Here is a 175,723-nt window from a genome sequence, read left to right as displayed (position 1 = left end):
GCGGCGATGAAGGCGATGATGAAGCAGATGGTGGCAGACAGTAGGGTTGGGATCATCAGAACGCCGAACCAGCCTACATACAGGCGGTTGTCGGTTGATGTGACCCAATCGCAGAACCGTTGCCATACGTTGGCGCTTTCGCGTCTTTGTAAGGTTGTGGTCATGTTTTTATGAGTGCTTTGAATTTTCTAGGTTCGGTATGAATGAGGCGAAGTTTGTCTCGCCTTGTATTTAATAATATTTACATTTATTCGTATTTGTCCAGTCTTTTTTTGTTCATAAATCCGAATCACTGTCATTTCATTTACTTATGAGTGGCTGAGAATGCGGTAGGGTTAGCGATCGCAAGCGAGACGTGTCAGCCAGGAGTAGTGGGCGATCGCTTAATGTAATGCCCTAAAAATCAAAGTAAATGTAGGGAAGACCACCTTGGGGCGCAAATATCCAGACAATGTAGAAACACAATGGCACCAGCAGCAGCTTCAGAGGCCAATTAAGCTGTAACTTGAGACCCCGATGGACGGCATAGACGAGGATCATCGACGCTGCTAGCAGCCAAAGCAGTAAACCTAACTGAGATGCATTCACACCCAGCGCCTCCCCGTAGACTTTTTCGGCAAACTGGGCATCAGCAGACTGACCCCAGAGGTGCTGAATCACCCAACTGGATTGTTTCAGATTCGGTAGGCGGAAGAAAATCCAGGATGTGAACACCATAAACTGGGTTAGCAACCACGCAACCAGTACACCCGGAGGGCTTTTCCACCAATTTCTAGCTTTCTCAGACTGGCGGGAATAGGCCTCTGTGAGGCGGTGAGCCACTAAAGCAAGACCGTGATAGGCACCCCAGACGACATAGCCCCAAGCTGCTCCATGCCAAATCCCAGCAATTAACATGATAATTAGCAAATTCAGGCAGGTACGGCGCAGCCCTTGGCGCGAACCCCCCAAAGGAAAATAGAGGTAGTTTCGCAGCCAATCGCCTAGCGTAATATGCCAACGCCGCCAAAAATCAGCAATGCTGGTACTGAAGTAAGGAAAATTAAAATTCTCCGGGAGATTGAAGCCTAAGAGGATGGCACTGCCACGGGCGATATCTACGTACCCACTAAAATCCAGATAGAGTTGCAGTCCGTAGGCAGCGATCGCTAACCACAAATCGCCGCTGCTAGCTCGCTCTAAGTTACCAAAACACAAATCGACAAAAATTCCTAGCCGATCTGCCAAAAGCGCTTTTTTAACTGTACCGCAGGCAATCAGCCACAGTCCTTCTGTAATCTGATTAAGTGTTGGAAATTGCAGCGTTTTGAGCTGAGTTGAGAATTGATGGTAACGAGTAATTGGCCCTGCAATTAGCTTGGGAAAAAATAACTTATAAGCTGCAAAATCAAGAAATCGCTCCGTCGCTGGGGCACCACGATACACATCAATTAAATAAGCAATGCACTCAAAAGAAAAGAAACTCAAACCTAAAGGCGCAATTAAGTGAGTGCTGACCCAACTGGCGCTATTTTCGGCAACGGGTAGCGATGTTCCGGTGAATTGTTCATAGAAGCCCGCCACCGAATTTAAGAAAAAAGGTACATACTTGAAACTCACCAACAACAAGACATTCAGAACAATCCCCAACCATAAAAACTTTAGTCGCTGACGATTCCAAAACGCTTGATCGAATTGCCAATCTTCATGGGGATCGGTCGCGTACATCCCTAATGCTGTATTTTCTCCAATTGCCTTACCTAAGCTGAAGTTCATCAAGGTGATGGCAATCAACAAAGGAATATAGGCGACTTGCGGCGAGGCTAAAATTTGCAGCCAATGCTCATTTACTAAAGTTGGTGCTTGCAGCGAGGTATAGAAAACCAGACTGACAACAAGCAACGTCCACATCTGCAAAGACTGTTTTTGGAACGACCAGTAAATTCCCAAAACGCTGAGCAGAAAAACTCCGTAGATAAGAGAGATAAAAGTCATTTTTGAAGACTGAGGAGTAAGGGCTGAGGGCTGAGGGCTGAGGGCTGAGGACTGAGGGCTGAAGGCTGAGGACTGAGGGTAAATAAGAAGAATTGAACTGAGTAAAAGAATGAGAGAAGTTTATCTTGGATATTGGGCACTCATTTTACTCCTGATTGACTCAGTCCTCAGTCCGCACTTCGTGCCGCTTCGTTAATATGACTCAGTCCTATTTAGCAGGAAAATAAGGGTAAACAACAAGGATTGAACTGAGTAAAAGAATGAGAGAGATTCATCTTAGGTATTCGCTAATCATTCCACTCCTGACTCACTCAGCCCTCAATCCGCACTTCGTGCCGCGCTAACATGATTCAATCCTATTTAGCAGGAAAATAAGGGTAAACAAGAAGAATTGAACTAAGTAAAAGAACGGGATAAATTCATCTTGGGTATTGGGCACTCATTCCACTCCTGGTTCACTCAGTCCTCAGTCCTCTTAACTCAGTCCTATTTAGCAGGCCAGGGAATCATGGGATCTTCGGCTAGCTGGTTAGAAACTTCATAAGCACCGTAGCGGTTGAGGTGGCTGGGGTCGGAAAAATAATCGTGTTGAGTGGGATAAAGCTGATTTAAGTCTCGGAAAATTAGCCCTTTTTGGATTGCTTGCGATCGCATATACCGCTGAAATTCTTGCTCATATTCTATGCGTACTGGATCTAAGTAATCCTGGGTCAAAGGCAGGTTTATAAAAACAACCGGAATTTGACGCGCTTGGGTAAATTGCAGCAGCGATTCTAGCGCTTGGGTTTGCTTGCCTTCCATCTTGAAAGCGTAGTAATCGCTGTCATAGTCGCCGCTGACTCTGGCATATTGCTTGTAGTAGGTGGCAGGATTGTAACGAACGGTGAGGGGAAGGAAGCCATCAAAATCAATGGCAAATTGGCTGGCTGTCAATGCTTGGGGAGTATCGGTAGCTCCCTCAGGAGTTGTTTTCGCTGGTTTTGCCCAAACAACATATAGATCCCGCAACCGCGTTTTCATTTGGTCGCGCTGGGGATAAGTTGCTGAGAACGTTCCTAGCGTTTCGTTTAGCCAATTATTAACCATTTGATAGCTTTGCGTTAAAGAACCACTAGCTCCTTTATCCGCCGTCGCCGGAGTTTTAGCCGGTGGTGTCGCCGTCGTTTGGCTAGGACTTCCTGGGGTTGAATTCTGCCTGGGGAAAGTACCGGCAAGCAGATGTTGGTAGCCTTGCGAGTTAGCGATCGCATTATAGGTGGCATCTATCCGCCCGCTATTAAACGCTCTGGCACCATCCGCCCAAATAATCAGTTTTGGCAGTTGCTCTGGCGTCAAAACTTGGCGAACCATCAAATCTACTACTTGAGCCGTCGCACCGTTGATGCCAAAGTTAAACACCTGAACACCCGGATATCCCTGCGCTGCCAGTGCTTCTTCCAGCGCTTGAGGATCGACCCCTCGCATTGCCCTAGAACTGCCGACTATCCAAACATCCGGGGGAACTCCCCGTCTTTGTAACAGCATCTGTTGGTAGAGAGCCACTTTTTCGTCTAACAGGCGGTTATTAAAAGAGGGATTAGAACTTCGCGCGGCTGCCAAAATTGCTGCTGATGCGGCATTCCGCTGGGACTTTTCACCCTCGTTCCTTACCGTGATATCTCCTTGGCGAGTGAATCCTTCAGAGTTGAAGACAGGAGCCTCTGAACCACGAGATTTTTGCAAAGACATCTGGGGCAAGGGAACTGACGTATCCTCGATTGGTTCTCGCGGGTCAAGGGTTGATTTGCCGCTGACCGCGGACGCTTGATTAATGGGTGGTTTTGACTTCAGGATCGCAGACAGAAACCAATCCGTTTGCACCGTGAGCAAGAATCCCAGCATCCCCCAGACCAAAGCCACGACGAAACCTTGGTAATAAGTGTAGGTGGAATTGCTAAGTTTCCCTGAGGCGACGGGTGCCAGGTCTTTAATCTCCACCGTGGGAATAAACAATTGGGAAGCGCATAGCCATTGCTGGATGGTTCGAGTCACTTTGAAAGAGACAGCGCTAGCGGCTGCTTTGAGGTCTTCCTTGGTGACATCAGAACGCAGAACGGGTTCGTTACTGCCAGAGAGGATATCTCCTAGATAAACATCGCTGGCAGCAAATTCTGGGGTTGCTTCCGGTACCAGGCGTTTGCGAGGGGTGAAATCAACGCCCATCTGCCACAAGGGGGTGGAGTGACCGGCGCGACGCCCATAAATTCGCACCCCTTTAATGCCAGGAATCGCCAACCCGCGCAGAAACTTGGCAACAGGTGGCCCGACGGCAGATTGCTGCGGACTAGAGAGTGCCTCGCTCATGATGTGCAACAAATCTTGTTTGCGGCGCAGAGATAAACGAATGCCACCCGTTGTTAATCGCTCGTCTAGGTCGGGATTGAGTAAGCGTTGCAATAAAAACTGAATTGCGTTCAGATCGCCCCGTTGCGCCAATTCCAAAGTAGATTCTGCTAAAGCGGGATCTCTGGACGCAGGTAAATTCAGCCATTCAATCCAGATTGGCGTTTCTTGTTCCGGGACTGGTGTTACACCGTGAGTCTCAACGCCGTAAATGGTAGCAGCGTGAATGCCTTGCGTTGTCAGAGACTCTAAAACGGGAGCGATCGCACTCGTTGCGGTTTTTCGATCGGGTGCAGCGATCGCAATCTCAGCCGCATCGCTCGTGGCAGCTGCGGTGTCGCCCGCTGCTTTTAGCTGCTTGAAGAGCTTCTGGCTACAAAATAAATGCAGCGTTGAATCTTTCACAACTGCGGAGATTTGCATCTCCTGCGCGTTTAACATTTGATTTAGCAAGCGGGCGATCGCTTGGATATCTCCCCAACGCGCCCAATCCTTGAGCATTTCCTCTGGAGGGGTCAGATCCACCCGCAGCCGCCAGTCGGGAGCCGCTTCTCCTCGAACCTGGCTGCAAATCACGGCATCCCGAAACCCTTCTAGCTTCAAATTTCGCAACTGAGCCGCCACCGGCTCCGCCATCAGCGACTCATCGGTGCTGTAGTTAGAATCGCAAAGTACCCACAGACGACGGGAAACCGCTGGTGAAGCAGGGGACAATTCTTGATGCTGTCCGGCTCCCCGGCTTCCTGGCTCCCTCCCAAGCGTCTGAATCACGACCTTGACGCCGACTCCCATTGGGCTGAGAGTTTCGCTCAGATAACGCGCGATCGCTTCTGGTTGACCGGAGCGAGCGAGGCTGCGGTTGGAGACTCTCAGCCCGTCAGCATCGCTAGTTGCTCCTTGCTCGGCAGTCATTTCCTGCCCATCCGTCGGCGTTGCAGCAGCCACGCCTGCGGCATCTGACGCCTGATGCAGTTGCAGCCGCTCTAGGTGAATTTGCTTGATCCAGTCTGGGCGCTGGATGCCCAGTTTCCGACCATAAAGAATCACCTGGTCAATGGGAGCTTCTTGCGGGGGGAACCCAGCTCCCCCTTCCTTCCCCTTCAGTGCCTCGACAAATCGGCTCACAACGGGTCCAGCAGGCGGACATTCGGAGCCTTCACAAAGAATATGCAGGTTATTCCCTCGTAAGCGAAATCGTAGGCGCACTTCCGGAAGACCGATAGCGCGGGAAACCCACTGGGCGAGGGAAGATTGACCCTCTAAATAGGCGATCGGATCGGCATCCAACATCACAAAGAAAGTACCCTGGACTTGCAACAGATGAAAAGACGATGAAGCATGAACGCTGTAGCCCGGAGGGCGCACCCTGGGATTGGAAGTCGCGCTTAAAGGTTGTCACAAAGGATGAAAAATTGGTTGAACACCAAAATTTCAGGATATACTTCACACTTCATACTTCATACTTAATACTTCATACTTAATACTTCAGCAAGCGTTAACCGCTCCGAACGTCCCCAAGCTTTGTACAATTGCTTCTAGATTCTGAGTAGTCTTACACAAGACTGCCATTGGTGCTACCGAATTATTGCCCTTGTGCCATAGCTATTTGCCGAACGCCCCGTGCTTAGGACAGTAGCGCTGAGGAGCGTGTTCCCTTCCTACTATGCCCTAGGAGGCTATCGCTGTATTATTCAGATGCATAAACTAGAAGGATAAGTGCCCCTTGTGCTGTTTAAATTCTGACCTCTTTTATTTGTTTGTCTAAAAAGAAATTAGTTTTCATCTAGACCTTCTCCCATGCAAACTCTTCCTAACAAAAAGCAACCGTCAACCGCCGAAAATGCAACGTCTGCAACTCCCGAAATTTGGTTGAGTTTAGCCACGGTGCCGATGCTACTCGGAGTTTTAGGCATCAAAGCAGTCAGCGAATTCCTATGCGCCATTGGACAAAATAGTGAGGAAGTATTTCGGGGCGATCGCTTGCCGGTTCTCCACGTACCCACCCCAGGAAACACATCACAGGAAGGGGAAAATGAGGAAGAGTAGCGGAAAGTAGATAAAAATACGCTCGCCGACAAACTAGGACGCGATCGCGTGTCTTTGAAGCGAGGCGTTAGCCTAGCGCTGAAAGAGTCAGTTCGCAACCCCTCCCTTTTTCTGGAAAAACCCAGTTGGTGTTCGCTGTAAACCACTTGCTGGGACTAGAAACCCTAAAATTAGGTGATTATTCTTCTTTAGAGAGAATAGACTCTATGAGTTCCCTACTGCAATCGACGGATCAGCCATTGACGGTAACATCTACTTCTGCTTTATTTTTACGTCATCGCCTCAAAGTGGTGGAGGACTTATGGGAGTCTGTTCTCCAGCAGGAATGCGGTCAGGAACTGGTCGATCTGCTTAATCAACTTCGATCGAGGTGTTCGCCAGAAGGACAGGCAACAGAATTGCCTGAGTCAGTACCTCAGCTGATCGAAAAGCTTGATCTCAATGCAGCGATTCGAGCCTCACGCGCCTTTGCTCTCTACTTCCAGCTCATTAACATCGTCGAGCAGCACTACGAACAGCGCGATCAGCAGCTTTCCCGACGTGCTACATACAATGCTCCTGCTGGTGAGGCAGCACCGCGTAAACTTCCTAGCCTGCAAGGAGATGGGGACTCCGCCATTGTGTTGTCGCCAGAGGACATGGAGGAAGAAAACCAAAACGGCGGACCGGGCGCGGATTTGCTTGAAAAGAGCTGGCACCACGATGGTACAGCTAAACGAAATGCCGGGACATTCCACGGGTTGTTTCCCCATTTACGCCAGATGAATGTGCCTCCGCAGCAAATCCAGCGGTTGATTGATAATCTGGACGTGCGGCTAGTTTTTACCGCTCACCCGACGGAAATTGTTCGCCATACGATTCGCGGCAAACAGCAGCGGATTGCTAAGATTCTGCAACAGCTAGACCAGGCAGAAGAAGAATTTAGAGCCTTAGGTTTGACGACTTCTTGGGAAGCCGAGGCTTGCATCGAGCAATTAACTGAAGAAATTCGCCTCTGGTGGCGCACCGACGAACTGCATCAATTTAAACCAACCGTGTTGGATGAAGTGGATTACACCCTCCACTACTTCCAGGAAGTGTTGTTTGATACGATTCCCCAGCTTCATCAACGCCTAAAACGCGCCTTAAAAGCTTCTTTTCCGGGACTAACTCCCCCTGTAAACAACTTCTGCCAGTTTGGTTCTTGGGTAGGGGCAGACCGGGATGGAAACCCCTCAGTCACCCCGAAAGTCACTTGGCAAACCGCTTGCTATCAGCGCGGTTTAGTTCTGGAGAAGTATATCCAATCGTTGCGGCAACTGACAAATCAGCTCAGCTTGTCGTTGCACTGGAGCGATGTCTTGCCAGATTTGCTGGACTCCTTAGAGCAGGATCGGTCGCAAATGCCAGAAGTATACGAGCATCTGGCAATTCGATACCGACAAGAGCCTTACCGCCTGAAGCTGGCATACATTCAGCAGCGTCTGCAAAATACCAGCGATCGCAACCGGCGACTTTCGGATGGCGAAAACTTGCATCGGCAAATCTCAGATAGCCAGTCTCACGTCGTTTACCGCTCTGGAGAAGAATTTCTAGCAGAACTGCGGCTGATTCACCGGAACCTGATTGAGACGGGTTTATCGTGCCGGGATCTGGAAAATTTAATTTGTCAGGTGGAAATCTATGGCTTCAACTTGGCGCACTTAGATATTCGCCAGGAAAGCACTCGCCATTCCGACACCTTCAACGAAATAACCCAATACCTGCAAATTCTGCCTAAGGCATACAACGATCTATCGGAAGCCGAGCGTGCGCTGTGGCTGGCAACGGAACTGCAAACCAAGCGCCCGTTGATTCCAGCAGAATTGCCATTTTCTGAAAAAATTTGCGAAACCGTTGAAACCTTCCGAATGCTGCGGCAGCTCCAGCTAGAGTTTGGTTCTCAAATTTGCCAAACTTACATCATCAGCATGAACCGGGAAGCCAGCGACGTTCTGGAAGTGCTGCTGCTGGCAAAAGAAGCGGGTCTGTATGACCCCTCCACAGGAAAGAGCAGCATTATGGTAGTGCCGCTGTTTGAAACGGTGGAAGACCTGAAGCGGGCACCCGCAGTCATGCAAGATTTGTTTGAACTGCCTTTGTATCGCGCTTGTCTTGCAGGAGGCTACGAAAACGTTAAAGATTCGCAAGCGTTAAAGGTTGAGGATTCAAACCAACCTGCCAACTTGGAATCTCCAACCTATAACCTGCAAGAGGTCATGCTGGGCTACTCAGACAGCAACAAGGATTCCGGCTTCTTGAGCAGTAACTGGGAAATCCATAAAGCTCAGAAAGTGCTACAAAAAATCGCCGAACAGTACGGCATCGCCTTACGGATTTTCCACGGGCGCGGCGGTTCGGTCGGTCGCGGCGGCGGTCCCGCCTACGAAGCGATCCTGGCTCAACCCGGTCATAGTATCAATGGGCGGATCAAAATTACCGAACAGGGGGAAGTGCTGGCTTCTAAATACTCGTTGCCAGAATTAGCTCTGTACAACCTGGAAGCGGTGACAACCGCTGTGATTCAGGCAAGCTTGCTGCGAACCGGGTTTGATGATATTGAGCCGTGGAACGAAATCATGGAAGAGTTGGCAACGCGATCGCGTGCCCACTATCGCGCCTTGATTTACGAGCAACCGGATTTAGTCGATTTCTTCCACCAGGTGACGCCCATCGAAGAAATCAGCCAATTGCAAATCAGCTCTCGCCCTGCCCGTCGCGGCGGTAAAAAGGATTTAGCGAGTCTGCGGGCAATTCCTTGGGTGTTTAGCTGGACGCAAACACGCTTCCTGCTGCCGAGTTGGTACGGCGTCGGAACGGCATTGCAAGAGTTCTTGAACGAAGAACCCGAAGAAAATCTGAAGCTGCTGCGTTATTTCTACTTCAAGTGGCCTTTCTTCAAGATGGCGATTTCTAAAGCAGAAATGACGTTGTCGAAAGTCGATTTGCAGATTGCTCACCACTACGTGCGAGAGTTATCCCACCCGGAAGATCGCGATCGCTTTGAAGCCTTGTTTGAGCAAATCAAGAGCGAGTTTCACCTCACTTGTGATTTAGTGCTGACGATTGCGGGTCACAAACGGCTGTTGGATGGCGATCCAGTCCTGCAAAGGTCTGTGCAGTTACGCAACGGTACGATCGTCCCTCTGGGCTTCTTGCAAGTCTCTCTGCTAAAACGCCTGCGCCAACATGGCAAGCAAGCCGCGTCTGGTGTCGTCCATTCTCGTTACAGTAAAGGCGAATTGCTACGCGGGGCGCTGTTAACGATTAACGGGATTGCCGCCGGGATGCGGAACACGGGTTGATGGTTGATGGCTAATCAGTCAGATCAAATCTGTTGAATTGTCCATAAAAGAACCCCACCCCCAGCCCCTCCCCGCTTGCGGGGAGGGGAGCCGGAGACGCAGGCTCTGGCGGGGTGGGGTTCCGGAAAATTGTGGGGATTAAACGGGATTTGATATCATTAACCATTCCAAATAATTAGCCATTAGCTGTTAGCCATGAATAAAAAACGTATGTTAATTTGTACTTTTATGGCGTTAGCATCGGGTTGTTTCGGTGCTTACATGGGGGTACAAATTAAGTTACTGGCTGATAACCAACGCTGCGAAAATATGACAAAAAATACCTTGGAATTCGCAGTATTCAAGACGGCGTGTCAAGCTTGGATGATGCCGGGAGCTTATATGCAAGGTAGCAGCAGCGGCTTGTGGGGGGGTATGGTTATGGGAGCTTTTATCGCGGGTTTGGCAACTCACCACAAGCAGCCTGAGTGAATTGATATAAAGAGAAAGTTTAATAGGGGGTTAAGGAGAAGGAAGCGCGCTTTATTCTTCCATCATCTTCTCTCGAATCCAACTCATAATATCGGCAACTAAATTCGGCTGACTGGGAGAGAATGTTTGGAGATTACAAAGTTGTTCGCTCACTACACAAATTCTCCTCGCGTTATGAAATTTGCTCAGAGATGTGAGGAAAGTTTGACTGAAGCCTTGGGGTGGTTCGCCGCTTGTATCTTCGTAAAAAATTAGGAAGACTTCCTGGCATTTTAGCTGACAATAAACTTTGAGAGCTTGCATCGTTTCCGGTTCCCCATTCTGACGTTCGGGACAGCCTTGCATCACCATCTCAGCGTAAATTTCTGAGGCGGGATTATCTGGGTTCTCGAATTTGCTGCCGTCGATGCAAATGGATTGTACTTTGTCCCTCAGATGAGGATCGTTGTTAATGGCGGTGTGGAGAAGTTCGGGTAATACTGCTAAGTTATGGCATTGGGGGAAGGAAGTGAAACCAACTTCGGTAGTTTCTGCAACTTCTGGATAGGAAGTGATAGGTGGATGATGCCAAGCTTGATAAAAGGTTGGGTAAGGCAGAGTTTGAGCGCACTGCCAGATAAGTTTGTAGCAGTTTTCGTAGAGGTTAAAATTGCTTTCATAGACTTCATTTGTTAAACAGTGCTGCAAAGCTGAGACAGCTGAGGGCATCTGGTTGTTTTGTAATATTTCCCCCAAACTGTAGGCAGCCCTCCCACGGGTATCCTCATTTTCAGTGGTTTCTAAAAGGTGGACTAACCCAGCAATTGCCACTTCATTTCCTGAGTCAATTTTCCCCAAACTGTAGGCAGCCCTCCCACGGATATCCTCATTTTCAGTGGTTTCCAGAATCCGGAGTAACCCAGCAATTGCCACTTCATTTCCTGGGTCAATGTTCCCCAAACTGTAGGCAACCCTCCCACGGGTATCCTCATTTTCAGTAGTTTCCAGAATCCGGAGTAACCCAGCAATTGCCACTTCATTTCCTGGGTCAATGTTTCCCAAACTGTAGGCAGCCCTCCAACAGGTATCCTCATTTTCAGTGGTTTCCAAAAGGTGAACTAACCTAGCAATTGCCACTTTATTTCCTGGGTCAATGTTCCCCAAACTGTAGGCAGCTCTCCCACGGGTATCCTCATTTTCAGTGGTTTCTAGAATCCGGAGTAACCCAGCAATTGCCACTTCATTTCCTGTGCCAATTTCTCCCAAACTGTAGGCAGCTCTCCCACGGGTATCCTCATTTTCAGTGGTTTTCAGAATCCGGAGTAACCCAGCAATTGCCACTTCATTCCCTGTGCCAATTTCTCCCAAACTGTAGGCAGCACTTTTACGGGTATCCTCATTTTCAGTGGTTTCCAGAATCCGGAGTAGCCCAGCAATTGCCACTTCATTTCCTGGGTTAATGTTCCCCAAACTGTCGGTAGCACTCCAACGGATATCTTCATTTTCAGTGGTTTCCAGAATCCGGAGTAGCCCAGCAATTGCCACTTCATTTCCTGGGTCAATTTCCCCTAAACTGTAGGCAGCACTCCAACAGGTATCCTCATTTTCAGTAGTTTCCAGAATCCGGAGTAACCTAGAAATTGCCACTTCATTTCCTGGGTCAATTTTCCCCAAACTGTAGGCAGCACTCCCACGAGTATCCTGATTTTCGGTAGTTTCCAGAATCCGGAGTAGCCCAGCAATTGCCACTTCATTACCCGGGTCAATTTTCCCCAAACTCTCGGCAGCACTCCCACGGGTAAACTCATTTTCAGTGGTTTCCAATAAGTCAATGAGTTTATTAATGGCTATACCCCGGTTAGTCTGCAAAAGCGATGCTCTCGCTGCTTCTGCAATCGGAGCGAGAAATGTCTGCCACTCTTGTTTTTCAATGTTGAAATCACCAAAGCCCCACGTAACGATTTGCGCTACTATTTCATCTATTTTGATACAATCCTGAAACTCAGCAACCCCAGATGAGGATAGAAAATAGGCTCTAAACCAATAAAAGCCATAGCACCCATCTTTAAACTCTACCAATGTTTGAATAAACTCCTCTTTCTGCTCTTTTTCCACATCCTCTCGCCCCAGCCATAGCAAAATCACCTCTTTCCACTGCGGCTCAAAAATGCGGTAAACATTGCCCGGTAACGGTTGAGGATTGTCATTGTCATGAGTCAAGAAAAAGTGCCAATCCTCAATCGCCAGAGCTGCAAAATATTCCTGAAACGTCAGATGATAGAACGCATAGACAGGTTCATCGGTTTCCCCATCTCGGTACACAAGGTTCAGCCAACCAATCTGCTGCGCTAACTCAAACAGAGATTCCCCCATCATCTGATATGCCAGCGACTCCCTCAGCGGTGTCTGATTCTCAATCGCCGCAACCGCTAACCTTCCCAATGCTGCATTCAACTCCTGCCGTTGCTGCCAGCTGATGGGAAACTCATTTTTTTTCCACTCATAGAAATCTTCTCGAAATCGCTGGTAAAGCGTCGCCTTCGTCTTCGGCAACTCCCCTTGCTTCACCGCCCAGGTTTGACACAACAGCGCCAACCGCAAAGGATTTCTAATCAAATCCCGAATCCGTTCCCGCCCCGATTCCCCTAACTTCTCCCGTAACTGCTTCCCTAGCTGGCGTTTCCCCGCCCTAGCAAACCACTCCCCAATAAACTCCCCCACCTGCGAATCGTCAAAATCCAGGGTGCGATAGATATCACAATTGGGCACTACCCGATCGTTCGCCTGCCAAACATTCAGCCGACAGGTTAACAGGGTTTGCGTCTGCGCCACCCAACCCCTCAGCTGATTTGCAATTCCTTGTAGAGGCGAATTTGCCTCCGTGGATGTATCCCCCCGTATTTCATCCACCCCATCCAACAGCAACCACACCTGATGAGAATTAAACAACTGCATCAACTCAGTTTGCATCTGGGCTGATAGCACCATTCCTTGAAGAGAAAGCGCCTCCTTCAGCCAAACCTGGAGTAAATACTCTTCCAAGGTTTTTCCATCCAAACTCCCCAGCTGAATGCAAATCGGCAACCGGGAAACATTTTCTGAATCCTTGAGATGACGGGCAATTTGCTCTAACCACGTACTTTTCCCCGCCCCCGGTTCCCCAATAATTGCAATCGTCTTGCCTTCCCCCGCCTCAATTACCTCCCGGAGAAACGCATCCGCCTCAAACCGCTTCTCAATTTCCTTCTCATTCAGCTGATATTGTGAACTCCCCTCAGATGGGGATGGGCAAGACTCCTCACCCCGTCGCGGCTGAGTTGTTGGTTTCACCAATCCCAGTGGCACATAGATACCCACCTCATGCCCCAACCCCGCACCCGTCGCCTGTCGCCGGAATTGGTAACGCCTCAGCTGTTCCTTCAGCATTTTGTGGCAGATATCGCGCCAGTTAATGGGAGGTAACTTTGCCCGATTCTCCCTGTCGGGCGACTGCGGTCAAGTGTAGTGATTAGTTTGTTGCTCAATTGTGATGGATTGGGCAACCATTGCACCTTTCTCTGCTTTTATCTCCTCTGCTAACTTCGCAAAATTGTTGACAATTGACGGCTGAGACTTGAGCTTATCTACTACTGCTTTGACTTCTTCGGCAAGTTTGGGATTTGGATCTTGATTTGCTGCTGCTTCCACTTCCCAAATCGCCTCAGTAACTTCAGGGTCTTTTGCTGCTGCTTCTAACTCAAGAACCGCTTGACCATAATCCAAAGGCTGCTGTGGTGCTAATTCTATAGCCCTTGTTGTATTCGGAGACTTGCTCTTGAGTAGCATTAGCAAATTACCACTTTTCTCAAATACCTTATCTGTCAGGTTTTCAGTCGTCTTTTCTAGTGCCTTAGTGGCAACCAAGGTTGCGATCGCAGTAGCAACAGCAGTTAGCGTTACGGGTTCCATAAATTACAGGTTAAGGTCAATTTTTAGTCAGTTATAGCCCAAAAATAACCCCGGCGATTATAAATCGCGGCTATACAAACGAAGTCCGCCTGCGCGGACTATTTGAAACTCACCACGCGGGTTTATGTTTTTATAATTCCAGAAATCTATTCTGAGGATATTTTTGGGGAGTAGAGCGATCGCATTTATAAATTCCACTGCCAAAATTGAGAGAGTTTCAAAAGAGCGATCGCTTTTTATCATGAAAAAACGCCGATGGGTGTGGTTCTTTAGTTTGCTGTTTGCTTCCCTGCTGGTTGTTACCAGTTGCGGCAACAATTTCGATGATGTCAAAAACCTCAAAGCGGGTGCTGGTAAGCAAGTTATTGTTTTAGGCGATAGCATCGCCTCTGGATATGGCGTGGACAAGACAGAAGCTTTTCCCAGCGTGTTGAGTCGTCAACTCGGTTTGCCAATACTGAATCGCGGTGTTAGCGGCGATACAACCGCAATGGGGTTGAGTCGCTTACAAAAAGATGCGATCACAGCAGAACCTTGGCTGGTAATTGTTGAATTAGGCGGAAATGATTTTCTGCGAAAAATTCCCAAAACTGAGACAGAACAAAACTTGCGGCAAATCGTAACTTCGATTCAACAACAAAAAGCAATTGTTGTGCTGCTAGGAATCAATCTCGGCTACATAGAAGATGAATATGATGAACTTTATCAGCGTGTTGCTAAAGATACACAGGCTTATTTAATTCCGCAGGTTTTAACTGGAATTGTCGATAATCCAAAAAATCGCCAGGAAGATATCATTCATCCAAATGCTGCCGGACACCAGCTTTTAGCCTCCCGCGTTGCTAAAAACTTACAGCCCTTATTAGCCCAAGCTACTTGGCCTCCAACCTTGTTGCAATATCGACGGAGTGCTAATCAAACATAGGAGCGATTTGCACTGAAACTGTTAAAAATTTTCCATAAATCGCTTTTTGTCAAGTCCCTTGGGTTGTAAAGGAATAAAATAGACATTAGCCTCTAGAGCTGACTTTCGCTGTTACGAATAAGAGGTAAAGATTTCGTAACAAGTCCTACAGAATTGGATCGTAGAAAGTCTGTATCCAATAAGAGTTTGCCCTTGTCTATTTCACTTGAGATTCTTTTATGACCTCCTCGATCCGCTTCCTCATGTGCGCTCCCGACCATTACGACGTGGATTATGTGATTAATCCCTGGATGGAGGGCAATATTCACAAATCCTCGCGCGATCGCGCCGTCGAGCAATGGCAAAAGCTTCATTACGTCCTCAAAGACCACGCCATTGTCGATTTGGTTGCACCCCAGCGCGGTGTGCCTGACATGGTGTTTACAGCCAATGCTGGCTTGGTTCTGGGAGATACCGTTGTCCTGAGCCGCTTCTTCCACAAAGAGCGGCAGGGTGAGGAGCCTTATTTCAAGCAATGGTTTGAGGAAAAAGGCTATAAGGTGCATGAACTGCCTAAAGACTTGCCGTTTGAAGGCGCGGGCGATGCGCTGCTGGATCGAGAGGGGCGCTGGTTGTGGGCGGGATACGGCTTCCGCTCAGAACTCGATTCTCACCCGTTGTTGGCAAAGTGGCTCGACATCGAAGTGCTATCCCTGCGATTGATGGATGAGCGGTTCTATCATCTGGATACCTGCTTCTGTCCCTTGAGTGGCGGCTATTTGCTCTACTATCCCCCGGCATTTGATTCTTACTCCAACCGCGTCATTGAAATGCGAGTTGCGCCGGAAAAGCGGATTGCCATCGAGGAAGCGGATGCGGTAAATTTCGCCTGCAACGCTGTGAATATTGACCACGTTGTGGTGATGAATAAGGCGAGTGAGCCACTCAAAAAACGCCTTGCCGATGTTGGATTTCAAGTTATCGAAACGCCGCTGACAGAATTTTTGAAAGCCGGGGGTGCTGCCAAGTGCCTGACGCTGCGGGTGACGGAACCCGTCCGAGAAGAAGTCCATGCCAATGTCTCAGTGGAAAGCCGCACGATTCGCCTAGAAGGGCATTTGCTGGACTCCGGCTTAATCAACCGTGCTTTAGACTTAGTGGTAGAAAATGGGGGCAGCTTCCAGGTTCTCAACTTCAGTCTGGGAGAACAACGGCAAAGTACCTCCTCAGCAGAAGTGAAAGTGTCGGCTCCTTCCCACGATGTGATGGAAGCGATTTTGTCGCAGCTAATCGATTTGGGTGCGGTGAATTTGCCCCACGATGAGCGCGATGCCAAGCTAGAAGATGTCATCCAAGCTGGGGTGGCTCCAGATGATTTCTATGTGTCCACCATTTATCCCACAGAAGTCAGAATCAATGGGGAGTGGGTGCGGGTGCAAGATCAACGCATGGATGGAGCGATCGCCATTACCCAAACTCCCAACGGACGGGTAGCACGGTGTAAACTGCTCCGGGATTTAGAACTTGGCGAACAGGTGGTGGTTGATGTCGTCGGTATCCGCACGGTGCGGAAGACGGAATCCCGCGAACAGCGCAACACCCAAGAATTCAGTTTTATGTCTGCCGGAGTTTCCAGCGAACGCCGCGTGGAATTGGTGGTGGAACAAGTTGCCTGGGAACTTCGCAAAATCCGCGATGCTGGCGGTAAAGTAGTGGTGACAGCAGGGCCAGTAGTGATTCATACTGGCGGTGCCGAACACCTGACGCATCTAATTCGGCAAGGTTATGTGCAGGCGTTGCTGGGAGGAAATGCGATCGCTGTCCACGACATTGAGCAATCCATGCTGGGAACCTCGCTGGGTGTGGATATGAAACGTGGCGTCGCCGTTCGTGGGGGACACCGCCATCACCTGAAAGTAATTAACACGATTCGCCGTTATGGCAGTATTGCCAAAGCTGTTGAGAACGGTGCGATTAACAGCGGTGTCATGTATGAGTGCGTCCGCAATGGCGTCCCCTTCTGCCTTGCCGGTTCCATCCGCGATGATGGCCCCTTGCCAGATACTCAGATGGACTTAATTAAAGCTCAGGAAGAGTATTCTCAACTGCTGCAAGGTGCAGACATGATTTTGATGCTCTCTTCCATGCTGCACTCAATTGGGGTGGGAAATATGACACCCGCCGGGGTGAAGATGGTCTGCGTGGATATTAACCCAGCCGTTGTCACCAAATTGAGCGATCGCGGTTCTGTCGAATCCGTCGGTGTCGTCACTGATGTCGGTTTATTCCTCAGTCTGTTAGTGCAACAGCTGGATAAATTAACCAGTCCTTATCACATTGCTCAAACAGCTTAATTATTGTGTAAATGCGATAGGGTGGGCACTGCCCACCCTATTTGTTTTTTCAATAGTGGCGCTGAAAGCGTGAAAACTGACAGTATTTTCTATCAACTATTTCAAACTTTTCCCAGCATCTTCTTTGAATTGATTGGGCAACCAGAATCAACTGGCAACACCTATCAATTCACCTCAGTTGAAGTCAAACAAACCGCCTTTCGCCTCGATGGTTTATTTCTACCCTTTGACGATTCTGCTGACCAACCCATTTATTTTGTAGAAGTACAATTTCAACGCGACGAAAGATTTTATCAGCGCTTTTTTGGAGAAATCTTTCTTTACCTATCTCAATACGAACAAGCTAACGATTGGAGAGGAGTGGTAATTTTTAGAAGCAAAAGCCTAGCTCCAGGTGTGAAGCCCCAGTATCGAGAATTACTGACAAGCCCGCGAATTCGACGGATATATTTAGATGAATTAGGAGAAGCGGCAGATCGATCTCTTGGCGTGGGCGTGGTGAAATTAGTTGTAGAGACTAAAAAGAAAGCCGCTGACTTGGCAAGGCAGTTACTTAATAAAGCCAGCCAAGAAATTGCTGATGAAGGGGTCAGGCGGCAACTTATAGAGTTGATTGAGACAATAGTCTTGTACAAGTTTCCACAAATGACTCGCCAGGAGATGGAAGCAATGTTTGGATTCAGTGAGTTAAAGCAGACTAGATACTTTCAAGATGTCATGCAGGAAGCTAAAGAAGAAGGACTGCAAGAAGGTGAACTGAAAGCTAAGTTAGAAGCAGTGCCTCGATTATTGGCATTAGGGTTGATTGTGGAACAGGTCGCAGAGGCTTTAAGTTTGACAATTGAGCAAGTCAGACAAGCCGCAGAAGCGAAGACTTCCGATTAGGCACTTAATTAGTATTGCTGGGATGGGAATTCATTGCCCAAATCATTGCAAAGGGAATGCCCATACCCAGCCTACTGCCGACAAGAGTATTTACCGAGCGACTTTGAACCATTGGGTGACGCCTTCTGCGATCGCTGCCGCCATCTTCTGCTGCGCTTGCGGATTGACCACCCATTCAAATTCTTCCGGATTGCTCATAAAACCTAATTCCAGCAATACAGAGGGTGCAGAGGCAGGACGCGCGAGGGCTAAGTTATCCCAAAAAACGCCGTAGGAAGGACGCCCCGCCTGAGTCACGATGTAGTTATGCAGAAACATCGCTAAGCTGTGGGCTTGGGGATGATACCAAAAAGTCCCAAAACCCTGCGTATTCTGGGCATCTCCTTCATCGGGGAGGGAATTGTAGTGAATTGAAAGCGAAATTGCCGGTTTCACTGCGTCAATAATTGCCACCCGTTCTGGCAGCGACACCGCCTTATCAACTTCCCGCGTCAGGTACACTGTGGCACCCCGTGCAATTAGCTGAGTGGCGATCAGCTTTGACATGGTGAGCGTCACCTCTTTTTCGGGATAGCCGGTTGGCCCTCCTGCGCCACTGTCTTCACCGCCATGTCCGGGATCGAGAACAATTTTGATTCCAGATAAAGGCTTGTTGGAAGACTGAGAACGGAGAGGGGAGGGGCCAGAGGTGAGACGAGGGGGATGGCGCAGAGATAAAATCAGGCTCGTGCCTTCATATCTCACCGTATAACCCCATTGCTGAGCGGATTTGAGATTAAACGTATATTGAACGGTTTCTGGGGCGACCTGTTGCCAATCCAGGCGAGAAATGACGGGATCGGGGTCGAGGCGAATGATGTCCGTTTGCGCCGTCGTGTTATACAGCGTTAATGTCAGCGTGCGATCGCCCTGCTGCACAACGAGCGGTACCGGCACTTGTAAGGGAAAAATGACTTCTGTGGCACCGGGAATCTTCCGAGCGCGAATACTGCGAATCAGCGATCGCGGTGGCACCGAACCTTTGACAATTTGAACTTCTTTACTGTTAATCCAGCCGCCATAGTCCAAGCGCACCCATTCCCCGTCTCGACCTGTAATTGTAGCTCGCGTAGTTTTCGGCAGCGGTGTCAGGCGAGAATAATCTGTACTTGGCCCGGTTCGGGCGACCCCGGCATCAACAATCACCTCAGCCACCTCTAGCTGTGCTGGAGAGAGAATCTGAATCTTCGCCGGTCCCTCCTGACTCACAATCTGCCCATTTTTTTCTACTTTGAACTGGGGACGACCCAAATCAGCCGCCGCCGCCGCTGCTGCACAACCCAGGTAGTGTCCTGCCCCAGCGACAGCATAAGGTTGATTTTGTGCAGTTAAGGCAGCGGAATTCGCTGGTAGCTGTACAACCTGCTGCTGGTTAGTCAGCGGAATCGTTTGATTCGCCAAATTGACGGAAACATTGGCGTCAGCAGGAGCAACTGCGCCGAAACACAGCAACTCACCCGGCAGTCTGGCGAGATCCTGCGATGGAGTCAGGGAATCTTTGGCAAATGCCAACCCCTTTGGTGGCTCAGGGTGGGCGGCAGCCCGCGTAACTTTAAGTTTGACGGCTTGACCTTGATAGCTCACCGTAAAGAGGTTCTCTCCCGGCTTTAACGGAAAACTGGGAGCAAAATGCCCCTGTTTGCTCCGCGCGATCGCTTTCCCATTCACCAACACTTTTCCTGGCGGTGGAGCTGTGCCAATTAAGAAAATTCGGTCAGCTGTGGTTTTATGGCTAGCAGGAGGATAGGAAACGTAAAGAGATTGTTTTGCCGATACTGGTGCTGCCATAACCACCCCTAATACAGCCAATCCCAGGATGTTTCTCATGTTAAATCCTAAGTTCCTTACATCAATTAGAGGATAAAATTAGTAAAAAAGTTTCTTTAATCTTGTAAAAGTTTTGTGGGGAGTCCATCGATACTCTTTTGATTCTTTTCGCACCAATAGTCAAAGATTCCTTGTTTCCCTTTTTTTTCACCCCATTCTCTGATAGTTTTTCTTTCTTCTTTCAGTTCATAAATGGGCACGCCATATCCGCATGAAGTTTGTACTGATTTTATCTCAAGTACCACTATCTGACGTTCTCCTAAGATTGGCGTAAACAAGGAATAAAATTTGTCCCAAGCTTCATGTCTTGGAAAAATTACTTTTCCCTGACCGTATAAACGAAGAATCAAAGGCTTTTCAGAAAAGCTGCAAAACATGATCGTCATCCGCCCATTTCCTGGTTCATGTAAATGAGCGGAGGTCTCGTTGCCACTCCCAGTTAAATCAAGGTAAGCCACTGTATTATTATCAATACAGCGGAAAGTATCTACTCCTTTAGGCGACAAATTAATCCGACCTTCTTTCGGTGCAGTCGCGGTAAAGAAGATTTTCTGCTCCTGAATAAAGTCTCGGAGATTCTGATTTAATTCATCGTAAACTTTAGCCATGTCTAGTGTCTTAGCCCACCGATTATCCAGTTAATAGTATTTTAATTATCAAGCAATTTACAGAGGTCGAAGCATTACCAGGTATCAATAGTTTAGAATCTAATTGGCAGGAAAACGAGTGGGATTGATGGCATTGAAAGGAACGAAGCTATCGATTTCGTCTAACTTCCGGTAAAGGCAAAGTGCTAATACCAGAATGCTAGCAGCGAAGTCGGGAGGTATCAGTCAAAGCCAAAAATAGTGTCACTCAGGGGTTAAACCGTACCAAAAGCGCGATCGCCCAAGCGTGGGAATTGTCCGTCGTCAGTCCTTTGAGGGGTTTGAAGGTCTATAAGCGATCGCAAAGCAACTGTTAGCCTTGTTATCGTTCCTATAGGATAGGTGATAAGGCAGCCAACAAAGCCACTCTGCCAAGGTTTTACAAACCAGCGATCACCGATCGCAGACTGCAAACAACAAGCAACGAACAACTCGTTAAGACTGTGGCACAATTAACGGGGTGGGTTGCCGACATGGCTCTTCTTTTAAGCATTTTATGACTAAGTTTGTCTTTGTCACCGGCGGCGTGGTTTCCAGTATCGGCAAGGGAATTGTAGCAGCAAGTTTAGGACGCTTGCTGAAGTCGCGTGACTATTCGGTTTCTATCCTGAAATTAGATCCGTATATTAACGTCGATCCGGGGACGATGAGTCCTTTTCAGCACGGAGAAGTGTTCGTAACGGCAGATGGTGCCGAGACGGATTTGGACTTGGGGCACTACGAACGCTTCACCGATACGTCCATGTCTCGGCTCAATAGCGTCACAACTGGCTCGATTTACCAAGCGGTACTCAATAAAGAGCGTCGTGGCGATTATATGGGGGGCACCGTCCAGGTAATTCCCCATATTACGAATGAAATCAAAGATCGCATCCAGCGAGTTGCCAAAAATACTAACCCGGATGTGGTGATTACGGAAATTGGCGGCACGGTGGGCGATATTGAATCCCTGCCATTTTTGGAAGCAATTCGTCAGTTCCGCAAAGATGTGGGGCGTCATAACGTGCTGTATATGCACGTAACCCTGATGCCGTGGATTCCCTCAGCAGGGGAGATGAAAACCAAGCCGACGCAGCATTCGGTGAAGGAATTGCGGTCGATCGGGATTCAACCGGATATTTTAGTTTGTAGATGCGATCGCCCTCTACACCCAGGACTCAAAGAAAAAATCTCAGAGTTCTGCGATGTTCCCGTCGAGTGCGTGATTACAGCCCAAGATGCCAAAAGTATCTACGAAGTGCCGTTGATTTTAGAACGGGAAGGACTAGCACAGCAAACCCTAGAATTGTTGCAACTAGAGCAACGCCAACCCAACTTGAGCCAGTGGAAAATCTTAGTAGATCGCCTATATCATCCAACTCACCGGATAGAGATTGCCATCGTTGGTAAATATGTAAGGTTAACAGATGCCTATCTCTCAGTGTTGGAAGCTTTGCGCCATGCAGCGATCGCAGTGAATTGTGACCTTAACCTCCGTTGGGTTAGCTCGGAAAGCATCGAATCGGGCAGTGCCGAAACTTACCTGGCTGGTGTGAACGGCATTGTAGTACCTGGAGGTTTTGGCGTTCGGGGTGTCGATGGCAAAATTGCGGCGATTGAATACGCCCGTAAAAACCAGATCCCCTTCCTCGGTTTGTGTCTGGGGATGCAATGTTCGGTGATTGAATGGGCGCGACACGTCGCAGGATTAGAAGATGCCAATAGTGCTGAATTTGCCCCGAATGGATCGAATCCGGTGATCAACCTGTTACCGGAACAGCAAGATGTGGTGGATTTGGGCGGCACGATGCGCTTGGGGCTATATGCTTGTCGTTTAGCGCCCAATACTCTAGCCTTCCGGCTCTATCAAGAAGAAGTGGTTTACGAACGGCATCGGCATCGGTATGAGTTTAATAATGCTTATCGCAACCTGTTTTTAGAAACCGGCTATGCGATCAGCGGTACCTCGCCGGATGGGCGATTAGTGGAAATTATTGAACTACCTAACCATCCTTTCTTTATTGCCACCCAATTCCACCCGGAATTTAGCTCTCGACCCAGTAATCCCCACCCGATGTTCCAGGGATTGATTCAAGCGGCACTAGCCCAGCTTGACCCCGGACTTGCTCGTTCTGACTCCTCACAGCCTACCCAAGAAGATGCGACGCTCCAAGCAGCTGAGGTATCTTAACAGTTGCTGGCAATTCCAGCAGGACGGAAAGCGATCGCTTCACGTCCTGCTTTCCACCAACCACTTGCGCGGGGGAGCGTTGTCAGTGCCAGAACTCACCTTAATGTGAGGAGGTCATGTGGCGTATTGGATTAAAGTGAGTTATGAGCGAAATGAATATGTAATCGATCTTGACCGCATCAGTGCCTTCGCTTGCACCCCGAACGGTAAGGTAACTTTTTGGTTGCCTGATAGTGCCATCCCAATTATTATCAACCGTCAAAGTAACCCGGATGGCTATCAGCAAGTAATGGACTATATTCAACAAGTTAGCTTCCATTCACTGGCAGCATCTTGGATCAAAGTTAGTTATGAACGGAATGAATATGTAGTCGATCTCAACCGTATCAGTAGCTTTTCCTATTCTTCTAACGGTAGGCTCACGTTCTGGTTGCCGAATAGTGCTATTCCCATCATTATCAACAAGCAGAATGACCCGGATTGCTATCAGAAAATTTTGGAATATATCAAACAGAAAACCGGGCACTCATTTTAACCAGTAGGGAGAACGACAAGTGTTGAGACTAACACTCCTCAATCCTCAACCCTCAGTACCCAGCCCTCAACCCTCAACTTTCAGTCTTCAAAATTTGCCAAGCCAATTTTGCCGCCCCAACCATTCCAGCTTGGTTGCCTAACTCAGCTTTTATTAGGTGCAAACCCTCACGGGAACTCTTCAGCACCCGCCGCTCAATTTCTGCTTGTGCAGCCGGAAAGAAAAATTCTGCACTTGCACTAACGCCGCCGCCAATGACAATCGCTTCCGGCGTTAAAACATAAATGAGACTCGATAATCCAACACCGAGATCGCGTCCGTAGCTTTGCCAAAATTTTAATACTTGCGGATCGCCTGCCCTTGCCAACTTGCCCAGTTCCTCTGGTTCTAATCCCGTGCGGCGGCGAATGGCGGCTACTGAGGTATATTGCTCTAAAGAGCCTTGATTGCCGCTATTACAGGGCGGACCCTCTGGATTTAAGGTAATTAATCCTAGCTCAGCGGCGGCACCTTGATGACCCACAAACAGGTTCCCATCGAGGATAATCGCACCCCCCACACCTGTACCGAGTGTTAGCAGAATCAAATTCCGGTAATGGCGTCCAGCTCCTAACCAAGCTTCTCCCATCCCAGCACAGTTAGCATCATTAGCCAGAACTGTGGGTAAACCTGTTTTGGCTTCTAACCAATCTGCGAGGGGCACATCATGCCAACCTGCGAGGTTAATTGCTACTCTGGCAATTCTACCTGATGCATCCACTGGGCCTGGGGTGCCGATACCGAGCGCGATCGCGTGTCTTTCCGGATCGAGATGCGCGATCGCTTCTATCATCGCATCCAAAACCGCTGTCGGTGTTGCCGGTTGCGGTGTCGCCACACTCAACGACTCCAAGCAAGTCCCATCCTCGCGGAACCTCCCCAGCTTAATTGCCGTTCCTCCCAGATCAATGCCAATTACTTCCCGATTCACCACAACCGTTCTTCTAATTTCCAAAAACTAATACCACTTATCTATATTCATGCCATTTGTCACTTTTCCCAACCTTTAGAGCTGATTTATAAAGTCCCAATTCCTTCTGTAGGGGCATTGCATTGCAATGCCCCTACAGAAGGTGAAGTTTGTCAGTTATTTAATCCACGACCCTTAATATCAGTCTGAAATTTTAAAGGAATTCCAGAACTTTTGAAATTCTTGCTTAGCCTGCTGATAACTTACCGCTTTCTGGTCTAATACTGCTTTTACAATTTCTTTGTCTTCATACTGCTTTTTCGCTAATTCAAACTCCAGCTTTTTCATCTGATAATCTTGCTTTTTAATTGTCCCTTCAACGGAAGCAACCCAGTTAGTAAAGCCCAAGTTTTGAACTTCCCAATCAGTATTCCCTACCTCAGAGATAGCTTTTTCTCCCAAAGCAGATTTACTTTTTTCCGTCAAAGTGTGAAAACTATTCAACGCCCCCTTAATTTGTGGAAGAACGCGCATTGAATTTTTTACAGAAAACCTTTCATTCAGGGTATAACTAACAGTTTCATCGGGATAAACAGGTTTAAGCTGCAAATCCGATACTTGGGCCGTGTTGGGACTGGCTTGCACCTTCAAACCTGTGACAGGTGCCGCCCTAAGTATCCCAGCGATCGCAATAGATAACATAAAACCACCTGTAGCGGCAGCAATTAAAGAAATATTGTCTTTCATATCTCAGCAGCAGTGCTTATTGGTAATGGATCGTTGGTAATAGGTCATTGTATAAAAAGGTTTCGATTACCCATTACCGATAAAATATTTGACTCTATTCAGGGGATTTTTGGTTCCAATTTTCTCTCCGCAACCGGGGATTCACAAACTCGCTTAATCCTTCTCCCACCAGAGACAACCCTACCACCATCAGCGTCATCGCTAAGCCTGGGAAAAGCGCTGTCCACCAAATGCCAGTAGGCAGAGCATCCAGCGCCTGACGGAGATCGTAGCCCCATTCTGGAACCTGATCGGCAAGCCCTAACCCTAGAAAACCCAAACTGCCCAAAATCAAAATTGCATCGGCAGCATTCAGAGTGAATAATACAGGCACGCTCTGAATCACATTAAGAAACAGGTAGCGAGAGAGAACCCTCCAAGTGTCTGCCCCCATTGCTTGAGCGGCTTCGATGAACAGTTCTGTTTTAACACTAACCGTATGGTTGCGGACGACTCGATAATATTGGGGAATGTAGGAAATGCTGAGCGCGATCGCGGCATTTAAGACCCCTCGTCCCACCACAAACGCCAGCGTCACCGACAGCAACAGCCCCGGCAACGTATAAATTGTATCCATCAAAAATAGCAGCACCCGATCCAACCTACCACCCAAATAACCGCTGACTAAACCCAACGGCACCCCGATGACAAGGCTCAACACGGTTGCCAAGATAACCACTTGCAGCGCCGCTTGGCTCCCAAATAGGGTGCGCGAGAAAACATCGTACCCTTGGCGACTGGTACCAAACCAATGACGCCACGAGGGCGGCTCATGAATCGGATTAGCTAAGGACTCCAAGGGATTTTGCACCCATCCCCAAGCCTGAAATGCGGGAGTGAGAAAAGCTATTAGCACGAACATCAAGGTGATAACAATTCCCACCCGCATCATCTGCATGGAGAGACTGGGACGCCCAGATAAACGCAAAAGTTGAGGTAAGGGAAGTTTTGTCGGGGTCATCAATATATCCTGGCGATGATAAATCGCGGCTACGCCAACCCCCCTTCAGAAGAAGGGAACAGAAGTTGTTTCGCTTTTATCAAGCGAAGTCCGGATGCTACGCGGACTTCATTTTAAACCCTTGCCTAGCAGGTTTTGTTGGTATAGCTGCGAATTCTATCCGCCTGATTCCTGAAACCCTTGCTAGACATATTGCTCAATCATTTGGCGAAACTGGCTCTTTTGCTTAACGCCCTTCATCTCACCCACTAATTCTTTGTTCTTGAAGAACTGCACTGTAGGCGTTCCAGTAACACCAGCATTCTCGGCAATGTCTCTATCTTCCGCGATGTCAATTTCTACAAAGTGAATTTTGCCATCGAACTCATCCACCACCTTATTCAAGATCGGCTTAAGCGTATGGCAAGGGCCGCAATTGGGTGAGACATATTTGACCATCAGCAGGCGATCGCTATCATGAAATAGCTTCCGCAACGCATAGCTACCCTCATGCCTCGTCGCCTGCGGGTTAAACGCCGCTTCTGGATTCAGCTCAGCTATCTTATCACCAGGCTCATCTGCCGGTGTATCTGGCTCTTCAGACGTATGTATCTGCTGACGATACTCCTGGAGCAAACCATTAACAGATAGCCATCGTTCCGCCAACATTGCTGCCATACACCCAGTACCCGCCGCAGTAATCGCCTGACGATATTCACGATCCTGGACATCCCCCGCAGCAAAGACACCTTCTACACTCGTCTCCACCGAACCAGGCTTCGTGACGACATAACCAACCTCATCCAATTCCATCTGCCCTTTAAATAAGGACGTGTTGGGCTGATGACCAACCGCGTAGAACAATCCTTTAACAGGGAGAACACTCTCTTCCCCAGTCTGAGTATGTTTGAGCTTAATCCCGGTCATCCGACCATCTTCACCGACAACATCCACAGGCTGAGAATTCCAGTGAAGCGTAATCCTAGGGTTATTCAGCACCCGATCCTGCATTGCTTTACTTGCCCGCATCTTGTCGCCGCGAATCAGCATGTGAACGCGATCGCCATATTTAGTCAAGTAAACTGATTCCTCAGCCGCCGAGTCACCCCCACCAACCACAGCCAGTTCCGCACCGTGGAAGATAGGCGTCGCACCATCACAAATCGCACAAGCCGAGATCCCGCGACTCCAAAATTCATGCTCGCTGGGCAGCCCTAACCTTTTCGCCGTCGCCCCAGTAGCAATTACAATACTATGAGTTCTAACTTCCCGTTCTTCAGAGCGGACAGTAAAAGGACGCTGACTCAAATCAACCGATATCACATCCTCGGTGACTAACTCAGCCCCCCATCTCTCAGCCTGCGCCTTCATCCGATCCATCAACTCCGGTCCTGTAATCCTTTCTGGAAACCCCGGAAAGTTCTCCACTTCCGTCGTTGTCATCAGCTGCCCGCCAGGTAGCCCCCCAGCCTGAAAGCCTTCAAACACAAAGGGTTTCAGGTTCGCACGCGCCGCATAGATAGCAGCGGTATATCCCGCAGGACCAGAACCAATAATCACCAAGTTCTCTACAGTTAGGTTCGTCATAGGGTTATGCAAACTCATAACGACTACGTATAGCTTTAGTATAACTGCTGGTGAGGCAATGAGCGCAAAAAACTTTCGCTCGCTAGTATAGTTTTGCCTTAAAAGTGGGAACCCTTGAAGGGGAGTGCTGGCATGAACTAGATTTTGCCCAACTTCCCAGACGTGCCAAATTACAGCATCGGGAGACATTTCCAATGAACGACCAATCATCAGAGTTACTAGAAAAAATTCGCCAGCAATTTGAAAATTCTCCTTATCCGAGAACCCCGCTAGATCAATCACCCAAGGATGACGTTAATGGACTTTATATTCATAACTTGGTTACCTCTTACTATTTAAGGAATCAAAAAGTTTTAGACACAGAGGGGAAAGTAATTTTAGATGCTGGCTGTGGCAGTGGCTACAAATCCCTAGTATTGGCAGAAGCAAATCCGGGAGCAAAAATTGTTGGGATCGATATATCAGAAGAGTCTGTTAAACTTGCTCGACAACGCTTAAAGCATCATGGATTTGAGGCTAATACAGAATTTCATGTTCTATCTATTTACGATTTGCCTCAACTAGGCATGGAATTTGACTACATAAATAATGATGAAGTCCTATACCTAGTTCCTGATGTAGCTGCGGGCTTAAGGGCAATGAAATCTGTTCTTAAACCCCAAGGAATTATTCGTACTAATCTACATAGCTCGATTCAGAGAATTGGTTTTTTTCGCGCCCAAGAAATATTTAAGATGATGGGCTTGATGGATAAGAATCCAGAAGAAATGGAAATAGAGATTGCCATAGAAACAATGAAATCTCTACAGGATGGAGTAGAACTCAAAGTAAGAACTTGGCATCCGGGTTATGAAGCCCCAGAGGGGAAACAATCACTTTTATCGAATCACCTTCTTGTGGGTGACAAAGGATATACAATTCCCGAAATGTTTGCGCTTTTGAGAGCAGCAGACCTAGAATTTGTCAGCATGGTTTACTGGCGGCTTTGGGATGTGACAGACTTATTCAAGGAGCCAGATAACTTACCTGCTTTCTGGGCTATGAGTTTGCCAGAAGTTTCCATAGAAGAACGGCTACATCTGTTTGAACTTCTACACCCTACCCATCGGCTATTGGACTTCTGGTGCGCTCACCCCAGTCAGGTAGACTCCCCTGTACCTATCGATAAATGGGAGCTATCTGACTGGCAAACAGCACAGGTGCATCTGCATCCTCAGCTGAAAAACCCAAAAGTGCATGAAGACCTGCTCAAGTGCCTCGCCGAGCAGAAGCCATTTGAAATAAGTAAGTATATCACTACTTCAGTCATAGCTCCCGTCCTGCTAAACAGTAGCGCGATCGCTTGTCTGCTACCTCTATGGGAGGAACAACACCCCTTTATGTCCTTAGTGGAACGTTGGCTCAAGCTCCAACCCCTCAACCTAGTCAGCATGGAACCCATGACTGAAATGGAAGCTTTTAACGAAGTAAAGCAGCTTCTAGGTAGGCTGGAAGTCTTTCTATATGTACTTTTGGAGCGATCCACTTAAGACTTCCGCATAGCTATGACAAAATTTTTTTTGCAAGGGTGATATGAAAGCGATTGGAAGTGGGTAAGTTATGTCCAGAAGAGAGAAATCAAGCACCCCGCACCTCAAGGAGAGACATCTCATGAAGAACGATGTGAAGGCCAAGTTGCTGATGCACCTGAACCAGAAAAAGCAGGAAGAGGGTTTCACCCTGATTGAACTGCTCGTTGTTATCATCATCATTGGTATTCTGGCCGCTATTGCCCTGCCGTCCTTCCTCAACCAAGCCAACAAAGCAAAAGAATCCGAAGCCAAGCAGTACGTAGGTTCCATCAACCGCGCTCAACAAGCCTACTACCTGGAAAAACAAGATTTCGTAGGCAAAACTACTGACATCGGTAAATTAGGTCTTGGTATTGCGACTAATACCACAAATTACAGCTACTCGCTCAATGGTAACGTCAGCAATAACACTTCTGTAGTCCAGCTTGCACAGCCAGCAAAAGCTGGACTAGCTACGGTCAGAGCATATGCAGGTGGAGTACAAGTGGGAACAGTAGCAGCTACAAGTGAAGCCACCACACTAGCAGTGTTATGCCAAGGTCAAAAGGCTCCTGCTGCTGGTGGTGACTCAGGTTCGGTGGGTGCAGTAACCATAGGTGCACCTGGTACAGCACCAACATGCAACGCAGCCAAGTATGAGGACATAGCCAAGTAGAAGAAAAATCCTGGCTCTGGCAATTTTTGCAAGACTAGGTTAGATATTTTTTGAGTGGGTAGGCCATTCTACCCACTTTGTTCTGTGTATGCAATGGTTGCTGCTTAAAAATAACTGTCGCCGTATTGATTAGAACTTCCAACTAAAAATATTACCTGAAACAAAAATATCCTATGAATGCTGAATGCTATTTGACTGAGCTGGCTAAGTGGCAGCAGCAAGCTTATCAATGTCTGATTAAAGGAGAATACAGTAAGGCTGCAAGTCTGTATGAACGGGCAATAGAAGCGGACCCACAGGAAAAGTCCCATTACTGGCATTTGGGGCTGATGTTGCTGTTGCAGGGACAAGAAGCCGAGGCTCAGACAACCTGGCTAGTAGCAATAGCTGAGGGTGAGCCAGAGCAGATAGATCTGTGGACTAACGAATTGATGCAAGTTCTACAAATCGAAGCCGAGCGAAGGGAAGAACTTGTAGACTATTCAATTGCTTGGGCGATCCGGCAACATATCCGGGAAATAAGCCCTATTAATATTAACAATTTGTTGCAGATTATTCAACTTTCTATCATACTCGAAAAGTTTAGTGGCGAAGATTTGACTTCCCTTGGCTTGATTGAGTACCTGCAAGCAAAACAGGGTTGTGAATTTAATTTCGATCTATTGCTACAGGTGTTGCAAAATGTCTTAAACTACCCTTCGCTTGAACCGCAAGCGATTGAATTTGCAGAAGCTTGTTTACCATATGTGAATGACGCTGATACTTTCATCTATATAGTAGTAGGTGCATCTATTGAAATTGCTTATTTTGCCAAGCAGCCCTTACAGGCAGCACGGCTTCTTGAGCTATGTCTACGCTTAGATGCTGAGAATATAGGAGTTTTATCACATCTAGCTTCTATGTATCAAAGTGGTGGTCAATACGATAAGGGCATAGAGACTGCTAAATTGTGTTGCGAGCTATCGGAAACATTACCAATAAAGGTTTATACAAGTCACCTCTTGGTGCGAGGATTAATGAGTGCTGGTGGATACTGGGAAGAAGGTTTTTCGGTTTTCCAACAGCACGAATCGTTACTATCAGAGTTAATTGAGGAAAAACCTTTCCCTCTAGAGCAGTCTCATACGCAGGGGTTGTATAGCACAACTTATTTTCTGCCTTACTTTAGAGATGAAGCAAACATTAATCGCTTAATCCAAAATCAAGTTGCTCAAATTTGCCAAGACAGTATTCAAGTTTATGCAAAAGATACAGTAGAGAGATATCGCCAACGAACCTATAAAAAAGAAAGCCAAACTTCTACTAAACCTTTAAAAATTGGATATTTATCTCATTGTTTAGGAATGCATTCTGTTGGCTGGTTGGCTAGATGGGTTTTTAATTACCATGATAGCAAGCACTTTCAAGTTCATGCCTATCTCATTAACAATAAAGAAATATACGATCCCGTACAAGAATGGTATATTAAACAGGCTTTCAAAGCATACAAGCTTGGACTAAATAGCCTGCAAATCGCTGAACAAATTTACCAGGATGAGATTGATATTTTAATTGATCTTGACAGCATAACACTAGACCTTAGCTGTGAGGTCGTAGCGCTAAAACCAGCTCCCATTCAAGTTACTTGGTTGGGGTGGGATGCATCAGGGATACCTGCCATTGATTATTACATTGCCGATCCTTACGTTTTACCAGACTCGGCCCAGGATTACTATACAGAAAAAATTTGGCGCTTACCTCAAACTTATGTAGCAGTTGATGGTTTTGAGGTAGGCGTACCAACTCTACGCCGGGATCAGCTAGATATTCCTAGTGATGCAGTGATATATCTCACTGCACAAAAAGGCTACAAGCGGCATCCTGATACGGTAAGGCTGCAAATGAAAATCATCAAAGAAGTGCCAAATAGTTACCTTTTGATTAAAGGTAATGCTGACAAAGAAGCAATAAAAAAATTCTTTATCCAGATTGCAGAAGAAGAGGGTGTAGATTGCGATCGCCTGCGGTTTTTGGACGATGTTGCTTTAGAGCTAACCCATCGAGCTAACTTGGGAATTGCTGATGTTGTACTAGATACCTTCCCCTACAACGGAGCTACCACCACTCTAGAAACGCTGTGGATGGGTATTCCCTTGGTGACGCGAGTTGGGCAGCAATTTGCTGCTCGTAACAGCTATACCATGATGATAAATGCCGGCATAACAGATGGCATTGCTTGGACAGATGAAGAATATGTGGAGTGGGGCGTTCGCTTAGGGAAAGATTCAGTACTGCGGCAAAAAATTTCCTGGCAATTGCGGCAATCAAAACAAACAGCTCCTCTTTGGAACGCCAAACAGTTTACCAAGGAGATGGAAGAAGCTTACCAACAAATGTGGACAAATCATCTTGAAAACAATTGCTAACAGTTATTTTTTAATGACGCTTCTGTTTCATGGGAATATCTTCAATCAAAAGTTGACTGTTCAGTTGTTGTCTTGATCCTATAAATACAGACCGGGTGAAAGCTCCGTTCGATGGAGGGGGAGAAGTCCAATCTATAGGAAACTCTTCATGGTTTGGTTGAGTAACTGGCATATAAACAAAATCAAAATATCGCTTAAGCTGGTTATACACCCACTTCCTGGTAGGTCTGCAACCCTGACCTGATACAGCCTGTGATGGGCTTTCTGCCATCTCTGTACAAGGATTGATAGCTTCTTCATCGCCAAATGAGACGCAGGTCTCCAGCAAAAGCATTTTTTGGCAACACCGAGACATAAACTCTATAGCCTCAGTTGGGTTTTGGAGATGGTAGAGTAACCCATAGCAGTAAACTATATCGAACAACTCATTAAATGTAGAGTCTGGATTGTCTAAATCCAAATGCCTTACCTGTATATTAGGGTATCGGGAGGCAAGTATTTCTAGATTCTCTTTTCTTGCTTCGGTGCTAACAACTTGACATCCACGATCTAAAAAGAAGCTTGTATGATCGCCGATACCAGCTCCAACTTCTAGTACAGTAGCACTGGCTATATCCAAGCCTAAACTAGTAAGATGCTCTAATCTCCTCTGGTTGTGTCGCTGATAGTGTTCGGAATGAAACACGCCAACTGGAGAAATAAACTCTTGTGGTTGAGAAATGGCATCTACCTGTAATGAATCTAGGTCATAACTACGAATGTAATCCTGGATACTCGCAACAATAGGTAGCGAAGCTAATCCTTGTTGTACTAGAGCGGGAAATTGAGCTAGACTTTCAACAATGTTATCAGCAAAGTTATACTTTTTGTCATTACCATATTGCAGGGTCAAATGCTCCAATAACTCTAGAGCATAGTCGGGAAAATTCATAATATCGGCAATACAAGCTAACTTCAGAACTTGCTCTGGTGTCTTTAATGGGGTAGTAATATCCTCTCGAATTAGATCGCGAAAATAAAAAGCATCGGCCCAAAGTAATTGCCCAGAACGAACGGTTGACCGAATTGGCGATCGCGCACGAGTACGATAAGAAGTAGCTAAGTCAAATAATGTAAAGCCTTTTGTTCGGAGATAAGTGTCTACATCCGCAAACAAAGGCTGTTTATCGTATAAATGAGAAAATTCAACTTCAACTTGAACAGCCAGATTACTGCGTTTTAGTATCTCAGAAGCTCCTTCTAAAACTTGCAGATCCGCACCCTGAACATCTACCTGGAGAAAATCAATTTCATTTATTCCCTCTGCTTGACAAAAAGCATCTAAAGTTGTAGCTTCAATTTCTAGAGTAAAATCTAAATTTACTAACTCTGGAAGTCCGCCAAACCTAGCTAAATATGGTTCATTGGGTGGATATAAGGAACTACACATGGGATGTTTGGTTACATAGAGTGTAGACTCTCCTACGGAATTTCCCAGTGCTAAGGGAATGTGTTTTTCTGTCCAATTTATTTGTCTAGCTTCAAGATCAGCGTTCGCTTCATCACAAGCATCTACATCTGCATCGAATCCGTATATAGTGAGCCGAGGTGCAAAGATATCCCAGCCAAGGCTGGTGTAGTCATCGTTGCTGCCTAATTTACGAGAACCAACATTACATATAGTTAGGTGGAGCTGATCCAAGTGACCGCTTTTCTTTAAACTGGAAAGAAAAACTGACATTTTATAGTCCTCGCTTTTGAGTGTTTAATAATTATTGACGACTGAGGTTTTATAATTCCTGGGGGTGCAAAGCAATTATATTCAATCTACCTTGCAAATCTTCAGCAGAATTAACTGGAATAAGCTGCTGTAGGTAAGGCTGATATCGAAATAGTTGATAGCCTCTTGATGTCAGAAAATCGGCAACAGCTAGATTACTGCTTTTATTCCCTGCAATATTTTCGTAAAGTATAGCAGGAGCAAATTCGCTGAGAATCTGGCTGCTTCCCTCTAACACTTTCATTTCATGTCCTTCAGCATCAATTTTCAAGAAATCAACCTGCTTGACATTTTCACGCTCAATTAGGCTGTCAAGAGAAAAGCAGTCAACTTCCTCAAAGGCACCATGCTGGTTTGTTGCTTCTGCATCACTAGAAACTATTTCGTTAAGTTCACTAGCAGTATGGAGAGACAATCGGGCTGTGCCATTGCGATCGCTTGCCGCTCCTGCACATACTTGAACCCAACTTAACTCATTAATTCTACACGTTTCTTGCAAACAACGAACGCAACCAGAAAAAGGTTCAACGGCTAGCACACAACCTTCAGACCCTACCTTTAGAGCAGCACTAAAAGTGTAAACGCCTACATTTGCACCCACATCGATAACTGTCATGCCGGGTTTTACCCAGTTTCGCCAAAATTCCATTTCTTTTTCAAACCAGTCTCCTTCAGCAAGTAGGACACTTGTGACAATACTACGTAAACTTGGTTCAACTGCTAGTATTAAGTTATTTTCAAAAGGCACATAAGTTAATAAGCTATCAGCTTCTAATTTAGTCCATTGCCACTCTAGAAAGTTAGAATTTTGACGGACGCAATCGCGCCCAATACCTAGCCAAAAATTTGCAATCTTTATCTCTCCCATATTTCGATAAGCCAGGTAGAGAGCTTGCATAATAATTGCTGAATTTGGTGTTATTTCTCTAGCATGCTGCAAATATAAAATCCCTTCCCATTGATTGTTCATCAAGCTAGATATCCCTAGCTTTAAATTAACAGAAGTGGAATTGGGCGACAGATGATTAGCTAAATGTAGAAATCGAAGCCCTGAGACGTTGTAAAAAACGAGACTTGAATAACATAAAGCTTCGCTTAATAATATAAGTGCTTGCTTGTAACCATCCTCACTATGCAGTATTCTAGTAAGTTTATCATTCTGAGTATCTATTAGTTCTGTTAAAGTAGGAGGCAAATATACTATACCTAAAGCAGTTGGTTTATCATTAACATAAGCAGGTTGAAGGTTAGCGATAAAGTTAGCAAATCCTATTTGCGTCGCTTGGTCAATCTCTCCAACTATGGCGAGAACTAGAGCAAGATGAGCAGCACAGAGTGGATTACCCAACTCGACTCCCGCATTTAATGCCTGTAGCGCCATTTCAACATAAAGCGATCGGACAGATGAATCCTCGGACTGTTCTGCCTCAATCAGTGCCACTACTGCAAAGTTGTTCAAATCAAGGGCAGATGTAGGGTCATCCCAAGAAGTACCTTCAAGAATGGTGGCTACACGGGACAAAGCATCTGACTCAAGAGAAACGCCAGCCTTTTCCAGATATTTCCAATAAGAATCAGCAGAAGCAAAATTACTTTCCATAATCCAGAGAGGAAATTACAATAGGACAAAAGACACAATTTTATAAGTTTATCAAATCCTACTATATTCCCAAGGATATTTACCATTGAGCGCTCATTGCCTATTTTTTACAAAAATATAGGTTTAGCTACAAATGATATAGGCTCAAAGATTGAGCAAACAGTTAGAGTGTTTGCTGTTTCTAAGTAGAGGACGATGTAAATGCTTTATAAATTTCGTCAAAACTTAAATCAATCGCTCGGTGCGATCGCAGTTACCCTGCTGTGTGGTTTGGCAATTGGATTTGTACAATTACCTCAATTAAATCAACTCAGTACAAAAGCGAAAACGGCTTTACCAGAACAGCTCAACAAAGAAGTAGAGGCAGAAAAACTCCGTCTCAACCTGTTTCATAAAGTTCCCGGTTTTGGATTTAACAATCTTGTTGCTAATTGGGTATTTCTTGGGTTTGCACAATATTTTGGTGATGATCCAGCACGACAAATTACTGGCTACAATATCAGTCCGGAATACTTTGAAATAATTATAGACCGTGACCCCAGGTTTCGGGAGGCATATTTTTTTCTCTCTGGTAGTAGTTCTTTATATGCAGGAATGCCAGAACGGTCTGTTGCCTTGATGGAGAAAGGACTAAAATCACTGACACCTCAAACTCCACCCAAATCCTATTACGTTTGGCGCTATAAAGGAACTGATGAATTGTTGTTTTTAGGGGATGCCCAAGCTGCTAGGAAATCATTTGAAAAGGCAGCGGAATGGGCGAGTACGTATTCCGATCCAGAAAGCCAGAATGTAGTAGCTATTTCTCGCCAAACCGCACAGTTTCTAGCCCAAAATCCTAATAGCAAGTTTGCTCAAGTGGGTGCTTGGACAATGGTTTTACAGAATGCGGTTGACGCTCGCACACGGAAGGTTGCCGTCAGTCGGATTGAGGCGCTGGGTGGAAAAGTCGTTATTACGCCGGAAGGACAGGTTAAAGTCCAGTTGCCGGAGAGAGATTAAGGCGATCGCGCAAACAGACTTTATGACAAGAGAAGAGTTCGCTACCTTTGACTTTGCTTGCAGCTAAAAACAAAACTGCCCCACAGCAAGACTGCTGTAGAGCAAGAGGACAGTTAAACGCTTACTCTAGTTTCCAGAAATCTAGCACCCATTGACTCGCCCTGTGTGACGGTATTTACAGTGTCCATTGAGAGAAATTAAAGGCGCAATAGGCTGCAATCTATGGTGTTGTGCCTACTAAACGCAAGACAGAAGCTGATGGAGGCGTTGGCTAAAAAGATGGATGTAGCAACAAACGATTTAGTATCAAGCCTAAACCAAACCCGCTCCAAGATACGGCAACGAGAATCCAAAAAGCTTGCAGTGCATTGAATTTAGCAGTTTGAAGGTCTAGTCTAGCTAGGGCACCTGCTGAGAGTAGAACAAAAATATTGGCAAAAATATTAATCCAGGTGAGGATGAAGACCCCAGCCAAAGCTCCGGTTATGACTGAAAGGAAGGCTCTAGTATCGGAATTCATCCAACGGGCAAAAAAGATTCTCAAAAGCCTGATAGGAGCCGTTAAAACCAAAGCTATCAACAAGGCTACTCCTATCTCTAACAGCAAAATCTCCCAGGTATATGTAAAGGAAAACAACCAGCCGTATACGCAATAAGTACCCAGAAGCAACGCCAGGGTTGCCCTAGGCAATCTTTTCAGGAAAGACATTCCATTCGTTGCGCTCCCTTTGGCGTATCAATCTTGTACCAAGAGTCTACACTGAGCTAGCAAACTATGGTCTCCTTTTTAGGCTTTTTTTAGGCTGGGGAGATTTTTGTCTTTTGGGCGATCGCGCAAGATACTACTGCGCCTGCAACTTTGTCCTACGCATTCGTAAGCGATCTTCTTGTGCGATCGCAATCACAGAAGAAGATGATTGATATCGCTCTACCTGTATGGCTGAGTGGTCATACTAAGAGACGACTGAACTCTAGCCGAGTCATCAATAGGGAACACACGACCAGCCGACAGATTCTGTAGAGAGACTGTCGGTTTTTTGTCGTTACAAGCATGTCGCTACAAGCATAGAGACAAGAAGTGAAGAAGAAAGATTCTTCTTCACCCGCGATCGCATGTTCTGTTTGATAGCGATAGAATCAGGACATGGCTTGAATAATGTAGTCGAAATAAGGAGCCGCTGCTATTGCATCGTCCTCGTTGAGTAAGTCGAGAGAGGCTTTTTTCAAGCAACGGATAGATTCAGCCATGCCTGGGACAGGAACGCCGAGGGAGTTGTACATTTCCCGCACGCCAATCAAACCAATTTTTTCAATCGGTTCCTTGTCACCGGAAAGAACTCCGTAGGTAATTAGACGCAAGTACCAGCCGTAATCCCGCAGGCACAGCGCCCGTTGCCGCTCCCCGTAGGCATTGCCCCCTGGCGCAATGAAGTCAGGACGTTTTTGCCAGAGCTGCTTACTGGCTTCTTGAACAATTTTTTTCTCATTTTCAGCCAGCGTATTGGCGATACGCACCCGCTGTGCGCCAGTTTGCAAAAAGTCTTTGATGCTGTTGAGTTCGCCACTACTGGGGTAACGAAGTTCGTCGTCTGCTTTGAGAATAACTTGGCTAACTACACTCATGATTATCGGGATGATTCAGAATATCATTCGTAGTTTAACGAGTCCGTGGGACACAAATAAAGAGACAGAGATAATATGTCACTAACAAAATCACTAAATACAGGTTCTAGCGAGGCGGGTGAAGACCTTTGGCAACAAGGTCAACTGGTGGAAATAATCATCAGCGATCTTAGTGACAGCGGTGACGGGGTGGGTCGTTTGGGAGGTCGGGTGGTTTTTGTCCCGGATACGGTTCCGGGCGATCGCGCTCTTGTGCGCTTGGTGCGTGTCAAACCTCAATATGCCCACGGCAAATTGGACGAGATTTTGGAAGCATCTAGCGATCGCATCCGTCCATCCTGCATTGTGGCAGATAAGTGCGGGGGCTGTCAGTGGCAGCATATTGACTACCAACACCAGCTAGAAGCCAAGAGAAATCAGGTGATCCAAGCCCTAGAACGCATTGGCGGGATCGCCCAGCCAACGGTCGATCCCGTCCTAGCCGCTGCCGATCCGTTGGGCTATCGCAACAAAGCGACCTATCCGGTAAAACGGTCATCTACGGGTCAAGTCCAAGCAGGTTATTACCAAAAAGGCAGCCACCACCTGATTAACTTGAATCAATGCCCGGTTCAAGACTCGCGTTTGAATCCCTTGCTGGCAGAAGTCAAGCAAGACATCCAGGAGCGGGGTTGGGGAATTTATGACGAAAAACTTCACCGAGGGAAAATCCGTCATTTGGGGCTGCGGATTGGGCGACGCACGGGCGAAATATTGCTAACCTTGGTCGTCAAAGATTGGAATCTTGCCGGGATCGATGCTCAAGCTCAGGAGTGGTTAACTCAGTACCCCCAGCTAGTGGGCGTCTCGCTGAACTGCAATCCCGATCGCACCAATGCAATTTTTGGCAGGGAAACCCGCTGTATCGCCGGACAACCTTACTTGCTTGAGGAATTCGCGGGTTTACAGTTCCAAGTGCGTCCCGACACCTTTTTTCAAGTTTATACAGAGCAAGCTGAAGCGCTGTTACAGGCGATCGCTGATGAACTGGATCTGCAAGGCAATGAGGTGCTAGTAGATGCCTACTGCGGCATTGGCACGTTAACCTTGCCGTTGGCGCAGAAGGTAAAGCAGGCAATTGGCTTGGAGATGCAGCCAGAAGCAGTCGAGCAAGCGACTCTCAATGCCCAATTGAATAACATCACGAATGTAAACTTTTATACGGGAACCGTAGAGACGTTGTTGCCCAAGCTGGAGGTGAAGCCAGATATTGTGTTGCTCGATCCCCCGCGTCAAGGATGCTTTAGCTCAGGACATCCGAAGGACGGTCGTGATGTCTTAGAAACCCTCTTAGAAATTCAGCCGAGTCGGATTGTCTACGTCAGCTGTAAACCCGCTACCCTAGCCCGCGATCTCAAATTATTGTGTCAATCGGGCGGCTATAAGCTAACCCGCGTACAACCTGCTGACTTCTTTCCCCAAACGTCTCACGTTGAATGTGCCGCCGTTCTTGTACGCCAATAACAGCCCTCTGTAGTGTACTTGACTGAGGTTCGGGGTGGCTTTTTTAGAAGATTTTGTTACAATAGAGAAAGTGGTTTATCCTACAACTTTTAGGATAGAAAGCACTCCTCTAGAGGTCAGAAGTTAGCAAGTTATTCGTATCCGTCAGAAAGCTAGCAATTTGCCAAGTAATCTAACGGAAAAATGTAGTTGGTATCCTCGATTAAAAAAAGAGAGTACCGGACAAATACGCAATGATTAATGCTTGGCGATAGGTGTACTTAAGCCTGGACATCATCTCGAATCTACGTGATTCCTCTGATTGTACGCACCTGATTGTACGCAAGAGATGTTGTACGCATAAGATGGGTCTAAAACTACTCGTATCAAAGCTGTATAGCGCTACGCGCATACCCTTCGGCATCTGACTGTTAATTCTATTGAATGAAAGTCTAGAGGTTTTTTGAGTGATTGCTATCTCACAGCGTCCGGTAAGGCGAACTTGGGGCACGATAAGCTTCGCTTCTACCCTCTACCTTTGTCCCATCCTGGATCTTCTCTTAGCTCAGATTCCATCTCGGTGGCAAGCAGAAATTCGGTTAGGGCTGCAAGAGGCGCTAGTCAATGCAGCAAAACACGGCAATAAGCTCGATCCCAGTAAGACCGTGTCCGTCCGCTTTTCGATGGTAGAAGGACAATACTGGTGGGTAATTTCAGACGAAGGAACGGGCTTTTCTCCCCCCTGTGATTGCCATTCTGACCCCGAACAACATCTCCCTGACGACGAAGCAGAAAGCGGCAGAGGGATGTGTATCCTCCACCAAATCTTCGATCAAGTCCACTGGAACCACCAGGGAACGGAACTCAGACTCTGCAAGCAAGTCAAAAATCGCTTCCGGCAACCCCTGCTTTTCTAACACCCGATTTTTCTAACGGTTGTGTCCATGAGTTGGGCAAGGCGGTGCTGAGATAGACTTGTCCAGCCAGCCAGAAGCCTGCTGAAAGCGCACCAACGCTTCTTCCGGTTGATCTTTCAGGAGAAATACCAATGCGGCGATGGCTTGTTCGCCAGCACGAACTTTGCGGTTAGACTTGAGCCGATGCCAATCATTCGGTTGAATACTCAAGCGTTCTGCCAGAGCTTGAGCGAGTTCCAGGGTACTCAGTTCGTTCAAGTCAGAGGTTTTAGAAAGCTGGGTCGGTTGAGACATACTGAAGATAGACTCGCATTTATCCCTACTCTACTGTATGCCGCGCCGTCCAAAAGGATCAGATCCATCACCTTCCCCACTTGGGGATCAAGAGCAATTTGAGCGATCGCTGTTGGAAGTTGAGACTTCGCTTGCCGATCTCAAAGAACGCTACGCCCAAGTGCAGCAAGACAAGCAACGGCAAGCAGAACTACAGGAACGATTAGACGAGATAAAAAAGGAACAAAAGCTTTCCCAGCAGCGACAACTTCAAGTCGAGCTGCGGCGCATCAAAGAAGAGCTGGATACTATAGAACTTAACTTAGAAAGTCGTCTATTTTCTTGGGACAGTTTAAAAGAACCTTTTTGGCAAGCTGTCCGCTTTGCAGGACTTGGCATTGTTGTAGGCTGGATCTTGAAGTCCTGCGCTGGGTAGGGGTTAGCAGGTTGAAAAGGTGGCAAGTTGAAAGTTAAAGCTTCAACCCTCAATTTTCAACCCTTTAACTATCGAAACCTTCACTTAGCAGATAACAACAGATAACAACATGGTGACTCGACGGATTGCAGACATATTGCGAAATGGTCAGCCAGATGAGCCGCTGACGATCAAAGGCTGGGTACGAACGAAGCGGGAATTGAAAGAATGTGCCTTTGTTGAAGTCAACGATGGCTCATCAATGGCTAATCTCCAAGTTGTACTCAATCCGGATTTGTCAGATTATGGAAACATCATTAAGCAGCTGAACACGGGTGCTTCTATAGAAGTTGCGGGTGTGCTGGTAGAGTCTCCGGCAAAAGGACAGCGGATTGAGCTGAAGGCAGAAACGGTGAAAGTGTACGGGGAAGCCGATCCCGAAACCTATCCGTTGCAAAAGAAACGTCACTCATTTGAGTTTTTGCGAACAATTGGACATTTGCGATCGCGCACTAATTCCTTTGGTGCCGTCTTCCGCGTCCGTAATGCCTGTTCCTATGCGATCCACCAGTTCTTTCAAGAGCGAGGATTCCTCTGGGTTCATACCCCGATTATCAGCGCTAGCGACTGTGAAGGGGCGGGAGAGATGTTTACCGTCACCAACCTCAATCTAAAGGACATCCCCCGCACAAACGCCCAGGAGATTGATTACAGCAAAGACTTTTTTGGACGCCCTGCCTATCTCACCGTCAGCGGACAACTGGAAGCTGAAGTCATGGCGATGGCATTCAGCAATGTTTATACTTTTGGCCCCACCTTCCGAGCAGAAAATTCCAATACTTCTCGCCACTTGGCAGAATTTTGGATGGTAGAACCAGAAATGGCTTTCTGCGATTTAGAAGGCAATATGGACTTAGCAGAAGCCTTCCTGAAGCACGTTTTCAAGTATGTGCTGGAGACGTGTCCTGAAGACATGGAGTTTTTTAACCAGCGAATTGATAACTCCGTTCTCGCTACAGCGGACAATATCATTAACAACGAGTTTGAACGGTTGACTTACACGGATGCGATCGCGCTTTTGGAAAAAGCCGATAAAAAATTCGAGTATCCCGTCAAATGGGGCTTGGATTTGCAGTCAGAACACGAACGCTATCTGGCTGAAGAAGTCTTCAAAAAACCTGTTATCCTTACTGACTACCCAACAGAAATCAAAGCCTTCTATATGCGCTTGAGCGACGATGAAAAAACCGTCCGCGCAATGGATATATTGGCTCCTAAAATTGGCGAAATTATTGGGGGATCGCAGCGGGAAGAACGCCTAGACGTGCTAGAGCGAAGAATACAAGCTCAAGGGCTAAATCCAGCAGATTATTGGTGGTATCTCGATCTACGGCGCTATGGCACAGTTCCTCACGCTGGCTTCGGTTTGGGGTTTGAGCGCTTAGTACAATTTATGACCGGAATGGGCAATATTCGGGATGTGATCCCCTTCCCTCGTGCGCCATTAACTGTAGATTTTTAAGTTCAGTAGGGTGGGCAATGCCCGCCCTACTGAAAGCCCAAAAAGCACAAAGGCAAAGTATGAAATCTTGAAACTATATTTAATTAGCTGACTTGACACGACGGCGGCTGCGACTTAGTAGGGCAAGCGCACCGAAACCGAGCAAAGAGCCAACAGTACCAGGCTCAGGGACGGAAGTGGCAGCAAGACCAACAATATTGCCGCCGCCACTGAAAGTGCCTAGTGTCGTAGCAGCACCTGTGCCCAAGTTGATGCTGTAAATGTTCGAGCCAGAAGCTGCGAAGGCATTATTGACGATGCTACCTCCCTTCTTGGTCGTTACAATGTCAAATCCTCCAGTTTCGCCGAAATCAACACCTAGGGAGCCAATCGTGTTCAGAATGCCAGCATTGGGCGGGTTCTGCTGAACCAATGTGTCGAGAGCAAAGTCAATTCCGTATAGTGCGGTTATAGTTGTCCCAGCGAAGTTGTTGGTGTAGGCCGCAGCGGTAATATTGGGGTTAGCTCCGAAGTTGGGATCGCCAGATGCATAGTTTAAGGTTCCATCAGTAATCACTGCACCAGTGTCCACGTTTATGCGAAGGTTTTGGTCATTGCTACCAACAAGCCGCAGGCGGTCAGGTACTGGATTGAAGTCAAATCCTGACGTGACTCCTCCAGAGAAGGGAGCGCTGAGGTTACTTACCAAAGTCGCAGCACCTGTGGTGGTGTCAATCGTATAAATACCGTTTTTGTCTGTGACACCGTAGAGGAGACCATCGGCTGGTCGAAAGTCAATCCCTAGCACAGTCCCATCAACCCCTGCAATCTTTACGGTGCTAGAAATCTTGGAAAGTTTGCGGTTAAAGAAAACCAGGCTGTTATCGTCGTTCAGACCAATCAGCTTCATGGTCGCTGCCTCTGCGGGTTTGGCAACGCCGAGCAGATCGAACATCGTAGCTACAGTTAATGCAGCGATCGCTGTACCAAGCTTAATTAGTTTCATGGGTAGTTCTCCGACTGCTAATTTTTTCTAGTTTTGTCAGCCAAGCTCAACAAGTAACTAAAACTACGCAAATATGCTTAGTTTTAACGGTGATTGACAATGACTGTGTACTGTACGGAGGAACTATCACTACGGTTTTCGGTCAGAGTCTATCTTTACAAATTCTTTAATTAGCAGCCTCTTTTCTCTCAAAAGATGAAGTTTTGATGAAGTTTTGCTGAAATGCTTGTTTAAACTACGCATTGTAAAACTACGGAAAGCAGAAACTTTCAGTTTGTGTTTCAAGGCAGTGTGGAAGTATAGCAACAGCCAGGGCGGTTAGGACGCTAAGTATAGAACATACTCCATAGCATCGCGTAGACAAACAAACTGGTCGAGTTGTTTGCGAATTCAACTTTTGAGCCAAGACTTGAGCCAAGGATTTGCGTTAAAACACTTCTTTGTTGATTCCGTAAGAGTTGACGCTTTAGAGAGTGTTCCACTACGAAATTTTCGATGTAACGCTTGAAGGTTTTTAATTGAGGCGGTGCTTTTTTAGTTTACTTCAAATGTTTAATTGGAACATCAACAAGCTTCTGTAGTTCGCAAGCAACATCTACTCTATGACATTTAGATGAGTCCATCTCAGCACACAATAGTAAAATCGTGCCGACTTCAGCAAGCTTTGAAATTTCTATTAGTGTTTCACGCGCTTTATCATAATCAGGAGGAATCCAGTTACTTTTACCAGATGTATTACCTAGAGATTCTTTTGATAAATACTTAATTTTTTTATAACTACAAATTTTTTCTATCTGCTCTTTGTACCATTGACGACTCCAAGCACGAGGGCTTAATCTAACGTCTATTACACAAGTGACATTAAATTCATGTAAGTAATCTAAAAAAACTTCGTGGTTTGTTCTATTTCCATAACCAAAAGTCAGGATGAGTCTATCCATATTAGAAATAGTTTTAGAATCATCTTCTGTAGCAATAATAGCCATTTTTATTCAGAAAAAACTGAGCTGTTCATATTTTACTATAGGTGGGTACACTAAACCAATAATCATAAAATTCTGGGGATGGCTTTTTAAATTCCCAACAATAAAATAAAGCTCTTTATCATACATAAAGCTGCTTTCGAGTTTTTGCCTAACTTTCTCCAATGCTTCATTCTCCTTAGAGTATAAATCAGCTAATTTTGAGCGTTCTCTACAATTTCTGTACAACTGCATGATTTCCCAGTCGGTGATTGTATATTTGTGTTTAACGTCATCATTATCTGTAAATTCATATCCAAACTTATAAGGAATTTTCTCTAATGTTGACAATGGATTGCTTGGTTCTAGTAAATCGAGCAACTCGAGCTGATCCTGCACGGCTTGCTGCTTATCGCTCCATTCACGTTCTACTGGCTTGCAAAAATATTTACTTATATTTTTAGGCTTAATTAAACCTAGAGTTTTATTTTGTTTTTTAATACTATTGATGGAATCAAACTGAAAAGGGAAAATGAAAGATTTTATTTTTCCCCAATTATTCTCCGTCCCGACTTTTCTAAGGACACTTATAGAATCATCATCTATCCTATAACTTTCAGGTCTAGCATCCTTATCATTTTTTTCTATTCGAGCGCTGATAATACTCCATCTAGGAAATTTTTTATCGACTTCTAGCTCGCGGAAACGAATAGGATAAATGCGAATCCAACTTTTAGGATTTTCGTCGTCATCCAATAAGATTCCAGCCGTACAAACAGTTTCTTTGTATTTGGTGCTTATTGAAGGATAAGTCTTTGTTGCAATTAGTATTTTATTTCTTTCCATATAAGTTAACCTTCTTTAAATTCAAGGTGGCTTGGCGGTGCAAAGGGGAAAAGTTGGTTATAGGCTAGGCTACAAGGCCTGCTAGTGATTGTTGGCGCACGGGATCTCTGCCAAACCGTGAAATTTTCGATGCAAAAGAGCGATCGCGTTGCGCCGAAGAAGTCCGTTCGCTTTTGCTGGAACCATCGCCCCACTCGCTCAAAGCTGTTGAGATATTCTATGCGCTGTCGTAGAAGGGTCTTTTGGCGCAGGCGACTCTAGCTCAAACCCGTGCTTTTTGTACCAGTTGATAAGACCTGGAGTGGTGGCGATATCTTTGTGAGTCAAGCAACCGTAGATGTGTGTCATCCCCTTCTGGCGAGCGAAGTCAAGCGCAAACTTCAGAAGGTAAGTGCCTAGTCCTTTGTTGCGGTAGTTTCTAGGTTTGAGTTTAAATACTTTCCGCCACCTTGGGATCTCTACGACATCATCATCATCATTGGAGATAATCAAGTCGCTTATTTTCATTTCTCCTGGTGGATCGACGACGCATTGAAGCCGACCAACTTCATTATTTTGATATTGCAGCTTGACGACAAGAAGCCCGGATTCATCGTCATAATCGCCTTTCATCTGGTACTGGCGACCTTGCTTATCTCCAACTAATTGCTCTATCTCCTGAGTCATCCAGCCGTTCTCGTAGACTTTCTAAAGTTCCAAGGCATGATGAGTTCCGCTTGATTCCAAAACCCAAGTCGCTGTTATAGGTGTACTTGTAGCGATGGCGCGATTATCTATAAATTACTTCTTGGAAGTTATTGCTTATGGTGCATTAGGCGTCTATATAGCTTGGGCAGCCCATAGCTTATTCCACCAAATTCTAGCTTTAGGGCAGGTAAAGCGCTAATTGAGAAGTAAGCTCTATTTACACCAATGAAGTAATTTTAGTGAAAGCTGGAACCATAATATTGCCACTGTTAAATGGAAGCATAAGCCTGCCGTTGCGGCAAAGTTATGGGTAAAGTCACAAGGAAGCTAGAAGGCACAAACTCACAAAAAAAGCTGGTGACAAGATTTGAACTTGCGACCGGCTGATTACAAATCAGCTGCTCTACCCCTGAGCTACACCAGCAACCAATGTATAGAATAGCAATTTTTGAATTAAATATCCAGTCCTTTCAGTATTAATACTCAATTCTTTCCCAGGAACATCAGCCAAATCATCAAAACTAATTTGGGCTGGAGTCGCGATCGCCCTCCCCTTCCTCTTAACCAAACCTCTGGTTGAAATTTCGCGGAACTAGACACAAACGTTCTTAGTTGCTGTAGAATCTATGTTCGTACCCAAAATTACGGTATCCCGACCGATGTACCGGGGATTAAAGGAGAGCGTTCATGCGTTTGTGGCAAATTACTCGGCTTAAGGCACTTCAACCGTGGAAACAACAGACAGCCAGATGGCTGAAGGTCACTTCCCGGAAGGGTTTTGTGTCTCTGTTCCTATTGGGGATGAGTTTAAGCGTAGCGATCGCATCTTGCGCCCCCAGTAACTCTAATTCCCCTTCCCCGACAACGACTGCCGCAGGTGGTGCCAGCCCAGCGGCAAAAACCGGCGATGCACAAGTAACCCTCGTCTCCTACGCGGTGACTCGCGCTGCTTACGAAAAAATTATTCCCCAGTTCACCGCTAAGTGGAAACAGGAACGCAACCAAAACGTTACCTTCAACCAAAGCTATGGTGGATCTGGCTCCCAAACCCGTGCCGTAATCGATGGTTTAGAGGCGGACGTTGTAAACCTGGCCCTGGCTCTTGATACCGAGAAGCTTGAGAAAGCCGGGTTAATTGAAGCTGGTTGGGAGAAAGAAGCACCGAATGGTGCAATTGTAACCAAATCTGTTGCAGCACTGGTTACTCGCGAGGGCAATCCCAAAGGAATTAAAACCTGGACAGACTTAGCCAAAGATGGCGTGCAAGTCATTACAGCTAACCCCAAAACTTCTGGTGGCGCTCGCTGGAACTTCTTAGGTTTATGGGGTTCAGTGACCAGAACCGGCGGTGACGATGCCAAAGCCCAAGAATTAGTCACCAAAGTTTACAAGAATGTCCCCGTGCTACCGAGAGACGCCCGCGAAGCCAGTGATGTCTTTTTCAAGCAAGGACAGGGAGATGTCTTAATCAACTATGAAAATGAAGTAGTATTGGCTGGGCAAAACGGTCAGAAACTTCCTTATGTCGTGCCCGATACGAACATCTCCATCGACAGCCCGGTCGCCGTTGTGGACAAAAACGTTGACAAACACGGCACGAGAGAAATTGCAGAAGCGTTTGTCAAGTTTCTATATACCCCAGAAGCCCAACGAGAATTTGCCAAAGTGGGATTCCGACCCGTTGATCCAACAGTAGGGGAAGAAGTCGCGAAGCAGTATGCCCCAGTTAAAACTCTCTTCACCGCTCAAGATTTGGGGGGCTGGGACGAGATCCAGAAGAAGTTTTTTGATGACGGAACAATTTTTGACAAAATTCAAGCTAGCAGTAGATAAAGACTGACTAAGAGCTAATTGCTAATTGCGTCATTATCAACCAAGAAAAGACTAGGATTCATTAGCAATTAGCCACAATTAAAACCGAGAACAATTACCGAATTTCATCATTCTTTAATACTGGATACTTTTCTATGGCTGTATCGGCTCCTCCTCAACAAACTTCTGTTTGGAAAAACCCATTTCGCCAGATAAGCAGTATGTCCTGGCCTTGGCGGATTACCTTGGGGTATCTCACCATCATGCTCATCCTGCCAGTGTCTGCCCTTGTGTTGAAAGCAAGTACAGAAAAACCGATTGATTTTTGGAGAATTGCCACCAGTCCCATTGCTCTTGCAACCTACGATGTTACCTTCATCACAGCCTTCATTGCGGCACTGCTCAACGGAGTGTTTGGCGTGTTAATTGCTTGGGTTTTGGTTCGCTATGAGTTCCCATTCAAACGGTTCATTGATGCAGCCATTGATTTGCCCTTTGCACTGCCTACCTCAGTCGCGGGTTTAACACTGGCAACGGTCTACAGCGATAACGGCTGGATTGGTTCCCTGCTAGCACCTTTGGGAATTAAGGTGGCATTCACGCGCTTGGGAGTGGGGGTGGCGATGGTGTTTATCTCTTTGCCATTTGTCGTGCGAACCTTACAGCCTGTATTGCAAGAAATGGAGCATGAAGTCGAAGAAGCCGCTTGGTCTTTGGGAGCCTCTAAATTTCAGACATTTTGGCGAGTTGTTTTGCCACCTTTAATGCCAGCGATTTTAACGGGTGTAGCGTTGGGATTTGCGCGTGCTGTTGGAGAATACGGTTCGGTCGTAATTGTGGCGGCGAATGTACCTTTTAAGGACTTAATCGCATCCGTGTTGATTATTCAGCGATTGGAACAGTATGACTATTCCGGAGCAACGGTGATTGGGACTGTTTTATTAGTAATTTCGCTGTTAGTTCTAATCGTAATTAATGTTTTGCAAGCGTGGGGACGAAAGTATGAACTCTAATGTAGCAGGGAAGTCTTTTAATCCAGAATTAAAAACTCCTCAAGTCTCCCCAAACCAGAAGGAAAAAAGCTGGGTAAAAGTTGTTTTGATCGGGGTAGCGATCGCTTACTTGGCTGTGATTTTGTTCATTCCAGCTATCAACGTCTTTGTGCAAGCATTTAAGGGAGGGTTTGGCCCGTTTATCCACAATATGACGGAACCCCATTTTCTCCATGCCGTAAAGCTGACTATCTTGATCGCCCTGGTTGTCGTACCGATGAATGTCGTGTTTGGACTCTGTGCAGCGTGGGTGGTCGCACGACATCGATTCCGGGGTCGAACCTTTCTGATCAGCCTTCTAGACATCCCCTTTGCCGTATCCCCAGTCGTCGCTGGACTGATGATCGTGCTGCTCTATGGACGCAACGGTTGGTTTGGTCCACTGCTAGCGGCGGCAAACATAAAAATTATTTTCGCCGCGCCTGCAATGATATTGGCGAGTGCTTTTATTACGATGCCCTTCGTCGCCCGTGAAGTGATTCCCGTTTTGGAAGAAGCTGGTTCAGATCAAGAAGAAGCGGCTAAAACGTTGGGTGCAACTGACTGGCAAATCTTCTGGCGCGTCACTCTGCCGAATATTCGCTGGGGCCTCCTCTACGGCGTCATTTTGACCAACGCCAGAGTCATGGGCGAGTTTGGTGCCGTCTCGGTTGTATCTGGCAATATTGCGGGCAAAACTCAAACTTTGCCGTTGTTTGTGGAGGAAGCTTATAAGCAATACCAGACTCAAGCATCTTTCTCAGCCGCCGTTCTACTTGGGGCACTTGCGTTAGTTACCCTGGTCTTGAAAGAAATTCTAGAGCGTAAAACCAGTATTAAAGATGTTGAATAGGAGGAATTGAGGACTATGTATAGTACAAATGACTTGCCTGTAAATACATCAAAACCTGCTCAATCTACGACTGGGCACGAAGATAACAGACCTACTAAAATGCGTGTCAGAATCCGCATTCCCAAGGAATATCAGGAAGATCCCATCATCTCGCGACTAGTCTCTCACCACGGTGTCACAGTTAATATTGCTGCTGCCCTTTTAGGAGCCAACGCTAGAGATGATGGCTGGTTTGACCTAGAACTCTCAGGATCGACTCGCCAACTTCAAAGCGCCTTAACTTATTTGAATGAACTGGATCTAGAACTGTGGGGCAAATCTGACAGCGAACAAGATGGGTGGTAACGAAAATTTAAAAAGGCAAAATTAATAATTTCAATTATTAATTTTGCCTTTTTATTTGTTAAGCCATATTACTCTCAATCGCCCAACGAGCTAACTCCGTGCGGTTATGGAGATTCGTTTTACCTAACATATTGGATACGTGGCTCTCAATCGTGCGCTGAGAGACGTTCATCTGCTCAGCAATTTCTCGATTTGCCATACCTCTTGCCACAAACTGAACTACTTTCAGCTCGGTCGGGGTTAATTCTACAGTGTCAGGTACCTGGAGTTTCGACCCTCCTTCGGTTCCTCTAGCTGGATGATGAATTAGGCGAGTGGCCTGCTTAAGAGAAGATTCCACTTGCGCCACCAATTCTTCTGGCTCAAAGGGCTTGACCATGTAGACATCTGCCCCAGTATTGAGACCCTTGACTCGGTCTTGACTTTGACCTTTCGCTGAGAGGAATAGAACTGGAATCCAGCTGATGCGGGGATCTTCTCTGACGTGTTGCACAAGGGCAATTCCGTCCATCTCTGGCATCATGACATCACAGATAATCATGTCAGGAATATCATGCTCTAGAACTTCCAGTGCTTCCCGACCATTTTCAGCGGTGATGACTTCGTACCCCCGAAATTCCAGGTAGTCCTTGACCAGCAAAATCAGGTTGGGGTCGTCATCAATCAGCAACAGTCGTTTGTTATCTCTTATACTGGTGTCTTTCATGCTGTGCCACTCGCCAAGCCTGGAATTGTGAAAATTTAAACCGTTTTGTACGTATAGTTTACGTTTTTTTCAGCACCCTGCTGCACCGACTCCTACTAAGTCTAGGCAATTCCTATAATCTCTTTTTAGAAAATTATAGTCACTGACATGGGTCACAACGACGAAAATCTAGTAGGTACACGGAAGAATATAACGTAGCTACTATGTTACTGTATAGGGTTTTGGTAGTGGATGAACTAAGAAAGCGTATTCTTGCACAATTTTGTTGCCAATCAGATGTTCTTGGATAATCCGCTCAATGACTTCAGGAGTCGCTCCACGATACCAAACACCATCTGGGTAAACGACTAGAATTGGGCCTTGGGAGCAAACTCGCAGACAGTTTGCTTTGGTGCGGAAAATGCAAAGAGGGCTTTTGTCGGAAGGCTTGTCTAGTTTTAGCTCTTTAAGTCGCTTTTTCAAGTAATTCCAAGATTCTAAACTGGTTTCCTTGGAGCAACACTGGGGTAAGGTTGGATCGGCACAGATGAAGACATGGCGCTGAATTTGATTCAGTCCCAAGGTCTGCACACAAGCGGCGAGAGCGTTTGGGTCTGATGATTGACAAGTTTCAGGAATTTCAGGGCTAGACTCAGCCACTGTGTTTTCAGTCATTATTTATTTGATTTCCTTGGAAGAAGCGAGATATCCGTTTTTTAGGAGATTTTAGCGGTTCCAATTTTTTTTAGCAGATTGAGTGCGATCGCGCTATGCCATCCCAATGACTAAAGCCCTCTTTGTGTCTTAAGCATTTCTACTAAAGTCTTCCGACAACCGGATAAGTTCGGGAACCCGTACAAAGAATTTTGTTGCGATCGCACACTGGTTGGGCTAAATTAGCACTCAGAGGTTGAGAGTGCTAATTCTCAACGAACGAATCGTGTGTCTTGAGTCAAACCTGTAATAGGAGCGAAGTTTGTATGGCAGCTGTATCTCTAAGCGTATCCACTGTTAAGCCGCTGGGCGATCGCGTTTTTGTGAAAGTGAGCGCTGCTGAAGAGAAAACCGCTGGTGGAATTCTTCTTCCTGATAATGCCAAAGAAAAGCCTCAAGTAGGGGAAGTCGTCGCTGTGGGACCTGGCAAGCGCGATGACAAAGGCACTCGTGTTGAGTTGGAAGTCTCTGTGGGCGACAAGGTTCTCTACTCCAAGTACGCTGGCACAGACATCAAACTCGGCACAGAAGAGTACGTTCTGCTCTCAGAGAAGGACATTTTAGCAGTCGTTTCATAAAGTTATGAGTTCTGAGTTGAGAGTTCCGAGTTAAAAACATCTGCTTAACTCAACACTCAAAACTCAACGCTCAACACTCCTTCAAAACTCAAAACTCAAAACTCAAAACAACTGAGGAACTATGGCTAAGCGCATTATTTACAACGAAAACGCTCGTCGCGCCCTGGAAAAAGGGATGGACATCCTAGCTGAAGCTGTGGCTGTCACTCTCGGCCCTAAAGGCCGCAACGTGGTACTAGAGAAGAAGTTCGGCGCACCACAAATCGTGAATGATGGTGTCACCATTGCCAAAGAAATTGAATTAGAAGATCACGTTGAAAACACGGGGGTCTCCTTAATTCGTCAAGCCGCTTCTAAGACCAATGATGCTGCTGGTGATGGCACTACGACTGCAACCGTTCTCGCTCATGCAATTGTAAAAGAGGGCTTGAGAAACGTTGCTGCGGGTGCAAATGCAATTTCTCTGAAGCGCGGGATTGACAAAGCCACTGGCTTCCTGGTGGAAAGAATTGCCGAACACGCCAAACAAGTAGAAGATTCCAAAGCGATCGCTCAAGTTGGTACCATCTCTGCTGGTAACGACGAAGAAGTTGGTCGGATGATCGCTGAAGCGATGGATAAGGTGGGCAAGGAAGGCGTCATCTCCCTGGAAGAAGGGAAGTCCATGACCACCGAACTGGAAATCACCGAAGGGATGCGCTTTGACAAAGGCTACATCTCTCCCTACTTCGCTACCGACATGGAGCGGATGGAAGCGGTTCTGGAAGAGCCTTTCATCCTGCTGACCGACAAGAAAATCACGCTTGTCCAAGACTTAGTGCCCGTTCTGGAGCAAGTCGCTCGTGCTGGTCGTCCTCTGATCATTATCGCTGAGGACATCGAGAAAGAAGCTCTGGCAACCCTGGTAGTTAACCGCCTGCGGGGTGTGCTGAATGTGGCTGCTGTCAAGGCTCCTGGTTTTGGCGATCGCCGCAAAGCAATGCTGGAAGACATTGCCGTTCTCACTGGTGGTCAGCTGATCACCGAAGATGCTGGTCTGAAGCTGGAAAGCACCCGGTTAGAAATGCTGGGCAAAGCTCGCCGTATCAACATCACCAAGGACAACACCACAATTGTCGCCGAAGGCAACGAAGCTGCTGTGAAGTCTCGTTGTGAGCAAATCCGCCGTCAAATGGACGAAACCGATTCTTCCTATGACCGCGAGAAGCTGCAAGAGCGTCTAGCTAAGCTGGCTGGTGGCGTCGCTGTCGTCAAAGTGGGCGCTGCGACCGAAACCGAAATGAAGGATAAGAAGCTGCGTCTGGAAGATGCCATCAACGCGACTAAAGCTGCTGTGGAAGAAGGGATCGTTCCTGGCGGTGGCACAACCCTAGCTCACCTGACTCCTCAGTTGGAAGAGTGGGCAACTGCCAACCTGAAGAATGAAGAGTTGACAGGTGCGATGATTGTTTCTCGTGCTTTGGCTGCTCCTCTGAAGCGGATTGCTGAAAACGCCGGTCAGAATGGCGCTGTCATCGCTGAGCGCGTCAAAGAGAAGGACTTCAACGTCGGCTACAACGCCGCGACAAATGAGTTCGTCGATATGTTTGAAGCTGGTATCGTTGACCCCGCTAAGGTGACTCGTTCCGCTCTGCAAAATGCCGCTTCTATCGCTGGCATGGTGCTGACCACCGAGTGCATCGTGGTTGACAAGCCTGAGCCAAAAGATGGCGCTCCTGCGGGTGCTGGCGCTGGCATGGGCGGCGACTTCGACTACTAATTCTCTGTTGGGTTAGGGTGTGCGCGATCAATCGTGCCCACCCTACAAACCTGCTAATTTTGAAGGGCAACTATTTTACAGTAGTTGCCCTTCGTTTTTATCATAATGATACTCAGTTCAATCTAGAGTCTTTTTCTGCCATTTCAATAATTTCGTCTCGCAGAGCTTGTACTTTGTCCCATCCCATGAGGCTACCACCTCTCCTCGTAAGTTCTATGACTTTATAGCGAAAAGCTTTGAAAGTTTCATTATCAGTATCCTTACTTGGATGGTGGATTAACAACAGGGAAAGCCACCTAGAAGACTCAGCAAAGTCAACTCCTTTCTGACCACCTTCTTCAAAACCTTGTATATACCTCATTAGGTTATAAATGCAGTTACTATATATTTCCTGTAGCTGCTCTCGCTGCCACTTTTCTTTTTCTCTACGCAATTGAAATTTGTTGTTGATTAAGGATGCAACTATAGCAGCACCAGCACCAACTAAAGCACCTAAAAGACTGAAGATACCTACTTCTATCTTCATAAAACTTTACTAATCAATCTCCAGTTCTTTAAATATTTTGTATTTAAACACTATGATTACTTCTATGTGGTAGAGGCCTTACGATATTGCTCTAATAATTCAATAAACTCTGAGGCAGAGCGGTCAAGGTCAGCCCAACTTAACAAAATATCATATCCATAGGTTTGTCTACTCCAGAGCATTGCTTCTACCAAGTTACCAACTTTCCCAAAACTTTTAAGCGCATTAACAGGATTTGGATGACCTTTAAGTACCGACCAAATTTTTACAAAACTAGGCACATCCAGTGGCACCTCTAGTACTAAAGTTCCAAAGCTTAATAATTTTAAGTATGGTAGACTGTTCATCCAATAATTTACTAATTCAGGAGACATATTATTAATGTAGTTATCATAGTTTTTCAGGCGTAAGCCAACTAACTTAGTTCCCTCTAATCTAGCGATTCCTACGCTCTCAATATCCCGCCAATAAAGTATAGATTTTCCATAGAGGGTAATCTGCTGTAACCCCTCACGAGTCAATATAATACTAACTGGGCGTTGAAGTAGTTTAGGAACAGCGATTATACCACCTCCACCAAAGAAAATAACACCCAAAGCTCCACCCAAAATAGCTTTGGGTTGACCCGATCCCATCATGAACAAGCCTATGATGGAGAAGAATGTACAGCCAACAGCCAGTAGAATAGCATTGTGCTGGCTATTAGGTTTAACCTCAAATCGAGCTGGTACTTTTATATACACTTATTTAAAAATATGGTTAAAAATTAGTTGCGTATTAATCTTAGTAATTTCGTATTTTTAGACAAGTGCGTTCTCTTTCATCATCACATCTGCATCTCTACACGGTTATAGCATGATTTGAAATCTGTTTTTAGATTCTTTGATCGGTAAATTTGTTGGTTTGTTAGATTCATCTTGCCATTTCAGAGCCTTACTGGCAATATAATAATGGCTCACCTGAATAAGGATTTTTTTATCAAAAATCTATTTATAGAGATGGGATTAATCTGGTTTCAACTAAGGTTGCACTCATAATAATCCGGTAATTTTCTTTGTAAATACCTCATGAATTACTTAACCCTCCTTCACTTTTTAAACTTGCACATTTATTTTGTCAGAACCGAGGATTGTTGCCACTTCTTGCAACAGCTCGTTCTGCTCTTTTTGAATCGCTTCTAGCCTAGAGGAAATCTCTGCCAGTCGTTGCTGTTTATCTTGCTGAGTAGATAGAGAATTTGAATCCGGTAAAGCTGGGAGTTCAGCATTCTTCGCACCCGTTAACTGTTTGAAAGCTAAGCCTCCAAACTTTGAGATTGATTGAAAACTAACTCCAAATAAGAGCTGAATTAGCTTAAAAGGAGCTTTCAAGATTGATAAGCTAGTTGTTTCAATTAAGCGACCAACGGCTTTGATTAAGCTCCCAGCGATCGCTATCGCAAACAACAAAATAACTAAGCTGACAATTGGGTGATTCGTCGCCCAGATGAATATCTGAAGTAGCCGCAAGACGGAGGGGTGAGCTTGCAGCCACTCATTGATAGAAGAAGCGATCGCTGTTTGAATTGGATTAGACATAACACCACCAGAGGTAAACGCTTTTTGCTGCGTTTGTTCGTATAGAGCCTTTGGTTCCTCAATTGTGATGTTATCGTTTTCCAGAACAAGTGCGATCGCGTCACTCCTATTTTTCACATAGCACTTGCAACGGTTGAAACCGAACCCGCAGCCTATCTCTTGGGTGGCTGGTGGGAATCTCTACTGAATCAAGGCGTTGATTCGGTAATAGTTCCCATTGATAACTGCGTAGTAAGTGGGCGGCTACAATTTTCATCTCCATTTTCGCAAATGCTATCCCAATACAAATTCGTGGCCCACCACCGAAACCAATTAAACTAAAGGGACGCTGCTTGTGTTCTTGCCGTTGGGGGCTGAAGCGGTCTGGATCGAAACGTTCTGGTTCGGGGTAAACCGTTGATAGTCGATGAGTCCCGATAATCGAATACACCGCCTGCCACCCAGATGGAACTTGAAAGCCATTAAACTCAAATGGTTTGACGACACCGCGAAAACCACCCCCGACGGGCTGATGCAGTCGTTCAATTTCGCAGAGAATTTGCTCTAGATAGGGCATTTGCCCCAATTGTTCTAAATTCACCCCTCCCCTAGCCGCAAGCTGCTGCTGTTCTTCCCTGGCGCGTTGCAGCACCTCTGGGTGATGGGCTAACTCCAGGCACAACCAAGTCAGCATCGAAGTGGTCGTTTCATGCCCAGCGAAGAGTAACAGCATTGCTTGGGCGCGGATTTCCTTTTCGCTCATGCCGTTACCGTCTTCATCCTTAGCTTGTAATAAAAGGCTGAGAACGTCTTTAGTCGGATGTTGCTGGCGATCGCGTACCACGTTGCCCAAATGCTCTAAGATTTCGTTACGGGCCGCGATCGCTTTCCCAAACTGCGTAAACGGTAAAGGCAGCGGATTGATGGCAAACAGCCCATTCGTTAGTCTTGTAAACAACTGGCTCAACCGTACCGCTTCTGGCCCCGGATTCGTACCCAGCAATAATTGACTAGCAATATCAAACGTTAGCAGTTTGAACTCATCAAACCAGGTAAATTCCTGTTTCTGCTGCCATTTTTCGAGATAGCTTTGCGTAATGGACTCCATTGTGGCAACGTAGTTTCCTAACGCTGCGCCATGCAAAGCTGGCATCATCAGGCGGCGATTTCTCCGATGCTCCTCGCCATCTTGCACAAATAGTGATTCGCCCAGCAGCATTTTAAAATTGTTGGGCCACCCTTCGCGCCACGAGAAACAATCCATGTGGCTGGAGAGAACAAATTCAGCTGCCTCTGGCCCCACCATAAAAACCGTAGGTTTGCCAATAACATGACTCTTAAAGATAGAGCCATATTGCTGATAGCGCTTTTCGATAAATTTGGGGTCGAACACAAACGCGAGTGTTTCGCCAAGCACCGGCAACCCCATCCTACCAGGAGGAAGTTTATCGCTGTTCATTATTGTTAATCTGCGTTAAAAGTTATAAAAAAATGAAGTATAAAGAGAAACTTCAGGGTTCTTCTTTTATACTTCATTTTTTGGTTTATCTAACAGTTAAAGACTGTTTTCAACCCAAATCTAAATCCGTCACGGCACCGACACTGCTAGAAGAAACTAACTTGGCATATTTTGCCAGTACGCCAGTTGTATAACGCGGTTTAGGCGGTTGCCAAGCAGCGCGACGACGCTCTAGCTCTTCATCGGGTACATGAAGGTGTAACAGGCGATCGCGTGCATCAATTGTAATGGTATCGCCTTCTTCCACGAGCGCGATCGCGCCTCCTACAGCCGCCTCTGGGGCTACGTGACCGACAACCATGCCGTAAGTCCCGCCAGAGAAGCGCCCGTCGGTAATCAAGCCGACAGCATCCCCTAATCCCGCACCAATCAGGGCAGAAGTGGGAGCCAGCATTTCTCGCATTCCAGGACCACCCTTGGGGCCTTCGTAGCGAATCACTAGGACATCTCCACGGTTGATCTTGCCAGCCAGAATTGCTGCTAAGGAAGCTTCTTCAGATTCAAATACCCGCGCTGGGCCTGTGATGGAAGGGGTTTTCACTCCAGTAATTTTAGCGACAGCCCCTTCTGTTGCCAGATTGCCTCTCAGGATAGCTAGGTGCCCTTGAGCATACATCGGGTTATCCCAGGGACGGATAACATCTTGGTCAGCACGGGGCTGTTCTGGGACATCTGCCAAGACTTCAGCAATGGTTTGTCCGGTGATGGTCAGGGCGTCCCCATGTAGCAAATCGTGTACCAGGAGCATCTTCATCACCTGGGGAATTCCACCGGCTTTGTGGAGGTCAGTGGCGACATACTGACCGCTAGGCTTGAGGTCGCACAAAACTGGAACGCGGGCGCGAATGGTTTCAAAATCATCCAGGGATAATTCGACCCCAATCGTATGAGCGATCGCGAGTAAGTGCAGCACGGCATTCGTAGAACCGCCCACTGCCATAATTACAGAAATGGCATTCTCAAACGCTTTTCGGGTAACAATCTGTCGCGGTAAAAGTTGTTTTTTAATTGCCTCTACTAGGACAAAAGCAGATTTCTCAGCACTTTCTGCTTTTTCAGCATCTTCTGCTGCCATTGTGGAAGAATAAGGCAAGCTCATCCCCATCGCTTCAAAAGCGGAAGACATTGTATTGGCAGTGTACATTCCGCCGCAAGAACCGGCACCCGGACAAGCCTTGCGTTCTACTTGCAGCAACTCATCCGTGTCTATTTTTCCGGCGCTGTGTTGCCCCACCGCTTCAAAAGCACTCACAACCGTCAAATCGCGCCCGTTGTGATGTCCCGGTTTAATCGTACCGCCATACACGAAAATAGCCGGAATATTCATCCGAGCGATCGCAATCATCGCTCCGGGCATATTCTTATCGCAGCCCCCAATTGCCAGCACTCCATCCATACTCTGCCCGTTGCAGGCAGTCTCAATCGAATCGGCGATGACTTCCCGCGACACCAGGGAATACTTCATCCCTTCGGTGCCCATCGAAATGCCGTCGCTGATGGTAATCGTGCCGAACATCTGAGGCATCGCCCCAGCCACCTTGGCTCCAGCTTCAGCCCGTTTCGCTAAATCATTTAACCCCATATTGCAGGGGGTAATGGTGCTGTACCCATTGGCAATTCCCACAATGGGTTTCGTAAAATCCTCATCTCCAAAACCAACAGCACGTAACATAGCCCGGTTGGGCGATCGCTGCACCCCTTGGGTTACAACTTGGCTTCTCAAATTCTCCGGCATTCTCTGTCCTTAAGATTGCTTTTCGGTGGAGCGGCTATTCTCTTTGCAGGTTTGGTGTTTGAGAGAAGGTCTCCCCATATAACTAGATTACAGGAATCTTCCTGTCAAAGAGCTACCCGCTGACAGCTACCAGGTGGCAGCTATTTTGTAACAATTAGAGTTAATTGAGCGGAGTTGAGCGCTCAAGTTAGGAATAAGATTCAGTAGCTAGAGATTAACCTCTAGTTCTCATGATTATTTAGGAGTTTCCAGCCTTGTAAATCTTTGATAGAAAATGCGCGAACTAACAAGTCAGCGCTAGGCTAACGCCTCGCTTCGCTGTTTTCATGCCCAAAGGGCTGTACGCTATTGCCACCCCTCCGTCAAAATTCTAGGCGCGGTGAAGCATAGTGACTTTATCCCACACTTAACCTTACGGTTATAGTGTAAGCTTTCTCAACCTCACGGCTACTGGTTCTAGTATCCAACAGGCAAACTCGCTCAAGCATCTACACTGACTGAATGTCCAACGATTAAACTGACCCAGGCTCCAAACGCGAGTTCCACCGTTTTTGAATCCCGCTCGAAGTGAAGGATCTAAACAAATGTTCGCTCTACCTGTGTACCCAGGAGGTTTTACGCACTCAAGGGTTAGGGAGTGTCGCCTCCTGCTTCAACGTGTCATGGTTCTGTGCCGATCCCAATCGTCGATTAGAACCTTTATTTTTGGCTTTGAGCGTCTGTCATCCCACCCTTGGGCAGTTGGCATAGACTGCGATCGCTATTTTCCTGCCACTCTAGGAGAGGGGTTGAACCCCATCCCTAACGACTGTAGCGGCAGTACCCTGAAGGGAGGTCTTAGATGGATGCCGATGAACTGAAACGTCTCTACGCAGCAGGCGAACGAGATTTTCGAGAGGTAAGTCTGCGGAGAGCAGACCTGATGGGAATTGACCTGAGCGAAGCGAACCTGCGGGGAGCAGACCTGCGCGAAGCAAATCTAATTGGGGCATACCTAATCGGAGTCAACCTACGCGAGGCAAATCTAAATGGAGCGGTTCTCCGCGCCAATCTCAGCGAGGCAAATCTTATCGGCGCTAGCCTGATTGACGCCAACCTGAGCGAAGCGATTTTAACTGAAGCGAGTTTACGAGCTGCCAATCTCAGCGGAGCTAACCTCGCCGGAGCTAACCTGAGTCACGCTCTTTTGAGCGAGACAATTCTCCGCGATGCCAATCTGACTGGAGCCAAACTGATTGATGCGCCCTTAAGTCGAAGCAACTTGACGAATGCTACGTTGATTGGAGCTGTGTTGGAAGGTGCAAACTTAACGAATGCCATTCTAATTGGAGCCAACCTGGAGAAAGCCAACTTAGCGAACGCTGTTTTAAATGGAGCCAGTGCAATTGGAGCAAATCTCACGCAAGCAGACTTGAGCCGCGCCAAGATGAGCGGAACCAATCTGACAAATGTCATCTTAATTAAAGCCAATCTGAGGGGAGCAAATGTAAGTTGGGCGACTCTGCGAGGAGCGAATCTCACCGGAGCTAACTTGTACAGGTCAAAACTATGCTGGTCAAACCTGACTGGGGCAATTCTCACTGAAGCGGTTCTCATTGACGCTAACCTAAATCGGGTCAATTTCCGTGACGCCGATATGACTGGTGCCATCATGCCTAATGCAGCTACGCACGAGTAGCGAAGTGACAAGTCAGCCCTAAACTAACGCCTTGCTTCGCTGTTTTCATGCCCAAAGGGCTGTACGCGATCGCCAGCCAGATTTTAGATTGGCAATTCATGGAAAATCAATCTAAAATCCAAAATTCCTAAGTCCACGCTAACTGGAAGCAATTTAGAGGCAATAGAAATGGATGGGGATGAGGTTTTAACACGATATGCTGCTGGAGAACGGGATTTCCAGAAGTTAGATTTGAAGGCGGCAAATCTGGAAGGAGCGAACCTACGCCAGGTCGATTTCAGCGAGACGATTCTGGAGGGAGTTAACCTAGCCGGAGCCAACCTGCGGGGGGTGAACCTAACAGGTGCCGATCTGAGTGGAGCAAACTTGAGTCGTGCTGATCTCACGGGTGCCGATCTCACGGGTGCTGACTTGATCGGAACCAATTTTGATAAAGCCAGACTGATTGGAACAAGGCTTGTTAAAACCGAACCGATTGGTGCTGAGCTAACTGGAGCGAACTTAACTGGCGCAAATCTAACTGGCGCAGATATGAGAAGGGCAAACTTGAGCTACGCCAACCTCAGCGATGCAATCTTGTGTGAAGCCAATCTGACTAGCGCCCTCCTCATTGGAGTAAATCTGAATAGAACCGACTTAATTAAGGCGAATTTGAGTCAAGCCGACTTAAGTGAAACTGATTTGAACGGAGCCGATTTAAGTGGAGCGGAATTGAGCGGGACAATTATGCCAGTTGAACACTTTACACCCAGCGAGAGCAAATGAGCCGCGATCGCTGGTAAATTCAACCATCAAACCCCACCATCGCGCCAAACTTAGTCGTAGAGATGCAATTACTGCCAATCTTCTACAATCTAGAATTTAAAATCCAGAATGATATTTTGGATTCGACTCGCTTAAAAATATCACGTGATGGGCACACGCGCTTTCTACCCGGTATTAAGAAATTTCCAACTAAAATTATTAGGGGCAGGCACTGGTGTGCTACCCCTAAGTCAGACAATAAGAGACGCAGGGCAACAATGCTGTGCGGAAATGAGCTATGCGGAAATGAGAAATTTACGAGTTATTGGAATCCCCGCCGACAACTTGCGACTTGAGAGCTTTAAACTCCTCGGACAACTCCTGACGATTAGAAGCTCGGAGTAAGTAGCGGTACACAAACCAGGCTGAGTAGCCAATTCCTACCAGTTCAAAGGTCGGCGCTAGCAGAGGAATATCATTAAGCGCATCCAGAACCGCCAGTGTCACCTTCACGGTAATGATGCCAGCTAATATTAGACCTAGAGTGGTCAAGGGGCGCTGGTACTCTGAGAAGAACTCACCTAAGTATTCGGGTAGTTCTGCGAAAAATGCGGAAATTTGTTCTCCAATTTGCTGCCACTTTTCCGTTGATTGGGTGGCTGGGGGTAGAGCTGCCAATTCGCCTGGGGCGTCAACTCTCATTTCTACCTGGGTTTTTTCGGTCTCTGGAGCGGAATAATCAGTTTGCATGGTGTCCATATCCTCCATATCGTTGTTTTAGGTACGATTGTGTATCGTTTAGGCAAGATAGCTGGGTACAATTGCGGGGTGAATTCCTCTTGCTCATATTATCAGACACCCCAAGACCACTTCGCTGAGTCCAGAATTTTCCGGTTAAAACTTAGTGATAATCGGGCGAGCGGTCTCCATGCATCTCCCAAAAGCGGGACGTAGCTAGAGAAAATAAAAAATTAAAAATCAAGAAACTTTTTAGCTCAATCTACGCTGTATGGATATAGATTAGAAACTAAAGCTGAAAAACATACATAGTAAGCTTTTCGGGCGCAACTAAGGTCTCGGCAATACATAGATTGCCTTATAAATTTTTATTTTTAATTAAATGCTATTGGTCGTATTCCATCACTTTGGCGTAATCGCCCAAAGCATAGCAAGCAACTCGGAGGCTTCCCAGAGCCTGCCCTTCGACTCGGCTGTCTTGGAGGATTCGCGCTATCCTTAAGCGTTGTTCATAGTAGTCAATTGCTTTAGCGTAGTTGCTCAATGCCTCGTAAGCCACTCCTAAATGCGAAAGTGCCTGCTCTTGGGAGCGGAGGTCATCCGTTGCCGAAGCGATCGCTAGGCGTTGCTCTCCATAGTCAATTGCCGCAGAGTAGTCCCCGATTGCGTAGCAGGCGTTCCCCAGATTTCTCAGAATCTGTACCTCAATACGGTGATCTCCAGTCTGCTGCACGAGTGCTAAACGCTGCTTATAGTAGGCGATCGCTTTGACATAGTCGCCCAAAGCGTAGCAAGCATTTCCCAAATTTCTCAGGATCTGACCCTCTGCCTCTTGGTCTTGGAGTTCCCGCGCCACTATCAGACTTTGATGCTGGTATTCAATGGCGGCTGAGTAGTCTCCCAGTGCCTTGTAAGCTAGTCCGAGATTATTCAGCGCCGCCACTTCTGCACTCAAGTCTTTCAGTTCCCGCACGACTAGCAGACTTTGTTGCTGAAACTCAATGGCTTTGGCATGGTTGCCTAAGTGACGGTAGGCATTGCCGATATTTCCCAGCGCTTGACTTTCCAATCGCTGATCGTTGATACTTTGGGCGATCGCTAAACTTTGCCCAGAATACTCAACCGCTTTGGCAAAATTTCCCAAGGCATAGTACACTAGCCCCAAATTGCCGAGCGTTCTTCCTTGTCCTCGCTGGTCTTGAAGTTCGCCGTAGACCGTGAGTGCTTGATGAAAGGATAGTCGTGACGCCTCGAAATGACCGTTTTGGTGCTGCTGGGCACCTTGCTCCAGCAGTCGATCGGCTTCTCCCTTAGTGTAATTATCGGTTTTTGGCTGATGCTGGCTATGAGCGCTAATATCTGTAGGAGGAACAACAGTGATGCGTTCCTCCTCAGGTAGGTCGCCCTCCTGTTGGCTGTTGTGATGGTTAACGCGGCGATCCATATATTTTTCTCAACACCTTGATTCGCTTAGCACCGACTTGCGGTATAAGGCTAGGTCGTCTCTTTTTAGTGTTCCCGGATCGGCTGGTTAAGCTCTCATGCTTTAAACAAATTTTTCAAAAAACCTTACAATTTATCGCTTTAGGCGTTGGAATGCAACCCTTGCTTGCCACTGGACGAACGCTGCTTAGGATTCGGTAGACGCAAATCGATAGCGGGTTTGTTCCCGACATTTTCTAAAAACTTGCGCCTCCCGGCTAAAACATCAAGTAGATACAGGCGTTAGAGAGCGATCGCTCTGTTGAATTCCCGCTAAGTTTTGAGCGGTTTCGCTACAGTATACTTCACACGAATTATTCGGACTTTCAACCAGTTTTACCTTATGCAACTTTGCCCCTAATTCCCGGATAGGCTCTTGCAGAAGATTCCGGATATGAATGGCAATATTCTCAGCGGTGGGAACAACTTGGGCAAAGTAGGCGATATCCTTGTTCAGGAAAGTATGGTCAAACGGTTCAACCACATAATCTTCTACTACCTTGTTTAAGGCTCCTAAATCTACAATCATCCCTGTGCGCGGATCAATTTCGCCTTGAACTGTTACTTCCATGTGGTAGTTGTGCCCGTGACCGTTGGGACGAGCGCATTTGCCATAAATCTCGCAGTTCTCTTCGTAACTGAGGTTCGGATGAGCCAGTCTGTGAGCGGCGCTAAAGTGGGTACCAATTGTCAGATAAGCTTCCATTCCGTTTCCTTGATAGTCAGCCCAGAGTTCGGGATGTTCAAATAGTTGAATATTTACCAACGGTAAGTGAGGTGCTAGACGCTGCCAAATGGTTCGCGCGATGTTTTCTGTAGTGGGCAGGGTTTGTTGAAATTCCGACCACACATCGTTGAGATAACAGAAGTCTAGCTGACTGGTGACTTCCTGTTTGATCACCCGTTTGACTTCAGACAAGTTTTGCACCATGCCATACTCATCCAGATCCCCGGCAAGGGAGACAAACAAAACGTAGTTGTGTCCGTGTCCGGGCGACTGAGTGCAGCGACCAAACGCTTGTATATTCTCCGCTTGACTCAGTTCTGGCAGCCAATAACGGTGGCTCGCCGAAAACTGAGCGCGGCGGTTGATGATGCATCTCATAAGTCCAGTAACCAGCAGAATTATTAAGTTACGTAAATCATTCCCTTTATTCAGGATAATCGAAATTTAGGCGGGGATCTCCAATCTTTCTTGAAAAACTGCATCAGCAAAGTGAGAATTCAAAAGCGAAGATTCGCTCTCTAAAGCTCTTGAATATGCCACACTGAAGAACGGGAGAGAGTAGGCGCAGGTGGTTGCAGATTTGCCGTTTGTGCGAGTCTGAGGAAAGTCCGGGCTCCCGAAAGACCAAACTTGCTGGGTAACGCCCAGTGCGGGCGACCGTGAGGATAGTGCCACAGAAAGATACCGCCGGGATAATTAAACATTAAAAATGCAAAATGAAGAATTTTTAATGTTTAATTATCCCGGTAAGGGTGCAAAGGTGCGGTAAGAGCGCACCAGCAGCGTCGAGAGGCGCTGGCTCGGTAAACCCCGGTTGGGAGCAAGGTAGGGAATCACGGTTGGTCTTTTTCCGATTCCGTTTTAAAACCGCTTGAGGCGTCTGGTAACAGGCGTCCCAGATAGATAACCGCCCTTCCAGCGGCACTGCTGCTGTGGAGAACAGAACCCGGCTTATGACCGACTCTCTCCCTTAAATTGCTTTACTGTTGTGAACAAGAGCTAGAGAGGCGAGGGTGAGTCTAGCTCGAGAAACTCTCCGGCTCAACAGGCATTTGAAAAATTGGGTAAATTGAGCGATCGCCTATCGAGTCTTCCCGGCAAAACAGGACGAGCAAAGCCCAGTGTTAGTTGGCGATCGCGATCGCGCTAGTAGAGGCTGCAAGGACGAGCGGTCGGAAAAGTAATCCTTTTCTCAGGCTAAATCAATTTAATTAATAAATTCAGTGAAGCTTCATGTAAAAATGAGCTTGTTTTTCTCTTGATGCAGTCACAAAAGTCAAGACTTCAAGAAATTTTGCATAGCCACCCGTAACATTTAGCGGTAATCTGTCTGCCAGAAGCGATATTTACACGATTTTGAACTCTTGTTAATCAGGGTGGCTTAGTGGACATATCATTGTTCCGCTCGATTGCGAACCAATACCAAGAATTGCGTGGTATTCACACGATCGCAACGATGAACGTTATCGGCGATCTCCTCGAAGATCAGTTGCTCAACCACAAACTTCCGGTTGATTTGTTTGCTGGCTTCCAGCGTTTCTCTCACTTCCTTGAACATCTCCGTCGATATAGTTACTTAGGTGAGGTATGTCGGCGGGTCTTTATATTTGGTGTTCCCGACGTTCATCCGCCCGAAATTCCGGGAATCGAATTTATTGGGCTTGAGCCTAACTCAGCCTTGTCCAGGGAGCGGTTTTGGCTGGTTGATACCCCCGATTTCTGGACGGCGGTATTGACTCAAGCTGTGGAAGGGCCAGAACGCAACAGCAGTAGTCAAAGCTTTGATGGGCTGTGGTCTTACGATGAAGAGGTAGTGGCGCGGGTTTCGTTGCTGATGTCCCAAGTTATGGGGACGTTTTACCAGCCGATCCGAACGCGAAACTACGTTCAGCAAAGTGCCCACATTGCCGAAATTAATGGACGCTTGCTGGGACGGCTTAAAGAAGCCGAACTCACGAGTCACCGCCGTTGGGTGCAGCTTTCTACCTTGCATAAATTTTCCACCGCTCTATCGCAGTATCAGCCTTTGCCTTGTATATTGCGAGATGCGGTGCAGATATTATTTACCAATTTTGGTGCCGCCGATGCCGTCATCGCCCTCAACTTGAACAATGACAATTTTATGGTAGTTTCCGCAGCAGGCAACATCAGTACCAACAAACCAATTGTCGGAATTAGCGATGGAGCTAGCGGTAAAGCAATCAGTGAGGGTAGATTGATTTATGTTGAAGATGTGCGCCAGAATGGTTTGATGGAACCCCTGATGCCCACGGCTCAAACGCTAATGGCAGCGCCGCTGCAAGGTCGTCGTCGCGTTTACGGTGTGGTGACGGTTGGTGGTAGAGAACCAAAGCAATGGAATGAGGAAGACGGTCAGACTGTGATGGCGATCGCTAAAATGCTGGCGGTACTCATCGAACAGAAGACCCAGCTCAGCGGGGATGTCGTGTTACAACTCAGACGTGCCAAACACTTAGAGCAGACAATCTCCAAGTTGCGTCAACCCATCGCCCGCCTGCGCGATTTGCAGCAAAAACTCCGGGAAGAAGTCCACCTCTTACCAATTCAACGAGAACTGATGGCTCAGGTTGAGGCGCTGTTCAGTGATGTTGCAAAAATGATTGGGGTTCCCCTAAGTCCAACGCATTCCCATGAATCTCAGCTATCCTCCTCGTCAAAAGCAGCTGCAAAGTCTGATCCAAAAGTTAGGGCTTCCACCGCAGGTACCAGTGCAGTGGTCGCTCCTCAACTTAGCGCTCACCCACCCCACAATTTCGACAACGGCGAACTATGAGCAATTGGAGTTCCTGGGGGATGCGGTAGTGCGGATGGCAGCGTCTGAATTTTTATGGGAAGTTTATCCTGATTGTTCTGTGGGTGAATTTTCGGCAATTCGCAAGGTACTGGTGAGCGATCGCACCTTAGCCGGTATTGCAGATAGTTACGGACTAGATCGCTACCTGTTAATTTCTGAAAGTGCAGCAGGTGACAAAGCAGGTCTTACCTCGCGGTTGGCAGACGCCTTTGAAGCGGTGTTGGGTGCCCTGTACCTGAGTACGCATACCTTAGAACTAGTGCGTCCGTGGCTAGATTCTCATTTTAAACAACTGGCATCCGAAATTCGGACAGACCCAGCCTACCAAAACTACAAGGACGCCCTCCAGGAATGGACGCAAGGTCATTACCAAATGCTGCCAGAATATCGAGTCGAGGAAACCAGACGAATTCACGGCGATCCAGAACGTTTTACCGCCGAGGTTTGGCTGCAAGGGCGTCGATTGGGTCAAGGCAAGGGACATTCTAAAAAAGCTGCCGAACAAGCTGCGGCGAGGGAAGCTTTTTTAGCCATTAGCAATTAGCCTAGTTCATGGCTAATTTGAAGACTGGTTAATGGGGAATGACAAAGAACAATTAGCCAGTCTTTAATGAACAACGAACAATAAACAACGATGAAAACTGGAATTGCTGTGTTGGGGGCTGGACGCTGGGGTGTACATCTCGTGCGGAATTTCCTAGAGCATCCTCAATCCCGCTTGGTCGCGGTATTAGACCCGAAGCAGGAGCGCCTGGAAGCACTTCGAGAACGGTTTAAGTTAGATGACAGCGTGCTGCTAACAACCGAATGGTCCCAGGTGCAGCAGATGCCGGAAGTCGAGGCAGTTGCGATCGCAACCCCAGCCACGACGCACTACACCTTGATCGCTGATGCTCTCCGGCAAGGCTATCACGTCTTATCAGAAAAACCGCTCACCCTCGATCCGTCTGAATCCATAGAACTGTGCCGATTAGCAGAACAACAGCACCGGCAACTCTTCGTAGACCACACCTATTTGTTTCACCCAGCGGTTGAACGCGGTAAAACCGCTGTCCAATCTGGAATTCTCGGAGATTTGCGCTATGGCTACGCCACCCGTACCCATCTAGGCCCTGTGCGCCAGGATGTTGATGCACTCTGGGACTTAGCCATCCACGATATTAATATTTTCAACAATTGGCTTCAGGCAACGCCAACTCAGGTGCAAGCCAGCGGCACCGTTTTTTTGCACCAAGAAGCCGGAATCAAAGATGAAGTCAATTCTCAGACTCCTCCCTCATCCCTGATTTTTCATCCTTTAAGAGACCTTGTTTGGGCGACACTCACCTACCCTAGCGGCTTTCAAGCCTTCATTCATCTGTGCTGGCTGAATCCTGATAAACAGCGTCGCCTGTGTGTGGTGGGGAGTGAGGGAACTTTGATTTTTGATGAGTTACAAGCAGAGGCACCGCTAAGCATTCAGCATGGACGCTTTGAAAAGACCAGTGCTGGCCCTTATACGCCCGCCAATCAAAGCCGGGAAGTATTGAGCATAGAACCGGGCGAACCTTTAGGGCGAGTTTGCGATCGCTTTTTGAGCTGTATCCACCAGAACCAATCTTCAGAGATTTCTTCGGGATGGGTGGGTGCCCAGCTGGTACAGATTCTTCGATGTCTGAGCGAATCTTTACAACAGGGAGGACTGACGGTTACAGTTCCCCAGTCCGTGAAAAATTAAAGCTTCTTCAATTTTTCCTCTTTCAAGGCGATCGCGAAATCCTACGTCTCCCTGTATGTAAACAGAGAGATTGAAGAAAGAGTCTGAGGTAAATTTTCACCATTGAGATGCCTTCTATAAACCCCTCCTCGTCAACGAGGAGTGGGTTTCATTCCGCAGTCAAACAGATAGCTGAATTCTTAATTTTTTGCCGCATTCGTAGACTCAAGAGTTGGCAACACTGAAGTATCAATCATGGGCACGGCAATCTCCACGGTTGTGCCCAGACCAGCTCCTGCACTTGATAGCGTAATGCTACCTCCCATCAGTTCCATTAAGTTCCGAGAAATTGCGAGTCCCAGACCTGTGCCACCAAATTTCCGGGTCGTCGTGCCATCAATCATGACAAAGGGGCGAAAGAGCTTATGCTGTTGATTCGGATCAATACCAATCCCTGTATCGTGAACTGTTACAACAACACGCGCAGAAGGGACGAGACGCTCTTTGAGAGAGTTCGTAGTTCCTGTTAGAAGGCTTCGAGAAATGTTAGAAGCTCCATTCGAGATGCTAGAGGCATCTTCTCCTCTAACTTCTTGCCCATTGCCCACAGATGCCGCCGCCTGGATTTTTGCTTGTTCTTCATGACTCACTGTCGCGGCTTGAGCGACCCCATTCGATAAATGAGAGCTAGGAGGGACAGAATTCCCCACTGCCTGTTCTTTGCCATAACTGGTCTCTATCCGGGTGGTAATCGTAACGCTGCCTTTTTCAGTAAATTTAGTCGCATTGCCAACCACATTTAGCAGCACCTGCTTGAGTTTTGCGGGGTCAGTACGAACAGGAATCGATTCTGGCAAATCTGGTGTATTAAACTGCAAACCTTTTTGCTGAATCGGAACAGCCTGTAAATCAATCACTTCCTTAAGCAACTTTCGCAGATCGACTGGCTCCATGACGACGGAAAGCTTACCCGCTTCAATTTTGGCAATATCCAGAACGTCATTGATGATTCCCAGGAGGTGAATCGCTGCATCATCCGCTCGCTGTAAGAAATCCATCTCTTCTTCGCGGTCATCGCAGCAGTCATCGCGTACCAGGCGAATGCAACCAATGATCGCATTCAAGGGAGTTCTTAGCTCGTGAGAAGTATTCGCTAGAAACTCATTCTTCAGCTGGTTCGCTGCTTGTGCTTCTTTCCAGGCTGTTTCGATTTCTTCTGCCCATGCTTTCAGTCGCTCCACCATATTATCGAGGGCTTCCGATAATTGATTGAATTCCCGGATTTTGAAGTTTTGAGGAACTGGATCTGTAGAGTGAAAGTGCCCTTTCGACCCAGCATAGTCTCTCAATTGCTCCAATGGTAGCGCCAGTTCGCGAGAGATATACAGCGTTGCCAGCAGGCTAGCGGCGATTAAGCCAAATGTCAGAATCACCAGCACCTGTTGAATTTCTTTTAGACCTGATAAGGCACTATCTAAGCGAGTGACGGCTAAGATAACCCACTGGCGATCTGGCTGGTTGCTAATCGGGCTGGGAATCGGAGTATACCCTGCGAGTAATTCCACACCGTTTTTCTCGAAAGAAAACAAGTGCAGAAAATCATTTCTACCCGCGATCGCGTTTTTCATTACAGTTTCGAGCCGTTCTCCATCTGCCTCCTGCTTAATATTTCTTCCGACTCGTTGGGTAATCGGATGGGCCAAAATGGTTCCATCCTGGTCAATCACCACTGGATAGCCACTCAGAGACCCTGGTTTGGCACGCTCTTGTTTCAGCAGAGCTGATTGGACACTCAGGGCATAACGCAGAGAACCTGTGCTGTCATAAACAGGCGCACTGAAAATTAATCTTAGTTGGCTTTTTGGGCTGGGTTGATTCTCTTTTACGGTTGAATTCAGGGGGGAGATGCCTGGAAGCAGCGATTTCACCTGCACCTTGGAAGTGTCTAACAGTAATTCCTTTTGCTGCTGGGGCCAGCGACTTGTATCTAGCGTACTAATGGGTTCTTTCCCACAAGTGCTGGCAGTAATGTTTCCCGTTTCGACATTGATGAGTTGAATGCACTGGACTTGCGTCGGCAATTGTTGGACGAGTTGATTTAAAAATTTTTGATGCGCTTCTGGCGATCGCGATTGCAGTACGACTGCTTCACTTGCAGTCACTAAGTTGGCAGAGAGCGCTTTAATTGACTCGCTCATGCTCTCTCCTTTTCTCACTGCACTTTCGGTAAGATTTTGGCGAGCGGTTTCCAGTATGCTAGATCGTGCTTTTCTGTAGGTTACATACACCCCCATCAGCAGTACCGGGACGCTCAAAAGCAAAATGCGTGACAGCAGGATGCGACGGAAGGAGGATTGACCCGGCTTAGCCATAGGACTTCTCTAATTTGAGGTGTAAAACCCAATAGCAAGAATTCTCAAAAATCACCCCATCAGAGTGGGGGTATTGATTAGCCTACTTTTTTCTGGGTTAATCGTGTTGGTAGAGCGATACTGTTTGACAGATCCATTCCATCCTAGAACGGTTCCAGATCCCCGTATACTCTGGAAAGGTTGACTTTGTGGAATCTCTACACTAATTCCTGTAATATAAGCAATTCTTAAACTTTAATTAAATATTTGAGCGACCAGTAGCAATGACGGGATTTGTCTGGAAACGCCCTTCTACGACAGTTGTTTTGGCAATGAGTGCCGATGGCAAGATTGCGGATATTCGTCGCGATCGCGCCCGATTCTCATCTCCAGCGGATCTGGCGCACCTGGAAAAACAAATTGCACAAGCAGATGGGGTTTTATTTGGCGCGGGTACTCTCCGTGCCTACGGTACGACGCTGAGCGTAAGGAATCCCGATTTGCTGGACTGGCGACAACAGAGAGGGCGATCGCCCCAACCAGTCCAAATTGTTTGCTCTCAATCAGCCAATTTCGACTCCCAATGGCGCTTTTTTAGTCAACCCGTACCTCGGTGGTTACTTACAGGAGAGGCGGGTGCCAAGCGCTGGCAAGGATGCTCAGAATTTGAGCGGGTTCTAGAAGTAGAGGCGACGACCGATGGAATTAGCTGGATTGCGGCTTTTCATCAGCTCTGGGAGCTAGGTTTGGAACATCTAGCTGTCCTAGGAGGTGGGGAACTCGTCGGTGCTTTAGTAGCGGCTGATTTAATCGATGAATTCTGGCTCACGGTTTGTCCATTAATTTTAGGAGGAGCGACAGCACCGACGCCGGTAGAAGGTTCTGGATTTTTGACAGATTTTGCACCTCGGCTAGAACTCTTGTCAGTCGAGTCGATTGAGCAAGAAGTTTTTCTACACTACCGGCGGCAGCGTTAGTTGAATTTGGTAATTGTAGATGAAAGTTGACAATTATTTGCACAATCTCTCTTGCACGGACGAAACAGAAATAATGATGAAAATCGCTCAGACACTCATTGTTAGGATTTATAAACTAATTTGACCGAGAAGAAGCGATCGCGCCTGTTTCGGCTGTGCTCATCTGAGATCGCACACTTGTCTCACATGACATTGAGTAATTAGGCGGGGAGTATCAAACCTCCGTGTAGAAAAATTGCTTCTCCGTTAATCCCTAGGAGCAATTCTTTGTCAGCAATCATAAAAAAAAAGAAACTCAGCCAGGAACTTTCCTTTTGGGTAAACGTCACCTGCCAACCTCAATCCCTAGCGAATGAAAAGGAATCCAAAGCGTTAGTAGCGACTGACACAATATTGTTGTAGAATTCCAGCAAGTATGGTGTGTTTTGAGGAGTTTTAGACCCGTGAAATCCCAGTGGAGAATAGAGAAAACAGCATCCTCAGCGCTAGTGTTTACAGCCTTTGGCTTACTAGCAGTTAGCCTCTCCCCGGCGATTGCAGCCACCGATATCGACCCAACCACAGCTGCTGAGGCAGTCCAGTCTTCAACTCAGGGATTCTCGACATCTACAGATTTAGCGACAGGAACGGATGTAACCGAGGCAAAAACGACAGCAAATTCGCTGGCGGCAGCTGCATCCGAGGGAACACTCGCATCGGCGAATGTACTGCCAGAACTAAAAGCATCGCAGACGGAATCGGCACCAAGTTCGCCTAGTTTAGCGGCAACTCAAGAATCTGCCACTGCGGTAAATTTAACCCCCCCAACTGAAACAAGCCAGTTGCAACCGGCAGCTAGTTTACCAAAATTTTCGACTACAAAGTCTCCTATTTTGTCTGCTAGCCGTCGCAGCTTGGATACATCTTTCACTGCATCTGCAACAACAAAAGAGGTTCGCACTCTTGTAGACGCAGCAACTGTTAGCAATCCCAACACCCTGCAAGCTCAAGCGCTGCCCTCTGAAGAGGCTAGCGAACAAGTGCTTCCAGCGGGCGATCCTTTGGAAATGGGAAACCCAGAGGACATGGAAGCCAACCCATTGGATCAAGTCACCAATGTGTCCCAGTTGAGCGATGTGGAACCAAGCGACTGGGCTTACGAAGCATTGCGAAGTCTTGTAGAGCGTTACGGCTGTATTGCAGGCTATCCCGATGGCACTTTTCGCGGCAACCGGGCACTCAGTCGCTATGAATTTGCCGCAGGGGTGAATGCCTGTCTCCAGCAAATTGAGAAATTAATTGCCGCTAGTTCGGCTGATGCAGCTACCGAAGCGGATTTAGAAACCCTGCGACGACTCGTTGATGAGTTTGGACCGGAACTGGCGACCCTGCGGACGCGGGTAGATAACCTGGAAGGTCGTACCGCCTTCTTGGAAAGCCATCAGTTCTCAACCACGACGAAGCTATTTGGACAGGCAGTTGTCGGCGTTCAGGGACGCAATGAGAATGAATTTGAGTTGTTCCTGAACCGAAAATCAACTGGGAACCGATTAGAAGACCAGAATACAAATCCCAACGTCATTAGCAACGTCCAGTTAAGTTTGTTCACCCAGTTCAGTCCTCGCAGCCTGCTACTGACTGGATTGCAAGCGGGTTCTGGAAATTCGGGACCTCGTTTGCTCAATAACGACATGGTTTTCTTGGGATATGAAGGAGACACTGGAAACGACATTGTACTGAGCGACCTAACTTATCGTCAGTTAATCGGTAATAACTTTGCCTTCATCATCGGTCCGGAAGGGGTCAACCCAGTGAACGTTTTCCGGGGAGCAAACCGCGTAGAAAGTGCCGGTCAAGGGCCACTTTCCCGCTTTGCTCAACGCAACCCAATTATTAATACCGGGGGACGTGGAGGCTTAGGCTTTGACTGGCAAGTCAATCCACGGATTAGTTTACAAGGCGTGTACTCTGCCAGCAGACCCGCAGATGCTTTTCGTGGGGGTATCGGCGGTGGACAAGATGGAGAAACCGCAGCTGGCTTGCAGTTAGTTGTATCGCCGCTGAATACGCTTGATATTGCCCTGCAATACGTCAACTCTTACTCTCCGTTTGGAAGATTGGGGACTGGCGTTGGCGATGATTTGGTTCTCTTACCGACTCCGGCAGGCAGAGGACCGATTAATACGAATGCTTTTGGTGCCAGTTTAGAATTCCGAGCAACGCCCAATATTACAATTGGCGGTTGGGGCGGCTACACGACTTCTGACCCGCAAGGAATATCAGGAAATGTAGAGACATTCAACTGGATGGCTTACCTCAATTTCCCCGATCTGCTTGGTGAAGGCAACCTCGGCGGTATTTATGTCGGTCAGCCGCCCAAAATTACCAGTAGTGACCTGCCAATTGGAAGAAACTACCCTGATTTTATTAGTGAGGGTGGCTTTGGAGATGAAGGCGGTCAGCCAGGAAGTACAACTCACGTAGAAGCTTTCTACCGCTTCCGAGTTTCCGACAATATTACGGTCACGCCAGGAGTGATCGTATTATTTAATCCGCTTCACAACCAGGACAACGACACAATCACAATCGGTGCCATCCGAACCACTTTTACCTTCTAAAAGTAGGCTGAAAAGTAGCGATCGCTTTGTCAGGGAGATTCCTTCAGGGATCTCCCTTATAACTTTATAAAAATATTACAAATAACTTCTTAAGTAATTTCAACGCCAACCTCGTAGCAACCGAAAATAGGGCAATTTTTTAAGTGTATTTACGTATATAAAACTAGTAAATAACTTTACAAAAACTTTGCAAAAAATTGGGAACTCGTTGAGAAACCAGACAGTCATTTATCCAAACACGGGCACAAGCAAAGCCAAGCAAGTATGACCCAGTTCTACTTAATGCTGGTCACACTCGCCCTAATGCTTATTCAATCAGGATGCTGTTATTACTCTCTTCTAATACTTCTAGTTCTGAGCTTGCTCAGGATGAATGCTGAAGAAACTTATGATCCCCTGTTGACTATCGAATTGAGCTAGATTCTGCTATTCACCCTGTCCTCTACTCACTGATGGAGTCCTAACATGATTGCGAAATCAACTAAGTATGCTGTTTGTTTCGGTATCGCTGGAGGCTTGGCGATCGCTCTAGCTCCCACGGCTCAGGCCCAGACGGCTACAACGACTGCTGCTCCTACGACTTCTACTTCCGCTACAAGCACTCAATCTCAGTCGATATCGATCACAGGCGGTCTGTTAGGAGGGCAAGCTGCCTTCTTTTCACCTTTACAGTCACAGACTACTACTGGGACTACTGCTGGTACAAGTAGCCCGGTTTTGTTTGACGCTGCCGTCACCACGCTGCAACTGCAAACAACTTCCGGAAACACCAGCGCAGCTCGCTTCGTACCCCAGGCAGCAGACTTCAAAGATGTCGGTGCTGGAAATGTTGGTCGTCCTGGAAAAGATGACACAGGTACCTTCATCGGTACCCTATCAGGTCTAGCCTTCACTTCTCAAGGCGCGGCTGTTCCCTTCTCGAACATCCCCACGAAACTACAGTTTACTCTGAATTCCTTTGCCAGCAGCGCCTTTTTAGGCGGTTCGTTGATTTCTCCTAAAGAGACAGGTTCGGCTCCGCTGGTTTTCCTGCCTGTTACAAACGTCAAACTATCTACTCAGTCCCAGGCTAACTACACTACCAAATCTGGGGTTTTAGAAGTTGGTAATTTTGAAGGCAAACTCACTGCGGGCAATATTGGTTTGCCGACATCCCTGAAGTTCAATGGAGGCAGCTCTGTTCCTCTTCCTCCATCTACTAGCTTGGGACAAAAAACAAAATTTGAGCTGGAAGGGCAAGGATTCGGAACCTTAAGCAGCACTTTTTCCGATCAGCCTAATACAACTCAAAGCTCCACAACTGACGGCAGCGGGACGCAAACAGGTGGCACCACAACTAGCGGCACCACAACTGGCGGCACCACAACTGGCGGCACCACAACCGCAACCGGCACGTCAACGGATGGCACCACAACAACTGGCGGCACCAGCACAACTAGCCCAACTACAACCGCAACCGGCACGCAAACAGGTACTCAAACTCCCTGCGGCTGCGATACTGACACTGCAACCACAACCGATAGCGACGACTCACAAACAAGTAGTCAAATTACAAGTGCTGATGGCACCGGCACCGGCGACGCACAAACCTTGAGCAGCACTAACAAGGTAGCCTTCAGCAGCAATAATGCTCAAACCAAATTCAAAATTGAAGGCGAAAAATTCAAGATTGAGGGCACCGGAGTTGGCACAGATATTAAACTCGGTGGCACCACTAAGCTTGAGCTGACAAATCCCAGCGCTTTTAGCAATTCTGCCATCAAGTTCAAAGTTACAGGCGAAGGGAATGGCATCACCTCGATAAATGGCAACACCACGGTTGGCTATCTAAGCGATAACAGCAAAACCCAGTTTGAATTTGGGCAAGAAGGATCGAACGCCTTCAAACTCAAAGGTGAAAGTCAAGGTCGTACCCAATTCACTGTTGGTGCAGTTGCCAGCCAATTGGGTGGAACAAGTGGATACGATGTTGCTACGAACAATACCTCTTACCAGAGCAGCAGCAGCTCCTACTCGACAGGTGCAGGTGCAGCTACAGGCCAAAACACAGGCTTTGGTTCTAAAACAAGCTTGAGCTACAACCTCATCTTCCAAAATGATGGTAACTTTAACACCGTCATCAACAACTCTAGCGGCAGCTTCGGTGGTGGCAGCATAGGTACAGGTAGCAGCGGCGGCACCAGCGGCGGTGGTAGCTTCGGCGGCAGCACAGGCGGCAGCACAGGCGGCAGCACAGGCGGCGGCACCAGCACTGGTAGTACAGGTGGTAGCGGCGGCGGCAGCGGTACCAGCACTAGCGCAGAGGGGAACGGCGGATCGCTTATCACCATTTACAACAGCACAACCTTCAATCTGATTTCTCTGTCTAATTCCTTCGTCCAAAGTTCTAATAAGGTCTACAACGTTGCTTCCACGTCTAGTGGCCCTGTTGGAGTCTTTGTGGAGAAAGGTCGTGGCAAGCAAAGATTGCTGGTTGTGCGCCAAAATAGCCGAGGTCTGGCTCTCGGTACCTACAAACAGAAGAAAGGTCGGGCAGTCGCAGCCTATCAGTCAGTGGGACCAGAAAGCCGTCTAGGTTTTGGGTTGGTCGGTCTGCGTCAGGTTTCAACCGAGCAGGTTACTAACGTGGAAGGTGACGCTGGCGCTGAAACCAACGACAACACCAACACCAACACTAACGACAACACCAACACCAACACCAACACTAACGACAATACCAATACCAACACCAACACCAACACCAACACCAACACCAACACCAACACCAACACTAACGACAACACCAACACCAACACCAATGACAATGGTGATGACGATGGCGATGATGATGGTGATGACGATGGCGATGACGATGATGCGAACACATCGACTCCTGAAGCCGATGACGAGGGCGATGATGATGGCGATGATGATGGCGACGATGATGACGCCAGCACATCGACTACTACTCCAACCACAGGTGGTACAGAAGGCTTAAATGCTGCCCCATCCAGCGATACAACAGCCCCTGCTACTCAACAATAGTCACAACTCAAACAGATAGCGCGCTATCTGTTTGAAGACAAAGGTTTAGCTCATGCTCCTGAAAACAGGAAAATAGACCAACAACAAGGTGTTCTAGTTTGAGTTAGACCAATCGTATAGCGATCGCCTCCAAGTCATGGACTGGAGGCGATTTTTTTGGCACGTATATCCACAAACAACAAACGGGGCGCACGTTCAACGTGCGCCCCGTTTCTAAACAATAAAACAGCTTATTTACTTACAATTCCCGACCACTGGACTTTTTTGAGCTTGTCCCGCCGGTAAGAGAAGAAACGGTCTGGTTCCTGGTAGGTGCAGTGAGGCGCGATCGCGATCTGTTCGTTAGAAATTCCCAGTTGTTTCAGTTGCAGCTGGTTGACTCGCCGCACATCTAGTCGCACCCGTCCTGGTTGCGAATCTTCTAATAACGGTGAATGTGGCAACTGCTGCAAGGCATCAATAATGAATTCTGCATCTTGCTGCGGATCTTTATCTGGTAAGATGCTGGCTCCGACTTCAGATGCCACATTCACAGACACCTGATAGACATCACCCGCGATCGCGGGACCCATCGCAATCAGCAGATTTTGGAGTTGACTGCCGGAAGCTAGGAAACGGGCGATCGCTTGGGGGACAATTCGGGTAGCCGTCCCGCGCCAACCCGCATGAATCGCTGCCACCTGTCCCGTCTGGGGGTCGGCGATTAAAACCGGGGTGCAATCGGCACTGCACACCCACACTGCCTGTTGAACCTGCTCGCTGACAATCCCATCAGCGGGGGGTAGTGAGTCCCCCTCTTGGCCTTCACTGGTTGCCGCTTCGATCTCTGAGGGCGTCATCACCGTATTGCCATGCACCTGTTTCACTCGATAAACCCTAGCATCCGGCTGTAAAACGTTGACTAATTCAGCCGGAGAACGGGGCGAAAATTGTTGAGTAAAAAATCCGTGAGACCAGCGTTCTAGCAAGCTACAAGTTAGATAGGGCAATCCTTCCCAAGTCCGCCAGTGCCAGGTATTTATAGAAGTTTGTGATTCTCCTGCGCCCAGGTTCAAATTGGTGCGGGAAAGCATCGCCATTCGGAACTCCTGAAATATCGGTGACATTATGCTAACTTATGCTACGAATCAATTTGTTAGCAACCGTGGCATTCGATCGGCATTGTCTGGAAGCCTTTTTAGGGGATATTTCTCTACCGCTTTCTTTTCATATTTTTGAGACTTTACCTTCCACAAACCAAACCCTTTGGGAACTGCTCGATCGAGGAGCAACACCGGGAACCGTTGTCATTGCCCTTCAGCAAACCGCTGGGCGGGGTCAGTGGGGACGCCAGTGGCAATCCAGTACAGGCGGACTTTACCTATCTATCGCGCTCGCTCCCGATTTAGTCGCAACCAATAGCGCCCATTTGACCCTATGCAGCGCTTGGGGAATTGCTACCACATTGCGGAGTTACGGCATCCCAGCATTGATTAAATGGCCGAATGACCTAATCTTGTGCAAACGCAAATTAGGGGGCATTCTCACCGAAACTAGAGTGCAACAAGGACGGATTACCAAAGCCGTTGTGGGTGTGGGAATTAACTGGGCGAATCCAGTCCCGGAAACTGGCATCAATCTGGAATCCTTTTTGCAGCAGCAGCCAATCGAAGCGAATGCCTTACACGCATGGTTCGCTAACGCCTTGGAAAGATTAGCGGCAATAACTTTGCAGGGTATTTTATCCGGATATCGACACGTTTCCCTAGAAGGAATAGACGCCCTACTTCCCGCTTACGTGGAGCTTCTCAGTTGCAAGGGGCGTTCTGTCATCGTAGACGGACGCGCTGGAGTCATTGTGGGTGTCGCATCCACCGGCGAACTTCAAGTCCGCTTGAACTCTTTAGCCGCTGCCGAGGAAATCTGCCTCAAGCCCGGTACAATCAGTCTTGGCTACGATCAGTAATTTTACACAAGCTCTGGAAGTGAAAATGGATGGGGTAGAGACGATAGCCATGTCTTTATACCAAAAACACTAACCAGTATGACTTTATAGAGTGAGTGAGATGAGGAGTGATTCGGAAATGAGCCAGCGAAACCACCCTAGTTGTACTCCGTTTGGTCTGTTTTGCCGCCGTCCACTGCTGGTGCAGGGACTCAGTTGGATTGGAGGTCTTGGTGTCCTCAGCAGCGGCTTTGTTTGGGCACAAAGCGATCCAAGCATAGACACAATAGGCACGCCTACCACTCAAGAGGCACCGCCTACTGTAAAAATGGAGATTAACCCCCGGAAAAAAGGGACTGAGCGGACTGTTGTTCGTCGCCGTTCAGCTTCAGCACCAGAACCAGAACCAGAGCCAAATTTTGTACGCCGTCGCTCGGCTCCAGCAGCAGAGAACGCTTCATCGGGTGTCCGTCGTCGCCAATTGGCTCGTCAGCGTGCGTTAGAGACAACATCTGTCCGTCGCCGTCGCCGTTCTGCTCCAGAACCCGCAGTTGTCCGTCGTCGCTCGGTTCCAGTATCAGCACCAGAGACTTCGGTCGCCGTTCCAAAAAGAGCAAAACTTGCTCCTCCTAGGTTGGTGGAGCCAAACACGATTTCTTATGTGAAGCCGCCCAAGCTTAGACCAAGCAAAGCCCAAAAAAGTGGGATGAGTTCCAGCGACTACAACAATAGCTATATCGATCCGACTGACTATAGTCTTGGTGCAACGAGTCGAGGCAAGGAGCCGATTCGTTCTTACGATGAACCACCTGCCGTTGTGCTGTCGGAACGGTCAACAGGATGTCAAAGAGTCTTGCAGAGCGGGCAAGGTTTATCTGGTGGAAGCTGTGGTGTTGCACGGATCCCTTCTAGGAACACCAACCGTCTAAGGGAAACTGCTAGATTAACCTACCCGACCAGAACCCGTAGAGAGTACGCAAGTGACACAGACGTACCGGAAGCATTACGGACCTCTGGGTTGGCGAATCGTAGAGTCAGCCGCGCCCGTTTGGCGGTAAACCAGCCAGAACGGGAGATCCGTCAGCAAATCTTGGTTGCCTCTGCAAGTCCTGTCGCAATTGGCCCAAGAAGCGATCGCCCTCAAGGCATTCGCTCAATTAACCGTCGTCGCTCCAGGTCTTTGGGTTCCTCTGCCGTTACTCGAGCGACGGCGATCGCTGCTAATAACGTTGGCAGCAGCCAAAGCTCTATTCCATTCAATGTGCCCGAATACAAAGCCCCGATTCCGACCATTTTCCGGGGCTTGGCTAACGGCAATACCAGCTTAATATTCCCACTGGCGATTCCTGCGCCAATTACCTCGCTTTTCGGGTGGCGGACGCATCCGATTTCCGGCACTCGCCGGTTCCATGCAGGTACTGACTTAGGGGCACCTCTGGGTACACCCGTTCTGGCAGCTTTTGCGGGGAAGGTTGCGATCGCTGACTGGATGGGCGGCTATGGTCAAGCTGTTGTCCTCAAACACAACGAAACCCAAGAAACTCTCTATGCTCACCTGTCGGAAATTTTGGTTCAACCCGGTCAACAGATCGAACAAGGAACCGTGATTGGGCGGGTTGGTAGTACCGGCAATTCTACAGGTCCCCACCTTCACTTTGAAATCCGCCAGCTAACGCAAGAAGGCTGGATGGCGGTGGACTCAGATGCCTACTTGGAATATGGTCTGGCGCAAATGATCAAAGCTTTGCAAACCGCCCATTCCGCTCCTTCCGTTCCATCAGCGTCATCGGCTCCGTTAACCCCGCAACCAGGCAGCTAAGAATTAAAAATTAAAAATTCATCTTTTTTAATTTTTGATTTCTAAAGATACCCGTGTTCTACCAAGAAAGCGGGTGTAATTCCATCCATCCCGATCGTAGCGGGTGCATTCTGCTCAGATGTTCGTGCTGGATAACGCAGAAATTTTTCCACGTACTTGCCCAGAATATCTCCTTCCAAATTCACCAAACTGCCAGTCTGTAAATAAGGTAGGTTTGTCTCGGCATAAGTATGAGGAATCACCGCCACCTTAAACCAACTTCCATCAGGGTCGCAATCTGCCACCGTCAGACTCACCCCATTAACGGCAATACTGCCTTTGGGGATAATGTACCGAGCAATCTGGCGTTGCTCCCCATCCTCTGCTGCCGGTATCTCAAAGCGCATTTCCCAGGAAGTAGCAGTTTGTACCGACTCTTGCAGACAGCCGATTCCGTCTATATGACCTGTCACAAAATGTCCTCCTAGCTTGCTGCCAACCCGGAGAGAGGTTTCTAAATTCACGTATGCGGCGGCTTGTTCTCGCTGTCCTAAGGTGGTGCGACTGAGAGTTTCCGGAGAAGCGGTTGCCACAAAGCCTTGAGGCGAAATTTCCTCTACCGTCAGACAAACGCCATCCACCGCCACACTATCGCCAATCGCTAAATCTGACAGTATCAGCTGACAAGTATCTCTCACGCAGGAAAGCCCAAAACGGTCTTCTCCCAGAGAATTAATAGTTCCTAGAGCTTGAATTAATCCGGTAAACACTGTTTTTAAGTGAAATTAGGTAAATAACGGTCATTGGCAAACGGTCGTCGCTCATGATTCAGTGAAAAAACCGAAAAACAACTTGCTTTTAGATGTAATTAATCGGATTTCGACCTACTGATAACTGATAGCGAACAACCAGCGAAGGGATGAAGGCAATCGGTCTATATTTTTTAGTAAAATCTCCAGCGAATCGTTCTAAGACTGAGGCATACTGGGAGATACAGCTTTGTTGATCCCAACTTAACCAAGTCTTCATAGCTGGTTGTACCTTCGCTTGGTAAGGTGATTAGAACCGCAAGCGTGTTTGTTAAACCCCACTACCTCCAGTACCAGTTTATAGCTTTGCTTTATCCCCCCCGACGCCTACCGTGTTCTAGAGGCCAAGCTGATGATTGAAATGAAAGTCGCTGGAATTGCATTAGATGCCGTGACGCGCAGCCCGATTGTGTTGCTCAAAGATGCCTCGGAGCGACGAGCCTTGCCAATCTATATTGGGCAAGATCAGGCAAAGGCAATTATCAGCGCTTTGGAAAAACAAACCCCTCCCCGTCCCCTGACTCATGACCTCCTGGTGAATATCCTGGACGTTTGGAATATGACCTTAGAGCGGATCATTATTCACTCGCTTCAGGACAATACCTTTTATGCGATCTTGAGTGTCCGGCAGGGTGAGGTAAAAAAGGAGATTGATGCTCGGCCTAGTGATGCGATCGCGATCGCCATCCGCACTGGCAGTCCGATTTGGGTGATGGAAGAAGTCATTGCTGATGCTTCTATCCCTGTCGATCGCGATGCCGATGAGGCAGAACGCCGAGCCTTCCGTGATTTTGTATCGAAGCTTCGACCGGAAGATTTGATCCAGCGAGGAGGCTCCAGCACGGAATCATAGCACACCAAGGGCAAACGTAAAAAGACAAAAGCCAAAAGCAAGAAAATGAACTTTTTACTTGGGCGATCGCGGCTGTCTCTTGCTCTTTCTTTTTACTTTTTATGCGTTATCGGCGGTTTGGAAAAACAAATTTACCGCTTTCAGTGTTTTCTTGCGGGACGATGCGCTGTCTGGCTTCCTTTGAAGATGCCTACCAGACGGTGCATCAAGCCGTTGCTTGTGGAATTAATCACTTAGAAACCGCGAGGGGTTACGGCAAAAGCGAAGAATATCTCGGTGCCGCTTTAGCCGCAGGATTGCCCCAGTCGCGAGAACAGCTTTATATCACTACCAAACTTCCCCCAAGCAGCGACGCCGATACGATGCGTCGGTGGATTGATGAGTCGCTATTGAACCTCCAGACTGATTTTGTGGATTGTCTGGCGATTCATGGCCTTAACACCAGGGAACATTTAAACTGGGTGCAAGTGGATGGAGGCTGTATGCAGGCGGTGCAGGAAGCCGTGGCAGATGGCAGAGTTCGACACGTTGGCTTCTCTACCCACGGACCGCTGGATGTGATTCTAGCGGCGATTAACACCAATTTATTTGAATTCGTCAACCTGCATTATTATTACTTTTTCCAGCGCCATGCCCCGGCGGTTGAGTTAGCCAACCAAAAGGATATGGGAATTTTTATTATTTCACCAGCGGATAAGGGGGGGCTACTCTACACGCCACCGGAAACGCTTCAACATCTGTGCCATCCCTTTTCACCCCTAGAACTAAATTATCGGTTTTTGTTGAGCGATCGCCGCATTACCACGCTCAGTGTTGGCCCAGCGAACCCCAGCGAATTAACGGAATGTTTAGCGGTTGCTGAGCGCGATGAACCGCTGAAACCGGAGGAAATTGCTGTTTTCGACCGCTTACAAGCTCATTTAGGCGCAATCTCTCCAGATTTATGTAGTCAATGCTACGCTTGTCTGCCCTGTCCAGAAAACATCAATATTCCAGAAATATTGCGCCTGCGTAATTTAGCGGTTGCCTATGACATGACAGCGTATGGTCAATACCGCTACCGAATGTTTGAAAATGCCGGTCACTGGTTTCCGGGGATGAAAGGCGATCGCTGCACTGACTGTGGTGACTGTCTGCCCCGATGCCCTCAACATTTAGACATTCCAGCGCTTTTGCGTGATTCTCACCAGCGTCTGAATGGACAACCTAGGCGTCGGCTTTGGGAATAATCGTAACGGTAGTTGCGTAAAGATAGTTGCGTGAACAGATTTTAAGGCAACCAGGATGTATGGACAGGGTATTTGTGCCCTTGCCTGATGCTGTTATCACTCCGACGATGAACAGTATCTCTAGCTTATTGGTTTAAGTTTTACACCTATCTAAAGATATATACTTGTTAAGATGTTTAGTGATCTGGATTACCGACACATTGATTTATGTAAAATAGCTTAAAAAAGAATTTTGCTAATCCATTGGTTAAGGTTGGTTTAAAGTTTGACTTTGAGAAGGTGGGCTTTGAATATTCCATAACTATATTTGGTAGTCATGAAAAATCAGCTTACCTCTACAGAAAATCTAGTTCGCAGAATTGTATCTATTTATATATTAATTAGCATTATTTATATTGTTTCTGGGAATGAAATACTTAATTTACTGAGCAAGAATTTAGCGTTTTTAATCCAGTTAGAGACGCTGAAAGAGTGGGGATTTATTCTATCTATTAGCGGGTTGTTGTATGTTCTAATTCGCGCTGGCTTACAATTGCAACAATCCGAACAGAATTATCGCCGTATCTTTGAGAACACTGTTGAGGGAATTTATCAAGTTACGGACGATGGACGCTATATGAATGCGAATCCAGCGCTGGCACGCATTTATGGCTACAACTCACCGAATGAACTTATTGGCAATCTTCATTGGCACGCGAGCAATTTGGAGTTGTACCAGTTACTCCAAAAAACTGATGCCGTAACGGGATTTGAATCTCAGGTTAATCGCTCCGACGGCAGTTGCATTTGGATTTCTTCTAATGCCCGTGCTGTGCGCGATCGCAGTGGCAAGCTACTTTACTACGAAGGCACCGTTGAAGACATTACCAGCCGTAGGCAAACAGAGCAAGCACTGTTCGACAGTAAGGAACAATATCGCGTTATCTCAGAACTGACCTCTGAGTTTACCTATTGCCTAACAGTTGCCCCTGACGGTCAAATGACAACCGAATGGGTGTCAGAGACCTTTTTGCGAGTTAGCGGTTACACGTTCGCGGAAATTATCACTCTTGATGGCTGGCGGCGGCTTATTCATCCCGACGACTGGTTAAAAGTTCAGCAAAACTTTCTCAACCTAGTTTCTGGTTCCTCTGAGATTAGCGAACACCGGATCGTGACCCGTAGCGGTGAAGTTCGATGGTTACGAAATTATGCGCGATCGCAATGGGATGAGCAAAAACAAAGAGTTATTCGGGTTTTGGGGGCATTGCAAGATATCACAGACTGCAAAGCCGCTGAAGCGTTACTTCAGCGAAGTGCTGGCGAGATTAATCAAATTTTTAATATGCTGCCCAGTTTTGTCTGGAAGTTCTGCCCTGCGACCACCCAGTTTATCTATGCCAGCGATATTCTAACCGAACTCAGTGGCATTTCTACACAGGCATTTTTTGAGAATTATCAAGTTTGGGACGATCGAGTCGATTTAGGGCATGAATCCCAAGAAGCAATTCGGATAGCTTGGGAAGCAATTACCAAAGGCGAACCCTATCAGGTTGTTTATCTTTTTCACACTCTTCATAGAGGCGATCGCTGGTTTGAAATTACAGCGAGACCTGCCATAGAGGATGGCGTTCTCTATTACTACGGCAGTACCGCAGATATCAGCGAAAGGCAGCGGCAGACGATGTTATGCAAGCAGGCAGAAACAGCCTTACGGCAGGCAAATGAGGCGTTAGAAATCCGAGTCCAAGAGCGTACCGTTGAGCTAGAAGATGTTGTCCAGGCACTCCAAGGAGAGATTGCCGAACGCAAGCTCGCTCAAGAAACCTTAAAGCATTATCAATTGCTATCGGAACATGCCCGTGACATTGTTTTGTTTATTGGGAATCAAGGGCAAATTATCGAAGCGAATCAGGCGGCAATTCAGACATACGGTTACGAACGCGAAGAGATTGTTGCCTTAAACATTCAGGACTTGCGAGATCCTCCAACTCATACAGCGATCGCTCAACAACTGGAGCAAGCAGAACAGCGAGGCATCTTATTTACTACCACTCACCGCCGCAAAGATGGCAGCACTTTTCCAGTGGAAGTCAGTTCCCAAAGCTGGGTAATTGACAATCAAAGAGTTTTATTAAGTATTATTCGGGATATCAGCGAAAGCCTCCGGCACGTCACGCTACGCAAACTGGCAGAGGAGGCATTGCAAAAAAGCGAGGAACGGTTCCGCAATTTGCTGGAAACTACCAGCGATTGGGTATGGGAGGTAGATGAGAATGCTGTTTATATTTACACAAGTCCCAAAGTGCGCGACATCTTAGGTTACGAACCTGAAGAAGTTTTGGGAAAAACGCCCTTTGACTTAATGCCGCCGGAAGAAGCCTTCCGGATTGCGAACACTTTTGGGCCAATTGCTGCCCAAGCAATACCATTCTCTTGCCTAGAAAATATCAACATCCACAAAAACGGTCATCGAGTTGTTCTAGAAACCAGTGGCGTCCCAGTTTTTGATAGCTCTGGAAAATTTCGTGGCTATCGCGGTATAGATCGGGATATTACCGAACGCAAACAAGCTGAAGAAGCTCTGAGGGAAAGTGAAGAGCGATTCCGAACAATTTTTGAAAGAGAAGCCATGGGTGTCGTCCTGACCACTTTAGAGGGGCGGCTTTTGGCAAGTAATCCCAAGTTTCGGGAAATTTTAGGTTATAGCGAACAAGAACTACAAGGGATGCTTTTCAGTGAGTTGGCGCATCCAGATGACGCCATGCAAGACCGGGAACTTTACCAAGAGTTAATGACTGGAAAGCAGGATTCTTACCAATTGGAAAAGCGCTATATCTGCAAGGATGGTCATGTGGCTTGGGGCTATTTGACCGTTTCTTTGATTCGCACTGCCAGTGGTGCCCCGCAATTTAGTACTGCCACCATTCAAGACATTACCGAACGCAAGCAGATAGAAGCAGCGCTACGGGAATCGGAAGAGCGTTTCCGCCAATTAGCGAAAAATATTCCGCAAGTTTTCTGGATGACGACTCCCGATGAGAAACAAATACTCTATATCAGTCCCCCTTACGAGCAGGTATGGGGGCAAACTTGCGAAAGCCTTTATCAGCAGCCTGAATCTTGGCTGGATTCTATTTATCCAGAAGATCGGCAGTCGGTGATAGATGGGCTTGAAAAACGCCAGCAAGAAGTGGACGACTACGAATATCGGATTATCCGCCCGGATGGGACGATTCGGTGGATACGCGATCGCTCCTTTCCAGTTCGGGACGAGACAGGGCAAGTCTATCGAATTGCCGGAATTGCAGAGGATATTAGCGATCGCAAGCGAACGGAGGAGGAGGTTTATTTTCTGCAAACCATGACCCAAGCTATTTTTGAGTCTCCAGACTTTCACTCAGCGCTATTCGTAGCACTCCAGAAAGTGTGTGAAGCCACTGGCTGGGATTTTGGGGAAGCCTGGATTCCACAATCCGACAACAGCGTTCTCGAATGCAGTCGAGGTTGGTATAGCCGTGCCACTTGTCTAGAGGAATTCCGGCAAGGAGGCGAGAACTTGACCTTTGCACCAGGGATTGGGTTACCCGGTCGTGTCTGGGTCTCAAAACAACCAGAGTGGCAACGAGATGTTTCCGGTGAGTCGCATCAAGTTTATTTCAGGGTAAATTTGGCAATGAAAATTGGATTAAAAGCCGCTTTAGGAATTCCAATTATTGCTGATGATACTGTTTTGGCTGTCCTTGTGTTTTATATGTTTGAATCTTGCGAACAAGACGAACGACTCATCGAACTGATTTCCGCTTCAACTGAATTGGGATTATTCATGCAGCGCAAGCGAGCAGAAGAAGAAATTCGCAATGCTTTGGAAAAAGAAAAGGAACTGCACGAACTAAAATCCCGTTTTGTTTCTATGACTTCTCACGAATTTCGTACCCCGTTATCGACTATTTTGTTTTCGGCTGGATTGCTTGAAAATTACGGCTTTAAATGGACAGAAGAGAAGAAAAGGATTCATCTGCATCGAATTAAAACTGCTGTTCAACGGATGGACGGGATGTTAGATGAAGTGTTGCTTATTGGCAAAAATGAAGCTGGCAAGACAGAGTTTAACCCTGCCGCGATAGAGCTAGAAACATTCTGCCAAGACCTTGTAGCAGAAATGCAACTAACAGCAGGCGATCGCCATTCCCTAATTTTCTCAAGTCAGGGAGAATGTCTCGCAGCTTGCATTGATGAAAAACTGCTGCGCCACATCCTCAGCAATTTACTCTCAAATGCTATCAAATATACCCCAGGGGGGGGTATTATAAAATGCGAACTTAGCTGCCACAATGGGGAAGCCATCTTCCAAATTAAAGATCGAGGAATTGGCATTCCTCCACAAGATCGGCAACGATTGTTTGAAACCTTCCATAGAGCTTCTAATGTTGGCAATATTCCTGGAACTGGCTTAGGATTAGCGATTATTAAAAACTTTGTAGACTTACACAAAGGCAAAATCACCGTAGAAAGTGAAGTCGGAGTGGGTACAACCTTTACGATTAAGTTACCGTTGAGCGGGGATTGTTAAGCTTCAGGGGCTAGTTTTAACCCGTTATAGCAAGGATTTTAATAACGGTATCTTTATATACCAAACTTAGAAAAAATCTTCCTCTACATTCTTTTCCTGTCTTCGCTGATTTTTTCATTCTAGGCGGCTTGACCGTTACCTAGGTTCGATTAATAAGGTTAGTTACTATAGGAAGGTAAGAACTTCTTATATTTATTTTTGATAAGCATTAAATATAAAATTTTGAATTCAATTAATTTACTTTCCCTTGCGAGTGAAATTATAATGAATTAATTGTCTAATATTTATGGATAACCCCATAGATATTGCTGGTAGATTTGGCTTTGAAAAAGTATAAAAATAGACTTTTATCCAGTGAGAGGGTGCATAATTTCACTTAAATAAATGTTATTACAGATTGATAAAATCTAAATTCAGGAAGCAGGACAACCTTTATAAATTAAATAATTTGCACAACATCGGGGAAATAAAAAGTTTGATTTTGTAAGAAAAACCATAAATTAAAGGAAATTTAGAGAAATGGCAAAAATTCTAGTTATTGAAGATGAAGAAGCAATCCGCGAAAACATATTAGAACTATTGGAGGCAGAAGAGTTCGAGGCGACAGGTGCAGAAAATGGTCTTGCTGGCGTACAGATAGCAAGAACGATTCGCCCAGATTTAATTATTTGCGATGTCATGATGCCCGATTTAGATGGTTTTGGTGTTTTGATGGCGCTGCGTCAAGATCCTGTCACCGCAACAATTCCCTTCATTTTTCTGACTGCCAAAGCTGAAAAAGCCGATTTGCGTCAAGCGATGGAATTAGGGGCAGACGACTATTTAACCAAGCCTTGTACGCCTGAGGAAATACTCAAAGCGATCGCTGCCCGACTCGAAAGACAACGAGCCATTACTCAACCCTATACCTTAGCGCTCAGGCAAGCAGCAGAAAGACTCAATCACTTAGTTCATTACGATAGCGTGACAAACCTTCCCAATCGCTTGCTATTGCGAGAGCGGTTTAATCAAGTTATCAGTAAGCGGCAAGATGAACACAAAAGCGATTCCAAAACCCAGGAGAACGAATCGCCTCTTGCCTCTGCCCAGCAGCCACTCAACGTTCAACCTGTCCCGCTGCTGTTTCTAGGATTAGATCGGTTTCAACGGATTAGTGACACCTTGGGAAATCAAGGGAGTGACCGATTAATTAAACTAATTGTCGAACGAATCACCACCTGTCTCAGCCGACAGGACACGATTGCGCGATTGAATTTAGATCAATTTGCAATTATTCTGGCAACCTTAAGTCAAAGACAAACGGTTGCCAGTGTCGCCCAAGCGATTTTGTCATCGCTGAATGAACCCTTCTCCTTAGAAGACGGTCAAATCTTCCTCACTGCCAGCATTGGCATTACCTTCTATCCCAACGACGGGCAAGATTTAGACACCCTGATGAAGATGACAGCAGCAGCGATGTCTTACACCCAAAAGCTGGGAGGAAATCACTATCAGTTTTATGCAACGGATATCAAGGCTGATTACGGCGAAGTGCTGGTGCTAGAGGCGAGTCTGCGTCGTGCCTTAGAACAAAACGAATTTCAAGTGTACTATCAGCCCCAAGTAAATCTCCAAAGCGGAGAAATTAGCGGTGCAGAAGCCTTGGTGCGTTGGCAGCACCCGACGCGGGGACTGGTTTCACCCGCTGAATTTATTCCGCTGGCAGAAGAAACGGGTTTAATTGTCCCGCTTGGCGAGTGGGTATTGCAAACTGCCAGCGCCCAAACGCAAAAATGGCGAGATGCTGGATTTACATCGTTCCGCGTGTCAGTGAACCTGTCTGGGCGTCAATTTAGCCAAGCTGATTTAAGCCAGCGAATTGTCCAAGTGTTAGAAACCACAGGTTTAACCCCAGATGCTTTGGAATTAGAGCTGACTGAAAGTATCCTCGTGCAAAATGCTTCGATGGCGATCGCTACTTTAAATGAATTGAAACAGTTGGGGATTCACATCGCAATTGATGATTTTGGTACTGGCTATGCTTCCTTGAGCTATCTCAAACAATTTCCCTTCGACACTTTGAAAATTGACCGATGCTTTGTTCAGGATGTTACTAGCGATACCCAAAACCGAGCAATTATGACCGCCGTGATTCAACTCGCTCACAATCTCAATCTGAAAGTTACGGCTGAGGGAGTAGAAACTCGCGCTGAACTCGCTTTCTTAAGCCAGCAGCATTGCGATGCCATGCAAGGCTATCTATTTAGCCGTCCCGTACCCGCAGCCGAATTGGAAACATTGTTAAGTGGCGGTAAACGGTTGCCGATGCAAGTTGTATGAAGTAATCCACGTTTATTTACAGCCATTCACGGAATTAATTGCCGGAACCATTCGCAATTCTTATCAGACAATAACTGCATGAATTAGCGCGAGTAAAAATGGAACCTCTACAGGAACCAAGCAAACCTGGAGCGAAACTTAAACGATTTAGGCAGGCGTACACGGCAGATAACAATGCTGCCAGAAGTCAGATCCACCAAACAGAAAAAAAGATTGCGTCTTCCTTGCTATTATCAGCTTTAGCAATTCTTACTTCGTGTCTTGGCCCTTTGTTAGTGCAGGCACAAACACCACCTACACTACTGCCTTCTACCGAACCTTTAGACTTAAAACTACTCGATCTAGAGTCTCGCCCACCGAGAAGTACAGTCATTAGAGCCGATAGCATGTCCCAAGCTAAACCAACGGTTCCCAGCCTTTGGTGGGCGGAGGAACAGTTTGGTGGCAAATTACTAGAGAACTGGCTAGCGTACCCGGATCGCCAGCGGGTGGATTTAGTTGTAAACCGGCAACTCTGGAGTCTTCTGAACTATATAGGACGCTATAGCTTTGTCAACAACTTTGGGACGGTTGCTAGAGATTATGGCTACAACACCAGGGTGTTTATTGCCAATCAACCACAAGAACCGCTAGCAACCTACACTTGTAATTTCAGTACCACTCCAGTCGTCTGCGATCTCGATATTATCTCCTCTGGTCAAGATAGTCTGCGAGTTCGTTCTAAACCGTTGGGCGGATTTCCTGCCACAGGGAACGATACGCAAGCGCCGTAGACTGGGGAAGCGGAAACAGAAATTCACTCTTGTCCAGTATCTGAGTATCTGGCAGCAAGACGGGGTTTGTTTTTAAAAATTCAGGTAACTCTGCTGGGTTCATACCAGCAACAATTGGCGAGGCGGCGCGGCTGAACAGAGAAATTTCCGTAGCCGGTTTGGATTCCCAACAAAAATTAATCCAATCTTGCAACAGAGGATTCGCAGCAGCACCAGCAGGTTGCACCCATAAGTCTGACCACAAGGCGGTTCCAGACACAGGAACCACCGCAGCAATGTTGCGATCGCGCTTCATCACCGACAATACATCTGTTGACCAACCCACCGCCAGCCAGGTGTCTCCTAGCAATAATGGTTGCAGATAGGTATCGGAACTGTAAAATTTCACCTGCTGGTGCAACTTTTGCAGGGTATTTTTCAACTCAGGAATTCTGTCTATCCGTTCCGTGTTGTAAGAATGACCCAACCGTTTTAAGGTTAGACCAATCACTTCTCGCGGTTGATCTAAAAGTGAAATGCGATCGCGCAGTTCTTCTCGCCACAAATCTTGCCAATCCGTCGGTGTCCATCCCAAAGATTTGAATTTGTCGCGGCGATAGATAATTACTGTGCTTCCCCAGCGATAGGGCGCACCCCAAATTTTTCCAGCGGGGTCAGATTGACCTTGACTATTGCGTTTCACCAGTTCTTGCCATCGGATTGGCAATTGATTCCACCCTCCCGCCTGTGTAAGTTCGAGGGGTTGAATGAGTTTCTGCTCAATTGCCTGTGCTAACCAGAAATCTCCCAAAGTCACTAGATCGGCAATAACGGGTTTTTTCGAGGTAATCAGCGGTAAGTTCCGACCCCAGCCCTGGTTCGCTTTACCGGGATTCTGCCAAGTTTCTAGACTCGCAAATAAATCTTTTAACTGTGTGGCTGCCGTAAAATCTAGAGTTGTCGATTGCTTGAGGCTCTGGCGAAATTTAGTTAATAGCTGAGCAGGAATGGAATTTTTCAGAAGTCTAACTCTTAGTGTGGGGTTTTGGGAATTTCCACACCCTGCAAGCATCTGACTCAAGGTCAGCGTTCCAGCACCCAGCAGAAAAGACCGTCTCTTCATAGTTGTAGCAACTAGCAATCCTTCTGATTAGCAATTCGCTATTCGCTGTTTATAGCGCTTGTCGGCGCTCGACACCAAAGCCGACCAAATCGATTACCGTTGGTTGTTCTCCGGGTTCGGGTCGTTGGTAAGTAATAATTGTTCTGAGCCGCGTATCCGGCGCTACAATCCGCATTTGATCGACCGCAACAGAACGTCGATAATAGGTGATCATTTCCAGCGTTTGGCGAGTGGGCTGATAGGTAAAGCGCCCCGCGATCGCTCCCGCTTCTGAGTATCCCTCATCCCGCAGATAAAAACCCTTAATCGCTTCCCCATCTACAACTTCCGCCACGATCGGTGGAGCGGGGATTTCGGCGGGCGATTCCCCAGGCACCACGTAGGCATCCGGCACAAATAAAGCCTTCAAACTCATGGATACTCGTTCGCCCGTTTCCGAGACGGTATCAAAGGCGATCGCAAACCCAGGACAGGCATTTTCTTCTTCGGTTGCTTGGGCAAGATTTACCTTTATGCCATTTGACGAAGAAAAGGACAAAATTTGCTGCTTTTGTTCCCATGTCAGGGCTTTTACCGAATATTCAGTATGAGAGCGTTCAATCTGACCGCTAAGGACAGAATGATACATTCTTTCTGTTGTCCATACCCCCGTGCAAGCGCTAAAAAACTCTCTGATGCTGAGCATTTTTTCCAAAAAAGCAATATTTAACGCAAGTAAAAGGTAATTAGCTTGCTTGATTAACTTAGCATACGTCCGTGTTCTTCGGTACTGATAAAGGTTCTAGCCTTTGCTACAGTTTTTTGCACTGCGATCGCCGTTGCCATCTTCTTTATCTATTCGATAAGTATATTTTCTGTTCCTCCTTTTGATAGAGGAACTTCTTAGGGCTGAAAATCAAAATAAACGGAATATAGGGCTAGAATCGCGAAAATTTCCAATAAATCTTCAGAATTGAGAATTTAATATTTCTACATCATAAATCCTGCTAGAAAAACCGCTTTTCATGTTTATTCAGCCTTGACCTAAAAAGGCTCAATCGATCCCAACTCCAGCTTCATAAATTCATCTTGCTCAATAGTTAAATAATTTGTAAGTAAAACAGTTTTTTAACTATTTTTTTATAACATGAAAGAAATCAAGTTAACGCCTAGTGGGAATTGCATGGATTCACTTCAAAAGCAAGTCATCACTTTAAATCATAAAGTTGATGTCCTTTACGAAATGATTGACCAGTTGAGCGAAAAAGTCTCTGAAGCTTTGTCTAAAAGCAAAGCAGCGGCTATCCAAGGAGGTACACCCGCACCTTTAGGAGTCAGTAATAGCCGCTATGCCTATAAAAGCTACAGCAATCAGTCTCCAGTAATGGAGCACAAAGATGTCTTAGTTGATACAAACTCTGTAGATAGTAACTCTCATAGCAGCGAGAAAGATTTGTCACCGACCATTCAAATCCAACGGCTAACGGCACAGCTCACCGCTGCCTATAATCGCATTGCTGCTTTAGAAGAACAGTTACTCTCTCAGCGAATCCACTCTTAAACATTCGGCAGGCGGGATACAGATAGAAAGAATGAAGGCTTGCAGATAGAGAAGAAAGAATAAAGACTGACTTTATGCTTCACACTTCATATTTCAGACTTCAACAACGCTCGATTAACATTTCAATGGCTTGGAGTAATTGCTCCTGGTGCCAACCCTGAGTTAAATGAGCCGCGATCGCACATCCGCCCGCACCCATGCCTTCTTTAACGTATCCCTGCTCATAAGCCCGCAGTTGAGGATAACGAGAGGGCGCAAAACTCAGCCCAGTCCCCAATAAGGGGACTGGGCTAATTGTTTTTGCTAACCCGACCGTATCGCCAGTCGGATCTTCTGCCACCCAGCGAGTCGTTCCCACCACAACTTGTTCGGGTTCCCAAGATAGGGAATATTGACGCCCAAGCGCTTGCATCAAGGCATAGACAGCCAGCATTTGCGTTCCACCAGCCAGCATGACACCGCAAGTGCGGCTCGCAGCGATCGCCATCCCCGCAACCGCAATTTGCATCGGATCGCCAATTGCCGCAACCAGATGTAACGGGTCTTGAAAAGGATGTTCCTCGTCTCCTCTGCTCCTAAAGGCTTTCAGCCCAGCTTCCACCACCGCCCACTTTTGCGCGTGATTGCAGCTAGGATGGCTGCTGTTGACCTTACCGGCAGCGGGGACACCCAAGCCCGTTAAAATCGCCAAAGCCGTTGTCGTTCCCCCTACCACGCACTCTCCCAGAATTAAATACCCATCCGGGATACTTGCCGCTAGTTTTTGCCCCCAAATCAGTCCTTGTTCCCACAGATGTTTCACTGTCGCGAGAGGCAAAGCATTTCCGCCGCTGAGACACTGGGCAGGGGCACCTTCCAAATCAATGACTGGAACAGTTGGCGGCTGGGGCAATCCAGCATTGAATAAATAAACGGGAATACCAAGTGCTTCAACCACCGCGCGGGAGATTAGCACTGGAGAGGCACCCGCTTGCAGAGGAGGCAGAGGATATTGAGGCTGAGGCTGAGGGCCTTTATACAAAAATTCCGCATCTGCGATCGCTGTATATTGTCGATCCTCTGGCGTTGCTCCAGCTGCTGAAATACCGGGGATCAGCCCGGTGGCGGTAAAGCCCAAAATACAAGCAAACACCGATGGGCGTCCCCGATATCGCTGGAGCCATCGATGTCCCTGTTCTATCTGAGTGTAGACATGAATCATCGAGTTTTGGGTTTTGGATTGAGGGTTGAGTCGTGGTGCGGCTCAAAGCAACTGGAAAAAGGTGAAATCAACCTTTAACTTTTCACCCTCATTCTTCATAATCCAGCAGCACTTGTACCCAATGAGGGGGACGGGGAATCGGGTTGCCCAAACGATCGAGTAGCAGCAAAGCCACCAGATGCACGACAAACAGATAGATGACATTATTGAGAACGATCGCGCCCAATGCGATCGCTTGAATCAAAGAGAGACTCGGCTCTTGCAGTAGCCCGATCTTGACGAATGCCCACTCTGCCAGTTCCGTCACCTGGCTAGTCATGTAAACCCAGAGGTCTTCCCCCAATAAAATTGACAGCAGCCAAAACCGAAAAAAGAATCCAAACGTACCAATAATTGTCCCCGTACCAATCGAGAACAGCCAGCTGCTCCTGCGCCGCCACAAAGCCCCCAGTTGGACACCCATGAGACCGTAGGGGATCAGAAACAGAATGCTGCGAGTTGGCCCCATTAGAACGGACAACAGCAACCCAGAAACCAACGCTGCCATCCAAGCCGCCCGGTGCCCCCATCGCAAGTATACGAGGGCAATCGGGATTGGGAAAAACATCCGCAGCAGCGGTCCCATTGGAAAGTAATAATTAATCAGCCAAATCAGGCTACAGGTACTAGCTAGAAAGGCAGTTTCCACCATAATCAGGGGAGCAACTGCTTTCACCTGGGGTTCGGAATAATTGTTCCCTTGGGCACTGGTTGCCGGGGGCGTTTCGCTTAGATTCGCCTCATCTTCGATTTTCTGAGAATTACCCAGACCAGAAGCTTGACTGTCTTCAAAAGGATCGCTCATGCAGATTAAAAAACAAAGCCAGATCCTAAATTTAACCTCTATTCCCGTTTTGAGCCGAGCTTCAGCAGCTTCAGGAGAGAATCACAAGACCCATTACCAATTTCCAGTATCCCTTTATCCATCCGCTATTTCATCAGTCGCCAGTGATTCAGGATGCTCCGTATCTATGCCCTGAATTACTAACACCGAACAGGGAGCGTGGTGCAGCACATAATTACTCGCACTCCCCAGCAAAGCTTCTGTCAACCCCTTGTGCCCTCGGCGTCCCATCACAATCAAATCGGCACCCCAATTCTCAGCCGCTTGACATAGCATTTGCCCAGCCTCGCCTACTTTGTAATCAAACTCCGTTGGCACTTCCTGACGGGTAGATTTTTCGCAGTAACTTCGTAGCAAATCTTGCACCTGCTGGATTCGCCTTTCGATCGTGAGGTGATGATTCTCATAGGATGTCATTATCTGAGGATACAAACCCATCTCACCAGAGAGCCGTGGCGTTATTTCTCCGAGTATCTCGCTATTGAGGCAATGTAGCAGCATCATTGCTCCACGATTCGCCTGCGCCAATTCCAGCGCTTGAGCGAAGACAGCCTGACATAAAGAAGAGTCGTCGATAGCAACCAATATTTTCTGAAAACCCATGATTAGGCACCCAGATAAATGGCAGTTAGGCACTTAGAGTGCCACTGCCGTATATTTATTAGACGATTAGCCGTTCCAAAGCCGCCAAATCGGGAATGCACAAGATATCGTGGTCGCGCATAATCAGCGCCTTTTTTTCCAGCTTTGTTAAAACCCGCGTTACCGTTTCTCGCGCCAGACCGCTGAGGCTGCTTAACTCACGATGGGGTAAATTGGGGATCATCGTTCCTTTTTGGGCAGTTTTTCCCTGTCCTTCTGCCAAGAATAATAACGTGTCGGCAACGCGGGACATACTATCTGATTCTCGCAATCGGAGGCGACGGTTGACTTGACGCAGGCGTTTTGCCATCAGCTGAGCCAAGCGAACGCCTGCTAGTGGTTCGTTATGAATTAACTGAACAAAATCTTGAGCAGGCATACTGCCAATCGTCGTAGGAGTTAGCGTAATTACATCCGTTGAACGAGGAACCTCATCCAACGCTGCCATTTCGCCAAAAAGTTCTCCTTTGCCAAGAATATTCAGCGTTACCTCTTTACCATCAAGGTTGTAGGTGCGAATTTTCGCCCAACCCTCCAGAATAAAGTAGACAGAGCCGCCCCAGTCATTTTCCAGCAAAATCACCTGATTTGCAGGATGGGTACGAGTGACGACATGGGAAGTGGCTTTCTCCACAACGGTCTCTGGTAAGCCGGTAAACAAAGGTGTGGAGCGAATCAACGCATTCATGTTAGAGTTCGGTTCGCGGGGGGTGTATCGGTCTTCCATCGGGCCAACACAAATGAAAAAGCTAAGAACTGATAAAGAGTGGCCCACTGGAGTGGGGCTAGCTGGTAGCGTTTGAATCAAGAGCAACCGTTGAGCCGGAAACTTTCAGCAATCAGGTCGGCATCTCCCGAATATGGTGTTTACGCTCTCGAAGATAATTAGGCTGAACAGGAGGCTCTTGGCAGCGTACCAATCAGAGTTAGGAGGCACCCATTGAGCCAGTGACCCTATCTTTATTATCCTCATAGAGGAAACCCGCGACTCGCTGCTGACGCATCTAGCAAAACTCACATCTTAATCCAAAACGCTTTGATTTTGGGCGATCGCTTTCTTTGTACCCATTGGGTGACAAAACGCTACAACCCAAAATTCTATCTACATTTAGAATTACCAGTCTTGAAATAATTCACCCGGTAGATGCAACACCCTGTTTAATATAAGTTGTTCTTGTTGGGCAGTCTAACATTATAGGCAGTGGCAGTATAGTAACTTCTGATAACTGTGCAATCGTTCTAGCCAGGGATTCCATTGTGACTCACGAGACGGATGCGATTTCTACACTAATCGCTAACATTGACAGCATCCTCCACAAGGCCAGCTCCCGTCGGCCTTGGCTCAGGTCAGTTGATGTCCAAGAGCAGCGTCGGCTTCTGGAGCAGGTTCGTACCTATTTAGTCTCACGGCAACAATCAGGCGCTGGAGATGAAGCTCAGCATCAGGAATACCAACCGCAGGCAACAGCACGACAGATTGTGCAAGCGGTTGAGCAAGACATGGAAGCGGTGCGAACCAGCTTGATGCAGTCCTTGCAGGGGGATCTGGAGAGTCTTCGCCAACAGCGGGAATCTCTGGTTTTAGAGATTCGACAGATGGAGAGTTATCGGCTGCACCATCGAACGCTTGCTCAGCAACAAGCGGCACAGCAGCAACTGATTTCCGAATTTTTGCAGGTACTTTCTAGTCGCTTGCAGGAAACTCTCACGCAACAGATGGCTCAAACCCTGAGAAATTTGGAAACTCAGTTTTTGAGTGCTGAGGTACTCCCTCCAGAAGGTCAAAAACAACCCTATAATTTCTCACCTAGCTATTCAGACGCGATATCTAGCAATTCTTTACCTTTACATCCGCGAGAGCGCCTGGAACAACTGCAAACGTTACAGGCAAAATCCGATCAACTGCTAGCAACGCTGGATTCAACCATTCGTACAGTCTTCGAGGCACTGCAACGCAATCTTGTTAGCTATCAAGAGTCCTTAGCCCAAGGACTTGATAAAATGCACAACTTGGGGCAGCAAAGCGAGGTGATGTTTACAGAGTTGGTAAATCAGCTCACCGAGCAGTTCCAGCAAGAAGCCTCAGCAATTTTGCAATCGTCTCGGCAGTCACAAGTAGATGCAAGTAGCGCGAGTCCGGCTGCGACAACACCAGGAATCGGCGCTCTGCAACTGCCCTATCCCCAGAGGGAACCCCAAACGCTGGATCAACCCTCCTCTCCACCTTCTAATCGCAACGAATTCAATTTCTCGCCGAATGATGTTCCTGTCGCCAGACAGCCATTGCCGTATCCGGGGGTTGAATTGCCCCTCCGCTCGGTGGAACAGGAGCAGTCGCAAAGTCCCCAGTTCAATCTGCCAACGGACCGCTTAGGGGAGTCGGTACAAAGGCAAGCCTCCTCAAAGGATAATCTTTTTGGGACAGCATCGTCTGCTAGCACTCCATCGAACCCTACCTCTGGTGCCCAGAGTAGCGGTCTGGAAGACTTGAATCTAGAGAACTTGGGCAATCTGGAGATGGCATCGCTGGATGACGATGATATGAAAACTATCTTCCAGACGGAGCCTATCCTTCCCACGATTCCCGACAGGAAGCGCGACGAAATCGACGATTTTTTTGAAAGCTTGTTTGGGACGCCGCCAATCCCACAGAGTCCCGAACAACAAGCTCAAAAAGTTGAGAAACAACCGGAGAATAATCCCGCCCGAGATACCCAAACTCAAGCAGAAAGTATAAATCCAATCATTCCTCAAGATTCAGCCGGAGAGAGGAACCCTCGCCCTTATAGCAGTCAGGACTCTTTAGAAGATGCCCTGTTTGCCGGTTTGGAAGACCCCGCTGAAGATGCCGCGATCGCGCAACCACCTGCGAGAGTCGAGCAAGTCGAGGACTCTTGGGAAAATGTTTTATTTCCCGAAGATTGGGAAAAGACGGTTATCCAAGTTGAGAAGTGGGCGATCGCTCCGACGATTGCCAGTGAAGATCAAAATGTCGAAACCAATGAAGCCTTCAATCCTGAAACAGTGGAAGAAGGGGATCTGGTCATTTCGGCACTAACTGATCTGTTGCAGGAGGATCTGTTCCAGGAGCAGGAAGTACTGCCAGCGGAATCTCTCTTACCGAGGGTCACACCTCCGAGTCTGGAGGAAATCACTCAAATCCAGAATACTCAAATCCAGAATACTCAAATCCAGGATACAGAGCAACCTGCAACCGAGGAAGCTGCAAGTCTGGAAGAAGATATCTACATTCCCGCTTCGCCAGACGAAAATCTGCTGGCGATGGATACTTTCTCAGTTGACCAAGACGAGTTTTTCTGGCTGGATAGAGATACACTGCAACTGCTGAGTGAAGATCTGTCTAGCTTTGAGGCACCGCAGGAGGGCGTATTTCCGCAATCAGAGGAGCAGAGGAGCCATAGAGAGGCGGATTTTAGCGATAACGCGACAGAAATCCAGACTCAAGATGACTGGTTCGCAGAGGAGGAAGAGCTTTTTGGGACGGAGATACCAGAAGGGACGGTTGACGCTGTTGAAACACAAGCAGAAGCGTCAGAAATAACCCAGAGGACGAGACACCAGGAAGCTTTGCCAGTGACGGAACTGGATGAGTTGTTGATGGAAGATTGGGATGATCTCGCCCTAGATAGCTTTGTGGATGAGGATTCTGTTCCTGGAACAGATGAGGAGTCGGAAAGATTGCCGTCTGGGGAATTCAGTTTAGGTTCAGAAACAGAAAACGCGATCGCTCACCATCCACAAAATTCCCCTCAGGAGCAACCGGAAACGGCGAACACGACAACAGCCGATGAAAGAGCGGATTGGAATTTGGCTTCCTTGTTCCCTGTAGAACCCTTAGACCCAGCGCCAGACAAAGCGATCGCTTTTCTTCCCCCCGCTAATCTTGATGAATCGTCGGAAGTATCGCCCTCGCTAAGTTCGATAACAGAAGCAGAAGTAGGAATACAGGAGGATCGAGAATACATAGCCGATTCCCAGCAACAGACGTTAGGAATCACGTCAGCAGAAACGCCAGAAGAGATGCCAGAAACCATCGATTTCGATGAATCGTTGGTATTCCCCGAAGAAGTCGATCTGGAGCTACCTACAGAAACGGCGGCGCTGGAACACGAATATGTTGCTGACTGGGAGTGGGAAGAAATGCCACCGCCAGCCAATCCGTCAAGGGAGGCACCAGCCGCCATCGATTTCGACGAATCGTTGGTATTCCCCGAAGAAGAAGTCGATTTAGAGCTACCACCAATCGAAACGGCGGCGTTAGAACAAGAATACGTTGCCGACTGGGAGTGGGAGGAGTCAGCCAATCCGTCAAGGGAGGCACCAGCCACCATTGATTTCGATGAATCGTTGTCATTCTTCCCCGAAGAAGTCAATCTACTACCTACTGAAACGGCGGCGCTAGAGCAAGAATACTTCTCTGACTCGGAAGCACAACAGACGCCAGAAATTACTGGTGAGGAGACAGCAGTATCGATTGAGTTCGATGAATCGTGGGAATTATTTGCCGATGAGGAACAGAGTCTAGAAACACCCAGAGAAAGGGCGATCGCGTCCGATGCCGATATTGATGCGCTAACTGGGTTGCAGGAAGAAGATTTAGGCGACTGGGAATTTGAGGAAATGCCAGAAATTTCGCAAGTCGAAATAACACACCTAGGGGAATCGGATTGGCAGGAAGAATTATTGCGATTGGAAGAACTGATCGCTCCACCAGACGATGCGATCGCTCAGTTCCCTAACAATCCACCAATGGCAACCGAGGAAGAAGCCGTTTCTGAGCCGACGCTGCCTCAAACTGACGATTTTGATCTGGAGCTGGATATATTTTCAGACTCATCGAACCCGGAAAAAAAAACTCCGTAGGGATACCCACTCAGGAAATTACCCTTGAATCCCCATTCGTTTTAGAAAGTACAAAATTGCTCCCGATCGGGATCATGAATCCAAATTCAATACATTCTTCCACTGTCCTTGAGTCTGCAAAACCATCGCCTGCGGAGAATGTCAGCAAGTATGCCTGGTACTTAGGTATTGACTTTGGCACAACTGGCGTGTCTGCGGTTTTGTTAAATGGTTCGACGGGTGAACGATATCCCATCTATTGGATAAGCCAAGGACAGACAGAATCTACCCAAACCAGCTTTCGTTTACCCGCAGTGACTTACACGGGGCCAGCCTGGAGCAATTCAGAGCAGTCATCGGGGGGTGCGAGTAGCGCTTACGCCGATACACCAGCCGCGAGTAACACTTACGCGCATACGCCAGCGGCGATCGCAGTGGGTGTTCTGGCGTCTTCTCTTGCCAATCGTAAAGAAGGAGTCTTTATTCAAGGCTTTAAACCGTACTTGAAGGTGGGAATTCCTTACTATTCATCTGCCAAAAAATGGGAGCCGATATTGCAGTGGTCGCTCGACCAGCCAATTTCCCTTTACTGGCTGGGGCGCTCATTGCAAGCGTTATTTGCCACTCTAAGACCTCTAGGAAGGCAGGGAAACCCGCTATCCCCAACAGAACAATCGAGGCCTAATTTGGTGGGTGCTGCTGGTTTAAAGCCCTCTACGCTGAATGCAGCGATGAGTTGCTTGAGTGGTGTGATTGTCGGTTGTCCGGCTAAATGGGGAGATACCTACCGCTTTAACATTCGCGAAGCCGTACTGGGTGCCCATCTGGTGGAAAATCCGGAGGAAATCTTCTTTCTTGAAGATGCGATCGCTACTTTGTTGGCAGGAATTGAAGGTGCAACCTTACCGGGAGTCCCCTGGCAAGGCGGGACTCTGGTGATCGACGCGGGTGCCACTACCATCGAACTCGCTGTGGTGAATTTGCCCGAAAATCTTAAAGACTTAACGTATTCCCAGTTTGCTTGTCGGAGTCTCGCCTATGCAGGCAACGCTATCGATCAAGACATCATCGGTCAATTACTCTTGAACGATGAAGAAGGCAAAATGAAAGATGAATTCGAGTCATCCTTCATCCTCCATTCTTCATCCTTGAGCCTTCCCAAAGCCGGGGAACCCGATTTAGCGACGCGCGATCGCTTGGCATCGTTATTGCAAAGTTCTCCTCTAGGACAAGCGCTTCTGGAAGCTGCCAATTCTGTCAAACGAATTCTGCAACAGCAAGACAGCTATACTGTGGAATTGGGCGGAAAGTCCTGTTTGGTGACACGCCGAGATTTAGAAAACCGCGTGTTCAAACCGTTTCTTGAAAAACTGAATCAAGAATTGAATGCGCTGCTAACTCAGGCAGGGATACCCGCATCAGGAATTCATCAAATTATCTGTACTGGCGGAACCGCAGCAGTCGGAGAAATCGCTCAATGGCTACGACAAAAACTCCCAAAAGCAGTCTTGATTCGGGATACTGGCGCAAACGACTCAACCCTAAACTGTAGTCCAGTAGCTTACGGTTTGGCTACGTTACCGCTGTATCCTCAACTGTTGGAGCAACAAACGCAGCAGTACAGCGATTATTTTCTGCTTTTGGAACTTTTACGCGCTTTACCCGAAGAACCGCTGCCGCTGAATGAAATTATGCAGTTATTAGAGTATCGCGGCATTAATACGCGGGTTTGTTATTCTCGCGTCATGGCGCTTTTGGAAGGAAAGCTGCCTGCGGGTATCGTGCCGTCGGAAGCCGAGTTTGGACTGCTGAGTTCCACCTCCGAGCAAAATCCTGACTATCAAGCGATCGCAGAGGCTCCACTTTTTGAGAAAGAAGCGACCCAGATGTATCGACTGAATGCTCAGCAGGGCGATCGCTATCTTCGCTATTTAAACACTATCCTGACAAGCACTTATCAAAAACTAGAAGAACCATTAGTTTTTGACTTGTTAGTACCGGCAACAGTTTAGCGATGAGATCCGAGACTGCTTGTATTCAGTCACAAGAACATCCCTCCGCAATTCCCCCTACGTGCGGAGGAAAATCGGGAAAAATCTTTGTTTGCAAAAGACTGGGGAGGAGTACTTCAAGGTGAAAAATTATCCTTCTCAATCCTTGCCGGGTAAGTTCTGACCCGCAAGAGACGCGTAACGACGTACTTTCAGGTAAAAAGAATTATCCTTCTCAATCCTCCTACAGGCAGAGGATTAAATAATTGAAATCTGTAGCTTGTCAACCGTACTTCTAACAAAACTTAAAAAAATACCGATTCCCTTAAAGATTCGGTAAAGTAAGGGCTTTCTACGATTCATCTGTAAGGGGTGTTGCCTATATTGACATAAGAGCAACCTGATTCTAGAAGCCAACTTAAAAACAGTGATTACTACTTCCCACCTCCCCGAATCCCTCGACGTTGCTTCGTCGGCGTTTGATGAAATCTACCTGGTTGATGTTGCAAAGCCAAGCTGTCATCCATCTGTCACTAGCAAAGAGAAGCGGCTGATTGATATCTTGGGAGGCGTCGTGGGGTTAGCGATCGCAGCGACAATTACAATTCCAGTTGCGATCGCAATGCAACTGGATAACCCAGGTCCTGTCTTTTACAGTCAGATTCGCTGCGGTTTGAATGGACGCAAGTTCCGCATCTGGAAATTCCGTTCGATGGTTGTTGGTGCAGAGAAGCTCAAGCATCTGGTCGATAACCAAGCGAAAGGGCATATTTTTAAAAACGAAAATGACCCCCGAATTACCCGCATCGGTAAGTTCTTACGTCGCACCAGCTTAGATGAATTCCCGCAGTTTTGGAACGTTCTAATGGGAGACATGAGCTTAGTAGGAACCCGTCCGCCGACCGTTGATGAAGTCATGCGCTACGATGCTCATCACTGGGAAAGATTGAATGTTAAGCCGGGAATTACTGGCGAGTGGCAAGCGAACGGTCGTTCTAGCGTCCAAGACTTTGAAGACATCGTCCGCATGGATATTGATTACCAGCAAAAGTGGTCTGTTGCTTACGACGTCAGCTTGATTTTCAAGACGGTGATGGCAGTTGTGAAGAAAAAAGGTGCTTGTTAAAAAGCGAATCGCGAATCGCTAACTGTAAACTTAGAATTTCAGGCTGTAGACTCTGGACGCGAAACCGTCCGGAGTCTACAGTCTTTTTAACTTATCAGATCGATGCTTGTTATGACGCTACCCAACTGGATTACTTTATCTCGCTTACTGGCGTTGCCAGTTCTGCTTTATTGCCTGGACACCCCAACAACGGAAACTCGCACTGTGGGATTGGTAATTTTTCTGGTTGCGGCGGCTACCGATTGGTTGGATGGCTACTTGGCTCGTAAACTGAATCAAGTTACAGATTTGGGTAAATTTCTTGACCCGTTAGTTGATAAATTACTGGTGTTGGCTCCCCTATTGCCGCTCATTCAACTCGGTCAAGTACCGGCATGGGGCGTATTTCTAATTTTGGCAAGAGAGTTAGCGATCGCTGGTTGGCGCGTTAACAAAACGACCATTAGTGGAGCGAATATTTGGGGCAAGTTAAAAACAGTCAGTCAAATTATTGCGATCGCGCTTTTGATCGCACCCCTGCCTGTCTCTTGGGAAATTCCCGCCATAATTGCTTTCTGGATTTCCGTTGCCTTTACTTTGATTTCTGGAGTTATTTACCTTCTCCCCCAAAAAACCGAGCAACCCTCAGCGGTTAGCTAGTAGAGACACGATGAATCGTATCTCTACTACTAATCGCTCTTTTGGGTCTTCGGGTGTTTGTGATTGATTTAGCCTGCTTCTAGAATTTCGTTATCAATTGAGAAATCTATCTCGGCTTTGTTCCGACCAGAGGCAAGATAATCTTTCTGGAACGAGTTTTTTAGGCCAGAAATTAAGTCATATTCTGGTTGCCATCTTAGTTCAGTCTTGGCTTTATTTACTGAGGCGAAGAAGTGCTGAAGTCGGAAAGGAAAAGCTTTACGTTTGCCAAAGTCAAACTTTTTGGGTTCGTAGTGGAGAATTTGTAAATTCTCAGGGGACTTCCCGGCTGCAATCGCACAAGCACGCGCTAGACCATCAAAAGTAACATAGCGATCGCCCGACACATTATAAATCTGTCCCACTGCCTGAGAATTGCCCAGCACTGCTGCCATTGCTACCGCTAAGTCTTTCACATGACCGAGTTGGGTGAGATGGAAGCCATGTCCGGGCATCAGAATTGGGCGATCGCGCACAATCCGGTCGAAAAACCAAGCTTCCAGATCGTTATAATTCTGAGGGCCGTAAATATAGGTAGGACGAATCGACGTAAAAGGCACTTTCTGTTGTGCTAGGTAAGCTTCCGTTTCATGCTTACCTTTGTGACGACTTTTTGGATCGACGGCATCCCCTTCTACATGAGGCATCTGATCTGACTTTTGATACACACCCGCAGAACTCATGTAGATAAAATGCTGCACCCGATCCTTAAAAATTTCTACTAAAGGTTGGGTGTCGCTCAATTCCCGACCATTATTATCAAAAATTGCGTCAAATTTTTCTTGAGATAACTTTTCTTTTAGTTGCGAAGCATCCGTGCGATCGCCCTGAATTTGTTTGATACCTTCAACGGGCGCTGGTTTATTTCCCCGATTGAACAGCACCACTTCATGTCCTTGTTCCGCCAAAATTTTTGTTAGATAAACCCCGATAAAACGGGTTCCGCCCATGATTAAAATTCGCATTTTGATTAATTCTAATTATTTATATCTTTTGCGGATATTTTCCAAGACCGCCCTTCACAGTGAACTTCGTCCCCGATGATTTTAACTCCACCGCGAGCGATCGCAAATAGTTCTTGCCTTTCTTCATCGGTCAAGTAATCATCACCTTTAAGACCACTTGGGCGCTTTCGAGGATCGCCTCCTGCATCCAAGTAGCGCTGTCGAGATAAAGCAAAAAGTTCTTTTATTCTTGCATACTGTTGCTTTTCAATCTCAGTAGGTTTTGTCATCGTTCCGATACCCATTTGATAGGAACAATATCGCTATTTTGCAGGAGTCGAGCATAGGGTAAGACATTGCTAGGGGTTTCAATTACCCAAATTCCTGTGTCTTCATCATACACCGCATTGCTAAGTAGCTCTAAGGTATCTAAGGCGTTGAGAATTAGGTATTGTGCTTCGGATGGTTCCACCACTATTGAGTTCAATTTAACCTTGGCTATCTTACACGAAGGGACTGCATTAAGGGATTTTCGCTAACTCTTATGGGAGCGGTATCTTACCTCACCTTTTTTAAAGTCGCAGCTGAGTTACGGCGATTTTGCCGGAAAAGCAGACATCAACATCGCTACCAGGAGTGCGATCGCGTTTGGCATATTCTCCGACGTAGTAAAAATTATCGCCTTCAACGCGATAGTTAACTGGTAAGGGTTGCCGAGAAGGTTCGCAAAACACCACTTCCGGATCGGGATCTCCGGGTAACAAATGCGGCAAATTCACATTCCAAAACGTTCCCGGTTCAATGGTACGGTTGAGTAGATCGGCTAAAATTCCAGCCGTCCACCTCGCCGCCACATCCCAATCGACATTCAGTTTGCCTTTGCGATAGTGGGAAACGGCAATCCCCGGAACCCCATGAAAGGCTGCTTCGCGCACAGCAGCGACAGTCCCTGAAATGTAAACATCGGCTCCTAAGTTGCCACCGGCGTTGATGCCAGAAAGGACAAACTTGACAGTAGGGCAAAGATGCGTAAGCGCAATGCGAACGCAATCAGCGGGAGTACCCGCGATCGCATATTCAAAATCCGAGCGACGCCGTACATGAATCGCTTGAGTCGTCGTCACCTGATGACCGCATCCGGATAAATGGTCTTTAGGAGCCACAATCACCCCCTTGCCATTCATCGCCTTGTGCAGCGCTCGGATTCCAGGAGCGTCTATTCCGTCGTCGTTCGTTAAAATCAAAGTCATATATTTTTTTGCTGAGTCGGACGTAGCCTAGACGGTTTGCTCAAGCACCCATTGATTCAAATGTGAGAAGGCAACTAGATGGAATTGCATCACCAACCGATTCAGGAATCTTACACCGCCGAAAACCTCCTCCAACAGGTACTCTCACTGAGTGATGACCAGCTCAAGCAGGAGTATTTAAATTATCTGAAATGGACAGACCCCATAGTGCAGATGTTACAGCGCTTGGAGGAAAAAGCTCAGGTAGTGCGAGTCGTGAAGTTAGCCTTAGAAGTGGATTTGAGGTTAGGCGCACAGATGGCAGGAGCCGTTAAACCGGAGTTTCAAGCCGCAACCGTCGGTTTAGTTGCTTCTCTAGAAGTTCCTCAAGAGTTGAAATTTCAACTTTTAGGCATCACTGGCTCTGATAGTGCAATCCCCAGCCTACTCCCAGCGCTTCACCACCCTGACGCTAAGGTGCGTGAAAGTGCAGCTTATGGCTTAGCTTCCATCGGCACCGATGCAGTCGTGACAGCGCTGCTGGAAGTATTGAACGATGACGACTCTGGTGTTCGCTTGAGTGCAGCTTATGGATTAGGTTCTATCGGCACCGATGCCGCAGTGATGGGGTTGCGGCAAGCGTTGAACGATGAAGATTTTCAGGTGCGCGAGAGTGCAGCTTATGCCTTAGGCGCGATTGGTACCCAGGCAGCCGTAGGGGTGCTGCGGCAAGCATTGAACGATGAGGACTTTGATGTGCGTGGGAGAGCTGCCTACGCTTTAGGTCAAACCCCCACCGAGGAAGCAGTGTCGGCGCTACTGGAAGCTTTGAACGATGCAGATTTTCGGGTGCGTTACAATGCTGCCTATGCTTTAGGTCAAATTCCCACTCAGCAGGCGGTATCAGCGCTACTGCAAGCGTTAAATGATGAAAACTATCGGGTGCGTCAAAAAGCAGCCGAAGCATTAGGTTCGATTGGCACGCAAGAAACGGTGATGGCGCTACGGCAAGCGTTGAACGATGACGACTTTGATGTTCGCCGAAGAGCTGCCTATGCTTTAGGAAAAATTGGCAGCGAGGAGGCGGTGGCGACACTACTGGAAGTGTTGCAGGATCGAGACTATCGGGTGCGCGAGAGGGCTGCATTCGGCTTAGGCCTTACCCGCAATCCGTTGGCAGTATTGGGGCTGCTGAAGGCGCTGAAAGATGAAGATTATGAGGTTCGCAGTTGTGCTGCCTATGGGTTAGGTTTAGTCGGTTCTCCGGCGGCAATGTCAGGGTTGCTAGAAGCTTTAAAGGATCGTGACTTTTATGTTCGCAGGGGTGCTGCCTATGCTTTAAGGAAAATCGGCAGAAAGGGCATCGAGCCTGCGCCTGCCCAAGCGGCGGTCGCTGGGCTTTTAGAAGCTTTGGACGATGACGATTCGTGGGTGGGTTGGATGGCTGCCTATGCCCTGGGTTCTATGGGCAAGGAGGAAGGCGTAGCGGCGCTACTGAAAGCTTTAAACCATCCAAACTTTGATGTTCGAGAAAAAGCGGCTGAGGCTTTAGGGAAAATCGGCAGTGAAGTCAGCGTCGTGGGGCTGCGACAAGCGTTACATGATGAAGACTTTGGAGTTCGTCAAAGTGCTGCCGCTGCGTTAGAAAAAATAGGCTCCCCGGCGGCGGTAGCGGGACTTCTAGAAGCTTTGCACGATACAGACTATCGGGTGCGCGAAAATGCTGCCTCTGCTTTAGGTAGCACTGGCTGCCAGATTGCCGTAACCGGGCTGCTGGAGGCTTTGCACGATACCGACTATCGGGTGCGCGAGAAGGCTGCGGAGGCTTTAGGGGAAATCGGTTCTCCGGCTGCGGTGGTGGGGCTGTTGGGGGCGTTGAACGATGAAGACGCGACTGTGGGTGGAAGCGCTGCTTGGGCATTAGGTCAAATCGGCACTCCAGCGGCGGTAGCAGCACTGCGACAAGCTCTCAACCACCCAGACGCTAGCGTTCGAGGGAGTGCTGCTTGGGCATTAGGTCAAATCAATAGCCCGTCGGCTGTAGGGGCGCTCAGGCAAGCTGTTAACCACGAAGACGTTAGCGTTCGGGAGAAGGCTGCCTATAGTTTGGGGAAAATCGGCAGCGCTGGAGCATTACCTTATCTGCGCCAGATGCTCTTAAAATCGGAGAATAGCGTTGCTCTTAGCACGATCCTCGATGCGATCGCTGCCATTCAAGAGCGCTGCGGTTACTACAATTATGCGATCGCCTAGTCTTGGACTCAATTCGCCAAAAAGAGGCATTTTCAATTCAAAAATTAGTAGAAATTGCCTCTACGGGACAGGTGGGAATGCACTGTTCGCAGACAATACAGCGCGATCGCGTAAAATTAAGCCGAAATGTCTGCGGTTCTAACGTCAAAGCTTCTGTGGGGCAAACGCCAGTGCATAACCCGCAGTGAACGCAAACGTCTTCATCGATCGCGATCTCGCGACTGGCAAAAGAAACGCTGATGTCTTGCGATCGCATCCATTCGATTCCCGCATCTATTGCATCAATATCGCCCAAAAGTTCCACCACTAGCTTCCCAATTTGATTGGGTGCCACTTGGGCACGAATAATATTCGCCGCTACATTAAAATCCTTCGCCAGTCGATAAGTCACTGGCATCTGAATCGCTCGTTTGGGAAAAGTCAACGTTACTCGTTTTTTCACGGCAAAGGTTGCTCTGGAGGGAGTTGGTACACTAAAGGTAGCTCATCTATAACAATCGTGAAAAAATCTTCGATGGCTGTGAATTCACCTGAATCAACTGCAACCTCCCAGCCGCCGTCGCTAGGAACCGGCGCGAAACGTGTCACAAACTTCTTGATTGCTTTAGTAGCGATTGTCCTCAGCGTTTTCCTATTCTTGGGACTACAAACTGAGACAAGTTCAGTTTCCCTGGACACCCAAGCTGAGCAATCTACACCGTTAGAAGTGGCTTTGAGCAATGGCAAGCCGACGTTGATGGAATTTTATGCGAACTGGTGTACCAGCTGTCAGGCGATGGCAAAGGATCTGGGCGAACTGAAAGAGCAGTATGCTGATTCGATGAATTTTGTCATGCTGAATGTGGATAACAATAAGTGGTTGCCAGAGATGACGCGCTACCGCGTTGATGGGATTCCCCATTTTGTATATTTCGGCAATAACGGAGACGCGATCGCTCAAACCATCGGTGAGGTACCTCGTCCCGTCATGCAGGCAAACATTGACGCCCTTGTTGCTTCTGTACCTCTGCCTTACGCCCAAGCTGGGGGACAGGTTTCTGCCTTCCAATCACCCGTTACACCCGCCAAAGTTAGTCAGGATGATCCTCGCAGCCACGGTAGCCAAGTAAAAAGCAATTAAGAATTACGAGAACAGTCGCTGTTAGAAGATTTTTGGGGTTTGCACTGATCAATCAGAAATCCATCCTGGTGATATCTGATTGCTGAAGGTAACGCCAAAAATGACGCCCACGCAAGGGTTTTGGACAGGGTTTCTCTAGTTGTATGTCTCTTGTCCAGTCTTAAACAGATGCCCGATCACATACAGCCACAGCCGCAGCCGTTGTTCGTACTATCATTACTACCACTACTACCACCACTGTTATTGCCGCGACTTCCGAACAGGGAAAAAATGAGGAATATTGGTAGCCACCACCAAAACAATCCTGAAGATTTTTCCGAAGTAGGACGCTCTTTGTTCTTAGGAGTTGGAGTTGGAGTCTTGCGAGGTAGCGGAGAATTTTCGCTTGTTTGAGCCAGTGCTAATTCAGAGCTTGTAGAGTGAGTTGTCTGAGTAGAAATCCCTGCTATCAGTAGCGTAGAGCTGCTGACAGTTAGAACTAATATAAATGACAATAGAGCGATCGCTAGGAATTGCCCCAAAGGCAAGCGAGGGAGATAAATAGATGGCAACCAAGTCAGAGTAAAAGATGGTTTGGGTACGATCCAGTACCGATGAGTGTTGACTTGTCTGCACTCAATGTCTTTACCAAATCGAGTGTTGGGTGGTGACCAGATATCGCTAGGAGGTTGCTGTCCAAAGAGTTTTTCGTAGCTAATCAGCGTCTCGTTATAGCACCTATAAAAATTATCCTGTTCGCTGGAACCGCCCTTCGTTGGGTGATGGTGCAATGGTTTTTTTAAAACTTTGTCACAAAACTCATCCCAGTAGGAATGAGTGTAAGTTAAGTGCAAATGCCAAACTCGATCTACTTGATCGGAAGGCGTGACAGGATGCCCAACTACAAGGGCAAGAAAAATAAACTTTTTGTATTCGTTAATGGCACGCTGAGTATATTGAGCCGTCCAACCGTTTTCTCTTGCTAACCTTTGACTAAAGGGAAAAGCAGACTCCGGATCGTCAAGGGGGAATTCTTGAATACTTTGGTAAAGTTCTGCCTGCTGCGCCTTCATTTATGACTCCTTTGTGTTTTTGAATTACCGATTTACTTTTTATTTTTGTTAATCAATAAAATCCACAATTCCAAGTTCGCGATATTTTTTAACTGACGAAGAGTTAGAAATGATTTAATCTGAATTCGACACTTGAGACTTTTGCTAAATGGTGACTTGCTGCTTTTCAGTCAAACACATGGCAACTCCTTTTTCATAGTAGGCTGCTTCATTGATAAAGACTGGATAAACTGTTGCTTCACCTTCATAAGCGATCGCTTGACCATCAAACGTTAAAAACATGAGATCGCCGGGATGAAGCGCTTCATAATCTCTAAATTGAAGCTGGGGATGAATCATTGCCTGAATTTCTCCAAACTCATTCCTGGGATAGTCTATTGTCTGGATGCTGTGATAAACGGTAAGGGTATCTCTTACAGGAGGTGGCGTTCCCTGGTTATAGGCTTCCGTGTAGTCTAAAATTGCGTGGACGAGTTCCTCCGTTTGCTGAAATAAAGTTGCATCCAATACCCCTTGAGCCACCGCACCGACTTCAACTGTGCAGCCGAATTCACAAATTGAGTCCAGATGAGGGGTGCCTTGATTTCTGGTTGTCGAGTAAAGTACCTTCACTTTTGAATGAAAAGATGTGAGATAAGCGGCTAGCTGAAGGTTAAAAGGATGCTTACTAGCGAGAATAATTGTTAGCTCCATGTTTGCTGTACTGCTGTGTAAATCAACAACCAAATCTGCCTGATGGCTCCCCCCAGAGCCAAATTTTCCATAAATCTCCTTGGCTCGTTGCGCTTCGTAACTAGAAAGGCTCGAATTCTCCAAATCCTGGCGAAGAAAACAGCGATTAAGGTCGGTATCAACATACCGTTTCCCAATTTCATAGGCTTTGGGATTCGCTAACAAGGTAAGACTTTCAAAGCTAGGTCGCTGAATCAAGTTGGGCGATCGCTCGAATTTCTTCACTAAGTAAATTCCGGTGAGTTCGTTTCCGTGCGTTCCCCCCACAATGGCAACACGCTCGATCTTCTTCATAAAATAATGGCTCCCTATACCTATTTACAACACTATCTATTAACTTAGATGTGTTGAGGTTGATAACGTCTTTTCATTTAGATTAACGAAGGGTTTACTAGATGTCTAATACTTTCTTGACTAAGTAACTATATGGCAAAGATATAGTGTTTAAAAACTGATATTAATTTGACATTTGCATTCCTATCTTGCCAAGATTAGGGCAAAGACATAGTGGTGAAGAACGAATGGAGCTTCGGCATTTGCATTACTTCATCGCGGTTGCAGAGGAGTTAAACTTCTCTCGTGCTGCTGCTCGTCTGCATATCGCGCAACCTCCCTTGAGCAAACAAATTCACGATCTCGAAGACGATCTGGGAGTGCAACTGTTTGATCGCACCCAGCGACCGCTCCAGTTAACCCTAGCAGGAAAAGTCTTTTTAGACGAAGCTCGAAGCGCGATCGCTAGCGTAGATCGTGCGGTCAACATGGTGCAGCGTGCTAGTCGGGGAGAAATCGGGCGGTTGGTAATCGGCTTTACTAGCTCAGTGGCAAACAGCTTTTTGCCAGATATTCTGCGAGTTTATCTTGAACGTTTTCCGCTGGTGGAACTCGTCTGGCGAGAGTTAGCAACTTCCATGCAAATGCAAGCACTGCGCGATCGCCATCTGGATGTTGGCTTTTTCCATTTGCCGTCCTGGATGCAAGAAGAAGTTGATTTATCCTGGATGACGATTTGGCATGAGTCTTTAATCGTCGCATTACCAGAGACTCATCCACTGGCGAGCCAACCTCAAGTTTCCTTAAAAGCACTGGCACAGGAAGTGTTCATCCTTCCTTCTCGTCAATTCTCTCCAGTCTTATCTGAACAGCTCGAACATCTGTGCCAACAATCGGGTATTTCCCCCGTTGTCATCCAGGAAGGAACGCTGATGCTAACAATACTCGGCTTAGTCGCTGGTGGGGTTGGAGTTGCCTTGCTCCCTGCTAATGTCCAAAATCTTCAACGCAAGGGTGTCTTATACAAAAACATCGCTGAACCAACACCAACTGTCCCAATGGCGGCTGTATGGCGACAGGACGATGCTTCAGCGACTTTGCGCGAGTTCTTGGGAGTGACAAAAGCGATCGCGCAGACTCACTCAAAAGCGTCTTAATAAAAACATAAAAACGCCTATACGCGATCGCTTGCCTCCACAGTTTAAGGCATACCGATAGAGACAGCCCAGAGGCTTTTTACGGCAAAGTTCTTTAAAATGCCAGCCCCTGGTACCAAAAATGTTTAGACTATCCTAAAAAAGAGGTTTTGGACAATAGTTCCAGTATTGTGCAGGCATCGATAACCCCTGTAGTTTCAAGTTTTGCAGCCGGTACAAAAAGCCAGCACCAATCATTATGTGATCGGCAACATCAACTACACGACGATTATTCGCTTGAGCCAGATAAGAACCCTTCACCCATTCATTAAACGATCCCATTGAGGGGCCACACCAGATTTGATAATCCATTTCACGACCTTTCTCACCCGCATTAGACCAACGGGAGGACAAGCCCAAATAGGAGCGGAAAATCAGAGCCATTTTACGTTTAGGATTGTTATCTGCTCTGGTTATTTGATCCGGGTCGCGTTGAGAAAAATAAGCAACCGTATCTTCCCAAACTGACTCTAGACTCTTCCTGAAGATTTCTTTTTCTAATTTCTCTCTTTCCACAAGCGGAATTTCTTCAATTGAGTCATAGTTCTTGTAGAAATCAAAGAGTTTTTGCGCCCGCATTGGGAAGAGACTGCCACGTTTCAGGACTTGCAATTTCACCCCCATTTCAAACATATCCGCCGCTGGTGCCATACTCACATCAGCCATAGCCGCTTGAGCTAGCAAGTTTTTGGTATGAGTAGAAGCTCCAGCTTCAAGACAGGATTGGTTAATGGAGCCTGTCACCACATAAGCGGCTCCCATCATAAATGCCCCTAATGCTGACTGCGGTGTACCAATTCCTCCAGCCGCTCCAACTCTGACAGGTTGTTCGTAACCATATTTTTCCTGAATTTCATCCCTAAGAGTCAGAATCGAAGGTAAGAGACAAACTAAGGGACGATTATCTGTATGACCGCCAGAATCGGCTTCTACAGTAATATCGTCAGCCATTGGAATTTTTTCAGCCAAGGAAGCTTGTAACTCAGTAATCAGTCCTTGAGCGACCAATTGCTTGAGCATTTTAGTTGGGGCTGGTTGCAAAAATTTAGTTGCAACTTCTGCCCTAGAAACTTTGGCAATTATTTTGTTTTTGATCTCGATTTGATTCGCTGAATTGAGGCTAAGTCCCGCTGCCCGATAATAAACAATGTTGGGTGTCAAATCCAGAAATGCGGAAGCTTCTACAGTGGTGACGCCGTATTTGAGATATAAATTGATTGCACCCCGCTCGATTGCAGCTTCGCTAGGACTGTGGATCAAATTAAATGCATAAGGCCCTTCTGGAAGTGCTTGCTGAATGCGGTGAATAGCAGTTTCAATGCGAGAAGGAACTAAGCCCGCGGCACCAAAGGCACTGAGAATCTTTTCTTTACCAAGGGCAATTACCATTTCTTCGGAGGCAATGCCATTCGCCATTGACCCCGTACTATAAGCATATTTTACCCCGTGGAAAGTCAGGAAACTGGGGTCTCCCAACTGTTGAGGAACTAGCGGTGGCACTGCTGTCAAAGTTTCCACGGATTCAGTTTTGCCGTTATTAGCATCCCCTAAATAACCTTCGTTCGTGACCCCAATTTGGCCTTGCTTGCTAACGATGTAACAGGGTTTATCTAAATTCAGCAGTTTAGTCTTGATACCTTCTTCATCAAAAGCTACAGAATTTAAAGAACCCTGCCAGACTGGATTTTGATTGTTCGGATTTCCTGAGAAACGAAGACCATTTTTGTTTTGCGTTAAAGGTATTGCCAACATAGTTTCTTTTTCCAATTCAAGCCAATAACAGATTGTAGATTGTCGGTTGGGTTGACTCCCCAAATCCCTCCCTTAGGAGAAGAGGGGCTTCCGGACTCCCCTTCCCTACTAGGGAAGGGGGCTGGGGGTTAGGTTCTTAATTCACCAACAGTACTAACTGAACCATAGTGTGAGTTTGATAGATTTTAATCAGACTCAACTAAACAAAGAGCGATGTCTTTAACTTCATAGATTCTCAGGTTGGGTTTCCACAAACTGGCATCACCGATTAAGGTGACTTTGTTTGGAGTAATATCCACTTTGGAAATATGAACCTCTAAATACATCTCGGTATGACCATGAGGAATTTGTCCGCGATATTTCCAAACGATTAGATGGTCGATGGCTTGGACAAAACGGGGAGATTTGAATTGTTTACCAAGATCGTTCTGCAAGGCATAGACTTGCATCGCTTGCAAAATCCCCTCAATTCCTAATGAACCAGGCATGACCGGGTCAAGGTAAAAATGACACTTGAAATACCAGTCATTCGGCTTTACCTCTTTTCGGGCATAGATGTAGCCTTGCTGATAGTTCCCTCCTCCTTGAATAATTCGTACTTCATTCAGGAGGTCTAACTGATACTGAGCAAGCCGATAATGGGGTCGAGCCTGATTAAGGCGATAAAACTTGGCTCTACTTTCCGGACTCCTTAAGTCGATTTTTGCTTTCGCGAGTCCGGTGGTATTTTCAGTTTCGTACCAGGGTGGAACATCCTTACCGCGATCCAGTCCTACCTGATTTGCTAAAGATTGGGGGCTAAAATGACCAAATGCGGCAGTTCCTTCATAAAACGGTTCGCCATCGCAAACCATTTGAAAATCAAAACTCTGAATAATCACTCCCTGGATATTGGATGAAGACAGTAACCGGGCTGTATTCGTAATCGTCTTTCCTCGAATATCTATATCCTTGAGAAGGCGACCCTGTCCATCAAGATTGCGGAAGTACAAGTCTTGATTTGGATACAACAAAGTAGTTCCTAAATAAGCAGAGAGAAAACCACAGGGTTGCAGAGCTATCTCCATTAAAATTGAGTACGGTATTGTTGGAGAGGAGTTTTGGCGATAATACCAAGGCTCTGTGGGAACGTCGTATTCAGTAACAATACTGGAATTTTTTGTTAGTTCATGGCGTTTACCATTCACTTCCAAAACGCGATGCACCAAATTGAGATGAGTATTGGGCATCCGCGAAGCTTTGACGCCACCGTTGTCATAAATCTCGAATTCTGGGCCAAAACACTTAGCAACCGAACCCAGACAAAATTCGTTGACTTGATCTTCATTTAATAAGGCTGGTTTCCGGGGTAATCCTGCCTTTTGTTGAGAGTTGTTTATCGCTTGTTCAACAGAAATTGAATGATTGGGGTTCTTTTCAGATAGCTGCAAGCCGAGGTCTTGGAAGTGAACAACAATTTTGCCGTTTAGGATGACTTCAACATTACATTTTGCATAAGGTTTTGGTGTAATGCCAATTTCAGTGATTTCCATCCGATAGATTAATTTGCCCGAAATGGGAGTCACCTGTCCGCGACAACGGACGACCTGTGGCAAACCGGGAATCGGTTGAAATCTAGCATCAACCGTGTAGGTTTGCAATCCTAAATAGAGAAGATAGAATTGCAAGAGTTGACCGCACCCTTCTGCCATCAGGGAACCAGCCATCACCTGATCGTCTTTGAAGTGGCAGGGGAAATACCAATGATCTGGGTCAAGAAATTTTTCGCCGATAATTAGACCTAAACCCCAAGCCCCTCCTGTCGGTTCTACTGATGTGATGCGGTCGATCATGAGCATTGCCTTCGGGGGCAAGCGCAGGGAGGGATTTAAGCCATCTTGCCAATAATGGTCTCCTAAGCAGGCAGCAATATTACCCTCGGTGAGGGATAACATATCTGACTCATCTAGGCTTGATTTTTGACAGATTAGCAGAGGCTCAAACTTTTGCTTTGGAATCTTGCTTCGCGCTTCAAGTTCTTTATCGGAAACAATAATTCCCTTACCATTTTCGAGTTGTTCGTCGGAAAAGAATCCGGCACAGCCTCCGTCCATTTTGAGGATCATTTTATCCCCAACAAAGCACTCGTAGCTAAAGAAAAATAGTAGGTTATCTCCGCTTCGCACAAAAGAATTTATGCGGATGTCATAACGCAGGGTTTGTCCTTCTTTGGGTAAATCATCTAGGAACGTCAGGGTGCAATCAAGCAAGCGATAAACTAGGTCGCCTTTATTCTCAAAATCAATTCCTAGGTAGCTGATTAATAATAAATCGCATTGACCAGATTCTACACTGATTGCCCAAGGAGCTTGACCATCAACAGCGTACCAGGCATTCTGTGGAATATCGTATTCGGTTGTGATTGAAGAGGGTTTAAAGCTATTTATTTCCCCATCAAGTTTAGTAACCCTGCTCACCAAGAGATAGGGCGGAACTGGCAGCCGCACTCGCCGGGAATAGGAATCGATAATTTCATAGTCTTTACCGAAAACACGGGAAATTTTCCCTTCAGCAAATTCCAGTAAATCTGCTTCATCCCAAACAATATTAGAAGGCTTTGTGTAACTATTGCGCTGAGGATCTGAAGTTGCAGGGGCTATCTGACCATTGCTCTGAGCTGATATATTTTGATTCAATAATTGTTCGGCTACAGCTATTTGTAGCTGAAATATCTTCATCATTTGGTTTTGATGATTAGTTGTCTGTTGGGGTTCTTTTGCTATTGTCATGGCTTTTGCTTTATTACCTCTTGTTATCTCTTTTCGGAAAATCTCACAATTTTCAGCGGTCAAAATTTTAGAATAAATTCGGCTTCCACCCAAAGTAACTTTTTTAACAATTGATTGACGTTGGATAGATTTTTCTGGCACTTGAGAATAAAGTGGGGACAAATCCACAGAGACACCGTGACTCACAAGTTTTGCTAAAACCCTGACCACCCCAGTATGGTCATCAACGCCTTTGGTATTGATGGATATGGCAATATGCTCTTGTTGCTTAAGCGTTTCGCTAATCCATCGAGAACAATTGTTTCCTGCGCCTACCTCAATGAAGATTCTGACACCATCTTCGTAGACACGATGAATAATTCTAGGGAAATCAACCGTTATACAGCAGATTTTGGCGGCGTTATGAGCCAAAGAATTAGTATCCAGCTTAATCGGAGCGTAATCTACTCCAGAATAAAACTGAATATCGGGTACATTTTGGATGGGAATTGTGTGTAGTTCAACCAATCCCTCATACTCAGTATTTGTTGGTTCGCAGTGCAATACACTGTCAAAATTGATGGGAAAATATTTGCATTTGAGAGTTTCAATGACTCGTAAGCAAGCTTGCGGATCGCCACCAATGACAACTTCTTCTGGAGTATTGATAAATGACAGATAAACACGTTCTTCCTGCTTCAGGACTTCCTTAACTACCGATACTGGTGCTTTGAGAACATAGGAAATCCAAAATTTTTCCGAGCGATCGCTTTCTGGCAAACCCCAAAACCTACGTCCCGCTAAACAGGGACCGCATAAATCAGTTCTAAATAGAGGAGAGGACACTAAAGCTTCGCTTAATTTCCCATCATCGCGCCAAATGTCAAGGGCAAACAGCATACTGCTAGCTTCACCCAAGCTATACCCAAATGCAACTTGGGGTTGGACTTGGAAATACTGTCTGAGAATCAGGCTATATAGCACTGCCAAACTGATTCCGGTTTGGCACATTGCTACTCCGTCACCCAAAAATTCTGCCTGTTTCTCTGCTTGTGCTTGACTGGAAAGTTTTTCTAAACTTTTGGGATAATGAAGTTTCTCGTGCATGACCTGACCTGGATAGGGAGTCAGAGCCGAGAAGCTATCGTAAACTTTAGGAAATAGCTGGAAAATGTCCCGTCCCAGCCCCAGACCAGAACTAGCCATACCAGGGTAAACAAAGGCAACTTTACCCTCATTTCCTAAAGGTTTCGGTGTGAAATAACTGCCAAGCGGTGTTTTCCATTCTCCGCCAGTTTCAAAGCTTTTTTTGATACCTGCGATCGCTAAGCGAATTTCCCGCAATATTTCCTGTTTATGAGAACCGACAATCGCTAGCGTATAAGTCGCCTGGGGCGATTGCCTAAAAGCCGTAAAAGTTTGTGTTGCTGCAACGGATAGATTGTCACCTGTTTCAATAAGATTTTGGAGCGAATGCAACTGTTCGAGCAACGCAGATTGATGATTAGCGGTGAGGGGAAATAGATAGAAGGGCGTTTGTTCCAGATACTTGCTGGGACGCTCTTTTTGGCTCAATTCTTCCGAGAGGATGATGTGAGAATACGTGCCATCTATGCCTAAGCCGTTAATTGCAGCAACTCTCTTAGATGCTTCGGGTTCTAAAAACCAAGTTCTCGATTTAGTGGCGACGTAGAAGGGACTTCCTTGCCAAAGCTGAGGCAGTTTCGGGCTAGACCACTGGGGAGTCGCAGGAATATACCGATGATACAGGCAGAGGACAGTTTTGATTAAACTCGCCATCCCGGAAGCGGTATAAGTATGACCAATGTTGGCTTTGACACTTCCCAGGCAACAACTCAAACTCGCTTGGGAAGTTTGATAGGCAGAGAGTAAACCTTTGATTTCGGCTTCATCTTCTGAGGCGACGCCACTGCCAAAAACTTCCAGATACCCGATGTCTGTAGGGTGAATACCTGCTAAATCGAACGCCTGCTGACAAGCTTGTGTGAGTATGCGATCGCTCGTCGATTGATGATTGGCATTATCCTGAATTAAGCTGATGGCATCAATAACGGCATAAATTCGGTCTTGCTCTTGTTTGGCTGTTTTGTGCCGCTTTAAAATGACGGCACCTGCACCTTCTCCGACCATCCAGCCATTCGCGTTTTCATCAAAGCTTAAGGTGGGAATCCCTTGATTAATCGGTGCTAACTGCTGGCGGAATAATACGTTTTCCAATCCACCAGAGAGATCGACAGCGCCGACGACAACAGCATCAACTTCTCCATTAGAGAGCAGGAGTTGAGCGACTTCTAAAGCTTTAAAAACCGAATTTTCTTCGGCAGAAATGGTGAAGGAGGGACCAGTGAAATCCCACTGGGCGGAAATGCGACTAGCCATCACATTACCGATGAAGCTAGTGTATCGGTTGACTTGCGCCGGAGGATGCAAGCTATCTTTGGCAATAGTTTCCAGTTCGGCAAGTTTTTCGGGAGACAAAGAAATATTTGCTTGTTCCAAGCTCTCTTTGATTTGCCAAGATAAATCGCATCGACCGCGATACTGGTGCAAGGAGAGTTCTGTCCCCATCGCCACAATCACGGCGACATTTCCCCCTTGCGCTAGTTTTGCATCTTTGATGGCGTTGTCCGCCACCTTTAGCATCAATAGCTGTTGAGGAATCAGTTGATCTTCGTCGCGGGGCGGGATTTTGAAATTGAGAAAATCGAGTTCAAAATCTTGAATGTAGGCTCCCAGAGGCGCTTCACCGTTTGCCAAGCCATATTCTTTGAGTAATTGGGGTTGCTCTTCGATACCTTGCCAGCGCTGAGGCGGAAGGGGGATAAAATGCTGCGTTCCCTCATAAATTGTGCGCTCGAAGGCATCTAAACTTTTACAGGAGCCAAAGAAGGCATCCATGCCGACGATCGCTAATGAGTGTTGAGTGTTGAGTGTTGAGTGTTGAGTGTTGAGTTGAGGATTGGGAATTGGGGATTGGGAATCCTCACCTTCTCCCGCCGTTGCCTCTGAAGATTCTAAAATCAAATGAGCATTAGTACCACCAAAACCAAAAGCATTGATGGCGGCGCGTTTTGTCGGTTGTTTTTGAGGCCAGGGTGTCGGGGAAGTAACCATCTGTTCAGCAGCGATCGCGCCTTTTTCTGAACGGAGGGGGTCAATTACGTCGATTGTCGCCGGGATGATCTCTTCACCCATGCTCAAAATCACTTTGATGAGACCCGCGATTCCCGCAGCCGTTAATAAGTGACCAAAATTGGATTTGACAGAACCAATCAGAGGCACCGTTTGAGACTGACCGAAGAAGGTCTCCATCGAGTTGAGTTCGGTGATATCTCCGACCGGAGTCCCCGTGGCATGACACTCAATGTAATCGATACTGTTGGGATGAATTCCGGCTTCGGTATATGCCCGTTCAAAGGCTAAGATTTGCCCTTTGGGATTGGGACTGAGGACGAATTTCCCTTTCCCGTCATTCGATAAGCCAACGCCGCAGATTGTGGCGTAGATGCGATCGCCATCTCGCAGCGCATCGCTATATCGTTTCAGGACAACCATTCCGGCTCCTTCTCCAGCTACGAGTCCTCCGGATGACTTATCAAAAGGACGCGATATCCCATCTTCTGGATAAGCGTGGAAAATAGAAAATCCCATATTGATGAAGAACGGATCGGCGCAACTCACCGCACCCGCTAACATCAGGTCAGCTTTGCCGGATAACAGATAGTGACAAGCTAATTTGATTGAATAAAGCGATGTTGCACAGGCTGCATCCAGAGATAAATTAATCCCAGATAAAGACAGCGCTTGAGCAATGACTGCTGCCGGATACCCGGATAAAATTCCATTTAAAAGGGATACGTCAGAAGGTGTTTTTTTTAGTTGGAAAGATTCTTCTTTTAAAAGTTGCTGAAGGGCTGAATCCAGAAATTTTTGATAGATTGGTGCAAAAAAACGATGGGAAAAGCGGGTGGGAAAAGAAAGATTCCCCAGAATTACGCCGCACTTTTCCAGAACCGATTGATTTCCTAAATAACCGCTATCTTTTAATGCTTGTTTTGAGACGTATAAAGACCATTGATAAATTTCATCTAAATTTTTCAGTAACTCAGGAGCCATCTGAAACTCGCTGGTATCTAACTGAAAATTTCGGATATATCCTCCCTTCAAACAATAGTATTTATCTAGCTTTCCTTTTTCTGTCGAATAAAACTTTTGGGGATCTACTGCCATTTGTTCGGCTGTTGCCAAGCTTTTAAAATCTTTTTTAGCAATTAAATTCTGCCAGTATTGCTCAGGACTTTCTGCACCTGGAAACAAGCTAGATAAACCGATGATTGCAATTTTTTCCATTCAATATTCCTAAAAGATTTAATCAAAAACGACTTTATTTTAAATAGGCTCTAGCCAGCGTGCTGTAGCAGCGATCGCTACTACAGCACGCTGAATGGTTTCTTAACTCGCCATTACTTAACTCCTACTTTTTCTGAGTTAAAGAATAGACGGTTCAGTTGTTTGCTAATCGTCACTTCTGCCCCAAATACTCGCGAGTAAACTTTTCCTTGGATATCGTGGGAAGTAATATTCGCCACTAACTTAGTTTCATTGCTAGAAATGACATCCATCGACACATAAAATGGTTTACCCAAGGGAATCATTTGGAAATGCTCTCCTTTCTGGCAGCGTAAAGGGAGACTAGCCGCCTGATAAAAATGCCTTACCCAAATCAACATGCACTGAAATTGCACATCTTTGGCGACAAAATCGAATGCCTGTGCCGGAAACTGTCCCCGCTGTTCTTCAGCGATTTGGGGTAAAACACATTCCATCGTCAGGGTTTCTGGCGTAATATTTAAAACTTGTTTGACCCCTTTAAAACTAGGGCCATGAAACAAGGTACCATCCTGATAAGGCGATAGAAACGCAAACTCTTGATTTTGAGTGGAGTCAAATTCATAAGTGGGAGCTTCCGGAATTTCCTTCAGGAGTTTCACCTGACCGTTGTAATGATAGCGGCGTTTTCCGGGTTCCGCTTCACTCCATATCGTCGCTGCGAGTTCGAGCTGCTCGTTCTGGGATTTATTGACTTCCTTCACTTCCAAGATGTATTCGCTTGCCAATGTTTCATCGAAAACAATGCCTTTTAAGACTTTGAAGTTTTCGCAGCTAAAAAACTTGTAGCCAGGATATAGCTGTTCGCTAACATTGGCAAGCCATACTGAACCACAAACGGTTGGTAATACCGCTTGACCACCAATCGCATGATCTTGCAAAAAGGAATTTGCTTTCAGGTTTAATTTTCGATGAATTTGGTAAGTCCGGAGTTCTGAATCTAGCTCTCCAGACACGACTACCAGAGGACTCCCCACTAAGACTTGTACCGTTTCCCGTTCGCCAAAATCTAGTTCGTCAACTAGCATCTGAGTTCCCACTTCAACGGGAATTACCTCAACCTTGCGTTCGGCAAAAATCTGTTTTAACTCAGGCGTAACCATCCCGCCATCCCAAGGTCCCCAATTAAAGGAAGCTACGTGACATTCGGGATGGAGGCGCTTAAAGTGATGGGCAAATTTATTGAGAATCTCATTGGCGATCGCATAATCCGATTGACCAATATTCCCGTAAAACCCAGCCGCTGACGCGAACAACACCAAATGCTTGATTTGATTCGGATTGACACAACTCAGCAGATTTTCCAATCCTTTGACTTTGGCAGTATAAACGGCTTCAAAATCCTGTTCGGATTTATTCTCAATTAATTTATCTGCCAAATTGCCAGCACCATGAAGAATTCCGGAAATCGCTCCGAAACGCTGGACGGCATCTGCTAGTTTTTCCTTTAAAGCGATCGCATCGGTAATGTCGGCGCTGAGATATTCTGCTTTCCCACCCGCTTGCTCAATCGCTTCCAGCGTTTGGGCGATTTCTCGTTGGGCTAAAATCCCCTTCAGTGTCTTTTGGACTTTGATTGGGGTGGGTTTCTCTCCTCGTGCAGTAATATCTGCCATAATCCGCTTTTTCAAATCAAATTCATCAACACAGCCTTTTGCCCATGCTGGCTCCGGATTGATGCTTGAGCGACCGAGGAGGATAAATTTGCATCGGTAGCGTTGCGCTAGCTTGATGACACACTGGGAAGTAATCCCGCGTCCACCGCCGCTGACGAGAAACACCGAGGATGGAGTAATTTGATGTGTTGTGCCGCGAGCGTTCTTCTTAACCCTACACATCTCGGCTACCAGGGTGGTTCTCCCCTGGGAACTGTACCCGACTTCGGTAATCAACCGATTGGGGTCGTGAAGTTCCGCGACAATCGATTGGGCGACAAATTCTTCATCGAAAGCGGGACTCAAATCGATGGCGCGACAAAACACCCGTTCCCATTCCAGGTTGAGGGTTTTCGTCAAGCCGAACAGCCCCCCACCAATGGCGCTAAACTCTGTTTTGCGACTTAAACCGAATTGCCCATCCAGGCGGCTCACGGTGAGGAAACAACTGCGTCCTTGACGTGCTGCTTCATTCAGGGATTTTTTGAGGTGCTTAGCAATCAGAAAAATATGCTTGAGGATGGCTCTTTCCGATTCCTGCCCAAGACTTTCTTGAATTGAGGGATGCAGATGAACGAACGCGCCAATGGAGCCGTAGTTTTGCGCGATCGCCATCAGCTGTTGTTTCAAATGCTCCTCGCTCAAATCTGCCAGCACCACACGGTTAATTCCTCCCGGTAACGGTAGCCGTTGGGCAATAACAGATTCGGGGAAACTTAATACAACCACTTTCCACCCTCGGTCTGAAAGAGACTTGACCAATCTGATACTGGCAGGGCTACCGTCATCGGTCAGCAAACAAATGTGATGGTCGGGCAAGGTGAAATCCAAATAATCTACCTCACTTAGAGGTTGGAGCCTCGCCCGACCGCGTTGAATCTTGTGCTCAGCTTCAGTTGAAGCTTCATCTGAAGCTTCAACTTGCTGCGATTCTGGGGTTAAGTTTTTTTTTCAGCCACCCGCGATTCCTGGCTCATATATTCAACAATTTGAGCAAGGGTGCGGAGTTCGGCTAGCTGTTCTGGATTCACCGGCGGCAAATCAGGGAATAACTCCTGCATTGCTCCCAAGATTTCCACCCGCTTGATCGAGTCAATCCCCAAATCTGCTTCCATGTCCATCGAAAGCTCTAGCATTTCCGTGGGATAGCCAGTCTTCTCACTGACTACTTCTAACAGGGATTGGATCAGAGCATTCGCCTTCTCCTGGGAGACAAATCCGTTTTCTGCCTTCGCTGAAACTGCTGCCGCTGGAGCAGAAACCTCAACCTCTGTTGATGGCGCTTTGTTGCCCATATATTCAACAATTTGAGCGAGGGTGCGGAGTTCGGCTAGCTGTTCTGGATTCACCGGCGGCAAATCAGGGAATAACTCCTGCATTGCTCCTAAGATTTCCACCCGCTTGATCGAGTCAATCCCCAAATCCGCTTCCATATCCATTGAAAGCTCTAGCATTTCCGTGGGGTAGCCAGTCTTCTCGCTGACTACTTCTAACAGGGATTCGATTAGGGGGGTCAAATCCACCGCCGGCGCTGTTACAGAGGGGCTAGAGGTCTTTTCGATGATCGATGGCGCAACTTCTGCCTGCTCTGCTTGAGCGATTTGATTTTGCAGGCCGTTTGTCTCTACTTGGCGAGCCTGGGCTGGCTGCGAACCATTGCTGGAAACGGGAGATACTGGCACTGTAGGGACGATTTCTGGAGCAGCTAGCCCAGAATGTATCAGCTTCTCGGGTGTCGGTACGACAGTCGTGGCAGTAGGGGAAACAACCGAATACTGTGGTTTGTCAGAGGTTCCTTGTCCGTTTTGTCCTTGCTCAAAGTTCCGAACCGGCGCGATTGACGCCTGACCATTCACAACTGACCCATTCGCACCATTACCAGCCCCCAAAAGAGAATAATGTTGCTGCATGAGCTGGAAAAATCTTTGGGAATATTCCAACTGATTTTTCAGGTATTGTTCGTGAACTTGCTGGCTGGCAGCTTGATGTTCGTGAAAGCGCATCATGTTGCGCTCTAAACTTTCTAGAAGACCCTGATTATTTACAGAAGATTGTTGCATGGGTTGCGCCTCTGATTTGGTTGCGGGTGGAACTGGTATCGGCTCTGGCATTTTGACTTGGGGAATTACGGGTACGGGAATTACGGGTTGAGGGGTAGGGATTGGGGCGATGTGTGGTGTTGGTTTCGGGGCTAAAGATTTCTTCGGCTCCTGTGTCAATTTCCCATTCCTGTTTTCCCTTTCTGGATTTCCCTTGATTTGGTGTCCGTTTTGCAAAGCGTGTTCAAAAGCAGCTTTGGTTTTCTCACTGACATAGTTAGCGCCGTTTAAAGGCACATTCAATCTCTTCTTTTGCTGAGAATTGGATGTTTTTGATTTAACTAGGTAAGGATCGAGGTTATCTAAAGACAAGCCAGCCACGCGCAACTGAACAAAGGCTTCGCACAACTGGCGCTGGCTATCTCCTTTGCTACTGGCATTCAAGGCGATCGCTAAATGGGGTCGATCTTCGAGGATATTCTTCACCAGATTGGTCAGGATATTCCTGGGACCAATTTCGACAAAGAAATATCCCCCGGCTGCGTAAATATTTTCAACTTCCTGCTTAAAATGCACAGGATTGACAATATGTGCAGCTAAGGTTTGTCCGATGGTATGGGAATTGTCTGGATAAAGATTTCCGGTTGTATTGGAGTATACCGGGATTTTCGGCTGATTGAAAGTAACGCGATCCAGCACCTCTGCAAACCGTTTTTGAGCGTGAGCGACAAACGGTGAATGGAAAGCTGCGGAAACGGGTAGTAAAACAACCGAATACCCAAGCTGCTCCAATTTCTGCTGGACTTTGGCGATTTCTCCCTTCGCCCCCGCTAATACCACCTGATTGTTAGAGTTCCAGTTGGCAATGGTGATTTTGGGGAAATTCTCGACAACTTCTTTGACTTTATAAATATCCCCTTTCACCGCCAGCATCATGCCGGTATCAACTTTTGGATCGTCGGGGAATGCCATCGCTTGACCTCTGGCTTTGACGAGGAAAAAGTAATCTTCGTCATTCAGAACGCCCGCCGCCCATAGGGCTGTCAGTTCCCCGAAGCTGTGCCCTGCCACATAATCAGGCTTGAACCCTGCCTCTTCTATAATCTTGTAGAGACCAAAACTCAAGGCACCAATTGCGGGTTGGGCATTTTCGGTCTGTTGTAATGCCGCAATTTGGGCATCCTTTTGGGCGTTGTCAAAAACAGGACACGGGAAAACGACTTGGGAAATGGGTGGCAACCCATTCTTGCCCAGGTATTTGTCCATATCGCTGTAAGCTTGGCGAAGCTGAGGGAAGTTAAGGACAAGTTCCTTACCCATCTCCAAATACTGCGAACCTTGCCCCGAAAACAGCGCCACTACCTTCCCTTGGGGGTTCAGGCTAGTTTTGCGGTAATAGATTCCTTTGGGATGCTCCCACGATTGGGCTTGCTGTTTGTTTTTCAGTAAGTCAATCGTAATCTGCAATAATTCACGGGCTTCTGCGGCAGAGGTGGCGACAAATCCCACTCTGGCTGAGGCAACGGGAATTTTTAAACTCGCAGCGCTGACAAGTTCTGTGTAATGTTGTGTGCCGCGATCGCTTGCTAATTGCGACTCTAGGGTTTCACACTTCGCCAATAATTCTCCTACTGTTGGAGCATCCAGCAGAATGGTCGCTGGCGTACTGTGTAAACGATAAGCCTGTTGATGTTCCCTTTGATATTCTTCGAGGACGACATGATAATTCGTGCCTCCAAAGCCAAACGCACTGACCCCTGCTCTTCTTGGCGTTTCATCATCAATGCCAAGCCAGGGTCTGGTTTCGGTATTCAAATAGAAGGGTGAGTCCTCTATTTTAAGTTTAGGGTTGGGTTGGGTAACATTAATCGTCGGGGGTAATATCTTATGGTGCAAAGCCAAAGCCGTTTTGATCAGGCTGGCTGCACCTGCTGTTGCTTTGGTATGTCCAATCTGAGACTTAACGCTCCCCAAGGCAATATGTTGTTTTTGGGAGTTGTTTTGGCTAAAAACTTCATTTAAGCCTGCAAACTCTGTCGGATCGCCAGCGACGGTTCCTGTACCATGAGCTTCAATCAGACCGACTGTTGAGGGTGCAAATCCAGCATCTTCATAAGCTCGACGCAACGCTACGGCTTGCCCTTCCGAACGAGGAGCATAAATGCTCTTAGATTTGCCATCGCTGGAGGTGCCCATTCCCTTGATGACGGCATAAATGCGATCGCCATCTCGTTCGGCATCTTCAAGCCGCTTGAGAACCATCATTCCCATGCCTTCACCCAACAGCATCCCGTCGGAATTTATATCGAAGGGACGAGAATTCCCTTCTTTAGAAAAGGCAGGCGTTTTACTAAAGCACATATACATGAAGATCGAATTGTCGGCATCCACACCGCCCGCGATCATCATGTCGCTACGATACTCGGTCAATTCACTCAAAGCCATCCGCAGGGCGCTTAATGACCCGGCACAGGCTGCATCTACAACACAGTTAATTCCTCCTAAATCTAGGCGGTTGGCAATTCGTCCGGCAATCACGTTCCCCAGCATGCCCGGAAAAGAATTTTCCTCCCAGCCGATATAGGCAAGTTTTATCTTCTCAATAATCTTTTGGGTATCTTCGTCAGATACACCACTGTTTTTAAGAACCTTCTCCCAAACGGGATATTGCAAACGGGCAGTTAGCGGCGTAATTAGTTTCTGCCCGCCCCCTACGCCCAGAATGACGCCTGTGCCTTTCCGATTAAAATCTCTGGATTCACCGTAACCAGCGTCTTCCATTGCCTGTTTGGCAACTACCAACGAGAGCATTTGGGCGACATCTGTCACCTCTAGAATATTGGGAGGCAGACCAAATTCCATCGGATCAAAATCAATATCCGGGATGAATCCGCCTCGTTTGCAATAAGTCTTATCCGGTGCCTTGGGATCTGGATCGTAGTAGTCCTCAATCCGCCAGCGTGAGGGAGGAACATCAGAGATACAATCGGTTTTTGTAATGATATTTTCCCAATACTCTTCTAGAGTCCTGGCTTGCGGAAAAATGCAACCCATTCCGATAATCGCCACTGGTGTTTGTTGCAGTTGCCGCTTAATTTTGTTGTTTATCAATGATTTATCAGACTTCATTCCTCAACCTGACGCTAGTGACGTTCCTGGTTCAAAGGGTTATGATACCAAGTTATTCCGCTTTAGTGTAGTTGTATATCCACTCAATTTAAACCTGTGGAAGTTTGCTGTTTATTTTCACACGAGTGGGTACACCCAGCTTCATATTCTCAGCTTGGGCGAAAGCTTTGTAGGCTGCACGGAGATAGGCAAAATCAGGAATTTAAATAATAGCAATTTCAGTCCCTTGAAGCAAGTTAACTATTTTAACAAATTTTCTTGTGCTTGAGGTTTTATGTTATAATGACTTGATTTTTTGAGTTCTCTGCCAAGCCTTGGTTACAGGGTATAAAGCTAAGGGATGGTGGTTAAAAAAATTTTTAGGGGTTAAAACCCAGGCACAGTAAAACTTAGAGTATTTAAAATTGGTAATTTAGAATCGCAAGTACGCTGAAACTACAGGTTTCAATTTTTTACAATTTAAATTTGATTCAATTTGAAAAGGTAAAAGAGTGTATTTATTTTAGTTTTGATTTTAGAATTTATAAAAAAATAGGTAAGTTTCTCTTGTTCAACTTTTTATTAAAACAACGGTTAAAACAACAAAAATACTTTTTAAATTTATAAAGCATTGTAGTAAAAATAAGGTCTGCTATCACTTTAAATTTAGCTATATTTATTGTTATGTATGAATAAAACCTTTAAATAAATGTGATGCTATTAACTACTGATGCCAACCAAAGTATGCTTACACATAGCTATTTTATTTCCAGCTATGTGTAAGGGCAACTACCAAAGTGTTGAGATGCCTCTGTTCTTTGTGAATGGTTTTGCTGTAGTTTAAAATATATCTCCAATAGAAGGCAATTCGAGTTGAGGGATTGGGGGACTGACTTGGCGTTTATTTTTTAGTTAAAACTTGATAATGATTGCGTACACGCCAGACCCTTAAACCATCAAGCAAACAACGTATTTCAATTAGGCGCTTTGTAAATCAAAAAACTAAGCCACAGGTATAGCTACGCATTCTTACTGAATTACTCCGCGCCAAGCTCGCCAAATTTTGGCGACCACCAGTTACCTTTTTTACTCTCAAAGAAGGCTACCTCTTTGCATTTATTTTGTTTGGTTTTCGGGTTAGAGCAACGCAACATCACCTTATCTTGACCATTTTTGGTGTATTTGTAACGCTCTAGGGGAGAGCCACAAATCGGACAAGAATGCTGAGAAGGCTTGTCAGAACGCGGCGGGTTTTTCCGCTTAGCGTCAGGCAATTCATACTCTAGCGTAGATACGTTAAAAAACATCACAGCACCACAGCCATTATTACGCTCATCACAGCTCAAAAAATGGTCTGTTTGAAGTTTTTTAGACTTCGAGTAAATCCTCGTCATCGGATGTTTGCATTTCGGACACCGAATATTAGTGAGTTCAGACCGAGTATCGGTGCGAGTATCCGGGGGTTCCTGAACAGGTTGAGTGACCTGAACTCGGCTTGAATTCGTTACAGTCGGCATAGAAGTGGGAATTTTTGCCCCGGCTTTCTTGATCGCTGGGGCAAAATAGTCGCGGTTCCAGCTAGTCAAATACTTTTGCCAGTCCAGCTTACCGTGAGCGATCGCATCCAATTCCCGCTCCATCTTTGCCGTAAAATCTGCACGAATCAGCTCAGGTAACACCCGACCCAAGAACTCATCCACTTCCATCCCTAGCTGGGTCGGAACGAGCAACCCCTTCTTCAGAACCACATACTCCCGCTCTTTCAAAGTCTTTACAGTCGGAGCATAGGTGCTAGGACGCCCAATCCCCTGTTTCTCCATCACCTGAATCAACTTAGACTCAGAATAACGGGGTGGTGGCATCGTCTGCTTCTGATCGGCATCCGCATGGGTACAGGTCAGCGGTTGCCCTTCTTTGAGAGTCGGCAACACTTGATCTGAACCAATATCTCGCCAGTAGCGGAGATAGCCCTCGAACTGTAGCACCTGACCCAGAGCTTGCCAGGTGACGCTACCAGATTTCGTAACAATTTTCGTCTTCAGGAGTCGCGCTGATTGGCATAGAGAAGCGATCGCGCGTCGCCATATCAAATCATACAATCCAGCTTCTTCGGGTGTTAACTCTGCTTTAATGACGGATGGTAGCCGGGTAATCTCTGTCGGTCGAATTGCCTCGTGCGCCTCCTGGGACAGCGCTGCACTTTTACGAACAGTCGTCTTTTGGGGGACATTCTCTGGGTCATTTTGCTCCAGATACTTCCGCACCGAAGCGCAAAACTCCTCAGATAAAGTTGGGCTATCTGTACGCATATAGGTGATGTATCCTTGTTCGTACAGCTTTTGCGCCACTTGCATTGTTTTCTCTGGATTCAGCTTTAGACGCGCTCCTGCTGCTTGCTGAAGGGAACTGGTAGTAAATGCGGCGGGTGGTTTTTTGAAACTCACTTTACCTTGGGTGCTGACTACCTGATGCGGATGACTCTTCGCCATCGCCACCAGTTGATCCGCCTGAGTTTGTGTTGTCACTCTGGTTCCTTCAGCAGATTTTTTGCTATCAGGAGACTCAGAATCATCGGTTTCCTCTACTTCCGGCTCCTTGGAACCATTGGCTTGTCCTGCATAAAAGGCTCGGAAACCCTCGGCGTAGTCAACGTAAACAGACCAGTAATCTTCAGGGACAAAGGCTGTAATCGCTCTCTCGCGATCGCATAATAGGTGCAAGGTTGCGCTTTGAACCCGACCGACTGACTTGGCTCCGTTTTTGAGCGACCAAACCAGAGGGGAGCCTCTGAAGCCAACTAGCTTGTCGAGACACGTCCTCAGAAGAGCTGCATCTACTAAGTTCTGGTCGAGGGGACGGGGTTTGCTCACTGCTTTTTTAATCGCAGTTTCTGTAATTTCGCTCGTCACTACTCGCCGGGGATTTTTTACCTTGAGTTCTCGTGCCAGATGCCAAGAAATGACCTCACCTTCCCGGTCTGGGTCTGTCGCAAATATGACTTCGGTTGCTGATTTGACGGCTTGTTTTAATTCTGTGAGAACCTTTTTGCCTCGGTCGCCACGGGGGACAAATCGACAAGTAACGCGATCGCCTGATAGGTCAAATCCCAGTGCATCTTCCCCGTCTTTAGCCAGCTCAACGACGTGACCCATGCTTGCCATCACTCGGTAGCCAGAACCAAGGCTTTTCTGCCATTTCTGCCGTTTGCCAGGACTTTCAATTAAAACAAGTTTCATACTCTGTCCTCCAAAAATTTTTAATTCTTGCTTTAAGAAGGATGACTTAGCTAGGCATTTTAGGGTATAAGCTACTTGCTGCATGAACTCAGGTAAATGACATCACCTCCCCCCGATCCACGTTCCTCTCGGCTTGGCTTTGATGAGTTGATTGGCATTGTTGTTGCCTTCGGCGTGATTGGCACGATTTTCTTCTGGTCAATTGGTAGAAGGGAGCCAGGGTTGAATTTGACCGGATTGCCGACTCCTGACGCCACGGCGAGTCCAAAGCCAGCAGCGCCGCTACCAACGGTGATACCCGGAGAATCGCCCACCCAGCAAACGGTTCCGGCACCTTCTGCTTCACCGAGCGACCCAAACTCAACGCTACTCATACCGGACGATCCAAACACGGTATCGGGAAGCGTCCCGATTATTCCCGTACCCGTACCCGCGCCTTCCGCCCCAGCGCCGTCAGTCGCCCCCGCCACAGTACCCGCGCCTGCGCCTTCCGCGCCAGCGGCGGTTGTTCCCGTACCAGCCCCCACAGCTTCTGCCCCAGCTAAACCGATCAACTTTTCCGATATCCCCGACAATTACTGGGCGCGTCCTTACATTCAAGCGCTGGTTGAACGCAACATCCTCGCGGGTTTCACCGATGGCACTTTTCGCCCCGATCAACCGATCACTAGAGCGGAATTTACGGCTCCGTTGCGGAAAGCTTTTGGTCAAAAACCGGCTCAGAATGCTTTGAATTTTAAAGATGTCCCCTCTGGGTACTGGGCTGAAGCTGGAATCAAGCAAGCTGTGGCAACGGGTTTTTTGAAAGGATATCCGGGAAATCGGTTTCTCCCAAACCAAGAAATTCCGAGAGCGCAAGTTTTGGTTGCGCTTGCTAGCGGCTTAGGGCTGAAACCACCGTCCAATCCGGCTCAAGCTTTGCAGACTTATCAAGACGCCAAGGAGATTCCTAAATACGCGACCCAAGGTGTCGCAGCGTCTACAGCCGCCGGTCTTGTGATTAACTATCCGAATCAAAACTTGCTCAAACCGAATCAAGCGGCGACTCGTGCTGAGGTAGCTGCTGCAATTTATCAAGCTCTCGTACAAGCCGGACAAGCACAACCCATTTCCTCTCCAGCCGCTGTGCAGCCACAATGAGGGAACCATCGGAGGGGCATGGCATTGTTCGTTTGAGCGAAGCGTTTGGCGACACGGATCAAATTCGGTTTTGGAAGTTGCGATCGCCTTTATACCCGGATAGCTCGGCGAGTTCTTCTAAAGAAAGCAGACCTGAGTAACGCCGCCCCTTAATTTCCCAAGTGGGAAAGCCTTTAATCTTTGCCTTTGTGCAGAGGTCTGGACGCGGATTTTTACCGCCCGCATCGCACTCAATGTAGTTTATATAACCAAGCGCCTCTTTTGGAAACAGTTCTTTCTGTTTTGTGCAGAAAGGGCACCAATATGCCCCGTAAAATTTGGCTTTGGTGCGCTTCAAGTGGCGTGCTAAACCCACTTCTGCTGTAGTAGCGGCGCGATTCGAGGATTTGGTTGGCTGGAGTGCTGATTCTGTATATGGATCGGATGAACAGCCAGCAATTAATGCCAGTAGAGCGATCGCAGTAGTGCGGATGATAACCGCGCTAAGGTCAAATCTTTGAACTTGCATAGCTCTCAGTTGGGTAGATGTTCGGCAATCAGCAAAGTTTACCTTTTGTTTTCATACCATTTTGCTTTACTGTTGCCCAATCTAAATTTCTGAACTATCGATAAATAGAGACGCAATAAATCGCGTCTCTACAATCTAAACTCAAAATCTTAACTCAAAAAACTCCTCAGCCTTAGCGACCATCAACTGACCAGTGGGGCGGGTCATTTGCTAGCTTAAATACGCCATAGGATGCACCCACACTATAGAGAGCCGTATTGTTGGCACCATTCGTGGGAGCGCCAATATTCACCAGGGTGCCATCTCTCTTTTTTATTTTTAGAATTCCTTCCCAGGTAATGTTCCAATCGATGGCTAGCCTTTCAGTATGGCGAGATCTTAGAGCCACCGGATTCCCCCCAATCCCGAATTCATCTACCATCAGTTGTGCAGCTTGCACAGCTACAGCGTTCGTATAATGTACCCATTCAATGTCAACTCCCGCCATATTTGGTACATTTTCTGCTCTGATTTCTCCTCGACTAATCCGAGCCGAATAGTGCATCATATAAGCTCTTTGTGGAGGTCGATAGGTAGCGGCAATAATGGTTTGGGCACCCGCATCAATTAAAGCTTTTTGAAAAGCTGCTACCTTTTCTCGGAAAGGCGAAGCTAAATCAGAAATCGAGCGGCTAGTCGGAAAGTTGTCATACCAATGCGGACCACTCAAGCGAAATCGGATTCTTTTGGCATAGGCGTTGAGGATATCCATTGCTGGGATAAAATCTGCGCCTAATTTCTGCTTAGTCGTTGCAGAAAGTAGATTTTCCAATTCATCACGCAAGCGCACATCTCTTTGGAGATAAGCTTGGGCTAACCCTTGGCTACTTCTAGCTCCAAAGTCTCCATCTACGGTTAAGTCGGGAACCAATATAGTATTCAAAGACTTTTGTAAATCTTTAACCTCTGCCTCGCCAAAGCGCAGATAAGCAAGCAACATTGCTGCCGTAAGATTGGGAACTTTATAAAGAAAACCGTCGCTCAAAGCTTTGGTGTAGGTGGTATTATCCACAACTCCATTAACCGGCAAGTTATTCCTTTGCTGATAACTACGGGTAGCTGTATCGCTAATCTTGCCAAAGTCTCCATCAACGGTTCCTATCGGATAACCAGCCTCTTTTAAAAAGCTTTGCCAAGCACTGACTGCTGCTCCATTAGAGCCGATTTTGAGTGTGGGTAATTTCAGCGCACTGATATTAAAAGCCATAGATTCCACCTGAATTCAATATTGCTAACTTTTCTGTTAACTAGCCAACAGAAAGCCATCGAGTAAGTCTAGCTTTTGTGCTATTTTAGCACTACAAAAGAACGCAGCCAATGAGAGTTACACTGCTTGTGCGATACACTTGCATTTTATAGCTTAATGCTTAATAAGTTTCGATATATAACTTTAGTTATTATTTCCATTTTCTGTCTATCTTCCTATTTAATTCTAATAATTACATTATTGGAAAATATATTATGCCTAAAATCAATCCTCTAACTTATGATAATTAATAGTTAATTAATTATCTGGCTTTTTTATGAAATTAAATTTTCTTGAACTTGAGGTAGCTTTTATAGTAAAACCTCTACCTAATCTTCTGTCCACTTTTCAAATAAAAGATTTAAATATTGTTACAAATTGCTACAATATTTAATTGAATCTTATCGTCTTAGAGATTCTACCGGCTAATTTGAAACCGCTGCTGATTTAACACAAATTCCGGATTTTATCTCATCGGTTGTGGAGCATCTGGTAACGAATGTTCGCTTTTTTTAATAAGGAGACTTTATGGCAGACTCTGGAAATCGAATGCGCGATCGCACGCCAGACGATGTAATTATTCAGGCACAGGCGCGAAAACCCATTACAGATCCCAGCCTGGGTATTGCCGTTGAAGTGAGTAGACAAGGAACTCCTAAGCATCGGCTGGTCACGATTGGGGACTCTCTCTCTCACGGCTTTCAAAGTGGGGCAATCTTCAATACTAGCCTCTCCTATCCGATGATGATTGCCAAGGAAATGGGCTGGTCTAACCAGATGCGTTATCCCACCTACGACGGGCCAGGAGACGGGTTTCCGCTGAACCTAGAACATCTGGCTCGACAACTCGATCGGGAGTTTGGTGATATCAACTGGTTGGATTTCGCTCCAGCGCTGTTGTTTATACGCCACTACATGGACGATATAGAGGATTATTGGGAACGTGACGCAGGCTCCCGCTTCCCAATTCAGCGAGGGATTAATCACAACCTGGCGGTCTATGGTTGGGATTTGCGGAATACCCTGTCGCGTACTGCGGACATTTGCCTAGACATCATTCGGAAAAATCCGCCTAAAGACGATTATCTGCGGCAGGTTGTCGAGTATCATAACGAACGCGCTGCTATCCGAGTTTTGAATTCGGCGCGGGATGCACAAGGCAACGCGCTGACGCCACTGCAAGCGGCGGCAGCACTGGGCGCTGAGGGGACGCAAGAAAGCGATGGTAACGGCATTGAAACGCTGCTTGTTATCATCGGTGGCAACAATGCGCTGGGTAGTATTCTGACATTTAAGGCGGCTTGGACTGCTGAAGGTTATGACGATATGGCGGTCAACGATCGCTATACTGTCTGGCGTCCGATTCACTTTAAGGCTGAACTGGACAAGCTGGTTGAGGAAGTTAAGCAAATCGGCGCTCGCCATGTAATCTTGGCAACGGTTCCTCACATCACCATCCTTCCTTTTGCCCGTGGTATCAATAAAGACAATGAAGGGAAAAAAGCTAATCCGGGATCTCGATACTTCCCTTACTACTCTTTGCCTTGGCTTACCGAAGAAGAATTCGATCCGGATAAGCACCCGTACCTGACAGAGGAGGAGGCACGAGCAATCGATAGTGCCATCGACCAGTACAACGACTATATAACCGATGCGGTGCGTCAGGCTCGACAGGAAGGCAGAGATTGGTATCTGTTTGAAATGGCTGGCTTGTTGGATCGCTTGGCATCCAGGCGCTATATTCAAGACCCCGAAGCCAGACCGACTTGGTGGGATGAAGTGGGTGGTCAGTACGAGTTGCCACCTGAGCTTCAGGCACTTTCACCTGTACCAGATTCCCGCTTTTTTAAAGCTGATGCAACAGGTCGCACTCAAGGCGGCTTATTCTCTTTGGATGGTATTCATCCTACTACCATTGGCTATGGCATCATGGCGCAGGAGTTGATTGAGATTATGCACAAGAAGGCGGGGGTCAAGTTTTATGAAAGCGATGGGAAAACCGAGCGGACTGGTGACATCAAAGTTGATTTTAATCGCTTGATTGCCTTAGATACGCTGATTTCTAACCCACCGCGATCGCTCTCTAATGCTCAGAGTTTAATCGGTTTGATTGATAAGAACTTTAATATCTTCAGCGGGATGCTCAGGGCGAGTTACTAAAAGCAATCTGAAGGTCGGGGTGGGCTTAGGCGTCCCATCCCCAAGGTTCCTGCTTAAGATCGAAAGGAGGAACCTTTAATATCTCTGGGCATGAAACGCATTGTTCTAATCGCTGGGTTTGAATCATTCAACGCTGACTTGTACCGGAAGGCAGCTCATTTGGCTCAGGCTAGGTGTCCGGAGTTGGATATTCGGGTGTTTAGCGATCGCGCCCTCACGACGGAACCAGACGCCGTAGAAGCCGCACTCCAAGGGGCAGATGTCTTTTTCGGTAGTCTGCTATTTGATTACGACCAAGTGATGTGGTTGCGCCAAAGGGTGCAAAATATCCCCATTCGCCTCGTTTTCGAGTCAGCCTTGGAATTGATGAGCCTCACTCAGATAGGCGCATTCAAAATTGGCGACAAGCCCAAGGGAATGCCCAAACCTGTTAAATTTATTCTCGACAAATTCAGCAACGGTCGAGAAGAAGACAAACTTGCGGGTTATATTAGCTTTTTAAAAGTTGGGCCAAAGTTATTAAAATTTGTGCCAGTGCAGAAAGTGCAAGACTTACGCAACTGGCTGATTATTTACGGTTATTGGAACGCTGGTGGAACAGAAAATGTCGCGTCGATGTTCTGGACGCTGGCAGAGAAATATTTGCAGTTAAAGGTAGGAGAAATTCCGCCGCCAGTTGAAACTCCAAATATGGGATTGCTGCATCCCGATTATCAAGGCTTTTTTGAATCTCCAAGGGCATATTTGGAATGGTATCGACAGCTTCGCAAAGGAGAAGAAAATAACAAAGAGAATTCACCAATTACCAATTCCCAATTCCCAATTCCCAATTCCCAATCCCCAGTTGTCGGTATTCTGCTTTATCGCAAGCACGTTATCACCAAACAGCCTTACATTCCCCAACTCATTCGCCACTTTGAGAAAGCTGGGTTGATACCTTTGCCAATCTTTATCAACGGCGTCGAAGGTCATGTGGCGGTGCGGGATTGGATGACCACAGACTACGAAATGCAACAGCGACAACTCGGTAATCTTGAAACTCCATCTCTGTCTGAAGATGCGGTTCCAGTAGATGCAATTGTCTCTACGATTGGCTTTCCCCTCGTCGGTGGCCCTGCGGGGTCAATGGAAGCAGGGCGACAAGTGGAAGTAGCAAAACGCATTCTAACTGCCAAGAATGTACCCTATATCGTCGCTGCACCGCTACTAATTCAAGATATCCATTCTTGGACGCGGCAGGGTGTGGGCGGGTTACAAAGTGTTGTTTTATATGCTTTGCCAGAACTGGATGGGGCAATCGATCCTGTTCCCCTCGGTGGATTAGTAGGAGAAGATATTTATCTAATTCCAGAACGAGTTCAGCGTTTAACTGGAAGGTTGAAAAAATGGATTTCCCTGCGACAAAAGCCAACGGCTGAACGTAAAATTGCCGTAATTTTATATGGTTTTCCGCCTGGATATGGGGCGACGGGGACAGCGGCTTTATTGAATGTACCTCGAAGTCTTATTAAATTCCTTCACGCCCTCAAAGACCAAGGCTACAACGTCGGAAAATTACCGGAAGATGGGGAAGAATTAATTCGCCTGGTGAAAGAAGCGGATGAGAACCCCACCCCAACCCTCCTCGTGAACGGGGAGGGGGCAAGATCATTCACCTCCGTTGACGGCGGAGTTCAGGGAAGTACAAGCGTTAACGCTAAAACCTTAGAAAATTGGCTGGGATATTTGCTAACGACTCGCATCGAAAAACAGTGGAAATCCCTCACTGGAACTGGCATCAAAACTTATGGAGATGAATTTCAAATTGGAGGGATACAACTAGGAAATATTTGGATAGGCGTACAGCCACCCTTGGGAATTTCCGGCGACCCGATGCGGCTAATGTTTGAGCGCGATTTAACACCTCACCCTCAGTATGCCGCTTTCTATAAATGGTTGCAAAACGACTTTCAAGCTGATGCTGTCGTTCACTTCGGAATGCACGGAACGGTTGAATGGTTGCCCGGATCTCCGCTCGGTAATACGGGCTATTCTTGGTCAGATATTCTGCTAGGAAATATCCCCAATCTATATATCTATGCGGCAAACAATCCTTCTGAATCAATGTTGGCAAAGCGTCGCGGCTACGGGGTGCTGATTTCCCATAATGTGCCGCCTTATGGTCGTGCTGGATTGTACAAAGAATTGGTGTCGCTGCGCGATTTAATCGCGGAGTATCGGGAAGACCCGCAAAAAAATTACGCCCTCAAGGAAGCGATTTGTAAAAAGATTGTAGATACGGGTTTGGATGCAGATTGTTCTTTTGAGGATGCTAAACGCTTAGGTATTGACTTCTCTCCTGAGAATGCCAGACTGTTCAGTGCAGATGTTTTTAATTCTTACTTAGTAAAACTGTATGAATATCTGCAAGTTCTAGAAAATCGTCTTTTCTCATCTGGTTTGCATACGCTGGGGGAACCACCAACTCCCGAAGGACTAATTAGCTATTTTGATGCTTATTTTGAATTGCCAAAAGACATTATTGAGGCAGTTGCTAAAGGCGCAGACAACCAGGCAGCACTATCAGCACACTGGGAATCCTTAAACAAAACATATCCTAATGTTAAATTTCGCATCAATCCTAATCTTCCAGAGTTAATAGATGAAGCGATAAAAATACGTGATTTATTGCAACAAAATAGTGAAGAAATCACTAATTTGCTGCGGGGACTTAATGGCGAATATATTCCGCCTGCGCCGGGTGGTGATTTGTTGCGGGATGGTGCTGGTGTGTTGCCAACAGGCAGGAATATTCATGCTTTAGATCCCTATCGGATGCCTTCCCCAGCCGCTTACGAAAGGGGTCGAGAAGTTGCTAGAAAGATTATCGCCCAACATCTTAAGGAACAGGGTTCTTATCCGGAAACTGTGGCAGTGATGTTATGGGGATTGGATGCGATTAAAACGAAGGGCGAATCTCTGGGAATTTTGCTGGAATTAGTGGGTGCTGAACCTGTTAAGGAAGGTACGGGAAGAATTGTCCGTTATGAATTAAAACCCTTAGCAGAAGTTGGTCATCCGCGTATTGATGTGTTAGGGAATCTTTCGGGAATTTTCCGCGATACCTTTATCAACATTATTGAATTGTTGGATGATTTGTTTCAACGCGCCGCTGATGCTGAGGAACCGGAAGACCAAAACTTTATCCGCAAACACGCTTTAGCATTGAAATCTCAAGGTGTAGACAATCCCTCAGCGCGATTATTTTCTAACCCCGCCGGTGATTTTGGTTCGTTAGTGAACGATCGCGTAACCGATGGTAACTGGGAATCTGGCGATGAATTGGGCGATACTTGGCGCGATCGCAATGTCTTCAGCTACGGTAGAAAAGACAAAGGACAAGCTAGACCGGAAGTGCTGACGCAGTTGTTGCAAACAAGCGATCGCATTGTCCAAGAAATCGACTCGGTTGAATATGGTCTTACCGATATTCAAGAATATTACGCCAACACTGGCGGCTTGAAAAAAGCCGCAGAAAAACAACGCGGTAAAAAAGTTAGCGCCAGCTTCGTCGAAAGCTTCTCTAAAGACACCACGCCTCGCAATTTAGACGATTTACTTCGTATGGAGTACCGTACCAAATTGCTAAACCCCAAATGGGCAGAAGCAATGGCGAATCAAGGTTCCGGTGGTGCTTACGAAATCTCCCAACGCATGACAGCACTAATTGGTTGGGGAGGGACTGTTGATTTTACCGATGATTGGGTATACGACCAAGCAGCAGATACCTATGCTTTAGATGCAGAAATGGCAAATAAATTGCGTGAGGCGAATCCCGAAGCTTTCCGCAATATTGTTGCGAGAATGATAGAAGCAAATGGGCGAGGTTTCTGGCAACCTTCTGAGGAGAAATTACAGAAGTTACGCGAATTGTATGAATTATCGGAGGCAGAAATTGAAGGTGTAAGCATAAGCTAATCGGATGATATGGTAGTTATTATGTAACTCATAAGCTTTCACCTAACCCTACTAGCTTATGGTTCTAGGGTATAGGTTTAGCTTTAAGTTTTATTACCAAGGAGTATCAAAGGTGGCAAATTTAAACAATGAATTTCCTTCTCCTATAGAGTTTTTTCTGGAAATTCCTCTTTATGGTTCTTTTGAAGTAGAGCCTAATTCCGAACTAATTAAGGAAATTGAAAATTTCAAAGGTTCGATTGATGCTTTCTGCCTGAATTGTAAAAAGCCAAGTACCTTCAAGAAAATGGTTGGTATTAACGAACCTATATTAGGACATTTGTCAAAATCGATTAAAGACAAGAAAATACTTGCTAATGCTAAAAATCAAAATCCTTTACTAATTCGTTGGCAAGAATCTAATCTAAATAATAGAATATTTAATGTCAATTTTTCCTGCGCCAGGGATAACAGTCATAGGATGCATTTTTGTTTTAAAGTATGCGAAGGTACAATTCAAAAAATTGGTCAATATCCTTCAATTGCTGATTTGAATATGACCGAGATAGGAAAGTATAGAAAAGTATTAGGTGAAACAAAATATAAGGAATTCAGTAGGGCTATTGGGCTTGTCAGTCATAAAATCGGTATTGGCTCTTTTGTTTATTTAAGAAGAATATTTGAAAATTTAGTCGAAGAAGCTCATCAAGAAGCTAAAAAAACAGATGCATGGGACGAAGAATTTTACAACAGTAGTCGAGTTAATGAAAAAATCGGTTTATTGAAAGATATTTTGCCTGAATCATTAGTTAAAAATACAATTATTTATTCAATTCTAAGTAAAGGAATTCATGAGTTAAGTGAAGAAGATTGCTTGAATCATTTTAGTAGTCTAAAAAAAGGGATAGAAATTATTTTGGATGAGAAATTAGAAAAATTAAAAAAAGAAGCAAAAATCAAAGAAACTGAAAAGTCTCTGTCTGAGATAAAAAGTAAACTTAAGTAAATTAATAGAGTATAGCAATATACTCGATGAGAGGTAAACTCGGTTGCATAAACCTAAACGCCGCTTGCAAAGTGTAACCTAAAAAATATCACTGTGAAGACTGTATAGAAAATGCAGATGAAACTTGAGACTTATAAATATAAAAGTAGCTTAATAAAGTTTTACTCGGTTTTATAAATTAAGAAAACTGAGCCAATTGGATTAGAGTTTTCTACATAGATTTTGTCGTTATAGTAAAAAGCTGTTGAAAACCCACCATCAAATAACATCGCTTCCTGAATATTTCCTAAACAGTGGTTTTTAGCAATTCCTTTCAGGACATCATCAAACTTATCTGGATACAATGGCCCATCGGTTTCGACGTTATTAACCAATAAAATTACATAGCCTTTGGAAGTAATCGCTGCCATTGAGCGGCTGGTTTCGTGTTGGCAGGCATATTCTCCCAAGTCATTACAAATATCTTTAAATATTCCATCTTTATAAAATCTTCCATTTCCTCCTACTAAGTTATAGTTTAAATTTTGCTTGTTTCTTTTCCCAATCTGAATTGTCGCTTTTCGCTCTTCTGTGCCTCCTGAAATGCCAAAAGAAGACCGCTTATCTTTAAATAAACCAGAATATTCTACCCCCCTCGAAATGTTCAAACCTTGGGGTTTATTCTCAGGATCTATATAATCCCCGTTAATGGCTGCAATCGGTTTCCTGCCATTTAGTTTTGCATTATCATCGGCTATAATTTCATGAAACTGTTTTGGAACATATTCTTTGCGGAATCTTCCTCTAGCATCTTTAGCATAAATTTCATGGGCTAAAGCAAGACTGACCTTAAAATCTAGTTTAGGAGATTTTGGATCAAAAATAAGAACATAATTTGCACCTTTAGCCTTTGTATTCCCTTGATGATCCGTTCTGATAAATTCTATGCTGAATTGGCATTCTTGGCTTTGGCAATCGCATAAATTATTAGCTGTATTTTCTCTGTTTATTATTTTTTGTACTTGAACTTGAGGAATTGTTGAACCATTTTTGGAATAAATATGAATAGCGGATACAATAATGAATGTTACTAATAATATGCTTAGAAATTTTGCTTTTGTAAACATACACCAAGAATTTACAAAAAATGTATGTTTACATTTTAAGCCTAGCAATACCTAGAATGAGGGTGAAAATTACCCACCATACAAGTATTTTAATAAATAATAAACACGGGGGAATTGTCAGTTGTCATGAGCTTTTGGGTGTTTGCTCAGAATTCCTGACCAAAAACGAATTATTAATGACGAATGACGAACGATCAATTACCGCTAACTAAACGAACTGTAGAGACTGATGAGACCCAGTGGCGCTGTTGTAACTGATGCATATGGTTAAACAGTTGCCAGCAATACTGTTCTGGAAGCCCGCAGGTTAAGGCACCGCGCAGGACAACGTTGAAGTACCAGTCGTTGGGGGCGAGTTCTTCTGCTAATTTGTTAACGACAACGTAGGTACGAACGTTGGTATATGTCCGATCTTGGCAGGAAACGTTGACCATTTCCTGGCGATAACCGCCTTGAGGAACTTCTTCTCGTTCATCCAAGCGATCGCTCAATCTCCAGGGTAATCGATACAGAACTCCTTCGACTGAGGCTGATGGATCTTTCACCATATCTAAAACACCACAATTGCGAAGCGCTGAGCGACGATAAAATCCTAGCCGATATCCTTTCAGTGTGGCAGCACCAATCACGTAACTATGGGTGTTCTCGCCGAATGTACGCTTTAAATCGACCGGGCACATACAAGAACCGTAAGCAAAATAGTAGAACATCGGCTCTGTTTGTTGTTGTTGCAATCTCAATGCTGGATGTGAAGGATTATGAGATTGTACCCAGGTGTGTTTTAAGTGTCCAATGCGATCGCTCATCTATCTATAGGTATAGAAATGTTTTTACTATGGACATGATTCTAGCAGAATGTTTTTATTGTATACCTTCATATCCCGATAGGCAAACCGTAGATTAAATTTTTGTTTTCTCCTCCGGAAACCGGCAAAGATTGGCAGGTTTGAAAAAGCCAAATGTTTTGGAGTTTCCTTGCGGAAGTACAAATATAAGGTTGGGTTTCGTTCCCGCACGGAGCCAACGAAACGCTGGCTGCGGTTGGGTTCAACAGCGTGAAACCCAACCTATACGGAAAGATTTGTCAGCTAACCCTAACCCCTCACCATTGATGGAAAAAAGAGCTTTTGTGTACGTCTGTGCCTCACTTTAGTTTCGCCAGCGTGCCCGATAGCTTCGCGCATCAAGATGACACAGGTTCGGGAAGCTGGTGTAACGACCCAAACCACCGGGCCACCAAGGGTCAAGAGACCAGTAAAGTTGATCGCCAGAAAGACCTTCGCAGAGAAAGTCTATTGCATCTCCAACAATATGACGGCTGTATCTTGCCCCACCAACTGCACGATTGATCGCTGGAGGTCGATACCAGCTAGTAATGATGAAGGGTCGCCCAATGCGATCGCGTGCCCTTTGTGCGAGTCTCGCAATCCGGATCATGGCATCCAGCGTCGCCTGGTTCGGAGGCATCCGGGTGCCGCCGTGGGTAGCTTCTGCCCAGGTAAAGTTGCCATCCGGAACGATGGGGGCAGACAGCTGAATATTCCTTAGCGTCCACCTGTCGGGACGCTTGGCGACAGCGATTGGGACAGGCTTGGGTGCGGCGTCCGGAGAATCTTTCCGTGCCTGATTCATGCGTTTGAGATCCTCAAATAAGGAGCGAATGGCTTGATCTCTGGTTGCCAAATCGCGCCAAAGTTGAACCAGGCGGATTAAAGCTTCTCGTTGGTGGTCGATTTCTTTATATTCAATCGGCAGACGCCGAACAAAATTCAGCAATTCTCGATCTAGCTGGGCGGCAAGACTCGATAACCTGGTGCGATCGCTTGTCGTGCCACTCAGCAGTAGAGGGTCGATTCCCAATGATGCCAGCGCGGAAGCACGAGAGTCCAACTTTCGCCAGATCCGAACTAATTCAGTTAGCGCGTTGCGTTGGTTGCCTGAAGCTTGATAATAGTGCGGGATGCGCTGGATAAAGGCAATCAGGGCCGGATCGACAATTTTAATCCCTGTATCGGCGGAGGTGTTGTTTTTCAAAGAAGTGATCGCAACTTCCCGCGATTCTAGCTGACGCCATAGCTGGGCTAGCCGCAGCAGGGCTTCTCGCTGATAGGGATAACCGGAGTAATTGGGAGAAATTCGCTGGATAAATTGCTTGAGAGGAACATCCATCTGGGATTCCTCGAAGTTATCGCCAATGACAGTGCCAGGAGACAGCAAAGACGCGATCGCGGCTTCTTCTGTATCCATCTGACGCCACATCCGCACCACTTCCAGGGCAGCATCCCGTTGATGAGGCAAGCCAGTATAGTATTCTGGAACTCGCTCCACTAGGGTCAGTAGCGCCTTATCCAGGTAGGCAAGATTGTGGGGCAAGCCTTCCGCACTGAAATCGGTTTCGATGTCTTTTAGGTACGCTTGCAGTAACGCCTTGGCATCGCTGGCTTCCAACCGCGCTGCTGTCGGTTCGCTTGCTGGCGGTGCATAACCATCAGCCACAGCTTGAATAAAGCGATCGCTGTAGCGCCCTTTTTCTGCGTCCCACAGATCCGCTCCTTTCCACCCCTGAGCAACCAGATTATTACTTAAACTGCGGATGGTATTGGCAGCATATTGCACTTGTTTGGGAAAAGAATCCACCTCCTGTAGAGGAATGCGATTCGCTGGGGAGATGCCCAGTCCCTTTTCTCCGTCCGAAAACTGCGGTGAAGATAGCACTTGATAAAGCGCTGCCAGAATCGGCTTGTGAATGCCAGTTCGTTCCGCTTCTAAGAGGTAGTAGTAATTGCGCTGGTCTGGTGTCAGTGTTGGCATAGCCAGTTTTGATAACCCACTTAACCACTCTATGACTTTGGCACCCGTTCCGAAGCTTTTCTGGAGTGATTCCTGGAATAAATATCAATCGGTGCGATCGCTATCTATCTAAATGGCACGTTGACGCCCCAAGCGTCCGCTTTTCGGAAACAGAAGTCAGAAAATCCAGCTTCCTCCCCTTGTCGAGTACAGTGACTAATTTTGCTCAAAGCCCTCTCAGACCTAAGTCCCCGCCCCTTTCCTAAGTAGCTTGCTTACTCCGAAGGGGTGAGAAGGAAAGCCATATTCAAAGCCCCTCTGGGCTATAGCCTAACGGCATATGCTTCGCAAACGGAGCGGGGCTTAGGAAGACCACCGACTTGTGCGTACGCGGTAGCCTTTTGTAGGGTAGTAGGGAGTCAAAATACACTGTACCCCATTAAAATCGCGCTCGTTCTTTAGCGCTGGCGACGAAACTCCACCACATCTTTTTTAATGGTGATGTCATAGCCGTCATAGAAGTCATGTCCTAGCAGTCCAATGTCCAAGTCGGGTTGTCCGATTCCTACCAGCACATCTTTGACGAGATTCCCACCCAGTTGAATCGAATTAACAAACCCAAAGTATATCCCAGCCACTCCATTCGCCGTCTTTACGTTCGCCATTCCTACAGGTTTTACCTTTAGGTCATAAGCCATCTGTCGGGTGATCAACGTTTTACTTGCCCCTGTATCCAGAAACATTTCATATTTCTTTTTGCCATCAAATGTCACGTCAACAACAGGAATCGTGTCGCCTTGTCGGCGTTTGATGGGAACCGTGAAAAAGGGTTTGTTAACGATTGCAGGTCCAATGGGTTTGGGCTTGGGCGGAGGAGCCGCTTGTTTCTGAGCCGAGGCTAGAAAGCGCTGGTATTGAGGCAGCTTCTTTTGAGCGATCGCATGGTTGCGGCTAGAAGTTGGTACAGCTTTCATTAATTCAATTGCCTCTTGCCACCGGCTGGCAACTAATTGCCAATCATCTCGGCTTTTGGCAGATTCACTAATCGCGATCGCGCCAAGGGCAGTATCAATCGCTTCGTTATAAGTGTCAGGGCCAGTCTTAATCGGTTGGTTAACGGGTGTTTTTTTAGTCGCCGTTGATGCTTTTGGCTTAGCTGTTGAGGCAGATTTAGCCGGTTGAGTCGCAGCAGAACTGGCAACAGCCGCTACGGGACTTGCGCTAGCAGCAGGCTTTGCTGGGGCTGAGGCGGCTGGTGGGCTAGGAGGGCTTGCTGCATCGTTATTACAGCCAAGAATCCCAAACGCCAGGGAGCTGGATAGAACAATCAGGGTGGTACGGCTTTGAGAGGGTTTCCACATGATTAATCGCCCGATCTTATAAGCAATTGATTTTGGAGAGGACACGGCTTTTCTGGCAAGACGGGTCTTACTACACCCTAAGGTAAGATTTTTCCGCAGATTTTTCCGGATTTAACCAGTTTCTTTTTGTTGAATGACTGTTTAACCTGTCAATTGCGATCGCTTCCCGGAAACTCTTCATGCCGGAGGGAGCCGATTGGTTGCCCCGACTTGCTGTAGTTGCGAACCCGTTCAAGCCAGTCCCTCCATCAAGGGCTGCATCAAAGTGTATTTGTTCTATACCATACTAAATGCTACATGAGCAACCGCATTTTCCACAGAATAGATTTTGTAAGTAAACAACAGCCATACTCTTGACTAATCGGTCTTTATAGCGTTAATTGCACTGATGGCGCGGCTGTAGAATAATGCCTTTTGGTCTACAGTTACGTAAAATTGGAAACTTCGTGCAATCTAAGCTCATAGAGTTAAATAATCCTGTCGAAGAAGAATTATACTTGGGTCACTCAGAACCCCCCTTTACCCTTCAAGACTTGAAAGCCGCCATTCCCCCAGAGTGCTTTGTGCCCTCAACCAAGCGATCGCTGTTCTATTTTCTAGTGGATGTAGGGATAATCGGCATCCTCTACGCGATTGCTAGCTACCTGGATTCCTGGTGGTTTTGGCCTGTATTTTGGTTGGCGCAGGGAACGATGTTCTGGGCGTTGTTTGTCGTCGGACACGACTGCGGTCACGGTTCTTTTTCCAGAAAAAAATGGGTAAATAACCTGATTGGGCATTTGGCACACATTCCCATCCTCGTGCCGTATCATGGGTGGCGTATCAGCCACCGAACTCACCACAAAAATACCGGCAACATTGACACGGATGAAAGCTGGTATCCCGTTACAGAAAGCCAGTATCGGGAGATGCCCGCGTATGAAAAATTTGTCCGCTTTAATGCCTTAGCCTTACTGGTGGCTTATCCGTTGTACTTGTTTAAAGGGACTCCTGGAAAGCCTGGCTCTCATTTTCTCCCCAGTAACCCTGTGTTTCGACCCTCAGAAAAATGGGATGTCATCACTAGCGCAACCCTCTGGACGCTGATGCTGGGTTGCTTGGGCTGGTTAACTTATCAGTGGGGCTGGATGTGGCTAGTCAAATATTATGTAGGCCCCTACGAGGTTTTTGTCGTCTGGCTGGCATTGGTAACATTTCTGCACCATACCGACCCGGATATTCCTTGGTATCGTGGGAAAGACTGGTATTTTCTCAAGGGTGCCTTATCTACGATTGACCACGACTATGGGTTTATCAATAATATTCACCATAATATTGGCACCCATGTAGCTCATCACATATTCCTTAGCATTCCTCACTACCACCTGAAGACAGCGACTGAGGCGATTAAACCCATTTTGGGTAATTACTACCGAAAATCCAATCGGTCAGTTTTCCAAGCCTTCCTACGCTCTAACCCTTCCTGTCATTTTGTAACGGATACAGGGGCGAAGGTTTACTACAAATCTAAAAAAGAACTCCAAAAAGACTAATACAGTCATTTCCTGAGTTCAAGTAGAGGCGCAAAGTTTTGCGCCTCTACTTGATTAAAATTTTGATGGTTTGATTCCAAACACGCTCAACCCTTGCCTCTCTGTTCAATGAACCCTTCCGGGCAAGCCTGACAGACTGCGACCCCCATTAACCAGGAATATTCAGATAAAAGTGGAGAGCGAATTAAAACTGTAAACTTATGTTAAGTTCAGTTTTCGCTTTTCATCATGAATTCTCGTCGCATCTTCCTCAATACTCTATTCGCAAGTTTTTTCGCCCTCATCACCTGGTTAAGCATTACACCATCAGCGGCTGCACTCGGCGGCAAGCTGCCCGCAGTAAATCAATCGGCTCCAGAGTTTACCCTGCCAACAAATACCGGCGATGGCGAAGTCTCCCTCTCCGATTACCGGGGTCAATGGGTGGTTCTCTACTTTTATCCCCAAGACTTCACCTCTGGTTGCACTCTAGAAGCCCGCAGATTTCAGCAAGACTTGCCGAAATACCTGGATAAAAATACTCAAATTATTGGCGTCAGTGCTGATTCTGTTGATTCTCATGCCAAGTTCTGCGATTCAGAAAAGCTGAAGTTTCCACTGCTGGCGGATACAGATGGCAAGGTGAGCAAAGCTTACGGTTCTTGGATTGGATTTGTCTCGATGCGCCACACCTTCATTGTCGATCCACAGGGAGTGCTACGCGAGACATTTACAGGGATCAATCCTGCAATTCACAGTAGCGAGGTTTTGGTACGTCTCAATGAATTGCAGGCAGCATCCTAAAGCGGCTAATAACTCAGCAAAGCCGTGAAAATCAACATCATTTGTGCAAGCTGGTCATAGAGCATCGGCAATAAGTTCTTGTCAGTATTCCCGATTGGCTCATGCACATTCAAGAGGATTGCTAGATTAGCAAAAAATATAAATAACAAAATTCCTGATGGATGTTTGTCTCCACCAGGAATTCTTAAAGTTGTTTCTAAAACGTAGTTGTCAATGTTACGTAACTACGGCGAAACTTCTGTTGTACTTTACCGACGATAAGTAGAAGAAGTGGCTTCATTTGGGTCGCGGTAAGCTACACGGTCGTCGTGTTTACGACCAGCTAAACCAGCTAAACCAGCTAAACCCAGCAATCCTAACCAACCCCAATTAGAATCGCGATCGCCTTCATAATCGGCGTTGTTTACGCCTTGACTCGGAGCAGTGGTGGTGGTGTCGGGAGCTGTATTGGTGGTACCGGGAGCTGAACTATCGGTCTGGGCGGAAGCAGGTAGGGTCATGGGAACCAAAGCGACGCTAGCTGCAAGAACACCAGCACTCACCAATTTGGACAAGTTTGAATTTTTCATGTTTAAATCTCCTGTTCTTATGTTTCCAATCGATGGATTTCCAACAGGACGACATCCAGCAAATTGGTTTTAAAAGTGACGGACAGACAATAAATGTCTATGAACAAGCTGTTAATCAGCTTTAGCGGCGATAAGTAGAGGAACCGACTTCGTTGGGATCGCGGTAAGCGGTCGTTTCGTGATTCTTACGACCTGCAAGACCTGCCAAACCAGCTAAGCCCAACAATCCTAACCAACCCCAATCAAAACCGCGATCGCCTTCAGTATTTGTATTTGTATTGTCTACGCCTTGGCTAGGAGCTGTATTGGTGGTACCGGGAGATGTAGTCGTATCAGTCTGGGCAGAAGCAGGTAGGGTCATGGGAACCAGAGCGACGCTAGCTGCAAGAACACCAGCACTCATTAGTTTAGACAAGTTTGAATTTTTCATGGGTGAATCTCCTCTTTTGTTACTCTTAATTTATACGAGTATCAAGAGAATCCAAATCCCTCTATAGCTGGAAACTCCTGCTTGTGTTTGTTATCACTCAAGAGATAGAAAAAGCCTTTTACAGGAGATGAATATATACGGCTTTAGCCGTATATACATTTCTGTAAATTTTATTTCTTGTCTCCTAGGTGTCGTTGTAGCTGCCTGAGAGTTTGATACATCTCCGGGAGACGATGGTAGATGGCTGCTGCTTTTAGGAATACTTTGTGGGGAATCGCTGGGACGCCAGTAACAATGGCACCGGGTTCAATATCATTGTGGATGCCTGCTTTGGCGGTCGCGATCGCGCCATCTCCAATATGTGCTTGATTGGCAATCCCTACTTGTCCGGCTAACAGCACGCGATTGCCAACAGTAACGCCGCCTGCCATCCCTACCTGTCCGGCTAAGGCGCAGTTAGAGCCTACCTTACAGCCGTGACCGATATGCACCAAGTTATCAATTTTGGTGTTGTGGGCAACGCGGGTTTCTCCCACAGCGGGGCGGTCAATGGTGCTATTGCAGCCAACTTCGACGCCATCTTCCAGAACAGTGTAGCCAGACTGCTCCATTTTGAACCAGCCAGTCGGGGTGGGGACAAACCCAAAGCCTTCCGCACCGAGGACGGCACCGCTATGAATGACGCAATCTGCGCCGATCCGGGTGCGTTCGTGGATGGAACAATTAGCGTGTAATACCGTGCGATCGCCTATCTGCACGTTTGGATAGATGACTACATTCGGGTGAATGATGACAGCATTTCCAATCTCTGTACCCGCCTCAATGACTGCATGAGCGCCGATGTAAACATCTTGACCAATTTTGGCGTCGGGATGAATGACTGCTGTGGGATGGATTGCTGGCGCTGGGTGGAAGGGTTTATAGAAAAGAGCGATCGCTGCGGCAAACATTAATCGCGGATCGGATACCGCAATCCAGGCAATTCCCCGCTCAGATGCTTGTGCTTGTAGCTTTTCATCCGGCGGTAAAATTAAGGCACTGGCAAAGGTTTTTCCCACAAAAGCCGCAAATTTCGCGCCCTCTATGTAGCTGAGTGTGCCAATGGCAGCCTCATCGACGGGTGCTACTCCCGTAATTTCCGGGTTGCAATCTGTATTTGAGGTCAAACTATTGCAGGCGGCAGTAGTACCCAGTTTTTCGACAATTTCGTGAAATTTCATCGGCATATTCATGGACAACTGTAAATGAATTGGCAGCTATACAAGAGATTCATCAAGTATTCGCACCGCCAAGACACAATTAAAAATTAAATTTTTGGGTTTTTAATTTTTAATTTTTAATTTTTAATTTCTTCGTTGCCCATTGCCTGACCCGCTAAGTAAGCAGTCGTCCAGGCACTCTGAAAGTTAAAGCCACCCGTGACGCCGTCAATATCGAGGATTTCTCCGGCAAAGTAAAGTCCCGGACAGATGCGGCTTTCCATTGTCTTAAAGTTCACTTCCTTTAAGTTGACGCCGCCACAGGTAACGAATTCTTCCTTAAAGACACCCTTCCCCTGAATTTGGTACTTACCCTCGGAAAGTTCTTGAATTAGCTGATTGAGAACTTTATTAGATAATTCCGCCCAACGCTGTTCCCCACTAATCCCCACAGCAGCAATTAAACTCTGCCAGAGGCGTCGAGGTAAGGGCAGCGGACAACTGGTAGAAATGGCGCGTTGGGGCAATTGGGACTTAACCGCCAAAAGCATTTCCCGCAGCTTTTCCGGGTTGTACTGGGGTAGCCAATTAATTTGCAACGTTGTTCGATAATTGCAATCGTGCAGCATTCTAGCCGCCCAAGCAGACAGTTTCAAGGCAGCAGGGCCACTCAAACCCCAGTGGGTAATCAGTAATGGCCCGATTTGTTCTAACTGAGTTTTACCGACACCTAAACGCAGCCGCGCACTTTCCACGCTGACTCCGGCTAAATCTTGCAACCGGGGGTCGGAAATCGTAAAGGTGAATAGAGAGGGAACGGGTGGTTCAATCGTGTGTCCTAAAGTTTTTGCCCAGCGGTAGCCTTGGGGATTGCTGCCGGTAGCGAGGAGAATGCGATCGCACTTGAGGATCTCTCCTGACTTCAACTGGATCTCAAAGCCGGTGTCGAGTGGTTGATTCAATGAAGTCACTTGCCGGAAAATCTTATCAACAGGTGTTCCCCTGCGAATCTGCACTCCAGATGCCCTGGCTGCCTCAAACAGACAATCCACAATAGTTTCGGAACTATCTGTAATTGGAAACATCCGTCCATCCGGTTCAGTTTTCAATTGGACGCCGCGATCGCTAAACCAAACGACTGTATCTTTAGCTTGGAAACGACTAAAAGCCCCCCGAAGTGCTTTCCCGCCTCTGGGGTAATATTGCACTAAACCAGCCGGGTCAAAGCAAGCATGAGTAACATTGCATCGCCCGCCGCCAGAAATCCGAACTTTAGATAAGGGTTGTCGTCCTGCTTCTAACAAAATTACTTGCGCCTGGGGATAAGTTTCGGCACAGGTAATTGCACCAAAAAACCCCGCTGCCCCACCGCCAATCACTACTACTTTTAAAGGTTGCACAATCAAGCTATTGCCGATTTCACGGAATATTTTCCGTACAGATGCGATATCATCTCTCTACCCGTCGTATGGTTCAAAATCCCCTTTTGTGGCTCCACACGTAGGACATACCCAGTCTTCCGGGATATCTTCAAATGCCGTACCCGGTTGGATACCGCTATCTGGGTCGCCTTGTTGTGGGTCGTAGATGTAGTTGCAAACTGTACATATATACTTCTTCATTATCGCTCCTTAACATTTGCCTCTACATAATACTAAAAGCCGACGTAATCGAAATTACATCGGCTTTTGCAGAACCCATTGTTCATCTTCGAGAAACTTAAGTTTTGAGCCAAGGACTATCGCTGAATCGCACTTGCCTTAAGCCGAATCAAAAGTTTTGAAACCCACGCCAGCAGGGTAATTCTCGTGTAGACGCGGTTTCAACCGCCCAGTTGCTACAGCTTTGCTTTAGCCTTCGACCAAAAGCCGTGTTCATCTTGTTCAAATTGCTCAGAAACAACATCCCAGGCATGATGTTCCGCTTTGGATTCATCGCCAGAGTCTTCTAGCGCTTTGTTGTAATTGGCAATAAATGTCCTTTGAGCATCCTCTGAGAGGTGAGAACGAACTTCCGGGGATAAATCGCTAGGACTTTCCAGTTTCCCAGCGCGTTTGCGGGGTAATGTGGTTTCGTTGGTATGCACTTCTTCGCCACCAGCACTTTCTAGCAGCAGCTGAATTTCACCGGATTGATTCGCTGGGACTTCCACAACTACCAGAAAATCTCCAGCTTCGACGCGAGTTTGATAAATGGCAGCTTTGTCTTCTGGCATTCCCAAGGCGACCAAAGCAGAAACTAAACCAGCGCCCGCTGCACCCGCTAAAGCACCACTCGCTGCACCCAGCAACGCCGCACCAATGGGTCCTGCCGCGACGACTGAACCTACAAAAGGAATGAACAGCACTCCCACACCAGTCAGCAAGCCAAGGGCTGAACCAAACAAGGAACCAAAGATGCCGCCGCTTCTCAGCCCGCCTAAAATCACATCTTTTTTGGTGATGAATCCAGCAATGCGAGTTTCGGAATGAAAGTTTTTGCCGATTACTGAAATATCGTCGCGGGAAATCCCCCGATCGAGCAAGCGGTGAATCACTTTCTCAATTTGTTCGCGCTCTTTGAAAACGGCTGAGATACTGCGTTCTACTGTGGAAACACTTGGCTGTGTAGTTGGGTTTGTCGCGGTCATTCACTTCTCCTGAAATTTGTTTTTTAATTTTTGTTAATTTCTCTTGGAGAATAGCGAACATGACAATTCCAGCGAATCGCCCCGAAGGTTGATATTAAATGTATTTAAAGATACTAAATGACTTAACAAACTTTGAAAAAGAAAGCAATTATCGGCGAGTGCGCTGAACGCCGTAAGTAATCCCACTCGCAATTGAAAGCAAAATTAATATCCAGATAACGCCGCCAGGGATGAACGTGAGAATTCCAAATCCTCGCAACAGATACACCGCAATTGTCAGCCCTACAACACTGGCAAAAATGGAAGAAATCAGAGTTTCAGGGTTAGGAGTTTGGCTCACAGACTCGACCAAATAAATGGTTAAAACAGAATATTGCCATCGGCTACGTCCGCCCAAGCTGCAAATGCCGCCGAGGATACCAGCAACCAAGGTAAAGAGAACTAACGCCCAGATGACGTAGTCAGGAAGCTGCTTCAGAACGCCCGATCCTTTCAGCACCACGATAATCGCTGTAATCACTAAAGCAATGCCAGCGATACAACAAAATTGCGGTGCCTGGGTTGGGAGAGCAACTCACGTTCCTTGGCTCCTGACATGCTTGAGGAATTATGGTCATCATTGTTACATACTGAGTTGCTGAAACAGCGATGTAGGATCAAATTAGGAGATTAGCCAACATACCTTGCCTTCCACGTCTGAGACAACCTGTGTTAGCTTGACATCGAATTACTATTGATTGAGGAGTAGCTGAGTCAGTATGAGTATACTTTTTCCGTCGGACTCGATGGATGCCGCCTCAGACTTGTCGCTGAGCAAGAGATACTCAACGGCGCTTTTGCAAGGTGAGATTTTGATAGAAACGCAATTGCGTTCTACTTGGGGGGGTGCTGTTACTGCCCAAATGTATTTGCCAATCGAGCGATCGCGCGTTTGGCAGCAAGTGACAGACTATCCCCGTTGGGTGCAATATTTCCCAGATGTTACTCACTCTGAGGTACTGCACTCCAACGTCTCCTCGCCTGTTGGCTTACCGGAAGGGACGAGTTCCAAGAGTGTTTACCAAGTTGCCACGAAAACTTTCCTGTTTCTCAGTCTTCAGGTTGAGGCTTATCTGAGTGTGTCTGAGATCGTGCAGCAGGAAATTCATTTTCGCTTGGAAAAAGGTACTTTTACCGATTTCTGTGCTGACTTAAGTTTGCAAGATTACGAGAATGGCACTTTGCTCACCTATACAGTAAAAGCAACGCCCAATATCCCAGTGCCGTCAATTTTCATCGAACAGGCAATGCAACTAGAATTGCCTGTGAATATGCGAACTATGCGCCAGGTGATGTGCGGCAGTTAAAAGAGGCGATCGCGTTTAATTCCAAATGCACCTGGATGATCGAGGATAACGACACTAGGCAGAATCCTTCATCGGATATCTGTCTGGTATAAAGTAGCACTGTTTAAGTCAGCCCCAAGCAAGTTTGCATTTTTCAGCTTGGCACCTGTCAAGTTTGCAAATCTCAAAGTCGCTTTTTGCAGGTCGGCACCTTCTAAGTTGGCATCCGTTAAGCGCGTAAATCTTAGGATGGCATTTTGTAAGTTAGCGTTTCTGAGCTGGGCGCGATCTAAGTCCGCTACGTATAAGTTAGCACCAGCCAGATTGGCTCCGGTTAGGTTGGCTTTCCTTAAGTTAGCCCGTTGCAGGTTCGCCTCTCTCAAGTCGGCACCGCTTAAATCAGCACCGGAAAGGTCGCACCCTACGCATTCTTTCGTTTCCAGCAATCGTTTGACGTGCCCCATATTTGCCGCTTGTACGGGCGTCGCCAGCGATAGCGGCACCGATAAAGCGGCGGCAACCAGTATTGTGAGTTTCATGACGTTTTTCGCCTCCTAAGCTTATTATCCAGCGAGGCGTTATCTCTGAGGAGTAAAGAAAACCGCCACATTTGTCTATCCAATTGGGTTGGTTGAATCATTTAAAACTGTTTCTTATATGACGTTTGCAATAAACATTGAAAATTTAATAAATTTTTAATACTAAGAATACAAACAAAAGTTTCGGTTATCAAAAGCTAAAAGATTTATAAATTCGTTACGCTTCTTGACGATTTGGTGTAATTTTAAATAAGGAAAAATATCTTAAAATCTATACAAAAGTGGATTGCTTGCAGTCCAGATGAAGGGAAAAAAAGGAACCCTTTAAAAATGCGGTTAGGAATTGGTAAATCCTCTTGATTAAAGGAAGTTTATAAACCCATCCTCAGACGCGAGGCGATCTAGTTGCGGCAAGTTTTAATTAACTTACTTCGCAATGCAGTCAAGTTTACAGAAATCGGCGTTATAACTTTCAAAGTAGGCTACCAGGCGGAGAGAACCCAGTTTCAGGTGGAAGATACAGGAATTGGTATTGCACCGGATGCAAAAGGAACGGGATTAAAATTGGCAATTCGCTGTCAATTAGTTCAACTGATGAGTGGCGCATTCAAAGTCAAGAGTACCCTCCGCCTGCCAAGGAAATCGCAGACTTGCTCGATCTAGGCAAGGAAAGACGATTTTAGAGGCGTCGTAGAGCGATCGCTTACCTTGAGGCCTTGGATCGGCAGTTGATGCCGTATACTACCCATTTTGTCAATTCGCTAAAGTCTTAAAAAGAAACAAGTCTTATAGTTTATTCAAGAATTTAAGAGGTATGAATGAGTGTTGATACGGTTGAAAAAGGAGTTATCTTAATCGTTGATGACACTCCTACCAATTTGGGAATGCTGTTCGATTTCCTGGCTCATTCCGGCTTCCAAGTTTTAGTGGCAGAAGATGGCGAAAGTGCAATTGAAAGCGCTGAATATGCTTCACCCGACCTAATTTTATTAGATGTACTCATGCCCGGAATAGATGGGTTTGAAACTTGCCGCCGCCTAAAAGCGAATCAAGTAACTCAAGATATTCCCGTAATTTTTATGACCGCGCTGAGTGAGACAGTGGATAAGGTCAAAGGGTTGAATCTTGGGGCGGTAGATTACATTACTAAACCGCTCCAGCATGAAGAAGTTTTAGCCCGTGTCAGCATCCACCTACGCCTGCGTTGCTTGACCAAAAAACTGATAGACCAAAATATACGTTTAGAACAGGAGATATGCGAACGCAAACAAGCAGAAGCAGAACGAGAGCAAGCATTTATAGCGCTCCAGGAAAGCGAAGCTCGATTTAGATGCTTGGTTGAATCGAATATCATTGGGATTATTTTCGCAGATTTTCGGGGCAATATTACCGAAGCGAATGATGCCTTTCTACAGATGGTGGGATATGAGCGGGAGGAACTGCCAACGGGAGGTTTGCGTTGGGATGAAATTACTCCGCCCGAATATCGCCATTTAGACGAAGACGCGATCGCACAATTCCTCAGTTCTGGCAATTGTACTCCCTACGAGAAAGAATTTATTTCCAAAGATGGTCGTCGCGTTCCAGTGATGATTGGTGCAGCGCTGATGGAACCATCTCAACCAAACGTTGTCGGTTTTGTCCTTGACATCACCGAGCGCAAACAGGCAGATCGGAAAATCCAAGAACAAGCGGCTTTGCTTGATATTACAACCGATGCAATTCTCGTCCGAGACCTGAACAACCAAATCCTATTTTGGAACAAAGGGGCTGAACGTTTGTACGGATGGAAGACAGAAGAAGTTTTTGGTAAGAATGCTAATCAACTTTTATACAAGGAAATTTCACCACAACTCCAAAAAAATCAGAATATTCTTGCCCAAGAAAACGAGTGGCAGGGTGAATTGCATCAAGTCACAAAAGACGGGAAAAATATTATCGTTGCAAGTCGCTGGACTCTCGTTCGGGATGAAGAAGAACAACCCAAATTTATCTTAACTGTTAATACCGATATTACAGAGAGGAAACAACTCGAAGCCCAGTTTCTTCGGGCACAGCGCATGGAGAGTATCGGCACTCTGGCAAGCGGGATTGCCCACGATCTCAACAATGCCCTAGCACCTGTATTAATGTCTGTTCAAATCTTGGAACACAAACTTCAGGATGAGCAGAGCCGGCGAATACTAAAAACACTAGAAACCAATACTCAACGAAGTGCCGATCTCGTTAAACAAGTGCTGTCATTTGTGCGAGGAGTCGAAGGGAAGCGAACCACTCTGCAAGTAAGGCACATTATTAAAGAAATTGAGCAGATTGTTAAACAGACGTTTTCTAGAGCGATTGAAATCCGCACCGATATCCCGATGCTCGATCTTTGGACTATTTCTGGGGATGCAACTCAGCTGCACCAAGTATTGATGAATCTCTGTGTAAATGCTAGGGATGCGATGCCAAACGGGGGAACTTTAGAGCTTTGTGCCAGGAATCTGTGGGTTGATGAACACTATGCCCGGATGAATCTTGATGCTAAGGTTGGCCCTTACGTTGTCATTACTGTATCCGATACAGGGATGGGAATCTCAAGGGAAATAATAGATAGAATCTTTGAGCCATTTTTCACCACAAAAGAGATAGGACAAGGTACTGGCTTAGGTCTTTCAACGGTGATGGGTATCGTTAAAAGTCACGGTGGATTTGTGCAGGTACTTAGCGAAGTGGGGCAAGGAACGCAGTTTTATATTTACTTACCCGTAACGCAGGCAACGATACCAGATGAGACGAAAAGCTTGCCTCATGAATTGCCTAGAGGACAAGGAGAATTAATTCTCGTTGTTGATGATGAATATTCAATTCGAGAGCTTACGAAAATTTCTCTAGAAACCTATAATTACAAGGTTTTAACCGCTAATGATGGAGTGGAGGCATTGGTACTATATGCAGAACACAAGCAAGATATTAACGCTGTATTAGTCGATATGATGATGCCAGCTATGGATGGTATAACGACTATCCGGGCTTTGCAAAAAATCAATCCACAGGTCAAGATTATTGCAGTTAGCGGACTTACATCTAATTACCAGATAACTGAAATCGCTGGAAATAACGTCAAAACATTTTTACCAAAGCCCTACACCTCAGAGGAATTGTTGAAAAATATACAGGTGGTTCTTGGTAAAAATTAGAAGGTTTTGTTTTTCTATGATTGCCAATGTTTCAGATACCCGACTTTTTAAAAAAGTCGGGTATCTCGCTTTCACGTTGCAGCTCAATTTTATCTAATGCCCAAAGAATTTACTAGAAGCGATCGCGCTTTGGATCAGTTCTCACCCGGCTAATCACGCTTTACATCAGTTCTTACCCAGCTAATCGCGCTTTGCAACAGTTCTCGTCCAGTTAATCGCGCCGCCAAATCTTGATAGTCTTGTCGTCGCTGCCACTGACAAGAGTCTGCCCATCCGGACTAAAAGCAACCGAATAAACCGAATTTGAATGCTCAGTGAGAGTGTGAATCAGCTTACCACTGTCCATCGACCAAAGTTTGATGGTGTGGCCTTCACTACCAGTGGCTAAAGTCTGCCCATCTGGACTAAAAGCAACCGAATAAACCCGGCTTAAATGCCCCGTGAGAGTGCGAATCAGCTTGCCACTGTCCACCTGCCACAGCTTGATGCTGTAGTCTTTACTACCAGTGGCTAAAGTCTGCCCATCTGGACTAAAAGCAACCGAATAAATCCGGCTTGAATGCCCCGTGAAAGTGCGAATCAGCTTGCCACTGTCCACCTGCCACAGCTTGATACTGTAGTCCTGACTGCCACTAGCTAGAGTTTGTCCATGTGGGCTAAAGGCAACGCAAAAAACAAAATCTAAGTGCCCCGTGAAAGTGCGAATCAGCTTGCCACTGTCCACCTGCCACAGCTTGATGCTGTAGTCCTGACTGCTACTGGCAAGAGTCTGCCCATCTGGACTGATAGCTATAGCTATAGAACGAACCCAGCTTGAATGCCCGGTGAGGGTGTGAATCAGCTTGCCACTGTCCACCTGCCACAGTTTAATGGTTTTGTCATTGCTGCCACTGGCAAGAGTCTGCCCATTCGGACTGATAGCGATAGAACGAACCCAGCTTGAATGCCCTATGAAAGTGCGGATACATCTCCAATTCTGGGGCTTGAGCGGTGGTGGTGCAGGTGTCGTTGCTTGTGGTTTTGGCGGTGGTGGGGTAGGTACAGCATTCAAGTCTTTCAACACTTCATCTGCTGATTGATAGCGTTCTTTCACATAATCTTTCAGTAACTTATCCAAAACTTGACTCAGTTGGCTGCTGACATTTTTCCCCTTTTCCCTCAGATGTTCTTTCCATAGCCAGCAGCCCTCTAATGGATCGTAAAGTTCATCAAGTTTGGTTGCTGTCAGCAGATGAATGCAGGTAACGCCTAAACTGTATAAGTCGCTGGCTGGATAAGCTTTACCGCTGCGAAATTGCTCGATGGGTGCGTAGCCTTCTGTGCCAGCTTTCGTGCCTGTTTTAGTTAAACCAGTGCCGACTGTCAATTGTTTGGAAATGCCGAAATCAATTAATACGAATTTGCCATCTCTTTTACGTTTAATAATATTCGTCGGCTTGATATCTCGGTGAATAACCTGATGTTCGTGGACAAATTGCAGGACGGGCAACAAATCATTTAATAAGTCTCGAATTTGTTCTTCTGTAAATGCTTCCTGCCGTTCCAAGCCTTGACCTAATTCCTGCCCTTCGATATATTGCTGTACCAGATACAGGCGTTTATCTTGCTCGAAATAGGCAAATAAACTGGGAATTTGTGGATGTTGTTCTCCCAGTTGCAGTAACTGTCTCGCTTCTTGCTCAAATAGCTGGGTTGCCTTCTGCATTGCCGCTGAATTGCCTTGAATCTCTGGCGCTGGCAAAAATTGCTTAATTACACAAGGAGCTTTTAGCCTGTCTGCGTCTTCAGCCAAGAAAGTTCTACCAAATCCACCCTCGCCAATGGGCGCGATCGCACGGTAGCGATCCTTGAGCAGTAACTTCGTTCCGCAACTTGTACAAAAGTTTGTGCCAGCAGGGTTTTGAGGCTTGTTGCAACCTGAATTCAGGCAATAGCTCATAGACAGAAAATCGGCAGATTGCGTCTATGATAAAGCTTTTTGTGGAGCGGACATCTCTCCTGTATATAATTACTCATAATTTTAGAAAAGATAAACATTCCCTCAATTCTTGATTTTATGGAATCTGTACATTTTCTGCTTGTAAATGACCAATCAATTTCCCTTGAACAAGCTCTAAAATATCTGCAATTGTCTGGTAAACTTACTTCTTTTGTCGGAGAGATTCTCCGACAGTATGTTATAGAACAACAACTACAAGCACTTAATCTAGAGATTAGCTTGGCGGCTATTGAGCAAGCAGCGATTGATTTTCGCTTACAACGAAATCTAGCAGATCCCAAGAGTTTTCAAGAATGGCTAGTTCGTAACAGAATCGACTACGAAACCTTCCACAATCAGGTAAAATCTGGTTTTCAGCTAACCAAGCTCAAAGCTCAGATTGCAGAGCCGAAACTGCAAGAATATTTCATTGAACGCAAGCTATTTCTAGATCGAGTTGTACTCTCTCGTCTTGTGGTAGCCCAACAAGAATTAGCTGAAGAATTATATAGCCAAATTGAAGAGGGAGCCAGCTTTGAACAATTAGCGCAAGAGTATTCTCTCACAGACGATCGAATTGTAAATGGAATGATGGGGCCAGTCAGCCGAGGAACGCTTCCAGACCAAATCCGAGCCGCGATTGATACCGCGAGTCCAGGGCGGTTATTAGAGCCATTAAAACTCGAAGAACGTTGGGCTTTGTTTCGAGTTGAGAAATTCCTGCCAGCTTCGTTAGAAGATAGTCAGCTAAAGGAAGCACTACAGAATGAACTTTTTGAGCAATGGCTAGCACAGAAAATTCAAAACTTAACGGTGAAACTGCAAATCAGTTGAGTAGTGTTGAACTCGCTAAAATTTTGCCTGGGAATGTTCCACCTCTGAGCTTTCTGACATCCGAACAGCAAGCGAAATTCCAAACGCAAGCCGAAATCCGCTACTACAGCTTGGGGGAAAAAATTTGGTCTAGAGATCGTCTAGGCGACCAATTTTTTATTGTGTCTGGAAAGGTGCGTTTGCGGGAAGAAGGAGGGGCGAAACCGCTAACCACTTTAGCCGAGGGAGATTGGTTCGGTGACTTGCAGCAATTCCTGGGATTCAAAGCGATCGCCTCTAGCAAAGAAGTTGTGGTAGTGCGTTGGGATACGGCGTTATGGAACGAAGCTTCATCTCCAGAACTTGATAGCTTTTGGCAGCAATCTAGCGGTGTGAAATCTAGCGGCGAAGAGGCAACGATAGAAACCGAAACGAGGATACCTGTAAGTAATTATCCCTTTGTTTCTAGCCTTAACTCAGCGGCTGCTTGCTTAACAATGGTGGCGCAATATTTACAAAATCCAGCTTCTTTAGAGTGGATACAACGTCAGTTGCGGGGACAACGCCCGAAACAGCTTGTAGAAGCCAGTGAGAAAATAGGGCTACAGCTGCGACGCTTGGTAGTATCTGGGCGCGAATTGCAGCAGCTATCTTTTCCCGCTTTGTTGCATTGGAATCAGGAACATTGGGTGGTGGTATACGAGGTAAAAGGCGATCGCGTCATCATCGCTAACCCCCTCAACCCTAGTCAAACTTGCGAAAGTATTCCTTTGTCCTCACTTGAAGCTGCTTGGGATGGGCAACTGTGGCAAGTTGAACTGATTCAGCGACAAGACAAATTTAACCTTACTTGGTTTTTACCGGCAGTTTGGCGTTACCGGGGTTTACTGGGGGAAGTCCTGGTTGCGTCTTTCACGTTGCAGCTGTTGGGTTTAGCGACGCCAATCATCACTCAGGTGATTATTGACAAGGTGATGGTGCAGGAAAGTCTACCGACTTTGGATGTGATGGCGATCGCGCTTTTGAGCGTTGCTATCTTTGAGGCGATTCTAGGCATCTTGCGGCTATTCATCTTTACCCACACTGCACGACGCTTAGACCTTAGTTTATCTGCTCAATTGTTTCGCCACTTGATGCGGCTACCGCTAGCTTATTTTGAATCTCGCCGCGTTGGAGATACGGTAGCGCGAGTACAAGAACTGGAAAATATCCGTCAATTTCTCACCGGAACGGCGTTAACTGTCATCTTAGATAGCGTCTTTGCCGTTGTCTACCTGGTGCTGATGTTTTACTACAATGTCAAGCTTACCTTCGTTGCCTTGGCAGTGATTCCGCTATTTGCAATGTTGACATTGGTGGCGACACCGATTCTCCGGAATTGGCTGAATGAAACCTTTAACCGCAGCGCGGATAGTCAATCGTTTCTGGTAGAGACGGTGACGGGAATCCATGCAGTGAAGGCTCATGCAGCCGAAGGAACCGCACGCGATCGCTGGGAAGGTTTATTTGCCCGTTTCATCCGCACCGGCTTTAAAGCTTCTACCACCTCCAATATTAGTAACAATATCGGTGACTTTCTGACTGATTTTTCCAACTTACTCATTCTCTGGTTTGGAGCCGCGCTAGTCATCGACCATCAGCTCACAATTGGTCAGCTAGTCGCTTTTCAAATGCTGGCGGGAAGAATGACCGGGCCACTTTTACGCTTAGTGCAATTGTGGCAAAATCTTCAACAAGTTTTACTGTCTGTAGACCGCATTGGAGATATTCTCAACGTCGCCCCGGAAGCGGAACCCGGATCGGGTCTAGTTCTGCCCCCGCTGAAAGGTAAAGTTACCTTCGATCGGGTTTTCTTCCGCTATCAATCCAATCAAGAAGCAATCCTGCGAGGAATTACCTTCACCGTTCAACCGGGAATGTTTGTCGGCATTGTCGGGCGAAGCGGCTCTGGGAAAAGCACTCTTTCTAAGCTTTTGCAACGACTTTACCCAGTTGAATCAGGTCGCATTTTCATTGATGAATTTGATATTAAAAGTGCTGATTTAGCGTCTCTGCGCCAACAAATCAGTGTAGTTCTCCAAGAAGATTTTCTCTTTAACGGTTCAATCTTGGAAAATATTACTTTAGGCAATTCCGATATTACCACCGAACAAGTTGTAGCAGCGGCAAGATTAGCTGTCGCCGATGACTTTATTAGCGAATTAACCCACGGTTACGAGAATCCTGTCGGAGAACGAGGCACCGCTTTATCTGGCGGTCAGCGTCAGCGAATTGCCTTAGCTCGTTTATTCTTATCTCAAGCTCCTATTTTAATTCTCGACGAAGCGACTAGCGCCTTAGATAGCGAAACAGAGCAGCAAGTTTTACAAAATTTACAAGCAATTTCCCAAAACCGTACCGTTTTTATGATTGCCCACAGATTTGAGCCGCTCAAACGGGCAGATTTGATTTTGGTATTGGAGGAAGGAGTACTAATGGAACAAGGGACTCATCTAGAATTGATGCAAAAAAAAGGGCTGTATTGGTCGCTTTATCAACGTCAGCAGCCATCCAGTTAAAGACTGCTTAAAATCATCCAGTTTCAAGCAATCCCCGCAGTAGTCAGACTAAACGAATACCATGCTAAGGCAAACAAAATTGCCGCGATCGCGCCGATTAAGGTATTGAGAAAATTTACTACTTCGTTGGTAAGCCAATCGTAGCGAGATTGCAGCGTAGCACCAATGACACTTTCCAAATTGGTCGCAATAAACGCTGCTACTATGCACCAAACCACCCCGATGAGATCGATCGCACCAACGCCCCAGCCAACACAAGCGATCGCAACCGATGCCACCACTCCAGCGATTGTCCCCTCTAAAGAAACCGCCCCTTCTGTTCCCCTGGCTACAGGTTGTAAGGTAGTAATCAAAAACGTCCGTTTACCATAAGCTTTCCCGACTTCGCTGGCGGTGGTATCCGAAAGTTTTGTACTAAAACTGGCTACGTAGCCCAGCAGTAAGAAAGGCACCCATTGGGGTTGCCCTAAATAAGTCACCAGTAGCGTTCCTAAGGCGCATAGAGTGCCCGTAAGCGCGGAACCCCAGACATTCTCCGGTCCTCGCGCCCCAGAGCGTTTCTCGGCAATTCCCTCGGCTTCTTTTTGAGCCATGCCGATGCGCGTGACGGCAGAGCCTACCAGAAAATAAAACATGACGACTACATATCCCTGCCAGCCGAGGGTACCCCAGATAATGACGCCCAGCGCCCAAGCGTGGAGGAATCCGGCGGGGGTCAGTAACTTTTTAGGGGCGAAATAGGCGATCGCTAACAAAACTGTATTCAATCCCACTGCAACTAACCAGGGATTGACAGAATTAATTGTAGAGAGCATCTGTAAAAATCTTGAATTCATAACACTCTTTCACAATACTCTTGCTCGTGAGAGAGGCGCAAAAAGGAACCGCAGGTGAAGGATGTATCTATCACAGCGAATATCACCTTTAATCGGCGCTTGCGCCACCAGGAAAGCGCCGCAAATAAAGCACAGCACTCAGATATTACCGATGAATCCAACCATATTTCATCTTGCTTTTCCCATCTCCGATGTTGCCCAAGCCAAAGCGTACTACGCCGATGGACTCTGCTGCCAAGTAGGACGTGAAACCCGCGATGCCTTAATTCTGAATCTCTACGGTCATCAGCTGGTAGGTCACGTTAGCAAAGAACCGATTACCCCGCAACGAGGAATCTATCCCCGGCACTTTGGGCTGATTTTTACATCAATGGCTGATTGGGAAAGCTTGCTAGAACGGGCACAACAGCAACAGTTGCACTTTTATCAGCAGCCGAAACATCGCTTTCCCGGTCAACTCACCGAACATCGTACCTTCTTTCTCGAAGATCCGTTTTATAACTTGATGGAGTTCAAATATTACTCTCATGCCGAGGCAATTTTCGGGGTTCGGGAGTATGCCGAGATTGGCGATTCCCATTAGGAGACGCTACGCGATCGCGCTTCAGTGGTTCTAAAAGTGCCTTCTCCACAGCCTTAACCCCCTTAGCATCTGTAATCATCCACGGGTGCAGCAATACTGGCACCTGTAGATTTTGACCGACGGGCATTTCCGAACTATTCGGTGGCAGAATGATTAAATCAAAAGGCGTCCAGATCGAGGTGAAATTCACCTGTTCCAGCATCGCCACATCCCGATTCAAATCTTGTAGAAAAGCGCTATCAGGGCGCATCTGAACGCAGCCAATCCCATTGTGAAAGTAGCCCGCCCACGTTCCGTGGTTGGGTGCTGATATGGTAATAAAACGCTGCACCCGGTTAATGCCCCCTAGTCGCTGCACGTAGTAGCGGCTAACGATGCCTCCCATACTGAAGCCGACCAAATCAAATGGTTGGTCGGGTGAAAAGGTCTTGGCAACGTAATCAGCAACCTGCTGTGCTAGAGAGTCCAGACCCATCGCACCATTATTGGGGGTGAGGCTGAGATCGTATACAGACCAGCCTTGCTGTGCCAGGTAAGGAGCCATTTTATGGAATACAGCAGCCGTATCGTTGATGCCGTGAATTAGCAATACAGGATTGCGCTTAGGGGCACTGTTCATTTTGCCAGGAATTAATCTCATATAATCCCAGCTTAGACACGAGCGATCGCGGCTGGGGTTGGTTTAGGACAGCCTGTCGAGTGGCTGTGGCTTAAAATCTGAGATTAATGTAAATTCTTGCAACAAAAGAGCGTTTTCCAGAGCTAACTGGCTGGGTAACTGTACTTACTAAAACAAAATTTGTAAATTTTTGTAAAGAACTATCTGGGAATCTTGCGTTTGTCCGCCGTAAAACTTCATAATCCGATCTGGATCGCAAATTGCAACGATAGAAACGCTTTGTCCATATTGTAAAGCGGCTGCTTTCTGAGCTGAGCAGTTGAGCTTATCCTTGGCGATACCAGTCTTGCATCAAAAATAGAATAGCTTGCTCCAATGTTTCGGGAATCAGTCAACATCGTCATTTAAATCTCAGGAGTAATACTAAATGTTTGGTTTTATCAAAAAATTGTTGGGCGGCATTACCGCTTTCATTGGTGGAATTTTTGGCTCTAAGAAATCTGAAGGAAACGAGGCTGCTGCTCTTCCTCGTAAGAAGTCTGGTGGATACTACATGGAGCTAGAAGAGTCCAAAGACGCAAAACCAGCGGCACAAGAGAGCCAGAAGAAGCCAGAACCAGTCAAAGCCCGAACATCAGAATCGAAGAAGCCGGAACCCGCGAAGGCATCTGCATCCGCTTCTAAATCTGCGTCTAATGGACAAAAAGATTCATCGAAGCCTCAAGCAACCCCAGAACTTGTAGGGGCTGCATCCAAGAATTCATCAAACTCTAAAGAAGTCTCAGAACCGAAAGAAATTGCTCAAAGACCCCCAGTAGAGCTAATTCAGACGGCTGAAGGTGTTGAGGCAGTAGTTGCTGAGAAACCAGCAGCACCGATTAACGGCAAGGGTCAAAGCCAATCCGATACCACGTTTGCTCCGAAATACTTGAATCCAATTTCTAGCTCTAATACTCGTCGGCGTCCCGGTCCCAGCATGAGCAACTTCATGGACATGGCGCGTCAGGTGAAAAAATAATTAAAAATTAAAAATTAGCAGGCTTGTTGTCTAGTTTTTAATTTTGTCTTTTTAATTCTTTGACCCTCTGAGGAAAACCAGCCCACTGTACAGTTGGAAAGCTGGGTCCCAGAGGGTTTCTTCGCGCCGAAATAAGTCGATATGAGATTTGAGACTTTTTAGAATTTCTGTGCGATCTAGGGCAGTTTGAGCAAAATCTGTAAAATCTGCCCAAATCGGCGTCTGGGGCAAATGTCCTTCTAGAAAATGAAGTAAATTGTTCCAATGACTGCGGTTAGTCGCTTGATTGGGTTGAGTCGGCTGTGGATTGAAGGAAATCCCCTGCCCAAACTGGTAGTTGCTATCGCAAAGGCGAAGAATACTGTGTCTGGAAGGAAGATGCAAGTCGATCAATTGGGCATAGTCTTGGGTTTGAGTTTTCCATTGCAGTTGGCGACGAGCATCTTGGTCGATGACTTCGCCAAAGATTGGTAAGAGTCCTTGCACTTGTTGTCTGACTTCTGACCAGTTGAAGGTCAGGGAACCTGTCTGACCGTGTTCGTTCTCGCAAACGACGCTAGGTGGGGAAGCCGAAAGGAAATGGCTGACGCGAAAAACGTTAAGTTTCCGAACATCCGCAAGGTTTGCCCAGAAGTTGGGAATTTCAGCTTGCTGCATCTGTTGACTGTAGAATCGCAGTTCTCCTACCGGACCAGTTCGGTACAACCGCCAGCCGCGACTGGGAAGTTGTAGCCGTGCGGTGTAAGGGTCTATCTGCACGATTCGAGCTAACTGTTGGGCGGCGACCTGTTTCTTTTCAGCGCTAACGGCTTCTAGAACTAAGACGCCTGCTTCTGTGTCTTCTGGGGTGGCGGTGGCTTGAGCGATCGCGTCTCGTCTTTTTTGTTGGGCGATCGCTTCTATACGTCCCAATCCTTGACGAGCTTGAGTCATAATCTTGGGATTGGTGGTTTCCCGTAACAGCTGCCGATAGGCATTTTCTGCCGCCTCCAACTTGCCCGTTTCTTCGTACAGCCGTCCCACATAGAACTGTACTAAGGGATTTTGCGGCATCTGTTTTACCAGATGGTTGAGTAACCAGGCAACGGTTTTATAGTCTTTGCGCTCGAAAGCTTCCGCAAGTTGTTGAAGCATTACAGTAATTAAAAAATTAACAATTAAAAATTAAAAGTTGAAGCATCCTTCATTTCTAATTGTGCATTGAGCAGTCCCTTAAATCTCTCTAATTTCGGATTCCCATGCCGCAGCTACCAGAGATAAGGCGACCATTGGGGCGGTAATAGATCGCAGGATACGACGCCCTAGAGAAACGGGTTGGAAGTCAGAAGCGATCGCTTGTTCGACTTCTGCTGGTGTCCAGCCTCCCTCTGGCCCGATGGCGATGACAATCGTTCCTTGCCCTGGATTCTTCAGTTCATCTGCTGTACCTGAAAAACTTAACTCCCCAGCGCCCTTCCCTTGTAGGAGAGGGGCTGGGGGAGAAGTCTCTTGCGGCAAGAGATGAATCAAGCAATCGAGTAAATGAGGAGAATCTCCACGAGCAACGCAGATATAATTCTTGTCCCTTGTCGAAGAAGAATTAATCTTGAGTGAAGACAAAGCAGCCGAAAAGGAAACGGGTTCTAAAATTGTGGGAACGATTTGACGTTCTGACTGTTCAGCGGCTTCTTGGGCAATTCGCCGCCAACGTTCGAGTTTTTGGGGGCTGGGATTGAGCAGGGTGCGATCGCTCACGACGGGCGCGATCGCTACCACCCCTAGTTCGGTACTGTAGCGCACCACTTCATCAAAGCCGTTTTTTGGCAACGCAACCATTAGGGTTATTGAGCAGGGCAACTCGGTTTGGACGGAAATCGGCTCTAGAAGCTGCCCCTGATTCGCCTCCAGCTTCGCCAGCCACCAGTGCCCCTGTCCATCCATTGCGATAAAGCGATCGCCCTCCCGCAACCGCAACACCCGACTGAGATAATGCTGTTGTTCGGCAGTCAGGATAATTTGCTGGTTTTGAAATTGAGAGGGAGCGATCGCTAATCGTTGCAGCTGAGCCAATCTTTATCTCCCACTAACAGCAGACCTTTCTAATTTTATCGGACGGAACCTTCGTGGGTTTTAATTTCCACTTGGTGAAGGTCTACTGCTTTGGTGCCATCTACTTTGGCAGCAACCGCTTCGACATGGCTCAAAATTGATTGATCGGGTACAGAACCCGTGAGGATAATCGTGCCACCGTCTTGAGCGATTTCAAGAGTGTCAATATTTTTGAGGTTCGGCTCTTGATCAAATGCAGCAGCAACGCGCTTAGCTAATCCGTTAGCATCGTATTCCCCCTCAAAGCCCATGTATTCTGGCAATGTTGGAGGTTTATGCATCCCAGCCTTCTCACGCAACTCCCAATCATACTCACCCGTAAGTCCTGGACTCATTTGTTCTTCGACAGCCTGAGCGTCATGTTTGCTGTCTCCTTCTGTGCTGGTCTTCTGTTGTCCAAATTGCCTTTCTAACCAAGTCATAATTATTGTTTGCCTTCTAAGGATGTTTTATATTTTCTATTACACATCTATCCCAGTTCTGATTACATCCCTCATCAGAAATCAGTCTTCAGATATAGGACAAATTACTGTTTTTTTAGCTAAACAATAAACCTAGCTTAGGTGCATTTGTCAACTAAAATTCTTTTAATTTAATAATATATATAGCCAGCCTAAATGGTTTCTAAAGGCGAGATACCCGACTTCTCTAAGAAGTCAGCTATCTGAACTGCTGGCATCTTACAGCTCAAATCAGATTGCTACTATACCACTAATTTAACATCCAGTAAAAAAATTAGACATACAAAATTTATTTTTATTTAGAAAGTCTTAAAAAAATTAAATTTCAGCAATCATTCAAGCAAAAAAATAACCAACTATTAGCTTTACAAGCTTTAAGAATCTAGAAATTTTTTAAAAGTCATATCGGCAACTACGAGGAGTTATTTATTCGGTCAAGAAGCTACTGTTGCCAATCCTAAGAAATTGCCGCCCGAATCGGAAAGCCTGTACAGAGGGATGATGCCATAACCAACTTCTCAGACGTGGCATTTCAGGGGGCGAAGTATAGTAAATTCACCCTGTAGGTAGGGTCAGACATCATGCTTGTAGATACGAATTCTAAAAAAATATTGATCGAGTGTGGGCAAAAAACAAGCCAAACCAGCACACTGGAGGGACTCCGCAAGTAATCCCGATAACATTGATGAAAGATTAAAATATTTACAATACATAGCATCTCAATTACATTACCAAGCCAGTAGAGGTGGATTGGTTCCTAAGAATTTTCAAAGTAACCCTGGAAGTTTTAGCTCATAAAGATGGTAACGCTGCCGAAAGAGAGGGGAAATGCTGGAAGAAGACCCTCCAGTAAAAGAATTGGAGTGCAACCCATGCAGACTGAACCGATCGCCGTATTGCTTGTGGAGGATAACCCTGGCGATGCCCGTCTCGTGCGGGAACTGCTGCGGGAAGTCAATGCTCCCCAGATAACGCTGATCCACGTTCAAACGCTCACAGAAGCCCTGGATTGCCTCGTCAGTTCAGAAGGGTTGAACGTTCAGAAGTTGAAGATTGAAAGGTTTAACCAACCAGCGAACCAGCAACCTTTTGAGCTGAAAGGCGATCGCCTCCCACTATCGATCGGGGTGATTTTGTTAGATTTATCGCTGCCAGATGCTCAGGGTTTAGAAACCGTCAGACGAGTCTGCAATGCTGTACCAGAAGTGCCGATTGTGGTGATGTCGGGGCTAGCCGATGAAGCGATCGCACTTTCTGCTGTACAAGAAGGAGCGCAAGACTATCTCGTCAAAGGTCATGCCGACAGCCATCTGCTGCTCCGCACCGTGCGATATGCCATTGAGCGTCAGCGGATGCAGATACGACTCCAACAAACCCAGCGAGCCTTGCAGCAACAACTGGAGCGAGAAGCCTTAGTAAACCGCATCACGACTGCCTTAAATTCTAATCTCGATCCAAAATCAGTCGTTGATGAAATTGTCCGACAGACGGCAGTCCCGATGAGCTGCGATTTCTGCATGGTAGTCCGAGACTTGTCGGAATCAAACCGAGTTTACATTGAAGCGGAGTATTGGCCCCATTTATCAGATGCTGTAAAGCCGATTTCTCAATCGCCCCTACAAGGGACAACCCTGTCCGTAGAAGGCTGGGAAATGGTGCGAAGTGAGTTACTTCAAAACCGTCCGGTAGCGATCGCAAACACTACTGACTTTTGGTTGACCCCAGCCTATCAAGCGCTTTGCGCGGAAACGAGACCAAGTACGATGCTCTTGGCTCCTATCTTCGTAAGAGAGCAATTCTACGGCTATCTAGTTGTCGGCTCGATCAAGCCGCGTCCGCCGTTCTTAGAATGGGAAATCCAACTGCTGCAACAGTTAGCTGGACAGACAGCGATCGCACTCTACAATGCCCACGAGCTTGAACAGCTAGAAAGCCTGGTTCAGGAGCGCACTCAGCAACTCGCTCAAGAAAAAACACTGCTGGAAGCCATTCTTGATTCTATTCAAGAGGGAATTACTGTTACTCAACCCGATGGTCAAATCGTGCTGTTAAATCGGGCGGCATTGCAGATATATGGTTTGGTCGGGAATGGCGTTACACCTACCTCCGCTCCAGGCTCTATGCCTCACGTCAAGAATTTTTTAACTAAATTAAAAGTCCGGAACCCAGATGGTTCCCGCCCTCGTCGGTCGGAGTTACCTCTAACAAGGGCACTTCAAGGGGAAGTTTTTACCGATCAGGAGCTGGTGGTACACGGTCTCAATGGAGAGCGCAAGTGGGTGAGTATCAATGGGGCGGCAATCCGCGATGACAGGGGGAAAGTCCTGCTGGCGGTCAATACGACGCGAGACATTACCGAGCGCAAACAAGCAGAAAAGGCACTGCAAGAATCGGAAACCAAATTCCGAACGCTCTATGAATCGACCAGCGCGGCGGTGATGCTGTTGGATGAACAAGAAATTTTCAATTGCAACAGTGCAACCCTACACCTATTTGGCTGTAATGGCTTGGAGGAGTTTTGCGGCAAACATCCCAGCACATTCTCACCACCAACTCAGCCCGATGGTCAAAGTTCCCTGACTCTAGCTTGCGATCGCATTACCACTGCCCTAACAGAAGGCAACTGTCGCTTTGATTGGATTTATCGGAAGTCGGATGGTAAAGATTTTCCGGCAGAGGTGACGCTAACGGCAATCGAGCTGGACAACCGAAAAGTGCTACAAGCGGTCGTGTATGACATTAGCGATCGCATGAACAAAGAAATCGAACTGCGGGAAGCAAAGGAAGCGGCAGAAGCGGGAAGTCGAGCAAAAAGTGAATTCCTTGCCACCATGAGCCACGAACTCCGAACGCCCCTTAACGCCATCT

Annotated in this window: 135 protein-coding genes, 1 tRNA gene, 1 other RNA gene and 1 pseudogene (1 of these 138 running past the window's edge); 64 read left to right on the top strand and 74 right to left on the bottom strand. The window is 46.8% G+C overall.

All coding sequences use genetic code 11. From position 1 onward, the window contains the following. The 3 genes and pseudogenes from NDA03_RS07105 to NDA03_RS07095 form a co-directional block, all read right to left on the bottom strand. Positions 1-164: pseudogene (locus NDA03_RS07105) on the bottom strand (photosystem II q(b) protein); the annotation flags it as partial. 232 nt (positions 165-396) lie between these two features. Further along, positions 397-1,974, bottom strand: coding sequence for an MBOAT family protein (locus NDA03_RS07100; RefSeq protein ID WP_348237678.1), 1,578 nt, complete (start codon positions 1,972-1,974; stop codon positions 397-399). Positions 1,975-2,460: 486 nt separating this feature from the next. Further along, positions 2,461-5,721: a DUF1574 domain-containing protein gene (locus NDA03_RS07095; RefSeq protein ID WP_348237677.1), complete on the bottom strand. Its 3,261-nt coding sequence runs from the start codon at positions 5,719-5,721 to the stop codon at positions 2,461-2,463. 432 nt (positions 5,722-6,153) lie between these two features. Here NDA03_RS07095 and NDA03_RS07090 point away from each other — a divergent pair, with 432 nt between their 5' ends. The 3 genes from NDA03_RS07090 (at position 6,154) to NDA03_RS07080 (ending at position 10,196) form a co-directional block, all read left to right on the top strand. Then, positions 6,154-6,402 carry a hypothetical protein gene (locus NDA03_RS07090; protein WP_348237676.1) on the top strand — a complete coding sequence of 83 codons (249 nt, stop codon included), beginning with the start codon at positions 6,154-6,156 and terminating at the stop codon, positions 6,400-6,402. A 206-nt stretch (positions 6,403-6,608) separates the two neighbouring features. Beyond that, on the top strand, positions 6,609-9,725 hold the full coding sequence (ppc, locus tag NDA03_RS07085; protein ID WP_190412848.1) for a phosphoenolpyruvate carboxylase: 3,117 nt from the start codon (positions 6,609-6,611) through the stop codon (positions 9,723-9,725). Between the two features lie 195 nt (positions 9,726-9,920). Further along, complete coding sequence (locus tag NDA03_RS07080; RefSeq protein ID WP_190676059.1) at positions 9,921-10,196, top strand: hypothetical protein; 276 nt, start codon at positions 9,921-9,923, stop codon at positions 10,194-10,196. 51 nt (positions 10,197-10,247) lie between these two features. Here the strand turns inward: NDA03_RS07080 and NDA03_RS07075 are convergent, their stop codons facing one another. Further along, entirely contained in the window at positions 10,248-13,601 is a 3,354-nt protein-coding gene (locus NDA03_RS07075; RefSeq protein WP_348237675.1) for a HEAT repeat domain-containing protein, read from the bottom strand. 69 nt (positions 13,602-13,670) lie between these two features. Beyond that, a complete protein-coding gene (locus NDA03_RS07070; protein WP_348237674.1) occupies positions 13,671-14,123 on the bottom strand; it encodes a hypothetical protein in 453 nt (150 codons plus the stop codon). Positions 14,124-14,364: 241 nt separating this feature from the next. Between NDA03_RS07070 and NDA03_RS07065 the strand changes: the two genes are divergently transcribed. From NDA03_RS07065 to NDA03_RS07055, 3 genes are all read left to right on the top strand, one after another. Next, the gene (locus NDA03_RS07065; protein ID WP_190527768.1) at positions 14,365-15,048 is read left to right on the top strand and encodes a GDSL-type esterase/lipase family protein; all 684 of its coding nucleotides are present in this window, start codon (positions 14,365-14,367) and stop codon (positions 15,046-15,048) included. Between the two features lie 218 nt (positions 15,049-15,266). Beyond that, on the top strand, positions 15,267-17,381 hold the full coding sequence (locus tag NDA03_RS07060) for a TIGR00300 family protein (protein WP_348237673.1): 2,115 nt from the start codon (positions 15,267-15,269) through the stop codon (positions 17,379-17,381). Positions 17,382-17,450: 69 nt separating this feature from the next. Further along, positions 17,451-18,266: an Rpn family recombination-promoting nuclease/putative transposase gene (locus NDA03_RS07055; protein ID WP_348237672.1), complete on the top strand. Its 816-nt coding sequence runs from the start codon at positions 17,451-17,453 to the stop codon at positions 18,264-18,266. A 90-nt stretch (positions 18,267-18,356) separates the two neighbouring features. Here the strand turns inward: NDA03_RS07055 and NDA03_RS07050 are convergent, their stop codons facing one another. Further along, positions 18,357-20,132, bottom strand: coding sequence for an N-acetylmuramoyl-L-alanine amidase (locus tag NDA03_RS07050; protein ID WP_190439890.1), 1,776 nt, complete (start codon positions 20,130-20,132; stop codon positions 18,357-18,359). Positions 20,133-20,188: 56 nt separating this feature from the next. Beyond that, the gene (locus tag NDA03_RS07045; RefSeq protein ID WP_190426697.1) at positions 20,189-20,740 is read right to left on the bottom strand and encodes a pyridoxamine 5'-phosphate oxidase family protein; all 552 of its coding nucleotides are present in this window, start codon (positions 20,738-20,740) and stop codon (positions 20,189-20,191) included. 535 nt (positions 20,741-21,275) lie between these two features. Between NDA03_RS07045 and NDA03_RS07040 the strand changes: the two genes are divergently transcribed. From NDA03_RS07040 to NDA03_RS07030, 3 genes are read left to right on the top strand one after another with little or no spacing between them, the layout of a single operon-like run. Then, the gene (locus NDA03_RS07040; protein ID WP_190426692.1) at positions 21,276-22,949 is read left to right on the top strand and encodes a CTP synthase; all 1,674 of its coding nucleotides are present in this window, start codon (positions 21,276-21,278) and stop codon (positions 22,947-22,949) included. Then, on the top strand, positions 22,918-23,058 hold the full coding sequence (locus tag NDA03_RS07035; protein WP_348237671.1) for a hypothetical protein: 141 nt from the start codon (positions 22,918-22,920) through the stop codon (positions 23,056-23,058). The genes NDA03_RS07040 and NDA03_RS07035 overlap by 32 nt, the downstream gene beginning before the upstream one ends. A gap of 9 nt (positions 23,059-23,067) precedes the next feature. Beyond that, a complete protein-coding gene (locus tag NDA03_RS07030; protein ID WP_190412837.1) occupies positions 23,068-23,484 on the top strand; it encodes a hypothetical protein in 417 nt (138 codons plus the stop codon). A gap of 73 nt (positions 23,485-23,557) precedes the next feature. Here NDA03_RS07030 and NDA03_RS07025 read toward each other — a convergent pair whose 3' ends face one another. The 4 genes from NDA03_RS07025 to trxB form a co-directional block, all read right to left on the bottom strand. Continuing rightward, positions 23,558-24,457, bottom strand: coding sequence for an ROK family protein (locus tag NDA03_RS07025; RefSeq protein WP_348237686.1), 900 nt, complete (start codon positions 24,455-24,457; stop codon positions 23,558-23,560). 177 nt (positions 24,458-24,634) lie between these two features. Next, on the bottom strand, positions 24,635-25,180 hold the full coding sequence (locus NDA03_RS07020; RefSeq protein WP_190439885.1) for a hypothetical protein: 546 nt from the start codon (positions 25,178-25,180) through the stop codon (positions 24,635-24,637). A gap of 94 nt (positions 25,181-25,274) precedes the next feature. Next, complete coding sequence (locus NDA03_RS07015; protein WP_348237670.1) at positions 25,275-26,180, bottom strand: ABC transporter permease; 906 nt, start codon at positions 26,178-26,180, stop codon at positions 25,275-25,277. 183 nt (positions 26,181-26,363) lie between these two features. Further along, complete coding sequence (gene trxB / locus NDA03_RS07010) at positions 26,364-27,746, bottom strand: thioredoxin-disulfide reductase (protein WP_190412903.1); 1,383 nt, start codon at positions 27,744-27,746, stop codon at positions 26,364-26,366. A gap of 194 nt (positions 27,747-27,940) precedes the next feature. Between trxB and NDA03_RS07005 the strand changes: the two genes are divergently transcribed. The 3 genes from NDA03_RS07005 (at position 27,941) to NDA03_RS06995 (ending at position 32,377) form a co-directional block, all read left to right on the top strand. Beyond that, positions 27,941-29,275, top strand: coding sequence for a methyltransferase domain-containing protein (locus NDA03_RS07005; protein WP_190412834.1), 1,335 nt, complete (start codon positions 27,941-27,943; stop codon positions 29,273-29,275). Positions 29,276-29,396: 121 nt separating this feature from the next. Then, positions 29,397-29,972, top strand: coding sequence for a type IV pilin-like G/H family protein (locus tag NDA03_RS07000; RefSeq protein ID WP_190412833.1), 576 nt, complete (start codon positions 29,397-29,399; stop codon positions 29,970-29,972). A 173-nt stretch (positions 29,973-30,145) separates the two neighbouring features. Then, a complete protein-coding gene (locus NDA03_RS06995; RefSeq protein ID WP_190412832.1) occupies positions 30,146-32,377 on the top strand; it encodes an O-linked N-acetylglucosamine transferase, SPINDLY family protein in 2,232 nt (743 codons plus the stop codon). A gap of 10 nt (positions 32,378-32,387) precedes the next feature. On the opposite strand, the gene NDA03_RS06990 is transcribed toward NDA03_RS06995, so the two are convergent. Together NDA03_RS06990 and NDA03_RS06985 are read right to left on the bottom strand one after the other, a co-directional pair. Beyond that, entirely contained in the window at positions 32,388-34,097 is a 1,710-nt protein-coding gene (locus NDA03_RS06990; protein WP_348237669.1) for an FkbM family methyltransferase, read from the bottom strand. A 49-nt stretch (positions 34,098-34,146) separates the two neighbouring features. Further along, the gene (locus NDA03_RS06985) at positions 34,147-35,736 is read right to left on the bottom strand and encodes an FkbM family methyltransferase (RefSeq protein WP_348237668.1); all 1,590 of its coding nucleotides are present in this window, start codon (positions 35,734-35,736) and stop codon (positions 34,147-34,149) included. A 201-nt stretch (positions 35,737-35,937) separates the two neighbouring features. On the opposite strand from NDA03_RS06985, the gene NDA03_RS06980 reads away from it, so the two are divergent. After that, positions 35,938-36,738: a hypothetical protein gene (locus NDA03_RS06980; RefSeq protein WP_348237667.1), complete on the top strand. Its 801-nt coding sequence runs from the start codon at positions 35,938-35,940 to the stop codon at positions 36,736-36,738. Between the two features lie 271 nt (positions 36,739-37,009). Here the strand turns inward: NDA03_RS06980 and NDA03_RS06975 are convergent, their stop codons facing one another. Next, the gene (locus NDA03_RS06975; RefSeq protein WP_190429045.1) at positions 37,010-37,447 is read right to left on the bottom strand and encodes a hypothetical protein; all 438 of its coding nucleotides are present in this window, start codon (positions 37,445-37,447) and stop codon (positions 37,010-37,012) included. A 150-nt stretch (positions 37,448-37,597) separates the two neighbouring features. Here NDA03_RS06975 and NDA03_RS06970 point away from each other — a divergent pair, with 150 nt between their 5' ends. Further along, positions 37,598-37,759 (top strand): hypothetical protein, encoded by a 162-nt coding sequence (locus tag NDA03_RS06970; protein ID WP_339380671.1) that lies wholly within the window; start codon positions 37,598-37,600, stop codon positions 37,757-37,759. A 116-nt stretch (positions 37,760-37,875) separates the two neighbouring features. Here the strand turns inward: NDA03_RS06970 and apcD are convergent, their stop codons facing one another. After that, on the bottom strand, positions 37,876-38,361 hold the full coding sequence (gene apcD / locus NDA03_RS06965) for an allophycocyanin subunit alpha-B (protein WP_190412828.1): 486 nt from the start codon (positions 38,359-38,361) through the stop codon (positions 37,876-37,878). 75 nt (positions 38,362-38,436) lie between these two features. Between apcD and rlmD the strand changes: the two genes are divergently transcribed. Both rlmD and NDA03_RS06955 read left to right on the top strand, forming a co-directional pair. Further along, complete coding sequence (rlmD, locus tag NDA03_RS06960) at positions 38,437-39,864, top strand: 23S rRNA (uracil(1939)-C(5))-methyltransferase RlmD (protein ID WP_348237666.1); 1,428 nt, start codon at positions 38,437-38,439, stop codon at positions 39,862-39,864. 446 nt (positions 39,865-40,310) lie between these two features. Further along, positions 40,311-40,760: an anti-sigma regulatory factor gene (locus NDA03_RS06955; RefSeq protein WP_348237665.1), complete on the top strand. Its 450-nt coding sequence runs from the start codon at positions 40,311-40,313 to the stop codon at positions 40,758-40,760. Between the two features lie 12 nt (positions 40,761-40,772). Here NDA03_RS06955 and NDA03_RS06950 read toward each other — a convergent pair whose 3' ends face one another. Continuing rightward, positions 40,773-41,054, bottom strand: coding sequence for a DUF6439 family protein (locus NDA03_RS06950; protein WP_190427741.1), 282 nt, complete (start codon positions 41,052-41,054; stop codon positions 40,773-40,775). Positions 41,055-41,091: 37 nt separating this feature from the next. Between NDA03_RS06950 and NDA03_RS06945 the strand changes: the two genes are divergently transcribed. Continuing rightward, the gene (locus NDA03_RS06945; protein WP_190439867.1) at positions 41,092-41,469 is read left to right on the top strand and encodes a DUF2203 domain-containing protein; all 378 of its coding nucleotides are present in this window, start codon (positions 41,092-41,094) and stop codon (positions 41,467-41,469) included. Positions 41,470-41,578: 109 nt separating this feature from the next. Continuing rightward, complete coding sequence (gene asnS / locus NDA03_RS06940) at positions 41,579-42,970, top strand: asparagine--tRNA ligase (RefSeq protein ID WP_348237664.1); 1,392 nt, start codon at positions 41,579-41,581, stop codon at positions 42,968-42,970. 79 nt (positions 42,971-43,049) lie between these two features. Here the strand turns inward: asnS and NDA03_RS06935 are convergent, their stop codons facing one another. The 4 genes from NDA03_RS06935 to NDA03_RS06920 form a co-directional block, all read right to left on the bottom strand. Continuing rightward, positions 43,050-43,955: a DUF4394 domain-containing protein gene (locus tag NDA03_RS06935; RefSeq protein WP_348237663.1), complete on the bottom strand. Its 906-nt coding sequence runs from the start codon at positions 43,953-43,955 to the stop codon at positions 43,050-43,052. 539 nt (positions 43,956-44,494) lie between these two features. Continuing rightward, positions 44,495-44,941, bottom strand: a complete 447-nt coding sequence (locus tag NDA03_RS06930) for a DUF488 domain-containing protein (RefSeq protein ID WP_190412822.1) — start codon at positions 44,939-44,941, stop codon at positions 44,495-44,497. A 6-nt stretch (positions 44,942-44,947) separates the two neighbouring features. Continuing rightward, a complete protein-coding gene (locus NDA03_RS06925; protein ID WP_190412821.1) occupies positions 44,948-45,763 on the bottom strand; it encodes a hypothetical protein in 816 nt (271 codons plus the stop codon). A 198-nt stretch (positions 45,764-45,961) separates the two neighbouring features. Next, positions 45,962-46,429, bottom strand: a complete 468-nt coding sequence (locus NDA03_RS06920; RefSeq protein ID WP_348237662.1) for a GNAT family N-acetyltransferase — start codon at positions 46,427-46,429, stop codon at positions 45,962-45,964. Between the two features lie 94 nt (positions 46,430-46,523). Here NDA03_RS06920 and NDA03_RS06915 point away from each other — a divergent pair, with 94 nt between their 5' ends. Beyond that, positions 46,524-46,649, top strand: a complete 126-nt coding sequence (locus tag NDA03_RS06915; RefSeq protein WP_348237661.1) for a hypothetical protein — start codon at positions 46,524-46,526, stop codon at positions 46,647-46,649. A gap of 153 nt (positions 46,650-46,802) precedes the next feature. Here the strand turns inward: NDA03_RS06915 and NDA03_RS06910 are convergent. Beyond that, positions 46,803-46,874 (bottom strand) — tRNA-Thr (locus tag NDA03_RS06910). Positions 46,875-47,137: 263 nt separating this feature from the next. Between NDA03_RS06910 and NDA03_RS06905 the strand changes: the two genes are divergently transcribed. The 4 genes from NDA03_RS06905 to NDA03_RS06890 all read left to right on the top strand — a co-directional run bounded on the left by NDA03_RS06905 (position 47,138) and on the right by NDA03_RS06890 (position 50,491). Further along, the gene (locus tag NDA03_RS06905) at positions 47,138-48,283 is read left to right on the top strand and encodes a sulfate ABC transporter substrate-binding protein (protein ID WP_348237660.1); all 1,146 of its coding nucleotides are present in this window, start codon (positions 47,138-47,140) and stop codon (positions 48,281-48,283) included. Positions 48,284-48,417: 134 nt separating this feature from the next. Beyond that, entirely contained in the window at positions 48,418-49,275 is an 858-nt protein-coding gene (cysT, locus tag NDA03_RS06900; protein ID WP_190412818.1) for a sulfate ABC transporter permease subunit CysT, read from the top strand. Next, the gene (gene cysW / locus NDA03_RS06895; protein ID WP_190527806.1) at positions 49,265-50,146 is read left to right on the top strand and encodes a sulfate ABC transporter permease subunit CysW; all 882 of its coding nucleotides are present in this window, start codon (positions 49,265-49,267) and stop codon (positions 50,144-50,146) included. Before cysT ends, cysW begins: the two co-directional genes overlap by 11 nt. 99 nt (positions 50,147-50,245) lie before the next feature. Next, positions 50,246-50,491 carry an NIL domain-containing protein gene (locus NDA03_RS06890; RefSeq protein WP_347275919.1) on the top strand — a complete coding sequence of 82 codons (246 nt, stop codon included), beginning with the start codon at positions 50,246-50,248 and terminating at the stop codon, positions 50,489-50,491. 58 nt (positions 50,492-50,549) lie between these two features. On the opposite strand, the gene NDA03_RS06885 is transcribed toward NDA03_RS06890, so the two are convergent. After that, complete coding sequence (locus NDA03_RS06885; protein ID WP_190412815.1) at positions 50,550-51,197, bottom strand: response regulator transcription factor; 648 nt, start codon at positions 51,195-51,197, stop codon at positions 50,550-50,552. A 201-nt stretch (positions 51,198-51,398) separates the two neighbouring features. Next, entirely contained in the window at positions 51,399-51,851 is a 453-nt protein-coding gene (locus tag NDA03_RS06880) for a ferredoxin (protein WP_190412814.1), read from the bottom strand. 305 nt (positions 51,852-52,156) lie between these two features. Here NDA03_RS06880 and groES point away from each other — a divergent pair, with 305 nt between their 5' ends. Then, on the top strand, positions 52,157-52,468 hold the full coding sequence (groES, locus tag NDA03_RS06875; protein ID WP_190412813.1) for a co-chaperone GroES: 312 nt from the start codon (positions 52,157-52,159) through the stop codon (positions 52,466-52,468). Between the two features lie 121 nt (positions 52,469-52,589). After that, a complete protein-coding gene (groL, locus tag NDA03_RS06870; protein ID WP_190412812.1) occupies positions 52,590-54,227 on the top strand; it encodes a chaperonin GroEL in 1,638 nt (545 codons plus the stop codon). A 112-nt stretch (positions 54,228-54,339) separates the two neighbouring features. On the opposite strand, the gene NDA03_RS06865 is transcribed toward groL, so the two are convergent. The 5 genes from NDA03_RS06865 to ilvD form a co-directional block, all read right to left on the bottom strand. Beyond that, on the bottom strand, positions 54,340-54,753 hold the full coding sequence (locus tag NDA03_RS06865) for a hypothetical protein (RefSeq protein WP_190439850.1): 414 nt from the start codon (positions 54,751-54,753) through the stop codon (positions 54,340-54,342). 62 nt (positions 54,754-54,815) lie between these two features. Continuing rightward, entirely contained in the window at positions 54,816-55,496 is a 681-nt protein-coding gene (locus NDA03_RS06860) for an STM3941 family protein (RefSeq protein WP_348237659.1), read from the bottom strand. Positions 55,497-55,847: 351 nt separating this feature from the next. Beyond that, complete coding sequence (locus NDA03_RS06855) at positions 55,848-56,447, bottom strand: hypothetical protein (RefSeq protein ID WP_348237658.1); 600 nt, start codon at positions 56,445-56,447, stop codon at positions 55,848-55,850. After that, entirely contained in the window at positions 56,437-57,768 is a 1,332-nt protein-coding gene (locus tag NDA03_RS06850; protein WP_190536196.1) for a cytochrome P450, read from the bottom strand. Before NDA03_RS06850 ends, NDA03_RS06855 begins: the two co-directional genes overlap by 11 nt. A 109-nt stretch (positions 57,769-57,877) precedes the next feature. After that, entirely contained in the window at positions 57,878-59,563 is a 1,686-nt protein-coding gene (gene ilvD / locus NDA03_RS06845; protein WP_190536197.1) for a dihydroxy-acid dehydratase, read from the bottom strand. A 662-nt stretch (positions 59,564-60,225) separates the two neighbouring features. On the opposite strand from ilvD, the gene NDA03_RS06840 reads away from it, so the two are divergent. The 3 genes from NDA03_RS06840 (at position 60,226) to NDA03_RS06830 (ending at position 62,006) form a co-directional block, all read left to right on the top strand. Beyond that, positions 60,226-60,423, top strand: a complete 198-nt coding sequence (locus tag NDA03_RS06840; protein WP_348237657.1) for a hypothetical protein — start codon at positions 60,226-60,228, stop codon at positions 60,421-60,423. Then, a complete protein-coding gene (locus tag NDA03_RS06835) occupies positions 60,405-61,241 on the top strand; it encodes a pentapeptide repeat-containing protein (RefSeq protein WP_190412806.1) in 837 nt (278 codons plus the stop codon). The genes NDA03_RS06840 and NDA03_RS06835 overlap by 19 nt, the downstream gene beginning before the upstream one ends. A gap of 168 nt (positions 61,242-61,409) precedes the next feature. After that, positions 61,410-62,006 (top strand): pentapeptide repeat-containing protein, encoded by a 597-nt coding sequence (locus NDA03_RS06830; protein ID WP_190412805.1) that lies wholly within the window; start codon positions 61,410-61,412, stop codon positions 62,004-62,006. Positions 62,007-62,300: 294 nt separating this feature from the next. Here NDA03_RS06830 and NDA03_RS06825 read toward each other — a convergent pair whose 3' ends face one another. The 3 genes from NDA03_RS06825 to NDA03_RS06815 form a co-directional block, all read right to left on the bottom strand. Continuing rightward, positions 62,301-62,687, bottom strand: a complete 387-nt coding sequence (locus tag NDA03_RS06825; RefSeq protein ID WP_347275920.1) for a CAAD domain-containing protein — start codon at positions 62,685-62,687, stop codon at positions 62,301-62,303. A 421-nt stretch (positions 62,688-63,108) separates the two neighbouring features. Then, on the bottom strand, positions 63,109-64,167 hold the full coding sequence (locus NDA03_RS06820; protein WP_190412803.1) for a tetratricopeptide repeat protein: 1,059 nt from the start codon (positions 64,165-64,167) through the stop codon (positions 63,109-63,111). A 264-nt stretch (positions 64,168-64,431) separates the two neighbouring features. Then, positions 64,432-65,310 carry a 6-carboxytetrahydropterin synthase gene (locus tag NDA03_RS06815; protein ID WP_190412802.1) on the bottom strand — a complete coding sequence of 293 codons (879 nt, stop codon included), beginning with the start codon at positions 65,308-65,310 and terminating at the stop codon, positions 64,432-64,434. A 176-nt stretch (positions 65,311-65,486) separates the two neighbouring features. Between NDA03_RS06815 and rnpB the strand changes: the two genes are divergently transcribed. The 4 genes from rnpB to NDA03_RS06795 all read left to right on the top strand — a co-directional run bounded on the left by rnpB (position 65,487) and on the right by NDA03_RS06795 (position 69,464). Next, positions 65,487-65,902: RNase P RNA component class A (rnpB, locus tag NDA03_RS06810), an RNA gene on the top strand. Positions 65,903-66,316: 414 nt separating this feature from the next. Beyond that, positions 66,317-67,726: a DICT sensory domain-containing protein gene (locus NDA03_RS06805; protein WP_190429667.1), complete on the top strand. Its 1,410-nt coding sequence runs from the start codon at positions 66,317-66,319 to the stop codon at positions 67,724-67,726. Continuing rightward, positions 67,662-68,291 carry a ribonuclease III gene (gene rnc / locus NDA03_RS06800; RefSeq protein WP_190527984.1) on the top strand — a complete coding sequence of 210 codons (630 nt, stop codon included), beginning with the start codon at positions 67,662-67,664 and terminating at the stop codon, positions 68,289-68,291. Before NDA03_RS06805 ends, rnc begins: the two co-directional genes overlap by 65 nt. Positions 68,292-68,381: 90 nt before the next feature. Continuing rightward, complete coding sequence (locus tag NDA03_RS06795) at positions 68,382-69,464, top strand: Gfo/Idh/MocA family oxidoreductase (protein WP_190527819.1); 1,083 nt, start codon at positions 68,382-68,384, stop codon at positions 69,462-69,464. Between the two features lie 179 nt (positions 69,465-69,643). On the opposite strand, the gene NDA03_RS06790 is transcribed toward NDA03_RS06795, so the two are convergent. Beyond that, positions 69,644-71,815 (bottom strand): sensor histidine kinase, encoded by a 2,172-nt coding sequence (locus tag NDA03_RS06790; protein WP_348237656.1) that lies wholly within the window; start codon positions 71,813-71,815, stop codon positions 69,644-69,646. 263 nt (positions 71,816-72,078) lie between these two features. Between NDA03_RS06790 and NDA03_RS06785 the strand changes: the two genes are divergently transcribed. The 3 genes from NDA03_RS06785 to NDA03_RS06775 all read left to right on the top strand — a co-directional run bounded on the left by NDA03_RS06785 (position 72,079) and on the right by NDA03_RS06775 (position 78,392). Beyond that, on the top strand, positions 72,079-72,771 hold the full coding sequence (locus NDA03_RS06785; protein ID WP_348237655.1) for a RibD family protein: 693 nt from the start codon (positions 72,079-72,081) through the stop codon (positions 72,769-72,771). 443 nt (positions 72,772-73,214) lie between these two features. Then, positions 73,215-75,368, top strand: a complete 2,154-nt coding sequence (locus tag NDA03_RS06780; protein ID WP_348237654.1) for an iron uptake porin — start codon at positions 73,215-73,217, stop codon at positions 75,366-75,368. Positions 75,369-75,833: 465 nt separating this feature from the next. Next, positions 75,834-78,392, top strand: coding sequence for a hypothetical protein (locus NDA03_RS06775; protein WP_348237653.1), 2,559 nt, complete (start codon positions 75,834-75,836; stop codon positions 78,390-78,392). Between the two features lie 230 nt (positions 78,393-78,622). On the opposite strand, the gene pgeF is transcribed toward NDA03_RS06775, so the two are convergent. After that, a complete protein-coding gene (gene pgeF / locus NDA03_RS06770; RefSeq protein ID WP_348237685.1) occupies positions 78,623-79,414 on the bottom strand; it encodes a peptidoglycan editing factor PgeF in 792 nt (263 codons plus the stop codon). Positions 79,415-79,509: 95 nt separating this feature from the next. On the opposite strand from pgeF, the gene NDA03_RS06765 reads away from it, so the two are divergent. Both NDA03_RS06765 and NDA03_RS06760 read left to right on the top strand, forming a co-directional pair. After that, positions 79,510-80,337, top strand: coding sequence for a biotin--[acetyl-CoA-carboxylase] ligase (locus NDA03_RS06765; protein WP_348237652.1), 828 nt, complete (start codon positions 79,510-79,512; stop codon positions 80,335-80,337). A 118-nt stretch (positions 80,338-80,455) separates the two neighbouring features. Further along, a complete protein-coding gene (locus NDA03_RS06760) occupies positions 80,456-82,135 on the top strand; it encodes a M23 family metallopeptidase (protein WP_348237651.1) in 1,680 nt (559 codons plus the stop codon). A 41-nt stretch (positions 82,136-82,176) separates the two neighbouring features. Here the strand turns inward: NDA03_RS06760 and NDA03_RS06755 are convergent, their stop codons facing one another. Together NDA03_RS06755 and NDA03_RS06750 are read right to left on the bottom strand one after the other, a co-directional pair. After that, positions 82,177-82,884: a riboflavin synthase gene (locus NDA03_RS06755; protein WP_348237650.1), complete on the bottom strand. Its 708-nt coding sequence runs from the start codon at positions 82,882-82,884 to the stop codon at positions 82,177-82,179. 88 nt (positions 82,885-82,972) lie between these two features. Beyond that, complete coding sequence (locus NDA03_RS06750) at positions 82,973-83,143, bottom strand: hypothetical protein (RefSeq protein WP_190439813.1); 171 nt, start codon at positions 83,141-83,143, stop codon at positions 82,973-82,975. 132 nt (positions 83,144-83,275) lie between these two features. On the opposite strand from NDA03_RS06750, the gene NDA03_RS06745 reads away from it, so the two are divergent. From NDA03_RS06745 to NDA03_RS06725, 5 genes are all read left to right on the top strand, one after another. Then, positions 83,276-83,776, top strand: a complete 501-nt coding sequence (locus tag NDA03_RS06745) for a bifunctional nuclease family protein (protein WP_190412793.1) — start codon at positions 83,276-83,278, stop codon at positions 83,774-83,776. A gap of 101 nt (positions 83,777-83,877) precedes the next feature. Continuing rightward, the gene (locus NDA03_RS06740; protein ID WP_348237649.1) at positions 83,878-85,005 is read left to right on the top strand and encodes an aldo/keto reductase; all 1,128 of its coding nucleotides are present in this window, start codon (positions 83,878-83,880) and stop codon (positions 85,003-85,005) included. Positions 85,006-85,321: 316 nt separating this feature from the next. Beyond that, positions 85,322-89,557: a PAS domain S-box protein gene (locus NDA03_RS06735; RefSeq protein ID WP_348237648.1), complete on the top strand. Its 4,236-nt coding sequence runs from the start codon at positions 85,322-85,324 to the stop codon at positions 89,555-89,557. Between the two features lie 519 nt (positions 89,558-90,076). Further along, positions 90,077-91,876 carry an EAL domain-containing protein gene (locus tag NDA03_RS06730; RefSeq protein WP_348237647.1) on the top strand — a complete coding sequence of 600 codons (1,800 nt, stop codon included), beginning with the start codon at positions 90,077-90,079 and terminating at the stop codon, positions 91,874-91,876. Positions 91,877-91,974: 98 nt separating this feature from the next. Continuing rightward, positions 91,975-92,649 (top strand): hypothetical protein, encoded by a 675-nt coding sequence (locus tag NDA03_RS06725; RefSeq protein ID WP_348237646.1) that lies wholly within the window; start codon positions 91,975-91,977, stop codon positions 92,647-92,649. Here the strand turns inward: NDA03_RS06725 and NDA03_RS06720 are convergent. Both NDA03_RS06720 and NDA03_RS06715 read right to left on the bottom strand, forming a co-directional pair. Next, positions 92,597-93,751 (bottom strand): extracellular solute-binding protein, encoded by a 1,155-nt coding sequence (locus NDA03_RS06720; RefSeq protein WP_348237645.1) that lies wholly within the window; start codon positions 93,749-93,751, stop codon positions 92,597-92,599. The two genes, NDA03_RS06725 and NDA03_RS06720, sit on opposite strands and share 53 nt — an antisense overlap. Positions 93,752-93,800: 49 nt before the next feature. Further along, entirely contained in the window at positions 93,801-94,436 is a 636-nt protein-coding gene (locus tag NDA03_RS06715; RefSeq protein WP_348237644.1) for a phycobiliprotein lyase, read from the bottom strand. 441 nt (positions 94,437-94,877) lie between these two features. Here NDA03_RS06715 and NDA03_RS06710 point away from each other — a divergent pair, with 441 nt between their 5' ends. Continuing rightward, positions 94,878-95,291, top strand: coding sequence for a hypothetical protein (locus tag NDA03_RS06710; RefSeq protein WP_242029081.1), 414 nt, complete (start codon positions 94,878-94,880; stop codon positions 95,289-95,291). A gap of 100 nt (positions 95,292-95,391) precedes the next feature. Here the strand turns inward: NDA03_RS06710 and cobT are convergent, their stop codons facing one another. The 4 genes from cobT to NDA03_RS06690 form a co-directional block, all read right to left on the bottom strand. Beyond that, positions 95,392-96,492, bottom strand: coding sequence for a nicotinate mononucleotide-dependent phosphoribosyltransferase CobT (gene cobT / locus NDA03_RS06705; protein WP_348237643.1), 1,101 nt, complete (start codon positions 96,490-96,492; stop codon positions 95,392-95,394). Between the two features lie 88 nt (positions 96,493-96,580). Continuing rightward, positions 96,581-97,336: a DUF2232 domain-containing protein gene (locus NDA03_RS06700; RefSeq protein WP_348237641.1), complete on the bottom strand. Its 756-nt coding sequence runs from the start codon at positions 97,334-97,336 to the stop codon at positions 96,581-96,583. Positions 97,337-97,450: 114 nt separating this feature from the next. Further along, the gene (locus tag NDA03_RS06695) at positions 97,451-97,978 is read right to left on the bottom strand and encodes a universal stress protein (RefSeq protein ID WP_348237640.1); all 528 of its coding nucleotides are present in this window, start codon (positions 97,976-97,978) and stop codon (positions 97,451-97,453) included. A gap of 58 nt (positions 97,979-98,036) precedes the next feature. Next, entirely contained in the window at positions 98,037-98,744 is a 708-nt protein-coding gene (locus tag NDA03_RS06690; RefSeq protein WP_190412784.1) for a Crp/Fnr family transcriptional regulator, read from the bottom strand. 530 nt (positions 98,745-99,274) lie between these two features. Here NDA03_RS06690 and NDA03_RS06685 point away from each other — a divergent pair. From NDA03_RS06685 to pgsA, 4 genes are all read left to right on the top strand, one after another. After that, positions 99,275-102,901: a hypothetical protein gene (locus tag NDA03_RS06685; protein ID WP_348237639.1), complete on the top strand. Its 3,627-nt coding sequence runs from the start codon at positions 99,275-99,277 to the stop codon at positions 102,899-102,901. A gap of 74 nt (positions 102,902-102,975) precedes the next feature. Then, positions 102,976-104,892 (top strand): hypothetical protein, encoded by a 1,917-nt coding sequence (locus NDA03_RS06680; RefSeq protein ID WP_190985958.1) that lies wholly within the window; start codon positions 102,976-102,978, stop codon positions 104,890-104,892. A gap of 466 nt (positions 104,893-105,358) precedes the next feature. Beyond that, positions 105,359-105,997, top strand: a complete 639-nt coding sequence (locus NDA03_RS06675; RefSeq protein ID WP_348237684.1) for a sugar transferase — start codon at positions 105,359-105,361, stop codon at positions 105,995-105,997. Between the two features lie 111 nt (positions 105,998-106,108). Beyond that, positions 106,109-106,636, top strand: coding sequence for a CDP-diacylglycerol--glycerol-3-phosphate 3-phosphatidyltransferase (gene pgsA / locus NDA03_RS06670; RefSeq protein ID WP_190412894.1), 528 nt, complete (start codon positions 106,109-106,111; stop codon positions 106,634-106,636). A 68-nt stretch (positions 106,637-106,704) separates the two neighbouring features. Here the strand turns inward: pgsA and NDA03_RS06665 are convergent, their stop codons facing one another. The 4 genes from NDA03_RS06665 to surE form a co-directional block, all read right to left on the bottom strand. Next, positions 106,705-107,640 (bottom strand): NAD-dependent epimerase/dehydratase family protein, encoded by a 936-nt coding sequence (locus NDA03_RS06665; RefSeq protein WP_190412780.1) that lies wholly within the window; start codon positions 107,638-107,640, stop codon positions 106,705-106,707. Between the two features lie 11 nt (positions 107,641-107,651). Then, entirely contained in the window at positions 107,652-107,909 is a 258-nt protein-coding gene (locus NDA03_RS06660) for a hypothetical protein (protein WP_190412779.1), read from the bottom strand. Next, positions 107,906-108,091 carry a hypothetical protein gene (locus tag NDA03_RS06655; RefSeq protein ID WP_190412893.1) on the bottom strand — a complete coding sequence of 62 codons (186 nt, stop codon included), beginning with the start codon at positions 108,089-108,091 and terminating at the stop codon, positions 107,906-107,908. The genes NDA03_RS06660 and NDA03_RS06655 overlap by 4 nt, the downstream gene beginning before the upstream one ends. A gap of 100 nt (positions 108,092-108,191) precedes the next feature. After that, positions 108,192-108,869, bottom strand: coding sequence for a 5'/3'-nucleotidase SurE (gene surE / locus NDA03_RS06650; RefSeq protein ID WP_190412778.1), 678 nt, complete (start codon positions 108,867-108,869; stop codon positions 108,192-108,194). 78 nt (positions 108,870-108,947) lie between these two features. Between surE and NDA03_RS06645 the strand changes: the two genes are divergently transcribed. Next, positions 108,948-111,101, top strand: a complete 2,154-nt coding sequence (locus tag NDA03_RS06645; protein WP_348237638.1) for a HEAT repeat domain-containing protein — start codon at positions 108,948-108,950, stop codon at positions 111,099-111,101. Positions 111,102-111,138: 37 nt separating this feature from the next. Here the strand turns inward: NDA03_RS06645 and NDA03_RS06640 are convergent, their stop codons facing one another. Continuing rightward, complete coding sequence (locus tag NDA03_RS06640; RefSeq protein WP_190412776.1) at positions 111,139-111,543, bottom strand: NIL domain-containing protein; 405 nt, start codon at positions 111,541-111,543, stop codon at positions 111,139-111,141. A 72-nt stretch (positions 111,544-111,615) separates the two neighbouring features. On the opposite strand from NDA03_RS06640, the gene NDA03_RS06635 reads away from it, so the two are divergent. Then, positions 111,616-112,221 carry a thioredoxin family protein gene (locus tag NDA03_RS06635; protein WP_190439919.1) on the top strand — a complete coding sequence of 202 codons (606 nt, stop codon included), beginning with the start codon at positions 111,616-111,618 and terminating at the stop codon, positions 112,219-112,221. Positions 112,222-112,397: 176 nt separating this feature from the next. Here NDA03_RS06635 and NDA03_RS06630 read toward each other — a convergent pair whose 3' ends face one another. Beyond that, entirely contained in the window at positions 112,398-113,273 is an 876-nt protein-coding gene (locus tag NDA03_RS06630; RefSeq protein ID WP_348237637.1) for a hypothetical protein, read from the bottom strand. Positions 113,274-113,417: 144 nt separating this feature from the next. Further along, positions 113,418-114,299 (bottom strand): aspartoacylase, encoded by an 882-nt coding sequence (locus NDA03_RS06625; protein WP_348231612.1) that lies wholly within the window; start codon positions 114,297-114,299, stop codon positions 113,418-113,420. A 227-nt stretch (positions 114,300-114,526) separates the two neighbouring features. On the opposite strand from NDA03_RS06625, the gene NDA03_RS06620 reads away from it, so the two are divergent. After that, positions 114,527-115,435, top strand: coding sequence for a LysR substrate-binding domain-containing protein (locus NDA03_RS06620; RefSeq protein ID WP_348237636.1), 909 nt, complete (start codon positions 114,527-114,529; stop codon positions 115,433-115,435). A 135-nt stretch (positions 115,436-115,570) separates the two neighbouring features. Here NDA03_RS06620 and NDA03_RS06615 read toward each other — a convergent pair whose 3' ends face one another. The 5 genes from NDA03_RS06615 to topA all read right to left on the bottom strand — a co-directional run bounded on the left by NDA03_RS06615 (position 115,571) and on the right by topA (position 134,421). Further along, positions 115,571-117,226 carry a PfaD family polyunsaturated fatty acid/polyketide biosynthesis protein gene (locus NDA03_RS06615; RefSeq protein WP_348237635.1) on the bottom strand — a complete coding sequence of 552 codons (1,656 nt, stop codon included), beginning with the start codon at positions 117,224-117,226 and terminating at the stop codon, positions 115,571-115,573. 185 nt (positions 117,227-117,411) lie between these two features. After that, positions 117,412-124,344 carry a PfaB family protein gene (locus tag NDA03_RS06610; RefSeq protein WP_348237634.1) on the bottom strand — a complete coding sequence of 2,311 codons (6,933 nt, stop codon included), beginning with the start codon at positions 124,342-124,344 and terminating at the stop codon, positions 117,412-117,414. A gap of 113 nt (positions 124,345-124,457) precedes the next feature. Continuing rightward, a complete protein-coding gene (locus NDA03_RS06605; protein WP_348237633.1) occupies positions 124,458-126,869 on the bottom strand; it encodes an SDR family NAD(P)-dependent oxidoreductase in 2,412 nt (803 codons plus the stop codon). 107 nt (positions 126,870-126,976) lie between these two features. Continuing rightward, entirely contained in the window at positions 126,977-131,206 is a 4,230-nt protein-coding gene (locus NDA03_RS06600) for a beta-ketoacyl synthase N-terminal-like domain-containing protein (RefSeq protein ID WP_348237632.1), read from the bottom strand. Positions 131,207-132,222: 1,016 nt separating this feature from the next. Continuing rightward, complete coding sequence (topA, locus tag NDA03_RS06595) at positions 132,223-134,421, bottom strand: type I DNA topoisomerase (protein ID WP_348237631.1); 2,199 nt, start codon at positions 134,419-134,421, stop codon at positions 132,223-132,225. 96 nt (positions 134,422-134,517) lie between these two features. On the opposite strand from topA, the gene NDA03_RS06590 reads away from it, so the two are divergent. Further along, positions 134,518-135,561, top strand: coding sequence for an S-layer homology domain-containing protein (locus tag NDA03_RS06590; RefSeq protein WP_348237630.1), 1,044 nt, complete (start codon positions 134,518-134,520; stop codon positions 135,559-135,561). Positions 135,562-135,619: 58 nt separating this feature from the next. Here NDA03_RS06590 and NDA03_RS06585 read toward each other — a convergent pair whose 3' ends face one another. Both NDA03_RS06585 and NDA03_RS06580 read right to left on the bottom strand, forming a co-directional pair. Further along, positions 135,620-136,069, bottom strand: coding sequence for a hypothetical protein (locus tag NDA03_RS06585; RefSeq protein ID WP_190412768.1), 450 nt, complete (start codon positions 136,067-136,069; stop codon positions 135,620-135,622). 172 nt (positions 136,070-136,241) lie between these two features. Beyond that, complete coding sequence (locus NDA03_RS06580; protein ID WP_190439772.1) at positions 136,242-137,315, bottom strand: peptidoglycan-binding protein; 1,074 nt, start codon at positions 137,313-137,315, stop codon at positions 136,242-136,244. Between the two features lie 567 nt (positions 137,316-137,882). Here NDA03_RS06580 and NDA03_RS06575 point away from each other — a divergent pair. The 3 genes from NDA03_RS06575 (at position 137,883) to NDA03_RS06565 (ending at position 144,456) form a co-directional block, all read left to right on the top strand. Beyond that, positions 137,883-139,514, top strand: a complete 1,632-nt coding sequence (locus NDA03_RS06575; protein ID WP_348237629.1) for a hypothetical protein — start codon at positions 137,883-137,885, stop codon at positions 139,512-139,514. A gap of 90 nt (positions 139,515-139,604) precedes the next feature. After that, the gene (gene bchH / locus NDA03_RS06570) at positions 139,605-143,471 is read left to right on the top strand and encodes a magnesium chelatase subunit H (RefSeq protein ID WP_348237628.1); all 3,867 of its coding nucleotides are present in this window, start codon (positions 139,605-139,607) and stop codon (positions 143,469-143,471) included. 112 nt (positions 143,472-143,583) lie between these two features. Next, on the top strand, positions 143,584-144,456 hold the full coding sequence (locus NDA03_RS06565) for a short-chain dehydrogenase (protein WP_190439769.1): 873 nt from the start codon (positions 143,584-143,586) through the stop codon (positions 144,454-144,456). A 161-nt stretch (positions 144,457-144,617) separates the two neighbouring features. Here the strand turns inward: NDA03_RS06565 and NDA03_RS06560 are convergent, their stop codons facing one another. The 5 genes from NDA03_RS06560 to NDA03_RS06540 form a co-directional block, all read right to left on the bottom strand. Then, positions 144,618-145,562, bottom strand: a complete 945-nt coding sequence (locus NDA03_RS06560; RefSeq protein WP_348237627.1) for a phosphodiester glycosidase family protein — start codon at positions 145,560-145,562, stop codon at positions 144,618-144,620. A 194-nt stretch (positions 145,563-145,756) separates the two neighbouring features. After that, positions 145,757-146,368 carry a gamma-glutamylcyclotransferase gene (locus tag NDA03_RS06555; protein WP_348231625.1) on the bottom strand — a complete coding sequence of 204 codons (612 nt, stop codon included), beginning with the start codon at positions 146,366-146,368 and terminating at the stop codon, positions 145,757-145,759. A 343-nt stretch (positions 146,369-146,711) separates the two neighbouring features. Beyond that, positions 146,712-148,373, bottom strand: a complete 1,662-nt coding sequence (locus NDA03_RS06550; RefSeq protein WP_348237626.1) for a D-Ala-D-Ala carboxypeptidase family metallohydrolase — start codon at positions 148,371-148,373, stop codon at positions 146,712-146,714. Between the two features lie 437 nt (positions 148,374-148,810). Then, positions 148,811-149,713: a retropepsin-like aspartic protease gene (locus tag NDA03_RS06545; RefSeq protein ID WP_190412760.1), complete on the bottom strand. Its 903-nt coding sequence runs from the start codon at positions 149,711-149,713 to the stop codon at positions 148,811-148,813. 70 nt (positions 149,714-149,783) lie between these two features. After that, positions 149,784-149,948 carry a hypothetical protein gene (locus NDA03_RS06540; RefSeq protein ID WP_348237624.1) on the bottom strand — a complete coding sequence of 55 codons (165 nt, stop codon included), beginning with the start codon at positions 149,946-149,948 and terminating at the stop codon, positions 149,784-149,786. A 211-nt stretch (positions 149,949-150,159) separates the two neighbouring features. On the opposite strand from NDA03_RS06540, the gene NDA03_RS06535 reads away from it, so the two are divergent. Together NDA03_RS06535 and NDA03_RS06530 are read left to right on the top strand one after the other, a co-directional pair. Further along, positions 150,160-151,245 carry a fatty acid desaturase gene (locus tag NDA03_RS06535; RefSeq protein WP_348237623.1) on the top strand — a complete coding sequence of 362 codons (1,086 nt, stop codon included), beginning with the start codon at positions 150,160-150,162 and terminating at the stop codon, positions 151,243-151,245. Between the two features lie 228 nt (positions 151,246-151,473). Next, complete coding sequence (locus NDA03_RS06530; protein WP_348237622.1) at positions 151,474-152,028, top strand: peroxiredoxin; 555 nt, start codon at positions 151,474-151,476, stop codon at positions 152,026-152,028. A 248-nt stretch (positions 152,029-152,276) separates the two neighbouring features. Here the strand turns inward: NDA03_RS06530 and NDA03_RS06525 are convergent, their stop codons facing one another. From NDA03_RS06525 to NDA03_RS06495, 7 genes are all read right to left on the bottom strand, one after another. Next, the gene (locus NDA03_RS06525) at positions 152,277-152,597 is read right to left on the bottom strand and encodes a WGxxGxxG family protein (RefSeq protein WP_190439742.1); all 321 of its coding nucleotides are present in this window, start codon (positions 152,595-152,597) and stop codon (positions 152,277-152,279) included. Between the two features lie 121 nt (positions 152,598-152,718). Continuing rightward, on the bottom strand, positions 152,719-153,027 hold the full coding sequence (locus tag NDA03_RS06520) for a WGxxGxxG family protein (RefSeq protein WP_190412755.1): 309 nt from the start codon (positions 153,025-153,027) through the stop codon (positions 152,719-152,721). A gap of 170 nt (positions 153,028-153,197) precedes the next feature. Then, positions 153,198-154,247 carry a UDP-3-O-(3-hydroxymyristoyl)glucosamine N-acyltransferase gene (gene lpxD, locus NDA03_RS06515; protein WP_348237683.1) on the bottom strand — a complete coding sequence of 350 codons (1,050 nt, stop codon included), beginning with the start codon at positions 154,245-154,247 and terminating at the stop codon, positions 153,198-153,200. Positions 154,248-154,363: 116 nt separating this feature from the next. Continuing rightward, on the bottom strand, positions 154,364-155,632 hold the full coding sequence (locus NDA03_RS06510; protein ID WP_190412753.1) for an NAD(P)/FAD-dependent oxidoreductase: 1,269 nt from the start codon (positions 155,630-155,632) through the stop codon (positions 154,364-154,366). A 51-nt stretch (positions 155,633-155,683) separates the two neighbouring features. After that, a complete protein-coding gene (gene rd, locus NDA03_RS06505) occupies positions 155,684-155,848 on the bottom strand; it encodes a rubredoxin (RefSeq protein WP_190536233.1) in 165 nt (54 codons plus the stop codon). A 215-nt stretch (positions 155,849-156,063) separates the two neighbouring features. Further along, a complete protein-coding gene (locus NDA03_RS06500; protein ID WP_348237621.1) occupies positions 156,064-156,855 on the bottom strand; it encodes a ChaB family protein in 792 nt (263 codons plus the stop codon). Positions 156,856-157,003: 148 nt separating this feature from the next. Beyond that, a complete protein-coding gene (locus tag NDA03_RS06495; RefSeq protein ID WP_190412750.1) occupies positions 157,004-157,195 on the bottom strand; it encodes a hypothetical protein in 192 nt (63 codons plus the stop codon). A 418-nt stretch (positions 157,196-157,613) separates the two neighbouring features. Between NDA03_RS06495 and NDA03_RS06490 the strand changes: the two genes are divergently transcribed. Continuing rightward, entirely contained in the window at positions 157,614-158,201 is a 588-nt protein-coding gene (locus tag NDA03_RS06490) for an SRPBCC family protein (RefSeq protein WP_190428625.1), read from the top strand. Positions 158,202-158,269: 68 nt separating this feature from the next. Here NDA03_RS06490 and NDA03_RS06485 read toward each other — a convergent pair whose 3' ends face one another. Continuing rightward, the gene (locus NDA03_RS06485) at positions 158,270-158,719 is read right to left on the bottom strand and encodes a pentapeptide repeat-containing protein (RefSeq protein ID WP_190536234.1); all 450 of its coding nucleotides are present in this window, start codon (positions 158,717-158,719) and stop codon (positions 158,270-158,272) included. A 405-nt stretch (positions 158,720-159,124) separates the two neighbouring features. On the opposite strand from NDA03_RS06485, the gene NDA03_RS06480 reads away from it, so the two are divergent. Then, positions 159,125-159,382, top strand: coding sequence for an ATP-binding protein (locus NDA03_RS06480; protein ID WP_190536235.1), 258 nt, complete (start codon positions 159,125-159,127; stop codon positions 159,380-159,382). Between the two features lie 155 nt (positions 159,383-159,537). Continuing rightward, complete coding sequence (locus NDA03_RS06475; protein WP_190536236.1) at positions 159,538-161,901, top strand: response regulator; 2,364 nt, start codon at positions 159,538-159,540, stop codon at positions 161,899-161,901. Between the two features lie 211 nt (positions 161,902-162,112). Here the strand turns inward: NDA03_RS06475 and NDA03_RS06470 are convergent, their stop codons facing one another. Continuing rightward, positions 162,113-163,840: a serine/threonine-protein kinase gene (locus NDA03_RS06470; RefSeq protein WP_348237620.1), complete on the bottom strand. Its 1,728-nt coding sequence runs from the start codon at positions 163,838-163,840 to the stop codon at positions 162,113-162,115. 117 nt (positions 163,841-163,957) lie between these two features. Between NDA03_RS06470 and NDA03_RS06465 the strand changes: the two genes are divergently transcribed. Together NDA03_RS06465 and NDA03_RS06460 are read left to right on the top strand one after the other, a co-directional pair. Then, positions 163,958-164,713 carry a peptidylprolyl isomerase gene (locus tag NDA03_RS06465; RefSeq protein ID WP_348237619.1) on the top strand — a complete coding sequence of 252 codons (756 nt, stop codon included), beginning with the start codon at positions 163,958-163,960 and terminating at the stop codon, positions 164,711-164,713. Beyond that, complete coding sequence (locus NDA03_RS06460) at positions 164,662-167,250, top strand: type I secretion system permease/ATPase (protein ID WP_348237618.1); 2,589 nt, start codon at positions 164,662-164,664, stop codon at positions 167,248-167,250. The genes NDA03_RS06465 and NDA03_RS06460 overlap by 52 nt, the downstream gene beginning before the upstream one ends. A gap of 23 nt (positions 167,251-167,273) precedes the next feature. Here NDA03_RS06460 and NDA03_RS06455 read toward each other — a convergent pair whose 3' ends face one another. Beyond that, on the bottom strand, positions 167,274-168,065 hold the full coding sequence (locus tag NDA03_RS06455) for a TIGR00297 family protein (RefSeq protein WP_348237682.1): 792 nt from the start codon (positions 168,063-168,065) through the stop codon (positions 167,274-167,276). Positions 168,066-168,237: 172 nt separating this feature from the next. Here NDA03_RS06455 and NDA03_RS06450 point away from each other — a divergent pair, with 172 nt between their 5' ends. Next, the gene (locus NDA03_RS06450; protein WP_348237617.1) at positions 168,238-168,669 is read left to right on the top strand and encodes a VOC family protein; all 432 of its coding nucleotides are present in this window, start codon (positions 168,238-168,240) and stop codon (positions 168,667-168,669) included. On the opposite strand, the gene NDA03_RS06445 is transcribed toward NDA03_RS06450, so the two are convergent. Continuing rightward, the gene (locus NDA03_RS06445; RefSeq protein ID WP_348231640.1) at positions 168,599-169,288 is read right to left on the bottom strand and encodes a triacylglycerol lipase; all 690 of its coding nucleotides are present in this window, start codon (positions 169,286-169,288) and stop codon (positions 168,599-168,601) included. The two genes, NDA03_RS06450 and NDA03_RS06445, sit on opposite strands and share 71 nt — an antisense overlap. Positions 169,289-169,715: 427 nt before the next feature. On the opposite strand from NDA03_RS06445, the gene NDA03_RS06440 reads away from it, so the two are divergent. After that, positions 169,716-170,306 carry a hypothetical protein gene (locus tag NDA03_RS06440; RefSeq protein WP_348237616.1) on the top strand — a complete coding sequence of 197 codons (591 nt, stop codon included), beginning with the start codon at positions 169,716-169,718 and terminating at the stop codon, positions 170,304-170,306. 51 nt (positions 170,307-170,357) lie between these two features. Here NDA03_RS06440 and NDA03_RS06435 read toward each other — a convergent pair whose 3' ends face one another. From NDA03_RS06435 to NDA03_RS06425, 3 genes are all read right to left on the bottom strand, one after another. Continuing rightward, entirely contained in the window at positions 170,358-171,440 is a 1,083-nt protein-coding gene (locus tag NDA03_RS06435) for a tetratricopeptide repeat protein (protein ID WP_348237615.1), read from the bottom strand. Between the two features lie 78 nt (positions 171,441-171,518). Beyond that, on the bottom strand, positions 171,519-172,355 hold the full coding sequence (locus tag NDA03_RS06430; RefSeq protein WP_348237613.1) for an RsmE family RNA methyltransferase: 837 nt from the start codon (positions 172,353-172,355) through the stop codon (positions 171,519-171,521). A gap of 35 nt (positions 172,356-172,390) precedes the next feature. Further along, positions 172,391-172,816, bottom strand: coding sequence for a BON domain-containing protein (locus NDA03_RS06425; protein WP_190439720.1), 426 nt, complete (start codon positions 172,814-172,816; stop codon positions 172,391-172,393). A gap of 911 nt (positions 172,817-173,727) precedes the next feature. On the opposite strand from NDA03_RS06425, the gene NDA03_RS06420 reads away from it, so the two are divergent. Continuing rightward, positions 173,728-175,723 carry the 5' portion of a response regulator gene (locus tag NDA03_RS06420; protein ID WP_348237612.1) on the top strand. Its footprint extends 1,109 nt past the window's final position, so 1,996 of the gene's 3,105 nt are visible here — the first part of the coding sequence; the start codon lies at positions 173,728-173,730; the stop codon falls past the right edge of the window.

This window comes from Trichocoleus sp. Lan (assembly GCF_039961855.1).
Lineage (GTDB): Bacteria > Cyanobacteriota > Cyanobacteriia > Cyanobacteriales > FACHB-T130 > FACHB-T130.
Note: the sequence above shows the minus strand (reverse complement) of the source record. Positions and strands in the feature narration are given on the sequence as shown.

What these genes read in the sequence shown, in the direction of transcription:
- ilvD (WP_190536197.1), bottom strand. Translation starts at nt 59,563, where the DNA reads ATGCCGGAGAATTTGAGAAGCCAAGTTGTAACCCAAGGGGTGCAGCGA.
- NDA03_RS06925 (WP_190412821.1), bottom strand. Translation starts at nt 45,763, where the DNA reads ATGGAAAGAAATAAAATACTAATTGCAACAAAGACTTATCCTTCAATA.
- ppc (WP_190412848.1), top strand. Translation starts at nt 6,609, where the DNA reads ATGAGTTCCCTACTGCAATCGACGGATCAGCCATTGACGGTAACATCT.
- NDA03_RS06985 (WP_348237668.1), bottom strand. Translation starts at nt 35,736, where the DNA reads ATGGAAAGTAATTTTGCTTCTGCTGATTCTTATTGGAAATATCTGGAA.
- NDA03_RS06725 (WP_348237646.1), top strand. Translation starts at nt 91,975, where the DNA reads ATGGAACCTCTACAGGAACCAAGCAAACCTGGAGCGAAACTTAAACGA.
- pgsA (WP_190412894.1), top strand. Translation starts at nt 106,109, where the DNA reads ATGACGCTACCCAACTGGATTACTTTATCTCGCTTACTGGCGTTGCCA.
- topA (WP_348237631.1), bottom strand. Translation starts at nt 134,421, where the DNA reads ATGAAACTTGTTTTAATTGAAAGTCCTGGCAAACGGCAGAAATGGCAG.
- NDA03_RS06645 (WP_348237638.1), top strand. Translation starts at nt 108,948, where the DNA reads ATGGAATTGCATCACCAACCGATTCAGGAATCTTACACCGCCGAAAAC.
- NDA03_RS06585 (WP_190412768.1), bottom strand. Translation starts at nt 136,069, where the DNA reads ATGCAAGTTCAAAGATTTGACCTTAGCGCGGTTATCATCCGCACTACT.
- NDA03_RS06665 (WP_190412780.1), bottom strand. Translation starts at nt 107,640, where the DNA reads ATGCGAATTTTAATCATGGGCGGAACCCGTTTTATCGGGGTTTATCTA.
- bchH (WP_348237628.1), top strand. Translation starts at nt 139,605, where the DNA reads ATGAAACGCATTGTTCTAATCGCTGGGTTTGAATCATTCAACGCTGAC.
- NDA03_RS06490 (WP_190428625.1), top strand. Translation starts at nt 157,614, where the DNA reads ATGAGTATACTTTTTCCGTCGGACTCGATGGATGCCGCCTCAGACTTG.
- NDA03_RS06785 (WP_348237655.1), top strand. Translation starts at nt 72,079, where the DNA reads ATGACGGGATTTGTCTGGAAACGCCCTTCTACGACAGTTGTTTTGGCA.
- NDA03_RS06950 (WP_190427741.1), bottom strand. Translation starts at nt 41,054, where the DNA reads ATGTCTCAACCGACCCAGCTTTCTAAAACCTCTGACTTGAACGAACTG.
- NDA03_RS06935 (WP_348237663.1), bottom strand. Translation starts at nt 43,955, where the DNA reads ATGAAACTAATTAAGCTTGGTACAGCGATCGCTGCATTAACTGTAGCT.
- NDA03_RS06865 (WP_190439850.1), bottom strand. Translation starts at nt 54,753, where the DNA reads ATGAAGATAGAAGTAGGTATCTTCAGTCTTTTAGGTGCTTTAGTTGGT.
- lpxD (WP_348237683.1), bottom strand. Translation starts at nt 154,247, where the DNA reads ATGAAATTTCACGAAATTGTCGAAAAACTGGGTACTACTGCCGCCTGC.
- NDA03_RS06715 (WP_348237644.1), bottom strand. Translation starts at nt 94,436, where the DNA reads ATGCTCAGCATCAGAGAGTTTTTTAGCGCTTGCACGGGGGTATGGACA.
- NDA03_RS06695 (WP_348237640.1), bottom strand. Translation starts at nt 97,978, where the DNA reads ATGGGTTTTCAGAAAATATTGGTTGCTATCGACGACTCTTCTTTATGT.
- NDA03_RS06775 (WP_348237653.1), top strand. Translation starts at nt 75,834, where the DNA reads ATGATTGCGAAATCAACTAAGTATGCTGTTTGTTTCGGTATCGCTGGA.
- NDA03_RS06830 (WP_190412805.1), top strand. Translation starts at nt 61,410, where the DNA reads ATGGATGGGGATGAGGTTTTAACACGATATGCTGCTGGAGAACGGGAT.
- NDA03_RS06760 (WP_348237651.1), top strand. Translation starts at nt 80,456, where the DNA reads ATGAGCCAGCGAAACCACCCTAGTTGTACTCCGTTTGGTCTGTTTTGC.
- NDA03_RS06975 (WP_190429045.1), bottom strand. Translation starts at nt 37,447, where the DNA reads ATGTCTTTCCTGAAAAGATTGCCTAGGGCAACCCTGGCGTTGCTTCTG.
- NDA03_RS07060 (WP_348237673.1), top strand. Translation starts at nt 15,267, where the DNA reads ATGACCTCCTCGATCCGCTTCCTCATGTGCGCTCCCGACCATTACGAC.
- NDA03_RS06615 (WP_348237635.1), bottom strand. Translation starts at nt 117,226, where the DNA reads ATGTTGGCAATACCTTTAACGCAAAACAAAAATGGTCTTCGTTTCTCA.
- NDA03_RS06470 (WP_348237620.1), bottom strand. Translation starts at nt 163,840, where the DNA reads ATGAGCTATTGCCTGAATTCAGGTTGCAACAAGCCTCAAAACCCTGCT.
- NDA03_RS06790 (WP_348237656.1), bottom strand. Translation starts at nt 71,815, where the DNA reads ATGGCTAAGCCGGGTCAATCCTCCTTCCGTCGCATCCTGCTGTCACGC.
- rd (WP_190536233.1), bottom strand. Translation starts at nt 155,848, where the DNA reads ATGAAGAAGTATATATGTACAGTTTGCAACTACATCTACGACCCACAA.
- NDA03_RS06485 (WP_190536234.1), bottom strand. Translation starts at nt 158,719, where the DNA reads ATGAAACTCACAATACTGGTTGCCGCCGCTTTATCGGTGCCGCTATCG.
- NDA03_RS07075 (WP_348237675.1), bottom strand. Translation starts at nt 13,601, where the DNA reads ATGCTGAAGGAACAGCTGAGGCGTTACCAATTCCGGCGACAGGCGACG.
- NDA03_RS06625 (WP_348231612.1), bottom strand. Translation starts at nt 114,299, where the DNA reads ATGAAGAAGATCGAGCGTGTTGCCATTGTGGGGGGAACGCACGGAAAC.
- cobT (WP_348237643.1), bottom strand. Translation starts at nt 96,492, where the DNA reads ATGATTCATGTCTACACTCAGATAGAACAGGGACATCGATGGCTCCAG.
- NDA03_RS06990 (WP_348237669.1), bottom strand. Translation starts at nt 34,097, where the DNA reads ATGTCAGTTTTTCTTTCCAGTTTAAAGAAAAGCGGTCACTTGGATCAG.
- trxB (WP_190412903.1), bottom strand. Translation starts at nt 27,746, where the DNA reads ATGACGAACCTAACTGTAGAGAACTTGGTGATTATTGGTTCTGGTCCT.
- cysT (WP_190412818.1), top strand. Translation starts at nt 48,418, where the DNA reads ATGGCTGTATCGGCTCCTCCTCAACAAACTTCTGTTTGGAAAAACCCA.
- NDA03_RS06500 (WP_348237621.1), bottom strand. Translation starts at nt 156,855, where the DNA reads ATGACCGCGACAAACCCAACTACACAGCCAAGTGTTTCCACAGTAGAA.
- NDA03_RS06980 (WP_348237667.1), top strand. Translation starts at nt 35,938, where the DNA reads ATGCTTTATAAATTTCGTCAAAACTTAAATCAATCGCTCGGTGCGATC.
- NDA03_RS06995 (WP_190412832.1), top strand. Translation starts at nt 30,146, where the DNA reads ATGAATGCTGAATGCTATTTGACTGAGCTGGCTAAGTGGCAGCAGCAA.
- NDA03_RS06525 (WP_190439742.1), bottom strand. Translation starts at nt 152,597, where the DNA reads ATGAAAAATTCAAACTTGTCCAAATTGGTGAGTGCTGGTGTTCTTGCA.
- NDA03_RS06930 (WP_190412822.1), bottom strand. Translation starts at nt 44,941, where the DNA reads ATGGCTATTATTGCTACAGAAGATGATTCTAAAACTATTTCTAATATG.
- NDA03_RS07005 (WP_190412834.1), top strand. Translation starts at nt 27,941, where the DNA reads ATGAACGACCAATCATCAGAGTTACTAGAAAAAATTCGCCAGCAATTT.
- NDA03_RS06550 (WP_348237626.1), bottom strand. Translation starts at nt 148,373, where the DNA reads ATGCCAACACTGACACCAGACCAGCGCAATTACTACTACCTCTTAGAA.
- NDA03_RS06450 (WP_348237617.1), top strand. Translation starts at nt 168,238, where the DNA reads ATGAATCCAACCATATTTCATCTTGCTTTTCCCATCTCCGATGTTGCC.
- NDA03_RS06815 (WP_190412802.1), bottom strand. Translation starts at nt 65,310, where the DNA reads ATGAGATGCATCATCAACCGCCGCGCTCAGTTTTCGGCGAGCCACCGT.
- NDA03_RS06530 (WP_348237622.1), top strand. Translation starts at nt 151,474, where the DNA reads ATGAATTCTCGTCGCATCTTCCTCAATACTCTATTCGCAAGTTTTTTC.
- rlmD (WP_348237666.1), top strand. Translation starts at nt 38,437, where the DNA reads ATGTCACTAACAAAATCACTAAATACAGGTTCTAGCGAGGCGGGTGAA.
- NDA03_RS06915 (WP_348237661.1), top strand. Translation starts at nt 46,524, where the DNA reads ATGGCGCGATTATCTATAAATTACTTCTTGGAAGTTATTGCTTATGGT.
- NDA03_RS06435 (WP_348237615.1), bottom strand. Translation starts at nt 171,440, where the DNA reads ATGCTTCAACAACTTGCGGAAGCTTTCGAGCGCAAAGACTATAAAACC.
- surE (WP_190412778.1), bottom strand. Translation starts at nt 108,869, where the DNA reads ATGACTTTGATTTTAACGAACGACGACGGAATAGACGCTCCTGGAATC.
- NDA03_RS06945 (WP_190439867.1), top strand. Translation starts at nt 41,092, where the DNA reads ATGCCGCGCCGTCCAAAAGGATCAGATCCATCACCTTCCCCACTTGGG.
- NDA03_RS06890 (WP_347275919.1), top strand. Translation starts at nt 50,246, where the DNA reads ATGCGTGTCAGAATCCGCATTCCCAAGGAATATCAGGAAGATCCCATC.
- NDA03_RS06710 (WP_242029081.1), top strand. Translation starts at nt 94,878, where the DNA reads ATGAAAGAAATCAAGTTAACGCCTAGTGGGAATTGCATGGATTCACTT.
- NDA03_RS06795 (WP_190527819.1), top strand. Translation starts at nt 68,382, where the DNA reads ATGAAAACTGGAATTGCTGTGTTGGGGGCTGGACGCTGGGGTGTACAT.
- NDA03_RS06460 (WP_348237618.1), top strand. Translation starts at nt 164,662, where the DNA reads ATGGCTAGCACAGAAAATTCAAAACTTAACGGTGAAACTGCAAATCAG.
- NDA03_RS06735 (WP_348237648.1), top strand. Translation starts at nt 85,322, where the DNA reads ATGAAAAATCAGCTTACCTCTACAGAAAATCTAGTTCGCAGAATTGTA.
- NDA03_RS07050 (WP_190439890.1), bottom strand. Translation starts at nt 20,132, where the DNA reads ATGAGAAACATCCTGGGATTGGCTGTATTAGGGGTGGTTATGGCAGCA.
- NDA03_RS06440 (WP_348237616.1), top strand. Translation starts at nt 169,716, where the DNA reads ATGTTTGGTTTTATCAAAAAATTGTTGGGCGGCATTACCGCTTTCATT.
- NDA03_RS06635 (WP_190439919.1), top strand. Translation starts at nt 111,616, where the DNA reads ATGGCTGTGAATTCACCTGAATCAACTGCAACCTCCCAGCCGCCGTCG.
- NDA03_RS06750 (WP_190439813.1), bottom strand. Translation starts at nt 83,143, where the DNA reads ATGAAGACTTGGTTAAGTTGGGATCAACAAAGCTGTATCTCCCAGTAT.
- NDA03_RS06620 (WP_348237636.1), top strand. Translation starts at nt 114,527, where the DNA reads ATGGAGCTTCGGCATTTGCATTACTTCATCGCGGTTGCAGAGGAGTTA.
- NDA03_RS06820 (WP_190412803.1), bottom strand. Translation starts at nt 64,167, where the DNA reads ATGGATCGCCGCGTTAACCATCACAACAGCCAACAGGAGGGCGACCTA.
- groES (WP_190412813.1), top strand. Translation starts at nt 52,157, where the DNA reads ATGGCAGCTGTATCTCTAAGCGTATCCACTGTTAAGCCGCTGGGCGAT.
- NDA03_RS07040 (WP_190426692.1), top strand. Translation starts at nt 21,276, where the DNA reads ATGACTAAGTTTGTCTTTGTCACCGGCGGCGTGGTTTCCAGTATCGGC.
- NDA03_RS06660 (WP_190412779.1), bottom strand. Translation starts at nt 107,909, where the DNA reads ATGACAAAACCTACTGAGATTGAAAAGCAACAGTATGCAAGAATAAAA.
- NDA03_RS06920 (WP_348237662.1), bottom strand. Translation starts at nt 46,429, where the DNA reads ATGACTCAGGAGATAGAGCAATTAGTTGGAGATAAGCAAGGTCGCCAG.
- NDA03_RS06475 (WP_190536236.1), top strand. Translation starts at nt 159,538, where the DNA reads ATGAGTGTTGATACGGTTGAAAAAGGAGTTATCTTAATCGTTGATGAC.
- NDA03_RS07070 (WP_348237674.1), bottom strand. Translation starts at nt 14,123, where the DNA reads ATGGAACCCGTAACGCTAACTGCTGTTGCTACTGCGATCGCAACCTTG.
- NDA03_RS06885 (WP_190412815.1), bottom strand. Translation starts at nt 51,197, where the DNA reads ATGAAAGACACCAGTATAAGAGATAACAAACGACTGTTGCTGATTGAT.
- NDA03_RS06690 (WP_190412784.1), bottom strand. Translation starts at nt 98,744, where the DNA reads ATGGAAGACCGATACACCCCCCGCGAACCGAACTCTAACATGAATGCG.
- NDA03_RS06455 (WP_348237682.1), bottom strand. Translation starts at nt 168,065, where the DNA reads ATGCTCTCTACAATTAATTCTGTCAATCCCTGGTTAGTTGCAGTGGGA.
- NDA03_RS06630 (WP_348237637.1), bottom strand. Translation starts at nt 113,273, where the DNA reads ATGAAGGCGCAGCAGGCAGAACTTTACCAAAGTATTCAAGAATTCCCC.
- NDA03_RS06520 (WP_190412755.1), bottom strand. Translation starts at nt 153,027, where the DNA reads ATGAAAAATTCAAACTTGTCTAAACTAATGAGTGCTGGTGTTCTTGCA.
- NDA03_RS06825 (WP_347275920.1), bottom strand. Translation starts at nt 62,687, where the DNA reads ATGAGAGTTGACGCCCCAGGCGAATTGGCAGCTCTACCCCCAGCCACC.
- apcD (WP_190412828.1), bottom strand. Translation starts at nt 38,361, where the DNA reads ATGAGTGTAGTTAGCCAAGTTATTCTCAAAGCAGACGACGAACTTCGT.
- NDA03_RS07065 (WP_190527768.1), top strand. Translation starts at nt 14,365, where the DNA reads ATGAAAAAACGCCGATGGGTGTGGTTCTTTAGTTTGCTGTTTGCTTCC.
- NDA03_RS07000 (WP_190412833.1), top strand. Translation starts at nt 29,397, where the DNA reads ATGAAGAACGATGTGAAGGCCAAGTTGCTGATGCACCTGAACCAGAAA.
- NDA03_RS07045 (WP_190426697.1), bottom strand. Translation starts at nt 20,740, where the DNA reads ATGGCTAAAGTTTACGATGAATTAAATCAGAATCTCCGAGACTTTATT.
- NDA03_RS07100 (WP_348237678.1), bottom strand. Translation starts at nt 1,974, where the DNA reads ATGACTTTTATCTCTCTTATCTACGGAGTTTTTCTGCTCAGCGTTTTG.
- NDA03_RS06765 (WP_348237652.1), top strand. Translation starts at nt 79,510, where the DNA reads ATGCTACGAATCAATTTGTTAGCAACCGTGGCATTCGATCGGCATTGT.
- NDA03_RS06580 (WP_190439772.1), bottom strand. Translation starts at nt 137,315, where the DNA reads ATGGCTTTTAATATCAGTGCGCTGAAATTACCCACACTCAAAATCGGC.
- NDA03_RS06680 (WP_190985958.1), top strand. Translation starts at nt 102,976, where the DNA reads ATGAATCCAAATTCAATACATTCTTCCACTGTCCTTGAGTCTGCAAAA.
- NDA03_RS06880 (WP_190412814.1), bottom strand. Translation starts at nt 51,851, where the DNA reads ATGACTGAAAACACAGTGGCTGAGTCTAGCCCTGAAATTCCTGAAACT.
- NDA03_RS06850 (WP_190536196.1), bottom strand. Translation starts at nt 57,768, where the DNA reads ATGAACAGCGATAAACTTCCTCCTGGTAGGATGGGGTTGCCGGTGCTT.
- NDA03_RS06600 (WP_348237632.1), bottom strand. Translation starts at nt 131,206, where the DNA reads ATGAAGTCTGATAAATCATTGATAAACAACAAAATTAAGCGGCAACTG.
- NDA03_RS06425 (WP_190439720.1), bottom strand. Translation starts at nt 172,816, where the DNA reads ATGACTTGGTTAGAAAGGCAATTTGGACAACAGAAGACCAGCACAGAA.
- NDA03_RS06740 (WP_348237649.1), top strand. Translation starts at nt 83,878, where the DNA reads ATGCGTTATCGGCGGTTTGGAAAAACAAATTTACCGCTTTCAGTGTTT.
- NDA03_RS06835 (WP_190412806.1), top strand. Translation starts at nt 60,405, where the DNA reads ATGGATGCCGATGAACTGAAACGTCTCTACGCAGCAGGCGAACGAGAT.
- NDA03_RS07035 (WP_348237671.1), top strand. Translation starts at nt 22,918, where the DNA reads ATGCGACGCTCCAAGCAGCTGAGGTATCTTAACAGTTGCTGGCAATTC.
- cysW (WP_190527806.1), top strand. Translation starts at nt 49,265, where the DNA reads ATGAACTCTAATGTAGCAGGGAAGTCTTTTAATCCAGAATTAAAAACT.
- NDA03_RS06445 (WP_348231640.1), bottom strand. Translation starts at nt 169,288, where the DNA reads ATGAACAGTGCCCCTAAGCGCAATCCTGTATTGCTAATTCACGGCATC.
- NDA03_RS07015 (WP_348237670.1), bottom strand. Translation starts at nt 26,180, where the DNA reads ATGACCCCGACAAAACTTCCCTTACCTCAACTTTTGCGTTTATCTGGG.
- NDA03_RS06560 (WP_348237627.1), bottom strand. Translation starts at nt 145,562, where the DNA reads ATGTTTACAAAAGCAAAATTTCTAAGCATATTATTAGTAACATTCATT.
- NDA03_RS06905 (WP_348237660.1), top strand. Translation starts at nt 47,138, where the DNA reads ATGCGTTTGTGGCAAATTACTCGGCTTAAGGCACTTCAACCGTGGAAA.
- NDA03_RS06610 (WP_348237634.1), bottom strand. Translation starts at nt 124,344, where the DNA reads ATGGAAAAAATTGCAATCATCGGTTTATCTAGCTTGTTTCCAGGTGCA.
- groL (WP_190412812.1), top strand. Translation starts at nt 52,590, where the DNA reads ATGGCTAAGCGCATTATTTACAACGAAAACGCTCGTCGCGCCCTGGAA.
- NDA03_RS06555 (WP_348231625.1), bottom strand. Translation starts at nt 146,368, where the DNA reads ATGAGCGATCGCATTGGACACTTAAAACACACCTGGGTACAATCTCAT.
- NDA03_RS06465 (WP_348237619.1), top strand. Translation starts at nt 163,958, where the DNA reads ATGGAATCTGTACATTTTCTGCTTGTAAATGACCAATCAATTTCCCTT.
- NDA03_RS07080 (WP_190676059.1), top strand. Translation starts at nt 9,921, where the DNA reads ATGAATAAAAAACGTATGTTAATTTGTACTTTTATGGCGTTAGCATCG.
- NDA03_RS07090 (WP_348237676.1), top strand. Translation starts at nt 6,154, where the DNA reads ATGCAAACTCTTCCTAACAAAAAGCAACCGTCAACCGCCGAAAATGCA.
- NDA03_RS06545 (WP_190412760.1), bottom strand. Translation starts at nt 149,713, where the DNA reads ATGTGGAAACCCTCTCAAAGCCGTACCACCCTGATTGTTCTATCCAGC.
- NDA03_RS06840 (WP_348237657.1), top strand. Translation starts at nt 60,226, where the DNA reads ATGGTTCTGTGCCGATCCCAATCGTCGATTAGAACCTTTATTTTTGGC.
- NDA03_RS06575 (WP_348237629.1), top strand. Translation starts at nt 137,883, where the DNA reads ATGGCAGACTCTGGAAATCGAATGCGCGATCGCACGCCAGACGATGTA.
- NDA03_RS06745 (WP_190412793.1), top strand. Translation starts at nt 83,276, where the DNA reads ATGATTGAAATGAAAGTCGCTGGAATTGCATTAGATGCCGTGACGCGC.
- NDA03_RS06730 (WP_348237647.1), top strand. Translation starts at nt 90,077, where the DNA reads ATGGCAAAAATTCTAGTTATTGAAGATGAAGAAGCAATCCGCGAAAAC.
- NDA03_RS06590 (WP_348237630.1), top strand. Translation starts at nt 134,518, where the DNA reads ATGACATCACCTCCCCCCGATCCACGTTCCTCTCGGCTTGGCTTTGAT.
- NDA03_RS06720 (WP_348237645.1), bottom strand. Translation starts at nt 93,751, where the DNA reads ATGAAGAGACGGTCTTTTCTGCTGGGTGCTGGAACGCTGACCTTGAGT.
- asnS (WP_348237664.1), top strand. Translation starts at nt 41,579, where the DNA reads ATGGTGACTCGACGGATTGCAGACATATTGCGAAATGGTCAGCCAGAT.
- NDA03_RS06700 (WP_348237641.1), bottom strand. Translation starts at nt 97,336, where the DNA reads ATGAGCGATCCTTTTGAAGACAGTCAAGCTTCTGGTCTGGGTAATTCT.
- NDA03_RS07020 (WP_190439885.1), bottom strand. Translation starts at nt 25,180, where the DNA reads ATGAAAGACAATATTTCTTTAATTGCTGCCGCTACAGGTGGTTTTATG.